Here is a 230686-nt window from a genome sequence, read left to right on the forward strand (position 1 = left end):
GCTCCGTCGGTTTCCGGGCTGTATTTCGCTATTCCGGGCGATGCCGGCTACACACTCGGCCCGCTGACCGCGCGGCTGGCGGCGGATTGCATACAGGGTCGCGCACCCGGCGAGGACATTTCGTCATGTGATCCGGATCGTTTCACGGCGATATAGCTGATGCAGGCCAAGTCGTCCCACACCGAAACGGGTCCCGCGGCAAAGCCGCAGTTGCGAGGTTGGGGCGCCGGTGCGCTCGACAGCGAAGCCGCGCGTTTGAAGCGCCGGTATCCAACGATTGCAGATCTCGAAAAGAAGGCTGCGCGCCGAATTCCGCGCTTTGCCTTCGACTATGTCGACAGCGGCGTCGGCGACGACAAGGCGCTCATCCGCAACAGAGCGGCCATGGATGCAATCGAAATCGTGCCGCGCTACGGCATCGACATGAAAGCGGTTTCGACCGATGTGACGCTTTTCGGTCGATCCTATTCGATGCCGGTTGGCGTCTCGCCCCTCGGCATGACCGGCCTTATCTGGCCGCTTGCCGATGCGATGATTGCGCGTGCCGCCCAAAAGGCGCGCATACCTTACGTTCTTTCGACCGTTTCCAACGTTCCGATGGAGACCATCGCCCGGATCGCGCCGGATGTGTTCTGGTTTCAACTCTATGCAGTCCCTCACGATGACTTCAAGGTTTCGATAGACCTTGCGCGGCGCGCCGAAGCGCTTGGCGCGCACGCACTTGTGCTGACACTCGATACGCCTGCTCGCCAGAAGCGCGTGCGTGATGTGCGCAACGGGCTTGTGGTGCCCTTCAGGCCGAGCATGAGAACGGTTATCGACGTTGCGAAGGCGCCGTTGTGGGCTCTGGCCACCTTGCGCCAAGGACAGCCGAAATTCGCCAACTTCGCTCCATATCTCGAAGCCGGCGCCAGTGCGGCCGATAGCGCCAGATATGTCTACGAAAAGATGGCCGGCGCAATCACCTGGGAACTCGTTGCGCGGATGCGCGATATCTGGAAGGGACCCTTGATCGTCAAGGGGGTGCAGCATCCCGACGATGTCGAACAAGCCGCCGGCATCGGACTGAATGGCGTCATATTGTCGAACCATGGCGGACGTCAGTTCGACGCGGCGCCGGCGGCCATAGACGTGCTGCCGGCCATAAAGGCGCGAACCGGAAAGAAGCTGACCATAATGGCGGACGGCTCCGCGCGATCGGGACTCGACGTCTTGCGATATCTCGCCCTTGGCGCCGACTTCACCTTTGCCGGGCGGGCATTCCTGCTCGGCGCAGCGGCGATTGGCGAGAAGGGTCCTCACCATGTCGCGACCATGTTTCAGGAGGAGTTGCGCGGCGTGCTGGCGCAAAGCGGCGCAACGAACCCCGCAGGAGCAACCACGCTGACGGTCCGCCATCCCGGCGCTCTTTCATTCCCGCCATCGCGGCGCAAAGCGCTCTAGAAACCGCTCAGCCGCGGGAGAAACAACACCGTTTCAGGAAAGTAGGTGACGATCAGCAGAACGACCGTCATCATGGCCCACATTGAGTACACGTGGCGCGTCACAGCCGAGATCGGGCGCCCCGCCACCATCGCCGATACGAAAAGCGTTCCGCCAAAGGGCGGCGTGATCATGGCGATCACGCTGTTGAACACGAAAACCACGGCAACATGGACCGGGTTCAGCCCGTATGACTGCGCGACTTCGATGAATATCGGGCTGAGGAGAAGGATCATGGCGAAACTCTCCATCGGCATGCCGAAGATCATCAGGAAGATGTTCATCAGGAGCAGGAATACCCACGGACGATCGATGTTGCCCACAAACCAGGATGCGACAAGTTCGGGAACGCCCTCGGTGGCCATCAGCCAGTTGAAAATCATCGCGCCGCCCACGAGAAACATGATCCCCGAGGAGATTGCGCCGGCCCTCAAAACGATGCCGGGTATTTGATTGAGCTTCAGTTCTCCATACACGAAATAGCCGACGAGCCCTGTATAGAAGACCGCCACCGCCGCGGCTTCCGTCGGCGTGAAAAGGCCGGAGAAGATACCGCCGCTGATGACCACGCCGAGGCCGAGCGCAGGCAATGCGTTCACGAAAGTCCTGCCGACTTCCTGAATGCTGAAACTCTGGGTTGCCGCATAGTTCGGACCTCCCTTCCTGGCATGCCGCCATGCGAGCCAGAGAAGTCCGGGAACGAGCAGGAGACCGGGAAAGACACCTCCCAGAAAGAGTGCCGAAACAGACAGGTTGTTTGTCACGGCGATCAACACCAGCATCGTGCTTGGCGGAAGGATCTGGGCGAGCGTGCCGGCCGTCGCGATGAGCGCTGCAGAGAAGTCGATATTGTATTTTCGACGCTTCATTTCCGGCAGAAGGGCCGCAGACACGGCAGCCGTATCGGCGCTTCCCGACCCCGACATTGCGGCAAGGGCCGTTGCGGCAAGAACGGCCACCATCATCAGGCTGCCCGTAACCCAACCGACAAGGGCCATTGCGAAATCGATGATGCGGCGGGCCAGCCCGCCCGCCTCCATCAGCATTCCCGTCAGGAGAAAAAAGGAGATGGCCATCAATGTGTAATTGTTCAGGCCCGCGAAGAACCTGTGCGCGATGACGACCAGGGGAAGGTCCGATTGAATCACCGCGCCGAGGGCGGCGAGTCCAAACACGAAAGCGACCGGCACTCCGATAAGGATGAAGAAGAAGAAACCAACGCCGAGGACGATCACGACAGTTCCTCTTCATTGCCGGGAAATGGGTCGTTCCACTTTTCGAAGACCTGAAGAACGATCTCAAGGCACAACAGGGTCATGCCAATCGGAAGGGCAATGAAGATGGGCCACATCGGCATCTGGAGGACCGGCGATGTCTGGCGAAATCCGCCTTCGGTCAGAATGACGCCGCCGTAAAAGAGAACCCCTACGAGCAGGATTCCCAAAATGGCGATGACGACGCTCATGGCGCGGGCAAGGCGGAGTCCGAGGTGCCGTGTGAAGGTATCGAGTGCGAACATCGAGCCATGTCGCAATGCGACGCTGGCGCCGATTGTCGTGAGCCATATCTGCGCAAACGTCGCCGTTTCGACGGAATGACTGATTGTTATGTTGAGGTATCGGCCGACGACCTCAAGCATCACCGACACGACCATGAAGGCGAATATCAAAACGACAGCGTAGTCCGTCAGGCGCCGCACCCACGAGACGACCGACTTGAGGGGCATCCGATGATCGTTTGAGGCCATGAGCTTCAGTTCGATACGATGAGACCGAGCAGCTCTTTTTCCGTGTCAGTCTTCAAGAACTCGTCGTAGACCTTTTTCGAGGCTTCGCGGAAGGGCGCGGCATCGAGCGTGGTCACAGTAACACCCGCTTCCTTCAACTTGCCAAGCATCTCCTCATCGCTCTTGCGATAGCGAACGAAATGTTCGCTGCCGGTCTCGCGCCCGATCTTGCTCAACAATGCCTTCTGCTCATCCGGCAGGGCCTGGTACGTGTCTTCGCGCATGATGATGCAGTTCGAGTAGAACAACCAGTTGACCAGCGCCCAATAGGGAGCAACCTCGTAAAATTTCTCGGTGTAATAGTTGGTATTGGCGGCGTCGCCGCCATCGACCACTCCGGTTTGCAGCGACGAATAAACCTCGGTGTAGGCAATTGCCGTCGCATTGGCGCCGAAGGCGTTGAACGTTGCCACATGAACCGGGTTCTGGACGGTGCGAATCTTGCGGCCGCGCAGCCCTTCGAATGAATTGAGCGGCTCACGGGTCATGATCTGGCGCGAGCCCGAGGTGAGCATTCCAAGCACCCGAATGTTCTTCTCGGCCGCCTTTTCGGTTATCCTGTCAAGCAACTCGCCCTGCGCAACCTTTGTGTAGTGGTCCCAGTCACGGAAAGCGAACGGCATATTCAGGACGTTCATTTCCGGAACCCAGTTGGCCAGCGTCGCGGCGCTCGGCACGGAAATATCGATGGTTCCGAGCAGCACGCCCTCGATCGCATCCACCTCGCCGCCAAGCTGCGCCGATGGGAAGATCTCGATCTCATATTCGCCGTTCGTAGCTGTCTTGACTTTCTCGGCAAACGACAGGGCCGTCTGGTGATTGGGATCGCTTGTCGGCGAAAAGTGCGCGAAGCGATATTTTGTTGCGGCCATTGCCGAGCCGCTATTGTGGCTCGAAGCCAGCGCCAGCACGGAGGCGCCAATCAGCACTTGACGTCTATTCACCGGTCAACTCCCCCTTTTCGTGAGGCGCAGGCTTGCAAACTGTTATGAGATGGCAATGCGCTCGTCGCCTCATTACGTTTCCAATGCAACTTTCACCGAATTGAAAAACTGTGTCAACCTGATTGTCGATTGTCCTACATTCTGATTTGCACAGATTTGAAATTCGTCAACGCCATACGGCAGATACGCGAGTCGCAACGAAGCACGAATGAGGTCATTGCTCCTCGGACGGGGCAGCCGGCTAATTGGGAAAACGAGGCATGGCAGGGGCAGAGGTGAACTTCCGCGCGACGCCCCACTTCTGACGCCGGCCCGATGGCGCACAAGGCAGGCGTGCGCCTGCGCGATTTCGGCCAGCCTACGATTTCGTCCTAGTTCCGTCTCACCCCTAGACGACGAATTCAGCTCGTCCGTCCATGGTTATCAATCCATGTTGGTCGCCGCACCACAAATCGAACCCATTGCTCTCGCGGACCGCATTGATCGTGAACGATGCACCGTCAAACAGCGGTGAGACCCCGCGATAGGAGAAGCTCGCTGGCAAACGCCCTCCGGCCGCGCGACTGGCGAGATTGAGAAGCAGCGTTGCCTGAAGCGGCCCATGGACCACCAGCCCCGGATAGCCTTCGACGTCGCGAGCATAGTCGCGGTCGTAGTGGATTCGATGGCCGTTGAAGGTAATGGCCGAATATCGAAACAAAAGAGTCGTTGTGGCCTCGACTGTCTCGGTCAGATCAGCAGGCGACGAGGCCGGTGCCGATCCGGCGGAATAAGGCGTGGAAGCGCCTGGAACGACATCGCGATAGACGATGTCCTGGCGCTCGCTGATTGCGAGCCCGGCGTCGGTTGAGACCTCGTGTGCCACGGTCAGGAACACCAGCGATCCGCTCCGCCCGGACTTTTCCGTCACGTCTGCAATCCGCGACTCGCGGGTCACCAATCCACCGACCGGCAATGGCGCATGGAATTTGATGGAACCGCCTGCCCACATCCGACGCGGTAGCGGGACTGGCGGCAGGAAACCTCCCCGGGCAGGATGTCCATCGGGACCGAGCATATCGGGCATTGCCGCAGGCTGCGACAGGCACCAGTGCACCCCCAACGGGGCCGCCGCACCGGTGTCGGCAAGTCCGTTGCCGAACGTCGCGCGGAACCGCTCCACGAGGCCGGGGGTGATGATATCCGACGAATGCTGTGAATTGCCGATCCAGCTCCTCAGATGAGCGATGTCGATGTTGTTCATGTCGCGTCTGAAAATTCCCGCCGAATCAAGGCCGTATGAGCACCGAGCGCCGGTACGGCCCCCCCTTTTATCGCGCGCCGGACGGGGGAGCCGACTCCGTGGAAGGAGCCCCCCGACGTCTCGATCTCGATCCGGCGCAACGCCGGATGGGTTGATAGGTCCGCGACGGTCGATACGTTTGACCACGCAAGCGCGTGCGCTTCCAGCGCGGCGATTGCTTCGGCGCGTGTCATCGAGAGCAGGATGTCTGCAATAAGCGTTCCGAGCGCCTCGCGATTCTGTACGCGGGACGGGTTGTCCAGGAAACGTGGATCATCGAAGAGATCCGGTCGCTTCAGCACCCCATCGCAAAGACGCTTCCATTCGCCGGGATTTTGAATGACGATCACGATATGGCCGTCGCTGCAGGCGAAGCTGCCATAGGGATAAATGGAAGCATGCGCGAGGCCGGTGCGAGGCGTGGTCTTTCCTGCATAGTCGAGATGCAGCAAAGGCACACTCATGAAATCGGCCATCGCATCGAACATCGCGATCTCTATCGAGGCCCCCTTGCCGGTCCGCGTTCGCTCGATGAGAGCTTCGAGAATCGCCGCATGGGCATTCATGCCGGTGGCGACATCAGCCATCGAAACCCCGACCTTTACCGGCGTGTCCGGTGTGCCCGTGACCGCGCAAATGCCGCTTTCCGCCTGAACGAGCATGTCGTAGGCGCGCATGTCGCGGTAGGCACTGTCCTGGGGATAGCCGACAATGTCGACGGCGATGAGCCTGGGATAGCGCTCGATGAGATCGGCCGAGCCAAGCCCCAGACGAACGGTCGCTCCCGGCGCAAGGTTCTGCACGAAGATGTCGGCCTTTGCGATCATCCGCTCCAGCAGCTGGCGATCGGCATCGTCCTTGATGTCGAGGACAGCGCTTTCCTTGCCGCGATTTAGCCAGGCAAAATACGCGCTTGTACCATGCACGGCCTTGTCATAATGGCGCGCGGTCTCACCCTCGGCACGTTCGATCTTGATCACCCGCGCTCCGGCGTCGGCAAGCCGCAATGTGCAGGTCGGCGCCGCCACTGCCTGCTCGATCGATACGACAAGTATGCCTTCCAGCGGAAGCATGGCGGCCACCTCAGTAGGAACGTGGCATGCCAAGCACATGCTCGGCGACGTAGGAAAGGATCAGATTGGTGGAGATCGGCGCAACCTGGTAGAGACGCGTCTCCCTGAATTTGCGTTCCACGTCATATTCCTCAGCGAAGCCAAAGCCGCCATGCGTTTGCACGCAAGCCTCGGCTGCGGCCCACGAGGCTTCGGCGGCCAGCATCTTGGCCATATTGGCCTGTTCGCCGCAATCTTGTCCGCTCTCGAACAAATGAGCGGCCTGATGCACCAGGAGTTCGGCTGCCCGCATCTGCGCGTAGGCGCGCGCGATGGGAAACTGCACACCCTGATTCTGACCTATGGGCCGTCCGAAGACCTTTCGCTCGCTGGCATATGCCGAAGCCTTTTCGATAAACCATTTGGCATCGCCGATGCATTCCGACGCGATCAATATTCGCTCGGCATTCATGCCTGAGAGGATATAGCGAAAGCCCTTCCCTTCCTCACCGATGAGATTCTCGGCCGGAACCCGCACATTGTCGAAGAATACCTCAGTCGTGGAATGGTTCATCATCGCGCGGATGGGCTTGATGCTCATTCCCCCCTTTAGGGCTTCTCGCATGTCGACGATGAAAACTGATATCCCTTCCGTCCGCTTGGCCACCTGTTCGCCGGGCGTAGTGCGGGCGAGCAGCAACATCAGGTCGGAATGCTCGGCGCGCGAAGTCCACACCTTCTGGCCGTTGACGATGTAGTGATCGCCCTCGCGCCGCGCGAAGGTCTTGATCGCGCTCGTATCCGTACCGCTGGTGGGTTCGGTGACGCCGAAGGCCTGAAGCCGCAACTCGCCGCTTGCGACAGCAGGCAGATATTTCGACTTTTGCGCCTCGCTGCCGTGTCGCAGAAGCGCGCCCATCATGTACATCTGGGCGTGGCAAGCGCCGCCATTCCCACCGGATCGCTGGATTTCCTCCAGTATGGCCGCCGCCGCCGACAGAGACAGGCCGGAGCCGCCATATTCTTCCGGGATAAGAACCGAAAGATAGCCGGCATCCGAGAGAGCTTTGACAAACTCACTTGGATAGGCGCTCTCGCGGTCGAGCTTGCGCCAGTACTGGCCGGGAAACGCCTCGCACAGCTTGCGAACGCTCTGCCTGATCTGGGCAATCTCCTCGCCCTGATCGATGTCTCTTATCGTCATGCGTTTCCTGGTCCTGCCTGCAGCTTAACGGGGCGCGTGGACGACCGGTCAACGGCCATTCCCCGTGATGAGAGAGCCTACGTGATTTGCCGCGGAGAGCTGCCAAAGTCTCGGCAGCAGTGCGTCCAATTCGGCGGGAGCCGCTGCGGAACTGAATTCCGCCAGCCCCCTTACCTTCGCCTCAATTTCGGGCCTCGAAAGCGTATTTCCGGGGTCGCCCTTCGGTTCGTCGACGCGAACGTCGATGGTGCGTCCATCGGTCGTGCGCAACCGCGCCTTGCCGATCCAGCGCGCGGGATAGGCGCCGTCCACCTCGGGATCGAGGACCATCTGGACGCGATCGCTGAACTGCACGACTTCGGGCCTGGCGAATCCTTCCTCGAACTCCATCATGCCCGCCTTTCCGTAATTGGCGATGAGACCCAGCGTCGTCCCCATCGAGAACTTCGCCTGGTGCACCGAAGCCGGTGCGACGACCGGTCCGAGCACGTCGATTGCGCCCTGGTGAACGAGCGCCGTCACAGTGGCAATGTCGCTTGCCCGCAGATGGCTTTCCTGCATTGCCTTCAGGAGCGCATCAGCCGCAGGGTGCGTGTGCCTGCAGGATGCATGAAACTTGAAGGACGTCTCCGCAAGCACCCAGCGCGTCCCGAGACCGTCGACCAGCTTTGCCGGATCGGCGTCGGTCGACATGCCTTTTCCCATGCCCTGGGTCCCTTCGAGGACATGGCGGGCACCTTTGAAGCCGTCCTTTGCCAGATAGGCCGCCATCAGGCCATTGCTGGCGGCCTTGGCAGTGTGGAGCGGCTTGGAGTCTGCGCCGTCGCGCAGGAATGCCCATAGTCCGGCGGCCTGTGTTCCTGCCGAACCGAACGCATCGAGCATCTGCGCGGGGGACAGGCCGAGAAGGCGGCCGACCGCCGCCGCCGCGGCCAGCGTGCCGGCGGTGCCGGTCGTGTGAAAGATCTTGTAATGTGATCGTCCGAGAAATTCGCCAACACGGATTCCGACTTCGTAGCCGGCCGTGGAGGCGGCGAGAAAATCCTTCCCGGATGCACCGATCTGCTGCGCGACGGCAAGGGCGGCGGGAAAGACCACTGCCGCGGGATGAAACACTGAACCGTTGTGCACGTCATCCTGTTCGGCGAAGTGCGACGCCGCGCCATTGACCATGGCGGCGAACAATGGGCTCGTCCCGCGACGATCAATCAGGATTTCACACGGGCCGTCGCCTGGTCCCATCGCCCGAGCGAATGCGGCGATCGCCTCGACCGGGCGTGCGCCCTTTCCGGCGAGCGCCGACCCAACCCAATCCACGAACAGATCCTCTGCGCGCGCTACGACGTCCGGTGGAATGGACTCGAACGTCAGCTCCGACGCGAAACGAGCAAGCTTCGCGCTCGGGAAATCCGACGCATCATTCGCTTCGACCACCGCTTTGCCCTCCTTCACGCACAGGATATTCCAACTCTCGAGAGAGCACGTAGCGCGGTGTCCGGCAATTCGTTATTGGAAAACCGTGCTTTCAGCTTGCTTGAACGCGCTTTGGGAGTTCTCGATGGCCAGCCTGCGTTACGATCTCATTGACCTGCGGCTCTTCATAAACATAGCGGAAGCCTGCAACCTGACGCGCGGCGCCGACCGCGCAGGACTGTCGGTGGGTGCGGCCTCGATGCGGATGAAAAACCTTGAGGAAGAACTCGGCACGCCTCTGCTTATGCGCCATAGCCAGGGCGTATCATTGACGCCGGCAGGCGAGGCGCTGCTTTCGCATGCGCGCCGGGTGTTTCAGGATCTCGAACGGCTGCATGGCGATATGCAGACCTTCTCGCGTGGACTGAAGGGACAGGTTCGCATCTTCGCCAACACGACTGCGATCACGGAGATCCTGCCCGCGGCTTTGGGCAGCTTCCTCGCCGCGCACCCGCAGGTCGACATCGACATCGAGGAGCGGCTGAGTCCGGACATCGCCCGCGCCGTGACCGAAGGAAGCATCGACATCGGTATACTTGCCGGCAACACGCAGACCGATGGGCTGGAGGTCATTCCATATCAACAGGACCGGCTTGCGCTGGCGGTGCCATTGGGACATCGCCTTGCGCAGATACACAGCGTCGATTTTGCGGACATAGTGGGGGAGAATTTCGTTTCCTTGCAACGCGGCAGCGCGATCCATGGATTTATCGACAACATCGTCGACGGGATGGGGGTGAGCCTCCACATCAGGATCAAGGTCTCGGGCTTCGAATCCCTGTGCCGAATGGTCGAGGCCGGCGTCGGCGTGGGCATATTGCCGGAATCGGTCGCCGCACGCATGAAGGGCAGCCACAAGATAGCGATCCTGTCGCTGAGCAACAGCTGGGCCGTCCGTGAACTGAAGATCTGCATACAGAGCCGCGAAGACCTCCCGGCGTTCGCGCGTGATCTGGTCGACCATATCGTGAAGCACGCCGAAACTGAGCCTCCGGGCAAGGATGTGAATTGACACGTGAACCAGTACCGCGTCCGTCTGCGTGAAATTTCAGCCGATATGTCTCATCGTTTCACGGAAGTCGGAATCGGCGCGCGCATCGACGCCATAGTGCTGTGCCTGCCTACAAAGGAAGGCGTTGCACCTGCCCCAGCCCGAAACTTGGTTCGCTATTGGCATAGCAATCATGCATTCGGCCGCCCGGAATATCGCGCACCCGAACATCGTATATCGTGAAGCATCTCCCAAGATTACCGTGCGAACCGGCCTGATCTGGGATGGATCGAAGAACCTGAGCCCGACCGTGAGGACATTCGTCGATACCTGTCGGACCGCCGGCCATGCGGACAGCGTACATTAAGTAAGCATATGCCCTTACTTAACCAGCACGCATGCTCTACTCTCATTCCTCCTCGCCCGTAACGAGAGTAGCGAAATGCCTGCTCGTTTCAGGCGGCCGGGTTCGATCTGCGGGAATAGACATGCTCTGAGCGGTCGAACCAATTCGGGATGAGAACTTGATGCCATATGACGCCGAAGTAACAAACCGACACAGCATGGAGGAGATCCGCAATGCGAACAGCGCGATGCCCCTTTATGCCGCCGTCGAGAAGACACTTCTGGGCCGCATCGAGGCCGGCGTTTACTCCAAGGATGAGCTTATGCCGTCCGAACATGATCTCAGCCGGGAGCTGAATGTCAGCAGGCAAACGGTTCGGGAAGCGATCCGCAGACTGGCTGACGCCGGCCTCGTGTCGAGGCACCCGGGAATCGGAACCCGTATCAACGGCACGCGTCGAAAGGCGCGCTACACCTACCCTGTCGGTTCATTGGCGGACCTCGTCGAACATGTCCGGGAGGTCCCTCTCAAGGTGCACAGCGCGGACGTGATAGAGGCCCGAGGTGCGCTGGCTACGTTCCTCAAATGTCGCCAGGGGACCTCATGGCTCCATGTCAAGGGACAGCGTCACCATGTTGGCGAGAGCATGCCGCTCGCTGTCAGCGAGCTTTATATCCGCAACAGGTTCGCCAATCTGCGAGAGAAGCTCTGGGATCTGAAAGGACCCGTTCATATGCTGATCGAAACGGTGTATGGCGAGTTCATTGAGGAGATACAGCAAGAAATCCGCTCCGTGATCGCAACGGGCGAAATAGCTCGCACGCTTGGTATCGAGCCGGGTTCGGCAGCGCTGGAGATCCAGCGCCGGTTCCTCGGCAAAGCCGGTCGTATGGTGATCTATGGGTGTGCTACCTATCCCGCCAGCCGCTTTAGCTATACGGTGAATTTTCGCCGCGATGTCGAGATGTCATGAAGCGGTCGGAGTGGAACCGCTCACTCATTCCCCTATTGACCCAGGTGGTAGTAATTTAGCATCAGGCCAGGCGTTGGCCAGTCGAGCGAATAGAGACGTCCGGTGCCACCGCCCGTAACGAATGCGGTGCGCAAATTGGGCCCGCCAAAGCAGATATTGGACGTGAGCGCGTCGGGTATGGCCACATGAGAATTGCGCGACCCGTCCCCTGAAATAACGGTAATGCCGCCAGGGCCGAACAAAGTCCCGATGCAGGCGTTCTCCTCGCTATCAAGCGCCATGGAATCGAAACGCATAAAGTCGGAGCTGCCGCCGACGAAGCGGCCGCCATTGGGAGATGGAAATGCTTTTTGCGCGATCTGGCCCGGCCCGGTCAGGTCAAACACCCACAGCCGCGCGGTCAGAGCTTCAATGACATAGAGACGTTTTTCGTCGGCAGACAGGGCGATGCCGTTCGGCGAAGCGATGTGCCAGATCTTGCGTTCAATACTGAAACCGTCCGCCGTGGCATAGAAGACGGCCCCATTGCCGGTGTCGCGCCTTCCGGCCTTGCCGGGATCGGTGAACCAGAAGCCCCCGTGGCGATCGAACACCAAGTCGTTAGGGGCACCCAGTGGACCGTCGGCTGTGCGATCGTAAAGTCGGGTGGCGGTACCATTGCGCAGGTCGACGCGCTCGATGCTCCCGGATGTATAGCTTGCGGGCGTTCCTGTCGGAAATCGGCCGTAACCCTCGAAAGAGTTCCATTCGAGACCGCCATTGTTGCACACGTAGCACGCGCCGTCAGGGCCGATCGCAGCACCATTCGGACCGCCGCTGATCTCGCAGACCGTTTCCTTGCGGCCGTCGGGTAGAACACGAGTCAGCCGTTCGCCTTCGATTTCCACGACCAGGACAGAGCCGTCCGGCATGGCCACAGGACCTTCGGGAAAAGCAAGTCCTTCTGCCAGGACCCTAAGTCCTTCGAGCGCGTTTTCTCCTGTTTCATGCATCGCGATAGCATCCCGAGCGAGTAGAAATGTGGGTGACTGCGGCGGTCAATCCGAGGCAGGGCCGGTGTAGATGGTCTTGTCCTCCACCATCTTCCAGATATCTGTCGCGGCTGGCTGATTGAGCTCTTCCAGTATGTGTCCGACCAGTCCAATGGACCGTGCAACCACACCTATGCCGCGCACGGCACGCCAATCGATGCCGATATCGAGCGCCACCGATCCGATTGCCGCACTGCCATTCAGCGTGATGTGGCTGCCGCGATAGCGGCAGGCCTCGCTGTGGATGGCGCGCATCAGCCTTGCATAATCCGTCGGTGCTCCAATCTCTTCCTGAAGCGCGAACAAGCGTTCCGCGCGGGGATCCACCGGATGATGCGGATGGCCGAGACCCGGGATCCGGCGTTTTGTTCCCAGATAGCGCTCGACGATCACGCGGGCACGCTGTTCGTCGTCTCCTTCGATTTCCGCCGCTTCGATTTTCAGCAGGCGTGCGACATTGCTGGTCGTTCCGACGAACACGTCGCCGACACCAAGCAACCCGCTTGCCACAGCGCCCTGAAACGATTCAGGCGCGCCGAGCAGCGTCAGCCGGGCAGCGATTGTGCTTGGCATCATGCCATGCTCGGCAACGCTGACGATCATGGCATTGATCAGTGTCGATTGCTTTGGGTCGGGGCGGCGTCCCACGACGAGAAAATAGAAGAGCTGACCAGCATCCATCTTGCCCATCATATCGCGAGCGACATCAAGTCCGCGAACGGTGATCTTCTCTTCGTTAAGCGTCGCGATGTCGGTCGAAATATGTTCGCGAGCGGGGCTGTTCATGTCCTTCTCCTCAGCTTACCGCAGGGGCGTGGCCAGACGATAGGTTTGCTGTGCGGTTCCGCTGAAGAGCGCTCGCTTTTCCGCCTCGGATGCTCCGGCGGCCATGCGCTTGAACGCATTCCACAGCGTCGCGTAACCTGTGCCCATCTTTTCGACTGGAAAATTGCTTTCGAACATGCAGCGTTCGGCGCCAAAGAAATCGATGCAGCGGTCAATATAGGGGGCCCAGTGCCCGGCCAGAGCTTCGGAGGTCGGCGGAACGGGCATGCCAAGATAATCGAAGGCGGCGAGCCGGCTAAGCATGCCACCGAGCTTCACGACAATATTGGGATGCTGCGCCAGCTTCCGCATCGAGTCCGCCCACTGTGCCAACACTTCCTCGCACTTTCCTTCATAGGGACCATAGCCAAGGGGTCCACCGGTGTTGCCGACGATGATGGTGAGCGTGGGGATTGCGCGCGCCAGTTCAGCAAGTTGATCGAGTTGCGGATGAAAGAGCATCGCGTCAAAGGCGAGGTTCATATCCGCGAGGGTCTTCAGGCCATCCAGCACGTCCGGCCGCAGCAGCGTATCCGGTCCGGAGGCGGCGTGGCTGTTGCGGATGGCGTCGCTTGCGTCCCAGGCCGTGGCGTAGCGGATACCGCAGAACCTGCCGCGACCAGCCTCGATATGTGCGTCAAGGACGGACCGAACCCGTCCCCCAAGCGACAGGTCCGCAAAACCAACGATGCCGCGCGCAATCCCGAACCGGCCGGCATTTGCTGCATCGCTTGTCGCGGCCAGCTGTGCGACAAATTCTGTCTCGCCCACCGGCCGCAACCATTCCGGGCCGTTCTTGTAGTAGGCGGTCTGGCTTTCGACGAAGACGGTTCCAACTACATTGTGACCCGTCAGCAAGTCACTTTCCAGTTCCTCACCAAAATAGCGATTACCGGGCCGGTCCCAGAAATGATGGTGGGTGTCTATGATGGCGATATCTGGATCTAACACCGGTTCGACGGGCTGGCTATCGAGCCAGTCCAGGCGCGGCGGCAACGGGTGGCCGAAACTCTGGGTGTGGGCGGAGCCGTTCATTGCGCGGCGGCCCGCAGCGGGAACTGCGCCACCAGCGGTCCGTAGGTGTCCTCGAGATCGACCTCAAAGCATTTCAGAAACCGGGTTGCGCTGTTGTAGTGGCAAACGGTGACGACCAGATCGAGTAGCTGATCGTTCGGCAGATGCTCGGCCACTGCAGCATAAACCTCATCGTCCACCTTGCCTTCCAGGGTGAGCTGACGGGCGAGCCGCAACGCTGACCTTGTCAGTTCATCAAGCTGACTCGTGCGACCGCTCGTCTCGGCGATCATCGCATGGATGTCTTCATCCGAGACGCCGAACTGGTGGCCGATCTTTACATGGTGATAGAATTCATATGCGCAGTCGGCGACATATCCCACCTGCAGCGTGACCATTTCGCGCAATCGCGGATCAATCGTGGAGTCGTACCGGATATATCTGCCCAGCTTGCTGAACTCCCTCGCGCATTTCAAGTTATTGGCCAAGGCTTTGTAAATATTTATGTTTCGGGCCGAAATATCGGAATACTCCGCCGGAATATCCTCAGTTGCTACATAGGGAAGTCTTGCCATCTTCGTTCTCTCGTGAATTGCGGTTGCTCAGACCTGGCGGCTCCTGCCGGCCCAGAACTTTTCGCGGATGTCCTTCTTGAGCACCTTGCCAACCGTACTGCGTGGAAGCCATTCCCACACCTCGACGCTCTTCGGCGTCTTCACACCGCCGAGACGGTCGCGGCAGAAGGCAAGGACTTCGGCTTCGTTCCAGGACTTCCCGGGCTTCAACTCCACCACTCCCTTCACTGCCTCGCCCCATGTGTCATCCGGGATTCCGATTACCGCACAATCGCGGATGCTTTCGTGACTGAGCAGAACCCGCTCAACCTCGGCGGGCGAGATGTTAAAGCCACCGGAAATTATTACGTCCTTGAGCCGGTCCGTAATGTAGAAATAGCCCTGCTCGTCCCGGTATCCAGCATCGCCGGTATGCAGCCAGCCGTCCTTGAAGACCTCTGCAGTCGCTTCGGCGTTGCGGAAATAGCCCTTCATCACGAGGTCACTGCGAACCACGAGTTCGCCACGCTCATGGGGTGGCAATATCTCTCCGGATGATCCCATAATCTCGACACGCGCGAACGGTGTGGCCCGACCACAACTACCCAGCCGGCTATTACCGTCTTCGCCATGCTCGGCGGGCGTCAGGCATGTGCAGATGAAGGGCGCTTCCGCCTGGCCATAGAGCTGGGTCATCACCGGCCCGAATACACTGATAGCCTCCTGGATCTTGTGCGGCGCCATCGGAGCAGCGGAATAGATAAAATATTGCAGCGAGCCATAGTCAAAGCCACGAACCTGTTGGCTGGCCAGAAGACGATAAATTATGGTTGGTGGAAGAAAGAGCTGGGTAACACGATAGCGCTCGATCAGCGGCAGCACTGTCTCCGGTGCCGTCGAAGGTGCAATCACGTTGGTTCCGCCCTGGGCCAATGTCACGAAGGTCATCGTTCCGGCGGCGTGTGTTAACGGAGCCACGACGAGGTGAACCGGCGGCTCTATGACAGGAAGGCATGCGAACCAGTTGGCGAACACGGTGGCATACATGCGGTTCGTGTTGGGTACCGCCCGCGGCAGCGAGGTGGTGCCGCCGGTGCCACGGATCGCCACCACGTCTTCTGGATCGGTTATCACCACAAGCGGGTCAGCAGGTTGCTCCATCGCCCAGGCAAAGAGCCCGGGAACGTCGGCTACAGCGCGGTCGACCGACACCATGCCGAGCAGCGAACGCATCTTCGCGCGAAGCAACTCCGCATGAGGCGCAACCCCGCTATCGATAAACAGGAAGCGGCAATCGAGACCGGACAGAATCGCGGCGCTTTCCTCGATGCTGTTGCGTGCATTGACCGGAACCCAGATGGCGCCCGCCCGAAGAATGCCCAGGACAGCCACGAAGGTCAGCAAGTGGTTGCCGCTAAGCAACCCGACATGATCGCCTTGCTGGACACCAGCACTGCGCAGGCCGTTGGCGATGCGATACGCCAATTCGGAGACAGCTCTATAGGTCAGCGGCTCCTCGCCAGGGGCAACAAAGCAAGCGCGGTCCGGGCCGAGCATCAGACCGCGGTCGAACACATCGATCAATTGCATAGAGCGCGCCCTCGAAAGCACGCGGCATTGCGCGGCAATCCTGTTTTCAATTGCGGGTTGCCAATGGCTTGTTTGGTGAAGCTGATTGCCATCGTATCAGCCGCTATGACTTCGAAGCGGAACGCACGCCGCCATGTGAGGCCCACGCGACCCCAGCCAGCCATCCGGCATCCACCGGCAGGTTGATTCCGGTAATCGCGGAGGCATCATCAGAGGCCAAGAAAGCCACCGCCTTGGCGATTTCGTGAGGCTCGATGAGCCGACTAAGAGGGGTGTGGTCGGTGATCCCCTCGACGCGCTTCTCGCCACGCTCGATCGCACCCTTGAGCAACGGCGTCAGCGTAAAGCCTGGCGACACCGCATTGACCCGCACACCCGCATGGCCCCATTCGGCAGCAAGGTTTGCGGTCATATTGATAACGGCCGCTTTCGACGGCGCATAGGCATGAAGGGGGCGCGAACTCATCCCGGACAGCGACGCGATCGTAACAATATTGCCGTGGCCTCGCTTGATCATGCGCGAACCGAATGAGACGGCGCATAGCCAGGTCCCGCGCAGATTGATCTCCATGATACGCTCCCAGTCAGGCAGCGCCATTTTCTCAGGCGGAACTCGGCCGATACTCACGCCGGCACTGGTGACAAGGACATCCACCGGACCAACAGCGGCTTCTATATCCGCGGCTGCAGCCTCAACTGAATCTGCCGAAGTGACGTCGAGCTTCACCGCGTGGCCGCTGATGACGTCAGCCACCTTTCTTGAGGATGCTTCGTTCAGATCTGCCACAACAACGCGCGCGCCCAGGCTCGCGAAGTTGCGCGCGCAAGCCTCGCCGATACCGCTGGCTGCCCCCGTTACGACTACGACCCTGTCCTGGAATGCGTGATGGTCCATTGCTCTTTCCTGTTGCTGCATTGCTGGAGGACCGAAGCCCTCCAGCCTTCCTGCTCGGTGTGGGCGTTCGCCGCCTGCACCATTCATTCCTGACGCTTGTTACGTTCGCAGCGCGCGTTGAGAACAACCGACCAGCGCATGGGTGACGATGGAAGGATGCTCACAGCGGGATGTCGCATCCCTTTCCCGCAGCCACAGTCCCGAAGAGACACGTCCTCCCCTCACTCGAACGTCGCCTTTTGAAGAGAATCGTCGATCAGATCGGCGGAATTGATATTGGGATTGACCAGCTTGGCGACCGCCGCCCATTTTTCGGGATGAATGTGGAACTTGTTCGCCCTTATATCTTCCCAATAGTGGCTATCGACATAGCTGCGGTATACCGACTTCAACGCGCTGGGGTCGATCTTCACCCACTTTGCCCAAGCTTCCACGACCGCATCCTCGTTGGCCGGATCGATGATGTAGTCCGTCTCAGCGAGAGTCACCTTGAGGAACCGCTTCAAGCCCTCAAGGGTCGTCGCGTCCGTGTCCGTCTTGGCCAGCAGCACGGAGTAGGTCGGGGTCACTTCACCGCTATTGCCGATGATCGTTGCGTCGGGAACGACGAGATGAAATGGCCCAACCAACATAGCGGCATCCACCTGCTTGTTCAGAAATGACTGGATAATCACCGGGGTTCCGCCGAGGCTGACCCAGGTCGAGTCGTCGGGATTTCCACCCCGCGCCCTGACAAGCGCCTTGCCTGTGAGCGTATGCACGCTGTCGGGAGCGCCGGTGCCGATCTTTTTGCCTACGAGGTCTTTCACCGTTTTGATCGACGGATCGGCCACCAGATAGTGGAAGTCGCCTCTGGTCAGCTCGGCGACCATTTTGAGCCCCGGAACGGAATAGGCGGAGTTCACCGCACCGAAAGCCTCGACCATGCAAGCTTCAAGCGAGCCGCCGGCAACGGCGCGCGCGCAATCGGCAACCGTGCCGACGCGCACCCACTCCACGTCGAGGCCCGCTTCGGCATACTTACCCTGATCGGTTGCAAATGCGTATGTCGATTGCACCGGCAGATAGACAGTGCCCTGCACGCCGATCCGCAAGGGTATGTTGTCGGCCAGAACCTGACCCGCGGTCGCACAGGTCACGACCGTAGCTGCGGCAAGAGGCATCAAGGTCCTGCAAATACTGAAAAGTGACATTCCATTCCTCCCGTTACTTTGTTGGATTTCCCGTGGCCAAAGCCTGACGCGCCTCGGTCGCGGCTGCACTGCGCTCTGTCTCGGCGAGCAGGTCGGCCAGTTCATCGACCAGCCGGTGATACGCTTCCGATCTCTTGGATATCGCCGTGCGCGGTCTTGGGATGTCGACCTTGATATCGGCGACTATGCCCGTTGACGCCGGCCCCAGAATGATGACCCGATCTGAGAGAAACACGGCTTCCTCGAGTTGGTGCGTTACGAACAAGACGGTTTTCTGATCGCGCTCCCAAACCTCAATCAGATGTTCCTGCATCCGTTCGCGCGTCATCATGTCGAGCGCTGCAAAAGGCTCGTCCATCAAGACGATCTGCGGCGACAGGGCGAGAGCGCGAGCCAGGTTGACCCTTTGGCGCATGCCGCCGCTCAACTGATGCGGATAGGAATCGCAGAATTTCTCGAGGCCAACCTGCTTCAGCGCAGCCAGTGCTTGCGCCCGGGCCCTGTTACGCGGAAGGCTGTCTTCTATGCCGAGACAAACATTTCCGAGCGCCGTGCGCCAAGGCAGCAAGGCGTCCTGCTGGAACACCATCCCGGCGCTGCTGCTTGGCCCCGTGACCATCTTGCCGCCTACGCTGATGGTGCCGGCATCGGTACGCTGCAGGCCCATCACAAGCCGCAGCATCGTCGACTTCCCGCATCCGCTCGGTCCCACGATGCTCACGAACTCGCCGTCGGCAACGTCAAGCGACAGTCGATCGAATATCTGAAGCCTTTCGCGAGAGCGCGACGTGTAGCCATAGACCACGTCGCGCAGCTCAAGTTGCGCCCGCGCTGCGTTGGTCATGGACGTTCCTCGTGCCAGGGTGCCAGCCAGCGATTCAGCCCTTTGAAGACTGAGGAAATGACCATGCCGGCAATGAGGAAGCAGAGAATGCCAACATAGATGCCGGCCGTGTCGAACTGCTGGGCTGCATTGAGGAGCAGAAAGCCTACTCCGGCGACCGCGCCGAAAAGCTCTCCGCCCAGCACCCCCACCAATCCGCGCGCCGAGCCGAGCCGCAGCCCGACCATTGTATATGGCAGCGTGCTCGGCAGTATGATCTTGCGGATGACAGACATCCGGCTGAGGCTGAGCGAACGGCCCATCTCGAGCAAGGTGGAGGGTGTCTCCTGCACGCCAGCGGTGACATTGATGACGATTGGAAAAATCGCCGAAAGGAAAACCACCGCAACTTTTGACCAGATGCCAAGGCCGAGCGCGACGATAAAGACAGGACCAAAGGCGATTATCGGGACGGAGTAGAAGCCGGTCATCAACGGCTGGATCGCACTTTCGAACTTTCGATAGATGCCCAGCACCACACCCAGCGGGATGCCGAACGCGATCGCCAGCGCCATACCCAGAATGAACTCGTTGCCGCTGGCCATAATATCGCGCATCAGCGTGCCGTCGTTATAAAGCTCCACGGCGCGGCGCCACACATCAGTGGGCGGAACGATGATGAGCGGCGAAGCGAATGGTGCAGCAAGCTGCCACACAACCAGCAGAATGCCTGCTGCCAGCCAGGAGGGCCCGTTTCGTCGTACGAAGGCTGGGACTGTCAAGACGCTTCTTTCACCGGCTGCACCTTCCAAAGCCACTTCATGCGTCACTGCCAAGCTCCGCACGCAAAGCTAAAAAAAGGCAATCCTGTCCGGTGGTCATGCAATACCTCCCTTGGAGCTCGCCATCGGCGAGTCCCGCTTTTTGCTGCGCCGCTACGCAGCTGCCCAATACACATTGTGAAAGAGCAGTTTCCTCCCGCATCGTCGCATCGCATGACCGTTCATGCGAATTCGTCGATGTCGTTCCCATGTACGTACAATATCATTCAACATCCGAGAGGTGTCAATAGCCAAGGTTTTGCGAAGGTGGTGTCCCGCAGCACAAGCCTGCCTGGGAAGGTCATTCGAGACGATACGATCCGCCTTATGCAGGTGCTTGGCAAGGAGTGCGGTGGTCTGAACAGCCACCCACCGACTTCGTCATCCGTCGCCGCCGCCGACCGGTCCGACCTGAAAGCGCGCCGTCAAGGCTATTGTATTCTTCATAATATTGAGTATATTCATAAATATTAGACGGTTTATCGCGACATGGCTTTTTCATTCAGTCAGCAATTGGACAGGAACGGGATGTCGGCTCTGATCATCCGCGACAAACTTGCTGTTCTTACGCTGCTTCCGTCGATCGGAGGCGCCATTGCTGGCTACTCATGGAACTGGAACGGCAAGACTATCGACTGGTTGAGACCATCGGACCCAAGCGCTTTGGAGAGCGGCGAGGCCGGAGCACTTTCCTGCTTTCCGCTTGTTCCATACTCGAACCGGATACGACAAGGCCGGTTCATGTTCGACGGAGAGCAGGTTCAGCTTCCTGTCTCGACGCAGGATCCGCATTTCGAGCACGGTCACGGCTGGCGCGGATCCTGGAGCATTGAGAGCACCGGCCCCGGCAGGGCCCTGCTCCGGTTCCTGCACGAGCCGGATGGATGGCCATGGCGCTATGAGGCGCATCAACTCTTCTCGCTCGATGACGGAGTCTTAGCGATTGAACTGAGGCTTCGTAACATCTCGGATCGCACAATGCCGGCAGGTCTTGGTTTGCATCCGTATTTTCCGCTCGCCTCGGGCGCGTATGTGGAAGCAGAACTCGATGGCGTCTGGGAAACGGATTCCGAGGTCCTACCTCTCTGCTTCAGAGCCCTCCCGCCAGGTGTCCAACGGATAGAGGCCGGGGAAACGAGCCTCGACAATGTGTTCACCGGCTGGCCGCACAGGGCAACGATCACCTGGCCAAAAGAAGGACGTTCGCTGGTGATGGAGGCTTCGTCACCACTCGACTTCCTCGTCTTGTACACACCTGCGGGTGAATCGTTCTTCTGTTGCGAGCCTGTCAGCAACGCAACCGACGCGTTCAATATGACGGCAGACGCAATGGCCAGGTCGGGAATGATTGCGCTTCAGCCAGGCGAGGAATCGACAGCAAGCGTGCGCCTTGCGCCGATACTTACCGATTCACCAAACCAAGCATCAGCACAACTGGGGAACTAGAAAATGCAAATCAAGCGCCGATCTCTACTAAGCAGCTTCGCCGCCATCGCCCTGGCCTCACCATTCGCGGGCACTGCTTCCGCATCCGAAAATGTCGTCGTCTACAGCGCTATCAGCACGAAGCTGACAGACGCTTTTGTGGACGCCTTCCAGAAGGCCAACCCGGATATCAGCGTTCAGCTGATCGCTGGCGGAAGCGGCGAACTGATGACGCGCATCAAGGCAGAGCGCAACAATCCCCTCGGGGACGTGTTGCTTGGACCGGATGCAGACAGCTTCGATTCTGACCTTTCGCTGTTTGAAAGCTACGAGAGCCCCGAAAGCGGTGCTTTCGACTCCGCTGCGCTCCAGCCGGACCACAAATATACCGGCTTTTCCACCAACTTTCAGGTCTTCATTGTGAACACAAAAATGATGCCGCTGGATGCGGCGCCAAAAACCTGGAAAGCCCTGGCGGAGCCACCGTTCAAAGGCAAGGTTCTCATGGCCAACCCCGCTCAATCCGGCTCAGCCTTCTCCCAACTTCACCAGATCCTCGCTCTTTACGGGTGGGACGTGATGGATCCCATCATTGACAACACCACCTTCGTATCAAGCTCCAAACTCGCGTTCCAGAACGTCGCCAAGGGCGAGATACCAGTCGGCCTGACGAGTGAGTTCAACGTCCTGCAGTCCAAGAATGACGGCAATCCGGTGGAGGCGGTGTATCCCGAAGACGGAACCGCGCTGGTTGTGGACGCAGTCGGTATTATCGCAGGCGGTCCAAACCAGGCGGCCGCCAAGAAGTTCGTCGACTTTGTTACATCCAAGCCCGCGCACGAAATGCTCGTCGAAATCGATGGACGCCGTTCGGCACGAAAGGATGTTGCCCCGCCCACCGGACTGGCCCTGATCGATTCCATCAAGGTCGTTCCCTACAACACCGTATCGGCCGCAAAGGACAAGGACGCCGAGCTAGCCCGGTTCGACGAAATGTTCTCGCAAAAATAGTCCTGTTTCATCAGACTCCGACATCCGGCGGCAATTGTGCCGCCGGACGTTTTTCGAGCAGCTGCACCGGGAGCGGAAACCAGGATGGCAGGTAATCTACGTGTCCAGGACCTTGCCAAGGTCTATCAAACGGCGGCCGGAGCGACCACTGTCGTCAACGATGTGTCCTTTGACGTGGGTCCCGGCGAATTCTTTACGATGCTCGGACCCTCTGGCTGCGGCAAGACGACAACACTGCGCATGATTGCAGGACTGGAAACGGTCTCGCGTGGCAGGGTGATCGTCGACGGTACCGACACCACTTCCACACCTGCGCGGCTGCGAAACATAGGAATGGTGTTTCAGTCCTATGCCTTGTTTCCGCACCTGTCGGTCGAAGAGAATGTTGCCTACGGCCTTCGCATCCGAAAGCTGCCTGAAGTCGAAATCAAGGCCCGCGTTCGCGAGAGCCTTGACCTGCTCGCGCTTACCCAACTCGCCGGAAGGCTTCCGGGGCAACTCTCGGGCGGTCAGCAACAGCGGGTGTCGATTGCACGCGCGCTTGTCTATCGCCCGCCGGTCCTGTTGCTCGATGAGCCTCTTGCCAATCTCGATGCAAAATTGCGTGTCCAGATGCGCGATGAGATACGACGCGTTCAGCGCTCCCTCGGTATCACCGTGCTTTATGTGACGCACGACCAGGAGGAGGCAATGGCGGTCTCCGACCGGATCGCGGTTTTTGATCAGGGGCGCGTCGCCCAAATCGGTCAGCCCACTGAAATATATGACCGCCCCAATTCACTGTTCGTTGCCGGATTCATAGGCAAGGCGAATTTCCTGCCTGTAGCCATGATTGGCGATCGCGTTTTGCGGCTTGGCGATAAAACGGAGATTGCCGCGGAGCGAATTTGCCTGGGGCCTCCCAATGAGATCCGCGGAGCATCCGCATCCGACCGGTTGCTTCTGATGATTCGTCCCGAGAGTATAGTTCCTGACGAGGACGGACCACTGAATGGCAGGGTGGACCGAATTGAGCACCTCGGTCCGTGGTCGCGCGCCTATGTCATTCTTGATGGGTATGAGACGGAGCTGATGGTCGATCAGCCGCGTGGCGCTCAGCGGAAACTCAAGGAGAACGACACCTGCCAGTTCGGATTCAGCGCTGCAGACGCGACCGTTTTCAGGGGTGAGCCATGACCCCGAAGCGCTATATATTTCCCGATCCCGTCGCCCTTGTGATCAGCATAATCGCCATCATTATCGCCCTGCTGTTCCTGCTTTATCCGCTCCTGAACGGCCTGTTGCTGGCGTTCCTGCGAAATGGGGACGCCTTCGCGGTGAGCAATCTTACACTTGCGAATTTCGAGCGTTTTTTCACTGCCGGCAGCTACAAACGCGCGTTCTTCAACTCCCTTCTCACCAGTGGCGGTGCGACGGTAGTCGCTGCGGTGCTGGGCGTTCCGATGGCGTTCGCCACAGCGAAAGTAGACATCGCGTTTCGGCCGCTTGTGCTTTCGCTCTCGGTTATTCCCCTGATCGCGCCGCCGTTCATTGGAGCCTATGCGTGGGTGATGGTCCTGGGAAACAACGGCATCGCGACCCAGCTCCTGCTCGAATATACCGGCTTGCGGCTGCCGCCCATTTATGGCGCCTGGGGTGTGACCATCGCGCTCGCCCTGAGTTACCTGCCCTTTCTGTTCCTGATGGTGCAGGCGGCACTGGCCGCCGGTGATCCGACTATAGAGGAAGCCGCCCGCATGACGGGTGCTACCAACACCCACATACTGCGTACGATTACGTTGCCGCTGGCCATGCCCGCCATCACTGCCGGAATGCTCATCGTGTTCATCAAGGCGCTCGGAGATTTCGGCGTACCGTCCATCCTTGGTGGAGAGATGCAGGTCCTTCCCACCCTGATCTATTATCAGGTGAACGGCTTCTTCAACCTCAATGCCGCAGCGGCCATCGCCATCGTGAATGTCCTCCTGACGGTCGCTGGGCTGGGCGTGCTGACATGGGTCAATCGGAAAAACGTTGCGACCTTGACCGGCTCGTCGCGCGGCTTCACACGTGCCAGCGGCCGCGGACCACGTTTCGTGGCCAATGTATTCATTTGGACCGTGCTCGCCGTGACGCTGCTTCCACAACTGGTCGTCGCGCTCTACTCTTTCTCGCTGCGATGGGGCGACACGCTTCTGCCTTCGGAATACGGTCTGGCCAATTACAGGGCCGTATGGGCCGACGCGTTATCGTCGATGACAAACAGCATCATCCTTTCGGGCATCGCCACGCTGGCTTGCGTCGTGTTCGGCTCCATTACCGCCTATGCCATGGCGCGCGGACGCGCGGTTTCCAAATGGGCAGTAGATCTCACGATCATGCTTCCCTTCGTCTTGCCCGGCCTGGTGGTGGGTGTCGCATATCTGGCGGCGTTCAACAGCCGACCGCTTCTGTTGACCGGCACCGTGACCATTCTTGTTCTGGCCTATTTCACCCGGCGCGTGGCTTTCGTATTCCGCTCGGCTGTCACTGCTGTCGGCCAGATAGACCCCAAGATTGAAGAAGCATCCACGATATGCGGCGCATCATGGGCATATACGATGCGGCGCATCATGGTGCCGCTCCTTGCCCCCGGCTTGCTCGCTTCGGCCATTCTGGTCTTTGCGACGCTGATCGGCGAGATAAGTGCGACCGTCCTGCTCTATTCGGCAAACTGGAAGCCTATATCGATCGCCATCTACGAGCGTGTGCTGGGCAACGAACTTGCCAAGGCAAGCGCGCTGGGCACGATCTGCAACGTCGCCACCCTGTTTCTTATGGTTGCTGCGAGCAGGCTGGTGGGACGGTCCATGTCGGACATGTTCCGCTAGACTGGGGATGAACCGCGGCGCCTGCGAGCGCCGCGGAATAGCTCTTAGCCTTATTGGCCCGCGATGGCATTCCAGCCATCGACAATGTTTTTGATGGAGGTCGAGAAGTTCGCCAAATTGGAAGGGAAATGGACCTTCTCATAGCTTGAGGCGGGCAGCATCTTTTCCTTGACCTCGGCCGGCAGTTCGATGTCCCGCGTAGGGTGAGCGTAGCCCTGCGCCAGCAGCTGCTGCCCTTCGTCGGAAAACAGGAAATCGAGCGCACCCTTCGCTGCATTGGGATGCGGAGCAAGCTCGCTGGCATATTGCGCGAACAGCATCCCAACCGTTCCGTCGGTGGGAATGATGACCTGCAGCGGCAAGCCGGTCGCGTCGCGCTTGGCGAACCCGTCAAAATCATACACCAGAGAAATCGGGCACTCTCCCTTCTGGATGGACGCCACGTTCAGCACCACGCCATCTCGCAGGTTGCCGCTATCCCGCAAGGTCTTGAGCCATTCGAGTCCGGGCGTGACATTGCTTTCGCCACCGCCATTGGCAAATGCAGCAGCGAGCACGGAAGCCGTGGCATATGTCGAGACGCGCGGGTCGCGGCTGCACACCATGTCCTTGTATTCCGGCTTCAGCAGATCGTTCCATGTCTGCGGCGGCGTTTTCACCTGATCCGTATTGACCAGGAACGCGATGGCCCCCCAATAGGAAGAAGCCCATCGGCCTTCGGGATCCTTGAACTCCGGCTTGATCTTGTCCCAATTGGAATTCTTGTAGGTCGCCGCAAGATTGTTTTCCAGCAGACGCCCCAGAAAGTCATAGCCAATATCCGCGATGTCCATCACCGGCGAATCCTTCTCGGCGAGCAGATGACTGATCTCCTCTGCCGAGGTCATGTCGGTATCGACATGTTCGACGCCATATATTTCCTCGATGCGTTCAAAGATTGAGCCTAAATTGACCCAATCGTCCGACATTCCGTAGGAAACGAGTTTGCCTTCTGTCTTGGCGCCCGCGATTGTTTCCGGACTGCTTTGGGCCTGGGCGTAACCGGCGAGCGGAATGAGCGCGATCGCACACACGGTGGATCGCAATTTTCTGATAATCATTGCACTGACTCCTTCTGGAAGTTTGGTGATTGGTTGCCTTAAGTCGGCTTTTCTTGCCCCGCCCCTCTTGTTGGCTGACCCCTCCATCCGACCACCCACAAGATCGAGAGCGAGATGATCCACGCAAAGACGAAACTCATGAAGGCTAAGGCACTTGCCTGTCGTGCATCGAACCGCGTGAATTCCACGAGATACATGGGAAATGTCTTGAAGCGCGTGCCGACCAGCAGGTTGGCAAGCGCGAACTCCGCAAACGCGGCGGAAAACACCAGCAGGCATCCGTTCACTACACCGGAACTGACGTTCGGCATGATGACCCGGATGAAAATCAGCCAGTGATTGGCGCCGAGACTCTGAGCTGCTTCTGACAGCGTTTTCGTGTCGATCGCTTCCAGAGCGTTCATCACCGCCCGGTACATGAAGGGCAGTGTGATCACGACATAGGAAGCGATCAGGATATTGGCAGTGTTGATGATCGGAAGCGGAACGCCCGAATAGAGGCGGATCAATCCCAATGCCAAAACGACGCCCGGAAGCCCGAATGGCAGGATCGCCAGCAATTCGACGAGCGGCTTGATGCGAGGCAACCGTGTGTGAACCCAATATGCAGTGGGCGCCACGAGCACGAGCGACAGGAAGACGGTGCCTACAGATACGAATAGGGAATTGGCCAGCGAACTCTTGAACGCCGACTTCGAGGTGACTTTCACCCACCATTGGCCTGTCAGCCCTTCAGGCCAAATCGAGCGGTCCCAACGCACCGACACCGAAAACAGCGCAGTCGCGACAACAGGGACGATCATGAAGACCAGAAAAAAGCCAACAACCGCCACGCGCCATATGCTTGACGCCCCCCCAGCAGAATGTTGGTGATCGGCAATCGGTGTCATTTGCCTGTCGCTCCGTTGTTGCGCACAAGAAGCTGATAGGCCGCAACGCAGATCATCATCACGAGCAACGACAGGGCCGCGATTGCGTCGGCGAGAGCCGGGTCGAACTGCACTTCTCCCCGCACCAGGGAGCCGATCTGGACGGTGACCAGATTTACGGAAGACCCTGTGAGCGTCCAGGCTGTAGCGTAAGCTCCGAACGCATTGGCAAAGAGGAGAAAGAAACAGCCGAGCAGGCTGGGCCGCAATATCGGTATGGCGACACGCGACCAGTATTGGCTCTTGGTGGCGCCAAGGCTGGTGGACGCTTCGCGCAATTCCCCGCGCAAACCAAGCAGGGCCGGGATCATGAGCAGGACCGCGAGAGGAAGCTGGAAATACAGATAGGCCAACGCCAGCCCACCGATCGAGTAGATACGAAATGCCGGATAGAGGTTGATGCCCACCTCCTTGAGCAGGAGCGTCACCACCCCCGTTGAGCCGAGCGTTATGATGAAGGCGAACGCCAGGGGCGCACCACCGAAGTTTGCCGTCACATCCGCCAACGCCGTCAGCGCGTTTCGCGTGGCCGAGCGCCTGGAAGTAATAATCGCGTAGGCGACAATCGCTCCCAGGACCGTGCCGCCGAGCGCGCTGACAAAGGAAAGCGCCATGCTGTTGGCAAAGGCCAAGGTCATGGTGGGTGTCATTGCGCGCCCAAAATTGGCGAAGGAGATTCCTCGGTCTGCCGTCAGCGCGGAGGCGACCAGTTTGAAAATGGGAGCGATCTCGAACGCCAGCAGGAAAATCAGCAGCGGCAGCAGTCCAGCCCATGCCCATCTCGCAGACCGCATCATGGGACTTTCCGTGCATCTATCGTCAGGCCGTCGACGGCCAGCGTGACCGGCCCGGAGAACCCGAGAGCGACCTCCTCAAGCAGTCTGGGGCCGAACGTGTCAGGATAGGTGTGTACAAGCACAAGCCGTCTCACCGCTGCGCCCGAGGCAACACGTGCGACGACGTCGGCGGTAAAGTGGTCTTCGGTCGCATGACCGGCACGGAACGAGCATTCGCAGACAAAAATATCGGCATTCCGAGCCAGTGCGTTCAGCACCAAGGGATCGACGGCATCTCCTGAATAGCAGAAAGCCACCCCCCCGGTTTCCACGCGAAATGCAAGGCTGTTCGACGTGTGGCCCGTCAAACCCACTTCGATTTTCATGCCGGCAATGCGGTGATAGCCCACATCGAGTTCGAGGATTAGCAACTCATATGTCTCCGGACGTGCATCCCTGAAGATATCGAGCAGCTGACTGATGAATTGCTTGAGGCCCCTGCACCCGGCCACGGTGAGCGGGGCGGTTCTTGTCCAGCCAGGTGTCGCATTGGCTGCCTGAAGGAGCATGATCAGGTCCAGCGTATGGTCAGGATGAAGATGCGAGATGAAGACCGTTTCTATATCCCGGTAATCCAACCCCGCCCTTGCCAGCCCGGCGAGCGCCCCAGATCCCAGATCGAACACCACCGCACGCTCGCCGAACCTGACGAGGTGGCAGGATGGGCTGCGATTCTTTGCCGGCAATGTGGTTCCAGCACCGACCACCGTTAACTGCATGTCGACCACTGTCATTGGTGCCCCGCCTCGCCTTCTTCCCCGCTATCGGACAGAACCGAGCAATCGCTGGAGGAGAAACCCGCCTGAACGATGTCCCCGCGCCTTAGCTGGGACTGGCTGACGGTGGCCACATCGGCAATCAACTCCCCGATGGGGGTCCTAAGAACGAGTTGCCGGGTGCTTCCTTTGAATGTGACCGTCTCAATGCGCGCAGGATAGGCGTTATCGACTGACATGGTGCCGCCAACGTCGCCAATGCAAACCGCTTCCGGACGCACGAGCACCGTCACGGCCGCGCCGTTCTTTGTGCCGGACAGGCTGGCGGGGTTCACTTTGATCACGTGTTCGCCGACCACGGTCGTTACCTGCCCGGCACGTTTCGCCTTCGCGTCGAACAGGTTCATTCTACCAATGAAGGACGCGACAAACCGGGAAGCCGGCTGCATGTAGATCTGCTCGGGGGTGCCGACCTGCTCGATCCGCCCGCCCCGCATGACCACCACGCGATCGGAGATCGCGAGAGCCTCCTCCTGATCATGCGTCACGAACAGTGTTGTTATGCCGAGCTTGGATTGGATCTCGCGGATCTTGTCTCGTAGGTCGACACGCACGACTGCATCCAGTGCGCTCAGGGGCTCATCCAGCAGAAGCATTCTCGGATCTATCGCCAGGGCGCGAGCGACCGCGATGCGCTGCTGCTGGCCGCCGCTCATCTGGCGCGGATATTTGCCGCCGGCGTCCGAGAGGCTCACTAGGTCCAGTAACTCCTGCACCTTCAGTTCAATGGCGCTTCTATCGCGCTTCGCAATGCGCATTCCGAAGGCGACGTTTTCGGCGGCACTCAGATGCGGAAAGAGCGCGTAATGCTGAAACACGACGCCCATGCCTCGACGATGGGGGGTCTCGTCGAGCAGGTTCTTGCCGGCGATCAACACCCTGCCCGAACTCGCCGATTCAAATCCCGCTATGATGCGCAGCGTTGTTGTCTTGCCGCATCCCGAGGGGCCGAGGAGGGAGACGAATTCCCCCTTCTTGATCGTCAGGTTGAAATCGCCGAGCGCAAGGTGGCCGGAGTATCGTTTTGTTAAAGCGTCTATTTCGACCCAGTCCATTGACCCGCTCCGACCCTCAATCAAAGCGCACGGACGGTGACCATCCCCTCATCGGCTTCAGCGACCATCCTGTTCCGCAGGGGCTGGCCGAACACATCCGCAGAGATCTCATACTCGTCATCGGGCTGCGTCTGGACGCCGGCAGCGTAGCTCATCACGGCCGCACCGAAGAAGTAGGCGTGAAGGTCGCCGGGGCGGCGAAACATCGGATAGCGGAAATGGTAGTGCTCGAGATTCTCTATCGAGTGGGACATATATTTCTCTCCCGACAGGAACTCTTCTTCCCAAACGGTTTTTCCGTTGCGAACTATCCGGGAAACACCACGTACCTCGTCGGGCAGATCACCAAGCAGCAGTTCCGGACCCAGCGAACACGCCCGCAGCTTGGAGTGCGCGAGATAGAGGTAGTTTTTTCCCTCCGTTACATGGTCCGAGTACTCGTTTCCCAGCGCATAGCCGATACGGCAGGGCGCGCCTTTTTCGTCGACAATGTACAAGCCCGCGATCTCGGCCTCCTCGGCGCCCGCTTCTGCAAAATGCGGGAGCGGCAGCGGTTCATCGGGTGCGACAACACAAGTTCCGACGCCTTTGAAAAACCATTCCGGCTGAATGCCGATCGTTCCCTTTGCGGGCTTGCCGCCTTCGAGACCCATCCTGAATATCTTCATGGAATCGGACTCCTCGGCATCCGCCTCGCCATGTCCGATAAGGTGCATGCGGTTGCGCGCAGCTGCGCTGCCGATGTGAGTGAGTCCAGTACCGGTTATCATAAAGCGCGCAGGTTCCGGATGATCGAGAGGAGTCAGCACCCTGCCTTCGCCGAGGAGTGTAAGGTAGTCCGCCGCATCATCGCTCGCCAACTCGGCAACAAGGTCGGCAATCGGCCTGCCGCCGTTTGCGGACTTCAGCGCGAGCTCGAAAACAGTGCTAACTTTCGCCAGGGGATGAATTTTCATCCCATCCCCCACCAGGCCGACATGTCTCTGATTGTTGGCGCTGCGAAACTGAATGATGCGCATGAAGTACCCCTATCGGCTCTTGTCTGCAGTGGACCGGTTTCGCCGTTCGCCCTTGCTGCGTCGCTCAAGAGCGCGCCGCACGTCGGCCTCGGCGTCGTTGAGAAGCGTGACGACCGCCTGCCGCGCACCCTCTTCGTCCCGATCCCTGATCCGGTCGAGCACGCCCTTGTGCAACGGCAATGAATGCCTCTGGCCCCCGCGATCGTCGGACAAGCGGAAGCTTATGAGCAGCGCCATCTCAACGACGCTGCCAAGCGTCGAGATCAATTCATTCCCGGTGAAGCGCATGAGCGCCTGGTGGAACGACAAGTCGGGGCCGGCAAACCTGTCGCTATCGTCTGCCGTCGCGCTCATTTCATCCAGAATTGCCGAAAGCTGCGCGATCTGTTCCGCCGATGCCTTCTTGGCACACAATGCAGCTGCCGCGGGTTCGATCGCTCGACGCAGGTCGAAGATCGACCCGACATCCTCGACACTGGGCGAAGCATAGCGCCATGCCAGGAGGTCCGGGTCGAGGTGGTTCCATTCTGCTCTCGGGCGCACTCGCGTACCCGTCTTGGGGCGCGCTTCTATCATTCCCTTGCCGGAAAGAACCTTAAGCCCTTCGCGAAGCACGCTGCGTCCCACGCCGAGGCGCTCCGACAACTCATCGGCATTCGGGAGGACATCCCCGGCCTTGAACTCGCCGGAGGCAATCAGAAAGCCGAGGCGCTCCACAACCATTCCGTGAAGACTGCCCGAGCTGCGCGCCATCGTATGGGTTCCAGCCAGCGCACCGGCTGCGGTGGATATGCCAAGCGGCCCTTTATTTTTCATATTATTCATAATAATTAATTCCCATGGCCATCGCTCGTTGTCAACTGCGTTTCCAGGTCATGCTTTCTCAAGATCGAAATGATCGGGTCCGTACCGGATCGAAAGCTGGAACGCGGGACGCAGCATAGCGGAGTCGATCCCATATTCCCTCGGTCGCGGCAACAATCGGTCCGCCATGTTTGACCCAGTCAGGAGCAAGAAAGTCGATAATTCTGCCGCCGGCCTCTTCGAGAATCACGGCAGCAGCCGCTACATCCCAGCTTTCGAGGTGCAATTCGCAATAGCCGTCGATCCGGCCACACGCGACTTCACACAGGCCGAGCACCGCCGATCCCGACTGGCGCACGCCAAAGCCTTCCTCTAGGAGGAACCCGGTCATCGCGTGGTACGTCCGCCATCCGAACTTGGCGGAATATCCTGCCTCAACGAGCGCCTCTTCGACCTTGAGTGTCTGGCTGGTAGAGATTCGCTTTCCATTCAGGAACGCCCCGCCGCCTGTCCGCGAATAGAAAAGTTCGGCGGCGATCGGATCATATACAACGCCGAATATCGGCCTGCCTTTCAGGCATAGAGCGATGGATATGGCAAATCTGGCGATGCCCCGCGCAAAATTCTGTGTCCCATCGATCGGATCGACGATCCAAAGCGTATCGGCATCATCTCCGCCTGCTTCTTCGCTGAGGATCGCGTCAGTCGGGAAAGACTGCGCAATGGCACGGCTGATGTGGCCGTCCACCGCCAGATCCGCATCGGTTACGAGATCGGCGAGAGCTTTGTACCTCTGCCCCAGCACCGGGTCGCGAAAATAAGTTCGCGCCAGCTCGCCGGCTGATTTCGCAAGCGACCGCGCAAATTCAAACCGCAGATCGATCTCGGAATCCCGCATTAAACACCGGTCGCGTCGCTTGATTTTTTTTATTCTTAATAATATGAAAAATACCAATGGTCAATGCTGGCGCACTCCATTGCATTGACACCTCCCTTCCGGGTTCCGGCAGGGCAAATCGGGAATGACAATGGCCGAAAGACGTAAGTTCCGCTCTGCAGCCTGGTTTGATGGGGAAGGCAAGAACGCCTTCATGCATCGGAGCTGGATGAAAAACGAAGGCATCCCTGACGATGGGTTCGACGGACGACCGGTCATCGGCATCTGCAACACATGGTCCGAACTGACACCCTGCAACGCCCATCTCAGGGAATTGTCCGAGCGGGTGAAGCGCGGCGTCTACGAGGCCGGCGGCATCCCGTTTGAGTTTCCTGTCATGTCGCTTGGAGAGAGCAACATGCGCCCGACGGCGATGCTCTTCCGCAATCTTGCCAGCATGGACGTGGAAGAATCCATCAGGAGCAATCCCATTGATGGCGTGGTGCTTCTGGTGGGATGCGACAAGACCACGCCCGCTTTGCTCATGGGAGCCGCATCTTGCAACCTTCCCGCCATAACCGTCTCAGGCGGCCCGATGCTCAATGGCAAGTTCAGGGGACAGGACATCGGCTCGGGAACGCATGTCTGGAAGTTCTACGAGGACGTCAAGGCGGGACGGATGCCGGTGAAGGACTTCCTGGCAGCCGAACAGGGCCAAAGCCGTTCCGCCGGAAGCTGTATGACGATGGGAACGGCCTCGACCATGGCCAGCATGGTGGAGGCGCTGGGAATAGGCATGCACGACAATGCCGCTATACCTGCCGTCGATTCGCGACGGTTCGTCCTGGCGCAAATGGCCGGCCGCAGAATCGTCGAGCTCGTCGAGCAGGACGTACGCATGTCCGACATCCTCACTCGCAATGCATTTGAAAACGCGATCCGGGTCAACGGGGCCATTGGAGGATCGACCAACGCGGTTCTTCATCTCATTGCAATCGCGCGCCGGATTGGGGTCAATTTGGATCTCGACGACTGGGATTGGCTGGGTCGGGGCATTCCTACCATCGTTGATCTGATGCCTTCAGGCCGCTTCCTGATGGAGGATTTCTATTACGCGGGCGGGCTGCCGGCGGTGATGGCCGCTCTCTTCGCAGCTGGACTCTTGCATGGCGATGCCATGACGGTAAGCGGCCATGCAATAGGCGAGCTCGTCAAGGATGCCCCCAATTACAATCCCGATGTAATCCGTTCATGGGACAGTCCCCTGACCAACGAGGGGGGCATTGCGGTCCTGCGCGGCAACTTGGCGCCCAACGGCGCGGTGATCAAACCCTCAGCCGCATCACCTGAACTCATGCAACACCGCGGCAAGGCTGTCGTGTTCGAAAACATCGAGCACTACTATGCGCGCATCGACGATCCACTCCTCGACATAGACGCGTCGTCGGTCATGGTGCTGAAGAACTGCGGTCCACGCGGGTACCCCGGCATGGCTGAAGTGGGGAACATGCCGTTGCCGGCCAAACTGTTGAAGAAAGGCGTGTCCGACATGGTGCGCCTCTCCGACGCGCGCATGAGCGGCACGGCTTATGGCACGGTGGTGCTTCACATTGCACCCGAAGCAGCGGCGGGCGGCCCTCTTGCTTTGGTGCATGATGGCGACATCATCGAGCTTGATGTTGCGAACCGCAAGTTGAACATGCTGGTATCGGAATCGGAACTCGTAGAAAGGAAGCGCAGTTGGAGCTCGCCGGAGCCGCCGATCGGTGGCTATGAGAGCCTCTATGTGGAGCGCGTGCTGCAGGCAGATGCGGGATGCGATTTTGATTTCCTCGTCGGTCGTCGCGATGCGACGATTCCACGACACTCTCACTGAAGAGCAGAAAATGAGCGAAAACGACGGTTATGCAATCTACCCCAGCCTCAAAAGACGAAGCGTTTTGGTCACTGGCGGCGGCAGCGGAATCGGAGAGAGCCTCGTACGACACTTTTGCGCGCAGGGCTGCCGGGTCGCTTTCGTGGATATTTCGGAAGACCCTTCGCGGCGTCTCGTTCAGTCAATAGAGGCAACCGATGACGAACCGCCGCTCTATATCCCGTGCGACTTGAGAGATATCGAGCAACTGCGGGCCGCGATAGAGCAGGCACGGCTGGCGCATGGCGCGATCAGCGTTCTGTGCAATAATGCCGGTAACGACGACCGGCACCAGACCGAAGAGGTTACGCCCGCCTACTGGGACGACCGAATGGCCATAAACCTCCGCCACCAGTTCTTCGCCGCTCAGGCCGTGCGATCCCAGATGAAGGTGCTCGGCGGAGGGTCAATCATTAATTTCGGCTCGATTACTTGGATGGTAGGCGATCCGGATTGCCCGGCCTATGTGACAGCGAAAGCTGCCGTTTATGGCATGACTCGCGCTCTTGCCCGGGAATTGGGGCCTGAGAGGATTCGTGTCAATTGCATGGTTCCTGGCTGGGTAATGACCGAACGCCAGATTCGCCTTTGGGTAACTCCCACTGCAGAGAGCCAGATCACTGAGCGTCAATGCCTGCCCGATAAGCTGCAGCCATCCGATATTGCGCGCATGGCTCTTTTTCTTGCTGCCGACGATAGCAGCATGTGCACGAGTCAGCAGTTTATCGTTGATGGCGGCTGGGTCTAAGATTCGAACCTGTGATTGAGGAGGACAGACTTACCCTGAAAGATCAGGCTTGGCTGGCGAAGCAGGAAAAAACTATTCTGCTTTTTATGTGATAGACGCTCTCCACTTTTTCAGAAGTTTGGGTCAGAACAAGAGCCGTGCGAAGTCATACGTTAAGGTCGAACGAAGCTGGAACTCATGCGACCCGCCGCAGGCCAAAGGGAAGACGAAGTTTCCGAAAGCCTTCATCGCGCTGACGACGAGGTTAAGGCCGGATGCGCGGAACGCCTGGCTTTCGAACGATCGGTCCCGGATTTCGCCACGCTCGTGGAAGAAAACAGCGCGTTTCAGCTTGTGAGCGGCCTCGCCCTTGTTGAGGCCAGCCTGGCGGCGTCTGCCGTCGAGCGCAAAGCGCATGGTTACTGACCTTCGGGATTTATCCCGTTCAGTTGTACGACCGATCCAACTGCAATAGCTAATCCCTCCATGTCCTCGCCGATCTTGGCCCTCTCAAGCGTTACGATGATTTGAAATATTGGATCGCTTCTGTTCTCGATCAAAGGCATCTTGTCATCCAAGGCAGCAACAAGAATGCCATCCTGCCTGAATTTAAGTTCCAGATCCACAGTCACGGGACTATCGAGATCGTTCAATGTCCCAGAAGGTCAGCCCGGTCAAAGCAAATAGCGTGAGCGCTGCTGCAACAATTGGTCCCAAGACGCGTGACTGTATCCAGAATTTCAATACGCTAGACCAGTCGCAGATCGCCGACGAACACACATTCCACTACACGAATGCCGCGTCACAAGTGCAGGGCTTCAAAGCCGGCAGATGGTTTGACGTCGAGGACTACGTACTTGACCGTGCGCAGACCAAGGAGCGGCGGATGAGCGTGTTCGCCGGGCCGATTTGCCGCGACGACGATCCTGAATACGGCCACCATCGCGATGGCGAACCCTGGCGCATTCCGGTCTCGTTTTGGAAGGTGGTAGTGGTGGAGAAGCAGCCGGGCAAATTTGGCGCCACGGCCTTCACCTCGGGCAGATCAAGCTGATCGAAGCCAGCCTGCGGCAAAACACGCTGACGGACCTGCAAACCAACCATCTGCAAACGACAATCGCTACGGTGGAACAGGAAACCGGCCTCAATTTCTCCACTCTGCGTGAATTCGACTCCGCCGCGGCCCTGGAGTCGTCACATCGGACACGCATTTTGCGGTCGCCTGACGATATCGTTTTCTAGATCATGTCTGCCCGACAGCTACTTCATTGAGAACGGACATTGTCCGATTGTCGATTTCTATACCACCGTCACCATGCGAACGCTGGGTTTTCCCACCCAAATGTTCACAGCCATACTGGCCGTCGCGCACACAATCGGCTGGATCGCGCAATGGAAGGAGACGATTGAGAACCCGCACCAAGAAATCGGTCGCCCCAGGCAGCTTTGCACGGGAGCTGTGGCGATTGATCTTCATGACCATCATCGCTTGTCAAGTCAGGTAGTCGGCCAAGCCCGCTGGCTGCACTCAGTGCACGTCGATTTCGTTTTCGATCAATTCCATCAGCCGGCGCCTGAACTGATTGAAACTCGGCTCGGATATGTCGCGCGGACGATCGAGCGGGACGACGATGTCGGCTTTTATCTGGCCGGGGCGTCTGGTCATGACGATCACCCTGTCACCAAGCAACAGCGCCTCTTCGATATTGTGCGTGATGAAAACGACGGTCGGCTTTTCCTCAAGCCATACCCGAACCAGTTCCTGCTGTAAAAGATAGCGCGTTTGCGCATCCAGCGCTGCGAATGGCTCATCCATCAAGAGAACGCGCGGCTTGTTGGCCAGCACTCTGGCAATCGCCACACGCTGCCGCATGCCTCCGGAAAGCTGCCCGGGGAGATATTTCTCGAAGCCTGAAAGCCCGATCAGGTTGATATAGTGCTTCGTTCGCTCGGCTATGGTCTTCTTGTCGACATGTCTCAGGCTGAGGCCAAAACCGATATTCTGCTCTACGGTCTGCCATGGATATATGGCGTAATCCTGAAAAACCACCCCGCGATCGGGGCCCGGCTTTGTAACTGTCTTGCCGCCGAGCTTCAGCGAGCCCTCGTCCGGGTGGGTGAACCCTGCCATCATGTTCAACAGGGTTGTCTTTCCGCATCCCGACGGGCCAAGGATGCACATGAAGGTGCCATCCTGGATGTCCAGGCTCAAGCGGTCGAGGACTGGAATCTGTTGCCCGGCCGGATTGGTAAAATTCTTGCTGACTTTCTCTGCAGAAAGGCTGCCTGGCAACATCGTGTCGAATTCTTTTGAAAGCATTTTGTGTACAGTCATCTCAGGCTCCAGCCGACGAGCTTCCGGGTAAGCCAGCGCATCACCAGGTCCGACGCCAACCCGAGCATACCCATGGTCAGCATAGCCGCGCCCAACTGGTCCATCCGAAACAGGAAGTAGGAGTTCCACAGGACATATCCCACGCCCGATTTCACGGCGAGCATCTCCGCGACAATCACAGAAGACCACGCAATGCCGAGGCTTATGCGCATGCCCGTCAAAACGCCCGGCATCGCCGCTCTCAAGACCACACGACGCAATATTTGATCTCTTCTGGCCCCCAGCATCTGCGCCGCCCGAATATAATTGAGCGGAATGTTGCGCACGGCGGCAGTGCTGTTCAGCAAAATCAGGAAGAACGAAGCAAGGAAAACCAGGAAAATCCATACTTAACGAATATATTTTTTGCCACTTCCTGTATGGCGGCGGCACCTCTTTCCTTCTTTGAATCGGATTCGTTGTTGAGTGCGTTAGAATCGGCCTTTTTCTTGCGCGCGGTTCGCCGGACCTGACCTTTCAACTGGCTGGACTGCATAGCTTTTCCATAAGAATCGTTTCTAGAAACCTGACTGGCAACTCATGGCCTGGGGATAATCCGGCCCACAATGATCGCAGATTATCGGATCACGGTCCTCCTCAGCAGATCGGGAACCACCATCTGGCAACAGAGGAATGCCAAACACTCCTGACTGTTCTCTCTCCCGACCACACTGTCGAATCGCCGGTTAGCTGCTTGCTGGCAGGCAGATAGCTATGGCGAAGCTGCAAAGTTAAGCACATGTCGGATTCAAGGCTACACTCCGCAACGATGCAAGCCAAACGCTGAACAGCGTGACTGCCAGGCCGAGTGAGATCGCGACCGAAACCGGTTCCCGTCCATGGCGTTGCGGTCAGCCGGTGACCAAGCATCGGCTTTGACAAGCAGCGATGGCGAGCGGGAAAAGATCGGAAATCGGCGCGACAAGTCCCGTGGGCACCCGACGGCCGATGGCAAGCGCAAACCCTCCCAGATAGATCAACATCATCGCCGCGCCAAGTATCGTCTGTTCAATCAGGGCGCGAATACGGATGCGCGGCCCAACCAAAAGGGCAAGTGGCAGCAGAAGCAGTCCCGACATCAGCGTCCGCCTGAACAGGACCGAAATAATGCTTGCGCTCTCGCTCGCGTAACGGATGCCGATAAGGCCGGAATTCCAGCCTCACCATCAGTGCGCTTGCCAGGGACAGGCCCCAGCAGCCGATGGGATTTGCATTGCAGGATCTGGAGCGTCATCGTCGCTTTCTATGACGACGCAGGGTTCCTCACCGTGGGAAACCCGACATGATGTCACCCGCCAGCAGCTTGTCCCTCGATAACAGGCCGGCATCTTCCAGCGCCTCGAAATCCGGCAGGTCGCGCAGCGTGTCGAGGCCGAACTCCAGCAGGAAGGCCTTCGTCGTGACATAGGTGTAGGGCGCGCCGGGAGTCGGGCTGCGCGGGCCCGACGCGATCATGCTTGAACCGCGCGGGTGATCGGCTGGAAACAGGCAACGCACATCAGCTCCAGCACCTCAGACTGGGTGAGGCCCACGGACCCCCCTGCTCCCACCGCAGCGCGGATCGCATCGGCATAGGCAGGCCGCGTCAGATGTTTCCATCCGCCCGCGAGGGGTCGGTTCCGGCTGGGGGCGAAATGACACTCTAAGGGCTGGACAGGACTACCGCGACTTGGACGACATAATCCGGATGTGCCGGAGCCGCATCCGCGCGCCGGAACAGTGGTTCGGCGATTATCTCGCCGCGCTCGGCGTCGCCGCGAAGATACTTGCCATTAAGATGCTCGGACTTTCATCGAAGGAAGAGCCGGGTTCCTGAGATATCCAGGTCAGCCTGAAGGCGCTACAGGGCTGTGTGCAAATGGCAGCGCGTTTCCCCGCCACCCGCAACCGATGTGGGCGTCGGGTCGATCTCAGCGCAGATATCCATGACGCGCGAGCACCGCGAGCTGAACGGACATCCTTTCGGACGGTTGGACGGGTCAGGCAACTCGCCCTTGAGTCGAATGCGTCGTCGCTCCCGCTGGATGCGAGGGTTGGGAACCGGAATTGCGGAAATCAGGGCCTCAGTGTAGGGATGCGCCGGCTCTGCGTAGACGCGCTCCGGCGGACCTTCCTCGACAACCCGGCCGAGATACATGACGGCAACCCAGTCCGCCAGATTGCGCACCACCGACAGGTCGTGACTTATGAAAACCAGTGCGGTTCCCATCTCGCCGCGCAGCTTGTCGAGCAGGAGAATGATGCCGTTCTGTGCCGAGACGTCGAGCGCGCTGATTGCTTCATCGCATACCAGGACGTCCGGACGGACGGCGATGGCGCGCGCAATTGAAATCCGCTGCCGCTGCCCGCCGGAGAGTTCATAGGGATACCGATCCGCCAGTGCGGGGGCGAGCCCGACGGCAATCAGCAGATCGCGGACACGCGCATCGCGTGCCCGGCGATTAAGCCCTTCATGCACGATGAGCGGTTCGGCGATGCTTTCGCCGACAACCATGCTTGGATCGAGCGACGAATAGGGATCCTGGAACACCATCTGGACGTGCCGACGGTAACGACGAAATTCTCTCTGGGACATGTTGGTGATATCGACGCCCGACAGTTCGATGGACCCCGCGGATGGCTCGACAAGCCGCATGAGCGCACGTCCGGTTGTCGTCTTGCCGGAGCCGGACTCCCCGACGATTCCCAGAACCTTGCCGGCCTCCAGCTTCAACGAGACGCCGCTGACGGCCTTCAGCGTCCGGCGCGGCTTGAAAAGGCCGGAGCGGAGTCCGAATTCGACGCTGAGGTCAGATACTTTCAGCACTTCCTTTGGGACGATGTTGCCGTTGATTTCCGTCATCTGGCCGGCCCGACAAGATTCAATTCCTCATAGCGCAGGCAGCGCGTCATCGCGCCACCCGGCAGCGCCCGGAGAGCAGGCTTTACGGTGCGGCAGGCATCCTGCACGTAAGGGCAGCGCGGATGGAAGCGACAGCCCGGCGGGATGCTGGCTGGCGTCACCGCCTCTCCGCCGATCGAAGCCAGGGCGCGGAGTCCGAAGCCGATCTGCGGCAATGAGACCATGAGGCCTTCGGCGTAGGGATGGGTCGGCGCGGAAAAAAGCCCTTCCGCGCGGTCGACCGATACAATCTGGCCACCATACATCACGACCACCTGGTCGCAGACGTCCGCGACAACGCCGAGATCATGCGTCACGAAGATTAGCCCGATCTGCAGCTCGCGCACCATCTCGCGAAGGAGATCTAGGATTTCCGCTTGAATGGTAACGTCGAGCGCCGTGGTTGGCTCGTCGGCGATAAGCACCCGCGGCTTGCAGATGATGGCCATGGCAATGAGCACGCGCTGGCACATTCCGCCGGAAAATTCGTGCGGATAGTCGTCCTTTCGACGCGCCGCATTGGGTATCCCCACACGGTCCAGCGCCTCGACGGCCAGCTTCATGGCGTCGCTGCGCGAGGCCCCGAGATGACGCCTGGCAAGTTCGGCGATCTGGTCGCCCACCGTGAAGCCGGGGTTCAAGGAGGCCATCGGCTCCTGGAAGATCATGGTCATCGATTTGCCGCGGATGTCCTCCCGGTCATGTTCGGGCATCCCGATCAACTCCCGGCCGTCCAGGCGCACGCTGCCCGACGGAATGCGGCTCGCGCGCGGCGGCAGCAATCCCATGATGCCGAGCGCCGTCACCGTCTTGCCTGATCCCGACTCGCCGACAATACCGAGCGAACTCCCTGACGGGATCGAGAAGGAAACGTCCTCGACAATGCGCGTCCAGCCCCTGCTGGTCGCAAGTTCGATGGTCAGATTGTTGACTTCCAGGGCAAGCTTGGCCACGTCCGGCCCTGCCCGCGCCTTGCTCGGGCCCGGATATGCCGCATGCCTTACAGTTTGAAGCACCGACATCAACGCCCCGTCTGTGTCTCACGGCCGAGCGAATCGCGCAGCCCGTCGCCGAGGACGTTCAAGGCAAGAACGGTAAGACCGATGCACAGTCCTGGCCAGAGGATGAAGGTGGGCGCAGCAGAAAGATAGCGCGATGCTTCGCTCAGCATGGAACCCCAGCTCGATTGCGGCGGAAGGACGCCGAGCCCGAGATAGCTCAGGGCTGCCTCCGCAAGCATGGCCTGCGCCATGAACACGGAAAGCTGGACCAGAAGCGGTGGCAGCACGTTCGGCAGCACATGCTTCACCGCGATCATGCTGGTGGACGTGCCGATGCTTCGCGAGACATCGATATAAGTCTCCTCCCTAACTGAAAGAACAGTACCGCGTACGAGCCTGAACAGCCTTGGTGCCTGCGTAATGCCGACCGCGATCATCGAATTCACCAGGCCCGGACCGCGAGCCGTGACGATGGCGATCGCCAGCAGCAGGGCCGGAAAACACATCAACGTGTCCGTCGCCAACAACAGCACCCGGTCGATCCATCCCCGAAGCAGCCCTGCCGCCAATCCCAGCGGTGTTCCGATCAGGACTGCCACGGATACGGCGATGCCGCCCGCCGCGAGCGAAACGTGCGTGCCGGAAATCAGGCGGCTGAGCACATCGCGGCCATATACGTCCGATCCGAGCGGGTAGCCGTCCACGCCAGGCGCACGCAGGGCCATTGAAAGCTTCTGCGTGTTGGGGTCGACCGGATAAAGCGTGCCTCCCAGGATCGTGACCAGAATGAGAAAGAGTATGAAGCCCGCCGCGAGCATCGCCAGCCTCTGGTTGCGGAAGCGGCGTATGAAGCGCTTCAGCGGGGTCGTGCTGGGCGTGTGCGGAACGTCGTCCGCCGTCCGGCGCGCGGCTCGGTCGGCCGACCAGCGCCGGGCGGTTTCTTCAAGCGAGTGCGAAATCGCACCTTGTCCAACAAGGGTTTCGCTCATCAGATCCGAACCTTTGGGTTGAAATAGCGATAGGACAGGTCCACCGCGAGATTCACGAACAGCACCATGATCGCAGTGACCAGTGCGACGCCCTGCACCATCGGGAGGTCCCGCTTGAGCACGGAATCGACGGCGAGGCTGCCCAGGCCGGGCAGCGCAAAGGCGCGTTCGAGCACCACAACGCCGCCGAGCAGGGCGGTGATGCGTATCCCGAGCATCGTCACGAAAGCCGTCGCTGCATTTTTCAGCGCATGCTTGCCGATGATGACGGGCACGCGCAGCCCCTTGGCGCGCGCCGTGCGTATGTAATTCTCGTCAAGCACGCTCGCCATCGACCCACGCAGTTGCCGTGTGAGTTCGCCGGATTTGGATATTGCCAGCGCCAGGGCCGGCAGAAAGAGGTGCCAGATCCAGAGCAGCGGGCTTTGCTCGAAGCGGACATATTGCGCGACTGGAAACCAGCGCAGCGTCAGCGCAAAGAATGCCACCAGCAACAGGCCTATCCAGAAATCCGGCATCGCCATACCGATACTCGAGACGGCGGTAATCGACCGGTCGATCCAGGTTCCCCGATGGATCGAGGCGAGAATGCCGGCGGGTATGGCTATCAGCAGGGCAAGGATTACCGTCACCAGGGCAAGCGACATCGTCACCGGCAGCCTTTGCATGATCTCGGTGGTCACAGGGATGCCGCTGAACAGCGAGGTGCCGAAATCACCCTGGAGGACGTTGCCGGCCCACCTCAGATATTGGACGTAGACCGGCTGGTCGAGTCCGAGCTTGACTCGCGTCGCCTCGACCTGCTCCGCCGTGGCGGTTTCCCCGGCGATCGTTATCGCCGGGTCACCCGGAACGAGCAGGACAAGACTGTATACCACGATGCTGACGAGAACGATCGTCAGCATCATGCGTGGTATCCATCGAATCAGTTCCGCAATCATCTGAACTCTGCTTGCTGCTAGTCTTGCGTAGCGTAGACATTGCGGAAGTCGAGTGCACGATCCGACCAGGTGGGCGAAGGCATACCCGCGATCCCCTTACGGAACGCAATGATCGAGGCCGGCAACGCAATCGGAATGTTGAGCGCCTGCTCGTAAATCTCCGCATTGAGCGCCTGGATCAGCTCGATCCGCTTGGCCGGATCGGTCGTGGCCAGCGCCTCATCCAGGATACTCAGGAATTTGGGCGTCGTCAGCTTGCCCGGATTCTGGATCGTATCGCCCGTCGTCAACTGCAACGTCGCGAGCGGATCGAGGCGACCACCCCATGTGGCGATCTGGGCGTCCGTCTCCTTGCCGTAATAGGAGCTGCCGGACTCTGCCGAAGGCTGGACGCGGAAATCGATCTTGATGCCGATGTCGGCGAGCATGGACTGAACGGCGACATAGGCTCCGACATCCGTGGTCGTCGCCCCCGAGAGGAACGAGAAACCGTCCGGATATCCCGCCTCGGCGAGCAGCTTGCGCGCCTGCTCGGGGTCGAACTTGAACTCGGGAAGACTGGTATTGTAGTACGGCGACCCCTGGGGGAAATACTGGGACGCGGGGGTCGCATATCCTGCATACAGGCTATCGGTGATCGCCTTGCGGTCGATCGCAAGATTGACCGCGTCGCGCACCCGCTTGTCGGCGAAGGGCTTGGCTTTCTGCGGGTTGATCCACAGGCGATATTGGGAAGTCGTGGGATGCGCATCGACCACCAACCCCATATCTTCTGCCATCTTCGCGTCATTGCCGCTGATATAGGCCGCATCGGCCGCGCCACTCTGCAAGCTGTTGAACGCCGTGGTCAGGTCCGGCGTGATGTTGATGCGCAGGTTGTTGACGTGGATGTTCGCTGCGTCCCAATACTCGTCCCATTTCTTGTACGAGATGTATTGCCCCGAGACATATTCGTCGAGCTTGAACGGACCGGCTCCGATGGGCTTCGTGCTTGCATCGCCGAAGGAAGCGGGGCTGAGCATCATCCCTGCCAGATCGGCAAACACGAAGGGAAGCGTGCTGTCCTTGTCTTTCAACACCAGCGTGATCGTATGGTCGTCGACCACCTTGATCTCCTGCACCGAGCGCAGAAGTACCGCCTGCGTTCCGCCCTCCACCGTCATCGTGCGGTTGATATTCGCCTTCACCGACTCGGCATCGAAAGGCGCTTCGTCCTGATATTTCACACCCTGCCGCAAATGCATGGTGAACTGCAGGCCGTCATCGCTGTAATCCCACGATTCCGCCAGTCCCGGATGTACGGCGCCATCATTGTCGGCCGTAAACAGGCGATCGAAGATGGGATATAATGCCGTGTTCTGCACGGAGCTCGCGTAGGTCTGCGGGTCGAAGTGCTGCGGTTGGCGGTTGTAGTTGAATGTGAAGGTTTCGAGATCGCCCCGTTTTGCGTCTTGTGCAAAGCCATGGCTGGGCACCAGCGCGGCAGCGAGGAGTATGGCGGCGGCGCTGACGCCTCGCCTCATGCAAGCGGTATTCATGACGTGATTTTCCTCCCTTTGTATTTCCAGCTTTGTCGCGGGAAAGTGAACTCCGGCTCAGCGGCCTTCCCGGATGACCTCCTCAAGACGCCGGGCAGAGTCGAGAGATTCAAGCTCCGCGACCAGGCGATGAAGTCCATGCGCAACCCGTTCGCCGATGACGGGAACCGCGAGACGCAAATATTTGGTGGTGAGATCGTCCCAGGTGCTGACGCGTTTCGAAGGATGCGGGGATGCCTGCTTGAGCACCCGCCCGTCCCTTGTGGTCACCTGGACGTAGCTCGGACCATTGCGCGTCGATGGATGCGCGGCATCGACGGTGACCTTTTTCATCCATTCGACCGCTTCCGGCCGGGTTACCGTTTCGTCCGTGAACCCTGCCTCGGTCGTATCCCAGCCGAGCATGGCGGCAACGACGGCGAAGCGGACGCTGAACTTGCCTTCAAGACCGGTCTTCGGTTCCGCGATATTCGAATGGTCGAGGGAAAAGGGCGGGCACCAGGCGTGTATCTGGACGATGTCGGCCGCGGTAAGGCCGGTCGATGCAAGAAGGCTCTTCATCGCTTCGATCGGCGCGTGCGTGCCCAGGCAGGACGCATGATGCTTGAAGTATATGGCCTCGACGAGGTACGGCGCGCCGAGCGGCCGATGCGGATCGTCGAACTGCGTTTCGGGTGAATCCACCCATTCCTGCCCATAGTGCCGGACGAGCGCGCGCTGCTGGTCCGCGTTGGACTGGGTCCAGGCGAAGCCGTATTCGGCCTCCAGCACATCCGGGGCGCCGGTGAACCCTTCGGCCGCAAGCAGAGCCGCGCGCGTGCCGTTCGCCGCGGCGTTGCCGGCATGTACAGGCTTGCACATGCTTCCAAAGGAAGCGCGCAGGCCGGCAGCGGCCGTGCCGGCGATTCCCAGGGCGTTCTGCGAGCACTCCTGATCGAGCCCGAGTATCCGCGCAGCAGCGCCGACCGCGCCGAATGTGCCAACCGTTGCCGTCGTATGCCAGCCCGCGTCGTAGTGGGCATAGCCCACGATGCCCTCGACGCGGCTTTCCACTTCCTGGCCCGCGACAATTCCCTCGATCAGCCGCGGCCCCGAAACGCCTTCAGCCTGCGCGACTGCGAGCGCGGCCGGCATGATGGTCGCGGAGGGGTGGATTGCCCGGCAGCCGTCATCGAAGTCCAGAGCGTGGCCGGCCACACCGTTTGCAAAAGAAGCCGCGCCAGGTCCGACGCACCTGAAATCATCGCCGAACATAAGTGAATGTCCCGCACCGGCTTCCCGTGCCGCTACGCGGCGCGCGATGGAAGCGGCATTCGCGGCGGACCCGGCAAGCGCCACCCCGAGCCAATCGAGCAGGCAGCCTTTCACGCCATCGACGACGTGGACCGGCAAGTCTTCGATCCGAACGGATCGGCCGATCCTTGCGACATGGCGCGTCAATCCCGTCAGTTCGCTCCGGCCTGAGAAAGACTCGCCTACAGGGGCGGCGGCTGCCGATTGGGTCACCTGCTACCTCACTTGATATTACGAACTACGTATGACGAAGTACCCTATCGATGACTTATAAGAGTTGTCAACAAGGTTGATGCGCCGCGGCAATGGATGTTTGGGGAGCGCATAAATCGGCGATTCTTTCGGCGCAAATCCGGCGAAGCGCACATTGGCCGGAGGTGCGAAAGCAGCCACATCCTGGCCGCCGGACCGGGCAGGAGAACGGCGGTTGAGCAAGGCCGATGGACCAGAGCAAGCTGCGCAGATCGGGCTACTCCACCCTGCCGGCAAGAAACTTTTCGACTGCGGGCCCTGGAGAAGAACCGGCTTCAGGTTCGCGCGCGCTGCATAGACGGCTGCGGAATACCCTGCCGGGCCACCGCCAACTATCAGGACCTTCGTGCGGTGCTCATCCATATGTCCGGGCTCAGTACGAAGCGTGCCGATCAGGGCCGCCGCGACGGATAATTCGTTTTGCGTCCCTGGCCGATCGGTCCGTTTCCGCAGGAAGGCGAGGATCCGGCCAGCGGAACGGCGTCATGCGAGATATGGAGAATGCACCGGACAAGGCCCGGCATGACCCGACCGCAAGACCATTACTCCCAAAGGCCCTTCGGCATCGGGAGACCTTTGTAGGCATTTGGGTCGACGGGCATTGCGAGCTTGATGTCGAACTCATCCAGCAGCGCCTGGAGCTGCCGGATATGCTGGGCGGAATGCCATGTCTGCCGCTCCAGCAGCTCATGCGCCGGCCGAACGCCGTAGAATGTCTTGACCGTCCATTTGCAGGACTTGTCGTCAAGGCCGTCCCAGAACGCGTGCAGCCGGGCGATGACGGAATCCGCGTACCGAATAATGTCTTGCGACGAGACGACGTTGTCCGACACGCGAAGGTTTGCCACCCTGCCCCAATCCTCAACCCCTTCCTGAACCGTCTGCAGGAACGCATCTGGGATCTGATAGATGTGGTACGAAAGCCCGCGTATGGTTCGCTCGCGCCCCGGCACCGGCTGATAGGCGAGCTTGTCCGCCGGAATTGCTTCGATCAGTCCGCGCGCGACATCGAGAAAATAGAACCACCGCTCCATGAGTTTCTGGGCGGAGAGCGATTGATCGAGATCCGGCTTTTTTCCGACAAACTCGGATACCTGGCTGAGCGACTGCCCGAACACGAAGGATTTGCCCCTGGAAAGCACGGGAAGGGACCGCGCGCCGAGAGCCGCCAGGTCGGTTCGTCCCTGCGCATCAGTCAAGACATTGACGGATTCGAACGGGACCTCCAGCTCGGTCAGGAATTCCTTTAGGCGGACGCATGCCGAACAACCCGGCTGCCAGAAAACTCTGAAGGGCTCATGTTGCACTACAAATTCCTCCCTGCTTCACGCCTGCGGCGCAGACGCGGTCGGCGCGCCCGATCGGACCCGTTCGCAATGGCAAGCGAATTTCCCGGATGAGAAATGTTGCCAGGGACTCGACACTCGGCGCTTCATTTCATACTACGAACTACGTATGACGATTCAGCATGCTACGGCTCGCCCGGGTTGTCAACAAGAGGCAAACGCAACCCGACCGGCATTGACAACGGTTCTTACTCCCGCTCATATGTCGTATTACGTCATACCATTGATGGCGAGGTTCTAATGACTTCCAAGTTAAATTTGCAGATTCATCGGCCGAGCGACACGATCCCGGGCCAAGTCGTCAGGCTCCTCAGCCGCGCCATAGTGGACGGGCAGTTCGCCCCGGGCCGTCGGCTTACCGAACCGGAACTCATCGAACTGACGGGCGTCAGTCGTACATCAATTCGCGAGGCGGTGCGTCACCTTCAGCAAATGGGACTTGTTGAGCCTTCCCCGAGCCGGGGCGTCCAGGTCGCCACGATGACGCGGCAGAACATCGAATACATCTACGAGGTCCGTGAAGCGCTTGAGCCGATGGCCGCCGGCCTTTTCGTGCTGCGCGCGACGGATTCCGAGGTCGAGGAGCTTGCAAGCTATGTCGAGCCTCTCGGCGTTCCGGCCGAGGTGCGGCTGCGCTCCATCTATCGCTTCGACGAGCTTTTGGTGCGAGGCGCCCGCAACCCAATCCTGCAGGATATCCTCACGCCCCTGCACGCCCGCATTCACGCGCTGCGAAGGCTGTCGACCTCGATACCCAACCGCGAGGACGCTTCCGTGCGGGAGTACCTGGAACTGGTGAAGGCAATCCAGCAACGGGATCGAGAGGCAGCGGTGAGAGTGTCCACCCGGCATGTGGAAGCGGCAAGGGCAGCGGCATTTCACGCGCTCGACCTGCTCGACAGGCCCGAGGAGCAGGGAAAGTGACAGCCCGCTCATTCGATCAGGACATCGCAATCGTCGGTGTCGGGCACTCGGACTTTGGCGCCCTGTACCGGACCCGGGATCGCTTCAGGGATGCATTCGGACTGGGCGCCATCGCCCTGCGCGAAGCGATCGACGACGCCGGAATAGACAAGAGCGAGATCGATGCGTTGATCTGCTCCCGCGTCGACTATGCGCGCATGGCCAATGTCGCGGGCCTGCACAATGTGCATTTCATCCACGACCTTGAAGGCTCGGGCCGCATGAGCGGCATCGCGCTGCAGGAAGCAATCGGGCTGATACGGGCTGGGCTCGCGACGACCGTTGCCTGTGTCTACGGCAACAACGGCCGCTCGGTGAATATGAAATACGGCGGCGAAGGAGCGGGCGAAGGCGGCGGGTCCACGGCGGGCTACGATGCGATGTATGGCATGACCTCGCCCGGCGCTGCCGTCGCGACCATGTACCAGCGCTATCGGGCTCTCTACAATGTGCCGGAGGACGGGCTTGCCCCCCTGGCTATCAACAACCGCCGCAACGCATCCAAGAACCCGGTTGCGGTTTTCCGCGACGAACTCACGCTGGATGAATATCTCTCCTCGCGCTTCATCGCCGAGCCGCTGCGGCTGCTCGACTACTGTCTCATCAACGACGGGGGTGTGGCGTTCCTCGTAACGACGATGGACCGCGCGCGGAACCTGCGAAAGCCGCCGGTCAAAGTCGCGGCGACTGCGGGCATGTCGGAACTCACCAATTACTATCCGAGCGAGGACTTCTTCTACAGCGTTTGCGCGAATGTCTCCGATCGGCTCTACGCCCAGTGCGGCATCGCGCAGAAGGACATGGACCTCCTTCAGATCTACGACAATTTTCTGCCGACGATATTGTTCAGCCTCGAGGGTTTCGGCCATGCGGATCGCGGCACGGCGTGGGAATGGATACGCGGCGGCCGCATCGCCCTTGAAGGAGAACAGCCCCTTAACACCGCCGGCGGCCACACATCCGAAAGCTACATGCAGGGGTGGGCGCACCATGTCGAGGCTGTGCGCCAGATCCGCGGGGAATGCGGCGAGCGTCAGGTAGCCGGCTGCGAGGTCGTCCAATACGTCTGCGCTTCGCCCATCGTTACCGCACATGTTCTGACTGCAGCCTGAGAGGACTGAAAAGTTGACGGACGCATATGCTCGGCTGTTGCCGCCCATCACGGATGCCAATCGCGGGTTTTGGGAAGGCTGTGCCAAGGGTGAGTTGCGGCTTCAATGCTGTGGCAAATGCAAACATCTGCGCTATCCAGATAGCCCCGTTTGTCCGCGCTGCCTGGCCGACGAAAGCACCTGGCAGGTGGTAAGCGGCGACGCCACGCTTTGGTCGTGGGTCGTCATGCATCAGCGCTATTTCGAGGCGTTCGAGAAAAAGCTTCCCTATCTCGTCGCGTTCGTGAAGCTCGAAGAGGGCGTGTTCATGACAAGCACGCTGGTCGATCCGCCCGACGCGCTCAAGATCGATTTGCCGTTGCGGCTGGAGTTCATCCAAACCCCCGCAGAGCGTGTCATTCCGGCGTTCCGGGTCGTTCAATGAATACGCCTTCGAACGAACGCGTGCTTCTCGAAAACCTCGGCGAAGACGTTGCGCGCATCACCTTGAACCGTCCGGATAAGCGCAATGCGATGGATCTGGCAGCGCGCCGGGCGCTCATCGGGGCGCTTGACGACTGCCGCGGCCGCGCAAAGGCCATCATACTCACCGGTTCGGGACCCGCCTTTTGCGCGGGCGTAGACTTGAAGGAGGTCGCCGCGGCGCGTGGCGCCGATCCGCTCGATGCCGAAGCTCGCCGCGCGATGTGGATCAAGGTCCAGGCCGAAATCCGGGAACATCCGGCAATCGTCATTGCTGCGGTCAACGGCTTCGCATTGGGTGGAGGCGCCACCCTCATCAACTCATCGGACCTGGCGATTGCCGCGGAAGAGGCGGCAATCGGCATGCCGGAGATAGGGTTCGGTCTCTATCCGGGCCTGGCCGGACCGTCGACGCAATTGCGGCTGCCCCCCAAGCGGGCCGCCTGGATGGTGCTGACAGGCAATCGGATCTCGGGCCGCACCGCTGAAGAATGGGGCCTTGTGAACCGCTGCGTGCCTCTTTCCGAACTTGCGCAGGAAGCGGAGGCACTGGCCCGTCATATCGCCGGCTTCGATGCGGTAACGCTCGAATGGTGCAAGAAGGCCCTGCAGCAGGTCCCCGCAATCATCTCGGATTGGAACACCGCGCTTGAATACGGGGAAAGCATAGGAAATCAGATCCGTGCCCGCACCGGCAGCCTGGATGCGGGATTGGGTGCGTTCGTAGCCGGGAAGCGCAATCCGGGCCAAGGCGTGTGATGTCCGACAACAGCGGGACTACAGCGCATAGTCCGCCCAGGTCGAAGGCGTTGCGCATCATCGAGCTCGGAAGCGGGCTGTCGGGGCGCATTTGCGGAAGGCTCTTTGCCGGACTCGGCGAAGACGTGGTGACGCTCCGCCTGCCGGATGCGGATAACCTGCAACAATCTTCGGACCACGATCGTGGATCGTCATTCTTGGGCCAGGGCAAGCGTCGCCCGGAGCCGGATACCGCCGAGTTCGGAATCATGGCGGCCGCGGCGCTGAATGACGCCGACGTCGCAATCGTCGATTCCGCCGCGCTGAAGGCAGGTTTCGATACCGCCGAAATGCGTCGGCGCTGGCCGGACCTTGTGATCGTCTGTTTCACGACGCTTGGCCTCACCGAACCGGCGGACCTGCCCGAGGACAGTCTCCTGGCGGAGGCGTTCGGGGGATTGGCCACGATGATAGGGGAACCAGGTCGCAAGCCGCTTCAGCTTGGCAACGAACAAGCCTCGTTTGCGGCAAGCTTTGTAGGATTTCTCGGCGTCGTCCTCGCGCTCCGGCGCCGGAACATGGGACATGGCGGAGACGTCGTTGACGTGGCTCTGGCCGACGTGATGGCCTACATTGATTGGAAAAGCGACATTCTGGTCAACCAGACCGGCCAGGCTCCGTCGCGCACGGGCACCTCGGGCGGTGCCTGGCGAATAGTCGATGCGGTCGATGGCAAGGTCGGCATTATTTTCCAGCCCGACCAGTGGGACCTTCTCGTGCGGCTGGTCGGCGACCCGCGCCTTGCCGATCCTGATCTCAAGGATGCTCGAATTCGGCAGGGCAAGGCGGAGAGCTGGTGGCCGGTCATCAGGGAATGGGCCGCAGCCAGGCCGAAGCTTGATATTTATCACCAAGCCCAGGCCCTCGGGTTGCCGTTCGGGTTCGAAGCCAGCGTTGCCGATCTCGTGCAATCGCCGCAGTACCGCGCGCGGGGCTTTGTGCAGCCAGGCGCATCTTCCGCGACCGGACCACTTTTCAGGTCCGATCGCCTGACATGGGACAATCTTCATCCCGCCGCCCCGGAAACCGGTTCGGATGCAGCCCACGCGATCGATCAGGCCAGTTCGGATGCGCCGCTGGCGGGGCTGCGCGTGCTCGACCTTGGCACCATTACCGCAGGCGCAGCCACGGGCCGCCTACTCGCGGATTATGGTGCGTCGGTCATAAAGGTGGAGTCGGGCTCCCGACCCGATCCTTTCCGCCAATGGTCCGGTGGGGGGCCTTTCGAGCCTGGCGAGTCGCCGATGTTCGATTCGAACAATGCGGGGAAACTGGGAATCGACCTTGATCTGACCGACGCCGGGGATCGAAACCACCTCTATGCCCTGGTGCGCGAAGCGCATGTGGTCATTGAGAATTTCCGGGTGGGCGTAACCGAAAAGCTCGGCATTGACCAGGCGACCTTGCGCCACCTGAACCCGCAACTGATCTACCTGTCCTTGTCGAGCCAGGGCCAGTCGGGACCGGAAGCTCGATATCGATCGTACGGATCGACGCTGGACCTGCTGTCCGGCCTGGCCTCCGTCACCGGCTATTCGGGCGGCGGACCGATCTGGTCGTCGGTGGAAGTGAATTATCCAGACCAGCTCGTATCCCTCTTCGGCGCGGGGCTCGTGGCCTATTGCGCATTGCGGGATCGCCACGGCCTGATGCTGGATGTATCGCAGCGCGAAGTTGTGAGCTGGACGCTGAGCAGCCTGCTCGAAGAGTACAAGGCGACCGGCCATGTCGCCGCGCCGCGCGGCAACGAGCGAAACGACTGGCTCCCGCATGACGTGTATCCATGCAAGGGAGACGACAGGTGGATCGCAATCTGCTGTGCCACGGACAAGGAGCGGGCAGCCGTCGCCCGGATTCTGGATCTTCCTGAGGCGGCCGCCCGGCACGGCTGGTGGGCCTCCAACAGAGTTCTTGGGGACACCAGGCTCTCTGATTGGACCCGTGTGCGCGAGCGCGACGACATTGTCCGGCAGCTCGCGACGGCGGGTGTTGCCTGCGCCGCGGTTCATGACGCGAAGGACCGTGTCAACAGCCCGCATTTCTTGAAGCGGCGTGTTTTTCTTTCGGGACCCCCACGCCGAAAGGGCTTTCCTTTCGTCATGCAGGGCTACCAGCCACCCGTGCCCGCCTCGGCGCCGGCGGTGGGCGAACACAATGAATTGTTTGCACACGGGCTTTGGCCCGAGCAGTCGAGGCCCGGGGGGATATCGGGCCGGGAATCGATCATGGGAGCTGAGGTATGACCGACTACAGAGTTGATATGGGCATCGCAAACCGAGTGGCGTTGGTGACCGGTGCAGCGCGCAATATCGGCCGCAGCACCGCCATCGCGCTCGCCAGGGCCGGCGTCCGCGTCGCGGTCGCTGCGCGGACGGATTCGAAGGAACTCAACGACACGGTCAGGGAATGTGCGCAATCCACGCAGGCGATCCCGATCGTCGTGGATCTCGCCGACCCGGATTCCATCGGCGCTGCCGTGGGCCGCGTCGAGCGGGAGCTCGGGCCGGTGGACATTCTGGTCAACAATGCCGCGATCCGCCCAAGGGTGCCCATCGCGAAAATCGATCTTGCCGAATGGGCCAATGTCCTCGACACCAATCTTCGCGCGCCGTTCCTGCTCTGCCAAAGCGTGGTCGAGGGCATGATGGATCGCCGCTGGGGACGAATCGTCAATGTCTCGGGGATCGACGCCATTGCCGGCAGCGTGGACCGTGTTCATGTGACGACGTCGAAAGGCGGTTTGCTGGGGCTCACCGCGGCTCTTGCGCCGCAAGTCGCCAAATATGGCGTAACGGTCAACACGGTTATCCCCGGCGCCATCGACACTGTCAGACATACCCCCGAATGGTATCCCGACACGAAGACATTTCGCGCCGCTTTCACCGACCGCTCCCCGATGGCGCGCTTTGGCATGCCTGACGAAATCGCCAATGCAGTTCTGTTCCTAAGTTCCGTCCTTTCCTCCTATCTTACCGGTCAATCGATCGTCGTCGCGGGAGGTTTTCCGATTGGTCGCCGAAAAGAATCGGAAGCTGAGCCCGAGCTCGATTGGGTAGGCAAGTTCCGCCCCGATCAGGTGGAAGCCCAGTGACCCATATCTACAACAATCCCGACAACTTCGCCGCGGAGGTACTCAATGGCTACGCATCGGCCTATGCGCGCTATGTATCGGCCGTGCCGGCGGCGGGGGTCGTCAACGCCCGCGCCCAACGTGGTCTGACCCGGGTCGTCGTGGGCGGCGGCGGCGGGCACTTCCCATGGAGCGCGGGATTCGTCGGGCCGGGCATGGCCGACGGAGCAGTGATGGGCAATGTGTTCACCTCGCCGTCCGCGGAACAGATTTACCAGGTGATACGCGCCTTACCCGATGCCGCGTCCGTGCTCTTCTGTTACGGCAATTACGCAGGCGACGTGCTTCATTTCAACATGGCGCAGGAACGACTTCGCTCCGAAGGCGTAGACTGCCGCAGCGTGCAGGTAACTGACGACGTGGCGTCGGCTGCGTCGGGAAGCGAAGGCCAGCGGCGCGGGATTGCCGGAAGCATGATCGTCTACAAGATCGCGGGCGCCGCGGCTGCGGCCGGCGGCGATATCGGCAATGTCGAGCGTGCTGCCGGACGGGCCAACGAACGTACGCGGACGTTTGGCGTGGCGTTTTCCGCATGCACCTTCCCCGGTCGCGAAAAGCCGCATTTCGATGTCGCGCCGGGAACATTCGAGCTCGGGCTCGGCATCCATGGCGAACCGGGAGTTCGCAGCGCGGCTCGAATGAGCGCGGCCGAGCTGGCGGGGACACTCGTCGGGGAACTCGTGAAAGAACGACCATCGGATGCATCGGGCCGCGCCGCCATTCTGCTGAACGGATTGGGAGCGACGAGCCAGGACGAACTGCTCGTGCTGTGGAGCGGCATAGCACCCTTGCTGAAGGACGCCGGCATCGACCCCGTCCTTCCGGAAGTGGGTGAATATGTAACCAGCCTCGACATGGCCGGCTGTTCGCTCAGCCTTTGCTGGCTCGATGACGAACTCGAAGATCTATGGCTCGCCCCCGTCGATACCCCGGCGTTCCGGCGTGGTTCTCCTGTCGTCGCATCCGCGGAAACTGACGCTTCCTCTGCTGGCAAGCCGGTGGCAAATGCGCCTCGGGCAACGAAGGGTCCCTCGGTTTCATCGAGCGACGACGCCGGTTCCGATGCGGTTCGCGCTTCGCTCGCGGCCATGCTCGATGCCGTGACAAAGGCAGAAGCCATGCTTGGCGAAATGGACTCCGTTGCAGGCGACGGCGATCATGGGGTCGGCATGACGCGCGGCCTGCGCGCTGCGGTCGATGCTGCCCGAACATCCGGCCGCACGCCGGAACTCCTTCGCGCGGCAGGTGCCGCATGGTCCGACAGGGGCGCCGGTACGAGCGGAGCGCTCTGGGGCCTGCTGCTCAGTTCCATGGGAGACGCGCTCGATGCAAAGACCGTGATCGACGGCGCGGCTCTTTCAAAGGCAATCGCCCACGCTGCCAGACAGGTCCAGCAAGTCGGCAAAGCTGAAATCGGCGACAAGACCATGGTGGATGCATTGGCACCGTTCGTGGAATCGCTTCTCGACGCCATGGGAAAAGGAACTCCGCTCGGCGCGGCATGGCCACAGGCAAGCGCGCTCGCTACGGAAAGGGCCCAAGCGACTGCGAGCTTGCGACCCCGGCTCGGCCGGGCCCGCCCGCTCGCGGAAAGAAGCGTCGGTTCACCCGATCCGGGGGCCGTCTCGATGGCGCTTTGCCTGAGCGCAGTCGCACCGGTTTTGAAGGATTGCAATTAAGCGAACGCGCGGCGCGGTTCTTGTTTCATCGAAGGTCAGGACAATGCCTGCAAGCCGGTCTGGGCTCTGCCGAGGATGAGCGCGTGGATGTCGTGCGTGCCCTCATAGATGTTGACGGTCTCCAGGTTCTGCGCATGGCGCATGACGTGGTAGTCGATGTGGATGCCGTTGCCGCCGTGCATGTCGCGCGCGCGGCTTTTCCATTAAAAAGTGGCTCTGATGCACTATCGAGGCGCTGGCCACGTAACACGGCGCGGACAAGCTTCCGGCTATGCCCGGTTTGCCGGACAATCAGCCGGATTAAGTCGCCTTTCTTCGACAGTTCCCGGATCGCCTCATTCGTCCCCTGGCGACGTAAATACCCCTCGTATTGCAGCCTTTCCGCGCAAGTCAAAAGCTTGGGATCAACGATATTGCTGCCAACCGCCTGCCCGATCTGGCGCATGGATTTGCCGACAGCATCGAGGAATGCCCGACTGGAATTCTCCATCAGGTGCCAACGGTCGGCGACCTGTTCAGCATCAGGCAAGGCCTTCGCGATGGCCTCGCCATAGCCACCACCCCGATCGCGAGCGACGATCGATATATACTGGTGCCGGGCAAGCCATGATCGAGACCTATCCAACGCACGGTCCGGCAATAGGGGGTCGTTTGCGGGAGGGGGGCGAAATCCGACGCTAAGCCGAGAACGCGCTTACCGTAGTCCCTGAGTTCGCCATTCGGACCTACGTAGCGGTAGAGAGTGACGCGCTGCGCCATGGCGGCCTGGGCGAGACGCACCTGTGCTTTGGTCAGGGCGAATTTCCGGCCGCCCTTGCGGCCTCGCGCTCTGGCTGCGGCAAGGCCGGCCATGGTGGGCTCGCGGATCAGATCCCACTCAAAGTCGGCCAAAGTGGCGAAGATACCGAACACCATGCGGCCGGGATGCGGTTGTGGTGTCGATCTGAGCTCCCTTTCCGGTCAGCATACGCGGGCCGATCTTGCGGTCTGACAGATCCTTCACGGTGTTGACCAGATGGGCGAGGGTCGCCGACGAGGCGAACGCGGTGCGCGACACCCTGAAATCCTTTGCCGAAATTGGCGGGGCCCTGGTCGATGCACTGGACGACGGCCAGCCGCTGGACGACGTCATCGCGACCGGATCGGGCTGATGAACGTCATCCTTGCGGAAGGGATCAATCTCGGCCTGCGCAAGATGGCTGACGCCACAAATACCCACACCTTCTGGGAGTTGATCAGCATAGGACGATGGCATGTCGAAGGCGAAGCCTACGATCGGGTGCTGGCCATGGTGGTCTCCCCTCGGATGGGAGCAGATCAATCGCACTGGAGACTATCGCTGGCCAAAGCCTTCGCGTAAGATCTCGCTCCCTCCCGCAAACGACCCCTCTCAGGCCGACCTCGGCGTCATGGCCAATGCCTCCCGCAAACAGGTCAATGCGGCGATGCAGCGTTTCGCCTCCGCTGGCTGGGTGCAATACACATTTCGTTCCATCACCGTGACGATCCCAGGAATGACCGGTCCGCGATCCTGATGCCCGGCCTTGTTGCTTCAGAGCGCTGCCGCAGCCGGTTCGTGCGGCAACGCCTTCCACGAGCCCCGCGCGTTCAGCCACTCGCTGGTTCTGCTGATACCGCCAAAAGCGAATACATGGAGCTGCACGATATTCGAGCCGGGATTGCCGCGCACGAACTCTTCCACGGGTTCCACCACGAGTTCGGGAGAATGGACGGTGGTCAGGGCCGCCAGCGAGCCGGCGCGCTTGCGCAAGAGGCCGATCGAATTGCCGACGCCGCATGTGATCGCATATTTGATCAGTGTGGTCAATTTTGCCGGACCGGCCACGCCGAAATGCACCGGAAGATCGATGCCGTGATCTTCCAGTCCTTGCGCCCACCGCACGAATCCAGCGCCGTCGAAGCCGAACTGGGTTACTATGCGAAGCCTCGCATCCGTTCGTTTGGCGAACTCGGCCTTCAGCCGCAGCGCCTCGTTGGCTGTCGCCTCCGAGAAATCGGGGCTTCCCTCGGGATGGCCTCCCACGCCGATGTCGGTGACGCCGCATTGGTCGAGCAGGCCGGTTTCGAGCACGTCCATCGTCGAGGAGAACGCGCCGGCCGGTCGCGACAAACCTCCCGCGATCACCAGCATATCGCGCACGCCGGCACCTTGCGTCAGCGCCTTGATCCGGGACTCCAGCTGCGCCTGCGTGGCAAAGCGGCGCGCGGCAAGGTGGGGGACGGGCCTGTAGCCGAGATCGGACAGGCGCTTTGCGCCGCTGACCAGCAACCGATCCGAATCGTTGCCCAAATCCGGTATGTAAACCCTGATGCCGCTCGGAAATAGGCCCGGCAATTCAGCCGACTCGGCAGCCTGCCGCGCGCTGACCTCGATCGAGGCGTGAAGCCGGCCGCCCCGCACACCGTTGAAGTCGCTTACGTTTTCCATATTGTTCATGCGAACACCACGGTCTTGGCGTGGTTGATCATGACGCGGTCTTCGAGATGAAGCGCAATCGCGCGGGCCAGCACCCTTCGCTCGATGTCCCGGCCCTTGCGGATCATGTCTTCCGGCGTGTCGCGGTGCGTTATGTGCTCGACATCCTGAACGATAATCGGGCCTTCATCGAGATTCGGAGTGACGTAGTGAGCGCTCGCCCCGATCATCTTCACCCCGCGCTCATAGGCCTGATGGTAGGGCTTCGCCCCCTTGAAGCCGGGCAGGAAGGAATGGTGAATATTTATGCACCGCCCCGACAGATACCGCGAAAAATCATCCGAGAGGACCTGCATGTAGCGCGCCAGAACCACCAGCTCCGCGCCGGTCGCATCGACGATCTCTCTGACCTGCGCCTCCTGCCGGAGCTTGGTTTCCCTGCTGATCGGCAGGTGGTGGTAGGGAATGTCGGGATCGGGCTGCGCCTTCAGCATTTCCTTCGGGTGATTGGAAACGATACCGACGCAGTCGACGGGAAGCTCACCGATGCGCGTTCGGTACAGAAGGTCCACCAGGCAGTGGTCGAACATCGAAACCAGAAACAGCGCTTTGCGCCTCGTGCCGTGCGGATTCAGCTTCCATTCGAAGCCGAAAGCGAAGGCATGGGTTTGAAAGCGCGCCCGGAACTCGTCGCCGCCGCCCGGCAGCAAAAACGCCACGCGCATGAAGAACAGGCCGGTATGCGGATCGTCGAATTGCGCGGCCTCGGTTATGTCGCCCCCGTTCGCCGCGATTTCCGACGCGACGCAGGCGACGATACCGGGTCTGTTTCGACATTTGAGCGTCAGGATGAAAGCGGGCAATTTCGATCTCCGGGAATAGGCGTCGGCGTCCTGCGCACGGAGATCCGGGCACCGGCCAAGTGCGACACCGTCGCTTGCAAAAAAGGTGCCTTCGCCCCGGCAGCTTGAACCGGTCGGGGCGTTGCCGGGCGTGGTGGTCCCGCCGGGCTAGAGTGTTTCCTTTCGCGCGGGCGTGAGGACGAAATCGTAGCGAAGCGCCGACATGTCCTGCTCGATCACGTTTCCCCGCGCCGTCCTGCCCGCTTCCTGCGGCGTCAGGCTCGCGATGAGCTCGTCCTTGACGCCGAACACGACATCGGAGTCGAGATAGGGGTCGCCGGAGAGGAAGACGTGCGTAACCAAAGTCTCAAAGCCGGGCGCCGCTATCATGAAGTGCACATGTGCCGGCCGGTACGGATGGCGGCCCTGCGCCTTCAGCATGTCCCCCACAGGTCCGTCATCGGGAATTGGGTAGAAGTTCGGCACGATGCTTCTGAACCAGAACCGGCCACCGCCATCCGTGCGAAAGCGGGCGCGGCCGGTGAGGCTTTCAAGCCCGTCCGCGTGCTGAATATCGTAATATCCGTCTCCGTCCGAATGCCACACATCGACAATCGCGCCAGCCAAAGCATTGCCGCTGGGGTCACATACGCTGCCCTCGCACAGCATCGGCGCACCGTCGAGTCCTTCCGAAATGAACGCACCCAGCGGCTGCTCGGCTACGTTGGCGACATAGAACGGTCCTAGAACGGTCGTCGCGGTCGCTTCGGATGCGCCGCGATGATTGATCGCATCGACCAGCATGGAGACGCCGAGCGTGTCCGAAAGCAGGATGAACTCCTGCCGCGTTTCGGAACACATGCCGCCGACGCGGGTCAGAAAATCGATGCCCTGCCGCCATTCTTCCTCGGTGGGTTCCACCTCCCTGACGAAGGCATGCAGATGGCGCACGAGCGCGTCGCTGATCGTCCGTGCCCGGTCGTTCGAAGCCCCGGCGACACGCCGCAGAACGGCCTCGGTGATGCTGGTTTCGTCTAAATTCCGCGATACTGGGTTCATGTTCGAATCTCGCCCTTATGCCTGCACCGTCACGCCAGGCGGAACCAGATATTATCGAGAGCCGGCTTGCCGGCTTCGTTGACGAGCGAGCACGACCACATGTTGCTGTCCTCAGGCGACTTCCAGAATCCCGCGGTGAGGACATCGCCCGGATAGACCAGCGTGCGAAAACGTGCGCCAAAACCCGATACGATCTTGCCCGGCGCTTCCTTCTCGAAGAACTTTACAGCCACACGGCCGAGATTGAGCTGCGTGACCGGACCGTGGATCGGCGTGCTCGGATACCCCCGCGCCGCGGCGGTCGCCGGATCGACATGGAAAGCCTCGCCCGCGATCAGGTTGTTCTGCAACGAAAGGGAGAGGCGATAGATCAGGTGAGCGCGGGGGTCGATCTGGAACGTCACCTCGTAGTCGGGCTTGGTCGTCGGGTGAGCGCTGCCGTGGCGGTAGCCGACATCCCCCAATGTCTCGCGCTCTCCCTGCGTCACGGCGAACTGGAAGCAATGGCGGCTTTCCATCACCGTCTCGCCGTCGACGCGACTGATCTGCTCCACCCAGACATGCAGGAACGTTTCCTTGAAATCGAGGCCGATGATCCGCATGGTCGAAGTCATCGTTCCCCCTAGACCGATCGGGCGCAGGAGGTCGTATTCCATGCCGAGATAGAGCGAAGGCGTCGGCAGATCGATCCCGCGATTGGTCGCTCTGATCCACGCGCCGGCCACGGAAACCGCGAATGTCGGCAAGACGCGCAATCCCCTGCCCTCAAAGACGTATTCCAGGTCTTCGGCTCCACAGCCGCCGACCAGATTGGCAAGGATCACGTCCTTCAGGGTCCAAGGCGACTCGATGAGGCCGAGTTCGCGACCGAGCAGCGCATGGCCCTTGTTGCGAATACCCATATCGATGCGTTCATTCATCTGCTTGTTCCTTGACGTCGAGCCAGGCCCGCGACGCGGATCAGGCTGCGTTGGCCGTTTCCCGCGGGAGATCCTGCAGGCGAGGCAGGACTTCCTTCGCGAACAGCTTGAGGTGGCTCTTGGTCGCCGCGTTGGACAGGAAGCCGGCCTGACCCATCGCGATGAGATGACCGAACCCTCCGACATGGAGATAGAACTTTTTGATCTGCTCGAAGACCTGATCGGGCGTGCCGCAGAACAGGATGCCGCGCTTCACCAGTTCATCGACGGTGAGAACGTCCGGCCGGTTGCCGGTCTTCCCCGTTTTCAGCGCCATGGCGTTGGCCTGCGGCGACACATAGCCGGGCGGGTTGCGGTAGTGCAGCGGCACCTTGTTGTGCTCGTAGTACCAGAGAAGCTGCTTGCCGCCCTCGCGGGCTGCTTCTTCCGTCTCGGCGACATGGACCAGCCCGGCATAGCCGATCTGTTCGATCGGGCAATGACCGGTGCGCCCTCCCTTCGCCCAGCCCTCGCGATAGGCCGTGAAGACGGCGGGCGTGTCGGCATATCCGGTGTTGAAGGTGCCGAGGCTGTAGCCTTTCTCGCCTATTGTTTTCGCGCTGCCGGGGCTGGTGGCCGAGACCCAGATCGGCGGATGCGGATCCTGATATGGCCGCGGCCAGATGTTGACGCAGCGATGATGAAAATAACGGCCCTCGAAGGTGAACGGACCGTCATGTGAGATCCATGCCTTCTTGATCAGGTCCAGCGCTTCCCACATACGCTCGTTCATGCGCACGGGGTTGCTGTTTGCCGGTGCCACCTCGTAGGGAACGCCCTTCACGAAGCCGCACTCGAGGCGCCCTTCAGAGTAGACGTCGATCATCGCCATTTCCTCCGCCACCCGGACCGGCTGGCGCCGGTTGGCGATCGGATTGCCGAGCATAAGGATTCGCGCCTTTGTTGTATTGCGGGCGAGCACCGCGGCCAGCAGCGGCGACGCCGGAGTCGTGCAGGTCGGCGTCTGGTGATGCTCGTTGATCATCAGGTCGAGGCCGTTCTCATCGGCACAAGCCCACTCGTCGATGCGCCACTTGAGCAGCTCGGCGCCTTTCTTCGGATCGTAATATGAATTCGGCAATGAGACACGCAGCGAATCGTAGGTGTCTTCCGCTGGGAGGTACGGGTACGCGCCCTCACTGAAATGATAGACTCTCATGCCATTGCCTCCTGCTTGCCAGCGAATTCCACGATCTGATCTGCCAATCGGACGGCCTGCTCTTCATCCGGCAGATGGCCGGCTCCCGCGATCTCGACAATGCGGGCGCCGGGAATGCGATCCGAGAAGGCCCGCGCATAGTCGTCCGAGACCAGCTCGTCGGATGCCCCGCGCACGACGAGCGCGGGCGCCTCGATATGCCGGAGCCTGTCCTTCAGTTTCGGATTATGCATGTAAGGCTCCCAGGTAATCAGCGCGAGCGTCTCGCGCCGGCGCGCCACGGCCAGAAGCTCGCGGTCCTCGAACGCCTCGGGATTGAAGTCGTGCCGGGCCGGATCATGGTAGATCCTGCGGCGCAGCTCCGCTTCTGTGATCGCGAAGATATCAGGTATGTCGAGCCGGTCGACAGGCCCGACCTTGATCCCAACCGGCGAGACGAGAATCAAACGATCCACCACCCCGATCAGCTTGCTGGCCAGTTCCGCGGCGATCCAGCCACCGACGGAGACGCCGACGAGGATGACATGGTTCGGCCGAAGCTTGCGCAGCAGTGCGATGTAGAGGTGGACGATGTCGTCGATGGAATCCATCTCCAAAGGCATGTCGGCGTCGCCGAAGCCCGGATGAACCGGCGCGATGACGCGGAAATGAGCGGCCAGTGCTTCGAGCGCATCCCGCGATGCCTCCAGGCCGTTGATGCCGTGCAGATAAAGGAGCGTCGGTCCTTCACCGCCCTGCAGATAATCCAGTTCGATGTTTCCTATCGAGATCTTGCTGTGCTGCATTGAGGTCTTGTCTGTCACTGCCGTCACCGATTGCCGTTAAGTTGTCGTGCCTATGGATAAGGAAAGCCGGAAAATGGCTCACTGCATGGCTTCCTGTGCTGCGCTCTCTCGATCTTGTGCCGAGGCCTGCCCATCACCAGCCTTTCTCGCCGGCCGCAGCCGCTTCAGCAAAAGCTCGTTGTGCTGCCCGAGCAGGGGAGACGGCTTCCATTTCGCGTTCCGCGATGTTTCGAAGTCGAAAGGCAGGCCGTGATATTTGTAGATGCCGACCTCGGGCTGATCGACCTCGAAGATGAAGCCGGTCGCGTTCAGATGAGGGTCATTGAAGACATCCTCGCCGGAGCAGACCGGTGCGGCGGGAACCTTTGCCTGTTGCAAAGCCGTCGCCAGCTCATGCTTGTCGTGCTGGATGGTGTGTTTCTCCAGTTCCGCGCGCAGCGCGCTCCGGTGGAGGAGCCGTTCGGCCCTGGAGGCAAAACGCTGATCGTCCAGCAGCGATGTCGCGCCCAGCACCGTGACCAGAGAATGCCATTGCTTTTCGTCGAAGGCGGCGATGGCGATCCATTGGTTCTCGTCGCCCTGCGTGCGGAACGCGTCATGCGGCGCGGCATCGGCGATAGAATTGCCCTGCGGCAGCGGGTTGACGCCTTTGTCTATCGCCTCCAGCAGCCACTCGCCGTCATATTGCATCAGGCCCTCGCGCTGGGCGAGTTCGACCCGCTGTCCGCCGAAACCCTGTTCGCGCGCGAACAAGGCCGTCATCACGGCCGAAAGCCCGTTGAGCGCTCCGATCGGATCGGCATAGGCCGATCCGCTGCGGCAGGGAACGCCGTCGCCATAGCCGCTCAGCGCGGTGAAACCCGCCAGCGCTTCCATGGTCGGGCCGACGCCTGAGGCGCGCGCAAGCGGGCTGTCGCCTTTGCCGTAGGCCGGCATCTCCAGGAATATGATGTCGGGCCGCGCCTTCTGGAAATCGGCATAGCCGATGCCGAGCCGGTCAAGCACACCCACCCTGAAATTCGAGATCACCACATCGGCTTGCAGGCCGAGGATAATATCGCGCGCCGCGGGTGCCTTGAGGTCGAGGTCGAGACTGAGCTTGTTGTGGTTCTGGCTGTTGTACCAGACGTTGCGGTTGTACGGACGCTCTCCTTCGATGCCGTCGGGATAGCGAATGCGCTCGCCGCCGGTTATGACACCGCGCCACGTATCCATTCGGTCCAGCGACTCGACCTTGATCACCTCGGCGCCGAGATGCGCCAGCATCCGTCCGAGCATCGGTCCGGCCCAGGCGGCGGTGAACTCCAGGACGCGCTTGCCCGCGAGAGGCGCACCGCCCATCACCGGCGCGGCATGTTCGACGGTCTTCGCCCCACGCACCGGCCATTCCGGCGCATCAATCGATCCGACCGCACCCGGAACATGACGGGGGGCAAGGCGCGGCGTCTTTTCCATGCGGAAGGGAGCACCCAGCGCGATGCGCGGACCTTCGGCCGTCTGAACGGTCTGCCAATAGTTTCGCGAGGCCAGATGCGGGCAGGCATACACTTCCGTCGGCGAAAGCACCCGCGACGCGTTCGCGCCCGAACTCTCGATCTTTTCCACGACCTCGTCCACGCTCATCTGCTTGAAGCGCGGTGCGAGCCGCCGGTATGCCTCCTGCCAGTTGCGCATCAAGAGGTCGGGCGTCGCGAACAGCGGCTCGACCTTGAGGTCCTCGAAACCGAGAGCCGAACAGAATGCGCGCCAACGGCGCCCGCCGCAGAAAATGACGAACCATCCGTCGTTCGCCGAAAATACGTCGCAGGCGCCGGGATACTCGCCGCGCGCCGGATAGGAACCGTTGTAGGAGAACTGTGCGACGAGGTTCTGCGACATCGAGGTCGAGGTCTGGTGGACATCGACCGTGACGATCTCTCCTTCGCCAGTACGCTTCCTCGCGATCAGCGCCGCCAGCGTGGCGGAATAGGCAGCCGCGCCCGTGCCGTAGTAGGCGCGGTAGCCGAAACCGTATAGAGGTTCAGCCGGAGGCCGGCCGGTCATATACATCAGCCCGCCCAGCGCCTGGTGGACCATCTCCGATCCGACCCAGTCCCGATACGGGCCGTCCTCGGAAAAATCGGGCGTCGCGCAGATAACGAGACGACGGTTCGCGGCGCGCAGCCGGCGCGCAAGCTGAGGATCGGTTGTCAAGACCACATCCGCATCCGAAGTCATCCGCTTGAGGCTTTCCATGCCCTCTGCGGTATCGATGTCCAAAGTCGCGGTGCGCTTGCCGAGGTTCAGGTGCCAGAACAGCAATGACTCTCCGCCATCCGCTCGAAACGGCGGCTGCCTGCGTATTGGCGACCCGGACGACGGCTCGACCAAAACGACGTCGGCGCCATAATCCGCGAACAGCCTCGCAGCGTACTGCCCAGCCACCGACGTGCTGAGGTCGACGACCCGAAGCCCCGCCAGAGCTGCCTGATGTCCTGTGGGTTCCTCCAACGTACTCCTCCCAAGCGAGACGCTGTTAGCTAAGGCCCGCCAAGGCGAGCATCTAGATAACATGTTAAATATATTTTCCGGCCACCGTCAACCCTGCATGTCGCCTTCCGGACGAGTTGGACAAGGTTGAGCCGAACGGCTGCGGCAGAAAGAAACCCGCGACGGCAATTCGCCGTCACGGGCTGATCAGGTCGTCGGCAACACGTCAGGAAAACGCTACTGCTGAAGGCCGCCGATGGCCTGGCTCATCTTCTTCAGAAGGTCGCGGCCGCGTTCGATGTCGGTCGATTCGACCACGATCTGGATGCCCTTGTCCTGCATCTCCCGACCGCGTTCGGTGGGCGTCGAGCCAGTAAGAATTCCGGACTTTTCCCAATCGTAGTAGATCTGCTGACCCACCTTTGTCGTCCAGAAATAGGCGTAGAGCTTAGCAGCGTTTGGGTGGGGCGCGCCCTTGATTGGAATTGTAGCAATCAACGCTGCGGGGATCGGCCCGACGCGTGCCCAGGCGAGGGGTGCGCCCTGGCTGGCCATCCTGTCGCTCAGGCTGCCCTGCGCGCCGACAGCGATATAGGCCTGACCGGAAGCAACAGCATCACGCGTCGGACCTCCGCCCTTTGAAATGATGGGCTCGTTGGCCATCAGCTTCTTGACATAGTCCAGCGTCTTTTCCTCACCCCATTCCTGGGCGAGGATCTGGAAGTTGAAACCGCGAGCTTCCAGCACGATCTTGCCTTTCCATTTTGGGTCCAGCAACGAATCCCAGGAAGTTATCTCCTCGGGCTTCACGAGATCGGTGTTGTACACGATCGGATAGTCGTATTGGCCGATCAACAACGCCCGGCCATCGAAAAGGACACGATCTGGATCAGCGTTGAAGACTTTCACCCAGTCGTAAGGCTCGGTCAGGCCGCGGTCGTTAAGGAGCGGGATATAGGAAACGTTGCTGTGGTCGATGATATCGACTGACAACTTGCCAGCCTGCTGCTCAGTGATCGCGCGCTCAATCGCGGGAGCGGGCTGAATCTTGAAGGATTCGACCTCAATCCCGGGGAATTGCTTCGCGAACTCTGCGGCCACCAAAGCGTGGAATTCCGGGTCGTGTGCTGTCCAGAGAACAACCTTTCCTTCCTTCTTGGCCGCCTCGTAAATGCTCTCCACGGTGTCCTCGGCATATGCGGCGGCTGTAAGACCGCCGAATGCCAACAAAGTGGCACATGCCAGACTAAATTTTCGAAAGATACTCATAGAAAAACTTCCTCCCAGATGTCTCTGTTTCCCGTCGTTTGAAGCCCTATCCGCCTGGACGTTCGGCGATCTCGTGCAAATCTCCTCCGCACGAACTGGTCTCAAGTCCAAGAGATAACTGTTTAACATGTTTAACTAATCGGAGCAACGAGGATAGAAGCCCGAACAAGCTTCGCGCCTGCTTTCCCCGGAACTACGACCAATGGCGTTTCATTGCGGCGTGCCGAACTCCAGAGTGAAGAGGTCCAGCATCGCAGACCATGATCGCCGCTCGGCGTTCTCGTCATATCTCGAGATTTCGTTGGGTTGAGCGCCGCGATTGGTGAAGCCGTGCCGCACGCCGCCATAGACCTGGACCTGCCAGTCGATTTTGGTCTGCCGCATTTCGCTTTCGAATGTGGCGACCTGTTCCGGCGGAACGAGGGGATCGTCCGCGCCGGTGCAGACCAGCACCCTGCCCTTGATGTTATGAACATCGTCAGGGTTCTTGTTTTCGATCAGGCCATGAAACGCCACGGTCGCGCGCACTGGCGCGCCGCTGCGGGCGAGTTCGAGCACGGCAAGGCCGCCGAAGCAGAACCCGATGGCCGCGACCTTGCCCGGGTCTACCTGCGAGCGCGCCGTCATGGTGTCGAGCGCGGCCTTCACCTTGCGGCGCAGCAGGTTCGGATCAGCCCTCAGCGGATTGATCAGCGATTCCACCTCTTCCATGCCCACGGCCTGCTTCCTTCCGCCATAAGGATCCATGGCGAAGGCAAAATAGCCCTGCTCGGCGAGCAGCCGCGCCCGCCAAAGCGTCCGGTCATTCAGACCGGGTCCGGGCGGAGCGACGAGGATCGACGCCTTGGGAGCTGAAGCTTCAGGGTAAGCCGCATAACCCAACGCCGGTAAATCCGTCCCGGTATCGTACTCGATGTCAACCGTTGCTATCTGTCCATTCATAAGAAAAACCCTTTAACATGTTATGCATTAGGCCAAAATGCGACGCCCTATCATTTGGTGACAGGCAGAAAGGCGATGCACGAACCCGGGTCCACCGTGAACGTGATCTCGGCATCCGGGCCGATGCTGAACGATGCGGGGACCTCGAAGCGCAAGGCGATATTGTCGCGCATGGCGAGGATCTGCCTCGTTTCACCCAGGAATGAAACCTGCGTCACCGTTGCCGTGCCTGCATTGCTGGCGGGCGCCGCGCCGGCGGAAATGCGCGCATTGTGCTGCCGGAAAAACAGCCTGCCTTCGGCCGTCTCACCCGCCCGCACGGTTGCGCGGAACTTTCCGAAGGGCGTGTCGACGTCGATCATGTCGCCGTCCTTGTGCGAGCCCGCCGCGACACAAGGAATAAAGTTAGCCGAACCGAGAAACTCCGCGGTGAACGGATGCCGGGGCGACTGATAGATCGTCTCCGGCCGGCCTTCTTCGACGATCAAGCCCTTGCGCATCAGACCTATGCGGTCCGACAGCGCCAGCGCTTCGTGCTGGTCGTGCGTGACGTAGATCATGGTCCGGCGCAGCTTGCGCTGGAGCGAGGTCAGTTCCTCCCGCATCTGCTCCCGGAGCTTGGCGTCGAGGTTCGACAGCGGCTCGTCGAGCAGAAGAATTTCTGACTCGCCGACGATGGCGCGGGCGAGCGCCACGCGCTGCTGCTGGCCGCCGCTGAGATTTGGCGCGGGCCTGTCCCAGAACTCGGACAAGCCGACCGTTTCTAGCGCAACGCCCACCCTTCTGCGTATCTCGGTTGACGTAAGGCCGCGCCCCAGCAGCGGATAGGTCACGTTTCCCGACACCGTCATATGCGGCCACACCGCATATGACTGGAACACCATGCCCAGGTTTCGCCGGTCGGGTGAGACATTGATGTTCTCACGATCCGAGAATACCACCTTGTCGCCCAGTACGATCCGACCCCGGTCAGGATTGTCCAGGCCGGCAACGGAACGCAGCGACGTGGTCTTTCCGCAACCGCTCGGTCCGAGCAGCGTATAGACCTCGCCGGAATGCACATTGAAGCTGACATCGCGCAGAATTGCGGATTTGTTGTCGTAGCTCTTGTGCAAATTATCAGCCACTATCATCGAGCACTTCCCCAACCAGTTCTCGCCGCGCCGCTCGCAGCGACGACCTGCCTTTTCAATATGCGAAGCCCCAATGCACCGATCCGAATGGTCGAGAGCAGAATAAACAGCAAGACGATCGTCATGACGCCGGTCGCGCTTGCCTCGGGAATGCGTCCGGCATCCCACTGAAGCCAGATCTTCGTCGAGATGACCTGCGTGCTTATGGAATAGAGCATAAGGGTCAGCCCAAGTTCCCGGATGACCTGCACCGAGACCCAAATAAAGCAGCCCACCAAGGACGGCGCGATAAGGGGCAGAATAATCCGCAGATAGGTCCGCCGGGCGCCGCCTCCGGATATGAGGGAGGCTTCCTCCAGCTCGGGCGATATCTGGCGCTGGCCCGCGATCACCATTCCGACCGAGTAGGCCAGGTATTTCGTGACCATGCCGATCCAAAGAAGCCAAAGCGTTCCGTATATTGCAAACGGCAAAGAGATATAGACAAACACCAGCGAAAGTCCGACTACGACGCTTGGAAAGGACTGCGGAAGAAAAGCGAGCGTAGTCAAAGTCCTGCGAAGTCTCGGCGTTGCGGAGCCCCTGACGATCTGCCACGCAACTGCCGCAGCCAACACGGTCGCCGTGCCCGCCGCGCCGATAACCAGCAAGAGCGTGTTGTTCAGAATCTGCGGCAATACCGGATCCGCGAAAACGGCCCTGTAAGCGTCAAAATTCAGCCTGGAAAGGGACGCAAGAGACGGCGGCGAGTAGAAGCGGTTCAGGCTCCGCCATACCAGCATGAAAAGCGGCAGGGCGACTGCGACGAAGAGAAAGGCCGTTGCAATCAAGGTGTGCGGCAACTTCCATGCATCGAGCCTTACGCGCCGCTGCTGGAACCCTTTTCCGGTGATGCTCGTGAAGTTGCGCGGGTTACGTGTCTGCCAGTGATAAACGGAAATCAGCGCAAAGGTAACCGCTAGCAACATCACGGCCAGCGCGCTGGACAGGCCGTAGTTCGGCAACTGGCCGCCTTCGGGACGGGTGTTCCAGTAGATGTAGGTGCTTGCGACCTGAATCTTGGATGTCATGCCCAACGTCACCGGAATCTCGAAGGTTTCAAGCGACACCACGGTGAAGAAGAGTACGGCTGCCAGTAGTGCCGGCTTGAGCATCGGGATCGTCACCCGCAAAACGGTCTGCAACTTCCGCCGGCCGGCCACGAAGCTCTGCTCTTCCCAGGACGGATCGAGGTTACGAAACGATATGGCGATCAGAAGATAGGCGTGGGACGCCAGGAGAAAGCCCTGGATCAGCACCATCGCGGTCATCGAATAGAGGTTCGGAACAAGAAAATCGAGACCGATGCGCCGCATGGCGAGAACCACGAGGCCATTGTTCGGCGCGAGCAATTGCGTCCACGACATCGCATAGATCATGCTCGGTATGACCATCGGAATTAGCATGGCTACGAAGAACAGCCGGCGGAACCAGATGTCCGTTCTCTCGATCAGCCAAGCGAAATAGATAGCAACTCCTATGCCTATGGCTGTCGAGCCGACGGTGAAGATCAGCGTATTGAGAACAACCGTGCGGAAGGTATCGCCTGAAACGACCGCCCAGTAATTGTTCAGCGTAAGGCTGGTGGACTCGAAAGGAAGCTTGTTGGGATCGGACCCGAAGCTGCTGTAGAGCAGCATGATCAACGGCGCAGCCACGATCCAGACGACGATCGCGAGGATGACGATAAACAGCAGGCTGGGAAGCGATCGTTCGCTGCGGCCGGACGCCGCGACACCGGTTCCCGCTGCGCCGGCGGCCATGGACATCGTCATGGCTTCAAACCCCGGCTGTGGACCAATCCTTGTGACCTGCCCGAACCCTCCCCGGCGGCAGCCTCTGTCGACACATCGATGTGCCCATCTGACCTCTCACGGTCGATCGAAGAACCGCCCCATATATATGGACTTGCGTTCCTTGCAGGTCCTGGCATCGCTTTCCTCCTCCCAGAGTTAAGGTGCTCGCAGCCCTTACCGATAGACAGCCACACAATTTCCCAATACACGAGAAAAATGTCGCATTACCTTACTATTTTTTTCATTCGTTCCAATTTTCCTGTCGTGACGAAAAGGCACCGGCAGGGCGACTCGGGAAATCCAGTGCTCAAGACACTTCCCTCGCGTCTTCCATTGGAAAGTTGGGATCGACGTCCCGGACCGCCTTGTAGATCCGCTTCGGACAACGTTTGAGAATGACCATGGACGCTCAACCCCCTGCCAATCCCGCGCAGGTAGACGGACTTCCATTCCCTCGCCGCGTGCGGGCCGTGGCATCGCTGCTGATTTGCATCGTCACACTGGTGACCGGCGGCGCGATGGCCACGGTCGGCCTGCCGACGATGGCGCGAGAATTCAACACGGAGCCCGCGGCAGCGATCTGGCTGGTGAACGGGTTTCAGATCGCCCTCGTTATCTGTCTGCTGCCGGCGGCAGCGGCCGGAGTTCGCATCGGGCAGAGGGCGCTGTTTCAGATCGGCCTTATTGTGTTCCTCATCGCCGCGGGTTGCTCCGCCCTGTCGAGCTCGATCGGCTGGCTGACCGCCAGCCGCATCCTTCAAGGTATGGGATCGGCTGCCGTTCTGAGCGTCACCGCAGCGCTGGTGCGTCATACCTATCCGAGCAAGAACATCAGCGCGGCTGTTGCGATTAATGCCTTCACCGTCGCGCTCTCGTCGGGCATCGGGCCGATCGCCGGCTCGTTCATTCTCACCTGGGCATCCTGGCCCTGGTTGTTCGCCGCCAGCATTCCTCCGGGCCTGGTCGGCCTCGCCTGCTCGATATCGCTGCCCGACAACACGCCTCGCAAGGCGCCCTTTGATTCGCGCGGCGCGATTTTGGCTGGCTTGACCTTCGGGTTGTTCGTGATCGGAATGGAACAATTGGGAATGCGGCCGCAGCTTGCCACCGGAACCCTGGTGATCTCGCTGGCGTCCGGCATATTGCTGCTGCGTCATACGAAAAACCGGTCTCATCCGATTCTGCCTCTCGACCTGTTGACCATGCCGCGACTTGCCTTCGCGTCCTCGTCGTCGGTGCTTTGCTTCGCGGCCAACACGATGGTGCTGACCGCCCTGCCGTTCCACCTGATCGACGACCTCAGCGTTTCCCAGCTGGATGCCGGCTTCCTGCTTTCGATCTGGCCGTTCGCGCTCGCACCCGCCGCAGTAGCGACCGGCTGGCTTTTGACCAGGATGCGGGAAGAGGTGCTGTGCCTTATCGGCTCGTCCGCAATGGCCATCGGTATGTTCATCATGGTGTTCGCGCCGGTCGGCGCGGAGCTGCCCGGAATTATCTTTGGGGCGGCGTTTGCGGGGCTGGGGTTCGCATTGTTCCAGTCTCCCAACAACAAGATGATGATCCTGTCGGTGCCGCTTGAGCGCAGCGGAGGTGCGAGCGTGATCCAGGCCATGTCTCGGGAATTTGGAATCGCTATCGGTGCCGGCATGCTGGGCTTGATCTTCAATCTCGCCACCGGAGCATCTTCGTATGGCATTTTGATCGGGGCGCTGCTTGCGACGATGACCTCGGCTTTGAGTGCATTCAGGCTGCGCGCGCGCGACCGATAGGGCAGGATGGCGACCGCCTGTCGGCGCGCGCGATCAGATGCGACCTTGGTCGCTGCCACTTGTTTGCCTTCGCGAGCTGAACTACCAAGACCCGATGCCGGCACTGCGGCGGCATCGATCTGCAGGCGCATCGGCGGGAGAAGGGCGGGTGGCAGGGCATGTCTGACGAAAGAATTGACGGGGCAACCAAACATGCTGCGACGGCGCATACAAGCGCGAGAAACGTTCCCCTGTCTCTGACCATGTCGCTGCTGCGCGCGCGCGAAGCCATCATGCGTCATTTTCGCCCTGCCTTCCGCCATTTCGGCATAACCGAACAGCAATGGCGCATCCTGCGGGCGCTCGTGATCGTCGACACGATCGAGATCGACGAGCTGGCGGAAGTGACGTTCCTGCTGCGGCCGTCGCTCTCGCGTATCCTCAGGGACCTGCACGATGGAGGGCTGATCATCCGCCAGACATCCGACGTCGACCTGAGGCGCGGTCTCGTCTCCCTCAGCCCGGCCGGGCGCAGGCTGATCGCCGAGGCGGGAGCCTATGCCGACGTGCTCTATGGCGAGGTGGTGGCGCGATACGGGCCGGACAAAACCGCGGCGCTGCGGGAGATGCTTCGCGAACTCGAAGAACGGCTCGAAGAGCCGCTCAACGCCATCTCCGCAAGCGAATTCTCGGATCGGACCGCAAAGGCCAAGCGCCCCCGAGGCAGGCCGAGAAACGATGCAGCTGAGGAATAGGCGCATTGGCTACAGCCCGTGAAAACCGGCGCGGGCCTTGTAATATTCCCAAGCCCTGGCCATCGCGACATCGCCCATATGCAAGTCTGCCGTCAGCCTGACCTCTTCGGGCGTGAGGTAGGTCGGGGTGCCATGCCGCAGCGCTTCGAGAAGAATCCTGGCATTGTCCGAGAGATAAATCGAAATAAAGCACACCCTCGACAGGCTTGCGGCAGCGCAAACCGAACCGTGCCCGCGCAGGAGGACCGAGGACCCCGCCCCCAGCGCCTTGGCCAGCGAGTGGCCCTTGGGAAGGTCGTCGACCAGCATCCTTGTATCGCCGAACTCGTCCCGGCTATCCCATTTGGGAACTTCGTTCCCGATGACGGAGGCAATGTGGAGGACCGGCTTCAGCGGAATATTCAGGACCGTGAACGGAATGACCGGGCGCGCATGATGGTGGGCGACGGCGTTCACTTCGGGCCGGGCCATGTAGATGGCGCCGTGAATCGCTCGCTCGGAATAAAGACCGCGATTCGGCGCGGTGACGGGGTCGCCCTCAAGCGTAAATTCCACGATGTCTTCCGCGCAGACCAGCTCCGGACTGCGCGCGCGGGACAGGAAATAGCGCCCGGGATCGGTCGGGTGCCTGACGCTGATATGGCCGAAATCGTCGATCACGCCTTCATGCGCGAGCACACGGTTGGCGATGACCAGTTCTCGGATGACATGCTGCACAGCATCAGACCAGGACATGCGATTTCTCCCTTGCCGAGACCGTGCTCATGCGCGCGAACTGCACGACTTGCCGTCCGACCGTCTCCAGCTGAAACTTGGCGGAAAGGTCCAGGCAATTGCCGTGATCGTCGAACAATTTGGTTGATGTGTTAAGCATCGCTCCGAGCGGTGTCGGCCAGCCGCGCAGAGCATGTGCGATCGACCTGATTGCCGCCAGCGTCTGGCCGGCCGCCTGCCAGCCGCCCGCGCAGGCGATGCATCCGACCGCGATCCCGTCGAAATAAGGGCGCGGATCGTTTCGCAGGTCTTCCGTATAGTCCAGCGCATTCTTGACCAGCCCGGAGATCGAGCCGTGATAGGCCGGCGAAGAGACTATAATGCCGTTGCAAAGGCGGAACGCATCGATCAGCCGTTTTGCTTCGTCGGCGCGCTCGCTCGCCTCTGGCAAGTACATTGGCAATACGAGCTGGGGGCCGCTCAGCATCATCACTTTCGCACCTTCCTCCCGCGCAGCCGCGAGGCTGACGGCGAGCGCGCGTTCAGACGACGACCCTGCGCGCGGGGTCCCGCCAATGCCAAGAATTAGAGGTTGCTTCTCAGTCACGGCTGTCCCTCGATGCGACCTTGACCCGCGGATTTGCCGGGCAGCGGCACACCGGCGCCGTCGGACACCTCGCACAACGACACCGAGTATTCGCCGATTAGATATTTGCTCAGTTCCCGAGCCCGCTCGGCCCGCGCAGGTGAATTTTCCCAGGCGGCCACCGCTTCGGCATCGCGCCACAGCGTGACCGTATAGATGGACTCGCTGTCCTTGATGTCCTTGGCGAACCAGTTGCCGATCATGCCGTCCGCCGCCGGGATGGGATGTAGGTGGAACTGGCGCTCCAGGTCACCTACCATGCCCGGACGCGCCCGGCCCCAGGTGATGCGCATCAGCATAATACGATTACCTCCTGCCCGCGCGCCCCGCAGGTCGCCGCATCGCGCCCAAAGCGGATATCGAAATTAGCCGGCATGCTGGAAACCCGCGCGCTTCATCGTCCGCACCGCCTGGGAATAGGGTGACGGGGCGATCTTCGCCCTGATCTGCGTCTGCCGGTGCCGCTCGACATGCGGCTTGCGGGAGCCGCCGTCGGGTTCACCCCAGGTGAGCACCACATCCGTCCCCGGCTCGGCATGCGACGGCCAGACGGCGGCCAGCGAAAGGAATTCCGCCTCGTTGGCCGTGTAGCCGCAGAAGCTGGACATGCCGACAAGTTCCCCGCTTGTGCTGCGCACCTCGTCGCACTGCTGGAACGCATAGGCGGAAACGGGAAGCTCCAGTTGCTTGAACGGAAGGCCCGGTTCGAGGATCGACGCCTGGATTCTGGCGACGTCCTCCTTGTTCCAGACCAGCGTGACCTTGGTCCTGTGAGGTTCGCGCGCCCGCCGTTCCAGCGCCGCGCGGCCGATGAAATCGTGGTCGAACTTCAAGACCCGCTCGACACCCAGATCCCACGGCGTGACGTAGTAGTCCTCGATGTTCGGGGACCGGAAGCTGCCGCCAAGCTGTGAGGCGCTTTCCCATGAGGTCGCCGCCGGAAGCCACTCGCGGAACGCGCGAAGACGCTCATCCGTATAGACGGCAGGCAGCGGATAGGGCCACCATCCGGCCTCGCCATTGGTGCTGAAATAGGCTCGCGCCCCGCCTTGCCGCAGGCCATATTTGCGGCCCGCTTCCACGATTGCGGCCCGCACCTTCGGCCCGCCCGCATAAGGACCCGACAGTTCGACGCCCTTGTGGCCGGCCATGCCGTGCCGCAAGGCGAGCATATCGACGCCAGCGATCCTGACCTTCGCAAACCGGAAGAACGGTATCTCCGGGGCCGGACCCTCGACCACCTCCTGAAAGATCTTTTCGGCATGCGGGCCGTCCATTCCGAACCGGAAATTCGTGCGCCCATGGGGGTTCTGGGACGTCTGATAGTCTTTGACGAAAGTGACGTCATAACCGCCGGTTTCGGCATGGAACTGCACCCAGTTCTGCAAATGCGACCCGCTGATAAGCTCAAAACTCTCCTTGTCGAGATATTGCAGCACGCACTCGCCGATGACCTGTCCATTGTGATTGCAGGCCAGGTATTGCTTCGCGCGACCCGGAACGAAGCCCTCGAAACTATTGATCCCGAGATAGTTCAGCAGCCGGAACGCGTCAGGCCCTTTCAAGAACAGTTCGGGCATGTGGTGGGACTGGTCGAACAGAACCGCGGTTTCGCGCCAGGCGCGCTGCTCGTCGAGCCAGTTCGTGAACTGCGGCGGCACCGGTGTCAGGGCCGCTCTATCGCGGGCATGCGGCCCAAGCGTATCATTGTAGAAATAGTTAACAAGATCGGGGATCGAATCGATAAGTTCCTGAACCGATCGTTCCTTAGCGCAAGTCATTCTTCCTCCCAGTAACTTCCCCGGTGTTCTACGCCTGCGCGGCAACCGCGTAGGCTGAACCGCCCTGCAGCCACTCGCGACCGCGGCGATAGAGATCCTCCACGATCGGCCCCGTCAGGCCCGGCATGTCTGTCTTCACCTTGAAGCCAAGGCCGGACTGCAAATAGGCAAGATGCCGATAGCCCACCGGGAAACTCTCGAGTCTCGACCTTTCAATTGCCGGGACCTTGGCAGGATCTACGGGATCGAGACGATCCTTCTCGTAGATCGGCTGCCGCAGAACCACACCCCATTTCCCGCTGCGCTTCTCGAGAAAATCGAAGAAGCGTCCGGTACACACCACATCGCATTCGACGCCATCCACGGCAGCACGCTGGTTGATCGTCATCTTTGTCTGGGCAACCGCGCGCGGTGCGGCCAGATCGACGGTGATACCGCCGAGAAAATGCAGGATGCTGATGCCGTTATCAAAGCCTTCACGGCTAACCCTGATGAACTCGTCTGCGGTTCCCTGAAACCAGGTCGCCATCATCACGCCGTCGTCGTGCCAGACAGTTCGGAACCGCTCCCAGTCGCCGGCGTCCCGCCATAACGCCCAGTTCTCCAGCAAATCGCGGATGAGTTGGCGATCCTTCTCTATTTCAGAAGATAACATATCAGAAAATCTCTTGTAACTTGATACCAACTATTTGATCACTATGCTTTCGATATGTGCATAGCAATAAGGCTACCTGACCAAATTATTCGCATCGTGTCAAATGACAAACGCAGTTCCAACACAAATCATGCAGCAAGAACATTCTCGCGATCGGCTTTTCCCCGATGGACCTGACCGATCATTGAACCGGTCTTTCCGAGCGGAGTGTACTGGCCCTCTGACCATCAGACAGGCTCGCGTCTGGTTCGAAAATCTTGATTGCCGGCGACCAAATTGCGAAAATATGCGAGTGGCAGCCCATCGTTCAGGCTTGAACGATTCAACGCATCCAGTCGATCGGAGTATTTCATGATTTCTTGGCGCCGGCAGAACATTGGACGTCGAATGAACGAGTCGGTACGCCGCTTTGACGGGAGAATCATGCACTTGCTGAGAGAGCGAGGCTACAACTATCTCTCGCTCGCGCAACTCAGCGTAACCCGAAATCTCGACGATGACGGGACGCGGTTGACGGAGCTTGCTCGCCGCGCCGGCATGACAAAGCAATCGATGGGCGAACTCGTCAAGCAGGTAGAGGACTTGCAACTCATCGAACGGCGGCGCGATCCCCTCGACGCTCGCGCGCGCCTTATTTGCTTCACACCGTCCGGCTTCGACTGGCTTGAGGCGTTCCATCAAAGCCTCATGATCGCGGAGGCTGAAATGAGCGCCGAAATCGGCCCCGAAGCCGTCAGCTTCATCAATCATGCGCTAGGAAAATATTCCGACGACTGGTTCGATCCCCATTGACGGCGGCTGCGTAAGCGCCGCCCACCGTCGCGCTCGCGTGCCACAAGATAGTAGACGACCGGTCTAATAGCAGATACGTTGCGACCCCTATCAGCCGGCGCGGTCGATGCCTGCGCGTCAAACAAGGACCAGGGAGACAGCAATGAAGGCGGGGTCGTTTGCGGGAGGGGGCGAAATCCTACGCTAAGCCGAGAACGCGCTTACCGTAGTCCCTGAGTTCGCCCTTCGGGCCTACGTAACGGTAGAGAGTGACGCGCTCGATCCCGAGTTCCTTGCACAGGTGGGAAACGGAAGTATCGCGCTGGGCCATGGCTGCCTGGGCGAGGCGCACCTGTGCTTTGGTCAGGGCGAATTTCCGACCACCTTTGCGGCCTCGCGCTCTGGCAGCGGCAAGACCGGCCATGGTGCGTTCGCGGATCAGGTCACGCTCGAACTCGGCCAGGGTTGCGAAGATGCCGAACACCATACGGCCGGATGCGGTCGTGGTGTCGATCTGAGCGCCCTTTCCGGTCAGCACACGCAGGCCGACGTTTCGATCCGACAGATCCTTCACCGTGTTGACCAGGTGGGCAAGCGACCGCCCGAGGCGGTCGAGCTTCCAGATCACCAGCACATCGCCGTCGCGCAAGGATTTCAGGCAGGCGGCCAGTCCGGGCCGGTCGTCGCGGCCGCCGGAAGCGCGATCCTCGTAGATATTGTCTTGGTCGACGCCGGCGGCGCGCAGGGCGTCGTGCTGCAGGTCGAGGGACTGTGAGCCATCGGCTTTGGAGACTCGGGCATATCCGATCAGCATGTTTCTTAAACGCTGGTTTGAGGCGGCGCGCTGGCCACGAATGATTTGTTCGCTGGAAATGTATCTCAACCAGCTTCATAAACAAAGCGTCTTGAACATCATCGGATTTTGAAAAAGGAACATCGATGCCGCGTCGCGTCACTCTAACCGATCGGCAGAAGGACGCGCTGTTGCGCCTGCCGACCTCGCAGGCGGATTTGCTCAAGCACTATACACTGAGCGATGAAGACCTTGAACACATCAGGCTGCGCCGACGCGCTCACAACAGGTTCGGCTTCGCACTGCAATTGTGCGTCCTGCGCTATCCCGGCCGGGTGCTGGCTCCCGGCGAGCTGATACCGGAGGAGGTCGTCGAGTTCATCGGAGCGCAACTCGGTCTGAAAGCCGACGATCTCGTTGACTATGCCGCCCGTGAGGAGACGCGGCACGAGCATCTTTCCGAGCTGCGGGCGCTCTACGGATTCCGCACCTTCTCCGGACGTGGCGCGCGCGAACTGAAGGAATGGCTGTTCCGGGAAGCCGAGATGGCGGTGTCGAACGAAGATATCGCCCGCCGCTTCGTGGCGGAGTGCCGACGCACCCGCACGGTTCTTCCTGCAACATCGACGATCGAACGGCTTTGCGCCACGGCCCTGGTCGATGCCGAGCGGCGGATCGAGACGAGGATCGCCAGTCGGCTGTCCGCGCCCAGCCGGGAACAGTTGCTGGCATTGCTCGAGGAGACGGCCGGCGACCGGGTGACCCGCTTCGTGTGGTTGCGGCAGTTCGAGCCGGGCTCGAATTCTTCGTCGGCCAACCGGCTGCTCGACCGGCTCGAATACCTGCAACGTGTTGATCTTCCCGAAAATCTGCTGGCCGGTGTTCCTGCTCATCGGGTGACACGCCTGCGCAGGCAGGGCGAGCGGTATTATGCCGACGGCATGCGCGATCTTCCGGAGGACAGGCGTCTTGCGATTCTGGCTGTTTGCGCGTCGGAATGGCAAGCGATGCTCGCCGACGCCATGGTTGAAACCCATGACCGGATTGTCGGCAGGCTCTACCGTGCTTCGGAGCGCATTTGCCAGGCGAAGGTCGCCGACGAAGCGAGCGCGGTACGCGACACCCTGAAATCCTTCGCCGAAATTGGCGGGGCCCTGGTCGATGCACAGGACGACGGCCAGCCGCTGGACGACGTCATTGCGCGCGGATCGGGTTGGGACGGTTTCAAGACTCTTGTTGCAATGGCAACCAGGCTGACCGTCACCATGGCGGACGATCCGCTCAATCATGTGCTTGACGGCTATCATCGTTTCCGCCGGTACGCTCCTCGCATGTTGCGCCTGCTCGATCTGCGGGCTGCGCCAGTCGCGCTGCCGCTTCTGGAAGCGGTGACGGCCCTGCGCACCGGTTTGAATGATGCCGCGCGTATTGGCTTCCTTCGGCCCAGCTCGAAATGGCATCGCCATCTTCGGGCGCAGGCGGCCGGTGATACTCGCCTCTGGGAGATTGCGGTTCTGTTCCATCTGCGCGATGCGTTCCGCTCCGGAGATATCTGGCTGGTCAGGTCTCGGCGTTATGGCGATCTGAAACAGGCACTCGTTCCGGCGCAAGCTGTCGCGGAAGGCGGCCGTCTCGCTGTGCCATTACGGCCGGAGGAATGGCTGGCAGATCGGCAAGCACGCCTCGATATCCGGCTGCGCGAGCTTGGCCGTGCGGCACGCTCGGGAACGATTCCCGGCGGGTCGATCGAAAACGGCGTTCTGCATATCGAGAAGCTCGAAGCCGCCGCGCCGACCGGCGCCGAAGATCTGGTGCTCGATCTCTACAAACATGTGCCGCCCACGCGCATCACCGATCTCTTGTTGGAAGTGGATGCAGCGACCGGCTTTACCGAAGCGTTCACGCATCTGCGCACTGGAGCGCCGTGCGCCGACCGGATCGGGCTGATGAACGTCATCCTTGCGGAAGGGATCAACCTCGGCCTGCGCAAGATGGCTGACGCTACAAACACCCACACCTTCTGGGAGCTGATCCGCATTGGACGATGGCATGTCGAAGGCGAAGCCTACGACCGGGCGCTGGCCATGGTGGTCGAGGCGCAGGCGGCGTTACCCATGGCCCGGTTCTGGGGCATGGGCACCTCGGCTTCGAGCGACGGCCAGTTCTTCGCCGCGACAGAGCAAGGCGAAGCCATGAATCTGGTCAACGCGAAATACGGCAATACCCCGGGTCTGAAAGCCTATAGCCACGTCTCGGACCAATATGCGCCGTTCGCGACCCAGGTGATTCCTGCGACGGCGAGCGAAGCTCCCTACATCCTCGACGGCCTGCTCATGAACGATGCCGGCCGCCATATTCGCGAGCAGTTCGCCGATACAGGCGGCTTCACCGATCACGTCTTTGCCGCATGCGCCATTCTCGGCTACCGATTCGCGCCGCGAATCCGCGATCTGCCGTCCAAGCGGCTCTATGCGTTCAATCCATCGACCGCCCCGGCCCACTTGCGGGTCATGATCGGCGGCAAAATCAATCAGGCCATGATCGAGCGCAATTGGCCAGATATCCTGCGCATCGCCGCTACCATCGCGGCCGGAAGCATCGCGCCCAGCCAGATTCTACGAAAGCTCGCCTCCTATCCGCGACAAAACGAACTGGCCACAGCTCTACGGGAAGTCGGCCGCGTCGAGCGGACCCTGTTCATGATCGACTGGATTCTGGATGCCGATCTGCAACGCCGCGCCCAGATCGGGCTCAACAAGGGTGAAGCGCATCACGCGCTGAAACGTGCCATCAGCTTCCACCGACGCGGCGAAATCCGCGACCGTTCCGCCGAAGGCCAGCATTACCGGATCGCTGGCATGAACCTGCTCGCCGCCATCATCATCTTCTGGAACACCATGAAGCTGGGCGAAGTCGTCGCCAGCCAGAAGCGCGATGGAAAGCTGCTATCGCCCGATCTCCTGGCCCATGTCTCGCCGCTGGGATGGGAGCACATTAACCTCACCGGAGAATATCGCTGGCCAAAGCCTTAGCGTAGGATTCCGCCCCCTCCCGCAAACGACCCCGAGAAGGGTGAGATCGATCATACGTCAAGCAATCGCAACGTCGACGTTTCGCGTATCGCCCAGGCCAATCAGGGCAGGGCGGTTGTCGATGATCGCCACGAGCGTGGTCGTGACCGAGCGAACGAACGGGAAGAAGAAAAGCAGCCGGAGCGGCAGATTCCGTCCCGCGTGGTTTTGACCCCTCCGAAAGATCGCGATCGCGGCGATCGCAGCCGGTAGAGCAGGAGAGCGGGCTTTCGACAGTTGACCGCTAGCCTAGCCCAGCACTTTTTCTGGCGGACGATAATGGTCGGGTTCCGCAGCCAGATAGGGGGCGTTCCAATCAACCTATCCTGCGCTTTGGCCTTCTCACCAAGCAGAACGATGCGCGTGAACGACGCCTTAGCGCCTTCGTTCTAGCCCTTCAACCTAGCGAGCCGAAAGCCCATTAGCAGCCTTTTCAGCTAACCCGCTTGGTTGTTTATGATGAGATTGCCGCTACCGCGACCCAACGCCTCTACCGAACACGGAATTGCGGTTCATAGGGGAACAGGAATCGCCCCGCGCACACCAATAGGGGTTGCGACACGCAACGAGATTGGCGTGTACAGGTCTACATCCGTGCGGCGCGCTTTCAGCGTCACCACCAAGGCGTAGCGAGACTTCTGATTGACAATGCCGGCACTGGCACGATCGCGCCACCACCCTCCGATCGGCTTGATGCAAAGCATGTCACGTCCCAGCAGGTTCACTGCGGGGCCACTCCAGGTGTCGCAATGTAGTGAGCCTGCGGAGATGCTATCCCTGCCGAGAAGCCAACCGTTGTCATCGGGATGGATGGGCGCGCCATTAGCGCCCTCCCGCTCAGCAACATTAACGCGCTTTTTGAAGTTGGTCACCGTCTCGCCACGACGGCGAAGATCAAAACGAAGCCCGAATGATTGGTAGCGGAGGGGGTCTACATTCGCCGAAAACCCTGGGTTCGGATCGACAAAGTACGAGAGGGTGATCTTAAGATCGACCAGCTCATTGCCCAGTGTCTCGAGAACATCGTCGGGCAATGGGAGCGAGTAATAGTGGCACTCGTTGAATTTTCGGCCACCTTTCAGCCGGTATGGCTGTATTTCCGACTGCGCGATCAGGGCCAAATGGTCGCGCGCAGACGCAGCGGCCCGATCGAGCTCCGGGACGCCGTGACCGAAGCGCCTGACGATCGGGTAGCGGTTGCGAAGGTTGGGTTCCGCATCAAACGCCGCTCGCATGGGCGCGGTGTACTCGCCGCTATGAACCATCAGCGCTCGGATTGTTTCTGGCCAATAGTCAGGGAATGTGGCCGACAACTGCGCTGCCATGCGTGCTGCCAGAGCCGTCGCGGCACTAGTTGCCTGAAATGGGACCAATGGGTAACGGCTAACATCGCGGCCCGTGCTGAGCAGGCTAAGCGAGTCAAGATTTATAACGTCCCGTTTGCTGGGGCTTATCGCTCTATTGCCTGCTTCAAGAACAAGTTCGGGCTTTATCGGCGCTCGGTTCGTCCAGCCGACACTGGTACGGCTGAAGGGGCTGAGCTCGCCAACTCCAAGTGGAGGGACGTGCGCCTGATATCCCGCGGTTGGTCACCGCCATGCAGAATACACGCCGCCGCTCTGGCTGCCTGATTTCTGGCAGAGATACCGCTGCCTGGGTGATGGCGCCGTAGGCGTTGGGATCGTTTGGATCAGCTTTGTTGGGAGGCAATAATTTCACGGACTCGAGCCGGTGCACTATTTTACGCTCCGCCTTGTCGCCAAAAGCGGGGGTCAAATCTCCATGCGATGCCATCCCCGCCATGCTTGTACCATGCTCGTGATGGTCATCCGTCCCCCAGGCTGAGCGGATGGCATGCAGATCTTCGACAGCGAGAAGCGGTTCAAGCAACACGTGGGCGCGGTTCACGCCGGTGTCGAGCACGCACACTGCTGGTACGTCATTGGCCGGCCAGCGCATCCGTCCTGCCAAGTCATCAACATGCCGCGTCTGCTGTTCCAGCGGTTTATCCAGATACACAGCGGGATTGTCAGTCGCCCTGCGGAGCTCCAGGAGTATGCCGGTGGCATACATCATCAGCTCTATCGCGGCGCGCGACGCGAAAATCGGTACGACTGTCGCCTCGGGAAACTTCAAGCGGCGGTCTTGCCCTGCGGCCCGAAGCCCCAACCGCTCGACGATCGTTTCGAGCTCTGCCTCATTGTTCTTTCCTACCCAGACCGACCACCACATCGTTTGTTGCGGGTCGACGGGTAGCGCGGCTGGATCATCTGTCCACAGTGTCTCGAGCCGCGCACGTCTGAATGCCTCAATAGATTCCACGAGCGCCTTGTTTGGGGGGTAACCGCCATCCGTTAGCTCTCCTGTGCGGTAGTCTTCGAGAATCGCAGCGAGCGCCGCCCGTGCGGCGTCTGGAACGTATAAGGCAACGACTCGCTCGGATCGCTCGTCATGCACCGCTCCAGGCCTGACATTCGCCCGCTTGCGCTCGAGAATGTCCGGGCTGGTCCCACGCTTCAATGCGACTTCGATATATCCCCCTTCGGCGGCAGGAAGCCTCTCATCGAGCACGCGAAGCGCATCGATTATACCAAGGGCCGCATCGAATTCGTGCTGAAGCTTCGCGCCATGCGCCTCACGCTCGCGAACGGTACTGGAGCGGCCGGATCCCTCACCGACATAGTCAGCCGTCTCTAGGAAGCGGGAAATATCAATGTGCGGGAGCGTAAACCGACTGACCATGCGTTAAGGCTTTGGCACCTCTAAAAAGGCCAATCGCATCCGGTGACGCTCGTCAATTCGCGACAAGAGGTCGTCGGTAGTAATAGAACCTCTCTCGTCGAGGATCGCGGTTTTCACTGCATCATCGGCCGCCCTGACGAGCTCCGCCTGGCTCAGATCGACGGCCGCCTTGACGATTTTAGTCCATGCGAGGCGCGCGCCCTTGATCGGGCGCAAATTCCGCAGAAGGATTTCTTTGATATCTTCCGGCGTGGCTGGCCGGAATTCCAGCACCTGATCGTAACGACGCAGCAGGGCGCGGTCGAGCAACCCGGGATGGTTCGTTGCGCAGATGATGAGACTGTCGGTCGGTGCATCCTCTTCCATGAACTGTAAGAACGAATTCAACACACGTCGCATCTCAGCGACATCGTTCACTGCTGTGCGGTGCGCACCCAGCGCATCGAACTCATCGAACAGATAAACGCCACGGTGTTTGAAAGATTGCTGGAATACGAGCCGCAGCTTCGCAGCTGTATCCCCCATATATCGCGATATCAGCTGCTCGAGGCGAATGACGAATAGAGGTAGACTAAGTTCACCCGCGGTTGCCTCAGCCGACATCGTCTTTCCCGAACCCGGGGGGCCAACAAAGAGTAGTCGCCTGCTGGGCTTCTTGCCATGTTCACGCAGCCAATCACGCTTGCGTTGCTGGCGCACGACATCCGCCATGATCTTCACAATGGCAGGGTCAAGAACAACGTCTTTAAGCTTGAGATGTGGCTGGCGATATTCAAGCAGGCCCTCTAGTTCGCCCCTAGGAGCGCCGATCGCAATCGGCTCAACACCGGGCCGGTGTTGCCGCGAACCGCGCGCCTTATCAATTTCGGCTCGCATGTCGTTGGCCATCGTCCGATGGCCTTGGCGAGCCTCGGCCGCAGCGACCTGCAAGGCAATGGAATAGAAGAGCTCGTCGTCCCCTTCAGAACGGCTCTTCAGCATTGCCAGAATTTGCTTCGCGTTGGACAAGGAACCCCCACTATCCGCTTATTCTATATTAACGGCAAACGCTCGTGTCGTACATCGTCATACTGGGTGCCGGTCTTGGCGGCACAATCATGGCCTATGAGGTGAAGGAGAAGATGCGACCCGAAGACCGGCTGACGGTCGTCAACCAGAGAAGCGCCTATTCCTTCCTTCCTTCCAATCCGTGGATCGCCGTCGGATGGCGCAAACGTGAGGACATCACGGTTGACCTCGCACCGGTGCTGGCCCGGCGCGATATCGCGTTACGGCCGGAAGGTGCCCGGCGTGTTCATCCGAAGGAGAACCGGATCGAGCTCAATGACAGCTCCTTCCTCGACTATGAATACCTCATCATTGCAACAGGCCCTGATCTGGCGTTCGACGAGATTCCTGGCTTGGGGCCGAGTGCGTTCACGCAGTCCATCTGCCAACTTGACCACGCGGAACAGACCAGGGTCGCCGTCGACGCATTTTTGAAGGCCCCGGGACCGATCGTCGTCGGCGCTGCGCAGGGCGCTTCGTGCTTCGGGCCGGCTCATGAATTCGCCTTCATTCTCGACACGACGCTCAGGGCCGCGCGCAAGCGCGACCAGGTGCCGATGACCTTCATCACGCCCGAACCTTACATCGGCCATCTTGGATTGGACGGTGTCGGCGACACAAAGGGCCTGATGGAGAGCGCCATGCGCGAGCGCCACATCAAGTGGATCACCAGTGCCCGGGTGACGAAGGTCGTACCCGGCCGCATGTCGGTCGAGGAGGTCGCCGTAGACGGCGCCGTCAAGGCGACCCACCACCTGCCCTTCGCCTTCTCGATGGTGCTACCGGCCTTCCGTGGCGTGGCGGCCGTCCGCGGCATTGAGGGATTGACCAATCCGCGCGGCTTCCTGCTGATCGATAAATACCAGCGCAACCCCTCCTTCCCGAATGTCTTCGCCATCGGCGTCTGTGTCGCCATTCCGCCGGTCGGCAAGACGCCGCTGGCGGTCGGCGTGCCCAAGACGGGCTTCATGATCGAATCCATGGTGACGGCCACCGCCGCCAATATCGCCTCCTTGCTGCGCGGTGAAGAACCGCGTGCGGTCGCCACCTGGAATGCGGTCTGCCTCGCGGATTTCGGTGACGAAGGCATCGCCTTCATCGCGCAGCCGCAGATTCCGCCGCGCAACGTCAACTGGTCTCCTCAGGGCAAGTGGGTCCACGCGGCCAAGGTGGGCTTCGAAAAATACTTCCTGCACAAGGTGAGGCAGGGCCGGAGCGAGACGTTCTACGAAAACCTGACGCTGGATCTGCTCGGCATCGGGAAACTCAAGGATATCCATATCGAGCCGGCCGAATGATCGCGCTGAGCGTAACCGACAAGGAGAAGAAAATGACCATTGATCGTGCCGTTATGATGTTCGCGGGGTCCGTCGTGCTGGTGTCGCTGGCACTCGGCTTCTTCGTGTCGCCGTGGTGGTATCTTCTGACGGCTTTTGCAGGCCTCAACATGATGCAGGCGTCGATAACGGGCTTCTGTCCCGCAGCGATCGTCTTCAAGCGGCTGGGCTGCAAGTCGGGCGTCGCCTTCAAGTAAGCGGAATCGTCTTCGCGCCCCAGACGCGAGGACGACCGCATCCGGTGCCAGGATCCTCCATGTCGAAGCTCAAACCCATCCTAGCGGCCGCGTTCTTGTTCGCCGTGGCACTCGACCTCCGACCGGCTGTCGCCGAGGAGTTCGTCGTCAAAGCGGCGACGATCCCCGAAATGAAGGCCGTCTTCGGCGAAGTCGAGAGCCGCACGGTTGTGCCTGCACGCGCCCGTATCAGCGGTACTTTTCGCGAAATCCGCGTCAGCGAGGGCAGCGAGGTAACGGAAGGCGACATTATCGGCGTGGTGGTCGACGACAAGATCGCGCTTCAGCTCACGGCCGCCGATGCCAAGATCAACGCCCTGAGATCACAACTGGAAAATGCCCGCACGGAAGTCGAGCGCGCCCAGCAGCTCGTGTCGCAGGGCGTCGGTACGCAAAGCCGGCTGGACGCCGCCAGGACGGCCTACGAGGTCGCGACCAACCAAGTGGCGGCAGCCGAGGCCGACAAGGCGGTGATCGAGCAGAGCGCGCGCGAAGGCGATGTGCTTGCGCCGGCCACCGGCCGTGTGCTGACCGTGCCTGTCACCCCCGGTTCAGTCATTCTGGCCGGGGAGGCGGTCTCACGCATCGCGACCGGACCCTACTACCTGCGGTTGTCGTTGCCGGAACGTCATGCGACGGAAATCGTCGAAGGCGCCGCAGTCGAGGTCGGCGCGCGCGGACGAACGCAGTCGCCGGACAAGCCGGTGGCCATGCGCAAGGGAAGGATCGTCAAGGTCTATCCCGAGATAGCCGACGGTCGCGTCATCGCCGATGTCGATGTCGCTGACATCGGCAACTATTTCGTCAACGAGCGGACGCTGGTGTTGATCCCGGTCGGAACGCGCACGGTGCTTGCCGTGCCGCCGGCGGCTGTGACGACGCTGCATGGCATCGATTATGTGCGGGTTGTGACTGCCGATGGCGAAATGGACGTGACGGTCATCCCCGGCGAAAACTTCAAGGATGATGGCCAGGAACGGATCGAGATCCTGACCGGGCTCCATGACGGCGACCGGATCGTGCTGCCATGAAACCCTCCCTTCCCGGCCTCGGCATTGCCGGCGGCCTGACGCGCGCATTCATCGGATCGCCGCTGACGCCGCTTTTCCTGCTGGCTGCGTTGGCGCTTGGGCTGATCGCGCTGGTCACGCTGCCGCGCGAGGAGGAACCGCAGATTTCCGTGCCGATGGTGGACATCCATGTTAGCGCTAACGGCCTCAAGGCGGAGGATGCCGTCAAGCTCGTCACCGAGCCGCTGGAAACAATCGTCAAGAGTATCGACGGCGTCGAGCACGTCTATTCGCAGACCGAGGACGACGGCACGCTGGTCACGGCGCGCTTCGAGGTCGGCACCGATACCGACACGGCCGTGCTCAGGGTTCATGAGAAGGTCCGCGCCAACATGGACCGCATCCCGGTCGGCGTCCCCGAGCCGCTGATCGTCGGGCGCGGCATCGATGACGTGGCGATCGTCGTCGTCACCTTGCGGCCGATCCCGGGAGCGTCGTCGCGCTGGACGGCGAACGGGCTGACCCGACTGGCCCGCGAGCTCCAGGTCGAAGTGTCGAAGTTGGCGGATGTCGGCCTGACCTACATCGTGGGCGAGCAGCCGGAAGCGATCCAGGTCGAGCCCGATCCCGAAAAGCTCTCGCTCTACGGCATCACGCTGCAGCAGCTCGCCGCCAAGGTCGAGGGCGCCAACCGCTCGTTCCGCGTCGGCACGGTGCGCGAGGACGGTGGCCAGCGAGCCATCGTCGCCGGCCAGACGCTGCAGGAATTGCCTCAGATCGGCAATCTCCTCCTGACCGCGCGAGACGGGCGACCCGTCTATGTCCGCGACGTGGCCAGAGTGGTGCTGGCGACGGAGCCGGCCGAGAACCACGTCACCGACATCCGCAAGACGGATGCCGGGCCGGAGCGCGCGCCAGCCGTCTCGCTGGCCATTGCCAAGCGCCCTGGCACCAACGCCGTGATCATCGCCGACGAAATCGTGAACCGCCTGGAACAAACGCGCGGCCAGGTTTTTCCCAAGGATGTGGAGATGACGGTCACGCGAGACTATGGTGAGACCGCGAACGAGAAGGCCAACGAGCTTCTATTCCATCTCGGTCTGGCGACGGTTTCCATCGTCGTGCTGGTCGCCATCGCCATCGGCTGGCGCGAGGCGTTGGTTGTGGCCGTGGTCATCCCCACCACCATCCTGCTCACCCTCTTTGCATCCTGGATCATGGGCTACACGCTCAACCGCGTCAGCCTGTTCGCGCTCATCTTCTCCATCGGCATCCTGGTCGACGACGCCATCGTGGTGATCGAAAACATCGCCCGCCACTGGGCGATGGACGATGGCCGCCCGCACGCCCAAGCTGCCATCGACGCGGTCGCCGAGGTAGGCAATCCCACCATCATCGCCACGCTGACGGTGGTGGCCGCACTCCTGCCCATGCTGTTCGTGTCGGGGATGATGGGACCCTATATGAGCCCTATCCCGGCCAACGCGTCCGCCGCTATGCTGTTTTCCTTCTTCGTTGCCGTCATCCTGACGCCGTGGCTGATGATCAGGATCGGGAGAAGGGATGCCTCAGCTGCCCACGGCCATGACGGAGCCGAAGGTGGACGGCTCGGTCGGATCTATGTCGCGGTCGCCCGGCCGATCCTGAAGACCCAGGCGCGTGCCTGGGCTTTCCTTCTGATCGTTGGTATCGCCACCCTCGCCTCGCTCGGGTTGATCTACACCAAGCACGTGACGGTGAAGCTGCTGCCCTTCGACAACAAGAGCAGCCTGCAAATCGTGCTCGACCTGCCCAAGGGGTCGTCCGTCGAAGACACTGACCACGCGCTGCAGCAGATGGTCGATAGGCTGGCAGCTGTGCCGGAGATCATCTCGTTCCAGACCTATGCGGGCACCGGCTCGCCCTTCGATTTCAATGGGCTGGTGCGGCACCAGTACATGCGTTCGCAGCCGCAGCAGGGCGACATCGCCATAAATCTCCTGGCCAAGGGCGATCGGAAGCGGGAGAGTCACGCCATCGCGCTCGACATGCGCGAGCGCCTCAACAGCCTCGGTTTTCCAGCAGGCTCAGTGGTCAAGGTGGTGGAGCCGCCGCCCGGCCCGCCGGTATTGGGCACGCTGCTCGCCGAGATCTACGGTCCCGACGCCGAAACGCGGCGTGCAGTTGCGGGCAAGGTCCGCGAGGCGTTCGAGAGTGTGCCCTTCATCGTCGATGTCGACGACAGCTATCACAACCAGCCCGAGCGCGTGCGAGTCTCGATCGATCAGGACAATGTCGAATATTACAAGGTCGAGCAGTCGGACGTCTACGACGCGCTGAACGCGCTCTATAGCGGCACGACGGTCGGCTATTCGCATCGCGGCGGCGGACGCCAGCCGATCCCGATCCGCATTGCCCTGCCGAAGGGGCAATCCGTCATGGACGAGCGGGCGCTGGCGACACCCGTGCCGGCTAATGCGCTGCCGGGCGGCCGCGACGTGGTCGAGCTCGGCGACGTCGTTTCCGTCACCCGCGAGCCGGCATCATGGCCAATCTTCCGACACAATGGTCGTCCCGCCGAAATGGTCATGGCCGAACTTGCCGGCGCGTACGAAGCGCCGATCTACGGCATGCTCGCCGTCGACGATGCCATAGCCAAGGCCGACTGGAGCAGCCTGCCCAAACCGGCTATCGCGCTGCACGGCCAGCCGGACGACGAATCGCATCCAACGCTGCTGTGGGACGGCGAGTGGGAGGTGACATGGGTGACCTTCCGCGATATGGGTGCGGCCTTCATGGTGGCGATCCTCGGCATCTACATCCTTGTCGTCGCGCAGTTCGGTTCGTTCCGAGTACCGCTCGTCATCCTGACGCCGATCCCGCTCACCTTCATCGGCATCATGATCGGCCACTGGGCGTTCGCTGCTCCCTTCTCGGCCACCTCCATGATCGGCTTCATCGCACTCGCGGGCATCATCGTGCGCAACTCGATCCTGCTGGTCGACTTCATCCGTCATGCCCGCCGGCCCGGTCAGCCGTTGCTCGAAATCCTGCTGGAGGCCGGCGCCATCCGTTTCAAGCCGATCCTGCTGACAGCGATCGCGGCCATGATCGGTGCGGCGGTCATCTTGACCGATCCGATCTTCCAGGGCCTGGCGATCTCGCTTCTGTTCGGGCTGGCATCGTCAACCGCCCTCACCGTCCTCGTCATTCCCGCAATCTACGTCGCGCTGAGAGGCGGGCACTACGTCGAGTCCGAGACGGCGAGCTCGGATATTCCGCCCGTGAACCCGGATATTGAGAAGACCTGATCGATACGTGAAGTTCGGACGCCGAGGATGAGCCCTGGCGAAGCGCTCATCCAGATCACTTGTCCGCCCAATTCTCGAAATAGACCGCAGCGTAAAAGCAAATTGTGCCGCAGCCACGCATGACGGTGCTTGATCGATATCAATGACAGGCGCGGTGCGACGCAACAATAATCTCTAACTATCCGACACAGACGTTGAGCGCAATGCGACACATCAAAATTGCGTTCTGGGGCCTTCTGGCGTTGCTGAGCATTCTGTGGCTGGCAGCCGAACCTTCGGTTTTCCAGACGGAGAGTTTCATGGCATTGCGCGGCGCGATGGTCCAGTACAGCGGCGTCATCGCCATGGGCGCAATGAGCGTGGCGATGGTTCTGGCGCTACGGCCGCGCTGGCCTGAGCGATGGTTCGGCGGGTTGGACAAGATGTACCGCCTGCACAAGTGGCTTGGCATCGCAGCCTTGGGTGTCTCCGTGGTTCATTGGCTTTGGAGCCAAGGGCCGAAATGGGCAGTGGGCTGGGGCTGGCTTGAGCGTCCGGTGCGCGGCGAAAGGCCGGCGATCGTAAACCCGGTCGAAGCATTCCTCATGAATTTACGCGGTTCTGCGGAAGGGGTAGGCGAATGGGCGTTCTATGCCGCGGTGCTGCTGATCGCATTGGCGCTCATCAAGTATTTCCCATACCGGCTCTTCTACAAGACCCATCGCCTGCTCGCCATTGCCTATCTGGTGCTGGCGTTCCATTCGCCTGTGCTGACCGAGTTCCGCTATTGGACCTCACCGCTTGGCATGGTGATGTTGCTGCTGCTGGGCGCAGGAACCTATGCCGCAGGGATAGTACTGCTGCGCCGCGTCGGTATTGACCGTCAGGTTCAAGGCAGGGTCGCCTCGCTCCATTATTACCCCGGCGTGCGGGCGCTCGAGACTGAGATCGAGGTGCCGCAGGGCTGGCCCGGCCACCGACCGGGGCAGTTTGCTTTCGCGTCATCGGACAGTTCCGAAGGCGCACATCCCTACACCATCGCTTCGGGTTGGAATGACAAGGATCGTCGGATCACCTTCGTCACCAAGGAATTGGGCGATCATACCAACCGGCTGCGCGAGAAGCTGCATGTTGGACAGAATGTGAAAATAGAAGGGCCATATGGCTGCTTCGACTTCAACAACGGCCAACCGCGGCAGATCTGGATCGGTGGCGGCATTGGCATCACACCGTTCATTGCCGGCATGAAGCACATCGCGATGGAGCGGCAGGCAAATCCGGATCAGCCATTGCCGATGATCGACCTGTTTCATACGACCGCCGAGTACGACGAGACAGCCATCGCCAAATTGAAGGCAGATGCCGGGGCCGCGAACATCCGCCTGCATGTCCTTATCGACGCCCGCGATGGGCTCCTGACTGGCGAACGCATCCGTGCGCAGGTGCCGCAATGGCGTGAGGCCAGTATATGGTTTTGCGGTCCTCTGGGTTTTGGCGAGGCGCTACGGAGGGATTTTGCAGCACAAGGGCTGCCTGTAGGCGAGCGGTTTCATCAGGAGCTTTTTGCGATGCGATGAAGGTCCCAGCGCTACTCACACCTTGCCGCTAAGCCAAATGCGCTATCGTTACTTCGGTACGCCATGACTTGGTGCCAGAATAGAGATAGATTAGAGTATTCTAGATATTTGTCGTCGTAAGCCTCTTGTCGACCGCCTCCAATCCTCCAAACGCCACCAGAGTCGGGCAGCGACTTACGGAATCAAGCTAGAATGGTGCCCGGAAATTGGAGGCACAGAGATGAACTCAAGGACGGCGAGTTGCTGGTCCGGGTGAAGGCCAGCGGCACAGCCCTCGCCTGTGGAACGCGGGTTCGTCTCTCGGGGACTTTCGTACGCTTGCCGGCGCCCAAAACTCTTCGCGAAAGCTGACATTCCGCCGGCGAGGTTTGGCGCCATAACGCCAGGTGACTGAAATTTGGGCCGGCTTCGGAGTCATGCTTTCGGTTCAACGTCTTTCGCGGTTGCGAGCTTGACGCTGGCTTCGAAACCCGATTGCGTGCCGGGCCTCGGCGACCTGAGCGCAAGCAAGCTGCCCATGCGGTCGGCAATCGTCGAAACGATCGACAAGCCGATTCCACTGCCTGCAGTCGAGGTTCCGGCCCGCTCGAAACGGTCCACCAGTTTCGTCAGCATCTCGGGCGGTACAACGGGGCCGTCATTTGACACTGTCAGCAGTCCATCGGGGTCAAGGGTCACTTCGACTGGCGATGCCTGGCTACCGTAGTGCAACGCATTCTCGACGAGGTTGCGGCACAGGATCCCGGTGGCATTGGGATCGATGTCGGACATCACGGCAGTTTCGGGCATGTGCAGGAATATCCTGTCCTGCGGCACGCTCCTTCGCATATCGTCGACTACAGCGCGCACGGCCGCGCGCAAGTCCGACACCTGGTCCAAGCGAAGCCGGCCGCCTTCTGCCCGGGCGAATTGCATGAGCCGCTCGGCGCGCGCCGTCAGCCGCTTGAGGGTCACCTCAATGTCGGCTCCACGCTGCGCGGTATGCGGCTCGGCGGTCTCCTTCTGGATGCGCTGGGCCTGGGCGATCGCGCCAGCGAGCGGAGTCCTGAGTTCGTGGGCGGTGTTGGCGGCGAGGCTGCGTTCCGCTTCGAAGGCGGTCCTGAGCCTTGCGAACAGAGCGTTCAAGGTAACGGCCAGCGGAGTGACCTCGCTGGGCAGGTCGTTGGCGGTGACGGCACCAAGATCCTTCTCGCTTCGGGTTTCGAGCTGCTCCCGGAACGCCCGCAGCGGTCTCGTGCTCCTGCGCGCCGTAAGCACGACGGCGACAAAGGCTGCCGGGATTACCAGAAGAATCGGCAGGCCAAGACCCATCTGGACATCCCTCGCTACATTGGCCCGGTGGGCGAACGGCTCCGCCACCGTGATGCGGATCGTTCCCTGCAGGGCCTCCTCGCTGTACAGGCGGTGCGTCGCGGTCCGGCCGAAACCGGGTCCACCGTAAGGCGGGAAGACGGATAGATCGGCGACGTGGGACTGGAGCAGTATCTGGCCCTTGTCGTCGCGGACCACGTAGGTCAAAAGTTCGTTGTGGCTGCGGATTGCCCCAAGACGCTGGCTGGCGACGTCCCCGTCCTCGCGACCGACGATGTCCTGGACCGCGAGTGGAAGCAGCCGTTGCGCCGTCTCCTGGAGGGACGAATCGAAGACCTCCGCGATTTCGTGCCGCAGCAGGAGCGCGGTCGCCCATGCCGCCCCGATCCAGATCACGAGCAGCACCGTCCCGAGCGACAGAAGGAGCCTGCCCTGGAGGCTTCTGGGGCGCCTCATGGCTGGGCCAGCCGGTAGCCGAGGCCTCGTTCGGTCTCGATCAGGTCAGCGCCAAGCTTCTTGCGTAGCCTGCTGACGTGAACCTCGATCGTATTGCTCTCCACCTCGGCATCGAAGTCGTAAAGCTTTTCCTCGAGCTGCGCCTTGGAGAGCAACTGGCCCGGCCGGGCCAGGAACGCCTCCAGCAACGCCCATTCGCGAGCCGTGAGCTGCACCGGCTTGCCGTCCCGGCGAACGTTCCGGCGGGCGATGTCGATGTCGAGCGAACCATGCCGGATGATGGGGTTGGGATTTCCTGAATATCGGCGCGCGACCGAGCCGATGCGCGCCGACAGCTCGTCGAGGTCGAACGGCTTGACCAGGTAGTCGTCTGCCCCGGCGGTCAGCCCTTCGATCCGGTCCAACACCTGATCGAGCGCCGTCAGGATGATAACAGGCGTAACATCTCCTGCAGCGCGCAAGGCACGCAGGAACACGATACCCCTGCCGTCGGGCAGCATCAGGTCGAGCAGGATCAGGTCGTAGGCTGCACTCGCCATAGCGTCACCAGCCGCGTCGATCCGCATGACCCAGTCGACCGAGTGGCCATCGCCGACGATCTGGTCGCGAACGGCCGCGCCCAGCACGCTGTCGTCTTCTATTAGCAGGATTCGCATTATCGTTCGCCTTCCCCGCCCCAGTCCTCCTTGACAGATATTCCTTACGCCGCGCTGAAGTGGATCGCGCACGAGCTTAAGGATGCCGTCAGCTTGGTCCTTCAAGCTTGTCGCAAAATCCGGATGGAATGGAGTCTTGGCTCATGCGGCTCGCTCTGACAATTCTCGCATGTGTCGCGGTGCTGCCTGTAGGACAGGCGCTCGCCGACGACGAATGCTTCGTGCCGATGGCGGACTGGAAGCCGAGGGAGACCATTGTCACCCTCGCTGCCCAGAATGGCTGGACGGTGCGTCGCATCAAGATCGACGACGGCTGCTACGAGATCGACGGCACCGACGCTGAGGGCCAACGAATCGAGGTGACCGTCCATCCGTCGACCCTGGAAATTCTCGAAATCGAACACAGGAACAGCGACGGCCATCGGCGCCGCGACGGAGAAGGCCGCCATGACGATCAATGACCCGGGCCGCAAGGGCTTCGCGCCCTCCGCGACATCGCCTGAGGGTGGATATCGAGGCAGCAGAGGATCAATCCGGCCCCGTCGTTTCGGCGGGGCCTTTCGATTCCTGACGGCAAGCTGAACCAGAAAATCGAATCCCGTCAGGGTGGCATCAGGCAGGAGCCACAGAACTGCGTCAGCAGAGAAAGGAGAACCTGCCATGAAGAAGACATTTGCAATCCTGTTTGCCTCTACAGCGTTGACCGCCGGTATTGGCCTCCCCGCGTGGAGTGCGATGCATGGCGCCGTCCAGCTCGAAGGCTCCCGTGACGCGCCCGTGGCTGCCTCCAGGGACGCAGGAGCGTCCCCGATACTGGTCAGCGACGACGACGGTGGTGACCGGGATCATAGGCGCAAGATGCGGCGTGGCGACGGTGACGACCACGATGATGATGACGACGAGGACGAGGATGACGACGACGATTCCTATGGCCGCAATGCTTCTCCCGCGGCTCCGGCAGGAAGCGTGGCTCCTCCCAACAACGGCCTCTTCGGCGGCGGCACGGCGCCAAAGGTCCAGGTGAACTGAGCCGATGTCCAACTCCACAACAGATCATAGGAATTGTATGATGAGAACCATCTTGGCCGCCCTCGCGCTGACCACGGCACTGACGCTTCCCGGCATCGCCATGGCGCGGCCGGTGACCTTGACCACGACATTGAAGGATTATGGCGGCGACGGGGCTTATCTCGCTATCTACGTCACCGACCCGAAGGGGGCCTATGCCGGCAGCCTCTGGATGGCCGGAACCAAGTCCAAGTACTATGAGCACCTGTCCGACTGGTACCGTGCGACTGGCGGCAACGCGGCCGAGATCGACGGCATCACCGGGGCGAGCGTAGGCGCTGGTCGCCAGTTGGAGATCACCCTCGACCTTGCCGACACGCTCTTCGACGCGGGCTATACCATCCACGTCGACGCAGCCGTCGAGGACATGCGCGACAGCCCCAACGAGGTCGCAGTGCCGCTGACCACGCAGGGGGCGGGGCAGTCGGTTCAGGGCCGCCGCTACATTGCGAACTTCAGTTACGGCATGTGAGGGGGCAGGAGCCATGATCCGTGCCTTCCACCGCTGGCCGGGTCTCCTGGCTCTGGCCCTCGTGACGCTCCTCGCCGCCAGCGGCGCGGTGCTGTCCGTCTTCCCGATGGCGGAACGGATCACCGCGCCGCAGGCGGAACGGGTGATGAGCATTGCGGACCTCGCCACTCGGATTCAGTCCGTCTATCCCGGGGTCGAGCAGGTCAAGCGCTCGCCTTCCGGCCGCATCACCGCCTATTGGTTCGACGGCGACGCGCCGGGTTCGGCCGTCATCGACCCGGCGACAGGAACCGGCGTGGCTTCAGCAGATCCCAACCAGGTCGAGCGCTGGCTGACCAACCTTCACCGCTCGCTGTTCCTCGACGATGCTGGTCGCGTGGTCATGGCGGCGGGAGCGGTAGCCATGCTCATCCTCGCCCTCTCCGGCGCCATGCTGGTTGCACGGCGCGCGGGCGGATGGAGCCACTGGTTCGCTCCTCTGCGGGGCCCTCTGTCGGGGCGCATCCATGTCTCGCTCGCGCGGGGCGCTGTTTTCGGACTTGCCCTGTCGTCGGCGACGGCCCTCTGGATGACGGCCTCGACCTTCGGATTCCTTCCCGACAAGGCGATCGTTCCAGAGCCGCCTTCGACGGTCAGCAACGCGACCGGCGCTCCGCTGGCATCGATGCCGCTGCTCGCCACGACGCCTGTTTCAAGCCTGCGCGAGCTGAGCTTTCCCTATCCGGGCGACGCGACCGACGTCTTTACGCTCAAGACTGATGGCGGGACCGGCTATCTCGACCAGGGAACCGGGGCAACGCTCGGTTGGTCAGACCTGAGTGGCTGGGAGCGCGTCTCCGAGACCATTTATATGCTCCACACCGGACAGGGCGCCTCGCTTCTCGGCCTGTTGCTCGGGCTCACGTCGCTCGCCGTCCCGGTGATGGGCGTTACGGGGGCGCTTATCTGGCTGGCGGGTCGCACCGGCCACCCAAGAATCCGCAACAACGTCACGCCGGGCCGCGCGGAGACGGTAATCCTGGTCGGGAGCGAGGGCGGCAGCACCTGGGGTTTTGCTGCGACCTTGCACTCGGCGCTGACCCGTGCCGGGCAGCGCGTCCACATCGCGCCGATGTCGGCCTTCGATCCCGCCCGTTTTTCCGGCGCGCGCCGCTACGTCGTGCTTGCCGCCACCTACGGCGACGGTGACGCGCCCGCTTCGGCGAAAGGATTCCTGGATCGCCTGGCCCGGCTCCCCGCCGCGCCGGATGCGCCATTGGCGGTACTGGGCTTCGGCGACCGGAGCTTTCCTGGCTTCTGCGCCTACGCCGAGGCGGTCGCCGTCGCGGCGGAGGACAAGGGCTGGCCACTTCTCCTGCCCTTCGACACGGTGGACCGTCAGTCGCCGCAGGAGTTCGCGCGCTGGGGCCAAGCGCTTGGTGAAGCGCTTGTCATCGACCTGGAACTTAACCATCAACCTGTCCATCCCAAGACCGAGGCGCTCACGCTTGTCTCACGTCGCGACTACGGCCAGGAGGTCCAGGCTCCGACGGCGATCCTGCGCTTCGCCCTGCCGCGCCTGTCTATATGGCATCGGCTGACAGGACGGGGATTCGCCCGTTTCCAGGCAGGGGACCTGCTCGGCATCGTACCGGAGGGATCGCCTGTGCCGCGCCTCTATTCGCTTGCCTCGGGCAGCCGGGACGGCTTCGTGGAGATCGTAGTGCGCAAGCACGTCGGCGGCCTCTGCTCAGGTGCGCTCATGGCGCTCGAGCCCGGCGAAACGGTCGCCGCCTTCATCCGCCGCAATCCAACGTTCCACTCGGGCCGTGGCCGCGTTCCCCTGATCCTCATCGGGGCAGGAACGGGAATAGGACCGCTCGCCGGCTTTATCCGCGCCAACGCATCCCGGCGGCCGATCCACCTGTTCTTCGGCATGCGTCATCCGGGCAGCGACTTTTTCTACCGCGAAGAACTGGATGCCTGGGCAGCCGAGGGCAGGCTCTCCGGCCTGTCCACAGCGGTGTCTCGCGGGGCACGGCCACGCTACGTCCAGGACGCGCTCAGCGCCAACCATCTCGACCTCGTCCGCGCGATAAGAGAAGGGGCGCGGGTCATGGTCTGCGGTGGGCGGCAGATGGCGGCCGGTGTCACCGAAGCGATGACGCAGATGCTCGAACCACTCGGCATGTCGCCGGCAATGCTGAAGGCAGAGGGGCGCTATGTCGAAGACGTATACTGATATCATGCGCCAGGCCCTCAACGGCCCCACGATGGGCACGCGCTGGTCCGTGCTCTTCTACGCCCCTTCCGACTTCGACGCGAGTGCTGTTCAGGTGGCGCTGCAGGCGGCGGTGGACGAGGTGGACGCGCAGATGTCGACGTGGAAGCCCGACAGCGACCTGATGCGTCTCAACCATGCGCCGGTCGGAGAGTGGGTTCCGGTTCCGGATCTTCTCCTCTATGTGCTCCGGCTAGGGCTTATGATCGGCCGGGCGTCCGGCGGCGCGTTCGACATCGGCATGGGGGACGCGGTGACCGCGTGGGGCTTCGGCTCCGCGGAGGCCAGTTCGGACCAAATCCGCAGCGCATTGCAGGCACGGCGCACGCCTGCCTACGACGCGCTTGAGTTTGATGGAAACAGTGTTCGCAAGCGCGTGCCGGTTGCGCTTGACCTGAACGGCATCGCCAAGGGATATGGAGTGGACCGCCTTGCCGAGGTCCTCAGCGAATTTGGCATCTGCGACGGGCTGGTCGGCATCGACGGCGAGATGCGCGCATTAGGCGTGAGGCCCGACGGCGAGGCCTGGACGGTCGCAGTGGAGCAGCCTGACCTGGAACGGCGCGCGCCGCATTCGATCCTGTCCCTGCAGGACTGTGCCGTCGCCACGTCCGGCGACTACCGCCACTGCGTCGAAGTGCAGGGCCGGCATCTCTCCCACACCATCGATCCCGCCCGCGGCGCTCCTCTTATCGAACCCCCGGCCTCGGTCACAGTGCTCGCGCCCACATGTGCCGAGGCCGACGCCTGGGCGACCGCGCTCATGGTACTGGGCGCAGACAAGGGCAGAGAGCTTGCCCGCCGGCTGGAGTTGGATGTCCTGTTCTTGCTTCGCGGTGAAGTGGATGGCATCCAGTCCTGCCGGATCGGGCGCGTGTTCTGGGCAAGATCGCCATAGCTGAATTTTCAGCGAAATTTCTTTCGCAAAAGTCAGGGTTTGGCGATTGATGTTTGCGACAAATCAACCTCTGTGCTTTCGCAGCGCTTCTACCGCTTCGGCACTCATAGGGACCACCGATCTCAGGCTGGTGACGATCCGCGCGATAATGTCAGTTCGCGGCCCACTTCTCCAAGCATCGCTCTTATAAAAAACGCTTTGCGAGGTTTCTTCGCTTCTGGGTTCACGCGATTCTCCCAGTCCCCTCAGTCTCCGGCACGAGAGGCCAGACCAGACGCTCCGCAATTGAGCACCGATCGGTCACGAACTGGGATAGCTCGACTTCCCGCGCGAACCCAGCCGAAAACTCCCGGAAAGGCACGAGATTGATGAGGGGAACGCCAATCAGAATAGGAATAGAAAGCTCAAGCGCCTTCGCAATCAGTGTTCTGAAACCGCCACCTTCGACCTCGGTCTTGCCGAATTTGCACAGGACAAGGAGATCGGTTCGGCTGGACAATCCAGTCTGCGCTGTTTGGCACGCGTACAGCAGCCGATCGGTATTCAGGACGCAGCCGCGAGCGTGGGGACCACGATCATCGGATATTGCATAGAGCTCTCCGGTCGCTAGATCTCGCAGGTACATGTCGCATTTCACGCGATGAGGGTTCGGGCGGCTGTGTTGAACCAATCCGCCCAATCGCAGTCCCTTGTCGGCCAGGGCCGCGGTGATCTCCTGTAGGAAGGTCTCGAATTGTGGACCATCGGAGTAGACAATCGCAGTGATGGGGCTGATTGAATCGGCGGTCTGCATGTCGGAATTCCTTTGCGCAAGCAATTGCAGAAGACCGCTGCGCGGCGAATGAGCGTGCTGTTGGCGAGCAATCTGCTTTTGGTCGTCGGCCATTCCGCTTATCTCCCGAAGCGTGGTTGGTCGAAGGGCAGCACTTCCAGGCAGGCGCCAGCCTCGATGGGCGTCGCGCCACTGGGCATGATGGCAACTGCGTCGGCGGACACTATCGGCGTCATTCGGTGCGAGCCGTCCCGTCCGGCGCGGCTCGCGACGAGTCGGCCGGACTTGACGCTCAGGCGGACCGGCAGAAGTTCCGTGCGATCCGGCTTGCGGGCGCATGTGAAGCCCATCTCGGCCGTGATTCTTTCAGCCGGAGACTGACCAAGCAGCGCTCTTACCATCGGGCGCACGAATGCGAGTGCGCCGAAGGCAGCAGCCTGCGGATTGCCGGGCAGTCCGATGAAATGCGCATTCCCGACCTTGCCGAAGGCCAGCGGCTTGCCAGGCTTCATCGCTACCTTGACAAAGTCGAGCCGACCGCCGGCGCGCGCGATGGCATCGCGCACGTGATCCTCGTCTCCAACCGACATGCCGGCCGTGGTGATCACGAGATCGACTGATCCCGCCTGGATCTGGAGCGCATCGGCGATGGCAGCCACGTCATCGCGCACAGTCAGCGACGTGACATGTGAATTTGGCGTGGCCAGCAGCGCGGCAAGCATGGGCCCGTTGGAGTCGTATATGGCGCCGGGCTGAAGCGGCTTGCCGCCACCGCGAAGCTCGGAACCCGTCGCCAGGACCGCGATCCGCAAGGGACGAGCGACAGAAACCATTTCGACGCCGAGACCTGCGAGAAGCGCGATTTCAGGCCAGCCAACGACGACACCTGCCTGAAGGACGGCTGTTCCTGGCGCAACATCCTCGCCCGCTTTTCGAATGTACGTTCCCGCTTCGATGTCGAGTCCGAACTGTACGAGACCACCTCTATGCGTCACGTGCTCCTGCATGACGACTGTATCGGCGCCACTCGGCAGCGCGGCGCCCGTCATGATGCGATGGGCTGTGCCCGGAGCCAATACGCCCGGCGGATCTCCGGCGCTTGTGCGGCCTGCCACTGGAAGGATCAATGGCACGTCGTTCCTGTCGGACAGGCAAACGGCATATCCGTCCATTGCCGCCTGATCGAATGGCGGGAGACCATGTGGGGCCTCGATTGTCGTGGCCAGGACGCGCCCGGCAGCGCGAGCCAGCGGCACGTCTTGCGACCGATTGAGCGGCTGGACGACTGTGGTGGCGTAGTGCCGGGCGGTATCGAAGGACACCATTTCCACGCCTCGACCAAAGCAGCTCCTGCGTAAGGCGGCGTGCATCGTCAAATCTCCCTCGCCGGCGGCAGAGCCTTTTCCAGAATCGCGCGGACAGCCGCTAGGCCCGGGTCGTCGGCTCGATTCATTATCCCGATGAGCTGCGTCCAAAGATCGTCGGACGCTGTCTCCATGAAATTGCGCACGGTTGAACTGACGATCTCAGCTGGCTGGCGACCGGATTGGCTGGCTGCAGCAGCCAAGCGCGCCAGCAAGGCCGGCTCCTCAAAAGCTTCTACAAGGCCTATGGCGACTTTCGGATCGTCCAGCGAAGCAATGAGGTTTCCGAGCATCGCATTCCCTCACTGCACCAGCGGCGAGGAGGAGCCCTCGATCACGATCCCCGTGATATCTGCCTGACCGACAAGAAGGGAGACATATTGCGCGGCGGCTTGCCGTTGGACATGCTCGACCAGATAGGAGGCGATGCGCTCTCGAACGGCCTCGAATGGCAGCTGGCTGCCATCGATCCGCCGCTTCAGGTGGATGAGGTGGACGCCGTAGCGCGTCTCCACCGGCGCGGAGATATCGCCGGGGGTAAGCTCGATGAGAGCGGCCTCGAACTCCGGTGTCGTGTCGCCCGGCCCGATCTGGCCAAGACTGCCGCCAAGAGCGCCGGATGGACAATCCGAACAGTCGCGCGCCAGTGCCGCGAAGCGCTCCGGCGCCGCCGCCAAGATAGCTCTCAGCGATGCTGCTCTTTCCCGGGCTGCTGCGAAAGCGCCTTTATCATCGCTGCGTGCGCCGATCAGGATGTGATCGGCTTCGAAGAGCGATGGCGTCACGAAGCGGCGACGGTTGTTCTCGTAGAAACGGCGGAGCGTCTCTTCGTCCGCCGCCGGGACGCGGATCTCACGTTCGATGAGGTCTCGCACCTGCGCGTCTTCCATCGTCTCCCGGCGCCCGTCCTCATCGGTTCTCTGCTCTGCGCAAATACCTTGGCGTCGCGCTTCCTGGAGGAGCAATTCGCGAATGACCAGCGCACGGGTCGCCGTCCTCCAGCCCTCACCGGGATTGCGGGCCGGAAAGTTCTGCACTTCGGCGGCGATCGCCTTGCGCGATATCGTTACGCCATTGACGGTTACAGGCGACATCGCCACGCGCTCGCTCGATGGCTTCGTGTCGGGTGTCGCGGGCCGATGTTCGTGCGGATGTTCGAGGGATGGGTCACGACCTGTCGCGTGATTGATGATGAGCGCCGTCATGATTTGCTCCGCAGGCTGGCAGATGGATTTGCAACAGTAGGCCGGCCAGGCGCATGAAACCTGATAGCTGGACCAGGCGGTGACGGTCGGCGGCCCGCGAAGCGCGTACGCACGACCTGATAGCCAGGGCGGCCGAGATACCAGACTGGCGCGCTCCAGGCATGGACCAGCCTTGTGAACGGGAAGACCAGGAAGATGGTCATTCCCAGGAAGAGGTGGGCTTTGAAGACCGGATGAACGTCTGCGACGTAGTTGGCTGCGGAAGGCTGCAAGGTGAGGATGCCCTGTGCCCAGTTCATGAACTTCACCATCTCATGGCCGTCCATATGGCCGAGCGAGACGAAGATGGTGGATAGGCCGAGCGTGAGCTGAAGCCAGAGCAGCAGCAGGATGGCGATGTCGCCGAAACTGGAGGTGTTCCGGATCCTTGCGTCGAACAGCCGGCGGTGGGCGAGAAGCGAGATTCCGACGAAACAGGCAATCCCGGCGATGCCCCCGACAACGATCGCAAGACCTTGCTTGAAGCTGTGCGAGATCCCGAGAGCGTCGAATATCCAGATCGGCGTCAGCAGTCCGACGAAGTGTCCGCCGAAGATCGCCAGGATGCCGACATGGAACAGATTGGAGCCCCAACGAAGCTGGCGCCGCCGCAGAAGCTGGGACGAACCCGTCTTCCATGTGTATTGCTCCCGGTCGAAGCGGACGAGGCTTCCAAGCAGAAATACAGTCAGGCAGACATAGGGATACCAGCCAAAGAATGCATAGTTGATCGTGCTGGGCATTGCTTTCAGCTCCTCTAGGTCGCGCTCTGCCGCACGTCGCGATTGGCGGCGCGCATCTGGATTTTCAACCGATCGACGGAACAGCCGTCGCTTGCATTTCCAGGACCGAAGGTGACGGCCGTTTCCTCCCACGCGGCGTCGATGGCCGCTAGGTCGTCGTGCTCGTCATAGGTTTCGACCGTGTCGGCGATGGCGTCACCCTTACCGCAGATCGAAAGCAAGGCCGTGAATACAGCTGCATAACCTCCATTTCGTGTGGCCAGCCTTTCCTCCAGCAGCGAGAGGATATGGGCCGTCTCCTTGAGCAGGCCACGCGCCTCACCGAGCGGCTGAACGGAAAGGAACTCCAGGAAAAGCGGGATGAAGTCCGGCAATTCATTTGCCGAAACGAGAAGTCCTCCGCGTTCATAGTGTCCGATCAGATCGATCATCGCCTGGCCCCGGTCGCGACTCTCGCCGTGAATATGTTCGAAGAGATGCAATGAGTGACGGCGCGTCTTGTCGAACAACGCGACGTATCGCTCCTGAAGATCGTACAGATCCGCTGTGCCCAGATCGGCAAGCAGGGGACGCAACTGCTTGATCGCCTTCTGCGAGATCAGCCTCTCCGATGTGATCGCCGCGGCGATCTCTGGAATGGCCGCGGTAAGTTCTCCGGTCGGATAGGCAAGCAGCGCCGAGAGCGCCTTGAAGGTCCTGTTCGAGTGCAGTCCGGTCATCATGCAATCTCCATCGGATTGGTCGGCCGCTTGGTCTGCCTAGTTCCAAAGAGGTTCGTCTCCGTCGAGCCACCCGAGCAGCCGTTTCCGAAGGAGAAGCCACAGGAGCCGTGCATATCCTGCGCGTCCTCGCTCCATTCGCGGTGCGCGGTCGGGATGACGAAGCGGTCTTCGTAATTCGCGATCGCCATGACCTTGTACATCTCGTCGATAGCGGCGCCCGTCAGACCGACCCGCGCCGCGATAGCCTCGTCGAGGCGGCCGTCGATCGTCTTGGCCCGCATGTAGCTGCGCATAGCGAGCATGCGTTCGAGAGCCAGCGCCACCGGCTCCTCCTTTCCAGCCGTGAGCAGATTGGCCAGATACTGGAGCGGGATGCGTAGGCTGCGCACGTCCGGCATGTCGCCATCGACGCCCATCTTGCCCGCCGCCGCTGCCGACTGGATCGGGGAAAGCGGCGGCACGTACCAGACCATCGGCAGCGTCCGGTATTCCGGATGCAGCGGGAATGCGATCTTCCATTCCATGGCCATCTTCCACACCGGCGAGAGTTTTGCGGCTTCCAGCCAGTTGTCGGGAATGCCGTCGGCTCGCGCCTGGGCGATGACGGCCGGATCGTTCGGGTCGAGAAAGACATCGAGCTGGGCCTGATAGAGATCCTTCTCGTCAGGCGTGCTCGCGGCGGCCTCGATGCGATCCGCGTCATAGAGAATGACGCCGAGGTAGCGGATACGCCCGACGCAGGTTTCCGAGCAGACCGTCGGCTGCCCTGCCTCGATACGAGGATAGCAGAAGATGCACTTCTCCGATTTACCGGACGACCAGTTGTAGTAGATCTTCTTATAGGGGCAGCCGGAGACGCACATGCGCCATCCCCTGCACTTGTCCTGGTCGATCAGGACGATCCCGTCTTCTTCCCGCTTGTAGATGGCGCCCGACGGGCAGACAGCCGCGCAGGCCGGATTGAGGCAATGCTCGCACAGCCGCGGCAGGTACATCATGAAGGTGTTCTCAAACTGCCCGTAGATGTCCTTCTGGACACCTTCGAAGTTCACATCCTTCGAGCGCTTCTCGAACTCGCCGCCTAGGATTTCCTCCCAGTTCGGCCCCCATTCGATCTTCTCCATGCGCTCGCCGGTGACGGCCGAGCGCGGGCGGGCTGTGGGAAAAGCCTTCGATTCCTTCGCCGTATGCAGATGCTCATAGTCAAAGGTGAACGGCTCGTAGTAGTCATCGATCTCCGGCAGGTCGGGATTGGCGAAGATATTGGCAAGGATACGCCATTTTGCGCCCATCTTCGGTTCGATGCGACCGTTCTTCTTGCGCCGCCAGCCACCGTTCCATTTCTTCTGGTTTTCCCATTCCTTGGGATAGCCGATGCCGGGTTTGGTCTCGACATTGTTGAACCAGGCGTATTCGACGCCTTCTCGATTGGTCCAGACGTTCTTGCAGGTGACGGAGCAGGTGTGGCATCCGATGCATTTGTCGAGATTCAGCACCATTGCGATCTGAGCACGGATTTTCATTCTGCGGCCTCCTTCGGCGCTTCAGAGGCGAGCGGCCCTTCCAGCCAGTCGACATTGGCCATCTTGCGGACAATGATGAACTCATCGCGGTTGGAGCCTACGGTTCCGTAATAGTTGAAGCCGTAGGATTGCTGGGCGTAGCCGCCGATCATGTGGGTGGGCTTCAGCACCGTCCGGGTAACCGAGTTGTGGATACCACCGCGATTGCCGGTCATCTCCGATCCCGGCGTGTTCACGATCTTTTCCTGAGCGTGATACATCAACATCAGGCCCGGCTTGATACGCTGGGAGACGACGGCGCGTGCTGTCAGCGCGCCGTTGATGTTGAAGACTTCGACCCAATCGTTGTCGACGAGGCCGGCGACCTTCGCGTCGGTCTCCGAGATCCAAACCACCGGGCCACCGCGGTTTAGCGTCAGCATCAGCAGATTGTCAGTGTAAGTGGAATGGATGCCCCACTTCTGGTGGGGGGTGACAAAATTGAGGACGATCTCCTTGTGCCCATTGGGGCGGACATCCTTGATGCCTGGAATGGTCTTCAGGTCGACCGGCGGCTTCCAGGTGACAAGCCCCTCGCCAAACGCCCGCATCCAAAGGTGATCCTGATAGAGCTGCTGCCGGCCAGTCAGCGTCCGCCACGGGATCAACTCGTGGACATTGGTGTAACCGGCATTGTAGCAGACCTTCTCACTCTCGATGCCCGACCAGGTCGGTGAAGAAATGATCTTTCGCGGCTGCGCCTGGATATCGCGGAAGCGGATCTTCTCGTCTTCCTTCGGCAGGGCAAGGTGGGCATGCTCGCGCCCAGTGATCTCCGACAGGGCTTCCCATGCCTTGATCGCCACCTCGCCATTGGTCTCAGGCGCCAGCATGAGGACGACCTCGGCTGCGTCGATGTCGGTCTCGATCTTCGGCAGGCCCTTGGCCGCACCGTCGAGGCGTACGCCGTTCAAGGCTCCAAGCGCCTCGACCTCATGCCTGGTGTTCCAGGCGATGCCTTTGCCCCCGTTTCCGATTTTCGTCATCAACGGCCCCAACGCCGTGAACTGGGCATAGAGGTTGGGATAGTCGCGGGTGACAACCGTCACCGATGGCATTGTCTTGCCGGGAACAGGCTCGATTTCGCCGAGTTTCCAGTCCTTAACGTCCAGCGCCTGCGCCATCTCGGCCGGGCTGTCATGCTGGACGGGGGTGAGAACCACATCCTGCTCGATGCCCAGAACCTCGGGCGATACATCGGAAAATGCCTTGGCGAGGCCCTTGTATATCTCCCAGTCGGAGCGTGACTCCCACGCCGAATCCACCGCCGCGGACAGTGGATGAATGAAAGGGTGCATGTCGGACGTGTTGAGATCGTTCTTCTCGTACCAGGTAGCCGTCGGCAGCACGATGTCTGAGTAGACGCAAGTGGTCGACATGCGGAAGTCGAGCGTGACCAGGAGGTCGAGCTTCCCTTGCGGCGCCGCCTCGTGCCAAGCGACTTCCGTGTTGCGGACCGCCCCCTCCGCGCCGAGATCCTTGCCCATCACGCCATGGGTCGTGCCGAGCAGGTGCTTGAGAAAATATTCGTGCCCCTTGCCGGATGAGCCGAGCAGGTTCGAACGCCAGACGAACATGTTGCGCGGCCAGTTGGCTGGATCGTCGGGGTCATGACAGGAAAGCTCCAGTTCGCCGGATTTCAGCGCGTTGGCGACATAGTCCTTCGGTTCGAGGCCCGCCGCCCTGGCCTGGGTGGCGATTGTCAGCGGATTTTGCTTGAGCTGGGGGGCGGAAGGGAGCCAACCCATACGCTCGGCGCGAACGTTGTAGTCGATAAAGCTCTTGTTCCAGTCGCCATCCGGTGCGGTGGGCGACAGGATCTCAGCGGCTGTCAGCGTCTCATAGCGCCATTGGTCGGTATGGGCATAGAAGAACGACGTGGAATTCATATGCCGGGGCGGACGGCTCCAATCGAGGCCGAAGGCCAGCGGGGTCCAGCCTGTCTGCGGGCGGAGTTTTTCCTGTCCGACATAGTGTGACCAGCCACCGCCCGACTGGCCGATGGCGCCGCAGAAGACCAGGAGATTGATGATCCCCCGGTACGTCATGTCCATGTGGTACCAATGGTTCACGCCGGCGCCGAGGATCACCATGGAGCGGCCGTTGGTCTTCTCCGCATTGGTGGCGAATTCGCGGGCAACCGTGATGATGGCGTCGCGCTTTACGCCGGTAACATGCTCTGCCCAAGCGGGCGTGAACGGCACGTCCTCGTCGAAGCTCTTGGCCGCGTGATCACCGCCAAAGCCGCGATCGAGGCCGTAATTAGCCATCATCAGGTCATGCACGGTGGCGACCGCCACCTCCGCGCCGTCGCTCAGCTTGATCCGGCGGATGGGAAGGTTGCGGGTGAGAATTTCTCCATGGTCGGTCGAAACGAAATGCTCCGTGGCCCGACCGCCGAAGTAAGGAAAATCGACGGCCGCGATCTCGGCGCCCTCACCAGCAAGCGTCAGCCTGAGGCGAAGGTCATGGCCTTGCCCATCCTTCTCCTCGAGGTTCCATTTGGCGCTCTCGCCCCAGCGATAGCCGATCGAACCGCGCGGCGCGACGAGAGCATCCGTGCCTTCATCGATCGCGACCGTCTTCCACTCCGGATTGTTGGTCTCGCCAAGGCCATCGGCAATCTCGGAGGCGCGCAGAAGTCGTTCGGGAACGAGCCTGCCATCACGTTCGGTCAGCCGAACCAGGAACGGCAGGTCGGTATATTTGCGGGCATAGTCGTCGAAATAGGGGACCGTCCGATCGAGGTAATATTCACGAAGGATGACGTGACCCATGGCAAGTGCAAGCGCGGCGTCCGTCCCCTGCTTCGGGTTCAGCCAGATATCGGCAAACTTGGTCGCCTCGGCATAGTCCGGACTGACGACCGCGCTCTTGGTACCCTTGTAGCGAACCTCTGTATAAAAATGCGCATCGGGCGTCCGCGTCTGCGGTACGTTCGAGCCCCAGACGATGATGAAGCCGGCATTGTACCAGTCGGCGCTTTCGGGAACGTCGGTCTGTTCACCCCAAGTCTGGGGGCTGGCCGGCGGCAGATCGCAATACCAATCGTAGAACGACATGCACACTCCGCCCATTAGCGACAGGTAGCGTGCGCCCGCCGCGTAAGAGACCATCGACATGGCGGGGATCGGCGAGAAGCCGATCACACGGTCTGGACCATGTCTCTTTACGGTGTAGGCGTTCGCGGCAGCGACGAGTTCGTTCACTTCGTCCCAGGTGGCGCGCACGAAACCTCCATGACCACGGATCGAAGTGTAGGACTTGCGTTTTGTCTCATCCTCAACGATCGAGGCCCAGGCCGCAACGGGCGGCATGATGGCGCGCGCGGCGCGCCAAAGCTTCAGCAGCCGCCCGCGGATCATCGGGTATTTCACACGCGCCCCGGAATAGAGATACCAGCTATAGGAGGCGCCACGGGCGCAGCCGCGGGGTTCATGGTTGGGCAGGTCCGGCCGCGTTCGGGGATAGTCTGTCTGCTGCGTCTCCCAGGTGACTATGCCGCCCTTGACATAGATTTTCCAGGAGCAAGAGCCGGTGCAGTTCACGCCATGCGTAGAGCGCACGATCTTGTCGTGCTGCCAACGCTTCCGGTAGCCGTCCTCCCAGGAACGATCCTCGTTCGTGACGATGCCGTGACCATCGGAGAATTCGTCCACGGTCTTGCGAAAGAAAGTGAGCCGGTCGAGAAAATGCGACATTGCTTCTGCTCCTGACTACTCGGCAGCCGCCGGATGGGCCGAGACGTTGGGTTTCGCGCGTTCAATGTCGTAAAGCAGACCATTCTTGCGCGTGTAGACGGCCCAGGTGATAGCGAGGCAGCTGACATAGAAAGCCATGAAGCTCCACAGCGCTGCCTCTACACCGCCCGTGACCGCGATCGAGGTGCCGAAGCCTTTCGGGATGAAGAAGGCACCGAAAGCAGCAATCGCCGACGTGAATCCGGTAATCGCAGCGGCTTCCTTTTCCGCTTGCCGTCTGCGCGTTTCAGCGTCGACCTCGGGCATAAGCCGATCGATCTCCTTCGCGCTGATCGCCGGGATCATCTGGAAAGTGGAGGCGTTGCCGACGCCGGTGGCGAAGAACAGAAGCAGGAAAGCGGAAAGGAAGCCCCAGAATGCGCCGGGCTGATCCTTGATGCTTATGAACCACAGTACTGCGGTGACGCCCGCCATCATCAGGATGAAGACCCAGAATGTAACACGCGCGCCCCCATATTTGTCGGCAAGCCAGCCCGAGCCGGACCGCGAGAGGGCGCCCACGAGCGGCCCCAGGAAGGCGAACTGCAGCGCATTGACATCCGGGAACAGCATGTTTGCCAGCAGTGGGAAGCCTGCGGAGTAGCCGATAAAGGAGCCGAAGGTGCCAGTGTATAGCCAGCACATGATCCAATTGTGCCTGCGCTCGAAGATGACGGCCTGCTCGGCGAACGATGCCTTCGCGGAGGCGATGTCGTTCATGCCGAACCAGGAGGCGAAGGCCGACAGCGCAATGAAGGGCACAAAGAAGAAGCCGGCGTTCTGCAGCCAGAGCGGCGCCGGACCCGTGGAACCGTCTACCATCGCGGGGTCGCCGCCAAGCCAGCCGAACAGACCGACGGTGATCGCGAGCGGCACAACAAACTGGACGACGCTGACACCGAGATTGCCGAGGCCGGCATTGAGTGCAAGGGCGTTGCCCTTCTCGGCTTTGGGATAGAAGAAGGAGATATTGGCCATGGAGGAGGCGAAGTTGCCGCCGCCGAAGCCGCAGAGCAGCGCAAGGATGAGCAGAACGACGTAGGGCGTATCCGGATTCTGCACCGCGTAACCGATGCCGATCGCCGGAATAATCAGCGACCACGTCGTCAGGGTCGTCCACAGCCGGCCGCCGAAGATCGGCACCATGAACGAGTAGAATACACGCAGCACCGCGCCCGAAATGCCGGGCAATGCCGCCAGCCAGAAGAGCTGGTCGGTTGTAAAGGCAAACCCGACAAGCGGCAGTTTGGCGACGACGACGGACCAGACCTGCCATATGGCGAAGGAAAGCAGCAGCGCCGGGATCGAAAGCCAAAGATTACGGCGGGCGATGGCGCGTCCCGTCTGCTGCCAGAATGTCGTATCCTCTGGACGCCAGTCGGTAATGACGGTCTTGCCCGAACGTGGCGCGAGGACCGGCTTCGGCATGCCCTGCATTTCCGGGAATGGTGGCAGCTTGGCCAAGGCGTCGCCTGTCACGCCGCGCTCCATCTGGCGAATGGAGACATGCATCCAGATCAGCGAGCAGCTCACGAGGACGAACAGCGCCATGAAGCAGCTCGTCCAAAGACCTGTCAGATCCAGCAGCAGACCGAACAGGATCGGCAGGACGAAGCCGCCGAGGCCGCCGATCATGCCCACCAGGCCGCCGACGGAGCCAACGTGGTCGGGATAGTAGACCGGGATGTGCTTGTAGACAGCCGCCTTTCCGAGCGCCATGAAGAAGCCGAGCACGAAGACGATGACGGTGAAGCCGACAAGGCCCATCTCGATATGGAACGAGGCCGTGCCATTGGCGCCGTGCACGATGTAGTCAGTCGGCGGATAGGAAAGCAGGAAGGTCGCCGCGATCGAGACCAGGAAAGTCCAATATAGAACCCGTCGCGCACCGTAGGTGTCGGAAAGATGGCCCCCATAAGCGCGGAAGAGGCTGGCTGGCACAGAGAAGAAGGCCGCGATCATGCCGGCTGTCTTGATGTTCAGTCCATACACACCGATCAAATATTGCGGCAGCCACAATGAAAGAGCGACGAACGCCCCGAAAACGAAGAAATAGTAGAGTGCGAAGCGCCAGATCTGAACATTCTTCAGGGGCTCGAGTTCAAGCCATGCGCTTTTCGGCTTGATCCCCAGACGCCGGCGTTCGACGAGAACCGGATCGTCCTCGGTCGTCAACCAGAACACGACAGCCATGAGGGCCAAGCCCGCGGCCCACACTTGCGCGACCGTCTCCCAACCGAACGCGACCAACACAAACGGCGCAAGGAATTTGGTGACCGCGGCGCCGACATTGCCCGCGCCAAAGATGCCGAGTGCGGTACCCTGCCTTTCCGGTGGATACCAGCGCGACACATAAGCAACACCGACCGCGAAGGAACCTCCGGCGATGCCAACTCCGAGCGCCGCCAGCAGCATTTGGGGATAGGTTTGGGCGTAAGAGAGCAGGAAGGTCGCAGCGGCGGAGGCAAGCATCGTCGCGGTGAAGATGAGCCTGCCACCATAGCGATCGGTCCAAATGCCAAGAGCCACTCGGATGAGCGATCCTGTCAAGATCGGCGTGCCGACGAGCAGGCCGAACTGCGTCTCGTTCAGGCCCAACTCCTGCCGGATGCTGATGCCGATGATGGCGAAGATCGTCCACGCGGCGAAACACACCGTGAAGGCGATCGTACTCATGCCGAGGATTTGGCCAGCCTTTGGATTTGCTGTCGTTTGCATCATTGCTACCCTTCGCCGAGCAGCCCAAACCGAAAGAGGGCGGAGTGGTGCCGTCGACGGACAACTTGACTGACGCTGCGATGTCGGACTTTGCTCCAGATCAAAGACGAACGTGATAATTGTCACATCCTGACTTTCTGATCAACGACAAGGCGCTGAGGAACTAGGGAATTGGATACAACGACTGTGGCGGACGCGACGTTGGACAGCTTGCCGATATTTCGAGCGTTGACCGCATCGAAACGGGAGGATTTGCTCCGAAACGCGCTCCGGCACAGCGTTGCAGCAGGTACGATACTGTTCGAGCAGGGTGAGAAGCCAAACTTCCAACTCGTCATACTATGCGGATCGGTTCAACTTTTCGGTCAGTCTGCCGAAGGGCGCGAGGTTCTGATCGAAGCCATGCGGGCACCAGATCTCGTGATTCCGGCCGCTGTCCTTGCCGGAGCACCCTATCTCATGCAGGCGCGGGTACCCGAGCCGTCAACGTTCCTGCTGATCCATGCCGGGGTTTTCCGAGAGGCGGTTGCGACAGACCCCATGCTGGCGCACGCAGTGATCGGCAGCCTGTCCCAGCAATTCCGGCGCATGGTCCGACAGATCAAGAACCTCAAGCTGAGATCGTCAACCCAGCGTGTGGGTTGCTACCTTCTGTCCCTGTCCGCACGCCAGGGTACGCTAGACAACGTCGTCCTGCCCTACGAAAAGAACCTCATCGCCTCCGAACTAGGCATTACGCGGGAGTCGTTTTCGCGCGCCTTATCACGCCTTGAACGCTCGGGTATAAAGGTCGAGGGCCAAAGGATTGCCATAGTAAATCGCTTGCAATTGGCTACCGAATGCGCTCCCGATCCTCTTATCGACGGTACGGATGATTTCGGCGTCGGAGACTGAGACGTCGACAAGCCAAGGCTACTGAAGTCGGAACACCGAATAAAAGCTGACACCCAGCGCGTCTTAGTAACGATTTGTGACGGCGAACCGATTGCCGGCGGTTTTGACGTACACAGGCTACGGAGAATGGCCATTCTTCGCTTCGACTTCGCCGGTGGCAGGTCGAGATCAGCTTGCCGTCCAGTTCAGCAGGCTCCTCAGTCGGGCGATCGGCGAAGGCTTGTCGCGAACCAACCGGATGCCGAGATTATGTGGTGCCATGCCTGCCGCGCAACCGCCGCTTTTGCCGTCGCGGATGAAGTAGGACATGTAGCCCCGATGCCGCCCACCGACCACGCGCACACCGCAGTTCTCTGTGCTTTCGGCGATACTGCCATCGGCATTGAGGCTGGCATGCGCATAGCAGGTCGTTGTCCAGTCCCAAACATTGCCTGCGACGTCGGCAAGTCCCTTGCTGTTAACGCCGAAAAATCCAAGCGGTTTCGGCTCGGGATCCGGCGCCGCCTTGCCTGCCTCGTTGCGGTAGCGAGCGAGCCAACGCGTGGCGGGGTTGGTGCCGTCATCTGGCAGTCCAAGCGCTTCGTCGGGGAATCGTTCGGCCGCGGCAAAAGCCCATTCAGCGTCGGTCGGAAGGCGCCAGCTTTCCCCTGTCGCCTCAGATAGCCAGACTGCATAGGCGGTGGCGTCACGATAGTTGACGCCGGTCACCGGCATTGTCTCCGGCATCGACGCACGGCCCTCTGCGGCTGGGCAGGCACCGTCCGCCACGCAGCGCGCATAGTCGGCGGCGCTGACCTGATACTTCATGATCTCGAAGCCAGCCCGGACATCCATCTTGCGTAGCGGCGCGTCGACGGGCCGGTTTGACCGAAGATATTCGCCGGGTAGCCTGAAAGTGAACGAGCCCGGCGCGATGGCGATCGTAGCGATCGGCCCGACGCTCGCGGTCGGGTCTGCCCCGCGACCGCCTAGCCCGAGGGCGGCCGCAAGTCCGACCGCCGCGGTCAGGGCAAGCAATGAAGGGGTCTTGAGTTTCATGGCTGTGTCCTCGCACGGACGGCCCGCCTTCAGGGCGAAGGCGGGTCGCCAGCGATTGCCTATTGCGTGCGGCGCCCGATCAATTGGTCGGGATGGGACCAGGCGCCACGACCTGAGTCATCAGATCGTCGTTCCAGTCTCCATCGACCACGATGTGTGCCGTGGCGCCGAGCTCGGCAGCCTCGATCAGGTTGTGGTTGACATAGGCGTAGACGCCGGGCTGGCGGAACGTATAGAACGCCGCTCCCGCCGAGCCGCCGCGCACGAACCAAGTCTCGAGATCGCGGTCAGGTGCGTTGGCGAACTTGCCCTGCTCCCAGACAAAGTCGCCGTGACCGCCGATGAGGTGGGGCCGCGTGTCGCGGTTTGCCTGGGAATGAACGATCAGCACCTTCTCGCCCACCTTGGCCTTGAGGGCGTTGTCGCCGGTAAGCGCGCCGACCTTGCCGTTGAACACGACGTGCGTCGGTATCAAGCCTCGCATGACCTTCAGTGTTTCGTCATAGCTGTCGCCGAGTGTCTCGAAGTTCTTGAAATTCCCGTTCTCGTCGCGGGGTACGTAGAAGTCGCTCTCGCCGACATAGAAGACTGTATCGTAGGTGAGCGGTTGCCCCGTATGATCCTTCAGTCCGTCGCGCGGCAGCACCATGATCGTTCCGCTCATACCCGACACGACGTGCCAGGGGATCATACCAGCAGGCGCGCAGTGGTAGACAAACGTGCCGGTGCGCGTCGCCTTGAAGCGCAAGACGGCCTGCTCGCCGGGGTTGACGTTTGTAAGGGCGGCACCCCCCAGCGCACCGGTTGCCGCGTGGAAATCAACGTTGTGCGGCATCTCGTTCGTCTCAGGATTGATGAGCGTCAGTTCGACATAGTCGTTTTCATGAACAACCATCATCGGCCCCGGGATCGAGCCATTATAGGTCATCGCCTGCAGAGTGGTGCCGTCGCCGTCGATGACGATCGGCTGCTCCTTCACGATGAGCTGGAACTCGACGACCTTCGGGCCGCCTGTGGCGACCTGCTCATGCGCATGGACGAAGGGCGGGGTGACCAGCGCGACCTTCTCGCGCGGCAGGGCTGCGACATCTGCGGCTTGGGCCATAGCGAGTCCGACGGGCAGCGTCGCAATCACCGCCGCGCCGGCCACGCCAAACAGTGCTTCGCGTCGCGTAAACATCTTCTTGTCTCCTTGTTGAGCCTCATTGCTCTTTACGGAGAATATCTATCGCCCTCGGTGCAGATGGTCTTTGCGCTGGCGCAAACGTACGACGTTCGCAAATTCAGCGAGATCATAGTCCGCTTGTTCGGGTCAAGACGAAACGCATCGGTCGAGGCATCACTGGTTCCTGCCTCGGGGCGCGCCAGCTTGATCGTTCCCGGCACTCTGAAGTTCCTGTCGCGCAAAGGCGAGCCAATCGCCCAGGAGGCCTCGGTCTTCCTTCGAAAAGCGCGCCCGCCGCCGCATATCGTCGAAGCTGTCGTCTCGATGGCAACGGTCATAGGCCTCGCGGGCTATCGTCTCCAGACGATTGATGTATTCACTGCGGTTCGACAGGACCATCTTGGGAACCTCGCTTCAGGAAGGCGCGACGTTTGGCTGCCGCGCACGAAGTTTGGGGCGCACCAGCATGCCGCCGAACAGGACGCTATATCCGAGGAATGCGCCCACCCACAGGCCGGCCGATCCATACAGCAGGCCTGCTTCCGTGGGCGCAAAGGCTGCCGCTATGCGCAGCAGCGCGGCCAGCACAATTGCAGTGTAGACTAGACAGGTGCCCGCATCTGCCCGCAATTCCCGTCCCGTGTGGCCTAGTGTGGCGCGCGTCATGACGGCGAGCGTCATGCATCCGATAGCACCGACACCGAAGGCATGAATTGCGGCTGCGGTCGGAACGCTGTCCGGAACGATAATCGCAAGACCGGCGAGCACCAGCCCGGCAGGCACGAACACATAGGCGGCATGCAAGACAAGGACGAGCGGATCGCGCATCGTGCGGTGGCCGGCCCAGCGTAGTAGTCGGAGGAGATTGAATAGTGCAGCGGCAAGTAGTGCCGCGCCCGTTTCAATCCGCTCGGGCAGAAACGTCCAGGCCGCCAGCGCCGCGACGGAAAGCATGATTGCCGCGGTGTCGAACCGGCCGAAGGGAATCGGGAGCCGGCCCGGATTTTGCCGGACTAGCCAGTTGCGAGTGAAGCTCGGAATGATCCGTCCTCCAATAATCATGATAAGAGTGATCGCCGCGCCGATACCGAGCCGGCGGCTGATGTCGGAAATCCCGGCAAAGTGTGCTTCGGCATGGAACAGGACGTTGGCTGCGAGGAGCACGGACACCGGAACAAGCACTTTGAGGTTTCGCCAGTTGCGGCCGGCCGCAATTTCGGTCGCGGCCGCCAGAGCGACCGCCGCCAGAAACGAGCAATCGATCGCCGCGGCGGCGAGCCAGCCGGTCTCTGCAGAGAAGAAGACGGCGATCCGTCCTGCAAGCCATAGGAGAACCAAGGCAAGGAGCGGCATGCCCTGCACGGGCAGCCGACCCGTCCAGTTCGGTATTGCGGTCAGGAGGAAGCCTGTTACGATTGCCGCGAGATAGCCGAACAGCATCTCATGGATGTGCCAGTCTATCGGCATGAAGATGCTTGCGGTCTCAAGCCTGCCGTAGAATAGCGGCAGCCAGAACAGAACCGTCAAGCCGGCGTAAAGCGAACCCAACAGGAAGAACGGTCGAAAGCCATAGGATAGAAGCGCCGGATAGTTGCCCGGCCTGGTGCGCGCTATTGCCATTATTGTCTCCCGAGGGGTTCCCGGCCCCTGGATCCGGGAACCCGACATCTGGCCGGCGCCATGCGGTTACTGCAGCCTGTCAATTCGTGGGAACTGCAGCGAACAACTGCTCGAACAACTTCTTGGCCTTTCCTGTCTGCTTGACGGCCTTGGCCTGGTCGAGATTCACCGGCTTACCGACGACGACGAGCGCGACCATGCCCATACCGTAGTGTGGCGTGCATTTGACGCCGTAGACTCCCTCCTTGTCGAAGGTCACGGTGATCTGTTCATTCATCTTGCCCTTGAAGGGTTCGGCCCCGTCGGGGAGCATCCCCTTGATGCTTTCGGCGTCGTGCGACTTGTCAGTCGGGACGAAGGTGATGGTGTCGCCGGGCGCGGCAACGATGAAGTCGGGCTGGAACACCATTGCGCCTTTATCGCCTTTGTTGAGCATCTGGACCTGATGGTCGGCGGCCTGGGCGGCGCCGGCCAGCAAAAGACAGGCGAACGCGGTCGCGATGGCGATTTTGTGTCTCATGATATTGCCTTTCCTCTTATGACGGACTCAACCGTTGGGGCTTGTATAGGGCCTACCTCCGTCAATGACTTTGCTGCAACGCAAACAGATCGTATTGAGAGCCGAAAAGGTCGCATCGCGAGAGGGTTGCAGTGACGTCTTGTGCGTGGGACATTCCTTTTGCGGCTTCCGACTGGGGCCGGCGCCGGAAGATGACCGAAGGAACGTGAACTTGAGCCGTCTCGACCGCTCGCTGATTTCCGGGCTTGCGCCATTTCAGGGCCTGGACGCGGTTGATCTCGACCGCATGATCGGGCAGGCCCGTTCGCTCCGCATTGCCAAGGACGAAGCTGTCTTCGAGCAGGAAGGAGAAGCGCATTCATTCTTCCTCCTCCTCGACGGGCATGTGCGGGTGGTGAAGACCACGCCCGACGGCCAGCAGGTGATCGTGCGCTACATCAGCCCGGGCGAGTTGATGGGAATCGCTCACGCACTTGGTCGCACGACCTATCCGGCGAGCGCCATCGCTGCCGTCGACTGTGTTGTACTTGCCTGGCCGGGTCGGCTTTGGCCTGAATTCGCCGCAGCATTCCCTGATTTTGGCGCCAACACCTACAGAACGATCGGCGGCAGATTGCAGGATGCGCATACGCGCGTCATCGAAATGTCGACGGAGCAGGTAGACCGGCGCGTCGCCCACGCCCTCCTCAAACTTGTCAATCAAACGGGCAGGAAGACGGACGAAGGCATTCTTATCGATTTCCCGATCTCTCGCCAGGATATCGCCGAGATGACGGGAACGACATTGCACACGGTTAGCCGGCTCCTTACCGCGTGGGAGGAACAGGGTCTGGTCAAAAGCGGACGTCAGAAGGTAACCGTGACCGAGCCGCATCGACTGCTCATGCTCGCGGATGGACGCACGTCCAAGATCTAGCCGGTGCCCGTGTCCTCTTCTGCGATTGCTCTCTTCAGGTCGCGAGCGAGCGAGGCTCGATCCAAATCGTGTTCTCTCGTGGCATCGGCGATGGTGTGAAACGGGGCGACGGGGCAGCCGACGCACAGCAAACCATGGTCGAGGACGACACGGATGGTGGCCGGCCATTCTCGCATCATTGCATCCATCGTCATGTCGTCGTGCAATCTCTGTCTCACAGCCGATATCCGCATCTGGAAGGCGGTTATCTTCATAGCATTCAAGCAAACGATCGTTGCGCGGCAGCAAACTGAAAAGCGGTCTCATTCTAAAAGCCGTGACGCGCTTGCGCGCCTTGGCGGAAGCGGTGCGGGGAAGAAATCCTCGGGCGTCAGCGTGATGTCTGCCAGCGTGTAGCGATCGAGCGTTTCATGGAAGGAGGCCATAGCCTCGCCGAGCATGCCGGACAGCTTGCAGGAGTTCGTCAGGATGCACTGATTTCCGGTCGCGAAGCACTCGACCAGCGCGAAATCCGGCTCCGTCATTCGGATTACGTCACCGATGCGAATCATTTCCGGCCGGCGGCCGAGCATCAGTCCTCCGGACCGGCCGCGCACAGCCTTGAGGTATCCACCACGCGTAAGCGTGTTGGTGACTTTGTTCAGATGCGTCTTCGACACGCTGAAGGCGCGCGCCGCCTCCTCGATGGTAATCAGCCGATCCCCCGCCGTCGCAGCGTACATCAGCATCCGCAACGCGTAGTCGGAAAAACTCGTCAGCCGCATCGGCCATTCCTCGCTGTATTCGCTGGTCGGTTCAACATCAGAGGCTTTCCTTGAGGATGGGCTGGATCGCGAGGGTGTCCTCGCCCCGGCTGAACGCGACCGCCAGGCGGAAGGAATGGGCGATACGCAGCGCGCGATCCATGAAGAGAGCCGCGACATCCGGTGGGCAGAGCCTGTCAACCGTGACGCGGAAGAGCATCAGCCAACGGCGGAAATGCGATTCCCCCAAACCGGGAATGGCCAGATGCGGGGGCAACGGCCGGCCGTCATAGCGTCCCGTACGCAGCAGCGTCGACGACCAGAAATCGCACATCTTTCCAAGATGACGCGGCCACGCCTCCGGCTTGATCGCGCCATTGAAGATCGGCCCCAGAAGATCGTCGTTGCGAATCTCCTCATAGAAGCCATGGACCACGTCGTGGATCATCCGTTCGTCCAGGATTTCCGGCAACGGGACGCCGTCGACGATGATCGTTTTCCTGTCAGCTGATTGTTTGCTCATCTGCCCGCCGCCTTTCTCCCAAACCCCAGATGCGCCCTCGCATCCGCATTCATCATTTCGGGCGTCCACGGCGGGTCATATGTCAGCCCGACTTCCACACGCTCTATCCCTTCGACGATCCCGGCGGCGGACCCCACGGCGTCCCTGAGATAGGCCGCTGCGGGACACCCGGCTGTGGTGGTCGTCATCTCCACATGCACCACCCCGACTTCGACGACTGACACCTCGTAGATTAGGCCGAGGTCGACGACGTTTTCGCCAAGCTCCGGATCGATCACCATGCGGAGCGACTGGCGAACGCTCTCCGCCAGAGATTCTCTTGGCTTGTCGCTCATGACTACTTTTCCCCTCGCGAGCCGGCGCGGATGACGATGCGATAGTGCCCCTCCGGCTCGAAGCCTCCGCGCCATTCGTGTCCCCTTGCTTTCAGTTCTTCGAAAAGGAACAGGGGCTCGCGCGGCAACAGCGCCGAAAGCGTCTCCCCGGCGGCAAGAGCCTCGACGCCCTCAAGCGTCTTCACCATGGGCTCAGGCGGATCGAGATCACGGCAATCAATCTCCCGGGCGGGAACCTGCCAATCATCGCCAAGCCCGTGATCGACCGAGTCTGAGGTTTCGACAACCGGCGCAGGCGCGGCGGCTGGCGTGAAGACGACTTCCCAATCACCGCCGCCGATCTCACGAGAGACCGGTTCGAAACCGTGTGCGCCAAGCACCTGAAACAGGGGAATCGGCTTGAAGCTCGCAAGCAACCGCAGGCTCTGCCCGGGCGCCAGTTCCGCCACGGCTTCCATGATGGCGCTGAACGGTTCTCCGCCGTCGCGCAGGATCGGCCTTACGTCGAGGTCGCGGTGGGGAATGGTCATGGGAATCTCCAGGCAACTTGGTCAATGGTTGCGAATTGCAGGCAGGAATAGATGTGGCCGCGTGGTTCCTTCCGGAAAACGCACTGCGGCGGCGACGTTGAAAAGCCGGCGCGCCAGCACCAGTTCGATCACGATTGCGGCCGTCGCGAGCAGCGTCATGGCTGCCGTGATGCGAAAGAGGTTGGGAGCATCTGCCAGCAATGCAACCGTTCCGCCCAGCAAGCCCGCGAAGTAGAGCACGAACCACGGTCCATCGCGCCTTTCCACCATCAAATCCTGCACGCGCGGCGTGGGCTTGCGGCCCATAACGGGCCCGTAGCATTCGAGCCAGGTCAGAAACGGTACGATCTTGTAGAGCTGCGATAACCCCAGTCCTGTCAGCCAGCCGAACGCAACGAGATAGATGAGCGCGCCCGCATGATTGGCGAACGTGCCGGTCGCAAGCAGGTTAAGAAGGAGCGCCGCCGAGAGATAGAGCGCAGCGAAGGCCCCGATTGCCGATTTGCTGTTCAGTTCGATGTTCCGCCGCTTGCGATTACGATAGAAGAAAAACAGATCGAAGCCGTAACAGACGAGCGCAACCATGGCGGACAGCCCGGCGATGACGCTCGCAATTCGAGCGCTCCCAGCCAGAATGAACTCCACCGGCGCCCCCATGATGATCGAGAGAAGCGCAATGCTGCCGCTCCACCAGACAATGTGGTTGGTTGTTCGCTCCGCATCGGGGGCGAGCATGAACATCGGCAGCAGCCGATAGCTCACGCCGATCGCCGTAAAGGTGAGCCATCCGCCGAAACCGGCCGCGGCGTGAACAGGAAGAACCTTGGTCCGAAAATCGATCATCACCGCGTCGGAGATCAGACCGGAGAGGATGTGCGCGAAAAATGTGCCGAGTAGGAACGTGGCAGCCAGGCAGGTGAGACCCACGGCAACGAAGCGCGCCGGCAACGGCAATGGCCGCGCCTGCCAGAGCGTGCGGCCCAGCGTCCAGAGAACCAGCCCAAAACCGATAGGGAGCAGACAGCCGCCGATCAGCAGGAAGGGGATATCGGTGTCGAGCATCCCTGTGAGCCCGAGGAACCCCGCCAACAACGAGGTAAGGCCTGCAAGCAGACACAGCAGCGCTGGCAGAACCAGAATCTCGTCGCGGAGTGGCTGTACGACCAGCACCGGGACGAACTGCAGCAGAGCTCCGCACATCAGCAGGCTGAGCCACCCGATCGTCACTGTATGAACGAGCAGCAAGGTCTCCGGCGCCTCCGCCGCCATCGCCGGAAAGCCATACCCGGCAACCATCAGGCATTCAGCCGCGATCAGGAATATCACCGCACCGGTGAAGAAGGCCATCGTCCAACGCGACAGGCTCGAACCGATCATCGCCGACCTCGGGTAAGGCAGTATCTCTCGTCTGAGGTTTCCTGGTCCCACCGGGTGCCGTCGCAGCAGAGGCCGTCGCAAAGCCACAGAAGCTCGCCGCCCGGAGGGCCAAGAAGATTTCCGCCACTCAGCTCGACAAGCAAAGCAAGCCGATCTGCCTGGGTATGGAAATCGTGCCGGTGTCGTCTGCCTTCGAACGCCCCCGCCGAATCTCGTGGATGCGTTGCTGAGAAATTCATCCGGTTGGACGTCACATTTGTTTCAGGGGTTTCAGCATCTTTGGCAAAAGATATATTGTCAATCTATGTTTTTGAGCAGCGCTACGCCCTCCGAAAACCACAGGCTGTGTAGCCTCATGAACCCGCGCCACTTTCTTGGTCAGATTCAAGATGTTGTGTCCCACCCGGTTGAACAAGGCCTCATCCCAGGCCCTCGGGACAAAAGCGATCTTCTTTGCGCTAGCGCAAAGAACGCTCCGGTTTGACGAATAAGTTGACCTCGAAAGTCATGATTTTAGCCACCTTCAGGCGGCACTCCCTCCGTTCGGATGGGTCGGCCATGATCATCGGTAGCTAAACATCCGAGACCCGCAACGAAAGCGTCGCTAGGTCCGATTGCCAGACCCAGGAGCCGACATGAACCGTCTATCGATTCCGTTCGTATCAACCCTAGCCGTGCTTGCGGGAATCTCCGGGGCGTCTGCGCTGGAATATCCCATCGGCGAGCCTCAACTGATGAACGGGATGGAGATAGCCGCTGTCTATCTGCAGCCGATCGAGATGGAGCCCGCCCATATTATGAGACCCGCAGCGGATTCGGACATCCATCTGGAGGCCGACATCCACGCCACGCAGGACAATGTCAACGGCTTTGCCGAAGGCGACTGGATTCCCAATCTCGCCATTGAATACACGTTGACCAAACTCGACGATAACGAGCAGACAGGTGGCGTCTTCATGCCGATGGTCGCCAGTGACGGCCCTCATTACGGCGACAATGTAAAACTGATGGGCGCCGGAAAGTACCGGCTCGTCTACAAGATCGCGTCGGGGGCGCCCGGCGCGGCATCGCATTTCGGCCGGCACGTCGACAAGGAGACGGGCGTAGGCGCATGGCCCGAAGCATTCACCGTCCAATACGAGTTCACCTATGCCGGGACCGGCAAAAAGGGCGCCTACTAACCCAGATCAGCCCCCTACGGGCCGCCGCCATGCACGCGGCTCACCCGCCGCGCTCGTGGCGCAGCGGCTCGGTAACCTGCGTTGGAAAGTGTGAGATGTCCGTCTTCGCGCGCTTAGTACCGATCGCTGCCGGCGCAGCCCTTTTATCGATGTCCGTCGCGACAAGCGCCGAGGATTATCCGGTCTTTGTTATCGAGTTCAAGGACGGCGCCATCTCGCCTTCGGCGATCGAGGTTCCCTCCGGCACGCGATTCAAGCTCGAACTTCGCAACACTGGCCTCAGCCCCGTCGAATTCGAGAGCCTCGAACTCCGCAAGGAGAAGGTGCTGGGCCCGGGCGTCACGTCCTTCATCGTCATCCGCAGCCTCGATCCCGGGGAATACCGCTTCTTCGACGACTTCCATCTCGATATGCCTCCCGCCACCCTGATCGCCAGGGAGCCTGCATCTCCATGACCGGCCTTCATGGACAGGTGGCCTTCGTCATCTGGCGCGAGAGCATGGAAGCGCTGCTCGTCGTCGGCATCCTCCACGCGTGGCTGACACATAACGCCGAGACGAAAGTGATCGCGACCGGCAGGCACTTCCTGTGGGGCGGCGTCGTTGCCGGTCTGGCAGCGGCCTCGCTTCTGGCCGTGGTCATTCTGTCCTTTGCGAGCCTGCTGGAGGGCGATCGCGAGGACTATTTCCAGATCGTCATGGCCGGGTTAGCCGCCCTGCTCATCTTGCAGATGGTTGTGTGGATGCGCCATCGTGGCAGCGGCCTGAAGCGAGACCTCGAACGAGGAGCCCAACAGGCGGTGACCGGCGCCAACTGGTGGAGCCTCTTTCTCCTGGCGATGATCGCTGTCGCGCGGGAGGGCAGCGAGACGGTTGTCTTTCTTTACGGCATCCTGGCATCCGCGGGCGAAACGGCGCTCGCCGGCAATATCGCGGCTGCCGCAGCTGGCTTCGCGCTGGCGGGCGCGACCTATTGGCTGCTTCAGGCTGGCGCCCGGCGCTTTCCCTGGAGCGTCTTCTTCCGAGTCACCGAGATCCTTCTGCTAGCGCTGGCCGCGTCGCTGATCATGACCGCACTCGATCGCGCGATCGGACTCGACCTCGTCTCCCCGCTCGGCGGGCCCTTGTGGGATACGTCATGGCTGCTCGACGACAGCGGTCCGCTCGGTGGCTTCGTCGCCGCGGTGACCGGGTATCGGTCCCGGCCCGATCTGATGTCCGCGCTCGTCTACGCTTCATTCTGGATCGTCGCGGTCGCGCTGCTGCGGATGCGGTTGCCGCATGCTTCGCCCAGACCATCATGACAGTACGAATCACGCTGCCCGTTCGCGCCTTGCCCGCGCCCGAGAGCGACATATGGAGAAGCATCGGCGACTGGCTCCGGCGACACCAGTCGGCAATCCGGCGCATGCAGTGGTCGGTGGTGTCGATCTATGCCGTGCTGCTGATCGTCCCCGTATTCCTGCCGCTTCCGGACAATGCAGCCTATCTGTGGAGCAATTTCACTCGCTTCGCCCAGTTTGTCTTCTGGGGCGTCTGGTGGCCCTTCGTGCTTCTGAGTACGGCGCTGGTCGGACGGGTCTGGTGCGGACTCCTGTGTCCCGAGGGCGCGATAACCGAATTCGTCAGCAGCCATGGACGCGGGAGAGCAATCCCCCGCTGGCTGACATGGCCTGGCTGGCCCACCGTCGCGTTCGGCTCCACCACGCTCTACGGACAGATGACCAGCGTCTACCAGTATCCGCGCCCGGCCCTGCTGATCCTTGGCGGCTCGACCCTTGCGGCTGCCGCGGTCGGTTATTTCTACGGGCGCAATAAGCGCCTCTGGTGTCGATATCTCTGTCCGGTGAGCGGTGTCTTCGGCCTGCTCGCAAAGCTGGCACCGCTGCATTTCTGCACGGACCCGTTCCTCTGGCAACAGTCGCAGATGTCTAAGATCAAGCCGGGACCGGTGAACTGCGCGCCTCTCGTGCAACTGCGGACCATGCGCGGCGCCAGCGAATGCCACATGTGCGGGCGCTGCAGCGGCTTTCGCGGCGCGATCCGCCTTGCCAGGCGCCCGCCAAGCCACGAGATCGTCCATGTTGCCGGAAAGACCCCGAAGCCCTGGGAAACGGTGCTGATCACCTTCGGGCTGATGGGCGTCGCCGTGGGCGCGTTCCACTGGTCCGCAAGCCCCTGGCTCGTCGCGATCAAACAAATGGCTGCCGAACGGCTTGTCGAGATGGGCGCGACCTGGCCGCTCGAAACATCCGCGCCGTGGTGGCTGTTGACCAACTACCCAGAGCGCAACGATGTCCTGACGCTGCTCGACGGGACGGTTCTCGTCGCCTACATCCTGGCGACCGCCCTCGCCTGCGGCTCCGCGGTGACGCTCTTGCTCGCCATTGCCGCGCGCTGCCTTGGACCGTGGACGACTGCCCGCTTCCATCACCTGGCGCAGACACTTATTCCGCTGGCCGGCGCCGGCGTGTTCCTCGGCCTCTCCGCCCTCACCGTCAGTCAGCTTCGTTCCGACGGGTTCGCTTTGCCGTTCATCGACGAGCTGCGTTTCTCCTTCCTTGCGCTGGCATCGATCTGGTCGGGAATCCTTTGCTGGCAGGTCGGCGGCATCTACACACGTGCAACAGGCCGCCGCGCATTGGCGGTGCTGGCCGTGTCTGTGGGGATGAGTGTCGTCAATTCAGGCTGGTTCCTGCTGTTCTGGATCTGATAGCAACGCGCGGCCCCTCCCGCGATCATTCGCGCCCCAGCAGGTAGCTTCCGAAAGCCACCAGAAACAGGCCGAAGGCCGCGATCCAGAGCACGGCCGAAATCCTTAGCCACAGCCCGCCATCGGCAACTGGCGTCTCCACCACGAGCCGCGAAAGGCCGGACAGCATGATCGCTACGAATGCGGCCGTCGCCGGGGCGGAGTCCGAGAAGGGGTGGCCGCTGTGCTTGCGGATCATGCTTGCCATGATAGCCAGGTCCATCATGCCAAAGGCGCCGATCGTCCAGGCGTGGATGCCGGCGCCCCGCCCCACGGTTCCCGGAACGAAGACATGGAGTGCTAGAAGCATGAAGCCGGTGACGGTCCAGCAATAACCGACGTGCAATGCAAGGATCGACCAAGGCGCACTGCCCTGCCAGCCGCGCCATTGCGCAACGCGCATGAGTTGACAGACGGCAGCGGCGGCGCACGCCGCACCCGTCAGCCACGCCTGCGGAGCGATGGACCAAGCGGCGAGGGCGCACGTCGTCGCAATCGCCGCGGCGCGTTCCACCTGCATCGAAAGCCCGATGAGACGCAGCCCGCCTGTCTGCTGTACGTAGGCTGCAGTCAGGGCAGGAACGATCCGCCCTCCAATGATCGCGATCAGGCCGACGATCGACGCGATAGCGATCCTGAGCGCAAGTTCGACGTGCCATACTCCCGCCATTGCGACGGTGCTTGCGCAAAAGCACGAGAGCAGGAGCACGACCTTGACGTTGCGACGGTCCCTGCTCGCAATCACGGGTCTGGCCGCAACGACCGTGAGAGACAAGACAAAGATGGCGGCAAACGCGAGCCCCACGGTGGCGAACAGGAAGTATGACGCGCGCGCGGCCACCCATGTTGTAACCAGAAAGCGCATCGTCGAGAGGGAAACGGCGGGCTGTTTCGTCCAGCGAGGCAGGGCCGTCAGGAGGAATCCGGCAAGGACCGCAGGAACCGTTCCGAACAACAGGGCGTTTCGATGCCACACGCCGGGGACGCCGCCGGACAAGGTTTCTGTCATAAACGTCAGGGGCAGCCAAGCCGCAGCCCCCAGCATGGCGTCTATCGCCGCCATGAGGAAGAATAGCCTGAAGGGCTCCCGCCTCCTTGTGGTGCCCCATTCGGGGCAACTTGGAGATCTGTGCCGGATCGAAGCGGTTCGCTTTTCCATTTTGTTGGCGGCGGGTCGGCTCCAGGACGAAAGCGCGGCCATCAATTCAGAAATCATCGGCCTGTTGTTTGCGCTGACGCAAACAACCCTCAGCCAAGCCTGCTACTATTTTATGCGTCTTGCCGGCTTCGGCTCAACCGATGTCGGAGGATGTGCTGGATGCCCGCTTCGACACTCATGCTCGCCCCCAATGCGGATCCGGCTGACCGACACAAGTACCCGGGAGCCTGGGAGGAGCAAGGACGACATGCCCGTGATTGATCTGTCGCAAGGAACCGATCACCCCGCTCGTCACCTGCGTCCGACGGTTGTCCGCCGGCTGACGACCCTGATGAGGGAGGTTCAGCTCGATTGCGAATGTCACTCTCGCCTCGACGAGGCGCTTGTTCGGTTTGCTGCACTGGAGGAACAGCGGGAAGCATGCGAGCATCTTGCCAGCGCGCGACGTCAGCGCGAACGCATCGATGCAGTGCTTTTCTTCCTCCAGGACCTCGACGATTTGACCGTGACTGAAGGCGACCGCAGCGTTTACCTCGATATCGCACTCCTCTTCGACGACATTGCTACGACTGCGAGGGCGGGCGCATTTGCCATGCGGCAGCTCTCGCCATGCCCAGCTGAAGCTGACGGGTCCTAAACCGACCCCGAGCATGTTTCGCAACTGGCCTCGGTCAGATGATTCACCAAGCCGTCACTTGGGCGCGTTTTCCGACTTGGATCCTCCACTCCGACGGACCTTGCCGAATGCAAGTCCAGCTATGCTCCCCATCAAAGAAAGCCGCGAACTTCCGCTCGAGCGCCGTGGGGTCGAAGGCGCAGACGAAAGTGAAGGTCTGACTTGGCCTGAGACCATCGAACATCGATAAGACTGCTGCCTGTTGTTTCGCTGCAGGCAGTCTTCGCACATCATAGGTCATGTCATTCTGGGATTGGACGGGCATCGATTTCCTGACGACTTGATTGCCGTCATCAGACCAAATCCGATCACCCACCTCTTTGTGCAAGAGCAAAGAGAGCGGCGATGACCGGTCCTATCCTTTTGAAAAAGGAATAGGACGATGCCACCGGCTCGACAGCAAGCCCATTCGGAAATACTTCATTTGATGACTTGCCATCCAGCGACACTGCATGCGCTGCTTGAAATGCCTCAGCCCGTCGCGTCTCGACAATCGAATGGCACCTTCAGGGGGTTTCGTCGTTTCTTTGCAGCGGTCGTGCGATGGTGGTCGCGCAAAGTGCGGCACCAGTCGCGATAGGCACCATCCCGCTTACGAAACCGGCCCTTCGCCCCATCGTTTCAGTTCATCGCCAGGATCGATGCCGGCCCAATTCACCAGTCGGGCAGCAATCTGCCGGATTATCTCATCGACCGACTCCATCTTGACGTAAAATGGCGGCACCGGTGGCGCCACAATCGCACCCATCCTCGCCAGGACAAGCATTGCCGAGAGATGCCCTTCGTGGAGGGGCGCTTCTCGCGGCGCGAGCACCAGTCGGCGCTTTTCTTTGAGCACGACGTCGGCCGCCCTAGTCAGGAGGTTATCGCCGAGGCAATGAGCGATTGCGCCCAGCGACCGCATCGAGCACGGCACGACAATCATGCCGCCGGTCCTGAACGAGCCGCTGGCGATCGGTGCGGCCAGATTTTCGTGCGAATGAGTGTGCGTCGCCGCAGCTTTCAGGCGAGCCAGGCCGCCAGCGCCGAGTTCGTGGGCGATCGTGGCGTGCGCGCCTTTCGAAACGACGAGATGCGTCTCCACCCGCATTCGCCAAAGCAACCGAAGTGTTTCGAGCGCCAGGATGGAACCGGACGCTCCCGTGACGCCGACGATCAGCCGCTTGTTCATTGTTGCTTCCCATCGCCCTGTTGCGGAAAGAATTCGGTCCAGCGCAGGCAGACCTGCTGCTCGATATCCGCCGACATGCGCAGCTCCTTTCCCCACTCGCGGCTGGTTTCGGGTCCGATCTTGCGTGTCGCGTCGAACCCGAGCTTGCCTCCCAAACCCTCAAGTGGAGACGCGAAGTCGAGCAGATCGATGGGCGTGCGGTCTACTCGCATCAAGTCCCGGGACGGATCCATCCGGGTCGCGATGGCCCACATGACATCCGGCCATGACCGGATGTCGATGTCGTCGTCCACCACGATGACCAGTTTTGTCATCGAGAACTGCGGCAGGAGCGACCAAAACCCCATCATGACGCGCCGCGCCTGACCTGCATAACTCTTCGCGATGGAAACCACGGCGATTCTGTACGAACAGGCCTCGGGCGGAAGCCAAGCATCGACGACATCGGGCATCTGCTGCCTCAGAAGCGGCTTGAACACCTCGATCAGCGCCTCCCCGAGAACCGAAGGCTCGTCGGGGGCACGGCCGGTGAACGTTGTCAGATAGTGCGCATCGTCGCGCACGCAAATGCGTTTGAGTTGAAACACCGGATAGGATGCGGGAGCGTTGTAGTATCCAGTGTGGTCACCGAACGGGCCTTCCAGCGCCACGTCACCCGGCGAGACGACGCCCTCCAACACGATCTCGGCGCTGGCGGGCACGTGAAGAGGAATGCTTGCGCAGGGCGCGATCGCCATTCGCCGATTGTTGATCATGCCGGCCAGCGCCAGTTCCGAAACGCCGTCTGGCGCGGGCATCACCGCCGAGATCATCGTTGCGGGGTCGGCCCCGATAACGACCGCGACCGGCATCTCCTCGGCCCCCGCCTGCCACAGCCGGTGATGCGCCGCTCCGCCGCGCATCGGCAGCCAGCGCAGGATAGCCCGGTCATGGCTGATCACCTGCATCCGGTAGACGCCAAGATTGTAGGCGGCGGGATCGTCTGCACCCGGCGGTCGGGTGACCACTACCGGCCAGGTTATCAGCGGCCCCGCGTCGTCCGGCCAGCAACGCTGCACGGGAAGGATAGAGAAGTCCGGTTCGGCCTCATGCCAGTTGCGGGGCGGGGTAACGAACCTGGGGCGAGCCAGCAGTGCGCCCCGTGCGGCAGGCAGCATCAGCCGCGCCTCGCGCAAGGTCGCCGGCGGTCGCGGCGCCCGCATCCAGGCGAGCAATTCCCCGAGCGTCTTCAATCCAGCCAGGTCAGTGCCCAGACCGCATGCGACGCGCTCCGTCGTACCGAAAAGATTGGTTACGACAGGAAAGCGCGACGCCTTGCCTCGATCGTCGAGCGGCCTGGACAGGCGCAACACGGGTCCCTTCGCTGCAATCACCCGCCGATGTAGCTCGGTTATTTCGAGCTGCATCGACACGGGGGCGTCGATCTCCCGCACCTGCCCTCTCGTTTCGAGGAGGGTGAGGAACGAGCCGAGATCAGGGAACGACGAAAGATGACGCTGATGCATGAAATGGCCCAGGTTGACGGCAGCTATCACACCCTCGGCCGACGCGTTCTTTGCGGAAGTGCAAAGAACGCCGACTTGATTAGGATTAGACTCCTGAACAATGTGCCAGGAGGGCTTCCATGCTCGGACATCTGATTGGCGGAATCCGGCTGCTATGGAGCTCCGCGACGGCTTGGGCACGCGACCCGCGGCGATGGATCGGGGCGACAAATGTAGTCGACCAGCACGAGCAGGCCCGAACGCGGATGAACTCGACGCAAAATGCTTCCAACAATGTCTTTAGGCCACCTTTCGCCCCCCAAAACCTCCTCCCATGGGCGATGCGGAGCGTCGACGTCGATCCGGACGAGATCCGCGCCCTTAGAGGCGCGCAGATGCGCGAGATGCAGCTGATCTGCATGGCGTGCCCGTGCCGGGGGCGTTGCCGGCGCGACCTCGCGACGGGCGATTTCACACGGCGGTACCGGCACTATTGTCCGAACGCCGCCGGTCTGACCGAGATGGCCAGCGCCTGTCACGGTAGCGGCCGGGCGAGCGTGAGATGACGCTGGAAGCAACGGAAGCTAGACTGCCGGCATTCGCCCAGCACCTGTTCCCGGTCGTTGCAGGGTTGCCGCTCGGCCCGATGCTGACGCTATCCCTGCGCTCGCTTGCCCGGCGGCGACCGGGGCTATTCGAACGCTTGGGCGAGCACAAATCCGTGCGCTATTTCGTCGATCCGGTTGATCTGGCATTTGCGTTCACGATCGTCCCGGACGGGATGCGATCGGTCGTCCGGGTTGTGCGGAAGGAGGAAACGGCGACATCGAGCGTCGTAGTCAGAGGTCCTCTCCTGATGCTGCTCGGTCTGCTCGACGGCACGCTCGACGGGGATGCACTGTTCTTTAGCCGAGTGATATCGATCAGCGGCAGCACCGAGGCGGTGCTTGCTCTGAGAAATACGATCGAGGATGCAGAACTGCTTCCCGCCGACCTGCTCGGACTGAGCGGGGCTCTCGCCCGGGCGGCGAATGCCGGGATCCTCGGCGGCCTCGATGCGATGCGGCGGCTCGACGCGTCTGCAAAGCCCGGACCAGCGCAGGAGAAATCATGAGCTCGACGCGTATAGAACTGGTATGTCCGGCAGGGACGCCTGCAACGCTGAGGGCGGCAGTGCAGGCCGGCGCCGACGCCGTGTATTGCGGGTTTCGCGACGAAACCAACGCCAGGAACTTTCCCGGGCTCAATTTTTCGACGGAGGAAATGGCGGAAGGGGTCCGTTTCGCCCACGCGCATGGCAGCAAGGTCTTGGTCGCCATTAACACCTTCGGCAGGGTGGGCAGCGTGGACATGTGGCGCAAGGCGGCGGATGCGGCGGCCGGGTGCGGCGCGGACGCCATAATCGCCGCCGACATCGCTGTGCTCGATCACGTCGCAAGGAACCACAGACAAATCCGCCTTCATTTGTCGGTACAGGCTGCAGCCGCCACGCCGGAGGCGATCGGCTTCTATGTCGAGACGTTTGGCGTTCGTCGGGTCGTCCTGCCGCGAGTGCTGTCCATTCAGGAAGTTGCCACACTCAACCGGGATATCCGCGTCGAGACGGAGGCCTTCGTATTTGGCGGTCTCTGCGTGATGACGGAGGGTCGCTGCTATCTCTCCTCTTACGCGACCGGGAAGTCGCCGAACCTGAACGGTGTCTGCTCGCCGCCGGAAATGGTCAGCTACGAGGAGGATATCGACGGCACCGTGGCGCGATTGTCCCGCTTCACCATCGACCGCTATACACCCGGTGCGCCGGTGGGGTACCCGACGCTGTGCAAGGGAAGGTTCAAGGCTGGTGACAAAACCTCTTACCTATTCGAGGATCCCGTCAGCTTGAATGCCGGAAGCATGATTGCCGGGCTGAAGGCGGCTGGCGTGACGGCCTTGAAGATCGAGGGGCGCCAGCGCGGCAAGGGCTATGTGACCGAGGTGGTTCGCACCTTCAGGAAGGCCGTGGACGCGGTCGAGCAAGGCAGCGACGCAATCGAGATCGACCGCATACTGGCGGGTCAGTCGGAAGGCGGCCGACAGACGACCGGCGCCTACAAGAAGTCGTGGAGATGACCGTGCAGAAAACCGCATTGACGCTGGGTCCGGTCTTCTTCCACTGGTCACGCGAGAGGCTGGCGGATTTCTATCGCCGCATTGCCGATGAAGCCCCGGTGGAACGGGTCCATGTCGGCGAGGTTGTCTGCGGCAAGCGGATGCCCTTCTCCGATCCGGCTTGGCCAGACATCATTGAACGCCTGGAACGCGCGGGAAAGGAGGTGGTGATTTCCACCCTGGCTGCGCCAGCATCCGTGCGGGAGCGGCGGAACGTCGAGGAACTATGCGCCGACGAACGATTGATCGAAATTAACGACATAACCGCCCTACCATCGCGTTCAGGAAGGCCTTTCGTCACCGGGCCTTTCCTGAATGTCTACAATGAAGGTTCGGCCCAGTTCCTGATCGATCGTGGCGCACGCTCGATTTGCCCGCCGGTCGAACTCTCCCTCGCCGCCATCGGCCAGATGGCGCAGGCTTGCCCCCAGACCGAGTTCGAGGTCTTCGCCTTCGGCCGGCTGCCCCTCGCCATCTCCGGACGGTGCTACCACGCGCGGCATAATGGGCTGCACAAGGACTCATGCCAGTTCACCTGCGAAAAGGATCCAGACGGCCTCGCGGTCGATACGCTTGACGATCAGGAATTCCTCGCGATCAACGGTTTGCAGACCCTATCCAATCAGGTGCAGGCCTTCCTGCCCATACCGGGGGAACTGACTGCATGCGGGGTTCGGCGCCTGCGCCTTTCGCCCCAGACCGCGGACATGGTGGAAGTGGCAAGGACCTACAGGGCTTTGCTGGACGGCAGAGAAGACCCCCAAAGCGCGCGCTTCGTTCTGTCATGCCTCGAACTGCCCGGCATGATGGTCGACGGATATGCATACGGCAAGCCCGGATGGGAGGCGACCACATCGGCAATGATATGAACGCACGATGTCGAACACGGAGGTCCTGGTGCGCAGACGATCGACAAGGGTAGCTTGCCTCGCCGCGAGCACCCGCCCCCCTACCTGCGGTTTGCGTCTGCGCAAGCGATTTCCGGGCCGGGCGCGTTAAGGCGTTCACGACGATAAGCTCGGCGGCAATGTGGCGACATTGGGCTGAACGCAACTCCGCCAGGAGAGAACATGACCCAGATTGCGATCGTCACAATATCGGATCGTGCCAGTCGCGGAGACTATGTGGACCTTAGCGGTCCTGCCATTGAAAATTGGCTACGCCGTGCCATTACCGGGCACTACAACCCCGTCCGCCGAATTGTGCCTGATGGGCTGGAAAGCGTCCGGGACGTGCTTCTGGAGCTCGTCGACGAAGGCGGCGTGGATCTGATCCTCACTACGGGTGGCACCGGCCCATCTCCGCGGGACCTTACTCCAGAGGCCATGCGCGAGGTGATCACGAAGGAACTCCCTGGTTTTGGCGAGCTCATGCGGCAAGCCAGCCTTAAGCATGTCCCCACGGCCATCCTTTCACGGCAGACAGCCGGTGTCCGGGGCCGCTCCCTGATCGTGAATCTGCCAGGGAAGCCGTCGTCGATAGAAGTATGCCTGAGTGCCGTGTTCCCGGCCGTCCCTTATTGTCTGGAACTGATCGGCGCGGGTCGCCTTGTCGCGGATCAGCCCTCGATGTTGGGATAAAGCCCTTTTGGGACGAGGTCATCGCGCACGGCGAAAATCATCAACGCCGCGCTATTTGAAATGGTGTTCCAGGTCCGGATGCCGCGGGTCCTTCCCAGGCGCCGCCTCGTCGAGGCCTGTGCGTCACGACCCGCAACAACAGTCGCAGCCTGACGGCGCCTCTTTTCCGATCTTGACGCGCCAGACCGTCGGACCCTGTTCCAGATATTCCCAAACGATCAAACCCGGGTATTTCGTCTCGATCTGGTAATGCAGGGGATGTGGATCATGGTCGCTGATGATCATGAAGCACTCATCCGATTCCAGCCCCTCGATCATGCCGAAGACTCGCGGATGGCGCTCGAAAGGCGGTATGGTACGCACGTCGATCGAGGGGATCGAGGAGGCTTGTGCTGCGGTCATGTCAGATAAATCCTTGTTCCGCCCAGGATTGCTCGCCTTGGGAGACGGCGGATGCGCTCCCGCAGCCAAGGCTAGCGGGCCAGCAGCCAGGCAAGATTGTCGAAACGCAAACTTCTCGAAGAAATACTTGAAGCGATCCTGACTTTGGCATTTCGCAAAGAGACGGGACACAGCAGCGGCTAGAGTTCATAAATCGACGATCGGCAGCACAGGATATTCCCGTTGCAGACTTCAATCCTGGCGAAATATGGCGAGACCCGCCTCCCTCGTTACACCAGCTATCCAACGGCCCCGCAATTCTCGTCGGATATCGACGGCGATACATATCGAGACTGGCTGAGGAGCTTGCCGGCGGGAAATCCTGTATCGCTCTACCTGCACATTCCGTTCTGCCGCTCGATGTGTTGGTACTGCGGCTGCCACACCACGATTACACGCCAGGACGCCCCGATACTCGGCTATCTGCAGGTGCTGCGCGAGGAGGTCCGCATGGTCGCGGAACTCGCGCCGCAGCGGCTCGGCGTCAGCGCCGTGCATTTCGGCGGAGGCACGCCAACGATCATCACGCCGGCGGAGTTCCGGGCGCTGATGGACCTGTTGCGCAGCAACTTCGACTTCACGGACACGGCTGCGGTCGCCATCGAGATCGACCCGCGCACCCTGACGGCCGAGATGGCCGCGACCTTGGGAACGACCGGCATCGGCCGGGCAAGCCTCGGCGTACAGAGCTTCGATCCGATCGTACAGAAGGCAGTCAACCGCATCCAGACCCCGAAGCAAACTGCCGCCGCCGTTCTCGATCTCCGCAGAGCCGGCGTGTCCGAGATCAATTTCGACCTCATCTACGGGTTGCCGCATCAGACGGTGCGGTCCTGCGTCGAGACCGCAAACATCGCCATCGCGATGCGGCCCGACCGGTTCGCCGTGTTCGGTTATGCGCACGTTCCCTCCTTCAAGAAGCATCAGCGCATGATCGACGAGGCGGCGCTCCCGGGCAGCGCCGCCCGCAGCGAACAGGCAGCGGCTGTCGCCGCGACATTGGTCGCTGCCGGCTACCGGCAGGTGGGCCTGGACCATTTCGCCTTACCGGGCGACGAACTGGTGCTGATGCAGGAAGCCGGAAGGCTGCATCGCAACTTCCAAGGCTATACGACCGACACCTGCGAAACGCTGATAGGCTTCGGCGCATCGGCCATCGGCCGCGTCGGCGAGGGCTATGTCCAGAACGAAGTCGCTTCAGGCGTTTATTCCCAACGGATAGCCGCCGGCCATTTCGCCACGGCGAGGGGTTACCGCCTCACGACCGAGGACAGCGTAAGGGCGGCGATCATCGAGCGGCTGATGTGCGATTTCGAGGCGGACATTCCAGCGCTCTGCACCGCCTGCGGTTTCGACGCTACCAGGATCCTCGATGCGGCGGCCGGCATGCTGAAACCGTTGGTTCAAGATGGCGTGATTGACATCAGTGAGGGGTTCATCCGCGTGCGCCAAGACCACCGTTTCGTCATAAGGGCAGTCGCCGCTGCCTTCGATTCTTATCTCGGTCAGTCGAATCGGACCCACAGCAGGGCCGCGTGACCTGCTGCCTATGGCGCATTTTGAACTAGATCGTCCGCGTCTAGCGTCCGAGCCACAACGTTTAGGAGTTCGGGCGGGCCACAACGTCGTGCCAAGCGAGTCAAGAGCCTGCCCGCTCAGTTCGCTAGTCTCGTCCGCATTGGGCGTGACGACGCCAACATGCCTGCCTACGAATCGTGCTTTCACTATTGTTCGAGCGACAGTGTCATCGCTTGTCGTCGGTCCGCGAATTGAAACGCCGTTGCTTGGGACTAAGGATTCTACTTAAATTACTTCTGTGCCAGACGCGAAGAGCTAAGAGTCGTGGGCCAATTCGCTATTCAAACGAACATCATGACGACGACGGCCCCCACCACGATCAACACCAGTCACGCGATCAACATCGGCAACAGCGTGCTTTGATATTCTGGATCGGGCATAGGTTCCACCTCTGGAGCTTGACCTGCAACTTTGCATCTTGGCAGCATAAGCATGCGTTTTGATCCTTCTTTGCACCGGCGCAAACTCTCGCCCGTGCTCTGGCGGTTCAGCTGGTGCCGATCGCACCTGGGCGGCAGCGGTGATCGGGTGCCGGACGCCACCGAAACTCGCCTGGCTTATGTATTTTTGCTCACCGTTCTTCCGCAGGATTGGCAAGGATGATCGTCAGGAGAAGCGCCGAATCCGTGAGCCCCCGGACGGCGTGGGGCGTACCGCCGTCGAGATAAATCCATTCATCAGCCTCCATTTCGATGGACTCTCTGTCGAGCTCGATTTCAACGTGACCTTCGAGACAATACAAGGTGATGCTCCCTGGGACTTGGTGTCGCTTCAGCAGCACCCCTTCCTGTACGACGAGGCGGGCGACCTCGAATTCGGCAGTCTTCACAATGGCGGCGGTGCGCATGCTCCTCAGCCGGGAACCTTGCGGTGAGAAGTCGACGACTTCAGCCGCCCTGGCGTGATGAAGCGCCATGAATTGTCCCTTTCTCCAAAGCGTCTGTCAGACCGCTGGTCACCCCTATCCTGAAAAGATATACTTACGAGCTATCTTTTATCACATAGCGTATCTATAGGCTACCCCTCGACCTGTTCCCCGTACGAGGGATCGATCTCCCGCAGATTGCGACCTGAGAGCTCGACTGAAATGATTGGAGCGGAGCGCGAAGACCCTCACAACTTACATGGTCGCCTGCATTTTATCAGGTCGGGATCGTACAGCGGAAAAGCCACAGCGTCGGATTACCGTTGCGCCCGACACGATGTCGACCTGGGGCGGCCGTTCCGTGCCCGACGCGACCCATGTCTCGGCCGATAAAGCCGTTTAGAGCGGCGATGACCTTCGCTTCCGGTATGCCGATCAGGACGATCGGCTCCTTGTGCTCCACGAGCTTCAGCCCACGAACGACACCGGACTTGTCGATGCCGACAAGAATTCGGATGGGCTTGCCGGAGTAGCCGATCGATGTGGTGAAATCGGTGTTCAGATAGACATATCCGACCGTCTGATCGTCCTTGTAGGCCGGAACAAGAGGCGGCTCGCCGACGGGTTCGCCCAGCCGGTCGGCGTCTGGAAGGAGGTCCGTGGCCACTGCTGTACTGAGATAATCGCCGATGCCAGAGGCGCTGGCTGTGTGGGTGTTAGCTAGACATACCAGCAGGCTTACCGAAAGGATGGATATGAGTACGATGGCTTGGTATCGAGTGGACGTGTGTGAGGCCATCTTCGTTCCGACCAGACTGTGGGAACTGCTTGCACGGTTCCGCGCTTCATCTGTGCCGTAACGGATGCGCGACCTCTTTGCGCAATTGCAAACTTTGAGCGCTTTGGGATTGAGCAACTGGCGCTTCGACCACTGGCGGTTGGCTCGGTCGAAAGGACTATCTGCTCCCCGCGAGCGTCGCTTTCATTGGGGCAACGAAGTCCACCGCCTCGTGCACAATCGCGCAGTCGGTTTCGACGATTGCGTGCCATTGTCGGTTGCCGCAGCGCACCGACAACCTCCATCGGCCTTCGTCATCGCCCTCGCCGCGCTCGATTCGGCTAGTAACCCGATGACGGCGCATGAGATCGTGGAGCTCTTCCGTCGACCATCCGAAGCGCTTCGCCAGAATTTCGGCGTCGAGCGTGAACTGGCCAGTGCTATCCCGCCGCACCATTTTTGCGGACGGGGTCATATCCGGCGCCTAGCGGGGCCAGCCGTTTCCCTGTTCACGTCTTCGCCAGCTTTGGGATTACCGGCTCCGGCATCGTCATCCTCTTCATCGATGAGGATGCGTTCAGCCGCCCCCTCGAGATCGTCATATTGCCCGCTGCGCAGCGTCCATAGGAATGCGCCGAGCGCAGCGCCCCCGAGCACGAGAGCCAGTGGCACGAGGAAGACCAAACTGCTCATTCTCCTGGCTCCAAAGCCGCCTTTAGCGGATGCGGCACGGCTGTCAAAGTCTCGGATCCAGGCTTGCTTGTGCGCCGTCGTCCGAGGCGCAAGGCGTTGGCGACGACGATGATCGACGACAGCGACATGGCGAGTGCTGCGATCAGCGGCGTGACGTAGCCGGCTATGGCAATAGGGAGCGCGATGGCGTTGTAGGCGATTGCCAGCGCGAAATTCTGATGGACGAGCTGTCCTGCCTCCCGCGATAGGGTAAAAGCCGTGGGGATCGCGTCGAGGCTTCCATGCAGGAACACGAAATCGGCGGCGTTGCGGCCGATGTCAGCGGCTGACGCGGGCGCCATCGAGACATGGGCGGCCGCGAGCGCCGGTGCGTCGTTGATGCCGTCGCCGACCATCAGCACCTTGATGCCCGTGGCGGCGATGGTCCGCAGCCGCTCCACCTTCTCGGCCGGCATCAGTCCCGATTCAAAGTCGCTGATGCCGAGCATCCCCGCCGTGGCGGCCACCATGGCGGGACGATCGCCCGACAGGATGGCGATGCGCATATCGGCAGCGCGTAGTGCTTCGACCACGGCTTCGGCGTCGGGGCGCAATGTGTCCTCGAAGTCAAAGGACGCGACCAGGACGCCATCACGAGCCAGGACTGTGCCGGGCGCATTTTCCGCTACCGGAATCGCCAGCGCCCACTCCGCCCGGCCAAGGCGGTAGGCGAATCCGTCGGCGTGCGCTTCGATGCCAAGGCCCGGATGTTCCGTGACCTCGGAAACGGTGATGCGGGTTTTACGCCCGTACGCAGCCAGTGCTCGTGACAGTGGATGGCTGGACCTTTCCGCTATGGCGGTGGCAATCGCCAGCGCATCCGGGTCGATACCCTCTGCATTTAGCAGCCGCGGACGCCCGAGCGTCAGCGTCCCAGTCTTGTCGAACGCCACCATGTCGATCTCGGCCAGACGCTCGATGCCGGAACCGTCCTTGACCATGATGCCGGCCTCGAATAGTCGGCGCGCCGCTACCACCTGCACGATCGGCACGGCAAGGCCGAGCGCGCAGGGGCAGGTGATGATTAGAACGGAGATGGCGACCGTGACCGCCTTGTGCCAATCGCCAGTGGCGGCCATCCATCCGAGGAAGGTCAGGAAGGCGGTGGCGTGCACGACGGGCGAATAGAGCTGCGCGGCACGGTCCGCCAACCGCCGATAGCGGGCGCGGCCGCCCTCGGCGGCTTCCATGAGCCGGACCATTTCCGCCAGGAACGACGCATCGGTGCGGGCCGTCGCCGCGATCACCAGCGGCCCGGTCAGGTTTAGGGTGCCCGCAGTCACCTTCGATCCCGTCCGCACGGGTTGAGGAACGCTTTCCCCGGTGGCTATGGCGCAGTCGATATCGGAGCTTCCCTCCTCGACAACGCCGTCAACCGGAACGCGGTCGCCTGCTACCAGCGCGATCCGCATTTGCGGCTCGATTTCGGCGACCGGCAGGAAATCTCGGCCGCCGTCGGCATGCAGCACGACCGCGCCGCGCGGAGCCAGGCGCATCAAGCCCCTAACTGCTGATCGAGCCTTTTCGCGCATGACATGATCGAGCGTTCGGCCGATGAGAAGGAAGAAGATCAGCGACGTCGCCGCGTCGAAATAGGCATGCCGGCCATTGTGGATCGTGTCGTAGAGGCTGAGGCAGAAAGCGAGCACGACGCCGATCGAGACCGGCACGTCCATGTTGGTGCGACCGCGGCGCAGCGCGTTCCAGGCCGAAAGGAAGAAGATGCGGCCGGAATAGAGCAGGCAGACCAGGGCGAGCGCCGCCGAAATCCAATGGAAGGCCTGCCGTGTCTCGGCCTCGGCTCCCGACCAGACGGAAACCGACAGGAGCATGATGTTCATCGCCGCGAAGCCGGCGACCGCCAGTGCGCGCACGAGCCGGGAAAGTTCCGGATCGGCCTTTTCGTCTTCGGCCTCGAACAGATGCGCCGGATAGCCTATGCCGGCGAGCGTCTCGACGATCGGCGGCGCCTCCTCGCCGCGCCATATGACCGCAACGCGCTTGGTCGAGAGGTTGACGCGCGCATGCTCGACGGTCGGCAGGCCCGCGAGCGCGTGCTCCACGGCTCGAATGCAGGCCGCGCAATGAACGCCCGGGACCGAGAGGTTGGATTGCCACAGCCCGTTGCCCAGTTCGCGGCTGGCCAGCCGCAGTTCCTCGCGGGACGGGAAGCCACCGAGTTCGGCGGCAGCCTCCGCGCCAGGTGCGCAGCAGCTCACCTGATCGTCCTGTAGCTGTGCCATGTCGCATGGCCGAGCAACGGAAACACGATGATCAGACCGAGGAGCCCCGTCGCCACGCAGACGAGAAACAGCGCCAGCACGATCGCGCCCCAGGCGAGCATGACCGGCAAATTGTTCCATACCAGCGAGATGCTGGTGCCCATGGCGGTGAAGGCGTCGGTCTTCTCGTCGAGCAGCATCGGCACGGCAAAGGTGCTGATGGCGAAGGAGAAGGCCGCGAACAGGCCCCCGACCACCGTGCCAACGACCAGCATGCCCCACCCCTCCGGCGTGGTCAGCAGCATGGAAAACACGCCGCCAAGCCCCGGAAATGGTCGCAGCCCGAAGAACAGCGCATAGATGATCACGGCGGCGCGCATCCATACCAGCATCAAAAGGCACAGGATCGCGCCGGTGAACCACACCTGCCCGCCCGACGCCGCCTGCACTAGCACCATCCGGCCCAGGCTGACAGGCTCGCCGGTCTCGATGTCCCTGCTCTTCTGGTAGAGGCCGATGGCGATGAGCGGCCCGACCACCATGAAACCGGCCAGGGCCGGCAGCAGGATATAATCTAGTCCTAACGCGAACAAACCCCAGATGATGGCGAGCGAAACCGCGAAGACCGCGATCCCGTAGGCGAGGCTTGGCCCGGGACTATTCCACAGGTCGCGCCAGCCCTTCCCCAGCCAGCCGAGCGCGGCGCCGGCGGGCAAGTTGCGGCGGCGCTGCATGGCGAGCGGAACGGGAGTCGGTTCAGTCTGGTCGAGCGTGGCCATAGGCTTCCTCCATCAGCACGACGATCCGGCGGCGCGATATTCCCCGCTCTCCCCGACATCCTTCAGATGCGGCACGCAGTCCGGCTGCGAGACGAATGCCACATAGACAAGGTGAGCATTGGCCGCGACCAGCAGTACGATAAACGCCAACGCGGTCATCAATGAAAGGCTCTTCCAGCCGAGCAAACCTGCACGCACCACCGCCTTCTCACGTCCGGCCGTCATTGCGCAGTCCCTCGCAGGGAATGGACGTAGAGGGTCAGTATCTTGAGATCGGCCGGCGCCAGCCGGCTACCCCAGTTCGGCATATGACCCTGGCGGCCGGCATAGACCGTCGAATAGACCGTCTGGAGATCGCCGCCATAGATCCAGTGATTGTCCGTGAGGTCCGGCGCTCCGAGTTCGCGGTTGCCCTTGGCGTCCTCTCCGTGACAGGATGCGCAATTCGAGGCAAAGACCTCCTGCCCCGCCGAGAGCTTTGCTTGATCTCCGCTCGCACCCGAAAGCGACCGGACATAGGCGACCACGTCACTGATCTGGTCCCGTTCCAGAATACCGTCGCGACCGAAGGCCAGCATCTGGGAGACACGCGTGTCGTCATTGGTGGAATTGATGCCGACGCGGATTGTCTCCTCGAGTGTCTCCGGTTCGCCGCCCCACAGCCAGGTCTTTGCGGTCAGGTCCGGGAAACCCGGTCCGCCGGTCGCGTTGACGCCGTGGCAGGCAGCGCAATTGTCCGCGAACAGGGTCCGGCCCGTCTCGCTTACGTGGCGCATCAGCGCCTCGTCGCCGAGGGCTTCCGAATAGCTTGCCTCCACCAGCTTCTCCGTCCAGGCCTCAGCCCGTTCGGCCGCTGCCTGCTCGACCTGGCGGGTCACGACTACGCGCTGATCGATGCCCAGAAGTCCTTTTGTGTAAGTCCAGCCAAGCGGCCAGGCCGGCATCAGCAGCCAGTAGCCGATGGCGAACAGAGTTGTGGCCGCCAAGAAGAACAGCACCACGCGCGGTACCGGCGTATTGAGCTCCTCGATGCCGTTCCACTCATGCCCGGTGGTCATCCGGCCCGTAACGGGATCAAGCTTCTCCGTTGCCATCGCCTGGTCCCCCCGGTCTGTCTTCCTTGTCGAGAATACTGTTCTTGGCGCGGTCGAAGCGCTTCCGGTTCGACGGCCAGAACGTGTAGATCAGCACCGCCACGGCCAGTGCCATGAGATAGAACAGTCCCCAGCTCTTGGTGAAACCGACGACCGATTCATGGTCAAGGTCCATCGCCTCACTCTCCCGCATCGGCCGTCTGACGGAACGCTGCATCGGTGAGCTTGCCGAGGATCTGGAGATAGGCGACCAGCGCATCCATCTCCGTGACCCGAGCCGGATCGCCGTCGAAGGCGCGGATATTGGTCGCTTCGCCGTAGCGCTCGGTGACGCCACTTGAGGCATCGCTGTCAGGGGTCGCCTGACCAAATGCGTCGGCTGTCGCATTCTGGATCATGTCGTCCGTATAGGGCACGCCGACCGCGCGCTGCGCGGCGAGATGCTCGCTGAGATCGTCAACCCTGAGATAATTGCGCGCCAGCCAGCCATAGCGCGGCATGATCGATTCCGGCACCACGTCGCGCGGGTTGTTGAGGTGAGCGACATGCCAGGCATCGGAATATTTGGCCCCGAGCCGCGCCAGGTCCGGGCCGGTGCGCTTCGATCCCCACAGCATCGGATGGTCGTATTGCGACTCGACCGCCAATGAGTACGGGCCGTAGCGCTCGACCTCGTCGCGCAACGTGCGGATCATTTGGGAATGGCAGGCATAGCAGCCTTCGCGGATGTAGATGTTGCGCCCGGCGAGCTCGAGCGGTGTGTAGACGCGCATATCGGGTGCCTCCTCGACCGTCTCGTGGATTGTGAAGAGCGGCGCGATCTCGACGAAGCCGCCGATAGCCGACACGCCGACGATGGCCAGCACGAAGCCGATGGCGCTGCGTTCGAGCTTGCGGTGAAAGTTCGGCATGATCGCTTACTCCCCAGGCTGAACGGCTGCGCCGACGGGCTGGATAGCAGGCAGATCCGTCTCTGCGTCGCGCGCGCTCGACCCCAGCCGCGACATGCGGATCGTCATCCAGACATTGTAGGAGCCGACGATCGCGCCAGCGAGGAAGAACAGGCCGCCGATCGTGCGCGCGATGTAATAGGGGTGCATCGCGACGAGGCTGTCGATGAAGGAATAGGCGAGCGTTCCGCTGTCGTTGTAGGTCCGCCACATCAGCCCCTGGATGATGCCGGAATTCCACATGGCGAAGACGTAGATTATGGTGCCGGTGAGCGCGAGCCAGAAATGGACCTCGACCAGCTTCGGCGAATACATGCGCTCCTGCTTCCACATCCACGGCACCAGCGCGTAGATCGAGCCGAAGGTAATCATCGCCACCCAGCCGAGCGCACCGGCATGCACATGGCCGACGGTCCAGTCGGTATAGTGCGACAGCGAGTTGACCGCCCGGATCGCCATGAACGATCCTTCGAAGGTCGAGAGCCCGTAGAATACGGCGGCGACCATCATGAAGCGCAGGGTCGCATCGTCGCGCACCTTGTGCCAGGCGCCGTTGAGGGTGGCGAGCGCATTGCCGGCCGACGCCCAGGACGGCACCAGAAGCACAACCGAGAACGTCATGCCGAGCGTCTGTACCCATTGCGGCAGAGCCGTGTAGTGCAGATGGTGCGAACCCGCCCACATATACATGAAGGTGATACCCCAGAAGCTGATGATGGAGAGCCGGTAGGAGAAGATCGGGCGACCGGCGCGCTTGGGCAGGTAGTAGTACATCATGCCGAGGAAGCCGGCCGTCAGGAAGAAGGCGACCGCATTGTGGCCGTACCACCACTGGGTCATCGCATCCTGCACGCCCGAAAACAGCGAATAGCTCTTGGCGTGACCGAACGACACCGGCACGGCGAGGTTGTTGACGATGTGCAGCACCGCCACGACCAGAATGAAGGCCATGTAGTACCAGTTCGCAACGTAGATGTGCGGCTCCTTCCGCCGCGCAAGCGTGCGAATGTAGATCAGGAAATAGACGACCCAGACGATCACCAGCCAGATGTCGGCATACCATTCCGGCTCGGCATATTCCTTGGACTGGGTGAGCCCCATCAGGTAGCCGCTGGCGGCGAGCACGCAGAACAGATTGTAGCCGATCAGCACGAACCATGGGCTGAACTGATCCGGCAGTCGCGCGCGTGTCGTGCGCTGGAGCACATGAAAGGAGGTGGCTATCAGTGCGTTGCCTCCGAACCCGAAAATGACGCCGCTCGTATGGACGGGCCTTAGACGGCCGAAGCTCGCCCATGCCTGGTCAACGAAGGTTAATTCCGGCCAGGCGAGAAGGGCCGCAACCCAGACGCCGAAGAACATGCCCACGACCGCCCAACCCATCGCCAGCACGATGCCTGCCCTTGTCGGATCGTCATAATAGCGGGAGAGCCTGCTTTGATCGGGCTCGGGCTCGAAGTAGCCGGCCAGCACAACAAACGCCAGGCCAAGGCTGAAGGCAAGCACGATGAAGCCGTGCGCCCCTAGCGGATCGCCTCGCCCGCCGGCCGCCATCGCCAGACCGACCGCTGCGAGCAGCAAGAGCGTGACCAGGGAGTATTGCCGTTCGGTAACTGTAAGCCCGGAAACCGCCTTGACCATGTCTCGACCTCATGCCGCCTGCAGATCGATGTCCAGAAGAGATTCCAGCGCTCTTCTGTTACGTACGACATCTGCCAAAGTATATTTGTCGAAGACCGCCAGATATGCGCCAAGCGCCTCGCCGAAGATGCCCTTCAGCCGGCATGCCGGCGAAATGGCGCAGTTGCCGCCTTGCATGCATTCAACCAACGCAAAATCCTCCTCGGTCGTGCGCACCAGCGCTCCGATATTGATGCTCTCCGGCGTCTTCGCCAGACGGATGCCGCCGGCGCGACCGCGCATTGTCTCGATGACACCCAGATGACGAAGCTTCAGGGCTACCTTGAGCAGATGATTGCGCGACAACCCATATGCGTCCGCAACGTCGCTCACAGTACAGGGCCGGTTTTGCCGTGCTGCGACATAGATCAGCATTCTGAGCGCATAGTCGGTGTGAAGCGTCATGCGCATCAGCTAGGCCCTTTCCGCGGCGGATTGCCTGGCCAGGCGCCGCAGAGCGTCGACCGCAAGCCCGAGGAGCACCACTGCCTTCACGGCCTCGGCGATGACGTACCAGAGATGATGGCCGGTCGGTGAAATCGTCGTACCGGCAATGATCTCGCCAACGCGGGCTTCAAGTATGGGGAGCAGCCAGAGCGTTTCGAGAAGCACGATCGCCACGACAAGGGCCGCGACCGCAGCGCGGACATACCCGGTCCGCAGGACCAACATACAAAGAACCAGGATGAGGGAGAGCCCGAGTTCGACCTTGCTGAAGAGCGCGAAGGTGACGCGGCCGACATCGAGGGCGACGGGCAGCTCAAGTGACGGCGCCTGGAATTTCACCGGGGTGGCCAGAAAGGACACGCCAAGCAAAAGGCCAAACCACGATGTCGCCAGGAACGCGAAAAACGCTTCCCCTGTCCTGGGTGCTGCTCGCCTTGCCTGATGCGTCGCCGTTTGCTCTGGCCGCACAAGATCGACCATGGCTCACCTCTTAACTGGTATTTAGGATACCACTTATCAGGTGCTTGTCACCTCTCCAACGGCCCAAAGCGTCGCAGAGGCATAGCGCCGCGAGGCGTAACTGGCCTAGGATGGCCGACCTCGTTGAGCTGGCTAAGGTGTGCCGGCAACCTCCTGTCGGCACTCGGCCATCAACAAGCCGATTTCCGCACCGACGAGGAGATCGTCTTCCGCGCCGAAGGCATGGCGGCGAACCTTGCCCGCGCGATCGATGAGAACAAGACTGGGGGTTCCGCGCATCCCGTAAGCAGCCATTGTGGCAGGTATCGGTCCCTTGCCCCCGGGCCTGTCGACGGCGATCGGAAAGGTCAGGCGATATTCGTGGATGAAGGCGGCAAGTGATATCGGCGTCATCGCCTGATGGTGCTCGAACACCGTATGGACGCCGATGACCGCGACGTCGCTTCTGGGGAAATTCGCGGCAATGCGCTGTGCTTGCGGGATGCCCGAGTGGACACAGCCGGGGCACAGCATCTGGAAGGCATGCAGCACGACGACCTTGCCGCGCAGGCTGGTTAGGGTAACCGGTTCCGAAGCATTGAACCATTGCGTGACATCGAGCTCGGGAGCGGTATCGAACGGCTTCATCAGGCATCTTCCTGCTCGAGGCAGATGTCCGCGCCGTCAGCCTCCGAGAGCGGCTCCTTCAACAGCGCGCAAAAATGTGGATTCGCCTGGCCGCGATCTTCGTTGCCGCGAAAGTGGCGACAGGTCCGGCAGAGACCGAATGGACGGCCGCCATTGCGGCTGATCGTGACGCGCAAGGCTCGCTTCAGCATATCGGCGATGGCCCCGACGTCCTCGCCCGCCGTCTGTGCGATGTCTTGGGCGACACCCAGCAGCGGATCGTCCGCAAGGGCATCTCGCCCTTTTTCCGTCAGGCCGAGTGCTATCGAGCGGCGATCCCGCTCGCTTGTTTGTCGGATGACGAAGCCCTTCTGCTCCAGCGAAATCAGCGTCTGTGACACGGTCCCCCGTGTCGAGCCGAGATAGGCCGCAAGGCCCGCTGGCGTGCGCGAAAAGCGGTTGGCGCGGGCCAGATAGCGAAGCGCCTCCCACTGTGCCGGATTGAGGCCGTGCATCTGAACGCCGCTGCGGGCCAGCCGCTCGATCCTGTCGATCAAATGGGCAGCTTCAATGGCCGCGCCAGGAATATACATGATAGCGACTCGCTATTGACTCTTTTAATCCTATCGGGCGCAATCATATAGTAGCGACTCGCTACTAACAAGATATGGAGTGGATTATGTTTGAAACCCGCACTCGAACGCTGCTTCTTTCCACCGCCTTTCTCGCCGGGTCGGCTGTGCTGGCCGGAGCACACGGCATCAAGGCGGACAAGGACGCCTCCGTGCCGCCAGCCTTCGACATCACAGGCGCGGAGGCGACGACGGACGGCCGCCTTGCCACCTTCTCCATGGAGGTGACGGGCGAGGCAGGATCGCAGATTCCGGAAAAGACCGGCAAGCTCGCAGGCGCCAAGGTCGATGCCTATGTCTGGCCGACGAAGCTCGATCCGTCGGCGGTCGGCTTCGACAAGGGATCGGGCATTCTCGCCTTGGCGATCACCGCGCACCCCGACTTCGACGATACGCCGCTGTTCGACGAGAATGGCGACGGTGACCCGGCCAATGATGGCGCCGGCTGGCATTCCCACTGGGTGGTGCTGGGGGAGGATACCGCCTGTCCTGGCGGCCTGAAGGTGCGGGACGTCTCGCCGGGGCAGGACTTGCTTCCAGATACTGCGCCTGGTCTGCCGCTTGCTTTGGACAGCCCCGGCATGAGCCCGTTGATCAAGGGCAGCACGGTGCGCATCACCGTGCCGGTTGCAGGCGCGGAGAACATGAACTTCGACGCCGTCGCGGCCCATCTGCAGGTCAACGCCGAAGGCAAGGCTCCCCTGCTCTGCGTGACGGGCACCTACAAGGTTGCCTCGGGCAACCTGTCGCTGCCCGGCGTCATCAGGAAGTCGGATTGACGCCGGTCGCTGAGGCAAATTCTGCGCAGCTGGCCGACGCCTTTTCGGATAGGTCGGCCAGTTGCCGTTTCAGCCGGCGCATTTCGTCGAAGCGGGGCGTCACATCCCGCAGGATAGATGCCATGCCGCTGACTTGGTGGTCAGCATCGTAAAGCAGGATGATTGTGAACTCGACCGAGATTTGACGGCCATCTTTGGTCAGGGCGGGAACGGAAAGCAGATCGCCTGAGCCGTAACGGGTTTCGCCGGTCAGCACGACATGCTCCCAGCCGTGCCAATGCCTCGGCCTCAGACGCTCGGGAATGATGATATCCAGGGATGCGTCCAGTGCTTCATTTTCCGAAAAGCCGAAGATACGCACCGCGCCGGGATTCCAGAAGCGGATCATCCCTTGCCGATCGGTGGCGAGGATAGCGTCGGCTGAGGAGCCGAGTATGGCGGCCCCCAGGCCGGTTGCGACGTGCTGCCTATCGCGTCGCATCTATGCTGTTCGCGTGGCCCGGCGAACGGCAGCGAGACCCTGCTCCAGGTCGGCAAGCAGGTCGGCCTCCGCTTCCAGCCCGACCGAAAGGCGCAGCAGGCCGTCGCCGATGCCGGCCGCCCGCCGTGCTTCCGCTCCCATGCCGGCATGGGTCATCGTCGCCGGATGGGCGACGAGGCTTTCAACGCCGCCGAGCGACTCGGCCAGCGTAAAAATCTCGACCGCCTCGACAAAGGCGCGCACCGCCTCGACCCCAGCGGCAAGCTGGAAGCTCAGCATGGCGCCGAACCCTTCCTGCTGATCGCGCGCGAGAGCATGGCCGGGATGAGATGGCAGCCCGGGATAATGCACTGCGCTCACAGCATCGTTCTTCTCGAGGAACGAAGCAATCGCAGCGGCATTGGCCTGCTGGCGCTCGATGCGCGGAAACAGCGTCCGCACGCCGCGCAAGGTCAAATACGCATCGAAGGACGAGCCTGTCACACCGGTGATGTTGGCCCATGCGCGCAGCCGCTCCGCATCGTCGTCGGCCGCGCAGACCACCGCGCCGCCCACGACATCGGAATGGCCGTTCAGATATTTTGTGGTGGAATGGATGACGAAATCCGCGCCGAGGCCGATCGGCCGCTGCAAGGCAGGCGACAAGAAGGTGTTGTCGACGGCGACCTTCGCACCCACAGCCTTTGCCTGCCCTGCGATAGCGCGGATGTCGACGACACGCATCAACGGGTTGGACGGCGTCTCGATCAGCACCAGCGACGGATTGCGGACAAAGGCTGACGCAAGTGTATCAGCATCAGACTGGTCGACGAAGGCGACATCGAAATGTCCCCTGTCACGGCGGGCGCAAAGCAGCCTGTAGGTTCCTCCGTAGCAATCATGCGGTGCGACGATCAGACCGTCTTTGCTGACGACGGACAGGACGAGATCCGCGGCCGCCATGCCGGACGAGGTGACTATGGCGCCGGCGCCACCCTCGAGCTTCGAAAGCGTGTCGGCCAGAAGATCGCGTCCGGGATTGGCGGTGCGGCTGTACTCATAGCCGCGATGCTTCTCGAAACCGGAAAAGGCGAATGTGCTCGAAAGATAAATCGGCGGCGTCACCGCCCCGAACGTGTCATCCGAGGCGATGCCATTTGCCGCTGCGATGGTGCGAGGATCTTCCGGTTTCGTCATTCTGGCACCGTCGCGGTCAACTGTTCAACTGGACCATGCGCAGATAGGGACGCAGTTCCTTCCACCCTTGGGGGAAGCGCTTCTTCGCATCCTCTTCGGACAGGGCCGGCGAGATGATGACCGGCTGGCCGGGTTCCCAGTTCACCGGAGTCGAAACCTTCTGGTTGTCGGTAAGCTGCAGGCTGTCGATCGCACGCAGGATTTCTGAGAAATTGCGGCCGGCACTCGGCGGATAGGTCAGGCTAAGCCTCACCTTCTTGCTTGCGTCAATAACGTAGACCGCGCGGACGGTGACCGTCGGATCCGTCTCGGGATGGATCATTCCGTAGAGATTGGCCACCTTCTTGTCGGTGTCGGCGAGCATCGGAAAGTTCACAGCGTGCCCTTGCGTGTCGGCGATGTCCTTTTCCCAGAGATTATGGGCGTTCACATCATCGACCGAGAGGCCGAGCGGCTTGATGTTGCGCTTGTCCCATTGCGGCTTCAGACGCGCGACCTCGGCAAGTTCCGTCGTGCAGACAGGTGTAAAATTCTTCGGATGGCTGAAGAAGATGCCCCAGCTGTCGCCCAGCCACTCGTGGAATCGGATCGATCCCTGCGTGCTCTCCTGTTCGAAGTCCGGCGCGATCTGGCCCAGTTGCAATGACATTGCCTTATCCTCTCTTGATACCTGTCAATCGTTGAAGAAGCGGCCTTCCGTGACCTCTGGGGCATGGCCCACGCGGATTGCGAAATCGCCGAAGCGTTCGTTTGGCAGGCGCTCGCTCGCGAAATGTTCGATCACCTTGCCGAGCAGTTCGAGAATTGCCTGCTCGCCGACATTCTCCAGCACCATCTTGTTCAGTCGCTGGCCGTGGAAGCCGCCACCGAGATAGAGGTTGTATTTGCCGGGCGCCCGGCCGGTCAGCCCGATCTCAGCGATGTAGGGCCGGGCGCAGCCATTCGGGCAACCGGTCATGCGGATGGTGATCGGTTCTTCGCCAAGCCCATGCCCGGCAAGGATGGCGTCGATCTTCTCCACCAGCTTCGGCAAGTAGCGTTCGCTCTCCGCCATCGCGAGCCCGCAGGTTGGAAACGCCACACAGGCCATGGAGTTGAGACGCAGGCCGCTGCCTTTGTTCAGGCTGGCCAGTTTGTATTCCAATAGCAATGCTTCGATCGCTGGCCGGTCCTCGGGCTCGATATCGGCAATGACAAGGTTCTGGTTCGGCGTTACCCGGAAATTGCCCTTGTGGGTCTGCGCGATGGCGCGCAGGCCATCGAGCAACGCGACGTCGTCGAAATTGCTGACGCGACCGTTTTCCACGAACAGCGTGAAATGCTCGCGCCCATCCTCGCCGCGCTGCCAGCCGATGACATCTCCGTTGGACGTAAAGTCGTAGGGTCTTGCTGGCTCTAGCTGAAAGCCGAGTCGGTCCTCGATCTCGGCCTTGATGAAATCCAGGCCCTTGTCGTCGATCGTGTATTTGAAGCGGGCACGGCCGCGGTCGACCCGGTCGCCATAGTCGCGCTGCACCATCATCACGGCGTCGCAGGTCTCTATCACCTTGTCCTTCGGCACGAAGCCGATGACGCTTGCCAGCCTCGGATAGGTTTTCGGTGCCTGGTCCGTGCGGCCCATGCCGCCGCCGATGGCGATATTGAATCCCTTAAGCTCCCTCCCCTCGATAATCGCGATGAAGCCAAGATCCTGTGCGTAGACGTCGATGTCGTTGACCGGCGGGATGACGAAGCCGATCTTGAATTTTCGCGGCATATAGGTCTTGCCGTAGAGCGGCTCCTCTGGCCAGTCGGTCACGGTGCGCTCCTCGCCGTACCAGATTTCACGATAGGCGCCGGTCTTCGGAATCGCATGGTCGCTCGCCTGCTTGGCCAGCGCGTAGACCTCGGCATGCAGCGCCGAGAGTTCGGGATTGATCGAGGCCATGACGCCGCGCGAATCGTCGCCGCAGGCCGCCTTGGTGTCGAGCAGCACATCATGCAGCCCCTGGATGACCGAGCGCAGATCCTTCTTGTGGATGCGATGGAATTGGAACGTCTGCCTAGTCGTGAGCCTCAACGTCTTGCCGGCATAGGCGCGGCCGAGTTCGTCGAGCTTGAGCCACTGGCTAGGCGAGAGCACGCCGCCGGGCAGGCGCACGCGCGCCATGAAGCGATAGGCCGGCTCCAGCCTCTGCCGCCGACGCTCGTCGCGCAGGTCCCGGTCGTCCTGCTGGTACAGGCCGTGGAATTTCATCAGCTTGATGTCATCGCCAGGCACGGCGGCCGTCAGTTCCGCCTCCAGTCCTGCCGCGATGGTGCCACGCAACTGGTCGCTGCCCGCCTTCAGCGTCTCGTCCGGTCCCAGCCGGTCGAGTGGTTGGGAAAGGTCACGGCTACGATCGGTCCGCCCGTCGCGTGCGATCGTATCAGTAGACATCGACGTGATACCTGCGTTCTTCCTGGAGCCTGCCGATGTAGTCGGCCGCCGCAGCTTTGCTGCCGTTCTTGTGGGTGCGCGCGATTTCGATGAGCGCGGCATGCACGTCGGGCGCGAGCAGTGCGCCGTCGCCGCAGACATAGAGATGCGCGCCCTCCTCCAGCCAGGCGTAGACGTCTGCCGCATGTTCGGCGAGCCGATGCTGGACATAGACCTTGTCCGCGCCGTCGCGAGAGAAGGCGACGTTCATGCGCGACAGCACGCCCTCCTTCAGAAAACCCTGCCATTCGGTCTGGTAGAGGAAGTCGCTGTCAAAGTTGCGTTCGCCAAAGAACAGCCAGGATTTCCCGGCCGCCCCCCGCGCCTCACGCTCCTGAAGGAAAGCACGATATGGCGCAACACCGGTGCCGGCCCCGATCATGATGATGGGAGCATCGTCGCCAGGCAGCCGGAAATGCGGGTTCGGCTGCACATAAACCGGCAGCGCCGCGTCCGGCTCCGCACGCGCGGCAAGATGCCCGGTGGCAACGCCCGCGCGCGGTTCGCCATGGAGCTCATAGCGCACGGTGCTGACGGTCAGATGGATTTCATCCGGCGCAGCGGAGGGGCTCGAAGCGATGGAATAGAGCCGCGGCTGCAGTGGCCGCAACCCTTGGATAAAAGTCTCAGCCTCGATCCCGAAAACCGGAAAACCCCGGACGATGTCGATGACGTGGTTAGCGCGCAGGAAGGTAGACCGGTCCGCGGAATTCGTTTCCCCGCGCAGACCTTCGAGTTCTCTGGCGCCGGTCAGGCTTGCCCAGTGATCGATGAAACGCGGCGTGGCTGCGGTGATCTCGAAGGCTCCTGCCAGCGCCTCACCCAATGTCGTGTTCTGTCCCTTGACGATCACCCCGTCGTCCGGGGATAGCGAGAGCGTGGACAGCAATGCCTCGACCAGCGCCGGATCGTTGCGGGGAACAACGCCCAGCGCATCACCCGGCTCGAACGGCAGCGCCGACCCATCCAACGCCAGTTCGACATGACGCGTTTCCTTGGAGGAACCACGTCCGGTCAGCACGAGGTTGTCGATAACCATCGCGGCTAAGGGATTGCGCTTGTCGATAACGGTGGAAGCAGACGACGGGACCGCAGACGCGACTGATGCCGCCGGCACTGCTGCGGCATCCGTCGAAGCGAGCTTGCCCAGCACAGCATCGACAAAGACGGTTGCCGGCTCTTCATAGTCGACGTCGCAGTCGACACGTTCGGCGAGCCGCGTGGCCCCGAGTTCGGCCAGCCTGAGGTCGAGCCGCTTTCCGGCACCGCAGAAATGTTCATAGGTCGAGTCGCCGAGCGCCAGCACCGCATAGCGCAAATCGGCCAAACGCGGCGCCTTCCTTCCCTCGACGAATTCGAAGAAGCCCATACCCGATAAGGGAGGATCGCCCTCGCCATGGGTGCTGGTGACGATCACGAGATCCTGCTCGTCTTTCAGCCGGCGCACCTTGAAGTCTGCCATGTCGGCCAGGACAGGCTCCAGCCCCCTCGCCCGCGCCTTCTCGGCCAGCATGCGGGCCACGCCTGCGCCGTTGCCGGTTTCGCTGCCGTAAAGGATGGTCAGTGACCGCGTGTCGCCGGCTGTCGATGCCCCGTTGGCTGGCGGAGCGAGCGGCACACCTATTGGCTGGAAGTCGCCCACCTCGGCTCGCGTACCGTGAGCAAGCCCCGCAAAATAGCCGCTCAGCCAAAGTGCCTGGTCAGGCTTGAGCGACGTTGCGATCGCCTTAATCTGTTGCCATTGGCTCTCCGTCAGCCCTGGTCCGTTGAACTCGAATGCCGTCATCCCGCCTGAGCGCGCCTCTCAAATAATTCAGTGGCTGGGAGCTGATTGCCCGCCGCAGCGAGCGACTTTTGGCCGTGAGTTTCGATGCTGACAAACGAATGATATTGCTGCTTGAGCGCAAAAATTTTGCACTCAACGGTGGAGAGAACATCTATTCTCGTAGCTTGAGAAAGCTCGAACTGAATATTTTGCCGCAGTTATGTTTGTTGGGAGATCCTTCCCGCAACACAGATCCAAGATTCCTGAAAACTCTGGACTGGATCCTCTTCTATTAAACCATATAGAGCGCCCCCGAGCTCTGCCCGGGCAGCATCGAGGTCATTTGGTGGTTATCGAATGACGCTTGCAGGTCGGGATTTCCGTCCGCATTCTGCTGGCGTGGCCGGGAAGGAGACAAGCGTGATAACAGGACCTCAATGCAGGGCGGCACGCGCTCTGGTCGAATGGACGAGGGAGCTTCTGGCTCAAAATGCCGGCGTCGACATCGCCCTTGTCGAGTCGTTCGAACGCAAGCTCGAAGAGCCGAGTGCCGGCGATCGACGCAAACTGGAACGCGCGCTCGTGGCAGGTGGCGCCCTGTTTATTCCCGAGAACGGCGGCGGTGTGGGCGTCCGGCTCAAATTCAGTCGTGCTGACGTCCGCCGCATCGCCACGCTCGAGGGAGAAGGCGGGACTGTTGCCTCGGATGATGTGCCTTGAGACGACGTTACGGCCGTGTCCGCAGGGCAGGCAGAGCCGAGGCCGAGATATCGACAGCCTATGAGATCCCGATAGGCTGGAGCGATCTCTCGGAAACGGAAAGGACGGCCCTAAAACGCCTAAACCGAGGTCCTTATCCCAGTCTCGATGAAACTGTTGGACTGCGGCTTATCGACCTTGGCCTGGCAGCGTCGAGGCCTGGCGGAATCGGTATCAGCCGAATAGGTCGCGAGATGGTCATCAACGTGCTGCTCCACGCCCGGCAGGAAGAAGCGGATCGATAGATGCCGCCTTCTCCGGCCGTCAATCGGCCAGGACAACCTCCTTTAACCCGCGCAATGCCTCCTGCACGTCGTTTCGCGCCTCCGCGGATTCCGGATAGACGGCGTAGGCCGGATAGGTGAACTCCGGCGCGCCTTCGACAATTTCCAATTCTCCCGCCGCGATATGGGGCGCCGCCACGCCCCGTCGAAAATACCCCGTCCCGCCTGCGCGCAAAATGTAGTTGAGACCAAGAGGTCCCAGCCCGACCAGAAGTCCCGGCTCCCCGAACGCGGCATTCCCGATGCCGCCTTGCGCGGCGAATTGCGGCCCCCAATCGACATGGACGTAGTCCAGCGGCTCATCCCCCCTGGCCGGCGTCCTGACCAGAATGAGCTGCTCCTCCTCGATGAGTTCAACCTTGAAGCCGGGCAGGAGCTTGGGCGCGTAAAGGACAGCAAGATCGAGCACGCCTGTCCGCAACTGCTCCAGCAGTTGGTCAGGCACGCCGACATGCGCGTGGATCGCGATCTTCGGCTGCTCGCGTTTCATCCAGACGAGCCAGTCGAGCAGCAACGGATTCCATAGGCTCAGTTCGCCTCCCAGGGCCACGACGCTGGTCCGCCCGGGCGGGATTCTGAGTTGCTGGCGCGCACGCTCCCAGATCTGGACGAAGGACTGCGCGAAACGCTCGAACTCGCGGCCCGCCGGCGTTAGCGCGGCGCCGTTGCGGGTCCGCACGAACAGCTGACGGCCGAGCCCTTCCTCAAGTGTTCGGATCCTGGCGCTGACAGTGGTCTGGGTGACGTGAAGACGATCCGCCGCCTTCAGAAAGCTGCCGGTATGGACGATCTCGAGAAACGTCTTAGCCCGGTCGATGTCCACGATGCACTCTCCCTCGATGCAATTTTTTTGCACTCATACAGCATTTAATTCCGTTTGCCTTCCTCTCTGTCGAGTCTCACCCTGCCCTTGAGAGCCTTGGAAACGCGCGATGCCCGACGAAGCCGAAACCGCTGAATATGCATCACCACCCTGCTTCATGCATGAGTTGTCACAGGACTATTGCACCGTACGATCTTCGTCGGATACCTGGAGCGATGTCTCGCGTTGGAGGCAAGCCGAACGCAAGCGTCTCATCGATCAGCGGTTTGCGATCGACGCTGAGGAACGCCAGCTGCGGTCGAGCCGGATCGCCGCACTCCTTGACCTGACGATCGGCAAGTACAGCGGCCGGATCGTCGGCACATATTGGCCATTTCGCGGTGAGCCCGACCTCCGCAACTGGGGGATCAGGGTCATTGAGCGCGGCGGCCGCATCGCGTTGCCTGTCGTGATTCAAAAAGGCTGGCCGCTCGAATACAGGATCTGGACCCCCGGCGATCCGCTGGAACGCGGCGTCTGGAACATTCTCGTTCCCTCGCGCGGTCCGGCAGTGCAGCCGGAAATCGTGATCGCGCCGGTCGTTGGCTTCGACGAGGCACATTATCGTCTGGGCTATGGCGGCGGCTTCTTCGACCGCACGCTGGCCATCATGCCGAAGAAGCCGCTGACGATCGGCGTCGGCTACGCGCAAAGCCGGCTACCGACCATTTACCCTCAGCCCCACGACATTCCGATGGATGTGGTCGTAACGGACTGATCGAGAAGACGCAGGCACTGGTTCCCATCGCGACGACGGTCTGAAAACGCCGTCCTGTTCCGAATCCGCCCCGCCTGCCAACAGAGAAAGGCAGGACGCGATGTCGGATGCAACTACGATTGAAAATGCAAGACCCGGCTTTGCGGCGCGCTGGCTGTTTTCGACCAACCACAAGGATATCGGCACGCTCTATCTCATCCTGTCCATGCTCTCAGGTATTCTGGGCACCGGACTTTCTGTGGCGCTGCGCTTGGAACTGCAGGAGCCGGGATGCAAATCTTCGCCGATCCGAACCTCTACAATGTGGTGGTCAGTGCACATGGGCTGGTGATGATCTTCTTCGTCATCATGCCGGCATTGATCGGTGGTTTCGGCAACTGGTTCATACCTATCATGATCGGCGCGCCGGACATGGCGTTTCCACGGATGAACAATGTCTCGTTCTGGCTGTTGGTGGCGTCGCTCATCCTGTTCCTTACATCCATGTTCGTTCCCGGGGCTTCCGGCAGTCTGGGCCACGGGGGAGGATGGACGCTCTATCCGCCCTACTCGACAGATGGGCAACCGGGGCCTGCCGTCGATCTCGTCATTCTGTCGATCCATCTTTCAGGCGCCTCGTCGATACTCGGCGCCATCAACTTCATCACCACCATCTTCAACATGCGCGCTCCGGGCATGACGCTGCACAAGATGCCGCTCTTTGCCTGGTCGATGCTGGTGACCGCCTTCATGCTTTTGCTGGCGCTGCCAGTGCTGGCGGGAGCGATCACGATGCTCCTGACCGACCGCAATTTCGGCACGACCTTCTTCGCCCCCGCCGGCGGTGGTGACCCGATCCTCTACCAGCATCTGTTCTGGTTCTTCGGCCACCCCGAAGTCTACATCATGATCCTGCCGGGGTTCGGCATTATCAGCCATGTCATCTCGACCTTCGCCAGGAAGCCTGTCTTTGGCTATCTCGGCATGGCGTACGCCATGGTCGCGATCGGCGTGATCGGCTTCGTCGTCTGGGCGCACCACATGTTCACTGTCGGAATGTCCATCGACAGCCAGCGTTATTTTGCTTTCGCCTCCATGGTCATCGCGGTGCCGACCGGCGTGAAGGTGTTTTCCTGGCTGGCAACAATGTGGGGCGGGTCGATCAGCTTCAGGACGCCGATGCTATGGGCGACCGGCTTCGTGCTGCTCTTCACCATCGGCGGCGTTACCGGCGTCGTGCTCGCCAATCCGGGCGTCGACGGCCTCAAACTGGATGGAAATCAGTGTGCGTTTCCGCGCGCAGATCGTTTGCGCGGAACGCTCGGCCGACGGTGCGGTCATCGGCGGAGATCCCGCGGCCGTCACAGCCACGCACGACCTCTGGACATTTTCACGGCCGGTTCCGGTCGATAGCGACCCATGGATCGTTGTCGCGACGGATGGAGGGTAATGCCGGCTGCTCAGCATCCCTCTTCGATATATTCTTTCAGTACGACCGCGTGGTTGTGTGCCTCATCTCTTGCGCCGAAGAGAAGCGTCACACGCCCGTTGGCTTCGCACTGGCGCAGCGTCTCGATCTCGCTTTTCCTTCCGCCAAGCTCGATGCGGTAGCGTCGCCGTAACTCTGCCCACTTTTCCGGATCGTGCCCGAACCATTTGCGCAGTTCAGCGCTCGGCGCGACCTCCTTGAGCCAAAGATCGACGGCGGCTTCTTCCTTTTTGAGGCCGCGCGGCCAAAGGCGGTCGACCAGTATGCGCAGGCCGTCACCTGTCGCCGGCGGCACGTAGACCCGCTTCAGAACGTAGCTCATGATGGCCTCCCTAGCACAAGTGGAAGCAGATCATTGGTATTGGTCGGTTCAATTACGAATATCACCTCCGAAGCCGTCATATCCAGCCAGTGGAAGACGACCACCGAGTTCAATCCGAGCGAATTACCGTGACCGACTGCAATTGACCGCCGGCGGCTCGCCAATGCAGAGTCTGGCCTTCACACAATCCGATGAGCGCTGCGCCGGTCTCGCTCAGGATGGAGATCGGCTTCTCGTGCCGCGGCACGTCCGCCGGATACACAAGCTTGCCCACGCGCTCCTCAGGACATCCTCTTTCCAGAAAGCGCACCATCGATCCCATCGTCACCAGCCCAAACCAAGGCTCGACGAGCGTGGCCCGGGCAAGCTCGCGGTGAAGGAAGCCCGCGATCCTTGGCAATCGAGGCTTTGCGGCTTCGGCAAGCCAGGCGAGTCGGTGGAAGTCGTCGGCGCCGAGTGCAATCGGCGGCAGGGCATGTATCAGGTTCATGGCGGCGCTGGGTCGGTCTGCTGAGGAGGAAGAATGTCCAAAACCCCGCACGCGGCAATTGCGCCGGGGCCTTAATCGCCTGCCTGCAGGGAACCACCCTTGCTCATCATGAAGAGCTTGCGCCGCCGCATCCACATTGAGCCATCGAACGCCGCATGAAATCGGTAGTCAAGCAGTTCTGACCACATAAAGGGCAAATTGCCCAAAATAGGTCAGCAACGCTGTCTTGGGTTGCGATATCAGTGCCTGTCTTTTATGCAGATGCCGCAAATCAAATCCAACTCTCAGGAGCCATGATGCCGGAAGACGGTCTTCTTGATCACGCGCTCGTCCGCCTGGACGAGGCAGCCACCCACCTTAGCATCGACCCGGACGTGATCGAGAAACTGAAATATGCACGAGAAACCACAAAGGTGCGGCTCATGATCCGCATGGACGACGGATCGCGAAAATCCTTTCTAGCCTGGCGCTGTCGCTATGACGACACGCGCGGTCCGACCAAAGGCGGCATCCGCTTCCATCCCAACTCTACCGCCGACGAGGTCGAAACGCTGGCATTCTGGATGACCTTCAAATGTGCCGTGATGAACCTGCCCTATGGCGGCGGCAAGGGCGCTGTTCAGGTCGATCCGCGCAAGCTATCCAAGGCGGAGCTGGAACGGCTGTCACGCGCATACATCCAGGCGTTTGCCCGTATAATCGGGCCAGATCGCGACATCCCCGCACCGGACGTCTACACCAACTCGATGATCATGGGCTGGATGGCGGACGAATATGCCCAGATCGTCGGCGAGGCGGTGCCGGCCGTCATCACCGGCAAGCCGATTGCGCTAGGCGGCTCCCTGGGACGTGGCGACGCAACGGCGCGCGGCGGCTACTATCTTGTCCGCCATCTGGCCGAGGATCTCGGCCTGCACCAGATAATGCGCGTCGCCATCCAAGGGTTCGGCAATGCCGGGCAGCACATAGCCCGCCTACTTGCCGCCGACGGCCACAAGATCGTTGCAGTTTCGGATTCGGAAGGCGCTGTGCGATCCGACGCCGGCCTGCATGTCGACATGCTGATCGACGCCAAGGCCGCAGGCAGGTCCGTTGCCGGCACCATCGGACAGGGCGGACATGAATTCCTTGCCGCCGATGACCTCGTCGCCGTCGATTGCGACCTGCTCGTGCCGGCGGCGCTGGAGAACATGATCGATGAGAAGAATGCCGGCTCCGTCAAGGCCAAGCTGGTGCTGGAACTGGCTAACGGACCGGTGACGCCCGAGGCGGACGACATCCTCGCGAGAAGCGGCGTCGTGATATTGCCGGACATCCTGGCGAATGCAGGTGGCGTCACCGTGTCCTATTTCGAGTGGGTTCAGAACCGGCAGGGCTTCTACTGGACCGTGGACGAAATCCACGGCCGGCTGCGCACGATCATGGAGCGGGAAGGCCGTGCGATCTGGAACGTCGCGAAGGAAAAGAAAGTGTCTGTTCGCACTGCTGCCTATGTCCATGCGCTGGGACGCCTCGCAGAGGCCATCGAGGCGCACGGCACGCAGAGCTTCTTTACCAGCTGACCAGCTGGTCCTGCCCCGCCGCGTTGCTGCGGCGGGACGGTCGCGGCTTGTCACGTGGTTCAACATCATTCGGCTGCTTGACAAAAGTCGGTATTCGGCCATCCTGAAAGCATGATCCGCGCTCGAGCCACTTTTTTCATCTGGATGGTTTCCTCTCCGCGAGGATAGCCCCGGCTCGGATCGTTCGCCCCGAGACCGGGGCTCAAATCGCGGTCGAATCCGGATTAAGTACCTTCGCCTGCATGCGAGCCTGCTGGAATCCTCGGGCACGATCTCCAGAAGCGATCCGTCACCGGATTACCGATAGAGGATAATCACCGCGCCGGCGATCCGGCAGCCAGGTCAAAGAGTTTCATCATGAGCAAACCAAGCATCGTCATCAACAAGACAGATCATGCCCGGCTGGCGCAGCTTGCCAACGGCCTGCTGGAGCGCAAGCCAGAACTGGTGGAAGAGCTGCTGACCGAGCTCGACCGCGCCCGTGTCGTCGAGGCGGCCGGGAAGCTGCGGAACACGGTACAGATGGGATCCTCGCTCGAGTACCGAACCGAAGACGGCCAATCCCGCCATGTCACGTTGGTCTATCCTGCCGAGGCGGATATCGCTCAGGGGAAGGTATCCATTCTCACCCCGATCGGCACGGCCCTTCTCGGCCTGCGCGCCGGCCAGTCGATCGACTTCGTCGCCAATGACGGCCGGGCACACAAGCTGACGATTGTGTCGATCGATGTCTCAGAGGCGGAAGCCGTCCCATGACTGTCACGGGGCGGCCATTGCATGCGAACACCTGACCGCACATAAGCCTCTCCATTGGCCTCATCCATAGGTTAGGGTCTGATCTCGATCTCGCCTTGGAGGCGCGCAATTGTTGATTTCCGCCGAGAACTGACCCGGGATTGCGGGATTTTTCCATCGAGAAGTGACCCATGTTTGAACTCACCCCTGCTTGACGATCGCAGGGGACTTTGGAGTGATAGACATGGCGTTACTGAGCGTTATCCGGCGCTGGCATCTGCGGGATGGACTTTCGATCCGGGAGATTGCGCGGCGCACGGGACTGTCGCGGAACACGATCCGCAAATACCTGCGATCCGACGAGGTCGAGCCCCGCTTTCGGGTGCCGGAGCGGCCGAGCAAGCTCGATGCCTATGCCGAGCGGCTATCTGCCTGGCTGAGGACGGAAGCAAACAGGCCGCGCAAGCAGAAGCGCACGGTCAAGCAGTTGCACGCCGACCTGATGAGCTTCGGCTATGAGGGCTCTTACGGCCGTGTCGCCGCCTTTGCGCGTGACTGGAAAGAAGAGCGTCAGCGGCAGATGCTAACGAGCGGTCGCGGCACCTTCGTGCCGTTGGCGTTCGAGCCTGGTGAGGCGTTCCAGTTTGACTGGTCGGAAGACTGGGCCGTCATCGGCGGCGAGCGCACGAAGCTACAGGTGGCGCACTTCAAGCTCAGCTACAGCCGTGCCTTTGTCGTGCGAGCTTATCCCCTTCAGACGCACGAGATGCTGTTCGATGCACACAACCACGCCTTCCCGGTTCTGGGTGGCGTGCCGCGGCGCGGGATCTACGATAACATGCGCACTGCGGTCGACAGGATCGGCCGGGGCAAGGATCGCCAGGTCAATGCCCGCTTCTCGGCGATGGCCAGCCACTATCTGTTCGAGGCCGAGTTCTGCAATCCAGCCTCGGGCTGGGAGAAGGGACAGGTCGAGAAGAACGTCCAGGATGCCCGCCACCGGTTGTGGCAGCCGATGCCGCGCTTTCCATCTCTGGAGGCGCTGAACGACTGGCTGGAGCAGCGGTGCCGGGAGCTGTGGCAACAGATTCCCCATGGCCTCAGACCCGGAACGATCGAGGACGCCCGGTCCGAAGAGGCCCAGTTCCTGATGCCAATGCCTCGCCCCTTCGACGGCTTCGTCGAATACACCAAGCGGGTCTCGCCTACCTGCCTGGTCCATCTGGAGCGCAACCGCTACAGCGTGCCGGCTTCCTTTGCCAACCGGCCTGTGAGCCTAAGGGTTTACCCGGAACGGATTGTGGTTGCCGCCGAAGGGCAGCTCCTCTGCGAGCACCGCCGCATCATCGAACGGTCGCATGACGGTCCCGGTCGAACCGTCTACGACTGGCGTCACTATCTGGCGGTCATCCAGCGCAAGCCAGGTGCTCTGCGCAACGGCGCACCCTTCACAGAGCTTCCCGAAGCCTTCAAACGGCTGCAGCAGCATCTGCTCAGGAAGTCCGGCGGCGATCGGGAGATGGTCGAGATCCTGGCCCTTGTCCTGCAGCATGATGAGCAGGCCGTGCTGGCGGCAGTGGAGATGGCACTCGAGGCCGGGGTTCCGACCAAGGTCCACATCCTCAATCTCCTGCACAGGCTGGTCGATGGCAAGCCGATCGCGACGCCGGTCGTGGATGCGCCGCAGGCGCTGAGCCTGGCCAAGGAGCCGCAGGCCAATGTCGAGCGCTACGATGCGCTGCGCCAAGCTCGGGAGGTGCGCCATGCGTCATGATCCCGCCAGCGGCGCCATCGTCATTATGCTCAGGAGCCTGAAGATGCATGGCATGGCGCAAGCCGTCGCCGAGCTCACCGAGCAGGCCTCTCCAGCCTTCGAGGCCGCCATCCCGATCCTGTCGCAACTGCTGAAGGCGGAGATGGCAGAACGGGAGGTCAGATCCACCGCCTATCAGCTCAAGGCAGCCCGCTTCCCTGTCTATCGCGACCTGGCCGGCTTTGACTTCGCCAGCAGCGAGATCAACGAGGCCCTCGTGCGCCAGCTCCATCGCTGTGAGTTCATGGACGAGGCCAACAACGTCGTGCTTGTCGGAGGTCCAGGCACCGGAAAGACCCACATCGCCACAGCTCTCGGCGTGCAGGCGGTCGAGCATCATCGCAAGCGTGTCCGCTTCTTCTCCACCGTCGAACTCGTCAACGCCCTTGAGCAGGAGAAGGCCCAGGGAAAGGCCGGCCAGATCGCCAACCGGCTCGCCCATTCCGATCTCGTCATCCTGGACGAACTCGGATACCTGCCCTTCAGTGCGTCAGGTGGAGCGCTGCTGTTCCATCTGCTGAGCACGCTCTACGAGCGCACCAGCGTCGTCATCACCACCAACTTGAGCTTCAGTGAATGGGCCACCGTCTTCGGCGATGCCAAGATGACGACGGCGCTCCTCGATCGCCTCACCCATCATTGTCACATCCTGGAGACCGGAAACGACAGCTTCCGCTTCAAGAACAGCTCGGCAAAGACACCCGCCGCAAAGAAGGAGAAAGCGCCCACCTTGACCAAATCCTGAGACCCAAACCATACATGAGACGGGTCACTTCTCGGCGAAAATCCCGGGTCAGTTCTCAGCGGAAATCAACATCAAATGGTCTCCGGGCAATGACATCTGGGAACTTCACGATCTCAGCAAGGACTATTCGCAGGCGAGAGACGTGGCGGCTGACCATCCAGAGAAGGTCGATGAGATCACAAAGGCATTCGCCGGGGACGCGGAAGCAAACAAAGTGTTTCCCGTCGGCGGTGGATTATGGTCGGCGGTCTTCCATCCGGAAGATGCGCCATCCAATCCCGCCAACGAGTTCAGCTTCACGCAGGAAGTCACTGGCGTTCCGGAGTTCACGGCGCCGAAAGTCGGCGCGCGGAGCAACCTTGTTACGATAGAAGCTGAATTGCAGCCCAACTCGGAAGGCGTGCTCTACGCCTTGGGCGCCTTCTCGGGAGGGCTCGCTCTATGGGTAGAGAACGGCAAGCTCACCTACGAATACAATCTGTTCGAAATCGACAGGACACGCCTTGAAACATCTGAACCGCTACCCAGCGGGAAGGTGAACATTGAGGTGGAGACCCGCAAGGTCGGCACTGACCATGCCGCACCGCTCGATATCGCTATTCGGGTCGGGGGTAAGGAGGTGGCAAAAGGCCGTGTACCGCGTTCGGCTCCAATTGCGTTTACCGCCAACGACGCTTTCGACGTTGGCAGGGACAGCTATTCTCCGGTTTCGCTTACATACTTCGACAGAAAGCCGTTCGCATTCAATGGCGTGATCAAGAATCTAAAGGTCCAATACCTGAATTGATCCAGCGATAGCGAAAGTCTGGATTCGGCGAGCAAAGGCTGTTCGCCGAATCCAGCCGCATATACAACGGCAGTCCAGCTTTTCCGAGCACAAGTAAAGACCGGCACATGAACGGATGCACCGTTGATTTCGGTGACTGTGCGTCCATGCCTTGCGCATTTTCATTGCGCGCGCGAAACATGCCGCGATGTCAACGACGCCCCTCTCCATCCTGGTCATCGACGAAAACCGCATCCGTGCGGCGATCATCGAGGCTGGGCTACGTGAGGCGGGTCACGATCGTGTAACGGTCGTCCACGACGTTGCGGGCATAGCCCGACGCATTGCCGAGATCGCGCCCGACGTCATCGTCATCGACCTCGAGAACCCCAACCGCGATATGCTGGAGAACATGTTCCAGCTCTCGCGCGCGGTGAAACGGCCGATCGCCATGTTCGTCGACCGCTCCGACACTGCCTCGATCGAGGCAGCCGTCGACGCCGGCGTCTCTGCCTACATCGTCGATGGACTGCGCCAAGAGCGGGTGAAGCCGATCCTCGACATGGCGATCAGCCGTTTCAACGCCTTTGCCCGTATGGCTCGCGAACTCGAGGAAGCGCGCGGCGAACTGGAGAATCGTAAGGTGATCGAGCGCGCCAAGGGCATACTCATGAAGTCGCGCGGGCTTTCGGAGGACGAAGCCTATGCGCTTCTTCGCAAGACAGCGATGAACCAGAATCGGAAACTGGCCGACGTGGCGCAGAGCCTCGTGACAGCAGCCGATCTGCTAGGACCCGGGAGCCTCTGAGGATGGCGGAACATGAGATCAGGGCGGGCTTCATGCCCCTTTTCGACAGCGCGGTGCTGGTGACAGCTCGCGAGATCGGCTTCGCGTCGCGGGAAGGCATCGAGCTGAAACTCTCGCGCGAGACCTCCTGGGCCAACATACGTGATCGGATCGCGATCGGCCATTTCGACGTCGCGCACATGCTGGGACCGATGCCGCTCGCCTGCAATCTCGGCCTTACCCCGCTCGCCTCCGACACGATCGTGCCCTTCTCGCTGGGCCTCGGCGGCAATTGCGTAACGGTCTCGAACGCCGTCTGGGACGGCATGATCGTGCACGGTGCGCAGTCGGATCTCGACCCGACCCGAAACGGAACGGCCCTTCGTGGCCTGATCCGTGCCCGCGCCGCCAATGGCGAGGCTCCGCTGCGCTTCGCCGTCACCCACCCGCACTCGGGGCACAATTACGAACTCCGCTATTGGCTCGCCGGTTGCGGCATCGATCCGTCGCGCGAGGTCGAGATTGTCATCGTCCCGCCGCCCTTCATGGCCGATGCGTTGGCGGCACGACACATCGACGGCTACTGCGTGGGGGAGCCCTGGAACAGCGTTTCGGTCGTAGCGGGCAAGGGCCACATAGCCACCGTAAAGGCGGCGATCTGGCGCGCCAGTCCCGAAAAGGTGCTCGGCGTGCGCAAGTCATGGGCTCGGGACGCGCCGGAACTCCTGTCATCGGTGCTGCGGGCGCTTCACCACGCGGCACGCTGGTGCCAGGACCCAGCAAATCACAATGACCTGACGGCGCTGATGGCGCAGCCTGCCTTCCTCGGACAACCGGCCGAGATCCAGATGCGGGCGCTAACGGGCCGGCTAGACGTGGGCGACGGCGTGCTTCGGCGCGTGGACGATTTCTTCCTGCCCTTCGACAAGGCGGCGAACTTCCCGTGGAAGAGTCATTCGCTTTGGTTCTACACGCAGATGGTGCGCTGGGGCGATGTCAGGCACACGCGGGCCAATGCGTCGATCGCGCGCGATTGCTACCGTCCCGACCTCTACCGTGCCGCGCTGAAGCCGCTGGGCGTCGCCCTGCCCGGCGCCAACGCAAAGGTCGAGGGAGCGCTGACTTCCGCGACGCCCGTCGGCTCCGCCGGAGCCAGTCTGATTCTCGGTCCGGACGGCTTCTTCGACGGCCGCATCTTCGATCCGGACATGCTGGATGCGTATATCGAAGCGCAGGCGTCAAGCCCGCAAACGACCGATTGACGGCACCCAAGCCGAATTCATGATGCACACTAATTGTGCAACGCAGCATAACCTGTAGCCGATCAGATAGTCAGCCCGACAAAGGCGTCAAGGTTTGTCGGCGCTCAACCTGCTGATTTCCTGTCATAAATCCATTCCGGTTGGAACTGGCACGTTTCCTGCTTCGCCAATTGCGAGGCCGAAAGGCCACGAAATCGGCGTCCAAGGACGGGCGCCCCAAGGCAAAGCTGCCGATCAGGACGTCGCGTGCCCGCATAGACGGGACGCGGTTCTGGCCGGCGGCTTTTTTGTTTTCTGCAACCGACGGACCTCCCAGCCGTCAAGCCCGGAGATCGAAATGACCGCAAGCCAGACATCGAAGAAGGCCTTCGCGCCGAGCCGCCGCCGGTTTCTGAAAGACGTCGCCGCGACGACCGCCCTGCTCGTCGCGAGCCGCCAGCTGCTGCCGCACGGCGCCCATGCCGCCACGTCCGGGCCGGAGGTAACCGGCACCAAGCTCGGTTTCATCGCACTCACCGATTCAGCCCCGCTCATCGTCGCCAAGGAGAAGGGTATCTTCGACAAATACGGCCTGCCGGACATGGAGGTGCTGAAGCAGGCATCATGGGGCGCAACGCGCGACAACATGGCGCTCGGTACATCCAATGGCGGCATCGACGGCGGCCACATTCTGCGTCCCAAGGTGCATCTCTATTCGTCAGGCGCGGTCATGCAGAACAAGCAGCCGCTGCCGATGTATACACTGCTCAACCTGAACGAGGATTGCCAGGGCATTTCCGTCGCCCAGGAATATGCCGAGACCGGCGTGCAGAAGGATGCCGGCGCGCTGAGGGAGGCATTCGAGAAAAAGAAGGCGGCTGGAAAGAAGGCCACTGCCGCCATGACCTTCCCGGGTGGCACGCACGACCTTTGGATGCGTTATTGGCTCGCTGCGGGTGGCGTCGATCCTGACAGGGATGTGGATCTGATCGTCGTGCCGCCACCGCAGATGGTGGCGAACATGAAGGTCGGCAACATGGACACGTTCTGCGTCGGTGAGCCGTGGAACGAGCAGCTCGTGCACCAGAAGATCGGCTTCACCGCCCTTACCACCGGCGAGCTCTGGTTCCGCCACCCCGAGAAGGTGCTCGGCATGCGAGCGGACTTCGTCGACAGGAACCCCAAGGCGACGCTGGCGATCATGATGGCAGTGATGGAAGCCCAACAATGGTGCGAGAGGCAAGAGAACAAGCAGGAGATGGCCGAGATCGTCGGCAAGCGCCAGTGGTACAACGTGCCGGTTACCGACATCATAGGCCGCATCAAGGGCGACATCAATTACGGCAACGGCCGCACTGCGGAGGGCACGAACCTCCTGATGAAGTTCTGGGGAGAGAAGGGCGAAAGCTCCTATCCCTGGAAGAGCCTCGACACCTGGTTCATGACCGAGAACATCCGCTGGGGCAAATTCCCCGGCACAACTGACGTCAGGAAGATGGTGGACGCGACCAACCGCTCCGACCTCTGGCTTGAAGCGGCGAAGGGCCTCGGCCTCACCGACCTGCCCTCGGGCGACAGCCGCGGCGTCGAGACATTCTTTGACGGCAAGGTGTTCGATCCAGCCAATCCGTCCGCCTATCTCGATAGCCTCGCTATCAAGGCGATGGTCTGACGGCGCCGCCACCGGCCGGTGCATTCTGCGCCGGCCTTCGCTTCCGACTCGGACAAAGGTAAGCCCCATGTCACTGCCCGCCGCCGAGAGCGACGTCATCGTCGCCGGCCCTTTCAAGAAACGTTCGGCCTCGGTCGTGCCGCTTGGTGTCGAACCCAGACGCTTCGACATCCGTGGCCTGACAATCAGGGTCGCGCAATCTATCCTGCCGCCGCTCGTTGTGCTCGCGATCCTGCTCGGCCTGTGGCAACTCGCCTTTTCCGATCCCGGCTCATCGCTGCCGCCTCCCTCCGAGGTCTGGGCGCAGAGCAGGGAACTGATCGTCAATCCGTTCTTTGAATACGGTTCGCAGGACATCGGGCTCGGTTGGCGCGTAATGGTCTCGCTCGAGCGGGTTGCCTATGGCTTCGGTCTCGCCGCCGTTGTCGGCGTACTGCTCGGTGCCCTGGTCGGCCAGTCGGTGTGGGCGATGCGCGGGCTCGACCCGATCTTCCAGGTGCTGCGCACCGTGCCGCCGCTTGCCTGGCTGCCGCTGTCGCTCGCCGCCTTCCTCGATTCACGGCCCTCAGCGATCTTCGTGATTTTCATTACCTCGATCTGGCCGGTGATCATCAACACGGCCGTGGGTATCCGCAACATCCCGCAGGACTACCGCAACGTGGCGCAGGTGCTACGGCTCAATCATGTCGAGTTCTTCTTCAAGATCATGGTGCCGGCGGCCGCGCCCTACATCTTCTCGGGCTTGAGGATAGGCGTCGGCCTGTCATGGCTCGCCATCGTGGCGGCGGAGATGCTGACCGGCGGCGTGGGCATCGGCTTCTTCATCTGGGACGCGTGGAACTCGTCACGCCTCACCGACATCATCGTGGCGCTCGTCTATATCGGTCTGGTCGGCTTCATGCTCGACAAGCTGGTCTCCTTTGTGGGCGCCGTCATCACCCGCGGCACCGCGTCGAGCTGAGGAGCCAAGCCATGACCGCCTATCTCAAGCTCGACCACATCGGCAAAAGCTTCACCCGAGGCTCCGCCACGACCGAGGTGCTGCGCGACATCCGCCTGACCATCGACAAGGGCGAATTCGTCTCCATCATCGGTCATTCCGGCTGCGGCAAGTCCACGCTGCTCAACCTGGTCGCCGGGCTGACCAGGGTTTCGCTTGGCGCCGTGCTTCTGGAAAACCGTCAGGTCGACGAGCCCGGCCCGGATCGCGCCGTCGTCTTCCAGAATCATTCCCTTCTCCCCTGGCTCACCGTCTACGAGAACGTCAACCTCGCCGTGGCCAAGGTCTTCGGGCGCAGCAAGACCAAGGCCGAGCGCCACGACTGGATCATGGAGAACCTGACGCTCGTGCAGATGGCGCATGCCGTCGACAAGCGTCCGGCGGAGATCTCCGGCGGCATGAAGCAGCGCGTCGGCATTGCGCGCGCGCTCGCCATGGAGCCGAAGATCCTGCTTCTGGACGAGCCGTTCGGCGCGCTCGACGCCCTGACCCGCGCGCATCTCCAAGACCAGATGATGGAGATCCATGCCCGGCTCGGCAACACGATCATCATGATCACCCACGACGTCGACGAGGCCGTGCTCCTTTCCGACCGGATCGTGATGATGACCAACGGCCCCGCCGCGACGATCGGCGAGGTACTCGACGTTCCGCTGGAGCGCCCGCGCAACCGCATCGCGCTTGCGTCCGACCGGACCTACCTCAAATGCCGCGAGGCGGTGCTGAAATTTCTCTACGAGCGGCATCGCTTCGTGGAAGCGGCGGAGTGACGGCGATGACCGAAAAGCTTGTCATCATCGGCAACGGCATGGCTCCGGGCAGGATGCTGGAGCACCTGTTCGAGGTCGCGCCCGGCCGCTACCAGGTCACGATCTTCAACGCCGAGCCGCGGGTCAACTACGACCGCATCATGCTGTCGCCGGTGCTCTCCGGCGAGAAGAGCTACGACGACATCGTCATCCACGGCGACGGCTGGTACATCCAGAACGGCGTCACGCTCTACAAGGGCCACAGGATCGTCGCGATCGACCGCGCGGAGAAGACCGTGACATCGGACACGGACGTCACCGAGAGCTACGATCGGCTGGTGATCGCCACCGGATCGGTGCCGTTCATCATCCCGGTGCCGGGCAAGGACCTGCCCGGCGTCATCACCTATCGCGATCTGGATGACGTCAACGCCATGCTGCTCGCCGCCCAGTCGCGGGCGAAGGCCGTCGTCATCGGCGGCGGGCTGCTCGGCCTGGAAGCTGCGGCCGGCCTCAAGGCGCGCGGTATGGAGGTGACGCTGATCCACGTCATGCCGACCTTGATGGAGCGCCAGCTCGATCCCGCCGCCGGCTACCTGCTGCAGAGGGCGATCGAGGCCCGCGGCATCGGGGTGCTGACCAAGGCCAACACCAAGGCCATCGTCGGCGACGGCAAGGTCGAAGGCGTCGAGCTCTCCGACGGCACGTTCATCCCGGCAAGCCTGGTCGTGATGGCGGTCGGGATCCGCCCGAACGTGTCGCTCGCCAAGGAGGCCGGACTGGAGGTCAATCGCGGCATCGTCACCGATGCCCGCATGGCGACCTCCGATCCGGACATCCTCTCGATCGGCGAATGCGCCGAGGTCGGCGGCCATGTCTACGGCCTGGTCGCCCCCCTCTACCAGATGGCGCGCGTCGCCGCCGCCAGCCTGGCCGGCGGCACGGAGGAGCGATTCGCCCATTCCGACACGCCGACCAAGCTCAAGGTCACCGGCATCGACCTCTACTCGGTCGGCGACTTCGCCGACGGCGACGACCGGGAGGAGATCATCCTGCGCGACGCCTCCGCAGGCATCTACAAGCGCGTCATCCTGCGCGACAACAAGGTGATCGGCACGGTGCTGTTCGGCGAGACGGCCGACGGCTCCTGGTTCGCCGACCTGCAGAAGAAGCAGGCCGACATATCGGAGATGCGCGACACGCTGATCTTCGGGCAGGCGTTCCAGGGGGGCGCCTCCGCGGACCCTCTGGCGGCCGTTGCAGCCCTCTCGGATGATGCCGAGATCTGCGGCTGCAACGGCGTCTGCAAGGGCAAGATCACCAGCGCGATCACCTCGAAGGGCCTGACCAACCTGGACGATGTTCGCGCTCACACCAAGGCCTCGGCCTCCTGCGGCACCTGCACGCCGCTGGTCGAGAAGCTGATGGTGCTGACCCTGGGCGATACCTACAACCCGGCGGCAATCCAGCCGATGTGCACCTGCACTACACTCGGTCATGACGAGGTGCGTCGGCTCATCAAGGCGAAAGGGCTGAAGACCATCCCAGCCGTGATGCAGGAGCTGGAATGGAAGACGTCCTGCGGCTGCGCCAAGTGCCGCCCCGCCCTCAACTATTACCTCGTCTGCGACTGGCCGGACGAATACGCCGACGACTATCAGTCGCGTTTCATCAACGAGCGTGTGCACGCGAACATCCAGAAGGACGGCACCTATTCGGTGGTGCCGCGCATGTGGGGCGGCGTCACCTCGTCGAAGGAATTGCGGGCCATCGCCGACGTGGTGGACAAGTTCACCATACCGACAGTGAAAGTCACCGGCGGCCAGCGCATCGACATGCTTGGCATCCGCAAGGAGGACCTGCCGGCGGTGTGGGCCGATCTCGGCGCGGCAGGCTTCGTCTCCGGCCACGCCTATGCCAAGGGGCTCCGAACCGTGAAGACCTGCGTCGGCACCGACTGGTGCCGCTTCGGCACGCAGGATTCGACCGGCCTTGGCATTCGCATCGAAAAGTTCATGTGGGGCTCGTGGACTCCGGCCAAGGTCAAGATGGCGGTGTCCGGCTGCCCCCGCAATTGCGCCGAGGCGACCTGCAAGGATGTCGGCGTCGTCTGTGTCGATTCCGGCTACGAGATTCATTTCGCCGGCGCGGCCGGCCTCGACATCAAGGGCACGGAGGTGCTCGGCCAGGTCCGCACAGAGGACGAGGCGCTCGAGGTGATCGTCGCGCTTGTCCAGATGTATCGCGAACAGGCCCGCTATCTGGAGCGCATCTACAAATGGTCCAAACGCATTGGCATCGAGGAGATCAGACGGCAGATCATGGAGGACTATGACAAGCGCCGCGCGTTCTACGACCGCTTCGTCTTCAGCCAGAAATTCGCGCAGGTGGATCCCTGGTCGGAGCGGGTCTCCGGAAAGGACAAACACGAGTTCCGCCCGATGGCGGCGGTACCCTTCCAGCACGCGGCGGAGTAGACCATGGACTGGCTCCGGATCGGACATATCGACGACATCCCCCGCCGCGGCGCCCGTTGCGTGACGACACCGCAAGGCCGCATCGGCGTGTTCCGCACCGCCGATGACCGGGTGTTCGCCATCGAGGATCATTGTCCGCACAAAGGCGGGCCGCTGAGCCAGGGCATCGTCCACGGCGCGTCGGTGACCTGCCCGCTGCACAACTGGGTGATCTCGCTGGAGACCGGCCAGGCGCTTGGTGCCGACGAAGGCACGGTCAAGACCATCCCTCTCAGGCTGGAGGACGGCGTCATCAAGATGGCGCTTGACGAACAACTGATAGCCGCTGAATGAACGAGCTTGGAGGCCCCCCGCAAGCCGTCGTGAGGACGACCTGCCCCTATTGTGGGGTGGGTTGCGGCGTGCGGGCCGACGTCGCTGCGGACGGAGCCGTCTCCGTCCGCGGTGACCCGGATCATCCGGCGAATTTCGGCAAGCTTTGTTCCAAAGGCAGCGCGCTCGGCGAGACGACCGGCCTCGGCAGCCGGATGCTGCATCCCGAGATCGACGGCAAGCGAGCCTCCTGGGACAATGCACTCGCTCTCGTCGCAAAACGGTTCACCGAAACGATCGCCGAGCACGGACCGGATTCCGTCGCCTTCTACGTGTCCGGTCAACTCCTCACCGAGGACTATTACGTCGCCAACAAGCTGATGAAGGGTTTTATCGGCTCCGGCAACATCGACACGAATTCGCGGCTGTGCATGGCATCGTCGGTCGCCGGCCATAGGCGGGCATTCGGCGAAGATGTCGTACCGGGCATCTATGAGGATTTCGAGGAAGCCGACCTTGTTGTGCTGACCGGATCGAACACGGCCTGGTGCCATCCGATCCTCTATCAACGGCTGCTGGCCGCGCGCATGAAGCGCGGCACGAAGATTGTCGTCATCGACCCGCGCCGCACCGCCACGGCCGACGAATGCGATCTGCATCTGGCGCTCGATCCCGGCAGCGACGTGCTTCTGTTCAACGGGCTGTTTGCGCAACTCGACCGCGTCGGCGCTGTCGACCGGAACTACGTCGCCGCAAACACAGCCGGCTTCACCGAGGCGCTTTCGGTAGCCCTGGCCGATGCGCCGTCACCGGACAAGGTAGCGAAAGGCTGCGGACTGAGCCCGGCGGATGTTAGGCTCTTCTACGAGCTGTTCGGGTCGACACCGCGCACGGTCACCGTCTACAGCCAGGGTGTCAACCAGTCGGCGCACGGCACCGACAAAGTCAACGCCATCATCAACTGTCATCTCGCCACCGGCCGGATCGGACGGCCCGGCGTAGGACCGTTCTCGGTGACTGGTCAGCCGAACGCTATGGGCGGCCGAGAAGTCGGCGGGCTCGCCAACCAGCTCGCCGCGCATATGGGCTTCGAAGACCCCGCCGACATCGACCGTATCGCCCGTTTCTGGCGCGCGCCGAACATCGCCCGAAAGCCGGGCCTCAAGGCCGTCGATCTGTTCCGCGCCGTCGGCGACGGCCGCATCAAGGCACTCTGGGTGATGGGCACCAATCCGGCTGTCTCGATGCCCGACGCGGGCCGCGTCCGCACGGCGCTGAAGTCCTGCGACTTTGTCGTGGTCAGCGACATCACCCACACGGACACCACACGCTATGCCGACGTGCTGCTGCCCGCGGCCGGCTGGGGTGAGAAAGGCGGCACCGTCACCAACTCCGAACGCGGCATCTCGCGCCAGCGACCGTTCCTGCCATTGCCGGGCGAAGCGCGGCCCGACTGGCGCATCGTCTGCGAAATTGCCCAGCGCATGGGTTTCGACGGCGCTTTCGACTTCGACAGCCCCTCCGCGATCTTCCGCGAGCATGCAGGGCTTTCGGCCTTCGAGAATGCCGGCCGGCGGGTCTTCGACATCGGCAGCTTCGCCGGCATGACGGATGTGGCCTATATGGACATGCAACCGCGTCGCTGGCCGGCGGTGTTCGGGAGCGACGATCGCAGCAGGCTGTTCGGCGATGGCCGGTTCCCGACGCCAGACGGACGTGCTCGCTTCGTCGCCGTGCGGCATGAAGCGGTAGCAAGGCCGGTCGAGGCGGCGTTCCCGATCGCACTCAACAGCGGCCGCCTGCGCGACCAGTGGCACACTATGACCCGCACCGGCCTGGTGCCTCGTTTGATGGCCAACGCGCCCGAGCCGGTCGTCGAGATCAGCCCCCTCGATGCCGTGGCGGCCGGCGTCAACGACGGCGACCTCCTGCGGGTCACCAGCCCCTACGGTTTTGCGCGCGCCAAGGCGAAAGTCAGCGATGGCCAGCGGCCGGGCCACGCCTTCATTCCAATGCACTGGACCGGGCGCTTCGCAGCTGCAGCCGGCGCCGGCGCACTTGCCACGCCGGCGACCGATCCCCTCTCGGGCCAGCCTGAGCTGAAACATGTGCCCGTCAAAATCGCAAAGGAGGCGGTGGCCTGGGCCGGCGTGCTGATTTCCGGCCGCGACCTGCGTCCGACGGGCTTCGTGCACTGGAGCCGCCGCGCCGTCGACGGCGGCTGGGTCTACGATCTCTGCGGCACCGAGACGCCGGATCAAGGCATCCTGCTCACCCGCGCGCTGCTGGCCGGTCATGAGAGAGACTGGCTACTCGAATACCGGGACCGGCGTGGGTTGACCTATCGCGCCGCCGCGCTCGACGCCGTCGGCGCACTGGCCGAGGCGCTGTTCGTCGCGCCGTCCGACCAGCTTCCACGGCTTGACTGGCTGGTGTTGCTGCTTGGAGCTGGCCAGCCGCTCACACGGGAGGATCGGCTGGCGCTGCTTTCCGGCCGCTCGCCGGTGGCCCTGCCTTCGGTCGGACGCACGGTCTGTTCCTGCTTCAACATAGGCGTGAATCAGATCGTCGCGGCCGTGGCCGAGGGATGCGCAACCGTCCAGGACGTCGGCGTACGGCTCGGCGCCGGCACCAATTGCGGCTCCTGCCGCTCCGAGATCAGGACAATCATCGATGCAGGTCGTATCCAGGCAGCCGAGTGAGGCAACTCCCCCGCGCATCCAGCCGCTGAGCGTCCTGCCGGTCTTCATGGATCTTGCGGGCAAACGCGCGATTGTTGCGGGCGGCACCGAGGCCGCCGCGTGGAAAGCGGAGCTCCTCGTTGCCGCCGGCGCTGACGTGCACGTCTATGCGAACGAGGTGTCCGGCGAGATGGCGCGGTTCATCGATCGGGAGCCGGCCGTCATCACGACAGGAATTGCCTTGGCTTCGGCCTTCGGCGTGGATGTTAGATCGTCGCTTCTGTGGGCAATCTCGGCGCGGCATGTGAGGCCGCATGGCGGGTGAACGTCGATATTGGGATGCTTGATGTTAACCTGGCGGGTGAATTCGTCTTTCCGGCAGCCGCGATCCTTGCGAAGCGGAACATTCCGGTCTTGTTCAGCACGGGCTACGCCTCGACCAGCCTTCCTGCCGAGTTTGTTGACAACCAAGTGTTGAACAAGCCCTTCTCACAAGCGGAGCTTCAGCAAAAATTGGCACTGGTTCTCGGCCGCTGAGCTATTTCAGTTTACACATGGCTAACGACAAATGCCGACCTGAAGTTGAGCAAGCGAAGATGTATCTCTGGTGCTTACCCTTGTTCGCCACGCTCAAACCGATCTATTCACGCTACCCTTATTGTAATAGGGTATGCTGCGCCGCTTTCGTCGGGGCGCGCAAACCGAGCGGCCGCGGCGCCCGGATGACAAAAGTTCCGAGAGGCGACCATGCCAATGCCTGCCGCCACCATTATAGATGCCACGCGGGGCGCCTGCACGCGGTGCGTGGCGATGCGCTGGCTTAAAGCATTGCCCGGTGGACTGTCCGTTAGCGGGAAGATCTCCGGGATAATCTCGACTATCAATCCATTCCTCGTCCAGTGTCGTTGTGGCCTGGACTAGTGACGGGCTGCTAGAGCGGCCAACCCTAGTGAGCGTAAAAGACGACAGTCTAGCATGGTAGAGGTAGCGGGCATCTCGAGCGACGATGCGTCCAAAGGGCAGGCGGGGACAGCGCGCGACAGGAGATGGTTCGAGCAGATCCTTCACTCTTTGCCGGCCGCAATTTATACGACAGATGCTTCGGGGAAAATCACGTTCTACAACGCCGCCGCTGTTGCGATGTGGGGTGTACGCCCCGAGGTTGGCCGGAGCGAATACTGCGGCTCTTGGAAGCTCTATTGGCCCGATGGCCGACCGCTGCCACATGATGAATGCCCGATGGCTATCGCTCTTAAGGAAAAAAGGGCAATCCATGGTCAGGAAGCGGCGGCAGAGCGACCCGACGGTACGCGCGTCCCCTTCCTCGCCTATCCCACGCCATTGTTTGACGAAGCGGGCGCATTAACCGGCGCTGTGAACATGCTGGTTGACATCAGTGGACGAAAATTGGCCGAGATCGCCAGCCAGCGCTTGGCCGCAATCGTCGCATCCTCGGATGACGCGATCCTTTCCAAGGACATCAATGGCATAATCACAAGCTGGAACGGCGGGGCGCAGCGTCTCTTCGGCTATGTTGAAGAGGAGGTCGTTGGCAAGCCGGTCACCATTCTCATCCCGTGCGACCGGCAGGACGAAGAGCCTGAGATTCTTGGCCGCATTCGACGTGGCGAGCGCATCGAGCACTACGAGACAATTCGGCAGAGAAAGGACGGGACCTTTGTGGATATCTCACTTTCCGTTTCCCCAATCCTGGGCGCCGACGGAAAGGTGGTTGGCGCCTCGAAAATTGCACGCGACATTTCGGATCGTCGGCGTGCCGAAGAGCAAAAGGATTTGCTGCTCGGCGAGATGAACCATCGCGTCAAGAACCTGTTCGCGTTGGCTGGTGGCCTACTCAACCTAGCCGCGCGTGACGCCAGTTCGGTTCCGGAACTGGTGACGAGGCTTCAGGAAAAATTCCACGCACTTGCCAGAGCGCATTCGTTAACATTGTCGACGGCGGTCGAACGCGACCCCCATGGGATTGTGACGCTACACGCACTCATCCTCGAGGTGTTGAAACCCTACCTGGACGGCGAAAAATCCGAGAGCCGGATCGTCGTCAGCGGAGCTGACGTACCACTTGGACAGAAGGCGGTCACCAACATCGCCCTGCTTTTCCACGAATTCGCAACGAACGCGCTCAAATACGGCGCTCTGGCGACATCCTCTGGTCAAGTAAGGGCCGAATGCTCTCTCAAGGCGAACGATGTTTGCATAGTTTGGTACGAGGTCGGCGTTACGCCGGCCCTAGCCGACGTGGGGCATGAAGGGTTCGGCAGCCGCTTGACCCGAGCAGCCGTCAGCGCCCTCGGGGGCAGTTTTTCGCGCCATATTACGGATACTGGCCTCGAAATTCGGATAAATTTGTCCCGGACAAAAATAGCTGAGTGACAGTACGGCTGATTCTGGTTGGATCGCCATATTGCCGTTTGTCCAAATTCTACATTCGCCGGGACACAAGCCTGCTCGGTCAGATCAAACGAAGCGGTCCCCCTTGGGCTAGGGGCGTGCAGTTAGGCGACGCTGCCCTCAGCCTGGCCGCTACGCTTTTTATGGAACTTTTGATCCGCTGCCCGCTTGTTAGGCATGCGCTTCACGACCTCGTGAATGGCAGCGTAGCGAACATGCGCACCAAAGGAAACTCCCATGGCAAAAGAAAAGACGCTAGAAGATCTCTTCCACGATACATTGAAAGACATTTATTACGCGGAAAGGAAGATCCTCAAGGCTCTTCCCAAAATGGCGCGAGCCGCTTCCTCACCGGAGCTCAAGGCGGCCTTCGAAAAGCATAAGGACGAGACCGAAGGTCATGTCGAGCGCCTGCAGCAGGTGTTTGAACTGATGGGCAAGCGCCCCCAGGGCAAGACCTGCCCGGCGATCGAAGGAATCCTCGAAGAGGGCGACGAAATCGCCGAAGAGTTCAAGGGCACGCCTGCCCTCGACGCCGGGCTGATTTCCGCCGCCCAGGCGGTCGAGCACTACGAGATCACACGCTACGGCACGTTGAAGCGCTGGGCGGAAGTGCTCGGCATGAACGACGCCGCCGCGCTGCTGGAGCAGACGCTCGGCGAGGAGTCCATGACGGACGAGGCGCTGACTGGTTTGGCGGATGCATCCGCAAACGAGATGGCAAAGGCCGCCTGATCAAACACAGCCACCCGCCAACATCGGATAGCTGTTTCAATTTGCATTCCTATTTTTGACAGGAGACCATCATGGGTCGCGGCATACTGCTCTGGCTTCTCGGCGTTCCAATACCGATCATCATCCTCCTCGCGCTGTTCATGCGATAGGAGGAAATCATGGCATCAACCCTCACGGCGACCGACGTCCGCGCACCGGTGGAGTCGTCAACTTCCGCAGTCAATTGGGGCCCGATCGTGGCCGGTGCATTCGCTGCCGCGACTCTCACCTTTATCCTGATGCTGCTTGGGTCCGGCCTCGGGCTGACAATGGTCTCACCATGGTCCGGCGAAAGCGCTAGCGTGACGACCTTCGCGGTCTCCACCGCGATTTGGCTTGTGATCGTGCAGTGGCTGTCGTCAGGGCTAGGCGGCTATCTTACAGGACGCCTTCGCACGAGATGGGTCGGTATCCACACGGACGAGACCTTCTTCCGGGATACCGCGCATGGCTTCATGGCGTGGGCGCTCGCAACAATGCTGGTCGTTTTCGTGCTCGGCTCCGCGCTGTCTTCGGCGATCGGCACCGGCGTGCAAGCTGCTTCGACGGTTGCCTCGGGAGCTGCGATGGGAGCCTCCGCAGCTGCGACCGCGAATGCCGGAGAGGGTGGCGGGACCGATGCGACCTCCTATTTTGTGGACGCGTTGTTCCGACTAAGCGATCCCGCGCGGCTGGCGGCGCCAGGCGCCGAAGGTGATGCAGCTGCTGCTGCCCAAGCCTCGCGCATTCTTGTCGCAAGTGCGGCTGCCGGCGAGGTATCGGCTGATGACAAAACTTACCTCGGGCAACTCGTTGCCGCACGCACAGGCCTTTCCGAGGCAGATGCGACGGCACGAGTCGATGCGGTCCTAGCGCAAGTGGAGCAGGCAAAGGTTGCCGCGCAGGAAGCTGCTGACACAGCGCGAAAAGCCGGCGCAACCTTTGCCTTATTAGGTGCGCTCTCTCTCATCGTCGGGGCTTTCATCGCCAGTGCCGCCGCGGCACTAGGCGGCAGGCAGCGCGACGACGAAGAGACGCTCTACCTCACCGATCGACACTGACTTGCAGATCGGGCCGGCCCGTAGGGGCCGGCCATTCTCCCATTCAGGTCAGTCTCCCTTGTTGTTGTGCAGTGCAGCAACGATATTGCTGCGAGTGCGTTGCACACAGGCCGTCCGATCAAGGGCGTCAAAAAACAAGGACGGCTCCATTGCGAAAAGTCTCGGATACGATCGCGCGCCTAGCAAAACTGCGCGGACTACAGAATACACATCCCACCTCTTTCGCACCCGCCGATCGCCTCTCAAGCCTCCGAAATTTCGGATCCAATCCCGGCGCCTTGCAGGCACGATACTACCTGCCCGCTGATCTCTCGGACGCCGCGCCGCTCGTCGTCGTACTCCACGGTTGCACCCAAAGTGCCGCCGGCTACGACCATCACTCGGGATGGTCCCAACTCGCTGACGAGGCCGGTTTCGCGCTTCTCTACCCCGAGCAGCAACGCGCCAACAATCCGAACCTCTGCTTCAACTGGTTCCTGCCGGCAGACACTGCGCGCGATCGCGGCGAGGTCCTTTCGATCCGGCAGATGATCGAAACAATGCTTGTCACCCACGGCCTAGATCGAAAGCGGGTCTTCGTCACGGGCCTTTCGGCCGGCGGCGCCATGGCCGCGGCGATGCTTGCTACCTATCCGGACGTGTTTGCGGGTGGCGGCATCATTGCCGGCCTGCCCTTCGGTTGCGCGACAACCGTTCCCGAAGCTTTCGATCGGATGCGCGGCCATGGCGGTCCCTCCGAGCAAGAACTGCAGCGGCTTGTGCGAAAAGCTTCCAAGCACAATGGGCAATGGCCCAGGATTTCGATCTGGCAGGGCTCCGGCGACCACACTGTGGCCTCCGCCAACGCGGAGTCCATCGCCGCGCAGTGGCGCGCCGTGCATAAACTCGACAAGGCGCCGACCTATTCCACGAGCGAGCGCGGGCGAAGCCGCCACATCTGGGCTGACGGAGCGGGCGAAGCGAAGATCGAGATCAATATGATTGCAGGGATGGGTCACGGTACGCCCGTCGGCAACGGCCTCGGCACGGCTGGACCTTACATGCTCGATGTCGGCATCTCTTCTACGCGGGAGATGGCACGGTTTTGGGGGCTCGGCCATGCCGATGAGACGAGAGGGTCAGTAAGGGCCAGGCCCGCTCTGCCAACCATCGACGTCTCGTCTTCGGACAGCCTCCGTGGAGCCGGCGAAGGCCAGACCGCGGAAACGGCGCGAAGTGACGGTGAATTGTCACAGGGTGGAGCGGTAAAGAAGGTTATTGAGGACGCTCTGCGCGCCGCAGGCCTGATGCGGTAGGAAGCACGCAAGCCCTCGATGCTCAGTGGTACTACGGGCAGACGCAGCGGACGCTCGAAGCCACGGAACGCCTTAGGCTTTGCGATCGTTGACACTGTCAGCGAGTATCCGGCATGAACCTAATCCAGATCCTTCTCCCCCGAGCCGACAACGCCGGCCAACCTTTCGCGCGGGACGATTTCGATCGGGTCAAGGAGGAACTGGTGGCTGATTTCGAGGGCGTTACCGCCTTTTTGCAAGCGCCGGCAGAAGGTCTTTGGCGGGAAGGCGGTCAAACCGACAATGACGACATCGTTATCTTTGAAGTGATGGCAGAAGAAATCGATCTGCAGGATTGGCGGCGCCGACGCACAGAGCTCGAACGCCGGTTCCGGCAAGACAAGGTCATCATCCGCTACATGCCGATGGCGCTCGTCTAGGGCGACGCCATGCCTTCGACCTCGATCCGCAAGAGCGAATACGATTCAGAAAGCAAGGTTCTTTCCGTTTGGTTCGTTGCAAGCGGCAAACGCTATGACTACGAGGGTGTTCCTGCGGAAGTCTACGCCGCCTTCCGAAGCGCCTTCGTGAAAGGCCGCTTTTTCAATGAGCACATTCGGGACCATTTCCGCCACCTTCTGGTCTCGGACGATTAGTGGAGTTCGGGCCAGGCGACATTTATGCGCCCGTTTCGGCGTTTGTCGCGCCAGCAGGCTTCGATTCCGGGGAGCCTTGGTGCCGTAGAAAAATCGACAGAACGACCAGCACCGCAGTCGACATGAACTCCGACTGCCAGTTCTGGAATGATTCGAACCAAAGGTTGGCATCCAAAAGATAGCCCGCCAGCGACTGAACCTCTCCACCGTGCAGAAGCGCCTCCGCGTTCGCCGCCGCCAAGCTCGCCCACCAGTGCAAGGCAAAGGAAATGACGAATAACACGGCCAACGCTATGCCCAGCGAGTAGGAGTAAAGCCAGGACAGAAACGGGTTCCGCTTACGTGTGGCAGCTGGCAACTCATCGTCGGGGCGGGCTGGGTCGTCAAGATCTCGAGATTCGGCCGAGCCGCGCTGGAACAGCATCGCGGTAAGCATGACGTAGGCCGACATCTGCAGGAATTCGCTCTCCCAATTTTCGAAGAGCGCCGAAAGAAAATCGCCACTGATCAGATACGCCAGCAGGCCGATCGCCGGTAAGCCGTGATGCTGAAGCTCTTCATTGTAGGCGGAATGACCGGACCAAATCATGCCCAGCGCGCTGAAGAGGAACAGTGCCGCCAGGGCAATCGTGAGGCCACTGTCCCGAAAAAAGGTTTTCACAGCTTATTGCCTCAATTGGCGGGCGGCTTCCGCCTCCTGCACGTCGATGGCGCACAGCAGTTCGCCATTCTCGTCCCGCACGCGCACGAGCCAGCCTGTCAAAGCGTCGGTACCCGGCTCCAGGTCGACCAAAAGATCGATTGCGCAGCGAATCGCCTCCTCACGCGCCGCGTCGAAGCTCGGCATACTCGACGGCGGCACCTGCCGGCTGCCTTCGCCGTCACGATACTCGAAGATGTAGATCCCCTCGTTTCCATCAGTGGCCGCCGTGATGGCGACTTCGTCAAAATTGCCGTTGCTTCGCTCGTCGTAATCGTTGGCCGCCAGGCCGAAAGTAGCGGTTTGCACCAGGATTGCGCGTGCTCGATCAAGAGGTGCGTCGTCGCTTCCAGATTCGACGCTGGCCATGTCGACAGTCACGCAGTCCCCGCCTTCTCCGCAAAAGAGAACCCGCAGGACAGGCTCTCCGGTCAACGCCGTCGCACGAGAGACATCAGTTCGGACAATTTGCATTCGGCACTCCTACTAGAGTATTCGCACCGGTCACAGCTTGACGGCCATTTCCCGGCTCCAGAGACGGAGCTTCCGACATAAGTCGATGAACTTGGCGACCGCCTTCGGATCCTCGAGCTCGATCAGGCCCTCGTCAGCTTCAGGATCGACACCGGCCTTCTGCAATAACGGGACGCTACCCGGCGTGAACGCGATAAACTTGCAATGAGCGAAGGCGTCGGCGACGAAGTCGCGGACCGCAGCCTCACCAGTCAGGCGCTCAGCTCCCTCTTCAGAGAGGATCAGTGCCACGGCGTCGAACAACACTGAAGGCCCGCCGTCGATCATGTGCTTTGCCGCGATCCAGCTGCCGTCAGCCGCCTCGACGCCGCCGACCTTTGGCGCGACGACCTCCATGACGGCGCCTTCTTTCTCGATCGCTGTCTGCAGCTTCTTCAGCAATGCCGCATCGGCGCCGGGACTGACAAGCACGCCAACCTTGCGGCCTGCAAAAGTTTCCGGGCCGTTTTCGATGATGCTGAGCGCTGACGACGGTTCGAGATCGTCGCGTGGCGCAACCGCGGCATCCGCCGGCTTGGGCAGTTCCTTCATGCCGAGCTTGTCGGCAACTGTCTCGGCGAGGCCCTCGTCGATGTTGAGCAGGTGCGCGACCATGCGCTCGCGAATGGCTACGGTCTCGACCTTGCTCAGTTCGAAGGTCAATGCCGCTGCGATATGGCGCTGCTCTGGCGCCGTCTGGCTGTTGAAGAACTGTCGGGCCTGGCTGTAGTGGTCGGCGAAGCTTTCCGCGCGCAAACGAACCTTCTGACCTTCCTCCGCGTCCGGAAACGACCTGAAACCCCGCTGTGGCGATTCCCGAGGGCCTTCGCCAAAGGAATTCGGCTGGTAGTTCACGCGCCCGACAGGGTTGCGCATCGCCATATGCCCGTCCTGCTGGAAGTGGTGGAATGGGCACTTCGGGGCATTGATTGGGATATGCGTGAAGTTGGGGCTCCCGAGACGTTTCAACTGAGTATCGAGATAGGAGAAATTACGACCCTGCAGCAGCGGGTCGTTGGAGAAGTCGATGCCGGGCGGGACATTCTGCGTCATGAACGCGACCTGCTCGGTCTCGGCGAAGAAATTGTCGGGCATGCGGTCCAGGACCAGTCGGCCGACCGGCACCGGCGGTAGGATTTCTTCCGGAATGAGTTTGGTCGGATCGAGGACGTCGAAGTCGAAACTGTCCGCAAACTCCTGGTCGAAGAGCTGCAGGTTGAGATCCCATTCCGGAAAATCGCCTGCCTGGATGGCATTCCACAGGTCGCGCCGATGGAAATCAGGATCGGCGCCATTGATTTTGACCGCCTCGTTCCAGACCACCGACTGCATACCGAGCTTCGGCTTCCAGATGAATTTGACGAAGGTCGATTCGTCCTTGGCATTGACCAACCGGAACGTATGGACACCAAATCCTTGCATGAACCGGAAGGATCGCGGGATGGCGCGGTCCGACATGACCCACATGATCATGTGCATCGATTCCGGAGTGAGGCTGATGAAGTCCCAGAAATTGTCGTGCGCCGACTGTGCCTGTGGAAAGGCGCGATCGGGTTCGGGCTTCACCGCATGGATGATGTCGGGGAACTTGATCGCGTCCTGGATGAAAAACACCGGGATGTTGTTGCCGACGAGATCCCAGTTGCCCTCCTGGGTGTAGAACTTGACCGCGAAGCCACGCACGTCGCGGGCAAGATCGAACGAGCCCTTCGATCCTGCCACCGTCGAGAAGCGCACGAAGACGGGTGTCTTCTCGCCGGCGCGCTGAAAGATGTCGGCGCGGGTATATGCAGCCAGGGAATCATAGGTCTCGAAAAAACCGTGTGCGCCATAGCCGCGGGCGTGCACCACGCGCTCGGGGATGCGCTCATGGTCGAAGTGAAAAATCTTTTCGCGGAAATGGAAGTCCTCGATGAGCGTCGGACCACGCTCCCCGATCTTCAAAGTGTTCTGGTCGTCCGCAACCGGGCCGCCCTGAGCCGTTGTCAGGACCTCAGTGTCGCCCTCGGCGATCTGATGAAGTTCGCCACCATTCCCCCGGGTCAGCTTTTGATCATGGATCATCGCGGGCTTGCCCGACGACTGTCTAGTGGTCTTGGCCATGCCAATATTTCCTTTTGCAGAAATGGGACTTCTGATCACTCTCAATGCCGGCCTAAGCCCTTAAGTTCCTTGTGAGAGCGGCCCAGGTCCTCTTTGAGGCCAGACTACGGCGCGGGCGCACTGCAAGGGTATTTGCGGCCCTTTAGAGAGTGGCCACCGACTGTCTGGAACCGCTGACGGGGCGCGCAGTTGTGTCGACAACAAACGTGGGGAGAATTCTTTGGTCAACGCGCGGGAAGAAGCTGAAGTCACTGCCAGGCTCGCGAGTGAGCACGGCATTTCCGAGGACGCTGTGATGGCGGTCTTCGATGCCTTGCGCCGCGGCGGCGGGACCATGGCGCAGTTCAGCCATGCCGAGTTCGGCGGTATGTCGCAATGGTCTTCCGGCATGACCATGGTCGGCGACATGTTCAACGACAGCCTTAAAGCCAAGCTCAATGCCATTGCCGGTGAACTGTCGAGGTACCTGCGCGAGCACCCTGACGCGGATCGTGTCGTCAGTTATCGCTCTGGCGGCACTCGGCATGCCGGTTCATGGTGGCTCCAAGAACTCGGAAACCCTTCTTCCGTTGGATCTCAGAATGACATGCGCTACGCGGTGTTTCCACTGAAGCGTCGCCTGGTCATCGACGATCATGGTCAGACCACCTCCTACGACACCGGCGATCACCAGATTGCTGGTGTGTCTCAGGCGCAGAGTACGGATTCGACGCTCACTTTCGTCAGCCAGTACGGCCTTGTCCGCGTTTCGGATCTAGCGCGGGCGGATAGCTCTGATCTGGGTCGTTCCTGAGATGGGCTTTGCATCGATGCTAACGGTTACGATCGTCGGATATCTAGCAGCCATATGTTCCATGACCAGCTTCACGCCGCAGGCCTGGAAAATCATCAAGACGCGCGACACCAGCAGTATCTCGGCACCTATGTACGCGCTGACTGTTTTGGGTTTTGCGCTATGGCTGGCCTTCGGCTTGCTGAAGGCGGAGTGGCCCATCATCATCACCAACGGGGTCTGCCTCATCCTCTCTGCATTCATCCTATTGATGACCGTGCTTCCGGAGTCAAGAAAGAAGCCGTCGCGGACGCTATCGATCCGACGGGACGCGGCGGCGATACCTCGCCGCGCTGAAGGATAAGACCTGTTATGACCGTTCGATACAGATTGGGGTGTGAGCTCTCTTACGAGGTGAAAGCCCCCACCGTCTTCATCTTCAATCTTGAAGTGGCGAGGCTGTTCAGGCATCACGATCTGGTTGAGCGGCTGACTGTCACACCAGACCTTCCGCGTCGGACTTACACGGTTCCCGACATACAGAATCGCTATGTGAGCGTTTCGGCGCAGCCCGGCCCGTTGAAGATCGTCTACGAGGCCGATGTCACCCTCGATGTTTTTCGCGCCGACCCGGCGACGATCGGTGAAACTCCGCTCGACGCGATCCCGCTCGACATCATGCCTTTTCTTCTGCCGTCGCGGTTCGTCCCCTCGGACAGGCTATCTGCATTTGCTTGTCGCGAGTTTGGCGATTTGCCAAAGGGTCACAGCCGCGTCACCGCGATCTGCAACTGGCTCTACGACAATATCGACTACCGTCGCGGCTCGTCGAACGAACAAACCACTGCCGACGAAAGCCTCCTACTCAGGGCAGGAGTTTGTCGCGACTTCGCACATCTCGGCATCGCATTCTGCCGCGCGCTCAATATTCCGGCGCGCTTCGTGAGCTGCTATGCCTACGGGCTGGAGCCGTGCGACTTCCATGCGGTATTCGAGGCATATCTTGACGGCCGCTGGTGGCTCTTCGATGGAACGCGGCAAGCCAATCTCGACGGGCTGGTCCGGATCGGCGTTGGCCGGGACGCCGCGGAGATTGCCTTCGCCTCGCCCTTTGGCGAGATCGAGGCCGGTCCGGTCAAGATCACCATCGACCACGCCGATGGATCTCCCGAATTACCGGGTCGAACGACCGACGCAATCTCGACCGAGGAGCCCGCGCCGAACGCTGGCGCAAATTGAACGAAATTACCTTCGTCAGTGAGAGGGGTTGGGAAGCCGACTATTCTCCGGCCTCGTTTAGAAACCGGCGCAGTTCGGTTGCCAGTTCATCCGGCGCTTCCTCCGCCATGTGGTGACCGCAGTCCAGTCCGCGTCCTTCTAGCCGTGTGGTCCATGGTCGCCAGACGCCGAGAACATCGCCGTACAGCTGTTCGAGATCATCACGCAGCGACCAAAGCGCCAGCGTCGGGCACTGCACTTTCCGCCCGGCGCGCCGATCCTCTTCGTCGTGCTGCCGGTCGATGCCGAGGGCGGCGCGATAGTCCTCCAACATGCCGTGGATCGTCTCCGGATCGCGCGTGGCGGCGAGGAAGTCGGCGTAGGCCTCCTCTCCCATCTGCTCCGGTGTGCCTGGATACCAAAGCTCGGGATTTGCTAATATGGCGCGTTCCGGCTTCTCGGCTTGCGCAAAAAAGAACCAGTGCCACCAAGCCGAGGCGAAGCCGACGTCGCACCGCTCCAGCGCTTCGATGATCGGCACACCGTCCAGTGCCGCCAGATGGGTAATCGCCTTGGGATGATCCATCGCCGCGCGGAAGGCCGTGTAGCTGCCGCGGTCATGTCCCACGATCGCGAAGCGCTCGAATCCGAGCTTCTGCATCAAGGCGACACAATCGGCGCCTTTTGCGCGCTTTGACGAGCTCGCGTGATCCGGTGTGTCAGCCGGCTTCGATGACTGTCCAAACCCGCGCAGATCCGGACAGACGACGGTGTGATCAGCGCCCAGAAGCGGTGCAACGCGGTGCCAGGTCGTATGCGTGCGCGGATGCTTCCTCTTCCAACTGCCGCCCAGCTATCACTTCACCGAGGCCCGGCTAGGCGCCATTCTGAGTCAGCTTGACCATAGTCGACGCAACGTGGTGGAGACACCGTTTATGCCGCCTTCCGCGGGACGGGCATGGTATTCTGCTCCTCCAGTGGACCTCGCCTCCCGGACGCGTTGGTCCGCACAGCCGATGATGTCTACCTGCGGCTGCACGGTCCGAAGCGCTGGTACCGCCATGTCTATTCCGACAGCGAACTGGCCGAGTGGGCCGACAAGATTCGCGCCAGCGGCGCGCGGAGAGCATGGGTCTATTTCAACAATGACTACGAAGGATTTGCCCCAGGGAATGCGCTGACAATGCGCCACCTGCTCGAGGAAGCGGGCTTCATGCGACCCGAAGCCGAAACGGGCAACCCCAAATCGCTGGTCGGTTTCCGATGAGCATGCCAACTGCGACTTCTCATCTCCTATCTGCCAACTGGCAGCTGCCGGCGTCGGCCACTTTGGGCTCCTCGGTTAGAACCAGGCGCATCGAGCGAGAGATTCGAGCCCGGTTACCTTTGGCATCGCGAAAATGCGTTGTCGTTGAGGCCGGGAACGTGACGATGCAAATGGAGCAGAGTGAGAGCGATCAGTTCAAGGCGGCGTCGGCGAAAATCGACCAGGTGCTTAAACGGGTCGAGACGCTGCCTGTGCTTCCGCGCGAGGCGGAGGACATCCTTTCCATTTCTTCTCGGGAGCGACAGAAATGGCTGAAGGATGGCCGGCTCAAGAGTATCGGGACGCGGACAGTCAAGATGCGAGGCCGGGCCAGGAAGGTTACCTTCCACATCTTCGATCCTCGCGAAATCGAAGACGTGCTTGATCGTGACCTCCCGACCCTATGGCGAGAGGAGGACGCGCTGGAGGTCGCAGAGAACAGACGGCGGGGCGCGGGCAAGCGGGGCCCCGCAAGTCGTTCCTGTGGGGACGAAGAGGGCGCACAATGAAACAGGGAACAGTCTGAATGGATGGGACGCGTTCGATAAGGATGGGTTGTTGCGCGATCCTTAGCGGCCCGTCTTCAATGGCTATTTGTATGAAACAGCGAGGAATAGCGACGCGACTCGCGCTCTCGTGTTAGCGCGCAGCGATCCATCGCGACTCGCTCCAACCTGCCTCGATCAACTTCTATGCATCCCTCGGGCAAAGAGACGAGAAAGTCGTTCCGAGAATGCTTTGGCATCCGCCGGCTTGTCGCCGTCGAGGACGCGGGCCTCGTCGTAGAGAAGATGTGCGGTGTCCTCCTTGAAGGCCCGTTCATCCTTTCCAAGCTTTGCAAGTGCTGCGATGCGCTCATGCCGTGGATTGATTTCCAGAACAGGTTTCGCAGCCTTGTCGAGACGGCCTGCCGCATTGAGCAGTCGCTCGAACTGCCGATCGGGGCCATGCTCCGGGGCGACAAGGCAGACCGCGCTCTCGGTCAGGCGGTCGGAGGCCTTCACGTCGGATACCGCATCGCCAAGCGCTGTCTTGACGAAGGCCAGGAACGTGGCGATCTCCGATGACGTTTCGGCTTCGGGCTTTGCCGAGCCGTCGAGCGGCGGGATGTCCGAGAGGTCCGCCGTGCCTTGCGTTACCGACTTGAACGGCTTGCCTTCGAATTCCGACGCGACCGTTGTCCAGAAGCTGTCGACCGGATGGGTCAGCAACAGGACTTCGATGCCGCGCGCCTTAAAGCCCTCAAGCTGGGGCGAGGCTTCGAGCCGCGCGCGATCGTCGCCGGCCATGAAGAAGATCGCCTTCTGGCCCTCCTTCATCGATGACACGTATTCTGAAAGGCTGCGCAGTTCCTCGCCTGAGGCCGTGGAGCGGAAGCGGGCCAGCTTGAACAGCTGCTCGCGCCGTTCGTAGTCTTCATAGAGTCCTTCCTTCAGGACGACTCCGAAATTCTCCCAGATCTTCGCATAGGCTTGCGCATCGTTCTCGGCCAGCTTGACGAGATCACCGAGGATACGGTTGGTGACGCCCTTCCGGATCGCCGCCAGCAGCGGGCTATCCTGGATCATCTCACGCGAAACGTTGAGCGGCAGGTCGGCAGAGTCGACCAGCCCGCGCACGAAGCGCAGATAACGCGGCAGGAGGTCGGCATCGTCGGTGATGAAGACGCGCCGCACGTAAAGCTTCATCCGTCCCTTGCGGTCCTGATCAAAGAGGTCGAACGGTCGCGAACCAGGCACGAAGGCCAGAACGCTGTATTCCTGCCGGCCCTCAGCCCGGAAATGGATCGTCGCGGCCGGTTCGTCATACTGGCCGGCGACGCTGCGGTAGAAATCCGTGTATTCCTCCGGCTTGATCTCGCTCTTCGGTTTTACCCACAAAGCGGTGCCGTCCGCGATGTCACGCGCCTCTGAGCCGGGCTTCTCGATGAGAGATATGGGTACAGGCACGTGACCAGACTGCGACTTCACGAGCCGTTCGAGCTGATAGCTTTCGGTGTAGGAGGCAGCGTCCTGCATGAGATGGAGCACGATGCGGGTGCCGCGCTTGGGCGCTTCGTCAAGCGCAACCGGGCCAATCTCAAAAGTACCTTTGCCGTCGGAGGACCAGCGCCAGGCTTCCCCGCTGCCCGCCTGACGGCTGATTACGTCGACCCTGTCGGCCACCATGAAGGCGGAGTAAAAACCGACGCCGAACTGGCCGATCAGTTGCGCATCGTCGCCCGTCTTGCCCGTTTCGATGCGCTCCATGAAGGCGCGCGTGCCGGATCGGGCGATGGTGCCCAGCGCCTCCGTCATCTCGTCGCGGCTCATGCCGATGCCGTTGTCCTCAACGACGAGTTGCTTCTTATCGGGATCGGCGGCGATTGTGATGCGCGGCCTGGGATCGTCACCCAGCAGTTCGGGACGGCTGATCGCCTCGTAGCGAAGCTTTTCGCAGGCGTCGGCGGCGTTGGAGATTAACTCCCGCAGGAAGACATCGCGGTCGGAATAGACCGAATGCACCATCATATGGAGCAGCCGCGAGACGTCCGCCTCGAATGTTCTCGTTTCCGCCGCGCTGGCATCTGTCGTCATCTCGAAATTCCCATGCCATCGATCTGCAACCGGCCAGCAATGGCAAAAAGCTCCTGATTTGAAAATGGGCCGACCGATTTGCCCACGCCGGTGGCCGAACCTATCGCTTAAGTCCTGGTGTTTGCGCTGGAAGACGATGCGGTCGATACTGCGGGCATCAGCGCGTTCATGTCCGGAACGAGTATGTCGTTGCGACGAGCAAAGGCGACGAACGTCGATCGCACCGTCTCGGCATCGATCTCGCCGGCAATGCCCGCCTTGCAGGCATTGAGCGCAACGGCATGAGCGCTGTTGCGGCTCGCAGCGGGCCAGTCCTGCAGCAGGGCGTACGCTTCCATTACAGTCTCGATCCTCGCGGGCAAGCCCATGCCGACCAGGACCGTGACGGGTTCCTCAAAGTGGATGTGTTGCATGGTTCGAAACTCCCTTCCGATGTCCTGGCGGCGCGTGACGTGCGGCAGTCGCGTGAGTGGCACGGCGTGGATAGGCGGACTGCACGATGATGCCGTCCTGCCCCGGATGCGTGATTTTCCGGGTGGCGATATCGACATCTGCCACCTTGATCGGTCCGTTGACCGGAGTGGATTTCGCGTTGCTTAAGCTGGGCGGTGGCACAGCCCTGTGGGCCTTGACCAGTGCCTCGAGCCAGGCTGCTATCGCAATCGGCGCGACGGTCCGTCCGTCAAGCCAGGTAGTCACCTCGCTTTCGGGACAGCCGATTTGTTCGGCGAGGTCTGCCGCGCTCCATCTCAGAGTCTTCAGACATTCACGCAATCGTCCTGGAATCATGTCGAACCTCCCTGCGGTTCGGTGGAGCTCGCGCGGGCTTCCACCATCCTCAAGATCGGCAAGACCTCGCCCGGAAGCGAGGCCTGCGCTTCATGATCCGCTGCTCACGGATGTCGCCGATGCCGACACGTGCTGCGCGGCGAGGAACATCAGTGTCGAAGCAGCCGTCCGGCGGCTCCAACCGGCAGATTCGGCCATGTCGATCAGTCCGTCCAGCAGCGGCTTCAGCGCGCTCCTGCACTCCGTTTCGTGGGCCAGAAACTCTTTGGCCGGATGTGTCGGAGACGGAACGCTTCCAATACCTGTCATCATATTCATGGCATCCTCCGAAATCAGTCTGACAGACGCCCACTCCCGATCAGGGAGCGGGCAGCTTCATCGAGATCTCAGAAGTCCATTCCGCCACCGCCCGGCATTGCAGGAACCGGCGCTTCCTTCTTCGGCTTCTCGGCCACCATCGCCTCGGTTGTGACGAGCAGACCGGCGACCGATGCCGCGTCCTGGAGGGCGGTGCGCACGACCTTGGCCGGGTCGATGACACCCTGGCTGTAGAGATCGCCGAACTCGTTGGTCTGCGCATTCCAGCCCCAGCCGAACTCGCTTTTCTCGCGCAGCTTACCGACGATGATCGAACCCTCGGCGCCGGCATTCTCGGCGATCTGGCGAACCGGGGTTTCGATGGCGCGGCGCACGATCTCGACACCGGTCTTCTGGTCGGGATTATCGACCTGCACCGCATCAAGAGCCTTCGCGGCCCGCAGCAGCGCGACGCCGCCGCCCGGCAGCACCCCTTCCTCGACCGCCGCGCGGGTCGCATGCAGCGCGTCGTCGACGCGATCCTTGCGCTCCTTGACCTCGACCTCGGTCGAGCCGCCGACGCGGATCACAGCGACACCGCCGGCGAGCTTGGCCAGCCGCTCCTGCAGCTTCTCGCGGTCGTAGTCGGAGGTGGTCTCCTCGATCTGGGCCTTGATCTGGGCGACGCGGCCCTGGATCTCCTCCTTGCGGCCGACACCGTCGACGATGGTTGTGTTCTCCTTCTCGATCACCACCTTCTTGGCGCGGCCGAGCATCTGCAGCGTCACGTTCTCCAGCTTGATGCCGAGATCCTCGCTGATCGCGGTGCCGCCGGTGAGGATGGCGATGTCTTCCAGCATGGCCTTGCGGCGGTCGCCGAAGCCCGGCGCCTTGACCGCGGCGACCTTGAGTCCGCCACGGAGCCTGTTGACTACCAGCGTCGCAAGCGCCTCGCCCTCGACATCCTCGGCGATGATCAGCAGCGGTTTGCCGGATTGCACCACCGCTTCGAGGACGGGAAGCATGGCCTGCAGGTTGGACAGCTTCTTCTCGTGGATCAGCACATAGGGCTCTTCGAGCTCGACGCGCATCTTGTCCTGGTTGGTGATGAAGTACGGGCTGAGATAGCCGCGGTCGAACTGCATGCCCTCGACCACCTCAAGTTCGGTCTCGGCGGTCTTGGCTTCCTCGACGGTGATGACACCTTCGTTGCCGACCTTTTCCATGGCCTCGGCCAAAAACCGGCCAATCTCCGCGTCGCCATTGGCAGAGATGGTGCCGACCTGGGCGATCTCGTCGTTCTTCGTCACCTTGCGTGCATTGGCCTTCAGCTCGGCAACGACAGCATCCACCGCCTTGTTGATGCCACGCTTCAGGTCCATCGGGTTCATGCCGGAAGCCACGGCCTTGGCGCCTTCCTTGACGATCGCCTGTGCTAGAACCGTAGCGGTCGTGGTGCCATCACCGGCAAGGTCATTGGTCTTCGAGGCGACCTCGCGCACCATCTGGGCGCCCATGTTCTCGAACTTGTCCTCAAGCTCGATCTCCTTAGCGACGGTGACGCCATCCTTGGTGATGCGCGGCGCGCCAAACGACTTGTCGATGACGACATTGCGGCCCTTGGGACCGAGCGTCACCTTCACCGCATTGGCCAGTATATCAACGCCGCGCAACATCTTTTCGCGGGCTTCGGTATGGAACTTTACTTCCTTTGCAGCCATTGGATCACTCCATTCAAAGTTAGGCAGCTTTCGTTGACTGGTTGACGTTCGAAGAAGGCGTCAGGCGGCCTTCTTCAGCGTGGCGGTCTGCTCGATCACGCCCATCACGTCGCTTTCCTTCATGATGATGAGGTCCTCGCCGTCGAGCTTGATCTCGGTGCCGGACCATTTGCCGAACAGGATCCGGTCGCCGACCTGGACGTCGAGCGCGACGAGCTTGCCGCTATCGTCACGCGCGCCGGGCCCGACGGCGATGACCTCGCCTTCCTGCGGCTTTTCCTTGGCGGTGTCGGGGATGATGATGCCGCCGGCCGTCTTTTCGTCGGCTTCGATGCGGCGGACCAGGATACGGTCATGCAATGGACGGAACGCCATGTCGTTCTCCTCATGGACAAACAGATTTTTGATGTTCCTCCACACCGGACCGGCAATATCGGACCGGCACGGAGCGCGGCGACCCTTCTCAGGCATCGCGCGCCTATCGAGCTAGTTTTGCCATTTTGCGGTTTCAAGAGGTCGCCGGAAAAATTTTGGCACTCGCCGCGTTCGAGTGCCAACAGACTGTTATCATGCGGCTATTTCGTTCGAGCTGGAATTTTTCTGCTTGAAATTTCGCGGCGATCCAACAAAATTATCCGAGCCCGGCGCTGCCTCTCGGCAGCCGGAACCTGAAACACAATCGAGGAGTTTTTTGCAGACGGAGGACATCGATGAACCGACAGAATTTCTCGCCGATCATTCCCTCTCTCGCCCCCGAAACGTCTGACCTTTCGTTTGACCGCCTGCTGTCGCCGGCCCGGCACTTCAAGCATCCCGATGACGTGCTGAACGACGACACGCTCGGCCTTCAGGAAAAGCGCGCCATCCTGTCGTCCTGGGCTTCGGACGCCTGCGCCGTGGAATCGATGCCGGCGTTGCGCCAGCCGCCGGGGGCTGAACGACCGGTCTCTTTCGATCAGATCATGGACGCGCTGTGTCGGCTCGACCGCGATGTATCGGCGCGCACGGTATCAGCTAAGTCGCGCCACAGCTTTGACAGATTGGATGCCTGAAGGGGTCGCGACAGGAGAGACGCATGATGACGACGGTCAGCAGGGAATTCCTCCTGCAGATGGACGGCTACGGCCTGACCACGGCCGAGATCCACTATCATCTTCCGGACCACCCGAGCCTTCTGCAGCTCTATGTCTGGCAGGAATACGATCTCGCCCCACACTTTCCGTCGCTGCAAGGCTTTCTCGGATATTGGGAGCGCGAGCTCGAAGGCGCGCTCCACTCCGTCCACGTCGCCCATCATCGGCTGATCAGGCCGCCCGCATGGAGGGCCGTGGACGGCATCCTCGCGCTTCATTGATGCATCTGCAAAATAGCGATGCTACGGCAGCATCGCTATGATGTCCGACCAGCCCAGTATTCAAGCAAGCTTGCCATCCTGCGAGAGCAAACCGGCCTTGCGGGCCGCTTTCAGAAAGGATTTCCGCGCCTCGTGTTCGCTGCGCCAGCCATCGAGCGCGTCACGGCAGATTCGATAGGCTGCGCGCCAGCTTCGACCTCTCGCCCATTCCGGCCATTGCTGGCCCATGCGTTCAATTGCTTCGTAGATACTCGCGACCTTACGTTTTCCGGTTGCCTCGAACTTAAGAACGACAGGCTCCGGAAACCGAATATCGTTCATCACTTTCTCCTTTGTTCTGAGAGCAAGCAATCGGGCGATGATAGGCGCCCGCTTACGAAATGGTTGGTGCCATGACGCGCTTCAAGATTATCCGCCGGCACCACCCTTCCAAGCGCTGAATTCACTCGTCCTCGTCGGCTTCCAGCAAGTCGATCAAGGCAGCAACGCGCGTGCCAGGCAGAGGTCGCCCCTCATTCATCAAGCCTTCGTCACCATAGAGCCAGGCCCACGCCTCGCGCAGTTCATCGAAGGATGCGCCGGTGGCAATGACCTCTGCGATCAAGGTTCATCAACGGGCGCGAGCACCGAAATCACATCGTCGCGCGCCACAATCATTGGTCGATTCCCTCAAGCTGAAGCTCCCTTTTGAGACGATCGGCAACACAAGGCGGTTGGTCTGAATGGCGTTCCACGCTCGCTCCGTCACTTTGCTCGCCGGTACTCTTGACGTCGTGGGAGCAGGTTCCCAAATTGACAGCGCCGGCTGCCAAAGTGGGCCGGCATGGTCAAGGAGCGCCGCCTTCTTGGCGCTCCTCGTACCCATGTTGCTCAACGCAAGGAGGATATGGCTATGAGACACGCTTTCGACTTTTCACCGCTCTATCGGTCGAGCATTGGCTTCGACCGCGTCTTTGATCTGCTCGAAAATGCGAGCAGGGTGACGACTGTCGACAACTGGCCTCCCTACGACATCGCGAAGATCGGCGACGACGACTACCGCATCACGATGGCGGTGGCCGGTTTCGCCGAGAACGAACTGTCGATGACCCAGGAGCAGAACATGCTCATGGTGGCGGGTCAGAAGTCCGGCGAGGAGGCCGGCGAGTATCTTCATCGCGGCATCGCCGGGCGCGCCTTCGAGCGCCGTTTCCAGTTGGCCGACCATGTGAAGGTCACCGGCGCCGAGTTGAAGAACGGCCTGCTGACGATCGATCTCAAGCGCGAGATTCCTGAAGAGATGAAGCCGCGCCGGATCGAGATCGCCGGTGGCAAGTCCGCGCCGAAGATCGAGAGCACGAAGACCAAGGCAGAGGCCGAAAAGCAGGCCGCCTAATCAATCGATGACGGCCACTCGACTGGTGGCCGAGCGTCAAGCCCGGCCCGCCAGCGGAGCTTTGCTCAAGACACGAAAGCAGAAAGATGATGGGCGTACGTGATTTGATCCCCAGGGACCGAGAAGAAGGCAATAGGACGCCAACCGTTTTTGGCGACGGCGATCGCGATCTATTCCTATCGCTGCACCGTGAGGTGAACCGGCTGTTCGACGACGTTCTCCGCGGCTTTGACAGCCGCGTGCCGTCGCTTGGCAGGTTCTCCTCCTTCGGCGGGAACTGGCCGAGCATGGAAATCTCCGACGGAGAAAAGGAGATCCGCGTCACGGCGGAGGTCCCCGGACTGGAGGAGAATGACATCGACGTCCTGCTCGATGACGGCGTGTTGACGCTCAAGGGCGAGAAGCGCTCCGAGACGGAAGACAAGGATCGCCAGGTCTCTGAACGTTTCTACGGCCGCTTCGAGCGCCGCATTCCGCTCGGCTACGATGTCGAGGAGGACAAGGTTTCTGCCGCCTTCAAGAACGGCGTGCTGACCGTCACTTTGCCGAAGACCGAGCGCGCACAGGCGAAGGCGAAGCGAATCGCCATCAACGGCAAGAGCTAAGCGCGCGGATACTCGGAGGTGGCTGCTCCGGCCACCTCCAGTCTGGCGCTTGACCCTGGCGGCTTGGGTGAGAAGAACAGGCTCTGCGTATGTCGCCGAGCCCGAACTCGCCGGATGGTCCGGCGATATCGTCCTGCCAGGCGATTGGCAGGATTGTTCGCGAGATCAGATTCCTGTCGTCGTTCAGCGAGATCGGGACAACCGGCTGAACATTCACGAAAGCCTTCTGCCCGTCAGCCGGACCATAACCCTGGTCACTGGAACGGCACGCTGACAGCGACGCAATCGGATTGCTGAGCTGCTTGGCCAGGTCAGCGTCGTTCTCCTGCGCGAGAGCGGGTAGGGAAAGAATGCCAAACCCGCCGTCAGGTGGCAGACGGCGCGGTTCGAGATTTGCAGAATCATCGTTCGACCCTCTATGCGCGAGGGAGCATTTGTTTGTGACGGACGGGACCGATCGCGAAACCAGCCCCGTTATTCTATTTCACCAGCTCGATTTCGCTGATCCGCCAGCTCTTGTCGAAGAACGGCTCCAGTGGGCTGTAGAGGCGCAGGCACACGAACCAGCCCTTTTCGGGATCGGTCTGGATCCAGTTGCCTCGGCCCACGCCGTCAGGTTGGGTCGGCGAAAAATAGACCGTGGTCGAACCGTCAGCATCGGCGTCCGCAGCTGGAGAAGGATAGCTCTGGCTGCCCGCCCTCGGGTAGCGCTGGGGCGTGTCGAGCATTGAGCGGGTCATGTTGTCGTAGACCGTCAGCGACCAGAAGTTTGCCTGCGGGATGCCCTTGGGCAGCGTCACCTTGTAGGTCTTCGATCCGTCGAAGTAGTTCTTGTCCGCATCCCTCGCCGTGATGAGGTACTGGGAGCCGACACCCGTCAGTCGCATCGCCATCGCCGGCGTGATCCCGGTAATGCCGTAGAAGAAGGCCGTGCGTGCGTCCATCTGCCGGTAGCCGGTCGGCGGAAATGGCTTCACGCCTTCCGCCGTGATCTGGGGAATAGGCGTCTCGAACTCGAACCCGCTCTCGAAGAGCATGTTGTACCAGGACGAGTCCGGGTAATAGAACCAGTCGGGATCGCGCGGATTCATCAGAAGGTTGCGCGATGCGGCGTTCGCCAACGCCACAGCGTCCGTCATGATCTTCTTCATGCGCTCGTCGGGCGCGAATGGCTGGCCCTTGACGATGCCGAGGGCTGCGATTGGTCCCATCAGTTCGACATCGAACGCGGTGGCCGCCTCGCTCTGGACCACTTCGTTCAGCAGTTCGAAATAGCTCCAGTCGTTCGGGGGAAGCGTGTTCATCACCTTTCCGCTTCCCTCGTGAAAGACCGTTGCCGGAGGCTCCGTGATCTTCCCGAGCTTAGCCTTTCCGGCGAGAAACGACGCAATCGAGGTTCCTACGCCGCCTGGCTCAAAGGGATAGACCTTCGTATGAGCCTTTATGACATCGACCGAGGGCTTGGGGTCGCTCCCGTCTTTCAGGAACGAGCGACCGAACCAAAGGATGTTGTTGGTCTTCGCGTGTGCGATGAAGTAGCCACCGTCGGGCAGCACGCCGCTGTATCCGGGGGGAACGATGAGATACTTGCCGCCAAGGCCGCGGTCTGGTCCCGGACTGCCCATATCGGTCACCCAGTGGAACCAGGCGTCCTGCACGATGCCCAGGAACTCGGGCGGCGACTCGATCACCACGGGGCCATCGCTGAGATCCAGCCAACCCATAACGTAGATCGTGTCCGCGTTCGGGGTCAGGAATAGAGACTTCGCATCCATCAGTTCGGTGAAGACCATCACCTCGTTCTTCTTGACGCCCATGTCCTCCATTCCGCGACGCAGCGCGCGGATGCTGACGGCACGCAACGAATCCATGAAAGCGCGATAGGCATAGGTAGCGTCGAGATCGTCGTAGAGCTTGCTAGCGGTCTCCTCGCTGGGAACCCCGTCCTTGAACTCCAACACGCCGATTCGTGTGTCCACCTTGTCCGGCGTGGTGACGGACTCAGGGATCGGCGCCTGGGCCAAGGCTAAGCTTGCCTGGGTGGCGAAAATCAGCGCCCCTGCGTAGGCGGAAAGTCGCTTCATTCAACGTCTCCTCATTTGCAATGTGCCCGCCGTATCACGCCGGCATCTCGAAAAAAATTACAACGACCGCTTTTGCGCTGTGAGAACCGGCCAAAGGTATCTGTTCCCCTCAGTTCATCTTACTATTGTTTGCGTGCAGCGTCTTGCCATTTGACGCCAGGTTTCCTTCGTCATGCTGAACGCAACGACATCGCTGGCGGTTAGAAGTTTCTTGCAGAGCGTCGACCCGAGGAAGTCGATCACGGTTTCATCCAGACGATCCATCCGCACCGCCAGCCCCTTGCAACCGGTTCATTCGCCGCGCTCGGGTCGAGCAAGTATAGTAGCGATAGGTGAGCCCAAAGCCGCCGGTTCCGATGTGAATGGTCATGGCGCATCGAGCCGCTTCCATCGGCATCATCAAGCGCAAGTGGAAGATCAGCCGTGCCGCGGCGATAGGCCTGCCGTCATCCAGTTGGATCATAGTGGTGCCCAGTCACTGAATTTCTGACTGTACAAGGCAATTTGGCGTCAAATGATAAGTCGCACTGTCAACGTGGCAATATCAAGAGAATGAAGGGCGCGGGCTTAGGGGGAGCGCGCTTCGTCCTGAAGCAGGGAAATTCCAACGTCCAACGGCTACCAGTCGTAAAACAAGAGGTGGATAACCAATGCGCTTGAAACAAAACTTATTCCTGGCAATGCTGCTCACGGGAGCCTGTTTTTCCGTCGGGCCTAGCCTTGCCCAGGACGCCATCTCCTCGCCGGCCGGCAAGCAGATCGGCGTCGCCAAGACGCAGATGGAGCCGTCCCTGATCGTGCTCAACTCGGGCGGCGCCAAGCTCGCCGACGGCCAGCTCGTGCTTTCCGGCGTCACGGCGAATTCGATCGTCTTCGCCGATCGTCCGGTCAGGGCCGCCGGCCACGTGCTGACCGCACATCTCCTGGAAGAATGGGCGACCGGTTCGGACAGCTTCGCCAAGGATCCGCCGAACGCTACGGTTTCGGTCCTCAACAAGGACGGAAAGTCGGTGGCCGATGCGGTGGTGACCCTGCGGTCGCCCAAACTCGAAGGCGATACGCTGACCTTTGCCGTCGACGTGCTGGAAGGAAACCTGGACGGCGCGGACGGCCCGGCCTCGACCTTCATCGACATCATCGGCATGCCGCTGACGCCGCTCTCCTTCGCGGGGGCGGCGCGCCGCACTGCCTATCGCGGAGCCTGGTACGCCGGGGCGGCGGCGGGTGCGGCTGCGGTCGCGGCGCCGTATTACCATCCGTACTATTACGGCCGTCCGCCATGCGGCTACTACCCGGCTCCGCCCTGCTATTGATCGGATCCGCATGAGCATGAACGAGCCTGCCATGAAGACCATCGTCAAAGCCTGCTTCGTCTGGGCGGCTCTTTCATCGACATCGGCCGTGGCGGCGGATCTCGTTTCCGCCGCCACGCCGGAGACGCCACCTGTCGCGGCGGGCGGCTGGACATATTCGATCACCCCCTATTTCTGGGCGGCAGGGCTTTCGGGCGAGACCTCCCAATTCGGCCTGCCGGTCATCGACCTCGATGCCAGCTTTAGCGACATCCTCGACAATCTCGACTTCGCCGCGATGCTGATCGGCGAGGCCCGCAACGGGCCCTACAGCCTGTTCGGCGACCTGATCTACACCAAGCTGTCGGCCGACAACGCGACGCCGCGCGGCGTGCTGGCCACGCGTGTGGACGTAGAGACCTCGACATTCGCCGGGCTGGCCGGAGTCGGCTACTCCGTCCTCGAAGGCCCCTCGGGCCGCCTGGACGTCGTCGGCGGCGTCAGGGTCTGGTCGGTCGACACCGATATCTCCTTCAGCGGCGCATTCCTCGACGGCGAGAAGCGCAGCGACGGCGCGACCTGGGTTGACGGTTTGGTGGGCGTGCGCGGCAACTACGCCTTCACGCCGAACTTTTACGCGGTGGGCTGGGGGCTGGTCGGCGCCGGCGGCGCCGATGTCGACTGGGATGTCATGGCCGGCGTCGGCTACAACATCAACGACACCTTCTCCGCGACCCTCGGCTACCGGGCGCTCGGCGTCGACTACAGCAATGACGGCTTCCTGTTCGACGTCGTCCAGCAAGGCCCAATCGCCGGCCTGACAATACGGTTCTAGGCATAGCGTGACAATGAGGAAAATACTCGTGGCCGTGCTTCTCCTCTCGATGTCGGGGGAGCGATGGCCATCGAACGCTACGACAGCCGCGGCATGTCGACCGCATAGTCGCGGCTGACATTCTGGACTGCGCCGAGCGCGCTGAAAGGAATCGTATACACTGGGCCATTGTGATGACGCGGCCGCACCGATCGTAAGCTGAATGATTCCACAGTACCCATGTAACTACCCGATACAATGTATTCACCAACGCGAAAGGAGTCGTCGAGCAGATAGAATATACCGCTGATGACGTCCTTTACGAGCGTCTGGGCACCAAACCCTATCGCCAAGCCGATGACGTCGGCGCTGGCAATCAACGGGCCGATTTCTACGCCGAGCGTTGACAGTGTCATCAGCACCGCAAGTGTCGCGAAAACGACCATTGCGAAGTTGCGCGCGACTGGCAGAAGCGTGCGGAGCCTTACTTGTCGGATTCCAACCGGCGAGCCGGGAGATGCAGTTTCATCTAGACATTCTTGCACATTGTGCGGTTGCTCTAGCGTGCTTGTGGCATTGCCAAACGCAAAGGCGGAAAACCCCACAAGAAAGGCAAAAAGGATGCCCGCAAGTCGGGAAGTTTTTGCTATCGCTTCCAAGAGCATCCAATACTTGCACGTTCTTGGACCCCCGGCGACATTTTGGCGGCACGTAGTGGCATCCGGAGCGAAGCCAGTCCCGGCTGAACGGCGGCTTTCACCGAGCGCGACGATCAGCGCAAAGAGGCTCTTGAATTGCATGGGTTGATCAACATCTTGTTCAGCAAGCGCTCGTAGACGCCGGAAATTCAGCATCCGAGATGAAGACGCAGGCCTCGTCTCCCCGTTCACGCCGCTTCTCACCACCTATATTGCCGCCATTACGGCTACTTATCATTTGACGCCAACGGCGCATCCGGGCCGTTTGAAAGATTAGATGCCTAGCGGTGCGCAGCGATACTCCACCCGATCGACAGGAGACCTGTAGCAGCCGACCAACTGCCCAGGACGCGGCAGACAACTCGAATTGCAAATGACCTGGCCGAGGCGACCAGGGATGTGATGAGCAATAGCAGAACGAGAACGACAGAAGCCGTCCCTACAAGCGCGAGCAGGTTGGCATTGTCGGCTCGCAATTCTACGCCGCTTGAAAGGCCAAGCAGCCCCCCAAATGTTACGGCTATTATTTCCGTTGCGATCCTGGGCGATCTGAGGTCCAGAGCGACTGCTGCGCCAAGCAGGAACAAGGTGGCTGCCAATGCGAGAGGCAGGGCACTCGCCAAGTCTGATGTCAGAGTCGCTGCGCTGGCGAGCAGCCAAGCGACGGGCGCAAGAACTACGACCGACCGCCTCGCGGCCGGCTCTTGCGCGCCTGCGAACAAACCCAAGGTAGACAGCCTGATCAGATCCATCGGGTTTAGGATGAGATGCAGCGCCCCATCATAGAACGGTCCGAGCCCCGAATTCACAAGATGCGCATGCGCTACCGACGGCGCGAGCAGCGTCGCAGCGAGAATGAAGAAGCTTGCGGTCGTGCACCTCAAGCAAAGGCACCCAGCAGAAAATAGACCCCGCCGAGCAGGACGCCGCCCCCCAGCGCCCGGATTGCAGTTCGCCCCACCGACAATTTATCTACTGCCCCAATGATGATTCCCAATGCGTGAAGCAGGCCCGTGGCGATGACGAAACCAAGGCTGTAGAGCATTGCGTCGGCGCCAGGGGAGAGCTCGGTCCCGTGCGCATGTCCGTGGAACACCGCGAAGATCATGACGAGCGGGATCGCGATCAGCAGGCTCAGCCGTATGTCGGAAACGATGAGCAGGCCGAGGACGATCGATGATGCCGCTATTCCGATCTCCGCCCAGGGAAGGGGAATGCCAAGCAGGCCCAGCATTCCGCCCACAGCCATGGCGACCGGAAATGCGATTGGAAGGATCCACAATGCGGGAGGGCCAAGAAGCGCGCCCCAGAGCCCGACGGCGATCATTGCAAGGATGTGGTCCCACCCGCCGACGGGATGACTCAATCCGGACAGGAAGCCGCTGACTTGGTCGCCCTCCGTATGGGCGAAAGCAACTGAAGGGAGTTGGACGGCCGCTACACAGACGGCTGCCGCCAGCAGAAATTTGACGAGATTTACGTTGGTCATTGTTCCCTCACTATGAAAACTGGAAAAGCGGCAGCGCGCGTTCGATCGTCCAGTAAGCGCCCAAGGATCCCACGACGTAACCGGGCACATAGGGAGCCCATCTCGGCAAATTGAACTGGAGAACGCGGATCGCTCGCTGCGACAGAAGGACAATCAGCACAAAGGCAAGTTGGCCGATCTCGACACCAATATTGAAGAAGAGCAGCGCCAGCGGAATGTCGGCACTTGGAAGGCCGACCATGGTGAGCCCGCTTGCGAAACCGAAACCGTGCAGAAGACCGAACGCAAAGGCTACGACCCATGGATTGCGCAGCGTGAAACTGGTCTGTCCTCGCCACAGGCGCACGATTTCCACCCCCAGGAACAGGATCGAAAGCGCGATAGCCGCATTAAGCGGATCGCCTGGAATCGACGCGTAGCCGAGTGTCGCAATTGCCAGCGTGATGCTGTGCGCGACCGTGAAGGCGGTGATGGTCTTGATCAGCGAGCGCGTCGAGCGAACGATGATCATCAGGCCGACGACGAAGAGCAGATGGTCGATCCCCATCAAGATGTGCTCGATGCCGAGCGTCGCGTAAGTCTTGGCGACCTGCCAAGTGCTCTGGCGGTCGGTCAGCTCGATCCATGGATGCGTAGGCCGGACGATTTCCGTCACGTGCCGGCCGTCGAGCCAGGAGACGCGAACCAGGACGTCGGTGATCGTCGCTTGGAGGCCTACAAAATCGATACGCTGGCCTGCGAGCTCGCCGCCGGGCAACTCGATCCGGCGCCGCTCGACTGTGGAATCGTTCAGCCGCTGGACGACCGGCTCGCTTAAGTTCTTGGCGGCCTCCGGCAGTTGCAGCATGACCAGCAGCGGCACTTCCACGTTGACCGGAAGTCGCCACAAGACGTCGTATTGTCCCGGCTTCGTCTCGCGTATCTGCAGATAGGCAGGCCGCGACTCGTGCGCTTCGGCCGGGGGCGGCATCGAGACAACTGCGAGCCAGAAAAGCGCGATCGCCTTCAGAACAACGGAACAAAGCGCGCGGAGAAACCCCGTGCGGTCAGCTTGCTTCGCCACTGGCCGGCTCCTTTGCGGTGGCGTCGGGACCCGGTTTGTCGAAGGTGGGAAGCACGACTTTGTATTTCTCGCGCATCACCCGGTAGGCCTCCTCGCGGAATTCCGCGCGGCGGGCCTCTACGTAGGCCGCCCTTACATCCGCCTCGGTTTCCTCGAAGCCGGGCGTGATCGGCGGAGTTAGCTGCTCGACGAAAACCGCATGCCAACCGTAAGCCGACTCGATGGGGCCGGCCCACTGTCCGGGCTTGAGGGTGAAGACCTCATGCGCGAAGGCAGGGCCGAAAATCGAATAGAGATCGGCTTCCGTACGCTCGGCATAGGCGTTCTGGAACATGAAGCGGTCGCCGTTCCCAGGCTCGGCGGCGGTCGAGACTTCTCGTTCGGCGATGTCGCGCGCGTTTTTTCCATGCACGTCGAACGAATAGTAGACGTGGCGGAAGCTTACGCGCGGCGGCAGCACGAATTGATCGCGATGGACTTCGAACCACTTGCGCAATTCTTCCGCGGTCGGTTCATCGAGCGAGGACAGATCCTCCGCCAGGAAGTCCATCTTCTGCGCCAAGCGGCGCTTGATGATAGTATCTTCCTTGTCGAGCCCCATCGCGATCGCTTCGCGATAGAGCACTTCCTCGCGGACCTTGGTTTCAACCATGCTGCGGATAGCCTCGGGCGGCGGCGGCGGCCGGCCCTGCGCCATCCACGCCACCAGCATCTGGTTGATATCGCCCTCGGAGATGACGATCTCGTTGCTCGAGGCCGCGTTTTCCGGCGCTTTCCGGTAGCCGGCATAAAACAGCACCGCGCCGATTAGCACGAAATGCAGAAGCGGCTCGGAAACGAGCCGCTTTAGCAAGGAAGGATTGGAGGCACTCACGCGATACCCTTACCCCGAAGCTGGATCGAGGCGACGCTCAGCGCTTGTCCTTGTTGAGGTCGACCAGAGTTTCGGGCGTCGGGATCACCTCGTAATTGGCGTAGCCGAACTCGCTGCTGCGTGCGAGCAGCGTCCGGTCGCCGACCTTGTAGGCGGTCCAGTTCAGCTTTTCGTTGCCGAAATTCTCGACGATCTTGCCGTCGGTGATCTCGTAACCCACGGGAACGCCGAGATAGGCGTCTCGGTCCGCATCGCCGAAATGCTGCGGCAGGGGTTGACGTGGATCGACGTTGAGAATCACGCGCTGGCCGGTTGCATCCCATACTGTCCGATATATGGCGCCATTCACCAGGTTCTTGAGCCACACGGTCTTGCCGACCGTCAGCGCGGTCAACGCCTGCTGGTCGAGAGCCTCGCCGGTGGTGCCGATGTCGGCGATGCGCACACCTGCGGCGGCATGTTCCTTAGCCTTGCCGGGAGCATACCAGATCGGTGAGGTCCAGGCGCGCTCCTGAACGGTGGCCGGCACCACTTCCGGCACCTTGACGCCCACTTCCTTAGCCTGGATCGTCGTCCAGCGCGGCGTCGGGATCTCCAACACGCGTGCATAGTAGAAGGCCTGAACGGATGGGTCGAAATCGGGGTCCGTCCAGACGGTGCTGAGTTCGGACGAGCCGATGGAGTTCTCGTAGGTCGCGTTCTCAATATCGACTGTGGAACCAATGGCCGGTACCTTGCCTGCCACCACGTCCGGCTTGCGGTCCCCGGACCACACGACGTCGTAGATCTTCTCGAACGACTGCCCGCTCGACGACCAGCCCTTGACAATCTGCACTCGGTCGAGATTGCCCGAGGTCGGGTCCTTAACCGCCCAGACGACGAAGGACGGGGCCTTAGCGTCGGTCTCGGCCGGCAGGTCGGACCCCATCGGCACGCCGCGCTTGTAGGCTTCGGCCACCCAGTGTTCACTCCAACGGTCGCCCCAAAGGGAACGGTCGGAGAAATCGTAGCCGCCGAAAAAGCGCACCTTGATGCGCGTTCCGCTGGTCGCATAGGTTTCCTTGCGCTTCATGGCGTCGAACAGCGAGGCACGGGTGTTCTCTTCGGCCCAGACCGCGCTCAGGCTTGCGGGATTGAGATAGCGAGGGTCCAGGCCGGCGAACATCTTGCCTTCCATGCGGCCCTTCATATCGCCATCGGCCGCGCCATGGCCGCCGAAGAAATTGTTCTGGCGATAGGGCGCGGCACCGTTGTGCGAATCCGAACCGCCCATGAAGCCCATCTTGTAGGGATTGTAGCCCTTGGTGTCGTACATCGCGAGCCCGTTGCGCAGCGCGTCGCGTACGAAGCTGCCCTTGATGCCGTCGAAGCGGCCGGCCGGATCGCCGAGCAGGTAGGACATGATCTCATAATTGGCGAATTCGTCGTTCGGCGACAGCAGCGGGTGTGTTTCGGACTGCCCCTTGATCTGCTTGATCTCGATCAGCGGTTCGTTGCGCATGCGTGAGTCGGCCCAGGCGGCATCGATCGGACGGCCCTTGAAATCCACCTCGGTCGGATACATCAGTCCGTCGGACAGATTGGCGTTGTGCGAGATGGCGAGCAGTTCGATGCCTTCGCCCCGCTGCTTGTCCATCCAGGCCCACAGATCCTCCGGCGCCTGCGAATCGAAGGACGTGAACGGGTAAGGCGGCAATTTATCGCCATCCCTGAAATAGACGTTGCGATGCATATTGCGGCTGTTGGGCGTCGACGTCCATTCATAGGCGTTGAAGGCCGTGAACTTGCCCGGCTCGTTGGCCGCGTCCGCCATCGCGTTGTTGCGGTCCCAGACCGACGACATGATCTCGGGCGAAACCAGTTCCTTGATCGGCTGGTTCGACGTCATTGTGCGCCCCAGCATCAGGTAGATGCGCTGGATGTCTGCCGGCGTCTTGACCTGCAATTCCTTGCCGAGCGCGCTTTTAGCCAACGCCGTACTCGGGTCGGCCGCCTGCTGCACCACGCCGACATATTCGGAATGGTCGGTGACGGCCATCCAGTCGAGCGGCTGCTCGATCTTCATCTCGAAGCCGAGCGCATGCATGAGCGGCTTGCCCTTGGCGTAGTTATAGGCATCCGCCGGGGTCGATTTGGTGTCGCCGAAAATATAGGCGTCGAACGACCAGCTCGTGTGGAGATGCTGCTCGCCGAAGAACACATCCCTGTCGGGGTTCGGGTCTGCGAAAGCCGCCGACGAAGACAGAATGGCCAACGCGCTGGCGCGCGCCATCCACTTTGAAGAAGTCCGCAGACGAAGCATTTTACCCCTCCAGAAATCCGCACAGGTGACTGGTTCCATCAGCATGCCTATCCACTCGTTGGCACAGGAGCATGGTGACGAAGTTCCATGACCCTCTGCTAACGGATGAGCATGTGAAACTAAATTATCTGTATCCCTTCCGTTAATCTTGTCATTTTACGCCAAGCTGAGCAGTTATGAAAAGTGTGTCGCCTTCAAATTTCGACACTCAGGTATGGTTGGCGCGAAAGGATAAGACTGCCATCTCCCGCCATAGCATGATCGATTCGATGAAATGCAGGGAAACCTACGAATGCGTTTGTACTCAACGGTTTTCGCAGCCTGCCTAACCGCTGGCGCTCTACACCCTGTCGATCTGTTGGCTTGCGGGTACGACAATCCACAGTCAATTGCGCTCGGCTCACTCAACTGGGTCTATCCGGACGCCCTCTACGTTCACACAGCCGTGTCGCAGGCTGAGGCCGCCGGTTTGTTGCCGTCCGACGGGCTTGGCGCTCAGCGAGGCCCTTTTGCTTTCTACCGCGCTACCGCGACGATGAAGTCATTCGGTACCAATCTTGCAGACGCGCGCCTTGCGGAAGGCGGAGTAGCAATATCAGTCGTGTTGATACCGCAAGCGATGTGGACGCGTTACGAGATCGGCCCCAACGGAGTGAACGTACACGGTCACGCCGAAGGGCCTCTTGAGGACGACCTTGTTATCGTCACCGAAGAGACGGTTGTCAGGGCGCTGGTGGATGGAAAGCTGGATCCCATGACTGCTGAGAACAAAGGCTTGCTGCGCATTTACGGCGTTCCCGAGCATATCGAAAAGGTGCGAGCGGCCCTGATGAGAACTGCCAAGCATGACAAGGCTCAGCCAATCCGTTTTTCGACAGCCGTATCAACGTCGCCCTCGGATTTCTCAGACGATGAACAATTGTAGATCCCGGCAACTTTTTTGAAGCCGCCGGTTGCACATGCAGATCAAGCCGCACGCTGACGGACGCATTTTCATCGCCGCGTTCCCGGTTGCGGAACGATACGGCGCTAACGGTTGAAGGACCGTCACGAAGTGGAAATGATATTGTCAAGCAATATAAGCGCCAGGTTGCTTTGTGCATTTGCAATCCTTGGGTGTTCCGTGCCTGCATTTGCTGACGAGGATGCCCAGGAACTCGCAAAGAAGCTATCCAATCCGATCGCCTCGTTGATCAGCGTACCGTTCCAGTTCAACTACGACAGCGGGTACGGTCCGGACGATGGTGAAAAGGCTTATGTCAATGTCCAGCCAGTGATTCCCTTCTCTCTGAACGAGGACTGGAACCTGATATCGCGCACCATCCTGCCGATAGCATGGCAAAATGACATTGCGGGTCACTCCGGCGACCAGTTCGGCCTCGGCGACGTCACCCAGAGCCTGTTCTTCTCTCCGAAGCGGCCCACGGACGGTGGCATCATCTGGGGTGTCGGCCCTGTCTTCCTCCTACCGACTGCCACCGACCCTCTTCTAGGCGGCGATCAGTGGGGGGCGGGGCCGACCGGCGTCGCCTTGAAGCAGTTTGACGGATGGACGGTTGGTATGCTGGCCAATCATATCTGGTCCTTCGCCGGGGACGGTGACAAAGCCGACGTAAACTCCACGTATATGCAGCCGTTTGTCTCCTACACCACACATGATGCCTGGACATTCACCCTGAACACCGAAACCACTTACAATTGGGAAGCGGAGGACTGGTCGGTTCCTGTCAACTTCACGGTTTCGAAGATCGTCAAGCTGGACAAAGTGCCGGTGAGTCTCACTGCCGGAGTGCGTTATTGGGCGGACAGCCCCAATAACGGACCTGACGGCTGGGGGTTCAGAACCGGGATTACGCTACTCTTTCCCAAATGATTGTTGTGCAGAGCGCAGGGAGCTTGACAAGACGCAAGCTAACCGCACGGAGCAGCTCCGGTGGTTCGCTCAGACGTCCCGAAAAGACGGTGGCCGCCACCTATTCCCGCATGCTGGCGAACCTGGGGACAGATGCCCATCTCCGGTCAGACTGCGATGCGCAGATACCGCTTGTCTGCCCCAGCGGTAGTCGGTATGTGAAATCTATCCATTTTGCGCCAATGCCTATATTTGGGGTTGTTTCAAATAGTCCTTGTCCCTGTGATCTCCAGCCATGTCTTGCAGGGTCTGCCCGCGTTCGTACGAACCGAGATCGGGGAGAGAGCTCTGCAGCGCGCCAATCGCGCGGCGGGTTTCGATCTAGAACTTATCGAGGATCGAAATTTCTACATTCCTCAGCAGTCCGTGGTAGGGTTCGTCGACGCGATGGCAAGAGCGGTCGGCGACGCGAATCTCGGTCTTCTGCTCGTACCCAATATGGACGTTGCCACCTATGGTAGCTTCGGGCGTTACATCACGGAAGCAGACACGCTCGGCCAGGCGATCACGCGGAGCATCGCGGCGCTGCAGTATCACAGTACTTTTGACAAGCTGATTGTCGCCACAAACGAGGAGGAAATACGCTTTAGCTATAAATTCGCCCTGGCTGGGGCGCAGGGATACAGTTCGGTAGCGTGCGCTGCTGCCGGTGAACTGTTGAGCCTCTTCCGCGCATATCTGCCTGACTATTGGCGCCCTCTTCGCATCGAACTTGACATCCCAACTCCGTGCCACACCTCGCTCTTTGAAGATGTGTTCCAATGCCCAGTCATATTCAATGCACCTGCCGTGGTAGTCGTCGGTGAGCGGCATCGGCTGATGGCGTCATCGAGACGAACATCGAGGTCGACCCTGACTCTTGATGACGTTGCGCGCGATCGTCCAGGTGGTGCACCCCGTAGCTTGCTCGACATCGCCGTTGCACAGATCCGCGCACAGCTTCTTACCGGAGACGTCTCGATCGAGGATGTCGCGCAATCGATGGATACGAGCGTTAGAACGCTTCAACGTGAACTCCAGCAGATAGGTACGGACTTTCGTACACTGACCAGTTCGGTTCGGATCGAGCGCGCGACTGAACTGTTGCGAAATACCAGCGTTTCGATGACCAGCATTTCAGAAGACCTCGGCTATGCGTCTCCTGCTGGATTTTCGCGCGCCTTTCGCAAGGCGACAGGAGTCGGGCCGCGCGAATATCGTTCCATGGGGTCTGGTCAACCTAACGGCCGATCGAACCTTGATGAATACGATTCGCTTTAGCTTCGCCTGGACCGAGTGGGATCTACCCCCTCCTTCGCCCGAGGTCGGGCTCGCACCTTAAACCACAAAGGGCGAAGGCGTTTAGCGCCAGTCGTTGCACCGGGTTAGCCGCCAGCCATTCCAGCGCTGCGCCACGCGACCTTCCCGCCTTGTATCTGTCCGAAACTTGTAGCATATTTCGGACATGGCCACGGCGACACCCGATACCGATATTCGCACCCGCGTGCTTGCGCGAATCCAAGCCAACCCGGACGAGGTGTGGACGCCGGGGGATTTTGCCCATCTCGGCGCTCGTGCGGCAATCGACAAGACGCTGCAGCGACTGGCGGCTGCAAAGGAGCTGCGCCGGATAGATCGTGGCCTCTACGACCGGCCGCGGACGAACAGCCTGACCGGGCGAGCGACTGTGCCCGACTATCGGGCCGTAATCAGGGCTGTAACCCGGCGCGACAACGCGCGCGCCGTCATCGACGGCATGACGGCAGCCAACGACCTCGGTCTCACCACAGCCGTGCCGGCTAAGATCGAGGTACTGGTCGATGCGCGGCTGAAGCCCATAAAGCTGGGCATCCAGGAAATCCACTTCAAATACGCGGCACCGAGCCGCCTTTATTGGGCTGGCCGGCCAGGGATGCGGGTCGTCCAGGCCCTGCATTGGATGCAGGACATGCTTACCCAGGAGAGCGAACGCAAGCGCATCCGCACGGTGTTACGACGCCTGCTTGACGACCCCAGGCATGGTAAGGCCATCCGCGAGGACCTGCGCGCCGGGCTGTCGGCCGTGCCGATCTGGATGCAGGAGTTCCTGCGCGAACTGCTCGTGCCGAATGTCTCGGTCGAGGCAAGCCATGAGCACTGACGCCTACCGCCGGATTATTGCCGCGGCACCACGCGACAGGCTCGACTTGTTCCTCGCGACGGCGAACCGCATCGGCGCTCCGGTGGGGAATGTGGAAAAGGACTTCTGGGTCTGCTGGACGCTCAATGCGCTCTATCACGAGCGCCCTGCGGGCGAACCGCGGCTGCTCTTCAAGGGCGGCACCTCGTTGTCGAAGGGCTACGACCTGATCAAGCGCTTTTCCGAGGACATCGACGTTACCGTGTTCCGCGACGACCTTGAGGAGCCAGCCTCTGTTGAAGATCTCGAGGCGCTGTCGAACAAGAAGCGCCGCACCAGGCTCGACACCATTCGGAACGCATGTCGCACTTATATCACCGGACCGCTCAACGCGTTCCTCGCCGCTCAATTGGCGGATGTCACCAGCGGGACAGGACGCGTCGAAGTCGATGACGCAGATCCCGATGGGCAGAGCCTGCTGGTCTGGTACCCGGAGGTGGAGCCGCGGGACGGGGCTTATGTCCGACCGGCCATACGTCTCGAGTCGGGCGGGAAATCGGCACTCGATCCGCACGGCCCGCTGACGATCATTCCCTATGTCGCCGAGGAGGCCGCAGACATCGATCTGGCGGTGCCAGAGGTGACAACGATCGAGGCGACGCGGACCTTCTGGGACAAGGTAGTCATCGCTCACGGATTGCGCCGCTGGTTCGAGCGGCGGGGCGAATTGCGGCAGGAGGGTCAGCGCGTTTCCCGGCACTATTACGACCTGCACTGCCTTGTGCAGTCGGAAATCGGGAAGACCGCGCTTGCCGACCTAAATCTTGTCGCCGATTGCGTGCGGCACGCCCGCATGTTCTTCGATCGGCCCGACTACGATCTGGCCTCGGCCGTCCCGGGGAGCTTCGCGATTGAGCCGACGCCTAAAATGGTGGATGCGCTTACCCGCGACTATGCCAACACGACCGCCATGATTTTCGGCGCGGCACCGAGCTTTGAGAATGTCATGGCCTCGGCCGGACAGATCGAGAGGGCCCTGAATGCCGGCAAGTGGCGGGCCGACCACCGATGAGCAGTGGCCATCTAATGACGCGCAGGCACGAACGGCCAGATGCGCCTGCAGCCTCATGAGCCGACACGTCGGTCGCAAAGCAGAACACATCGATCATCTGCTCGACAGGCTGACGCCCAGAATCATGATCTTCGATGAGTTCCACAATGCGCTGTGAGCGCCGTGCCCGCGACGTCGAGTCCGTGCTTGGTTTCCTGCGGAGGATCGGTCGTCCGTTCGACGTCTCTCCGGTTCTGATCGGTAGGTTGTGGCGATCGTTTCCGCGGCGGCCACGGCCGCGGTGAGGTCAGGCGGGAAGGGATCCGAATCGGGCATCGAGGCCCTGCGCTACGTCCCGGTCGCGAAGCGGCGCCGGGCGCCTGTGCGTGACGAGCTGATGTGAGGGGGTGTACCGCAAGCACGGACAGGCTTCGCGATCGATATCCGCCAGCTATATTGCGATGTAGGGCCGGTGGCCAACCAGCCCTGTTAGTGGACGGCCTTGTATGACCGTGGCCGCGGGCGGCCATGAGGCGCTGATCTCACAGTTTGCGGATTTCCCGGAGGCGCGCCAGGGTTCGCGACGACCCAAGCGCTCGCCGCCAGCCGCCGACCGATCCGCGCTGTTCGCCGCCTATTTTCGGGTCATGCAGTCTGGAGGCGTCCGCGCTTCCGCAAGATCGCGTAGAGGACGGTCACGAGCGACACATTGACGATCGCGAGCACAAGGAATGCAGCGAGCGCGCCGTCTGCCCCGACCACGTCGATCAGCAGCGCGCCGAGCGACGGGGACGCGGCCTGCATGATCAGGCTCGGCATCGCAATCCGTCCCATGATCGAGGCATAGCGATCCTCGCCGAAAACGGCGAGCGGCAGGGTGCCGCGTGCGATCGACTCGATGCCAATGCCGGCGCCGTAGAAGATCAGCGCGGCCGCAATGACCGGGAAACCGCCCCACAGGAGCCCGACGCCGGTTGCCACGAATATGGTGGAGGCGAACTTCGTCCAGATCGGGTGATGGAAGCGGCTGATCAACATCTCGACCGCCCGCGCGCCGACCTGGGCCGGCCCGACGATCGCGCCGAGCGCCACGGCCGCGGCAAGCACGATCTCGCGGGCCTGCAGGATCGTCAGCAGATGCACGGAGAGCATCGCGGAGATCATGGAGCTGATGGTGATGACGAGCGCGATCAGCACGAACAGAAGTTTCGAGCCCGAAGCGAGCGACCGGGCAGCGCCTTCGCCTTCCGGCGTCGCTGAAGGGGAAGCGACGCGAAGCTCTCGTTTCGGCTCGGTCGGCAGGGCGAAGACATAGAGGGGCAGCAACACAGCGACGTGAATGGCCGCGTAGATCAGGCAGGCATTGCGCCAGCCGAACTCGGAGACGAACAGAGCCGACAGCGGCCAGCAGACGGTGCTGGCGAATCCGCCGAACAGGGTCAGTGTGACAATCGCCGTGCGGGCGCGCTGGCCGTAAAGGCGGCCGAGCGTGGCGAAAGCGGCGTCGTAGAGTCCGGCCCCCATGCCGACGCCGAGCACAAGCCAGGACATGATATAGAGCGGCAGGTTGGGCGAGAGCGCGAGACCGGCCAGGCCTAGCGCCAGAAACACGGCGCTGGTGGCGAGCACGAGCCTGCCGCCGAACGTCTGGATGCTGTCGCCGACCCGCGGCGAGACGATGCCGGCGACCAGCAGTCCGAGCGACAGGCCGCCGACCACCCAGGCCAACGGCCAGCCGGTGTCGGCAGCGATCGGCTGGGCGAGAACCGCGAGAAGGTAGTAGGACGAGCCCCACGCCAGAATCTGCGTGACGCCGAGGACCGGGATGACAAAGAGCAGGCTTGGCGGCCGGTAGGTGGACGCAGGTGTGTCCGCGGCCGAAACGCTCACGCAGCGACCCCGCAGCCGCATCCCGTCTTGCCCTCGTCCTTCGCCACGGCATCGGCGACGCAGCAGGCGTCGGACCTCTCCGGCGCGGGACCGCCGCAGCATCCGGCGGAAGCGCCCTCGACCTCGAACGAGGTGACGCAGACGCCCGTCTCCGGAAGCACGAGCTGCACGTTGTCGGCCGCCGCCATGTCGCCGGCGATTGCCGCGGTAACGGAGCGGACCTGCTCGTAGCCGGTCAGCAGCAAAAAGGTCGGCGCGCGGCCGTAGCTCTTGATACCCACGGTGTAGAAGCCCGGCTCGAGATGGGCAAGCTCGCGGTGGCCATGCGGCGGCACCGAGCCGCAAGAGTGCTCGTTCGGATCGATCAACGGCCCGAGCGCCTTGGTGCTTTCCAGCCACGGATCGAGATCGAGGCGCAGTTCGCGTGTCAGCAACAGGTCCGGCCGCTGGCCGGTCGCGGCGACGACGCGGTCGACAGGACCGATCGTGCGCGGTCCTTCTCCGGTCTCGCCGTCAATCATGAGCCGGCCGCCTTCCTCACGGATGGCGAGGATCGCGAAGCCGGCAACGAGCGGGACGCGGCCGCTCTCGACCAGCTCGCGCGTGTCGGCGCCAAGTTCGCCGCGCGCCGGCAACTGGTCGGCGTCCCCGCCGCCATAGATACGCACGAGATTGGTGCTGCGGGTCGCCCAGATCGCCTTGGTGTCCGGTTCGATCTCGCCCAGCCGGACCAGATCGAGCAGCACGTTCGCTGCGGAGTGCCCCGCGCCGACAACCAGGGTGGATCGCCTGGCATAGGTGCTTCGATCTCGGCCGAGCACATCGGGAATGCCATAGGCGATGCGATCGGAGTGCTTGGCTTCACCATCGGCGGGTAGCCCGCTGGCGCCAAGCGGGTTCGGCGTCGCCCAGGTGCCAGAGGCATCGATCACGGCCCCGGCAAGAGCCCGGCGCGTGCCCGTTGCCGTCTTCACTGCCAGCACGAACGGTCGCTCTTCCCGCCCGTAGCTCACCACCTTGTCGACACCGAGCCGTGAGATCGCCGTAACGCGGGCGCCGGTCTCGATGACGGCGGCCAGTTCGGGCGTCGCGGCGAGCGGTTCGAGATAGTCGCGGACAAGGTCGCCGCCCGTCGGGAACCCATCGGCGGGCGACATTACCCAGCCTTGACGCTCGAGCAGAGCGACTGATGCCGCATCGACGCAGTAGCGCCATGGCGTGAACACGCGGACATGGCCCCAGTCGCGGATGTTGGCGCCGACCTGCGAACCGGCCTCGTAGAGCTTCACCGGCACGCCTCGATCGACAAGGTGGGCAGCGGCAGCGAGACCAACCGGGCCGCCACCGATGACGGCGACAGGCAAAGATTCGAGCGATTGCGGTTTCATGTTCGGTCCTTCCGGGATCATCGAAATACACGGCAAAAAAGAGAGGCCGTCATGCGGCCGCATCCTCCTGGCTCGCAACGCAGCCGGCGTCGGCACAGCACTCATCGGCAAGGAAGCCGATGAGGCCTTCCATGGCCGGATAGTTGGCCCGGCAGATCAGCGTGGTGGCCTGCCGCTCCTGCGTCACGAGGCCGGTGGCGATCAGCCGTTGCAGGTGGTGGGAGAGTGTCGAGGCCGGGATAGCGAGCCGTTCCTGCAGGCGGCCGACCGGCAGTCCGGCGTCGCCGGCGCGCACCAGGGTCCGATAGACCTGAAGCCGGGTCGGGTTCCCGAGCGCTTCGAGCTGCTTTGCCACTTCTTCGAGATTCATGGAAATAAGCCTACACGGCTTCGCGGCGCTGTCCAGCCCAAAATTCGACAATCATGGAAATAGCAATCTGCCGGCCTGCGGCGTCAAGCTGGTCGCGGCTGAGTAATAACCACCTCGCCATCCTCCTTGGTGAACGTGCCGATGTTCGGGTTCGGCAGGATCTCGAGCACGGCTTCGGAGGGACGGGCGAGCTTCGTGCCAAGCGGCGTGACGACGATTGGCCGGTTGATCAGGATCGGGTGCGCCAGCATGAAACCGATCAGCTCGTCGTCCGTCCACTTAGGGTCGCCAAGGCCAAGCTCGGCGTAGGGCGTGCCCTTCTCGCGCAGCAGATCGCGCGGCGTGATGCCCATCGCTTCGATCAGCTCGACAAGCCGCTCTCTGGAGGGCGGCGTCTTCAGGTACTCGATCACTTCCGGCTCCGCGCCGGACTGGCGGATCATGGCGAGCGTGTTGCGGGACGTGCCGCAGTCCGGGTTGTGATAGATCGTGATCGTCATTCGGCTGCTTTCGGTTCAAGGCTGTCAGGTGTCGTGGTCGATTCGCTCGCGAGCCACCCCGCCACGATCATGGCGAGCATGGCACCGGCGAGCTGGGCGGCGACGAACGCCGGCACGTCGATCGGACGGATGCCGGCGAACGTATCGGAGAGGGCACGGGCAAGGGCAACGGCCGGATTGGCAAAGGACGTCGAGGCCGTGAACCAGTAGGCGGCGGTGATGTAGAGCCCGACCAGCCACGGAACGGCGTCAGGCCGGAATCGCAGCCCGACCAGGATCGCGAAGACGAGGCCGAATGAGGCGACGGCCTCGGCGATCCATTGCCCAGAACCCGTTCGTACGGTCTGCGAGACTTGCAGAAGCGGCAGCTCGAACATGGCGTGCGCGATAAGTGTTCCGGCTATGCCGCCGAGCACCTGCACTGCGATATAGGCAAGCGCCGCGTTCGCCTCGATCTCGCGGCGCAGCGCCAGGACCAGCGTGACCGCCGGGTTGAAATGCGCGCCGGAGATGGGGCCGAGGATCGTGATCAGCACCACGAGGATTGCGCCCGTTGGCAGCGTGTTGCCCAGCAGCGCCAGCGCAACGTCGTCCGTCAGGCGATCGGCCATGATGCCGGAGCCGACGACTGTTGCGACAAGGATTCCCGTGCCGAGCGTCTCGGCCGCCAAGCGACGCCGCAGATCGAACGCCATGTTCCTCAACCCGCTTTGGGCAGGTTGCGGCCGATCTCGTCGATCCGCCTTTGCAGGCCGAGCTTGTCGAGGGACGTCATCGGCAAGTTGACGAAGATCGAGATACGGTTTGCGAGCATCCGGTAGGTATCGGCGAAGGCAAAATGCTTCTCGGCTTCGGTTCCCTCGACCGCGGCGGGATCCGGCACGCCCCAATGCGCCGTCATCGGCTGCCCCGGCCAGACCGGGCACGCTTCGTTCGCCGCGTCGTCGCAGACGGTGAACACGAAATCCATCTTCGGCGCATTGGGAGCGGTGAACTCCTCCCAGCTCTTCGAGCGGGCGAAGGATGTGTCGTGGTTCGCGGTCTTCAGAAGCTGGAGCGTATAGGGATGGACCGCTCCCTTGGGATGCGAGCCTGCGGAGAACGCTCTGAACCGACCTTGCCCCTCCCGGTTGAGGATCGCTTCGGCGAGGATCGACCGAGCCGAGTTGCCGGTGCAGAGAAACAGGACGTTGAAGATCTGATCACTCATGGGGCGCCGCCTCCCTGACGGCGGCTTTCTTCGGTGTGCAGCAGGGTGAAAGATCGGCGACCAATGGCGCGCAGATTTCCGGGTGGCCGCCGCAGCAATCCTTGACGAGGAAGGAGGTGAGGTCGCGCACCGCGTCGAGCTTCGCCCGATAGATGATCGACCGGCTCTGCCGTTCGGCCTCGATCAGCCCGGTCCGATTGAGAATCGCGAGATGGGTGGACATGGTGTTGTGCGGGACCGCCAGATGCCGGGCGATGTCGCCCGCCGGCAGTCCGTCCGGCTCGTGCTCGATCAGGAGGCGGAAGACGTCGAGCCGGGTCGGCTGGGCGAGTGCTGCGAAGGCGAGAATGGCTTGCTCTGATTCCATATGTCGAGACTAATCGACATATTCAGAAGAGTCCAGAGGCCCATGGATCGGAAGCGGGCCGCTAATCCTCGATCTCGGCGGCTTCCTCCTGGCTGCCGGAAAAATCGGACATGATGTCGCCCGCGAGCAGTTTCTCCTTCGACAGCAACCCAGCCTCCTCGAGCGCCTCGCGGTCGGGAAGGTCGCGCAGGGTTTCGAGTCCGAACTCCAGCAGGAATGCCTGCGTGGTGACATAGGTGTAGGGCGCACCCGGCTGTGGCGCGCACGGGCCTGACGCGATGAATCCGGGTGAGCGCAGATTGCCGATCAGGTCGCGGCTGATCTCTTTTCCGAAGAAGCTCGACAGTTCGGCCCGCGTGATCGGCTGGAAATAAGCGATGCACATCAGCACCAGCACCTCGGATTGGGTGAGGTCGACCGCGCGGTCACTTGCGCCAACGGCCGTGCGAATGGCGTCGGCATAGGCCGGCCGTGTCAGGTACTTCCAACCGCCGGCGACCGCAACCAGATCGTAGGGGCGGCCGCGCAGTTCCTCGCGGATGTCGTCGATGAGAAGATCGATACTGCAGCTCTTTCCCACGATCCGCGCCAGCGTCTCGCGGCCGACCGGCTCGCTGGCCGCAAAGATGGTCGCCTCAACGCGATTCATCCATTCCCGCCAGCGCGCCTGCGGCGGCAGATGGTCGAGCTCCCGATCAAACAGACCGTCGTCCAGTCGGCCTTTCGTTCGTCTCGCTCGCGCCGCCTCCGCCATTCTCGTCAGATCCCGTAGATGCGGAAGGCGGTACGGCCGCTGAGCTCGCGCACGGCGCCGAGTTCGAGCAGGCGCTCGAACAGGCGGCGCAGGCCGCGGTCGCTCATGCCGGCGATGTTTGCCGAAGCGACGATCGCATCGTCCGACAAGAGCCGGTCGACGACGGCGTCCGCGCCTCGGGCACGAAGACCGGGCGCCACGGCGATCAGGCGGTCCGCCCGGCGCCCGATGTCGGCTGACTGGTCGATGGCGCGCAACGCCGCACGCGCCTGGGCGGCGAGCAAAATCCTCGCACGCTCGGGGACCGCCTCGATGCTCGTCGCCACGACGCCAGAGGGGCGCCGCGGCCGACCGGAACCAATTGCGCCGGCAGCGTCGCTACCGAGCAGCGGCACGGCGTGCGTCCAGCCCAGCCGCTGTGCCAGCAGCGCGTCGGCGAACCAGGACCCGACAGTGCGAGGAAGGCCGCACCGCTCGACGGCCGCAAAGGTGCCGACCAGCGTTCCGACCGCTCCTTCGGTCGCCGCAAGCTGCCGAAGCTCGTCGGCAAGATCGGCCGCTGTCTCGTCATCCCGGGCGAGCCCGAAGGCATCGAAAACGCCGGCGATGCTCGTCTCCGTCAGAAGCTCCTCCGCGGGTCGGACCGCCAGCCGACGCCAGGCCAGGAGCATGCGGCCGGCCGGGCCGACATCGTCGCTGGGCCGCGTGAGCAGGACGGCGTCGCGCAGGGCGGCTTCGTCCTCGACACGGCCTGCCTGCCTGGTCGTCACCGCCGCCGCGGTAAGCGCCAGCCGTTGCCGCCACGCGCCGCCCCACCTTTCCTGCCGGCGGACAACCGCGTCGAGCGCGCCGATGGCGGCACCCGCGCCGATCGCGATGTCCTCAAGCCCTTGCGCGCCAAGGCTTTGCGCGTCTGGAACGGCACGGCGCAGCCAGCCCGGCAGCGCGATCGCCGGGATGGCCGCGGCGGCACCGAGCGTCGGCGCTTGATGGCGCGGAGAGGATTTCGGGCGCAGAATCATCGTCAGCAGGATGAATCATGGCGGCGGTTTTGGCAACGAAAATGGACACAAACCGCCGCGCTTGTCGATTGGATAAAACGAACGATAATCTTGCATTATCGTTCATTTTGATCTTAATAGCGAATATGGTCCGAAACATCGAGCAAATGCCCGCTGTGTCAGCTGACCGGAATTCGTGAGATTCGGCGCCTTTTTGAATCGGTTTTCGTGAGACTACGTGCACAGTGCCGAACTGGCCTCCTATTAAGCCATTGATTTCACGCTCATATTGATGTTGACCGCGTGCCATCCGAGTTTGTCACGTAGTCTCACGATTTCCGACTCGGATGCAGATAGTCTCACGAATTCCGTTCCACCCGGCGGGCAGAACGCCAGCAATTCCGAGCATCCGAAGTGCCTGGGGAGGACCCTTTAGCCCCCTGCCCACGCTAAACTGCCCAATTTGCTCGGTTTCAGCCATAAACGGCCCAGGAGGCGCCTTGGGGCGTTTTCGGCTCCCTCGGGGCATCCGGAGCCCGTAAAACCGCTCTGCGGCCGTTTATGAGGCTCGATAAAACACGTCTGCAACTGGCCAGTTGATCATAGCCGTCGATACTGTACAAACGGCCGTGAAACATCCCTCGAAAGCCCGCCATGGCAAAGGCCCCCTCCCCTCCCCCGCGACCGCGCCGCCTCATCGGCTATGCACGGGTCTCGATGGAGGACCAGGTTACCGATGCACAGGCCGACGAACTCAGGCAAGCCGGTTGCGCCGTCATCCACCACGAACAGGGTTCCGGCGCGTCGCGCTCGCGGCCGGTGCTGGCGAAGCTGATGCGCGAGATCCACGCCGGCGATGTTCTGGTCGTGGTCAGGCTCGACCGGCTTGCCCGATCGGTCAGCCATCTTCTCGAGGTGATCGAGACGCTCGAAAAGCGCGGCGCGCATTTCCGCTCGCTGCGCGATCCGATCGACACTTCGACGCCGCAGGGCATGTTCTCGCTGCAAGTTCTCGGCGCGGTCGCCCAGCTGGAGCGCGCGCTGATCGCCGAGCGCACGAAGGCCGGAATCGCCGCCGCCAAGGCGCGCGGCCGGCTGCCCGGCAACCCTGGGCTGCGCGAGCGGAGGCCGGAAAGCATCCGCGCCATCGCGGCGGCCCGCGACAGCGCCTATGTCGGCGACCTCATCGCCTCGGCACAGAACTGGCTGCCGGTCGTGCGACGGCTGCGTCCCCAGCACAACTGGGACGATGTCGTGCGGGTCCTGAACCACAAGGGGCAGAGCTGGACGGTGGAACGCCTTCGCCGCTCGGTCTATCGCCTGGTGCGCGAAGGCCTGGCGGAGCCTGAGCTTGTCCAGCGCGCGCCGCGGCGGCAGCCGGAGGACCGGTTGATGACGCTCGTGGCCGGCATTGCCATCGCAGACCCTGATCTCAGCCTGCGGGCGATAGCCGCGCAGCTCGAGGCGATGCGCGAACGGGCGCCACGCGGCGGCTGGCGATGGGCGGCCTCGTCGGTCAAGCATCTGCTCGATCGCGCCAGGCGTCTCGGCCTGAAGGTGCACGAACCCGACGGGTGAAGCAGGCATTCTTCGCCGTTCCCCTGCCCTCTCCTCTCGTCGTCGTGCGGCGGGCGCCGCGAGCGACAGCGTTACGGATCCCGGTCGGCCAACGGTCAATCAGCCCCAACACTTTCTTTCGGCCGAACTCATCGGTGGTCTCCAGGATGTGGGCGACTGCGGTGGCCGGATTCTTCAAAAGCCGAGCAAGGCCGATTGCGATGGCGTAACGCTCCGCGAAGGGCGCATCGCGCAAGCCTGGCAGAGCACGCGGCAGAAGCTGGTTGTAGACCGGGACGGCGCTGTTGAATTCGGGCACGAGAATGCCGAGCACCGGCCGGGGACACGGTCGCGAAAGCTCCATCGCATGGGCCTGCTGGTCGGAGCGCGCCAACCTGGCCAGTTCCCATGGCGCCGGCGGCGACGGCTTGCGATGCGGCGCGAGCAACAGGGAGATCGCGGCGTCGACGGGCACGACGGCGGTTTCGCCGCCTTTGGCCCAGTTGGACAGGATCGCGGCGCCGCGGCAAGCTGATCCGACATCGCTCAACACACTAGCGCCCCTTGTATCCGGGCTTTGCAGTGGCTGACGGTGCCGATCGCAATAGAAGCTGAAGGCGAAAGACCACGTTCGCAACCTTGGCGGTCGCTGCATGCCGCGCGAGCAGATCGGGCAGATCTCACGAGCGTCGGGCCGAAGCAGGCTGCGACAACGCGACGATGCATTATGGAAGGTCATGCCGAACAGGCGTTCAACCGAAGAATTCGTCGCGGCAGCGATGCGTTCCATATCGGTCTGCACGGGATCGATCTCGAGTTGCAGCGCAGGCCGGGACCATCCAACATGGGCTCGCAGATCATCGAGCGAAACCAGATAGACGTCGGCGATCCGCTCCAGCCAGGAACTCAGCCGTTCGTCCCGAAAGGGCGGCGGCACGACCGGCAGCGGCGCCCTCCCCTCCCCCGCCATGAGTCAGGCCGCGAAGGTCGTCGGCGCGGTGACGCGGTGATCGAGGATCGCGGCCGACGTGATCCGTTCTTTGCCGTTGAGGATGGCGTCTGTCGCCAGACCCCTGACCATCTTGAAGATCGCGTCGGTGATCCCGCCATTAGCCTCGACGAGACGCTTGAGGGCGCTGTCCGTCAGCTCCGACGGCAAGCGCAACGGCAGCGAGTACAGAAGACCGCCGATCAGCCCGTGGAAGTCGGCATCGGGCCGCCACGGCGCCAAGCCGTAGGGTTCGAAGCGGCTGTTGAGATGGGCATCGCCCCGGATTGCATCGCGTGCCTCGTGCGAACCGAGGCAGATCAGCGGAATCCGCAGCTCATTGCCGAGGAAGCGCAACAGATTGAGCATCCTGCGCTGCTCGCGATAGGTACCGGCGATCAGATTCTGGACCTCGTCGATGACAAGCATGCGCGGCGCGATCTCCTGGAGCAGCCGCAGTGCCTGTGTCTCGAGTTGCCCGAGCGTCGCGCGGGTCGGCGGCGGTGCGCCGATCACGGAAAGCAGGCGATGATAGAAACGTCCCTCGTCTGGGGAAGCGACCATCTGCACGACGATGACCGGCCGATGATGGATCCCGCTGCTCTCATCGAAGCTGGGCGGATTGGCGCGCACGAACTTCTCGATGATCATCGTCTTGCCCATCCCGGAAGCGCCGAAGATCAACAGATTGGGCATGCGGGCACGCTTGGGAAACAGAAGCAGTTCCTCGAGCTTGTCGAGCGCATGGCGGGCACGCGGATAGTCGATCCAGCGGTCGACCCGAATATGTTCGACACGCTCGCGGTCGGGCAGATCGGCATGGCCCTGAACGGCGGGATCGAGGTGCGGATAGGCCGTCATTCCCAAACCTCCACCGGGAAATGCGGCAAGGCGATCACCGGCTCGTCGGCCGGTGCGCTTGCCGGAAGCGCCGGCCTTGGTTGCAGATGGGCGCGGCGAGCCCGTAGCCTGCGGGTTTGCGTGGTTTCCCGCGTTGCCTGGTCCACCAGGGCGCGCTGTGCGGCGATCGTCTGGAAGATCGTCTCCTCATCGATCTCGCGGCGGCCGCGAGCCCGCTGTACGCGCAGCGCCGCCTTCTGCTCCCATAGCGTGATCGCCGGGCGCCCGGGATTGCGCGTCGGCGCCATCAGATAGTTCTCGCCAAGCTTGACGAAGACCTGATGCAGGTCCCGCGGATCGTATTTGACGAGCACCTTGTCGTCGCACCGGCCAATCCAGCGCGCAAAGCCGTCCGACCAGTAGCAGATGTTGTTGAGATGAATGCCGGTCCGCCGCAGCACGCGCGGCTCGAACGGCAGGAAATCGATCAGGAAGGCGAGCGGATCGCGCACGTGCCGCGGAGGACGCGCGCCTATCGCCTCGTTCCAGGCCGCGACCGGCGGCCGACCAATGCCGCGGTGCAGGTCGGAATGGTAGGCGATGATTTCCAGCGCCAGCCAGGCTTCGAGCTCGCGCATGGTCATCACGGCGCGCGCCTCGGGATCGTAGTCGCCCCGGTCCAGCACGTTGGAGAAGTGCGTGCCGGGCAGCAGGTGCACCGCGCCCATCATCGTGCCGATCAGGCGTTCGATGTGCCCGCCGAACCGTGGCGTCCCCGGCGGGCGGTAGGAGATAGCGATGTTGTGGTCGTCGCAGCCGCGCTTGAAGGCGCGAGAGTGGAATTCGGCGCCGTTGTCGACGTGAATGCATTCGGGTAGGCCGCTCGTCGGCCATTCCACCGATATCCCGCGATCTTCCAGCCAGCGCGTCTTGTCGATGATCGCATGCGTCAGGCAGAGCGCTACCGATGTCACGGACGGCGCCTCCAGGGACAGGTAGAAGCCCAGAACCATCCGGGTACAGACGTCGATGGCGATGGTCAGGATAGGACGGCCGATCGGCTGCCTTTCGATCGGATCGACAACCGTCACGTCGACCTTCGTATGATCGATCTGGACGATCTGCAGCGGATGCTGCACCGAAAGCTCGCCTGGGAGCGCCAGAAATTGCGCTTCGGCCCGTGCTTTGCCCTCACGACGGCGCTTCAGTGCCTCGACATCGAGCGTGCGCAGGTAGGCCTTGAGCCGCCGGATCGACGGCGGCGGCAACTGTTCTGCCCGGCAATCGGATGAGATCCGCTTCCAAAGCCGCGTCAGCGTCGGCCTTTCCGGCATCGCGTAGAACGTCGTGATGTTGTGATCGACGATCGTCTTCAGAGCAGGATCAAAGGCATCGATGCCGCCGTGCCGCCCCGACTTCCGGTGAAGAAGCGCTGCAGCGCGCTCCTCTGTTCGATACCGCTTCAGCCAGCGGAACAGCGTCGCACGGCTGACCGCGAGGTTCGCCATGGCATCGGCCACTTCGCCCGCAGTGGGTCGCAGCGGCAACCGCCGCAGAACGTCCGCATGCCGAAGCACGTCCTGCCATTCTTGTTCGTTGAGCTGGTCACGTCGCATGCCCTTCACGCGCTTGGTGTATCAAGGTAGTCTCACCATATCTGAATCGCGTGACAGTTCAGTCTCAACGAAACCGACTCGGTCTCACGAAATCTGAATCGGCTAACGCTTTGAAAATAAATGACGACCAGTCTCACGAAAAACGGTCAACTGACACGCTGATCATGTGGCGGAGAAATCCGAACAGCCACAGGACGTTTCCCCGCAGGGGTCCGGCGACCCTCACCTGCCGACCGATGCCGATCTTCCCGACATCGTCGACGTCGTGATGGCGATGGGACAACAACACCCTGAGACGGGTGAACACTCCCCTCCCCTTCCGGCAGACTCGCAAAACACGCGCCTCCCCGCTCAACTGCAAGGCCTCGCCGACATGGCGCGCGGCTATGTCGAGGCGGCCAGCTCGGCCAATACGCGCCGCGCCTACGCATCCGACTGGCGGCATTTTGCGAGCTGGTGCAGGCGGCAGGGTCTCAGCGCCTTTCCGCCCGATCCCCGGCACGTCGGCCTCTATGTCACGGCCTGCGCCTCCGGCAAGGCAACGGGAGGAAGCAAGTCGAACTCGGTTTCGACCATCGAGCGCCGCCTGTCGTCCCTTTGCTGGAACTATGCGCAGCGCGGCCAACCGCTCGACCGCAAGGATCGTCACATCGCAACCGTTCTGGCCGGTATTCGCAACACCCATGCCGCCCCTCCTCGCCAGAAAGACGCGATCCTGCCGGAGGACCTGATCGCGATGCTCGAAACGCTCGACCGGGGCACGCTGCGCGGATTGCGCGACCGTGCCATGCTGCTTCTGGGCTTCGCAGGTGGCCTGCGGCGCTCGGAGATCGTCGGCCTCGATGTCGGACGCGACCAGACTGCGGATGGCCGCGGCTGGATCGAGATCTTCGACAAGGGCCTGCTGGTCACCTTGCGGGGCAAGACAGGCTGGCGCGAGATCGAGGTCGGGCGCGGTTCGGCGGATTCCACCTGTCCTGTCGTCGCGCTCGACAACTGGATGAAATTCGCGCGCCTCGCGCATGGTCCGCTGTTCCGTCGCGTCACAGGCAAGGGCAAGAAGCTCGGCCCCGAACGCCTCAACGACCAGGAGGTCGCGCGTCTGGTCAAGCGCGCAGCACTCGCCGCAGGAATACGCAGCGACCTGCCGCAACGCGAGCGCGCCCGACTTTTCGCGGGCCATTCGCTTCGTGCCGGTCTCGCCTCATCGGCTGAGGTGGATGAGCGGCATGTGCAGAAGCAGCTTGGCCACGCCTCCGCCGAAATGACCCGGCGATACCAACGCCGCCGCGACCGGTTCCGCGTCAACCTCACAAAGGCGTCCGGGCTTTGAAAGCCCCCTCCCCTGCCGGGCATCATCCCGTCTTTTCCTGTTGTGCGCGGCCCTTTGCCCTGAGCAGAGCCATAAGCACCGGTCCGACTGAAAAGGCATTTGCGCGCGCCTTGTCGGTCAGCGCCCGCAAATAGCCGCCCGCGCTGGAAATCTGGTCGGCCCGTTGAAGAATGGCCGCGACGACAATTGCGGCATCGACCCTGCCCATGGCTTCGCAGGCCTGGTTCCACGCATCCGGACTGACCCCCAGTGCCGCGCGGACCAGATTGGCCACCTCAACCAGATCGTCCCAACTATCGATCCCGGCGCGGGCATAATCGACAATGTCCGGACAGGCTCGCAACACCAGCCCAAGCGGGAAGCCCAACGGTGATTTGTTACCGACCGGCCTTTGCGGCTGGATATACGGCGGATGGATTGGCTCGGCTTCGCCCCCCGGCTCTTTTTCAGAGCGTGGTTCAGATTCAGGATGAGTGTATGGGTTTGAATTCTGTTTGTGCCGCTCAGTTTGAGACTCATTGGCGCTTGAATCTTCCGATTTTTCACGTTGTTCCAACAGCTTGCGGGTGGCGCGGGCAAGTGCTGAGAGTTCCGCCTCGAAAGGCTCCAGCTCCCGCCTCGTAGCAGTGCGCGGAATGCGCCCGACGATGGCGCGGTATTCGAGGTGAAGCGCCTCCCAATCGCCCTCGATGCCCTCTTCCAGGCCGAAGGTAATCATCTTCGCTATATCGCGCCTTACAATGGTGATGCGCTCCCGCACGACCTGCAATTCGCGGCGTTCGCGCCGAACCTCGTCGGCCAGGCGCTCGAATTCGGCCGCACGCACCAGGAGCGGCGACAGGTCGAAGCCATAGGCCTGCTCGATCTCGCCGCCCTCCCCCTTGCGGGCGAAGCGCTTGCCGTTCGGGCTGTCGCGGCGCACCACAAGGCCGCAATCGACCAAATTAGCGAGATGGCGGCGCAGCGTGGCCGGAGCCATGCCATTCGCGCGCTGGGCCAATTGCCGGTTCGAAGGAAATGCGACCAGATTCCCCTCCGCCGACAATTCGCTTTCGGGAAAGAAGCTCAACAGGGCGGTCAGCAGGGTCACTGCCCGATCCGTCGCGCCGATCATTGGCCTGGCTTCGCAGATGTTGCGAATGATCGTCCATTTGTCGGCTTTTGCATCCTTGGGGCACTGCTGCGCCGTTGCATTGCCTGCCATGATGGCATGACTAAGCCGTCGCCGCCCGAAGGGCGTCGATGCAAGATAGGTCTCCATGTCCTCTCACCTTCTCAAAGGCAAAAGAATCTGGCTCGTCGAAATGACGCCTGAAGCTTGACAGTGATTCGCGGATTTGCGATTCTCAGGCTGCTACACGATGAGAAGGGCTTCCGCGCGGCGACGTTCGGGGGCCTTTTTCTTTTGCGGTTCAATCTCCGTTTTGCGCGTTCCGGGAACGCTCATATGTCCGATAGAGCTCGTTCAGGCTCTTGCTGAGCCAGATGCCAAAGCCGATGTCGTCGCTGGACGACAGCGCGATGCTGACCGAGTTGCGCTTGACGCCAACCGTTGCAGCCACGACGCTGTCCGGCGACACCCAGACCGAGGCTTTTTTCGAGGGTTTGCGCGCGGGTTTCTGCGCCAGCGTTTCCAGCAATCGGTTGAAGCGATCCGCGGGATGTGCATTGAAGAACTCGTCGCTTCGCACGTAGCGAATTGCGGCTTCCGCATTGGATGGCCGCTGCACCAGCCTCTTGAGTTCTTCCCAGCGGTCCCTGCCCACCCCCTTGGAGGCGCCAAGCGCCTCAAGCACGGCAGCCGGAATGCCGTCGGCGATCGACAGCATGCGCGAAAGCAGCGTGTTGTCCACGGTCAGCGCCGATTTGACCGTCTCCTTGGTCTGGCCGAGATCGACCAGCTTGCGCGCGAAAAGCGCGCGCTCGATGAAGGAAAGGTCGGCACGGGCGGAGTTTTCCTGTCCCTGCGCGATGATCGCAGCGACATCTTCCAGCGGCTTGACGATGGCGCGGACCTGGAGCCCCAGTTCCTTTGCAGCCTTGAGCCGCCGCCTGCCGAACACGATCATATAGCGGTCGGGCGTGCTCGGGTGAGGGCGAACAAGGACCGGGCTCGCCTGCCCGTCGGCGCGGATGGCTTCCACCAGCGCCTGATATTCCTCGTCCTCGCCTTCCTCATCCTGGATGCGGTCGGCAACGGGCGACGCATCGATCAGCGCCGGGTCGAGAGAAACGATTGCCTCGCCCTCCAGAAGCCGGTTCGAATTCTGCGCGAGTTCGTCCAGAGAAAGCATCATCGCCCGCGATGCGCCGCGACGCGCATAGTCGGCGCGCTGCGTGGTTTCGGAGCGCGTCTCGTCCGGCGCAATGACGCTGTCCAGCAATCCCTTGCGAGCCATCAGCCTCTCCTTCGAATTCGAGCTAATTGCTTGCCGCTAAAGCGAAATTCGCCGATCTGCACGGCTGTCAAATGCCGCCTCATCTGCGCCCCCACGCCTTATGCACGAGATTGACGATCTCGCCATTGACCGCATTCATGCTTTCCAGCGCCCGCTCATAGGTGGTGCGCACGAATTGCGATCGCTCCACCTCGTAGAGCGTCTGCTTGGTGATCCCGGCATCGGAAATGGCAGTCGATTTCAGCATCGGCACCGACAGCATGCTGCTGGCGAACATGGCCTGCATGAAGCCGACCATCTGCGCCTGAGGACCGTCGGTCGGCTCGTAGCGCGTGACGAGATAGCGGAACCAGTTCAGCCGCACCCGCGCGCCCGCCGCCTTGATCGATTGCAGAATGCCGCCCAGCATCAGCAGGAACTGCGACATGGACATGATGTCGAGCATCTGCGGATGCACGGTGATCAGCACCGAAGTCGAGGCGGTGAGGGCGGTCAGCGTCAGATAGCCGAGTTGCGGCGGGCAGTCGATCACCACCACGTCGTAGCGGTCGTCGACGGCCTGCAAGGCTTGCGAAATGCGCGTGTAGAACATGCGCCCCTCCGGCGCGTTCTTCGAGGCCATCAGGGGCGTGTCGTATTCATATTCCTGAAGTTCCAGATTGGCCGGAATGATATCGAGGCCCGGAAAATTGGTCGGGCGAACCAGATCGGCGATGGGCTTGCGCG

218 protein-coding genes and 17 pseudogenes (2 of these 235 only partly in view) are annotated in these 230686 nt (G+C 61.5%); 92 read left to right on the plus strand and 143 right to left on the minus strand.

From position 1 onward, the window contains the following. Together M9924_18090 and M9924_18095 are read left to right on the plus strand one after the other, a co-directional pair. On the plus strand, positions 1-156 hold the 3' end of the coding sequence (locus M9924_18090; protein ID MCO5066307.1) for an FAD-binding oxidoreductase. 1026 nt of this gene lie to the left of the window's left edge; only the last 156 of its 1182 coding nucleotides appear in the window; its start codon lies off the left edge, out of view; it ends in the stop codon at positions 154-156. A gap of 3 nt (positions 157-159) precedes the next feature. Continuing rightward, on the plus strand, positions 160-1443 hold the full coding sequence (locus M9924_18095; GenBank protein ID MCO5066308.1) for an alpha-hydroxy-acid oxidizing protein: 1284 nt from the start codon (positions 160-162) through the stop codon (positions 1441-1443). Here the strand turns inward: M9924_18095 and M9924_18100 are convergent. The 7 genes from M9924_18100 to M9924_18130 all read right to left on the minus strand — a co-directional run bounded on the left by M9924_18100 (position 1440) and on the right by M9924_18130 (position 9202). After that, entirely contained in the window at positions 1440-2717 is a 1278-nt protein-coding gene (locus M9924_18100; protein MCO5066309.1) for a TRAP transporter large permease, read from the minus strand. The genes M9924_18095 and M9924_18100 overlap by 4 nt on opposite strands. Then, the gene (locus M9924_18105) at positions 2714-3208 is read right to left on the minus strand and encodes a TRAP transporter small permease (GenBank protein MCO5066310.1); all 495 of its coding nucleotides are present in this window, start codon (positions 3206-3208) and stop codon (positions 2714-2716) included. Before M9924_18105 ends, M9924_18100 begins: the two co-directional genes overlap by 4 nt. A gap of 26 nt (positions 3209-3234) precedes the next feature. Further along, a complete protein-coding gene (locus M9924_18110; GenBank protein MCO5066311.1) occupies positions 3235-4212 on the minus strand; it encodes a TRAP transporter substrate-binding protein in 978 nt (325 codons plus the stop codon). 388 nt (positions 4213-4600) lie between these two features. Continuing rightward, positions 4601-5455 carry a MaoC family dehydratase N-terminal domain-containing protein gene (locus M9924_18115; protein ID MCO5066312.1) on the minus strand — a complete coding sequence of 285 codons (855 nt, stop codon included), beginning with the start codon at positions 5453-5455 and terminating at the stop codon, positions 4601-4603. Beyond that, complete coding sequence (locus M9924_18120) at positions 5452-6567, minus strand: CoA transferase (protein ID MCO5066313.1); 1116 nt, start codon at positions 6565-6567, stop codon at positions 5452-5454. Before M9924_18120 ends, M9924_18115 begins: the two co-directional genes overlap by 4 nt. 10 nt (positions 6568-6577) lie before the next feature. Next, positions 6578-7750 (minus strand): acyl-CoA/acyl-ACP dehydrogenase, encoded by a 1173-nt coding sequence (locus M9924_18125; GenBank protein MCO5066314.1) that lies wholly within the window; start codon positions 7748-7750, stop codon positions 6578-6580. Between the two features lie 48 nt (positions 7751-7798). After that, positions 7799-9202 carry an MmgE/PrpD family protein gene (locus tag M9924_18130; GenBank protein MCO5066315.1) on the minus strand — a complete coding sequence of 468 codons (1404 nt, stop codon included), beginning with the start codon at positions 9200-9202 and terminating at the stop codon, positions 7799-7801. A gap of 106 nt (positions 9203-9308) precedes the next feature. Between M9924_18130 and M9924_18135 the strand changes: the two genes are divergently transcribed. Together M9924_18135 and M9924_18140 are read left to right on the plus strand one after the other, a co-directional pair. Beyond that, the gene (locus M9924_18135) at positions 9309-10235 is read left to right on the plus strand and encodes a LysR family transcriptional regulator (protein ID MCO5066316.1); all 927 of its coding nucleotides are present in this window, start codon (positions 9309-9311) and stop codon (positions 10233-10235) included. A 506-nt stretch (positions 10236-10741) separates the two neighbouring features. Beyond that, the gene (locus tag M9924_18140) at positions 10742-11533 is read left to right on the plus strand and encodes a GntR family transcriptional regulator (GenBank protein ID MCO5066317.1); all 792 of its coding nucleotides are present in this window, start codon (positions 10742-10744) and stop codon (positions 11531-11533) included. 32 nt (positions 11534-11565) lie between these two features. Here the strand turns inward: M9924_18140 and M9924_18145 are convergent, their stop codons facing one another. The 9 genes from M9924_18145 to M9924_18185 form a co-directional block, all read right to left on the minus strand. Next, positions 11566-12525, minus strand: coding sequence for an SMP-30/gluconolactonase/LRE family protein (locus M9924_18145; protein MCO5066318.1), 960 nt, complete (start codon positions 12523-12525; stop codon positions 11566-11568). Positions 12526-12570: 45 nt separating this feature from the next. Beyond that, entirely contained in the window at positions 12571-13350 is a 780-nt protein-coding gene (locus tag M9924_18150) for a citryl-CoA lyase (GenBank protein ID MCO5066319.1), read from the minus strand. Positions 13351-13365: 15 nt separating this feature from the next. Continuing rightward, on the minus strand, positions 13366-14424 hold the full coding sequence (locus M9924_18155; protein ID MCO5066320.1) for an amidohydrolase family protein: 1059 nt from the start codon (positions 14422-14424) through the stop codon (positions 13366-13368). Then, positions 14421-14978: a carboxymuconolactone decarboxylase family protein gene (locus M9924_18160; GenBank protein MCO5066321.1), complete on the minus strand. Its 558-nt coding sequence runs from the start codon at positions 14976-14978 to the stop codon at positions 14421-14423. The genes M9924_18155 and M9924_18160 overlap by 4 nt, the downstream gene beginning before the upstream one ends. 27 nt (positions 14979-15005) lie before the next feature. After that, a complete protein-coding gene (locus tag M9924_18165) occupies positions 15006-16547 on the minus strand; it encodes an AMP-binding protein (protein MCO5066322.1) in 1542 nt (513 codons plus the stop codon). Between the two features lie 103 nt (positions 16548-16650). After that, entirely contained in the window at positions 16651-17442 is a 792-nt protein-coding gene (locus M9924_18170) for an SDR family oxidoreductase (GenBank protein ID MCO5066323.1), read from the minus strand. A 221-nt stretch (positions 17443-17663) separates the two neighbouring features. Continuing rightward, positions 17664-18635: an ABC transporter substrate-binding protein gene (locus tag M9924_18175; GenBank protein MCO5066324.1), complete on the minus strand. Its 972-nt coding sequence runs from the start codon at positions 18633-18635 to the stop codon at positions 17664-17666. Between the two features lie 13 nt (positions 18636-18648). Further along, positions 18649-19479 (minus strand): ABC transporter ATP-binding protein, encoded by an 831-nt coding sequence (locus tag M9924_18180; protein ID MCO5066325.1) that lies wholly within the window; start codon positions 19477-19479, stop codon positions 18649-18651. Next, positions 19476-20288 (minus strand): ABC transporter permease, encoded by an 813-nt coding sequence (locus M9924_18185; protein MCO5066326.1) that lies wholly within the window; start codon positions 20286-20288, stop codon positions 19476-19478. The genes M9924_18180 and M9924_18185 overlap by 4 nt, the downstream gene beginning before the upstream one ends. A gap of 519 nt (positions 20289-20807) precedes the next feature. Here M9924_18185 and M9924_18190 point away from each other — a divergent pair. The 4 genes from M9924_18190 (at position 20808) to M9924_18205 (ending at position 25564) form a co-directional block, all read left to right on the plus strand. After that, positions 20808-21725 carry an aldose 1-epimerase gene (locus tag M9924_18190; protein ID MCO5066327.1) on the plus strand — a complete coding sequence of 306 codons (918 nt, stop codon included), beginning with the start codon at positions 20808-20810 and terminating at the stop codon, positions 21723-21725. Positions 21726-21728: 3 nt separating this feature from the next. Then, positions 21729-22715: an extracellular solute-binding protein gene (locus tag M9924_18195; protein ID MCO5066328.1), complete on the plus strand. Its 987-nt coding sequence runs from the start codon at positions 21729-21731 to the stop codon at positions 22713-22715. 84 nt (positions 22716-22799) lie between these two features. Then, positions 22800-23891 carry an ABC transporter ATP-binding protein gene (locus M9924_18200; protein ID MCO5066329.1) on the plus strand — a complete coding sequence of 364 codons (1092 nt, stop codon included), beginning with the start codon at positions 22800-22802 and terminating at the stop codon, positions 23889-23891. Continuing rightward, positions 23888-25564, plus strand: coding sequence for an iron ABC transporter permease (locus M9924_18205; protein ID MCO5066330.1), 1677 nt, complete (start codon positions 23888-23890; stop codon positions 25562-25564). Before M9924_18200 ends, M9924_18205 begins: the two co-directional genes overlap by 4 nt. Positions 25565-25614: 50 nt before the next feature. Here M9924_18205 and M9924_18210 read toward each other — a convergent pair whose 3' ends face one another. From M9924_18210 to M9924_18245, 8 genes are read right to left on the minus strand one after another with little or no spacing between them, the layout of a single operon-like run. Beyond that, entirely contained in the window at positions 25615-26664 is a 1050-nt protein-coding gene (locus M9924_18210) for an extracellular solute-binding protein (protein MCO5066331.1), read from the minus strand. A 38-nt stretch (positions 26665-26702) separates the two neighbouring features. After that, complete coding sequence (locus tag M9924_18215; protein MCO5066332.1) at positions 26703-27497, minus strand: ABC transporter permease; 795 nt, start codon at positions 27495-27497, stop codon at positions 26703-26705. 53 nt (positions 27498-27550) lie between these two features. After that, positions 27551-28390, minus strand: a complete 840-nt coding sequence (locus M9924_18220) for an ABC transporter permease subunit (protein MCO5066333.1) — start codon at positions 28388-28390, stop codon at positions 27551-27553. Then, positions 28387-29163, minus strand: a complete 777-nt coding sequence (locus M9924_18225) for an MBL fold metallo-hydrolase (protein ID MCO5066334.1) — start codon at positions 29161-29163, stop codon at positions 28387-28389. Before M9924_18225 ends, M9924_18220 begins: the two co-directional genes overlap by 4 nt. After that, positions 29160-30260, minus strand: a complete 1101-nt coding sequence (locus M9924_18230) for an ABC transporter ATP-binding protein (GenBank protein ID MCO5066335.1) — start codon at positions 30258-30260, stop codon at positions 29160-29162. The genes M9924_18225 and M9924_18230 overlap by 4 nt, the downstream gene beginning before the upstream one ends. Before the next feature lie 20 nt (positions 30261-30280). After that, positions 30281-31279 carry an FAH family protein gene (locus M9924_18235; GenBank protein ID MCO5066336.1) on the minus strand — a complete coding sequence of 333 codons (999 nt, stop codon included), beginning with the start codon at positions 31277-31279 and terminating at the stop codon, positions 30281-30283. 9 nt (positions 31280-31288) lie between these two features. Then, the gene (locus M9924_18240) at positions 31289-32104 is read right to left on the minus strand and encodes a FadR family transcriptional regulator (protein ID MCO5066337.1); all 816 of its coding nucleotides are present in this window, start codon (positions 32102-32104) and stop codon (positions 31289-31291) included. A gap of 58 nt (positions 32105-32162) precedes the next feature. Further along, a complete protein-coding gene (locus tag M9924_18245) occupies positions 32163-32981 on the minus strand; it encodes an inositol monophosphatase (protein MCO5066338.1) in 819 nt (272 codons plus the stop codon). Between the two features lie 130 nt (positions 32982-33111). Between M9924_18245 and M9924_18250 the strand changes: the two genes are divergently transcribed. Together M9924_18250 and M9924_18255 are read left to right on the plus strand one after the other, a co-directional pair. Beyond that, positions 33112-34836 (plus strand): dihydroxy-acid dehydratase, encoded by a 1725-nt coding sequence (locus M9924_18250; GenBank protein MCO5066339.1) that lies wholly within the window; start codon positions 33112-33114, stop codon positions 34834-34836. A gap of 10 nt (positions 34837-34846) precedes the next feature. Next, positions 34847-35623 (plus strand): SDR family oxidoreductase, encoded by a 777-nt coding sequence (locus M9924_18255; protein MCO5066340.1) that lies wholly within the window; start codon positions 34847-34849, stop codon positions 35621-35623. A 225-nt stretch (positions 35624-35848) separates the two neighbouring features. On the opposite strand, the pseudogene M9924_18260 reads toward M9924_18255, so the two are convergent. Further along, a pseudogene (locus M9924_18260) lies at positions 35849-35998 on the minus strand (Tn3 family transposase). 23 nt (positions 35999-36021) lie between these two features. Further along, complete coding sequence (locus tag M9924_18265) at positions 36022-36234, minus strand: hypothetical protein (GenBank protein ID MCO5066341.1); 213 nt, start codon at positions 36232-36234, stop codon at positions 36022-36024. 20 nt (positions 36235-36254) lie between these two features. Here M9924_18265 and M9924_18270 point away from each other — a divergent pair, with 20 nt between their 5' ends. Continuing rightward, on the plus strand, positions 36255-36656 hold the full coding sequence (locus M9924_18270; GenBank protein MCO5066342.1) for a DNA/RNA non-specific endonuclease: 402 nt from the start codon (positions 36255-36257) through the stop codon (positions 36654-36656). A gap of 195 nt (positions 36657-36851) precedes the next feature. Next, positions 36852-37061, plus strand: a pseudogene (gene gltA, locus M9924_18275) (citrate (Si)-synthase). A gap of 69 nt (positions 37062-37130) precedes the next feature. Here gltA and M9924_18280 read toward each other — a convergent pair. The 4 genes and pseudogenes from M9924_18280 to M9924_18295 form a co-directional block, all read right to left on the minus strand. Further along, the gene (locus M9924_18280) at positions 37131-38066 is read right to left on the minus strand and encodes an ABC transporter ATP-binding protein (GenBank protein ID MCO5066343.1); all 936 of its coding nucleotides are present in this window, start codon (positions 38064-38066) and stop codon (positions 37131-37133) included. Between the two features lie 220 nt (positions 38067-38286). Then, positions 38287-38472, minus strand: coding sequence for a hypothetical protein (locus tag M9924_18285; GenBank protein ID MCO5066344.1), 186 nt, complete (start codon positions 38470-38472; stop codon positions 38287-38289). Between the two features lie 355 nt (positions 38473-38827). After that, the gene (locus M9924_18290; GenBank protein MCO5066345.1) at positions 38828-39055 is read right to left on the minus strand and encodes a hypothetical protein; all 228 of its coding nucleotides are present in this window, start codon (positions 39053-39055) and stop codon (positions 38828-38830) included. A 184-nt stretch (positions 39056-39239) separates the two neighbouring features. After that, positions 39240-39586, minus strand: a pseudogene (locus tag M9924_18295) (SMC-Scp complex subunit ScpB). A gap of 59 nt (positions 39587-39645) precedes the next feature. Between M9924_18295 and M9924_18300 the strand changes: the two are divergent. Then, positions 39646-39792, plus strand: coding sequence for a hypothetical protein (locus tag M9924_18300; GenBank protein MCO5066346.1), 147 nt, complete (start codon positions 39646-39648; stop codon positions 39790-39792). Positions 39793-39816: 24 nt separating this feature from the next. Here M9924_18300 and M9924_18305 read toward each other — a convergent pair whose 3' ends face one another. The 8 genes and pseudogenes from M9924_18305 to M9924_18340 form a co-directional block, all read right to left on the minus strand. Continuing rightward, the gene (locus M9924_18305) at positions 39817-40818 is read right to left on the minus strand and encodes an ABC transporter ATP-binding protein (GenBank protein ID MCO5066347.1); all 1002 of its coding nucleotides are present in this window, start codon (positions 40816-40818) and stop codon (positions 39817-39819) included. Further along, positions 40815-41810: an ABC transporter ATP-binding protein gene (locus tag M9924_18310; GenBank protein ID MCO5066348.1), complete on the minus strand. Its 996-nt coding sequence runs from the start codon at positions 41808-41810 to the stop codon at positions 40815-40817. Before M9924_18310 ends, M9924_18305 begins: the two co-directional genes overlap by 4 nt. Positions 41811-41878: 68 nt before the next feature. Next, a complete protein-coding gene (locus tag M9924_18315; GenBank protein MCO5066349.1) occupies positions 41879-42847 on the minus strand; it encodes an ABC transporter permease in 969 nt (322 codons plus the stop codon). Beyond that, complete coding sequence (locus M9924_18320; GenBank protein ID MCO5066350.1) at positions 42847-43755, minus strand: ABC transporter permease; 909 nt, start codon at positions 43753-43755, stop codon at positions 42847-42849. Before M9924_18320 ends, M9924_18315 begins: the two co-directional genes overlap by 1 nt. A gap of 50 nt (positions 43756-43805) precedes the next feature. Beyond that, positions 43806-45326 carry an ABC transporter substrate-binding protein gene (locus M9924_18325; protein MCO5066351.1) on the minus strand — a complete coding sequence of 507 codons (1521 nt, stop codon included), beginning with the start codon at positions 45324-45326 and terminating at the stop codon, positions 43806-43808. A gap of 57 nt (positions 45327-45383) precedes the next feature. After that, positions 45384-46718, minus strand: coding sequence for an MmgE/PrpD family protein (locus tag M9924_18330; protein ID MCO5066352.1), 1335 nt, complete (start codon positions 46716-46718; stop codon positions 45384-45386). A 408-nt stretch (positions 46719-47126) separates the two neighbouring features. Next, a pseudogene (locus M9924_18335) lies at positions 47127-47234 on the minus strand (FAD-dependent oxidoreductase). Positions 47235-47413: 179 nt separating this feature from the next. Next, entirely contained in the window at positions 47414-48178 is a 765-nt protein-coding gene (locus M9924_18340) for a DinB family protein (protein MCO5066353.1), read from the minus strand. A 279-nt stretch (positions 48179-48457) separates the two neighbouring features. On the opposite strand from M9924_18340, the gene M9924_18345 reads away from it, so the two are divergent. From M9924_18345 to M9924_18375, 7 genes are read left to right on the plus strand one after another with little or no spacing between them, the layout of a single operon-like run. Further along, on the plus strand, positions 48458-49141 hold the full coding sequence (locus M9924_18345; GenBank protein MCO5066354.1) for a GntR family transcriptional regulator: 684 nt from the start codon (positions 48458-48460) through the stop codon (positions 49139-49141). Continuing rightward, a complete protein-coding gene (locus M9924_18350) occupies positions 49138-50292 on the plus strand; it encodes a thiolase family protein (protein ID MCO5066355.1) in 1155 nt (384 codons plus the stop codon). The genes M9924_18345 and M9924_18350 overlap by 4 nt, the downstream gene beginning before the upstream one ends. Positions 50293-50305: 13 nt before the next feature. Beyond that, positions 50306-50716, plus strand: coding sequence for an OB-fold domain-containing protein (locus M9924_18355; protein MCO5066356.1), 411 nt, complete (start codon positions 50306-50308; stop codon positions 50714-50716). Then, positions 50713-51513, plus strand: coding sequence for an enoyl-CoA hydratase/isomerase family protein (locus tag M9924_18360; protein ID MCO5066357.1), 801 nt, complete (start codon positions 50713-50715; stop codon positions 51511-51513). Before M9924_18355 ends, M9924_18360 begins: the two co-directional genes overlap by 4 nt. Further along, a complete protein-coding gene (locus M9924_18365) occupies positions 51513-53795 on the plus strand; it encodes a CoA transferase (GenBank protein MCO5066358.1) in 2283 nt (760 codons plus the stop codon). The genes M9924_18360 and M9924_18365 overlap by 1 nt, the downstream gene beginning before the upstream one ends. Then, positions 53792-54643 carry an SDR family oxidoreductase gene (locus tag M9924_18370; GenBank protein MCO5066359.1) on the plus strand — a complete coding sequence of 284 codons (852 nt, stop codon included), beginning with the start codon at positions 53792-53794 and terminating at the stop codon, positions 54641-54643. The genes M9924_18365 and M9924_18370 overlap by 4 nt, the downstream gene beginning before the upstream one ends. Beyond that, entirely contained in the window at positions 54640-56361 is a 1722-nt protein-coding gene (locus M9924_18375) for a dihydroxyacetone kinase family protein (GenBank protein ID MCO5066360.1), read from the plus strand. Before M9924_18370 ends, M9924_18375 begins: the two co-directional genes overlap by 4 nt. Before the next feature lie 35 nt (positions 56362-56396). Here the strand turns inward: M9924_18375 and M9924_18380 are convergent. From M9924_18380 to M9924_18390, 3 pseudogenes are all read right to left on the minus strand, one after another. Beyond that, positions 56397-56555, minus strand: a pseudogene (locus M9924_18380) (acyl-CoA dehydrogenase). Positions 56556-56599: 44 nt separating this feature from the next. Next, a pseudogene (locus M9924_18385) lies at positions 56600-56971 on the minus strand (transposase). 68 nt (positions 56972-57039) lie between these two features. Then, positions 57040-57388, minus strand: a pseudogene (locus M9924_18390) (recombinase family protein). Here M9924_18390 and M9924_18395 point away from each other — a divergent pair. Together M9924_18395 and M9924_18400 are read left to right on the plus strand one after the other, a co-directional pair. Next, entirely contained in the window at positions 57342-57512 is a 171-nt protein-coding gene (locus tag M9924_18395) for a hypothetical protein (protein ID MCO5066361.1), read from the plus strand. The pseudogene M9924_18390 and the gene M9924_18395 overlap by 47 nt on opposite strands. Next, positions 57497-57658: pseudogene (locus tag M9924_18400) on the plus strand (transposase). The gene M9924_18395 and the pseudogene M9924_18400 overlap by 16 nt, the downstream one beginning before the upstream one ends. 255 nt (positions 57659-57913) lie before the next feature. Here M9924_18400 and M9924_18405 read toward each other — a convergent pair. The 11 genes from M9924_18405 to M9924_18455 all read right to left on the minus strand — a co-directional run bounded on the left by M9924_18405 (position 57914) and on the right by M9924_18455 (position 71229). Then, positions 57914-58819 (minus strand): methylenetetrahydrofolate reductase, encoded by a 906-nt coding sequence (locus M9924_18405; GenBank protein MCO5066362.1) that lies wholly within the window; start codon positions 58817-58819, stop codon positions 57914-57916. After that, entirely contained in the window at positions 58816-59661 is an 846-nt protein-coding gene (gene purU, locus M9924_18410) for a formyltetrahydrofolate deformylase (protein ID MCO5066363.1), read from the minus strand. The genes M9924_18405 and purU overlap by 4 nt, the downstream gene beginning before the upstream one ends. A 147-nt stretch (positions 59662-59808) precedes the next feature. Further along, the gene (locus M9924_18415) at positions 59809-60699 is read right to left on the minus strand and encodes an intradiol ring-cleavage dioxygenase (GenBank protein MCO5066364.1); all 891 of its coding nucleotides are present in this window, start codon (positions 60697-60699) and stop codon (positions 59809-59811) included. Positions 60700-60728: 29 nt separating this feature from the next. Then, the gene (locus M9924_18420; GenBank protein ID MCO5066365.1) at positions 60729-61619 is read right to left on the minus strand and encodes a hypothetical protein; all 891 of its coding nucleotides are present in this window, start codon (positions 61617-61619) and stop codon (positions 60729-60731) included. Positions 61620-61659: 40 nt separating this feature from the next. Beyond that, positions 61660-62817, minus strand: coding sequence for an LLM class flavin-dependent oxidoreductase (locus M9924_18425; protein ID MCO5066366.1), 1158 nt, complete (start codon positions 62815-62817; stop codon positions 61660-61662). After that, positions 62814-63620 (minus strand): alpha/beta hydrolase, encoded by an 807-nt coding sequence (locus tag M9924_18430; GenBank protein ID MCO5066367.1) that lies wholly within the window; start codon positions 63618-63620, stop codon positions 62814-62816. Before M9924_18430 ends, M9924_18425 begins: the two co-directional genes overlap by 4 nt. Before the next feature lie 60 nt (positions 63621-63680). Beyond that, entirely contained in the window at positions 63681-66092 is a 2412-nt protein-coding gene (locus M9924_18435; protein ID MCO5066368.1) for a CoA transferase, read from the minus strand. A gap of 216 nt (positions 66093-66308) precedes the next feature. Further along, positions 66309-67340 (minus strand): extracellular solute-binding protein, encoded by a 1032-nt coding sequence (locus M9924_18440; GenBank protein MCO5066369.1) that lies wholly within the window; start codon positions 67338-67340, stop codon positions 66309-66311. Between the two features lie 210 nt (positions 67341-67550). Then, entirely contained in the window at positions 67551-68282 is a 732-nt protein-coding gene (locus M9924_18445; protein ID MCO5066370.1) for a dienelactone hydrolase family protein, read from the minus strand. Positions 68283-68332: 50 nt separating this feature from the next. Next, positions 68333-69415, minus strand: coding sequence for an ABC transporter ATP-binding protein (locus M9924_18450; protein ID MCO5066371.1), 1083 nt, complete (start codon positions 69413-69415; stop codon positions 68333-68335). Next, on the minus strand, positions 69412-71229 hold the full coding sequence (locus M9924_18455; GenBank protein ID MCO5066372.1) for an iron ABC transporter permease: 1818 nt from the start codon (positions 71227-71229) through the stop codon (positions 69412-69414). The genes M9924_18450 and M9924_18455 overlap by 4 nt, the downstream gene beginning before the upstream one ends. A gap of 422 nt (positions 71230-71651) precedes the next feature. Here M9924_18455 and M9924_18460 point away from each other — a divergent pair, with 422 nt between their 5' ends. After that, positions 71652-73019, plus strand: coding sequence for an MFS transporter (locus M9924_18460; GenBank protein ID MCO5066373.1), 1368 nt, complete (start codon positions 71652-71654; stop codon positions 73017-73019). Positions 73020-73177: 158 nt separating this feature from the next. After that, the gene (gene hpaR, locus M9924_18465) at positions 73178-73753 is read left to right on the plus strand and encodes a homoprotocatechuate degradation operon regulator HpaR (GenBank protein ID MCO5066374.1); all 576 of its coding nucleotides are present in this window, start codon (positions 73178-73180) and stop codon (positions 73751-73753) included. A gap of 9 nt (positions 73754-73762) precedes the next feature. On the opposite strand, the gene M9924_18470 is transcribed toward hpaR, so the two are convergent. The 5 genes from M9924_18470 to M9924_18490 form a co-directional block, all read right to left on the minus strand. Beyond that, positions 73763-74488 carry a class II aldolase/adducin family protein gene (locus M9924_18470; GenBank protein MCO5066375.1) on the minus strand — a complete coding sequence of 242 codons (726 nt, stop codon included), beginning with the start codon at positions 74486-74488 and terminating at the stop codon, positions 73763-73765. After that, positions 74475-75074: an NAD(P)H-dependent oxidoreductase gene (locus tag M9924_18475; GenBank protein MCO5066376.1), complete on the minus strand. Its 600-nt coding sequence runs from the start codon at positions 75072-75074 to the stop codon at positions 74475-74477. The genes M9924_18470 and M9924_18475 overlap by 14 nt, the downstream gene beginning before the upstream one ends. Next, positions 75071-75412 carry an antibiotic biosynthesis monooxygenase gene (locus tag M9924_18480; protein ID MCO5066377.1) on the minus strand — a complete coding sequence of 114 codons (342 nt, stop codon included), beginning with the start codon at positions 75410-75412 and terminating at the stop codon, positions 75071-75073. Before M9924_18480 ends, M9924_18475 begins: the two co-directional genes overlap by 4 nt. A 66-nt stretch (positions 75413-75478) precedes the next feature. Further along, a complete protein-coding gene (locus M9924_18485) occupies positions 75479-76894 on the minus strand; it encodes an aminomethyl transferase family protein (protein ID MCO5066378.1) in 1416 nt (471 codons plus the stop codon). A 28-nt stretch (positions 76895-76922) separates the two neighbouring features. Beyond that, positions 76923-77549 carry a nuclear transport factor 2 family protein gene (locus M9924_18490; protein MCO5066379.1) on the minus strand — a complete coding sequence of 209 codons (627 nt, stop codon included), beginning with the start codon at positions 77547-77549 and terminating at the stop codon, positions 76923-76925. 423 nt (positions 77550-77972) lie between these two features. Here M9924_18490 and M9924_18495 point away from each other — a divergent pair, with 423 nt between their 5' ends. Continuing rightward, positions 77973-78341, plus strand: a complete 369-nt coding sequence (locus tag M9924_18495) for a MarR family transcriptional regulator (protein ID MCO5066380.1) — start codon at positions 77973-77975, stop codon at positions 78339-78341. Between the two features lie 178 nt (positions 78342-78519). Here M9924_18495 and M9924_18500 read toward each other — a convergent pair whose 3' ends face one another. After that, on the minus strand, positions 78520-79134 hold the full coding sequence (locus tag M9924_18500; protein MCO5066381.1) for a recombinase family protein: 615 nt from the start codon (positions 79132-79134) through the stop codon (positions 78520-78522). A 125-nt stretch (positions 79135-79259) separates the two neighbouring features. On the opposite strand from M9924_18500, the gene M9924_18505 reads away from it, so the two are divergent. Then, complete coding sequence (locus M9924_18505; protein MCO5066382.1) at positions 79260-82145, plus strand: Tn3 family transposase; 2886 nt, start codon at positions 79260-79262, stop codon at positions 82143-82145. 551 nt (positions 82146-82696) lie between these two features. On the opposite strand, the gene M9924_18510 is transcribed toward M9924_18505, so the two are convergent. The 3 genes from M9924_18510 to M9924_18520 are packed head-to-tail and all read right to left on the minus strand — an operon-like array spanning position 82697 to position 85934. Then, positions 82697-83677: a S8 family serine peptidase gene (locus M9924_18510; protein MCO5066383.1), complete on the minus strand. Its 981-nt coding sequence runs from the start codon at positions 83675-83677 to the stop codon at positions 82697-82699. After that, complete coding sequence (locus M9924_18515; GenBank protein MCO5066384.1) at positions 83655-84926, minus strand: S8 family serine peptidase; 1272 nt, start codon at positions 84924-84926, stop codon at positions 83655-83657. Before M9924_18515 ends, M9924_18510 begins: the two co-directional genes overlap by 23 nt. Positions 84927-84929: 3 nt before the next feature. Beyond that, complete coding sequence (locus tag M9924_18520; protein MCO5066385.1) at positions 84930-85934, minus strand: ATP-binding protein; 1005 nt, start codon at positions 85932-85934, stop codon at positions 84930-84932. 44 nt (positions 85935-85978) lie between these two features. On the opposite strand from M9924_18520, the gene M9924_18525 reads away from it, so the two are divergent. The 5 genes from M9924_18525 to M9924_18545 all read left to right on the plus strand — a co-directional run bounded on the left by M9924_18525 (position 85979) and on the right by M9924_18545 (position 93402). Further along, complete coding sequence (locus M9924_18525; protein ID MCO5066386.1) at positions 85979-87271, plus strand: NAD(P)/FAD-dependent oxidoreductase; 1293 nt, start codon at positions 85979-85981, stop codon at positions 87269-87271. 32 nt (positions 87272-87303) lie between these two features. Next, positions 87304-87507 carry a DUF2892 domain-containing protein gene (locus M9924_18530; protein ID MCO5066387.1) on the plus strand — a complete coding sequence of 68 codons (204 nt, stop codon included), beginning with the start codon at positions 87304-87306 and terminating at the stop codon, positions 87505-87507. A 59-nt stretch (positions 87508-87566) separates the two neighbouring features. After that, positions 87567-88577, plus strand: coding sequence for an efflux RND transporter periplasmic adaptor subunit (locus M9924_18535; GenBank protein MCO5066388.1), 1011 nt, complete (start codon positions 87567-87569; stop codon positions 88575-88577). Then, positions 88574-91846: an efflux RND transporter permease subunit gene (locus tag M9924_18540; GenBank protein MCO5066389.1), complete on the plus strand. Its 3273-nt coding sequence runs from the start codon at positions 88574-88576 to the stop codon at positions 91844-91846. Before M9924_18535 ends, M9924_18540 begins: the two co-directional genes overlap by 4 nt. A 203-nt stretch (positions 91847-92049) precedes the next feature. Continuing rightward, positions 92050-93402 carry a ferric reductase-like transmembrane domain-containing protein gene (locus tag M9924_18545; GenBank protein MCO5066390.1) on the plus strand — a complete coding sequence of 451 codons (1353 nt, stop codon included), beginning with the start codon at positions 92050-92052 and terminating at the stop codon, positions 93400-93402. A 414-nt stretch (positions 93403-93816) separates the two neighbouring features. On the opposite strand, the gene M9924_18550 is transcribed toward M9924_18545, so the two are convergent. Continuing rightward, positions 93817-95169, minus strand: a complete 1353-nt coding sequence (locus tag M9924_18550; protein MCO5066391.1) for an ATP-binding protein — start codon at positions 95167-95169, stop codon at positions 93817-93819. Then, positions 95166-95825 (minus strand): response regulator transcription factor, encoded by a 660-nt coding sequence (locus M9924_18555; GenBank protein ID MCO5066392.1) that lies wholly within the window; start codon positions 95823-95825, stop codon positions 95166-95168. Before M9924_18555 ends, M9924_18550 begins: the two co-directional genes overlap by 4 nt. A gap of 143 nt (positions 95826-95968) precedes the next feature. On the opposite strand from M9924_18555, the gene M9924_18560 reads away from it, so the two are divergent. The 5 genes from M9924_18560 to M9924_18580 all read left to right on the plus strand — a co-directional run bounded on the left by M9924_18560 (position 95969) and on the right by M9924_18580 (position 100523). Continuing rightward, positions 95969-96286: a PepSY domain-containing protein gene (locus tag M9924_18560; protein MCO5066393.1), complete on the plus strand. Its 318-nt coding sequence runs from the start codon at positions 95969-95971 to the stop codon at positions 96284-96286. Between the two features lie 199 nt (positions 96287-96485). Then, complete coding sequence (locus tag M9924_18565) at positions 96486-96854, plus strand: hypothetical protein (GenBank protein ID MCO5066394.1); 369 nt, start codon at positions 96486-96488, stop codon at positions 96852-96854. A 40-nt stretch (positions 96855-96894) separates the two neighbouring features. After that, on the plus strand, positions 96895-97365 hold the full coding sequence (locus M9924_18570; GenBank protein MCO5066395.1) for a DUF2271 domain-containing protein: 471 nt from the start codon (positions 96895-96897) through the stop codon (positions 97363-97365). A gap of 13 nt (positions 97366-97378) precedes the next feature. Beyond that, positions 97379-99586, plus strand: coding sequence for a PepSY domain-containing protein (locus M9924_18575; protein ID MCO5066396.1), 2208 nt, complete (start codon positions 97379-97381; stop codon positions 99584-99586). Then, a complete protein-coding gene (locus M9924_18580) occupies positions 99567-100523 on the plus strand; it encodes an FAD:protein FMN transferase (protein MCO5066397.1) in 957 nt (318 codons plus the stop codon). The genes M9924_18575 and M9924_18580 overlap by 20 nt, the downstream gene beginning before the upstream one ends. A 223-nt stretch (positions 100524-100746) precedes the next feature. On the opposite strand, the gene M9924_18585 is transcribed toward M9924_18580, so the two are convergent. The 9 genes from M9924_18585 to M9924_18625 all read right to left on the minus strand — a co-directional run bounded on the left by M9924_18585 (position 100747) and on the right by M9924_18625 (position 113346). Further along, complete coding sequence (locus tag M9924_18585) at positions 100747-101409, minus strand: DUF2478 domain-containing protein (protein MCO5066398.1); 663 nt, start codon at positions 101407-101409, stop codon at positions 100747-100749. 5 nt (positions 101410-101414) lie between these two features. Beyond that, the gene (locus M9924_18590; GenBank protein MCO5066399.1) at positions 101415-102620 is read right to left on the minus strand and encodes a molybdopterin molybdotransferase MoeA; all 1206 of its coding nucleotides are present in this window, start codon (positions 102618-102620) and stop codon (positions 101415-101417) included. 47 nt (positions 102621-102667) lie between these two features. After that, the gene (locus M9924_18595) at positions 102668-102952 is read right to left on the minus strand and encodes a hypothetical protein (protein ID MCO5066400.1); all 285 of its coding nucleotides are present in this window, start codon (positions 102950-102952) and stop codon (positions 102668-102670) included. Positions 102953-102961: 9 nt separating this feature from the next. After that, on the minus strand, positions 102962-103753 hold the full coding sequence (locus M9924_18600) for a peptidylprolyl isomerase (GenBank protein MCO5066401.1): 792 nt from the start codon (positions 103751-103753) through the stop codon (positions 102962-102964). A gap of 107 nt (positions 103754-103860) precedes the next feature. Then, positions 103861-104646 carry a respiratory nitrate reductase subunit gamma gene (gene narI / locus M9924_18605; GenBank protein ID MCO5066402.1) on the minus strand — a complete coding sequence of 262 codons (786 nt, stop codon included), beginning with the start codon at positions 104644-104646 and terminating at the stop codon, positions 103861-103863. Positions 104647-104660: 14 nt separating this feature from the next. Continuing rightward, complete coding sequence (gene narJ / locus M9924_18610; protein ID MCO5066403.1) at positions 104661-105365, minus strand: nitrate reductase molybdenum cofactor assembly chaperone; 705 nt, start codon at positions 105363-105365, stop codon at positions 104661-104663. Next, positions 105365-106891, minus strand: a complete 1527-nt coding sequence (gene narH, locus M9924_18615) for a nitrate reductase subunit beta (GenBank protein ID MCO5066404.1) — start codon at positions 106889-106891, stop codon at positions 105365-105367. Before narH ends, narJ begins: the two co-directional genes overlap by 1 nt. Further along, positions 106888-110631 (minus strand): nitrate reductase subunit alpha, encoded by a 3744-nt coding sequence (locus tag M9924_18620; GenBank protein ID MCO5066405.1) that lies wholly within the window; start codon positions 110629-110631, stop codon positions 106888-106890. The genes narH and M9924_18620 overlap by 4 nt, the downstream gene beginning before the upstream one ends. Positions 110632-110646: 15 nt before the next feature. Then, positions 110647-113346 (minus strand): MFS transporter, encoded by a 2700-nt coding sequence (locus M9924_18625; GenBank protein ID MCO5066406.1) that lies wholly within the window; start codon positions 113344-113346, stop codon positions 110647-110649. Between the two features lie 228 nt (positions 113347-113574). Between M9924_18625 and M9924_18630 the strand changes: the two genes are divergently transcribed. Then, complete coding sequence (locus tag M9924_18630) at positions 113575-114282, plus strand: helix-turn-helix domain-containing protein (protein MCO5066407.1); 708 nt, start codon at positions 113575-113577, stop codon at positions 114280-114282. 168 nt (positions 114283-114450) lie between these two features. Here M9924_18630 and M9924_18635 read toward each other — a convergent pair whose 3' ends face one another. The 4 genes from M9924_18635 to M9924_18650 all read right to left on the minus strand — a co-directional run bounded on the left by M9924_18635 (position 114451) and on the right by M9924_18650 (position 118625). Further along, a complete protein-coding gene (locus tag M9924_18635) occupies positions 114451-115320 on the minus strand; it encodes a formylglycine-generating enzyme family protein (GenBank protein MCO5066408.1) in 870 nt (289 codons plus the stop codon). Between the two features lie 79 nt (positions 115321-115399). Continuing rightward, positions 115400-116500 carry a copper-containing nitrite reductase gene (gene nirK / locus M9924_18640; GenBank protein ID MCO5066409.1) on the minus strand — a complete coding sequence of 367 codons (1101 nt, stop codon included), beginning with the start codon at positions 116498-116500 and terminating at the stop codon, positions 115400-115402. Between the two features lie 399 nt (positions 116501-116899). After that, positions 116900-118105 carry an NnrS family protein gene (locus M9924_18645; GenBank protein MCO5066410.1) on the minus strand — a complete coding sequence of 402 codons (1206 nt, stop codon included), beginning with the start codon at positions 118103-118105 and terminating at the stop codon, positions 116900-116902. 79 nt (positions 118106-118184) lie between these two features. Next, positions 118185-118625 (minus strand): pseudoazurin, encoded by a 441-nt coding sequence (locus M9924_18650; GenBank protein MCO5066411.1) that lies wholly within the window; start codon positions 118623-118625, stop codon positions 118185-118187. 211 nt (positions 118626-118836) lie between these two features. Here M9924_18650 and M9924_18655 point away from each other — a divergent pair, with 211 nt between their 5' ends. Further along, positions 118837-119541 (plus strand): Crp/Fnr family transcriptional regulator, encoded by a 705-nt coding sequence (locus tag M9924_18655; protein MCO5066412.1) that lies wholly within the window; start codon positions 118837-118839, stop codon positions 119539-119541. Here the strand turns inward: M9924_18655 and M9924_18660 are convergent. The 6 genes from M9924_18660 to M9924_18685 form a co-directional block, all read right to left on the minus strand. After that, positions 119538-119774, minus strand: coding sequence for a DUF1858 domain-containing protein (locus M9924_18660; protein ID MCO5066413.1), 237 nt, complete (start codon positions 119772-119774; stop codon positions 119538-119540). The genes M9924_18655 and M9924_18660 overlap by 4 nt on opposite strands. A 69-nt stretch (positions 119775-119843) precedes the next feature. Continuing rightward, entirely contained in the window at positions 119844-120305 is a 462-nt protein-coding gene (locus M9924_18665) for an Rrf2 family transcriptional regulator (protein MCO5066414.1), read from the minus strand. Positions 120306-120342: 37 nt separating this feature from the next. Next, the gene (locus M9924_18670; GenBank protein MCO5066415.1) at positions 120343-120807 is read right to left on the minus strand and encodes a group III truncated hemoglobin; all 465 of its coding nucleotides are present in this window, start codon (positions 120805-120807) and stop codon (positions 120343-120345) included. Continuing rightward, a complete protein-coding gene (locus tag M9924_18675; GenBank protein ID MCO5066416.1) occupies positions 120804-121142 on the minus strand; it encodes a metal-sulfur cluster assembly factor in 339 nt (112 codons plus the stop codon). The genes M9924_18670 and M9924_18675 overlap by 4 nt, the downstream gene beginning before the upstream one ends. Positions 121143-121144: 2 nt before the next feature. Further along, positions 121145-121672 carry a DUF2249 domain-containing protein gene (locus M9924_18680; protein MCO5066417.1) on the minus strand — a complete coding sequence of 176 codons (528 nt, stop codon included), beginning with the start codon at positions 121670-121672 and terminating at the stop codon, positions 121145-121147. A gap of 21 nt (positions 121673-121693) precedes the next feature. Then, a complete protein-coding gene (locus tag M9924_18685; GenBank protein MCO5066418.1) occupies positions 121694-123049 on the minus strand; it encodes a hypothetical protein in 1356 nt (451 codons plus the stop codon). A gap of 635 nt (positions 123050-123684) precedes the next feature. Between M9924_18685 and M9924_18690 the strand changes: the two genes are divergently transcribed. From M9924_18690 to M9924_18705, 4 genes are all read left to right on the plus strand, one after another. After that, positions 123685-124230, plus strand: coding sequence for an iron transporter (locus tag M9924_18690; GenBank protein ID MCO5066419.1), 546 nt, complete (start codon positions 123685-123687; stop codon positions 124228-124230). A gap of 95 nt (positions 124231-124325) precedes the next feature. Next, on the plus strand, positions 124326-124685 hold the full coding sequence (locus M9924_18695; protein ID MCO5066420.1) for a cupredoxin domain-containing protein: 360 nt from the start codon (positions 124326-124328) through the stop codon (positions 124683-124685). After that, positions 124682-125533, plus strand: coding sequence for an FTR1 family protein (locus tag M9924_18700; protein MCO5066421.1), 852 nt, complete (start codon positions 124682-124684; stop codon positions 125531-125533). Before M9924_18695 ends, M9924_18700 begins: the two co-directional genes overlap by 4 nt. Beyond that, positions 125530-126942, plus strand: coding sequence for a 4Fe-4S binding protein (locus M9924_18705; protein MCO5066422.1), 1413 nt, complete (start codon positions 125530-125532; stop codon positions 126940-126942). The genes M9924_18700 and M9924_18705 overlap by 4 nt, the downstream gene beginning before the upstream one ends. A 25-nt stretch (positions 126943-126967) precedes the next feature. On the opposite strand, the gene M9924_18710 is transcribed toward M9924_18705, so the two are convergent. Then, positions 126968-128044: an NnrS family protein gene (locus tag M9924_18710; GenBank protein MCO5066423.1), complete on the minus strand. Its 1077-nt coding sequence runs from the start codon at positions 128042-128044 to the stop codon at positions 126968-126970. On the opposite strand from M9924_18710, the gene M9924_18715 reads away from it, so the two are divergent. Continuing rightward, a complete protein-coding gene (locus tag M9924_18715) occupies positions 128025-128777 on the plus strand; it encodes a hypothetical protein (GenBank protein ID MCO5066424.1) in 753 nt (250 codons plus the stop codon). The genes M9924_18710 and M9924_18715 overlap by 20 nt on opposite strands. 43 nt (positions 128778-128820) lie before the next feature. Here the strand turns inward: M9924_18715 and M9924_18720 are convergent, their stop codons facing one another. The 3 genes from M9924_18720 to M9924_18730 all read right to left on the minus strand — a co-directional run bounded on the left by M9924_18720 (position 128821) and on the right by M9924_18730 (position 131492). Further along, a complete protein-coding gene (locus M9924_18720) occupies positions 128821-129000 on the minus strand; it encodes a DUF2249 domain-containing protein (GenBank protein ID MCO5066425.1) in 180 nt (59 codons plus the stop codon). Between the two features lie 408 nt (positions 129001-129408). Continuing rightward, entirely contained in the window at positions 129409-129987 is a 579-nt protein-coding gene (locus M9924_18725; protein MCO5066426.1) for a UbiX family flavin prenyltransferase, read from the minus strand. After that, complete coding sequence (locus tag M9924_18730) at positions 129984-131492, minus strand: UbiD family decarboxylase (GenBank protein MCO5066427.1); 1509 nt, start codon at positions 131490-131492, stop codon at positions 129984-129986. Before M9924_18730 ends, M9924_18725 begins: the two co-directional genes overlap by 4 nt. A gap of 541 nt (positions 131493-132033) precedes the next feature. Between M9924_18730 and M9924_18735 the strand changes: the two genes are divergently transcribed. From M9924_18735 to mog, 4 genes are all read left to right on the plus strand, one after another. Then, positions 132034-132585 carry an SCP2 sterol-binding domain-containing protein gene (locus M9924_18735; GenBank protein ID MCO5066428.1) on the plus strand — a complete coding sequence of 184 codons (552 nt, stop codon included), beginning with the start codon at positions 132034-132036 and terminating at the stop codon, positions 132583-132585. Beyond that, positions 132582-133580 carry a U32 family peptidase gene (locus tag M9924_18740; protein MCO5066429.1) on the plus strand — a complete coding sequence of 333 codons (999 nt, stop codon included), beginning with the start codon at positions 132582-132584 and terminating at the stop codon, positions 133578-133580. Before M9924_18735 ends, M9924_18740 begins: the two co-directional genes overlap by 4 nt. Before the next feature lie 2 nt (positions 133581-133582). Further along, positions 133583-134488, plus strand: coding sequence for a U32 family peptidase (locus tag M9924_18745; protein MCO5066430.1), 906 nt, complete (start codon positions 133583-133585; stop codon positions 134486-134488). Positions 134489-134689: 201 nt separating this feature from the next. Next, entirely contained in the window at positions 134690-135199 is a 510-nt protein-coding gene (mog, locus tag M9924_18750) for a molybdopterin adenylyltransferase (GenBank protein MCO5066431.1), read from the plus strand. A gap of 123 nt (positions 135200-135322) precedes the next feature. Here the strand turns inward: mog and M9924_18755 are convergent, their stop codons facing one another. After that, positions 135323-135601: a DUF2249 domain-containing protein gene (locus tag M9924_18755; protein ID MCO5066432.1), complete on the minus strand. Its 279-nt coding sequence runs from the start codon at positions 135599-135601 to the stop codon at positions 135323-135325. 222 nt (positions 135602-135823) lie between these two features. On the opposite strand from M9924_18755, the gene hemN reads away from it, so the two are divergent. Next, complete coding sequence (hemN, locus tag M9924_18760; protein ID MCO5066433.1) at positions 135824-137179, plus strand: oxygen-independent coproporphyrinogen III oxidase; 1356 nt, start codon at positions 135824-135826, stop codon at positions 137177-137179. Positions 137180-137789: 610 nt separating this feature from the next. Here hemN and M9924_18765 read toward each other — a convergent pair. The 15 genes and pseudogenes from M9924_18765 to M9924_18835 form a co-directional block, all read right to left on the minus strand. Next, a complete protein-coding gene (locus M9924_18765; protein MCO5066434.1) occupies positions 137790-138134 on the minus strand; it encodes a cupin domain-containing protein in 345 nt (114 codons plus the stop codon). 267 nt (positions 138135-138401) lie between these two features. Beyond that, a pseudogene (locus tag M9924_18770) lies at positions 138402-138882 on the minus strand (FMN-binding protein). A 157-nt stretch (positions 138883-139039) separates the two neighbouring features. Then, the gene (locus tag M9924_18775) at positions 139040-139336 is read right to left on the minus strand and encodes a DUF6522 family protein (protein ID MCO5066435.1); all 297 of its coding nucleotides are present in this window, start codon (positions 139334-139336) and stop codon (positions 139040-139042) included. Between the two features lie 77 nt (positions 139337-139413). Continuing rightward, a pseudogene (ccoS, locus tag M9924_18780) lies at positions 139414-139554 on the minus strand (cbb3-type cytochrome oxidase assembly protein CcoS). Beyond that, complete coding sequence (gene cadA / locus M9924_18785; GenBank protein MCO5066436.1) at positions 139551-141812, minus strand: cadmium-translocating P-type ATPase; 2262 nt, start codon at positions 141810-141812, stop codon at positions 139551-139553. The pseudogene ccoS and the gene cadA overlap by 4 nt, the downstream one beginning before the upstream one ends. Then, entirely contained in the window at positions 141809-142594 is a 786-nt protein-coding gene (locus tag M9924_18790) for a DUF2189 domain-containing protein (GenBank protein ID MCO5066437.1), read from the minus strand. Before M9924_18790 ends, cadA begins: the two co-directional genes overlap by 4 nt. 12 nt (positions 142595-142606) lie before the next feature. Then, positions 142607-142819 carry a hypothetical protein gene (locus tag M9924_18795; GenBank protein MCO5066438.1) on the minus strand — a complete coding sequence of 71 codons (213 nt, stop codon included), beginning with the start codon at positions 142817-142819 and terminating at the stop codon, positions 142607-142609. Continuing rightward, complete coding sequence (ccoP, locus tag M9924_18800; protein ID MCO5066439.1) at positions 142816-143688, minus strand: cytochrome-c oxidase, cbb3-type subunit III; 873 nt, start codon at positions 143686-143688, stop codon at positions 142816-142818. The genes M9924_18795 and ccoP overlap by 4 nt, the downstream gene beginning before the upstream one ends. Beyond that, positions 143669-143863 (minus strand): cbb3-type cytochrome c oxidase subunit 3, encoded by a 195-nt coding sequence (locus tag M9924_18805; protein ID MCO5066440.1) that lies wholly within the window; start codon positions 143861-143863, stop codon positions 143669-143671. The genes ccoP and M9924_18805 overlap by 20 nt, the downstream gene beginning before the upstream one ends. A 4-nt stretch (positions 143864-143867) precedes the next feature. Beyond that, a complete protein-coding gene (gene ccoO / locus M9924_18810; protein MCO5066441.1) occupies positions 143868-144599 on the minus strand; it encodes a cytochrome-c oxidase, cbb3-type subunit II in 732 nt (243 codons plus the stop codon). A gap of 6 nt (positions 144600-144605) precedes the next feature. Beyond that, positions 144606-146279 (minus strand): cytochrome-c oxidase, cbb3-type subunit I, encoded by a 1674-nt coding sequence (gene ccoN, locus M9924_18815; protein MCO5066442.1) that lies wholly within the window; start codon positions 146277-146279, stop codon positions 144606-144608. A gap of 9 nt (positions 146280-146288) precedes the next feature. Next, positions 146289-146729 (minus strand): Rrf2 family transcriptional regulator, encoded by a 441-nt coding sequence (locus M9924_18820; GenBank protein MCO5066443.1) that lies wholly within the window; start codon positions 146727-146729, stop codon positions 146289-146291. A gap of 3 nt (positions 146730-146732) precedes the next feature. Then, positions 146733-147245, minus strand: a complete 513-nt coding sequence (locus M9924_18825) for a hypothetical protein (GenBank protein MCO5066444.1) — start codon at positions 147243-147245, stop codon at positions 146733-146735. Positions 147246-147377: 132 nt separating this feature from the next. Next, positions 147378-147872: a redoxin domain-containing protein gene (locus M9924_18830; GenBank protein MCO5066445.1), complete on the minus strand. Its 495-nt coding sequence runs from the start codon at positions 147870-147872 to the stop codon at positions 147378-147380. Beyond that, on the minus strand, positions 147872-148444 hold the full coding sequence (locus tag M9924_18835) for a MarR family transcriptional regulator (protein MCO5066446.1): 573 nt from the start codon (positions 148442-148444) through the stop codon (positions 147872-147874). Before M9924_18835 ends, M9924_18830 begins: the two co-directional genes overlap by 1 nt. A gap of 86 nt (positions 148445-148530) precedes the next feature. Between M9924_18835 and M9924_18840 the strand changes: the two genes are divergently transcribed. Next, positions 148531-149262: a hypothetical protein gene (locus M9924_18840; protein MCO5066447.1), complete on the plus strand. Its 732-nt coding sequence runs from the start codon at positions 148531-148533 to the stop codon at positions 149260-149262. On the opposite strand, the gene M9924_18845 is transcribed toward M9924_18840, so the two are convergent. From M9924_18845 to M9924_18865, 5 genes are read right to left on the minus strand one after another with little or no spacing between them, the layout of a single operon-like run. Beyond that, positions 149246-149743 carry a PAS domain S-box protein gene (locus M9924_18845; protein MCO5066448.1) on the minus strand — a complete coding sequence of 166 codons (498 nt, stop codon included), beginning with the start codon at positions 149741-149743 and terminating at the stop codon, positions 149246-149248. The genes M9924_18840 and M9924_18845 overlap by 17 nt on opposite strands. Then, entirely contained in the window at positions 149744-150919 is a 1176-nt protein-coding gene (gene metB / locus M9924_18850) for a cystathionine gamma-synthase (protein ID MCO5066449.1), read from the minus strand. It abuts the gene before it with no gap. A 16-nt stretch (positions 150920-150935) separates the two neighbouring features. Further along, entirely contained in the window at positions 150936-151568 is a 633-nt protein-coding gene (locus M9924_18855) for a peroxiredoxin (protein ID MCO5066450.1), read from the minus strand. 24 nt (positions 151569-151592) lie between these two features. Beyond that, the gene (locus M9924_18860; protein MCO5066451.1) at positions 151593-153338 is read right to left on the minus strand and encodes an NADPH-dependent assimilatory sulfite reductase hemoprotein subunit; all 1746 of its coding nucleotides are present in this window, start codon (positions 153336-153338) and stop codon (positions 151593-151595) included. Continuing rightward, positions 153328-155163 carry an assimilatory sulfite reductase (NADPH) flavoprotein subunit gene (locus tag M9924_18865; protein ID MCO5066452.1) on the minus strand — a complete coding sequence of 612 codons (1836 nt, stop codon included), beginning with the start codon at positions 155161-155163 and terminating at the stop codon, positions 153328-153330. The genes M9924_18860 and M9924_18865 overlap by 11 nt, the downstream gene beginning before the upstream one ends. A gap of 399 nt (positions 155164-155562) precedes the next feature. Between M9924_18865 and M9924_18870 the strand changes: the two genes are divergently transcribed. Then, the gene (locus M9924_18870; protein ID MCO5066453.1) at positions 155563-155862 is read left to right on the plus strand and encodes an XRE family transcriptional regulator; all 300 of its coding nucleotides are present in this window, start codon (positions 155563-155565) and stop codon (positions 155860-155862) included. A gap of 303 nt (positions 155863-156165) precedes the next feature. Here the strand turns inward: M9924_18870 and M9924_18875 are convergent, their stop codons facing one another. After that, on the minus strand, positions 156166-157008 hold the full coding sequence (locus tag M9924_18875) for a LysR family transcriptional regulator (protein MCO5066454.1): 843 nt from the start codon (positions 157006-157008) through the stop codon (positions 156166-156168). Between the two features lie 109 nt (positions 157009-157117). Between M9924_18875 and M9924_18880 the strand changes: the two genes are divergently transcribed. Both M9924_18880 and M9924_18885 read left to right on the plus strand, forming a co-directional pair. Next, a complete protein-coding gene (locus tag M9924_18880) occupies positions 157118-157765 on the plus strand; it encodes a 5-formyltetrahydrofolate cyclo-ligase (protein MCO5066455.1) in 648 nt (215 codons plus the stop codon). Positions 157766-157865: 100 nt separating this feature from the next. Next, a pseudogene (locus M9924_18885) lies at positions 157866-159004 on the plus strand (cbb3-type cytochrome c oxidase subunit I). 200 nt (positions 159005-159204) lie between these two features. Here the strand turns inward: M9924_18885 and M9924_18890 are convergent. Both M9924_18890 and M9924_18895 read right to left on the minus strand, forming a co-directional pair. Then, entirely contained in the window at positions 159205-159555 is a 351-nt protein-coding gene (locus tag M9924_18890) for a DUF488 domain-containing protein (GenBank protein ID MCO5066456.1), read from the minus strand. Between the two features lie 109 nt (positions 159556-159664). Further along, positions 159665-160045 (minus strand): GreA/GreB family elongation factor, encoded by a 381-nt coding sequence (locus tag M9924_18895; protein ID MCO5066457.1) that lies wholly within the window; start codon positions 160043-160045, stop codon positions 159665-159667. A gap of 296 nt (positions 160046-160341) precedes the next feature. On the opposite strand from M9924_18895, the gene M9924_18900 reads away from it, so the two are divergent. From M9924_18900 to M9924_19000, 21 genes and pseudogenes are all read left to right on the plus strand, one after another. Continuing rightward, positions 160342-161607, plus strand: a complete 1266-nt coding sequence (locus tag M9924_18900) for a Glu/Leu/Phe/Val dehydrogenase (protein ID MCO5066458.1) — start codon at positions 160342-160344, stop codon at positions 161605-161607. Between the two features lie 357 nt (positions 161608-161964). Continuing rightward, positions 161965-162363, plus strand: coding sequence for a nucleoside diphosphate kinase regulator (gene rnk, locus M9924_18905; protein MCO5066459.1), 399 nt, complete (start codon positions 161965-161967; stop codon positions 162361-162363). A 223-nt stretch (positions 162364-162586) separates the two neighbouring features. After that, positions 162587-164116, plus strand: coding sequence for an IS21 family transposase (gene istA / locus M9924_18910; protein MCO5066460.1), 1530 nt, complete (start codon positions 162587-162589; stop codon positions 164114-164116). Then, positions 164106-164900, plus strand: a complete 795-nt coding sequence (gene istB, locus M9924_18915; GenBank protein MCO5066461.1) for an IS21-like element helper ATPase IstB — start codon at positions 164106-164108, stop codon at positions 164898-164900. The genes istA and istB overlap by 11 nt, the downstream gene beginning before the upstream one ends. A gap of 142 nt (positions 164901-165042) precedes the next feature. Further along, the gene (locus M9924_18920; protein ID MCO5066462.1) at positions 165043-165687 is read left to right on the plus strand and encodes a hypothetical protein; all 645 of its coding nucleotides are present in this window, start codon (positions 165043-165045) and stop codon (positions 165685-165687) included. Positions 165688-165874: 187 nt separating this feature from the next. Then, entirely contained in the window at positions 165875-166474 is a 600-nt protein-coding gene (locus M9924_18925) for an ANTAR domain-containing response regulator (protein MCO5066463.1), read from the plus strand. Between the two features lie 2 nt (positions 166475-166476). Continuing rightward, entirely contained in the window at positions 166477-167715 is a 1239-nt protein-coding gene (locus M9924_18930; protein ID MCO5066464.1) for an ABC transporter substrate-binding protein, read from the plus strand. A 337-nt stretch (positions 167716-168052) separates the two neighbouring features. Continuing rightward, positions 168053-169366 carry an ABC transporter substrate-binding protein gene (locus M9924_18935; protein ID MCO5066465.1) on the plus strand — a complete coding sequence of 438 codons (1314 nt, stop codon included), beginning with the start codon at positions 168053-168055 and terminating at the stop codon, positions 169364-169366. Between the two features lie 67 nt (positions 169367-169433). Further along, positions 169434-170327 carry a nitrate ABC transporter permease gene (gene ntrB, locus M9924_18940; protein ID MCO5066466.1) on the plus strand — a complete coding sequence of 298 codons (894 nt, stop codon included), beginning with the start codon at positions 169434-169436 and terminating at the stop codon, positions 170325-170327. Positions 170328-170338: 11 nt separating this feature from the next. Further along, on the plus strand, positions 170339-171136 hold the full coding sequence (locus M9924_18945; GenBank protein ID MCO5066467.1) for an ABC transporter ATP-binding protein: 798 nt from the start codon (positions 170339-170341) through the stop codon (positions 171134-171136). Positions 171137-171141: 5 nt separating this feature from the next. Beyond that, on the plus strand, positions 171142-173592 hold the full coding sequence (nirB, locus tag M9924_18950; protein ID MCO5066468.1) for a nitrite reductase large subunit NirB: 2451 nt from the start codon (positions 171142-171144) through the stop codon (positions 173590-173592). 3 nt (positions 173593-173595) lie between these two features. Then, on the plus strand, positions 173596-173925 hold the full coding sequence (nirD, locus tag M9924_18955) for a nitrite reductase small subunit NirD (GenBank protein MCO5066469.1): 330 nt from the start codon (positions 173596-173598) through the stop codon (positions 173923-173925). Beyond that, the gene (locus tag M9924_18960; GenBank protein ID MCO5066470.1) at positions 173922-176606 is read left to right on the plus strand and encodes a molybdopterin-dependent oxidoreductase; all 2685 of its coding nucleotides are present in this window, start codon (positions 173922-173924) and stop codon (positions 176604-176606) included. Before nirD ends, M9924_18960 begins: the two co-directional genes overlap by 4 nt. After that, a pseudogene (locus M9924_18965) lies at positions 176578-176769 on the plus strand (uroporphyrinogen-III C-methyltransferase). The gene M9924_18960 and the pseudogene M9924_18965 overlap by 29 nt, the downstream one beginning before the upstream one ends. A gap of 137 nt (positions 176770-176906) precedes the next feature. Continuing rightward, on the plus strand, positions 176907-177122 hold the full coding sequence (locus M9924_18970) for a hypothetical protein (protein ID MCO5066471.1): 216 nt from the start codon (positions 176907-176909) through the stop codon (positions 177120-177122). A 438-nt stretch (positions 177123-177560) separates the two neighbouring features. Beyond that, complete coding sequence (locus tag M9924_18975; protein MCO5066472.1) at positions 177561-178979, plus strand: PAS domain S-box protein; 1419 nt, start codon at positions 177561-177563, stop codon at positions 178977-178979. Positions 178980-179234: 255 nt separating this feature from the next. Continuing rightward, the gene (locus M9924_18980; GenBank protein MCO5066473.1) at positions 179235-179732 is read left to right on the plus strand and encodes a ferritin-like domain-containing protein; all 498 of its coding nucleotides are present in this window, start codon (positions 179235-179237) and stop codon (positions 179730-179732) included. Between the two features lie 158 nt (positions 179733-179890). Next, positions 179891-180811 carry a hypothetical protein gene (locus M9924_18985; protein MCO5066474.1) on the plus strand — a complete coding sequence of 307 codons (921 nt, stop codon included), beginning with the start codon at positions 179891-179893 and terminating at the stop codon, positions 180809-180811. 149 nt (positions 180812-180960) lie between these two features. Continuing rightward, complete coding sequence (locus M9924_18990) at positions 180961-182106, plus strand: PHB depolymerase family esterase (protein MCO5066475.1); 1146 nt, start codon at positions 180961-180963, stop codon at positions 182104-182106. 113 nt (positions 182107-182219) lie between these two features. After that, a complete protein-coding gene (locus tag M9924_18995; protein ID MCO5066476.1) occupies positions 182220-182525 on the plus strand; it encodes a hypothetical protein in 306 nt (101 codons plus the stop codon). Positions 182526-182534: 9 nt separating this feature from the next. Then, positions 182535-182741: a KTSC domain-containing protein gene (locus M9924_19000; protein ID MCO5066477.1), complete on the plus strand. Its 207-nt coding sequence runs from the start codon at positions 182535-182537 to the stop codon at positions 182739-182741. A 22-nt stretch (positions 182742-182763) separates the two neighbouring features. Here M9924_19000 and M9924_19005 read toward each other — a convergent pair whose 3' ends face one another. From M9924_19005 to M9924_19015, 3 genes are all read right to left on the minus strand, one after another. Beyond that, positions 182764-183402 (minus strand): hypothetical protein, encoded by a 639-nt coding sequence (locus M9924_19005; protein ID MCO5066478.1) that lies wholly within the window; start codon positions 183400-183402, stop codon positions 182764-182766. A 3-nt stretch (positions 183403-183405) separates the two neighbouring features. After that, the gene (locus tag M9924_19010; GenBank protein MCO5066479.1) at positions 183406-183810 is read right to left on the minus strand and encodes a hypothetical protein; all 405 of its coding nucleotides are present in this window, start codon (positions 183808-183810) and stop codon (positions 183406-183408) included. 135 nt (positions 183811-183945) lie between these two features. Next, positions 183946-186057, minus strand: coding sequence for a catalase (locus M9924_19015; protein ID MCO5066480.1), 2112 nt, complete (start codon positions 186055-186057; stop codon positions 183946-183948). Between the two features lie 220 nt (positions 186058-186277). Between M9924_19015 and M9924_19020 the strand changes: the two genes are divergently transcribed. From M9924_19020 to M9924_19030, 3 genes are all read left to right on the plus strand, one after another. Beyond that, a complete protein-coding gene (locus M9924_19020) occupies positions 186278-186850 on the plus strand; it encodes a hypothetical protein (protein MCO5066481.1) in 573 nt (190 codons plus the stop codon). 61 nt (positions 186851-186911) lie between these two features. Continuing rightward, positions 186912-187193 carry a SemiSWEET family transporter gene (locus M9924_19025; GenBank protein ID MCO5066482.1) on the plus strand — a complete coding sequence of 94 codons (282 nt, stop codon included), beginning with the start codon at positions 186912-186914 and terminating at the stop codon, positions 187191-187193. Between the two features lie 8 nt (positions 187194-187201). Beyond that, positions 187202-188068 carry a transglutaminase family protein gene (locus tag M9924_19030; protein ID MCO5066483.1) on the plus strand — a complete coding sequence of 289 codons (867 nt, stop codon included), beginning with the start codon at positions 187202-187204 and terminating at the stop codon, positions 188066-188068. A 40-nt stretch (positions 188069-188108) separates the two neighbouring features. Here M9924_19030 and M9924_19035 read toward each other — a convergent pair. Beyond that, a pseudogene (locus M9924_19035) lies at positions 188109-188876 on the minus strand (alpha/beta hydrolase). A 129-nt stretch (positions 188877-189005) separates the two neighbouring features. Here M9924_19035 and M9924_19040 point away from each other — a divergent pair. Both M9924_19040 and M9924_19045 read left to right on the plus strand, forming a co-directional pair. Beyond that, on the plus strand, positions 189006-189314 hold the full coding sequence (locus M9924_19040) for a DUF72 domain-containing protein (protein ID MCO5066484.1): 309 nt from the start codon (positions 189006-189008) through the stop codon (positions 189312-189314). After that, a pseudogene (locus tag M9924_19045) lies at positions 189311-189926 on the plus strand (hypothetical protein). The gene M9924_19040 and the pseudogene M9924_19045 overlap by 4 nt, the downstream one beginning before the upstream one ends. Before the next feature lie 110 nt (positions 189927-190036). On the opposite strand, the gene htpG reads toward M9924_19045, so the two are convergent. The 5 genes from htpG to groES all read right to left on the minus strand — a co-directional run bounded on the left by htpG (position 190037) and on the right by groES (position 195111). After that, positions 190037-191929 (minus strand): molecular chaperone HtpG, encoded by a 1893-nt coding sequence (htpG, locus tag M9924_19050; protein ID MCO5066485.1) that lies wholly within the window; start codon positions 191927-191929, stop codon positions 190037-190039. Between the two features lie 107 nt (positions 191930-192036). After that, positions 192037-192342 (minus strand): DUF982 domain-containing protein, encoded by a 306-nt coding sequence (locus M9924_19055; GenBank protein ID MCO5066486.1) that lies wholly within the window; start codon positions 192340-192342, stop codon positions 192037-192039. Between the two features lie 466 nt (positions 192343-192808). Next, on the minus strand, positions 192809-193036 hold the full coding sequence (locus tag M9924_19060; protein MCO5066487.1) for a hypothetical protein: 228 nt from the start codon (positions 193034-193036) through the stop codon (positions 192809-192811). Between the two features lie 68 nt (positions 193037-193104). Then, on the minus strand, positions 193105-194736 hold the full coding sequence (gene groL / locus M9924_19065; protein MCO5066488.1) for a chaperonin GroEL: 1632 nt from the start codon (positions 194734-194736) through the stop codon (positions 193105-193107). Positions 194737-194796: 60 nt separating this feature from the next. Next, positions 194797-195111 carry a co-chaperone GroES gene (gene groES, locus M9924_19070; GenBank protein MCO5066489.1) on the minus strand — a complete coding sequence of 105 codons (315 nt, stop codon included), beginning with the start codon at positions 195109-195111 and terminating at the stop codon, positions 194797-194799. Positions 195112-195446: 335 nt separating this feature from the next. On the opposite strand from groES, the gene M9924_19075 reads away from it, so the two are divergent. Together M9924_19075 and M9924_19080 are read left to right on the plus strand one after the other, a co-directional pair. Beyond that, the gene (locus M9924_19075; protein MCO5066490.1) at positions 195447-195788 is read left to right on the plus strand and encodes a hypothetical protein; all 342 of its coding nucleotides are present in this window, start codon (positions 195447-195449) and stop codon (positions 195786-195788) included. Positions 195789-195811: 23 nt separating this feature from the next. Continuing rightward, on the plus strand, positions 195812-196090 hold the full coding sequence (locus M9924_19080) for an usg protein (GenBank protein MCO5066491.1): 279 nt from the start codon (positions 195812-195814) through the stop codon (positions 196088-196090). Between the two features lie 60 nt (positions 196091-196150). Here M9924_19080 and M9924_19085 read toward each other — a convergent pair whose 3' ends face one another. Together M9924_19085 and M9924_19090 are read right to left on the minus strand one after the other, a co-directional pair. Next, positions 196151-196411, minus strand: coding sequence for a DUF982 domain-containing protein (locus tag M9924_19085; protein MCO5066492.1), 261 nt, complete (start codon positions 196409-196411; stop codon positions 196151-196153). 121 nt (positions 196412-196532) lie between these two features. Next, positions 196533-196747, minus strand: a pseudogene (locus M9924_19090) (hypothetical protein). Between the two features lie 235 nt (positions 196748-196982). On the opposite strand from M9924_19090, the gene M9924_19095 reads away from it, so the two are divergent. Both M9924_19095 and M9924_19100 read left to right on the plus strand, forming a co-directional pair. After that, a complete protein-coding gene (locus M9924_19095; protein MCO5066493.1) occupies positions 196983-197465 on the plus strand; it encodes an Hsp20 family protein in 483 nt (160 codons plus the stop codon). An 89-nt stretch (positions 197466-197554) separates the two neighbouring features. Then, positions 197555-198070, plus strand: a complete 516-nt coding sequence (locus M9924_19100) for an Hsp20/alpha crystallin family protein (protein MCO5066494.1) — start codon at positions 197555-197557, stop codon at positions 198068-198070. Between the two features lie 65 nt (positions 198071-198135). On the opposite strand, the pseudogene M9924_19105 reads toward M9924_19100, so the two are convergent. Continuing rightward, a pseudogene (locus M9924_19105) lies at positions 198136-198446 on the minus strand (transporter). Between the two features lie 103 nt (positions 198447-198549). Beyond that, complete coding sequence (locus M9924_19110; protein ID MCO5066495.1) at positions 198550-200154, minus strand: DUF1254 domain-containing protein; 1605 nt, start codon at positions 200152-200154, stop codon at positions 198550-198552. A gap of 680 nt (positions 200155-200834) precedes the next feature. On the opposite strand from M9924_19110, the gene M9924_19115 reads away from it, so the two are divergent. Together M9924_19115 and M9924_19120 are read left to right on the plus strand one after the other, a co-directional pair. Further along, complete coding sequence (locus tag M9924_19115) at positions 200835-201467, plus strand: hypothetical protein (protein MCO5066496.1); 633 nt, start codon at positions 200835-200837, stop codon at positions 201465-201467. A 31-nt stretch (positions 201468-201498) separates the two neighbouring features. After that, positions 201499-202281 carry a hypothetical protein gene (locus tag M9924_19120; protein MCO5066497.1) on the plus strand — a complete coding sequence of 261 codons (783 nt, stop codon included), beginning with the start codon at positions 201499-201501 and terminating at the stop codon, positions 202279-202281. A 95-nt stretch (positions 202282-202376) separates the two neighbouring features. On the opposite strand, the pseudogene M9924_19125 reads toward M9924_19120, so the two are convergent. The 5 genes and pseudogenes from M9924_19125 to M9924_19145 all read right to left on the minus strand — a co-directional run bounded on the left by M9924_19125 (position 202377) and on the right by M9924_19145 (position 208656). Beyond that, positions 202377-202754 (minus strand): annotated as a pseudogene (locus M9924_19125) (mechanosensitive ion channel). A 1084-nt stretch (positions 202755-203838) separates the two neighbouring features. Beyond that, complete coding sequence (locus M9924_19130) at positions 203839-204447, minus strand: HupE/UreJ family protein (GenBank protein MCO5066498.1); 609 nt, start codon at positions 204445-204447, stop codon at positions 203839-203841. Positions 204448-204457: 10 nt separating this feature from the next. Beyond that, positions 204458-205315 carry a HupE/UreJ family protein gene (locus M9924_19135; GenBank protein ID MCO5066499.1) on the minus strand — a complete coding sequence of 286 codons (858 nt, stop codon included), beginning with the start codon at positions 205313-205315 and terminating at the stop codon, positions 204458-204460. Positions 205316-205493: 178 nt separating this feature from the next. Then, positions 205494-206384 (minus strand): peptidylprolyl isomerase, encoded by an 891-nt coding sequence (locus M9924_19140; GenBank protein ID MCO5066500.1) that lies wholly within the window; start codon positions 206382-206384, stop codon positions 205494-205496. A 37-nt stretch (positions 206385-206421) separates the two neighbouring features. Next, positions 206422-208656, minus strand: coding sequence for a DUF3604 domain-containing protein (locus M9924_19145; GenBank protein MCO5066501.1), 2235 nt, complete (start codon positions 208654-208656; stop codon positions 206422-206424). A gap of 322 nt (positions 208657-208978) precedes the next feature. Here M9924_19145 and M9924_19150 point away from each other — a divergent pair, with 322 nt between their 5' ends. The 6 genes from M9924_19150 (at position 208979) to M9924_19175 (ending at position 213925) form a co-directional block, all read left to right on the plus strand. Then, positions 208979-209611 (plus strand): hypothetical protein, encoded by a 633-nt coding sequence (locus M9924_19150; protein ID MCO5066502.1) that lies wholly within the window; start codon positions 208979-208981, stop codon positions 209609-209611. Positions 209612-209722: 111 nt separating this feature from the next. Then, positions 209723-210559 carry a transporter gene (locus M9924_19155; GenBank protein MCO5066503.1) on the plus strand — a complete coding sequence of 279 codons (837 nt, stop codon included), beginning with the start codon at positions 209723-209725 and terminating at the stop codon, positions 210557-210559. Positions 210560-210838: 279 nt separating this feature from the next. Further along, on the plus strand, positions 210839-211858 hold the full coding sequence (locus M9924_19160) for an AraC family transcriptional regulator (GenBank protein MCO5066504.1): 1020 nt from the start codon (positions 210839-210841) through the stop codon (positions 211856-211858). A gap of 184 nt (positions 211859-212042) precedes the next feature. Next, a complete protein-coding gene (locus M9924_19165) occupies positions 212043-212717 on the plus strand; it encodes a DUF6088 family protein (GenBank protein ID MCO5066505.1) in 675 nt (224 codons plus the stop codon). Further along, on the plus strand, positions 212707-213768 hold the full coding sequence (locus M9924_19170; protein MCO5066506.1) for a nucleotidyl transferase AbiEii/AbiGii toxin family protein: 1062 nt from the start codon (positions 212707-212709) through the stop codon (positions 213766-213768). The genes M9924_19165 and M9924_19170 overlap by 11 nt, the downstream gene beginning before the upstream one ends. 55 nt (positions 213769-213823) lie before the next feature. Beyond that, positions 213824-213925: a TniB family NTP-binding protein gene (locus M9924_19175; protein MCO5066507.1), complete on the plus strand. Its 102-nt coding sequence runs from the start codon at positions 213824-213826 to the stop codon at positions 213923-213925. 467 nt (positions 213926-214392) lie between these two features. On the opposite strand, the gene M9924_19180 is transcribed toward M9924_19175, so the two are convergent. From M9924_19180 to M9924_19220, 9 genes are all read right to left on the minus strand, one after another. Beyond that, positions 214393-215586: an MFS transporter gene (locus tag M9924_19180; GenBank protein ID MCO5066508.1), complete on the minus strand. Its 1194-nt coding sequence runs from the start codon at positions 215584-215586 to the stop codon at positions 214393-214395. Between the two features lie 47 nt (positions 215587-215633). Then, positions 215634-217025 carry an FAD-dependent oxidoreductase gene (locus M9924_19185; protein MCO5066509.1) on the minus strand — a complete coding sequence of 464 codons (1392 nt, stop codon included), beginning with the start codon at positions 217023-217025 and terminating at the stop codon, positions 215634-215636. Between the two features lie 49 nt (positions 217026-217074). Further along, positions 217075-217395, minus strand: coding sequence for a metalloregulator ArsR/SmtB family transcription factor (locus tag M9924_19190; protein MCO5066510.1), 321 nt, complete (start codon positions 217393-217395; stop codon positions 217075-217077). An 83-nt stretch (positions 217396-217478) separates the two neighbouring features. Continuing rightward, positions 217479-217895: an arsenate reductase (glutaredoxin) gene (arsC, locus tag M9924_19195; GenBank protein ID MCO5066511.1), complete on the minus strand. Its 417-nt coding sequence runs from the start codon at positions 217893-217895 to the stop codon at positions 217479-217481. Then, the gene (locus tag M9924_19200; protein MCO5066512.1) at positions 217892-218590 is read right to left on the minus strand and encodes an aquaporin family protein; all 699 of its coding nucleotides are present in this window, start codon (positions 218588-218590) and stop codon (positions 217892-217894) included. Before M9924_19200 ends, arsC begins: the two co-directional genes overlap by 4 nt. A 5-nt stretch (positions 218591-218595) precedes the next feature. Then, positions 218596-219105, minus strand: a complete 510-nt coding sequence (locus M9924_19205; GenBank protein ID MCO5066513.1) for an arsenate reductase ArsC — start codon at positions 219103-219105, stop codon at positions 218596-218598. After that, on the minus strand, positions 219098-219472 hold the full coding sequence (locus tag M9924_19210) for a metalloregulator ArsR/SmtB family transcription factor (protein MCO5066514.1): 375 nt from the start codon (positions 219470-219472) through the stop codon (positions 219098-219100). Before M9924_19210 ends, M9924_19205 begins: the two co-directional genes overlap by 8 nt. Positions 219473-219533: 61 nt before the next feature. Continuing rightward, positions 219534-220226, minus strand: coding sequence for an SMC-Scp complex subunit ScpB (locus tag M9924_19215; GenBank protein ID MCO5066515.1), 693 nt, complete (start codon positions 220224-220226; stop codon positions 219534-219536). Between the two features lie 5 nt (positions 220227-220231). Further along, positions 220232-221248 (minus strand): DUF1403 family protein, encoded by a 1017-nt coding sequence (locus M9924_19220; protein MCO5066516.1) that lies wholly within the window; start codon positions 221246-221248, stop codon positions 220232-220234. A gap of 633 nt (positions 221249-221881) precedes the next feature. Here M9924_19220 and M9924_19225 point away from each other — a divergent pair. Beyond that, positions 221882-222805, plus strand: coding sequence for a recombinase family protein (locus tag M9924_19225; GenBank protein ID MCO5066517.1), 924 nt, complete (start codon positions 221882-221884; stop codon positions 222803-222805). On the opposite strand, the gene M9924_19230 is transcribed toward M9924_19225, so the two are convergent. The 3 genes from M9924_19230 to M9924_19240 are packed head-to-tail and all read right to left on the minus strand — an operon-like array spanning position 222744 to position 226228. Next, positions 222744-223754 (minus strand): TniQ family protein, encoded by a 1011-nt coding sequence (locus M9924_19230; GenBank protein MCO5066518.1) that lies wholly within the window; start codon positions 223752-223754, stop codon positions 222744-222746. The two genes, M9924_19225 and M9924_19230, sit on opposite strands and share 62 nt — an antisense overlap. Before the next feature lie 3 nt (positions 223755-223757). After that, the gene (locus tag M9924_19235; GenBank protein MCO5066519.1) at positions 223758-224633 is read right to left on the minus strand and encodes a TniB family NTP-binding protein; all 876 of its coding nucleotides are present in this window, start codon (positions 224631-224633) and stop codon (positions 223758-223760) included. Further along, on the minus strand, positions 224630-226228 hold the full coding sequence (locus M9924_19240) for a DDE-type integrase/transposase/recombinase (GenBank protein ID MCO5066520.1): 1599 nt from the start codon (positions 226226-226228) through the stop codon (positions 224630-224632). Before M9924_19240 ends, M9924_19235 begins: the two co-directional genes overlap by 4 nt. A gap of 268 nt (positions 226229-226496) precedes the next feature. On the opposite strand from M9924_19240, the gene M9924_19245 reads away from it, so the two are divergent. Further along, positions 226497-227561 carry a site-specific integrase gene (locus M9924_19245; protein ID MCO5066521.1) on the plus strand — a complete coding sequence of 355 codons (1065 nt, stop codon included), beginning with the start codon at positions 226497-226499 and terminating at the stop codon, positions 227559-227561. Between the two features lie 22 nt (positions 227562-227583). Here the strand turns inward: M9924_19245 and M9924_19250 are convergent, their stop codons facing one another. The 3 genes from M9924_19250 to repA all read right to left on the minus strand — a co-directional run. Next, positions 227584-228822, minus strand: a complete 1239-nt coding sequence (locus tag M9924_19250) for a replication initiation protein RepC (GenBank protein ID MCO5066522.1) — start codon at positions 228820-228822, stop codon at positions 227584-227586. A gap of 151 nt (positions 228823-228973) precedes the next feature. Next, positions 228974-229960, minus strand: a complete 987-nt coding sequence (gene repB, locus M9924_19255; protein MCO5066523.1) for a plasmid partitioning protein RepB — start codon at positions 229958-229960, stop codon at positions 228974-228976. Positions 229961-230039: 79 nt separating this feature from the next. Next, positions 230040-230686 carry the 3' portion of a plasmid partitioning protein RepA gene (gene repA / locus M9924_19260; GenBank protein MCO5066524.1) on the minus strand. 556 nt of this gene lie beyond the right edge of the window, so the window shows 647 of its 1203 coding nt (coding positions 557-1203); its start codon lies off the right edge, out of view — the gene reads right to left on this strand; it ends in the stop codon at positions 230040-230042.

Source organism: Rhizobiaceae bacterium, from assembly GCA_023953835.1.
Lineage (GTDB): Bacteria > Pseudomonadota > Alphaproteobacteria > Rhizobiales > Rhizobiaceae > Mesorhizobium_G.

Coding starts and splice junctions, on each gene's coding strand:
- M9924_18660 (MCO5066413.1), bottom strand. CDS start 119,774: ATGCGGATATCGGCTGTGAGACAGAGATTGCACGACGACATGACGATG.
- M9924_18650 (MCO5066411.1), bottom strand. CDS start 118,625: ATGAGACACAAAATCGCCATCGCGACCGCGTTCGCCTGTCTTTTGCTG.
- M9924_18725 (MCO5066426.1), bottom strand. CDS start 129,987: ATGAACAAGCGGCTGATCGTCGGCGTCACGGGAGCGTCCGGTTCCATC.
- M9924_18670 (MCO5066415.1), bottom strand. CDS start 120,807: ATGAGCAAACAATCAGCTGACAGGAAAACGATCATCGTCGACGGCGTC.
- nirK (MCO5066409.1), bottom strand. CDS start 116,500: ATGTTTACGCGACGCGAAGCACTGTTTGGCGTGGCCGGCGCGGCGGTG.
- M9924_18685 (MCO5066418.1), bottom strand. CDS start 123,049: ATGATCGGTTCGAGCCTGTCGCGTTGGACGATGGCCTTCTTCACCGGT.
- M9924_18715 (MCO5066424.1), top strand. CDS start 128,025: ATGGCGTCTATCGCCGCCATGAGGAAGAATAGCCTGAAGGGCTCCCGC.
- narI (MCO5066402.1), bottom strand. CDS start 104,646: ATGCCCAGCACGATCAACTATGCATTCTTTGGCTGGTATCCCTATGTC.
- M9924_19015 (MCO5066480.1), bottom strand. CDS start 186,057: ATGGCCAAGACCACTAGACAGTCGTCGGGCAAGCCCGCGATGATCCAT.
- M9924_18360 (MCO5066357.1), top strand. CDS start 50,713: ATGAATACGCCTTCGAACGAACGCGTGCTTCTCGAAAACCTCGGCGAA.
- M9924_18545 (MCO5066390.1), top strand. CDS start 92,050: ATGCGACACATCAAAATTGCGTTCTGGGGCCTTCTGGCGTTGCTGAGC.
- M9924_18980 (MCO5066473.1), top strand. CDS start 179,235: ATGGCAAAAGAAAAGACGCTAGAAGATCTCTTCCACGATACATTGAAA.
- M9924_18700 (MCO5066421.1), top strand. CDS start 124,682: ATGACCGGCCTTCATGGACAGGTGGCCTTCGTCATCTGGCGCGAGAGC.
- M9924_18600 (MCO5066401.1), bottom strand. CDS start 103,753: ATGTCGCCTGTAACCGTCAATGGCGTAACGATATCGCGCAAGGCGATC.
- M9924_19235 (MCO5066519.1), bottom strand. CDS start 224,633: ATGACGGCCTATCCGCACCTCGATCCCGCCGTTCAGGGCCATGCCGAT.
- M9924_18860 (MCO5066451.1), bottom strand. CDS start 153,338: ATGTCTACTGATACGATCGCACGCGACGGGCGGACCGATCGTAGCCGT.
- M9924_19165 (MCO5066505.1), top strand. CDS start 212,043: ATGGCCACGGCGACACCCGATACCGATATTCGCACCCGCGTGCTTGCG.
- M9924_18740 (MCO5066429.1), top strand. CDS start 132,582: ATGAGCTCGACGCGTATAGAACTGGTATGTCCGGCAGGGACGCCTGCA.
- M9924_18840 (MCO5066447.1), top strand. CDS start 148,531: ATGTTTGAAACCCGCACTCGAACGCTGCTTCTTTCCACCGCCTTTCTC.
- M9924_19095 (MCO5066493.1), top strand. CDS start 196,983: ATGAGACACGCTTTCGACTTTTCACCGCTCTATCGGTCGAGCATTGGC.
- M9924_18175 (MCO5066324.1), bottom strand. CDS start 18,635: ATGTCACTTTTCAGTATTTGCAGGACCTTGATGCCTCTTGCCGCAGCT.
- M9924_18470 (MCO5066375.1), bottom strand. CDS start 74,488: ATGTCCTGGTCTGATGCTGTGCAGCATGTCATCCGAGAACTGGTCATC.
- M9924_18645 (MCO5066410.1), bottom strand. CDS start 118,105: ATGGCAATAGCGCGCACCAGGCCGGGCAACTATCCGGCGCTTCTATCC.
- M9924_18835 (MCO5066446.1), bottom strand. CDS start 148,444: ATGTATATTCCTGGCGCGGCCATTGAAGCTGCCCATTTGATCGACAGG.
- M9924_18550 (MCO5066391.1), bottom strand. CDS start 95,169: ATGAGGCGCCCCAGAAGCCTCCAGGGCAGGCTCCTTCTGTCGCTCGGG.
- M9924_19100 (MCO5066494.1), top strand. CDS start 197,555: ATGGGCGTACGTGATTTGATCCCCAGGGACCGAGAAGAAGGCAATAGG.
- M9924_18195 (MCO5066328.1), top strand. CDS start 21,729: ATGCAAATCAAGCGCCGATCTCTACTAAGCAGCTTCGCCGCCATCGCC.
- M9924_18695 (MCO5066420.1), top strand. CDS start 124,326: ATGTCCGTCTTCGCGCGCTTAGTACCGATCGCTGCCGGCGCAGCCCTT.
- M9924_18505 (MCO5066382.1), top strand. CDS start 79,260: ATGCCGCGTCGCGTCACTCTAACCGATCGGCAGAAGGACGCGCTGTTG.
- M9924_18495 (MCO5066380.1), top strand. CDS start 77,973: ATGCACTTGCTGAGAGAGCGAGGCTACAACTATCTCTCGCTCGCGCAA.
- M9924_19145 (MCO5066501.1), bottom strand. CDS start 208,656: ATGGCGCGCGCCAGCGCGTTGGCCATTCTGTCTTCGTCGGCGGCTTTC.
- M9924_18985 (MCO5066474.1), top strand. CDS start 179,891: ATGGCATCAACCCTCACGGCGACCGACGTCCGCGCACCGGTGGAGTCG.
- M9924_19080 (MCO5066491.1), top strand. CDS start 195,812: ATGATGACGACGGTCAGCAGGGAATTCCTCCTGCAGATGGACGGCTAC.
- metB (MCO5066449.1), bottom strand. CDS start 150,919: ATGACGAAACCGGAAGATCCTCGCACCATCGCAGCGGCAAATGGCATC.
- M9924_18145 (MCO5066318.1), bottom strand. CDS start 12,525: ATGCATGAAACAGGAGAAAACGCGCTCGAAGGACTTAGGGTCCTGGCA.
- M9924_18120 (MCO5066313.1), bottom strand. CDS start 6,567: ATGCTTCCGCTGGAAGGCATACTTGTCGTATCGATCGAGCAGGCAGTG.
- M9924_18585 (MCO5066398.1), bottom strand. CDS start 101,409: ATGGCCGACGACCAAAAGCAGATTGCTCGCCAACAGCACGCTCATTCG.
- M9924_19150 (MCO5066502.1), top strand. CDS start 208,979: ATGCGTTTGTACTCAACGGTTTTCGCAGCCTGCCTAACCGCTGGCGCT.
- M9924_18665 (MCO5066414.1), bottom strand. CDS start 120,305: ATGCGGCTGACGAGTTTTTCCGACTACGCGTTGCGGATGCTGATGTAC.
- ccoP (MCO5066439.1), bottom strand. CDS start 143,688: ATGGCAACGGAGAAGCTTGATCCCGTTACGGGCCGGATGACCACCGGG.
- M9924_18710 (MCO5066423.1), bottom strand. CDS start 128,044: ATGGCGGCGATAGACGCCATGCTGGGGGCTGCGGCTTGGCTGCCCCTG.
- M9924_18370 (MCO5066359.1), top strand. CDS start 53,792: ATGACCGACTACAGAGTTGATATGGGCATCGCAAACCGAGTGGCGTTG.
- M9924_19130 (MCO5066498.1), bottom strand. CDS start 204,447: ATGACCAACGTAAATCTCGTCAAATTTCTGCTGGCGGCAGCCGTCTGT.
- M9924_19225 (MCO5066517.1), top strand. CDS start 221,882: ATGGCAAAGGCCCCCTCCCCTCCCCCGCGACCGCGCCGCCTCATCGGC.
- M9924_19220 (MCO5066516.1), bottom strand. CDS start 221,248: ATGATTCTGCGCCCGAAATCCTCTCCGCGCCATCAAGCGCCGACGCTC.
- M9924_18425 (MCO5066366.1), bottom strand. CDS start 62,817: ATGAGAGTCTATCATTTCAGTGAGGGCGCGTACCCGTACCTCCCAGCG.
- ntrB (MCO5066466.1), top strand. CDS start 169,434: ATGTCACTGCCCGCCGCCGAGAGCGACGTCATCGTCGCCGGCCCTTTC.
- M9924_18625 (MCO5066406.1), bottom strand. CDS start 113,346: ATGAGTACGATCGCCTTCACGGTGTGTTTCGCCGCGTGGACGATCTTC.
- M9924_18675 (MCO5066416.1), bottom strand. CDS start 121,142: ATGAGCGACAAGCCAAGAGAATCTCTGGCGGAGAGCGTTCGCCAGTCG.
- M9924_19190 (MCO5066510.1), bottom strand. CDS start 217,395: ATGAATCTCGAAGAAGTGGCAAAGCAGCTCGAAGCGCTCGGGAACCCG.
- M9924_18515 (MCO5066384.1), bottom strand. CDS start 84,926: ATGGTCAGTCGGTTTACGCTCCCGCACATTGATATTTCCCGCTTCCTA.
- M9924_19025 (MCO5066482.1), top strand. CDS start 186,912: ATGACCAGCTTCACGCCGCAGGCCTGGAAAATCATCAAGACGCGCGAC.
- M9924_18855 (MCO5066450.1), bottom strand. CDS start 151,568: ATGTCATTGCAACTGGGCCAGATCGCGCCGGACTTCGAACAGGAGAGC.
- M9924_18155 (MCO5066320.1), bottom strand. CDS start 14,424: ATGAACGGCTCCGCCCACACCCAGAGTTTCGGCCACCCGTTGCCGCCG.
- M9924_18105 (MCO5066310.1), bottom strand. CDS start 3,208: ATGCCCCTCAAGTCGGTCGTCTCGTGGGTGCGGCGCCTGACGGACTAC.
- M9924_18325 (MCO5066351.1), bottom strand. CDS start 45,326: ATGAATACCGCTTGCATGAGGCGAGGCGTCAGCGCCGCCGCCATACTC.
- M9924_19215 (MCO5066515.1), bottom strand. CDS start 220,226: ATGGCGGAGGCGGCGCGAGCGAGACGAACGAAAGGCCGACTGGACGAC.
- M9924_18535 (MCO5066388.1), top strand. CDS start 87,567: ATGTCGAAGCTCAAACCCATCCTAGCGGCCGCGTTCTTGTTCGCCGTG.
- M9924_18200 (MCO5066329.1), top strand. CDS start 22,800: ATGGCAGGTAATCTACGTGTCCAGGACCTTGCCAAGGTCTATCAAACG.
- M9924_18540 (MCO5066389.1), top strand. CDS start 88,574: ATGAAACCCTCCCTTCCCGGCCTCGGCATTGCCGGCGGCCTGACGCGC.
- M9924_18705 (MCO5066422.1), top strand. CDS start 125,530: ATGACAGTACGAATCACGCTGCCCGTTCGCGCCTTGCCCGCGCCCGAG.
- M9924_18415 (MCO5066364.1), bottom strand. CDS start 60,699: ATGAACCCAGTATCGCGGAATTTAGACGAAACCAGCATCACCGAGGCC.
- M9924_18820 (MCO5066443.1), bottom strand. CDS start 146,729: ATGCGCATGACGCTTCACACCGACTATGCGCTCAGAATGCTGATCTAT.
- M9924_18960 (MCO5066470.1), top strand. CDS start 173,922: ATGAACGAGCTTGGAGGCCCCCCGCAAGCCGTCGTGAGGACGACCTGC.
- M9924_18170 (MCO5066323.1), bottom strand. CDS start 17,442: ATGGACCATCACGCATTCCAGGACAGGGTCGTAGTCGTAACGGGGGCA.
- M9924_19085 (MCO5066492.1), bottom strand. CDS start 196,411: ATGAACGATATTCGGTTTCCGGAGCCTGTCGTTCTTAAGTTCGAGGCA.
- M9924_18125 (MCO5066314.1), bottom strand. CDS start 7,750: ATGACGATAAGAGACATCGATCAGGGCGAGGAGATTGCCCAGATCAGG.
- arsC (MCO5066511.1), bottom strand. CDS start 217,895: ATGACGATCACGATCTATCACAACCCGGACTGCGGCACGTCCCGCAAC.
- M9924_18165 (MCO5066322.1), bottom strand. CDS start 16,547: ATGCAATTGATCGATGTGTTCGACCGCGGTCTGATGCTCGGCCCGGAC.
- M9924_18620 (MCO5066405.1), bottom strand. CDS start 110,631: ATGTCGCATTTTCTCGACCGGCTCACTTTCTTTCGCAAGACCGTGGAC.
- M9924_18485 (MCO5066378.1), bottom strand. CDS start 76,894: ATGACTTGCGCTAAGGAACGATCGGTTCAGGAACTTATCGATTCGATC.
- M9924_19030 (MCO5066483.1), top strand. CDS start 187,202: ATGACCGTTCGATACAGATTGGGGTGTGAGCTCTCTTACGAGGTGAAA.
- M9924_19205 (MCO5066513.1), bottom strand. CDS start 219,105: ATGAGTGATCAGATCTTCAACGTCCTGTTTCTCTGCACCGGCAACTCG.
- istB (MCO5066461.1), top strand. CDS start 164,106: ATGCGTCATGATCCCGCCAGCGGCGCCATCGTCATTATGCTCAGGAGC.
- M9924_18730 (MCO5066427.1), bottom strand. CDS start 131,492: ATGCATCAGCGTCATCTTTCGTCGTTCCCTGATCTCGGCTCGTTCCTC.
- M9924_18220 (MCO5066333.1), bottom strand. CDS start 28,390: ATGATGCGGTCTGCGAGATGGGCATGGGCTGGACTGCTGCCGCTGCTG.
- M9924_19055 (MCO5066486.1), bottom strand. CDS start 192,342: ATGCAACACATCCACTTTGAGGAACCCGTCACGGTCCTGGTCGGCATG.
- M9924_19110 (MCO5066495.1), bottom strand. CDS start 200,154: ATGAAGCGACTTTCCGCCTACGCAGGGGCGCTGATTTTCGCCACCCAG.
- M9924_18935 (MCO5066465.1), top strand. CDS start 168,053: ATGACCGCAAGCCAGACATCGAAGAAGGCCTTCGCGCCGAGCCGCCGC.
- M9924_18865 (MCO5066452.1), bottom strand. CDS start 155,163: ATGACGGCATTCGAGTTCAACGGACCAGGGCTGACGGAGAGCCAATGG.
- M9924_18830 (MCO5066445.1), bottom strand. CDS start 147,872: ATGAAGCCGTTCGATACCGCTCCCGAGCTCGATGTCACGCAATGGTTC.
- M9924_18455 (MCO5066372.1), bottom strand. CDS start 71,229: ATGACGATGTCCATGGCCGCCGGCGCAGCGGGAACCGGTGTCGCGGCG.
- M9924_18680 (MCO5066417.1), bottom strand. CDS start 121,672: ATGACCATTCCCCACCGCGACCTCGACGTAAGGCCGATCCTGCGCGAC.
- M9924_18240 (MCO5066337.1), bottom strand. CDS start 32,104: ATGAATAATATGAAAAATAAAGGGCCGCTTGGCATATCCACCGCAGCC.
- M9924_19040 (MCO5066484.1), top strand. CDS start 189,006: ATGGTATTCTGCTCCTCCAGTGGACCTCGCCTCCCGGACGCGTTGGTC.
- M9924_18565 (MCO5066394.1), top strand. CDS start 96,486: ATGAAGAAGACATTTGCAATCCTGTTTGCCTCTACAGCGTTGACCGCC.
- M9924_19230 (MCO5066518.1), bottom strand. CDS start 223,754: ATGGCGGGGGAGGGGAGGGCGCCGCTGCCGGTCGTGCCGCCGCCCTTT.
- M9924_18225 (MCO5066334.1), bottom strand. CDS start 29,163: ATGACAGTGGTCGACATGCAGTTAACGGTGGTCGGTGCTGGAACCACA.
- M9924_18290 (MCO5066345.1), bottom strand. CDS start 39,055: ATGTCGGGACTGCTTCTGCTGCCACTTGCCCTTTTGGTTGGGCCGCGC.
- narH (MCO5066404.1), bottom strand. CDS start 106,891: ATGAAAATCCGTGCTCAGATCGCAATGGTGCTGAATCTCGACAAATGC.
- M9924_19175 (MCO5066507.1), top strand. CDS start 213,824: ATGAGCCGACACGTCGGTCGCAAAGCAGAACACATCGATCATCTGCTC.
- M9924_18805 (MCO5066440.1), bottom strand. CDS start 143,863: ATGGACCTTGACCATGAATCGGTCGTCGGTTTCACCAAGAGCTGGGGA.
- M9924_18440 (MCO5066369.1), bottom strand. CDS start 67,340: ATGAGTATCTTTCGAAAATTTAGTCTGGCATGTGCCACTTTGTTGGCA.
- M9924_18720 (MCO5066425.1), bottom strand. CDS start 129,000: ATGTTCGATGGTCTCAGGCCAAGTCAGACCTTCACTTTCGTCTGCGCC.
- M9924_18765 (MCO5066434.1), bottom strand. CDS start 138,134: ATGGCGCTTCATCACGCCAGGGCGGCTGAAGTCGTCGACTTCTCACCG.
- groES (MCO5066489.1), bottom strand. CDS start 195,111: ATGGCGTTCCGTCCATTGCATGACCGTATCCTGGTCCGCCGCATCGAA.
- M9924_18480 (MCO5066377.1), bottom strand. CDS start 75,412: ATGCTGATGCGCATCACCTGGGGCCGGGCGCGTCCGGGCATGGTAGGT.
- M9924_18735 (MCO5066428.1), top strand. CDS start 132,034: ATGACGCTGGAAGCAACGGAAGCTAGACTGCCGGCATTCGCCCAGCAC.
- M9924_18900 (MCO5066458.1), top strand. CDS start 160,342: ATGCCGGAAGACGGTCTTCTTGATCACGCGCTCGTCCGCCTGGACGAG.
- M9924_18975 (MCO5066472.1), top strand. CDS start 177,561: ATGGTAGAGGTAGCGGGCATCTCGAGCGACGATGCGTCCAAAGGGCAG.
- M9924_18795 (MCO5066438.1), bottom strand. CDS start 142,819: ATGACGGCCGGACGTGAGAAGGCGGTGGTGCGTGCAGGTTTGCTCGGC.
- M9924_18160 (MCO5066321.1), bottom strand. CDS start 14,978: ATGGCAAGACTTCCCTATGTAGCAACTGAGGATATTCCGGCGGAGTAT.
- M9924_18590 (MCO5066399.1), bottom strand. CDS start 102,620: ATGGTGTCCTTCGATACCGCCCGGCACTACGCCACCACAGTCGTCCAG.
- M9924_18530 (MCO5066387.1), top strand. CDS start 87,304: ATGACCATTGATCGTGCCGTTATGATGTTCGCGGGGTCCGTCGTGCTG.
- M9924_18560 (MCO5066393.1), top strand. CDS start 95,969: ATGCGGCTCGCTCTGACAATTCTCGCATGTGTCGCGGTGCTGCCTGTA.
- M9924_18995 (MCO5066476.1), top strand. CDS start 182,220: ATGAACCTAATCCAGATCCTTCTCCCCCGAGCCGACAACGCCGGCCAA.
- M9924_18115 (MCO5066312.1), bottom strand. CDS start 5,455: ATGAACAACATCGACATCGCTCATCTGAGGAGCTGGATCGGCAATTCA.
- M9924_18365 (MCO5066358.1), top strand. CDS start 51,513: ATGTCCGACAACAGCGGGACTACAGCGCATAGTCCGCCCAGGTCGAAG.
- M9924_19010 (MCO5066479.1), bottom strand. CDS start 183,810: ATGGCCAGCGTCGAATCTGGAAGCGACGACGCACCTCTTGATCGAGCA.
- M9924_19075 (MCO5066490.1), top strand. CDS start 195,447: ATGAACCGACAGAATTTCTCGCCGATCATTCCCTCTCTCGCCCCCGAA.
- rnk (MCO5066459.1), top strand. CDS start 161,965: ATGAGCAAACCAAGCATCGTCATCAACAAGACAGATCATGCCCGGCTG.
- M9924_18580 (MCO5066397.1), top strand. CDS start 99,567: ATGTCGAAGACGTATACTGATATCATGCGCCAGGCCCTCAACGGCCCC.
- M9924_19120 (MCO5066497.1), top strand. CDS start 201,499: ATGAAGACCATCGTCAAAGCCTGCTTCGTCTGGGCGGCTCTTTCATCG.
- M9924_18825 (MCO5066444.1), bottom strand. CDS start 147,245: ATGGTCGATCTTGTGCGGCCAGAGCAAACGGCGACGCATCAGGCAAGG.
- nirD (MCO5066469.1), top strand. CDS start 173,596: ATGGACTGGCTCCGGATCGGACATATCGACGACATCCCCCGCCGCGGC.
- M9924_19185 (MCO5066509.1), bottom strand. CDS start 217,025: ATGAAACCGCAATCGCTCGAATCTTTGCCTGTCGCCGTCATCGGTGGC.
- M9924_18895 (MCO5066457.1), bottom strand. CDS start 160,045: ATGAACCTGATACATGCCCTGCCGCCGATTGCACTCGGCGCCGACGAC.
- M9924_18205 (MCO5066330.1), top strand. CDS start 23,888: ATGACCCCGAAGCGCTATATATTTCCCGATCCCGTCGCCCTTGTGATC.
- M9924_18490 (MCO5066379.1), bottom strand. CDS start 77,549: ATGTTATCTTCTGAAATAGAGAAGGATCGCCAACTCATCCGCGATTTG.
- M9924_18180 (MCO5066325.1), bottom strand. CDS start 19,479: ATGACCAACGCAGCGCGGGCGCAACTTGAGCTGCGCGACGTGGTCTAT.
- M9924_19000 (MCO5066477.1), top strand. CDS start 182,535: ATGCCTTCGACCTCGATCCGCAAGAGCGAATACGATTCAGAAAGCAAG.
- M9924_18270 (MCO5066342.1), top strand. CDS start 36,255: ATGTCCCAGAAGGTCAGCCCGGTCAAAGCAAATAGCGTGAGCGCTGCT.
- M9924_19210 (MCO5066514.1), bottom strand. CDS start 219,472: ATGGAATCAGAGCAAGCCATTCTCGCCTTCGCAGCACTCGCCCAGCCG.
- M9924_18450 (MCO5066371.1), bottom strand. CDS start 69,415: ATGATAGTGGCTGATAATTTGCACAAGAGCTACGACAACAAATCCGCA.
- M9924_18445 (MCO5066370.1), bottom strand. CDS start 68,282: ATGAATGGACAGATAGCAACGGTTGACATCGAGTACGATACCGGGACG.
- M9924_18235 (MCO5066336.1), bottom strand. CDS start 31,279: ATGCGCATCATTCAGTTTCGCAGCGCCAACAATCAGAGACATGTCGGC.
- M9924_18245 (MCO5066338.1), bottom strand. CDS start 32,981: ATGCGGGATTCCGAGATCGATCTGCGGTTTGAATTTGCGCGGTCGCTT.
- M9924_18575 (MCO5066396.1), top strand. CDS start 97,379: ATGATCCGTGCCTTCCACCGCTGGCCGGGTCTCCTGGCTCTGGCCCTC.
- M9924_19250 (MCO5066522.1), bottom strand. CDS start 228,822: ATGGAGACCTATCTTGCATCGACGCCCTTCGGGCGGCGACGGCTTAGT.
- hpaR (MCO5066374.1), top strand. CDS start 73,178: ATGTCTGACGAAAGAATTGACGGGGCAACCAAACATGCTGCGACGGCG.
- M9924_18755 (MCO5066432.1), bottom strand. CDS start 135,601: ATGACCGCAGCACAAGCCTCCTCGATCCCCTCGATCGACGTGCGTACC.
- M9924_18305 (MCO5066347.1), bottom strand. CDS start 40,818: ATGACGGAAATCAACGGCAACATCGTCCCAAAGGAAGTGCTGAAAGTA.
- M9924_19170 (MCO5066506.1), top strand. CDS start 212,707: ATGAGCACTGACGCCTACCGCCGGATTATTGCCGCGGCACCACGCGAC.
- M9924_18925 (MCO5066463.1), top strand. CDS start 165,875: ATGTCAACGACGCCCCTCTCCATCCTGGTCATCGACGAAAACCGCATC.
- M9924_18945 (MCO5066467.1), top strand. CDS start 170,339: ATGACCGCCTATCTCAAGCTCGACCACATCGGCAAAAGCTTCACCCGA.
- M9924_19200 (MCO5066512.1), bottom strand. CDS start 218,590: ATGGCGTTCGATCTGCGGCGTCGCTTGGCGGCCGAGACGCTCGGCACG.
- M9924_18150 (MCO5066319.1), bottom strand. CDS start 13,350: ATGAACAGCCCCGCTCGCGAACATATTTCGACCGACATCGCGACGCTT.
- M9924_18345 (MCO5066354.1), top strand. CDS start 48,458: ATGACTTCCAAGTTAAATTTGCAGATTCATCGGCCGAGCGACACGATC.
- narJ (MCO5066403.1), bottom strand. CDS start 105,365: ATGACCGGACTGCACTCGAACAGGACCTTCAAGGCGCTCTCGGCGCTG.
- M9924_18190 (MCO5066327.1), top strand. CDS start 20,808: ATGTCGGCTCTGATCATCCGCGACAAACTTGCTGTTCTTACGCTGCTT.
- htpG (MCO5066485.1), bottom strand. CDS start 191,929: ATGACGACAGATGCCAGCGCGGCGGAAACGAGAACATTCGAGGCGGAC.
- M9924_18320 (MCO5066350.1), bottom strand. CDS start 43,755: ATGATGCTGACGATCGTTCTCGTCAGCATCGTGGTATACAGTCTTGTC.
- M9924_18285 (MCO5066344.1), bottom strand. CDS start 38,472: ATGCAGTCCAGCCAGTTGAAAGGTCAGGTCCGGCGAACCGCGCGCAAG.
- ccoO (MCO5066441.1), bottom strand. CDS start 144,599: ATGCCGAACTTTCACCGCAAGCTCGAACGCAGCGCCATCGGCTTCGTG.
- repB (MCO5066523.1), bottom strand. CDS start 229,960: ATGGCTCGCAAGGGATTGCTGGACAGCGTCATTGCGCCGGACGAGACG.
- M9924_18845 (MCO5066448.1), bottom strand. CDS start 149,743: ATGCGACGCGATAGGCAGCACGTCGCAACCGGCCTGGGGGCCGCCATA.
- M9924_18500 (MCO5066381.1), bottom strand. CDS start 79,134: ATGCTGATCGGATATGCCCGAGTCTCCAAAGCCGATGGCTCACAGTCC.
- M9924_18775 (MCO5066435.1), bottom strand. CDS start 139,336: ATGACCCCGTCCGCAAAAATGGTGCGGCGGGATAGCACTGGCCAGTTC.
- groL (MCO5066488.1), bottom strand. CDS start 194,736: ATGGCTGCAAAGGAAGTAAAGTTCCATACCGAAGCCCGCGAAAAGATG.
- M9924_18690 (MCO5066419.1), top strand. CDS start 123,685: ATGAACCGTCTATCGATTCCGTTCGTATCAACCCTAGCCGTGCTTGCG.
- M9924_18930 (MCO5066464.1), top strand. CDS start 166,477: ATGGCGGAACATGAGATCAGGGCGGGCTTCATGCCCCTTTTCGACAGC.
- M9924_18570 (MCO5066395.1), top strand. CDS start 96,895: ATGAGAACCATCTTGGCCGCCCTCGCGCTGACCACGGCACTGACGCTT.
- istA (MCO5066460.1), top strand. CDS start 162,587: ATGGCGTTACTGAGCGTTATCCGGCGCTGGCATCTGCGGGATGGACTT.
- ccoN (MCO5066442.1), bottom strand. CDS start 146,279: ATGGTCAAGGCGGTTTCCGGGCTTACAGTTACCGAACGGCAATACTCC.
- M9924_19245 (MCO5066521.1), top strand. CDS start 226,497: ATGGCGATGGGACAACAACACCCTGAGACGGGTGAACACTCCCCTCCC.
- M9924_18210 (MCO5066331.1), bottom strand. CDS start 26,664: ATGATTATCAGAAAATTGCGATCCACCGTGTGTGCGATCGCGCTCATT.
- mog (MCO5066431.1), top strand. CDS start 134,690: ATGACCCAGATTGCGATCGTCACAATATCGGATCGTGCCAGTCGCGGA.
- M9924_18315 (MCO5066349.1), bottom strand. CDS start 42,847: ATGAGCGAAACCCTTGTTGGACAAGGTGCGATTTCGCACTCGCTTGAA.
- M9924_18460 (MCO5066373.1), top strand. CDS start 71,652: ATGGACGCTCAACCCCCTGCCAATCCCGCGCAGGTAGACGGACTTCCA.
- M9924_18880 (MCO5066455.1), top strand. CDS start 157,118: ATGCCCGACGAAGCCGAAACCGCTGAATATGCATCACCACCCTGCTTC.
- M9924_19240 (MCO5066520.1), bottom strand. CDS start 226,228: ATGCGACGTGACCAGCTCAACGAACAAGAATGGCAGGACGTGCTTCGG.
- M9924_18790 (MCO5066437.1), bottom strand. CDS start 142,594: ATGGCCACGCTCGACCAGACTGAACCGACTCCCGTTCCGCTCGCCATG.
- M9924_18595 (MCO5066400.1), bottom strand. CDS start 102,952: ATGCTCGGAAACCTCATTGCTTCGCTGGACGATCCGAAAGTCGCCATA.
- M9924_19060 (MCO5066487.1), bottom strand. CDS start 193,036: ATGAATATGATGACAGGTATTGGAAGCGTTCCGTCTCCGACACATCCG.
- nirB (MCO5066468.1), top strand. CDS start 171,142: ATGACCGAAAAGCTTGTCATCATCGGCAACGGCATGGCTCCGGGCAGG.
- M9924_19115 (MCO5066496.1), top strand. CDS start 200,835: ATGCTGCTCACGGGAGCCTGTTTTTCCGTCGGGCCTAGCCTTGCCCAG.
- M9924_18555 (MCO5066392.1), bottom strand. CDS start 95,825: ATGCGAATCCTGCTAATAGAAGACGACAGCGTGCTGGGCGCGGCCGTT.
- M9924_18250 (MCO5066339.1), top strand. CDS start 33,112: ATGGCCGAAAGACGTAAGTTCCGCTCTGCAGCCTGGTTTGATGGGGAA.
- M9924_18095 (MCO5066308.1), top strand. CDS start 160: ATGCAGGCCAAGTCGTCCCACACCGAAACGGGTCCCGCGGCAAAGCCG.
- M9924_18890 (MCO5066456.1), bottom strand. CDS start 159,555: ATGAGCTACGTTCTGAAGCGGGTCTACGTGCCGCCGGCGACAGGTGAC.
- M9924_18635 (MCO5066408.1), bottom strand. CDS start 115,320: ATGAAACTCAAGACCCCTTCATTGCTTGCCCTGACCGCGGCGGTCGGA.
- M9924_18420 (MCO5066365.1), bottom strand. CDS start 61,619: ATGAATGAACGCATCGATATGGGTATTCGCAACAAGGGCCATGCGCTG.
- M9924_18230 (MCO5066335.1), bottom strand. CDS start 30,260: ATGGACTGGGTCGAAATAGACGCTTTAACAAAACGATACTCCGGCCAC.
- M9924_18405 (MCO5066362.1), bottom strand. CDS start 58,819: ATGAACAATATGGAAAACGTAAGCGACTTCAACGGTGTGCGGGGCGGC.
- M9924_18140 (MCO5066317.1), top strand. CDS start 10,742: ATGCCATATGACGCCGAAGTAACAAACCGACACAGCATGGAGGAGATC.
- M9924_18135 (MCO5066316.1), top strand. CDS start 9,309: ATGGCCAGCCTGCGTTACGATCTCATTGACCTGCGGCTCTTCATAAAC.
- M9924_18255 (MCO5066340.1), top strand. CDS start 34,847: ATGAGCGAAAACGACGGTTATGCAATCTACCCCAGCCTCAAAAGACGA.